The 230,686-nt window shown below is 35.7% G+C and carries 209 protein-coding genes, 2 tRNA genes, 3 pseudogenes and 2 riboswitches (2 of these 216 cut by a window edge); of the genes and pseudogenes, 123 read left to right on the top strand and 91 right to left on the bottom strand.

What is annotated here, in order from left to right; translation table 11 throughout:
- Together ACKTTZ_RS02130 and ACKTTZ_RS02125 are read right to left on the bottom strand one after the other, a co-directional pair.
- On the bottom strand, positions 1 to 367 hold the start of the coding sequence (locus ACKTTZ_RS02130; RefSeq protein ID WP_034699343.1) for a porin. It extends 800 nt beyond the left edge of the window; only the first 367 of its 1,167 coding nucleotides appear in the window; it begins with the start codon at positions 365 to 367; its stop codon lies beyond the left edge, outside the window.
- Positions 368 to 518: 151 nt separating this feature from the next.
- Positions 519 to 1,568: a linear amide C-N hydrolase gene (locus ACKTTZ_RS02125; RefSeq protein WP_034699346.1), complete on the bottom strand. Its 1,050-nt coding sequence runs from the start codon at positions 1,566 to 1,568 to the stop codon at positions 519 to 521.
- Between the two features lie 380 nt (positions 1,569 to 1,948).
- Here ACKTTZ_RS02125 and ACKTTZ_RS02120 point away from each other — a divergent pair, with 380 nt between their 5' ends.
- From ACKTTZ_RS02120 to ACKTTZ_RS02110, 3 genes are all read left to right on the top strand, one after another.
- Positions 1,949 to 4,147 carry an ATP-binding protein gene (locus ACKTTZ_RS02120; protein WP_253318151.1) on the top strand — a complete coding sequence of 733 codons (2,199 nt, stop codon included), beginning with the start codon at positions 1,949 to 1,951 and terminating at the stop codon, positions 4,145 to 4,147.
- 21 nt (positions 4,148 to 4,168) lie between these two features.
- The gene (locus ACKTTZ_RS02115; RefSeq protein ID WP_407847123.1) at positions 4,169 to 4,720 is read left to right on the top strand and encodes a biliverdin-producing heme oxygenase; all 552 of its coding nucleotides are present in this window, start codon (positions 4,169 to 4,171) and stop codon (positions 4,718 to 4,720) included.
- 117 nt (positions 4,721 to 4,837) lie between these two features.
- Complete coding sequence (locus ACKTTZ_RS02110) at positions 4,838 to 5,764, top strand: malate dehydrogenase (RefSeq protein WP_034699354.1); 927 nt, start codon at positions 4,838 to 4,840, stop codon at positions 5,762 to 5,764.
- A gap of 120 nt (positions 5,765 to 5,884) precedes the next feature.
- Here ACKTTZ_RS02110 and ACKTTZ_RS02105 read toward each other — a convergent pair.
- The 9 genes and pseudogenes from ACKTTZ_RS02105 to ACKTTZ_RS02065 all read right to left on the bottom strand — a co-directional run bounded on the left by ACKTTZ_RS02105 (position 5,885) and on the right by ACKTTZ_RS02065 (position 12,503).
- Positions 5,885 to 6,436 (bottom strand): annotated as a pseudogene (locus ACKTTZ_RS02105) (REP-associated tyrosine transposase).
- 266 nt (positions 6,437 to 6,702) lie between these two features.
- Positions 6,703 to 7,254, bottom strand: coding sequence for an REP-associated tyrosine transposase (locus ACKTTZ_RS02100; protein ID WP_253318255.1), 552 nt, complete (start codon positions 7,252 to 7,254; stop codon positions 6,703 to 6,705).
- 173 nt (positions 7,255 to 7,427) lie between these two features.
- The gene (locus ACKTTZ_RS02095) at positions 7,428 to 8,345 is read right to left on the bottom strand and encodes an alpha/beta fold hydrolase (RefSeq protein WP_407847120.1); all 918 of its coding nucleotides are present in this window, start codon (positions 8,343 to 8,345) and stop codon (positions 7,428 to 7,430) included.
- Positions 8,346 to 8,505: 160 nt separating this feature from the next.
- Positions 8,506 to 9,057: a putative glycolipid-binding domain-containing protein gene (locus ACKTTZ_RS02090; protein WP_407847118.1), complete on the bottom strand. Its 552-nt coding sequence runs from the start codon at positions 9,055 to 9,057 to the stop codon at positions 8,506 to 8,508.
- A gap of 208 nt (positions 9,058 to 9,265) precedes the next feature.
- Entirely contained in the window at positions 9,266 to 10,336 is a 1,071-nt protein-coding gene (locus tag ACKTTZ_RS02085; protein WP_407847116.1) for a tetratricopeptide repeat protein, read from the bottom strand.
- Between the two features lie 100 nt (positions 10,337 to 10,436).
- On the bottom strand, positions 10,437 to 10,679 hold the full coding sequence (locus tag ACKTTZ_RS02080; protein WP_407847114.1) for a hypothetical protein: 243 nt from the start codon (positions 10,677 to 10,679) through the stop codon (positions 10,437 to 10,439).
- A gap of 71 nt (positions 10,680 to 10,750) precedes the next feature.
- Positions 10,751 to 11,287, bottom strand: coding sequence for a GNAT family N-acetyltransferase (locus ACKTTZ_RS02075; protein WP_034699359.1), 537 nt, complete (start codon positions 11,285 to 11,287; stop codon positions 10,751 to 10,753).
- 17 nt (positions 11,288 to 11,304) lie between these two features.
- Positions 11,305 to 11,697, bottom strand: coding sequence for a VOC family protein (locus ACKTTZ_RS02070; protein ID WP_253318125.1), 393 nt, complete (start codon positions 11,695 to 11,697; stop codon positions 11,305 to 11,307).
- Between the two features lie 20 nt (positions 11,698 to 11,717).
- Positions 11,718 to 12,503, bottom strand: coding sequence for a hypothetical protein (locus ACKTTZ_RS02065; RefSeq protein WP_407847111.1), 786 nt, complete (start codon positions 12,501 to 12,503; stop codon positions 11,718 to 11,720).
- A gap of 101 nt (positions 12,504 to 12,604) precedes the next feature.
- Between ACKTTZ_RS02065 and pafA the strand changes: the two genes are divergently transcribed.
- Positions 12,605 to 14,251, top strand: a complete 1,647-nt coding sequence (gene pafA, locus ACKTTZ_RS02060) for an alkaline phosphatase PafA (RefSeq protein ID WP_034699367.1) — start codon at positions 12,605 to 12,607, stop codon at positions 14,249 to 14,251.
- A 223-nt stretch (positions 14,252 to 14,474) separates the two neighbouring features.
- Here the strand turns inward: pafA and ACKTTZ_RS02055 are convergent, their stop codons facing one another.
- Positions 14,475 to 15,605, bottom strand: a complete 1,131-nt coding sequence (locus ACKTTZ_RS02055) for a tetratricopeptide repeat protein (protein ID WP_407847109.1) — start codon at positions 15,603 to 15,605, stop codon at positions 14,475 to 14,477.
- Positions 15,602 to 17,218 carry an AraC family transcriptional regulator gene (locus ACKTTZ_RS02050; protein WP_253318123.1) on the bottom strand — a complete coding sequence of 539 codons (1,617 nt, stop codon included), beginning with the start codon at positions 17,216 to 17,218 and terminating at the stop codon, positions 15,602 to 15,604. Before ACKTTZ_RS02050 ends, ACKTTZ_RS02055 begins: the two co-directional genes overlap by 4 nt.
- A gap of 154 nt (positions 17,219 to 17,372) precedes the next feature.
- On the opposite strand from ACKTTZ_RS02050, the gene ACKTTZ_RS02045 reads away from it, so the two are divergent.
- The 3 genes from ACKTTZ_RS02045 to ACKTTZ_RS02035 all read left to right on the top strand — a co-directional run bounded on the left by ACKTTZ_RS02045 (position 17,373) and on the right by ACKTTZ_RS02035 (position 21,932).
- Complete coding sequence (locus ACKTTZ_RS02045; RefSeq protein WP_407847107.1) at positions 17,373 to 18,686, top strand: T9SS type A sorting domain-containing protein; 1,314 nt, start codon at positions 17,373 to 17,375, stop codon at positions 18,684 to 18,686.
- A gap of 136 nt (positions 18,687 to 18,822) precedes the next feature.
- A riboswitch (cobalamin riboswitch) is annotated at positions 18,823 to 19,001 on the top strand.
- 31 nt (positions 19,002 to 19,032) lie between these two features.
- Positions 19,033 to 20,859, top strand: a complete 1,827-nt coding sequence (locus ACKTTZ_RS02040) for a TonB-dependent siderophore receptor (protein ID WP_253318121.1) — start codon at positions 19,033 to 19,035, stop codon at positions 20,857 to 20,859.
- A 20-nt stretch (positions 20,860 to 20,879) separates the two neighbouring features.
- Positions 20,880 to 21,932 (top strand): DUF5074 domain-containing protein, encoded by a 1,053-nt coding sequence (locus ACKTTZ_RS02035; protein WP_253318120.1) that lies wholly within the window; start codon positions 20,880 to 20,882, stop codon positions 21,930 to 21,932.
- A 156-nt stretch (positions 21,933 to 22,088) separates the two neighbouring features.
- Here ACKTTZ_RS02035 and ACKTTZ_RS02030 read toward each other — a convergent pair whose 3' ends face one another.
- The 10 genes from ACKTTZ_RS02030 to ACKTTZ_RS01985 all read right to left on the bottom strand — a co-directional run bounded on the left by ACKTTZ_RS02030 (position 22,089) and on the right by ACKTTZ_RS01985 (position 30,743).
- Complete coding sequence (locus ACKTTZ_RS02030; protein ID WP_407847104.1) at positions 22,089 to 23,507, bottom strand: CCA tRNA nucleotidyltransferase; 1,419 nt, start codon at positions 23,505 to 23,507, stop codon at positions 22,089 to 22,091.
- Between the two features lie 37 nt (positions 23,508 to 23,544).
- The gene (locus ACKTTZ_RS02025) at positions 23,545 to 23,889 is read right to left on the bottom strand and encodes a nuclear transport factor 2 family protein (protein WP_034695049.1); all 345 of its coding nucleotides are present in this window, start codon (positions 23,887 to 23,889) and stop codon (positions 23,545 to 23,547) included.
- A gap of 107 nt (positions 23,890 to 23,996) precedes the next feature.
- The gene (locus tag ACKTTZ_RS02020) at positions 23,997 to 24,545 is read right to left on the bottom strand and encodes an L-threonylcarbamoyladenylate synthase (protein WP_034695051.1); all 549 of its coding nucleotides are present in this window, start codon (positions 24,543 to 24,545) and stop codon (positions 23,997 to 23,999) included.
- Positions 24,546 to 24,822: 277 nt separating this feature from the next.
- Positions 24,823 to 25,251 (bottom strand): IS200/IS605 family transposase, encoded by a 429-nt coding sequence (gene tnpA / locus ACKTTZ_RS02015; protein ID WP_034695053.1) that lies wholly within the window; start codon positions 25,249 to 25,251, stop codon positions 24,823 to 24,825.
- 1,190 nt (positions 25,252 to 26,441) lie between these two features.
- A complete protein-coding gene (locus ACKTTZ_RS02010) occupies positions 26,442 to 26,954 on the bottom strand; it encodes a DinB family protein (protein ID WP_051934297.1) in 513 nt (170 codons plus the stop codon).
- Between the two features lie 97 nt (positions 26,955 to 27,051).
- Positions 27,052 to 27,501 (bottom strand): GNAT family N-acetyltransferase, encoded by a 450-nt coding sequence (locus ACKTTZ_RS02005; protein ID WP_034695055.1) that lies wholly within the window; start codon positions 27,499 to 27,501, stop codon positions 27,052 to 27,054.
- Positions 27,502 to 27,507: 6 nt separating this feature from the next.
- Positions 27,508 to 27,984 (bottom strand): DUF4440 domain-containing protein, encoded by a 477-nt coding sequence (locus ACKTTZ_RS02000; RefSeq protein ID WP_051934298.1) that lies wholly within the window; start codon positions 27,982 to 27,984, stop codon positions 27,508 to 27,510.
- A gap of 18 nt (positions 27,985 to 28,002) precedes the next feature.
- Positions 28,003 to 29,142 (bottom strand): cystathionine gamma-synthase, encoded by a 1,140-nt coding sequence (locus tag ACKTTZ_RS01995; RefSeq protein ID WP_034695058.1) that lies wholly within the window; start codon positions 29,140 to 29,142, stop codon positions 28,003 to 28,005.
- Positions 29,143 to 29,270: 128 nt separating this feature from the next.
- Positions 29,271 to 29,594 carry a gliding motility protein GldC gene (gldC, locus tag ACKTTZ_RS01990; RefSeq protein ID WP_034695059.1) on the bottom strand — a complete coding sequence of 108 codons (324 nt, stop codon included), beginning with the start codon at positions 29,592 to 29,594 and terminating at the stop codon, positions 29,271 to 29,273.
- 165 nt (positions 29,595 to 29,759) lie between these two features.
- Positions 29,760 to 30,743: a gliding motility protein GldB gene (locus tag ACKTTZ_RS01985; RefSeq protein ID WP_185103668.1), complete on the bottom strand. Its 984-nt coding sequence runs from the start codon at positions 30,741 to 30,743 to the stop codon at positions 29,760 to 29,762.
- Between the two features lie 52 nt (positions 30,744 to 30,795).
- Between ACKTTZ_RS01985 and ACKTTZ_RS01980 the strand changes: the two genes are divergently transcribed.
- From ACKTTZ_RS01980 to ACKTTZ_RS01945, 8 genes are read left to right on the top strand one after another with little or no spacing between them, the layout of a single operon-like run.
- Complete coding sequence (locus tag ACKTTZ_RS01980) at positions 30,796 to 31,434, top strand: leucine-rich repeat domain-containing protein (RefSeq protein WP_407847099.1); 639 nt, start codon at positions 30,796 to 30,798, stop codon at positions 31,432 to 31,434.
- A gap of 13 nt (positions 31,435 to 31,447) precedes the next feature.
- The gene (locus tag ACKTTZ_RS01975) at positions 31,448 to 31,978 is read left to right on the top strand and encodes a GNAT family N-acetyltransferase (protein WP_407847097.1); all 531 of its coding nucleotides are present in this window, start codon (positions 31,448 to 31,450) and stop codon (positions 31,976 to 31,978) included.
- Positions 31,975 to 32,508: a GNAT family N-acetyltransferase gene (locus ACKTTZ_RS01970; RefSeq protein WP_407847095.1), complete on the top strand. Its 534-nt coding sequence runs from the start codon at positions 31,975 to 31,977 to the stop codon at positions 32,506 to 32,508. Before ACKTTZ_RS01975 ends, ACKTTZ_RS01970 begins: the two co-directional genes overlap by 4 nt.
- 12 nt (positions 32,509 to 32,520) lie before the next feature.
- Complete coding sequence (nadE, locus tag ACKTTZ_RS01965) at positions 32,521 to 33,312, top strand: NAD(+) synthase (protein ID WP_253317126.1); 792 nt, start codon at positions 32,521 to 32,523, stop codon at positions 33,310 to 33,312.
- Between the two features lie 25 nt (positions 33,313 to 33,337).
- Positions 33,338 to 33,841 (top strand): ribonuclease domain-containing protein, encoded by a 504-nt coding sequence (locus ACKTTZ_RS01960; RefSeq protein ID WP_407847093.1) that lies wholly within the window; start codon positions 33,338 to 33,340, stop codon positions 33,839 to 33,841.
- Between the two features lie 50 nt (positions 33,842 to 33,891).
- Positions 33,892 to 34,230, top strand: a complete 339-nt coding sequence (locus tag ACKTTZ_RS01955; protein WP_407847091.1) for a GIY-YIG nuclease family protein — start codon at positions 33,892 to 33,894, stop codon at positions 34,228 to 34,230.
- A gap of 41 nt (positions 34,231 to 34,271) precedes the next feature.
- Positions 34,272 to 34,895, top strand: a complete 624-nt coding sequence (locus ACKTTZ_RS01950; protein ID WP_253317124.1) for a Zn-dependent protease — start codon at positions 34,272 to 34,274, stop codon at positions 34,893 to 34,895.
- Positions 34,892 to 35,200, top strand: coding sequence for a barstar family protein (locus ACKTTZ_RS01945; RefSeq protein WP_407847089.1), 309 nt, complete (start codon positions 34,892 to 34,894; stop codon positions 35,198 to 35,200). The genes ACKTTZ_RS01950 and ACKTTZ_RS01945 overlap by 4 nt, the downstream gene beginning before the upstream one ends.
- Positions 35,201 to 35,750: 550 nt before the next feature.
- Here the strand turns inward: ACKTTZ_RS01945 and ACKTTZ_RS01940 are convergent.
- Complete coding sequence (locus ACKTTZ_RS01940) at positions 35,751 to 36,233, bottom strand: cytidine deaminase (protein ID WP_034695067.1); 483 nt, start codon at positions 36,231 to 36,233, stop codon at positions 35,751 to 35,753.
- A 100-nt stretch (positions 36,234 to 36,333) separates the two neighbouring features.
- Here ACKTTZ_RS01940 and namA point away from each other — a divergent pair, with 100 nt between their 5' ends.
- The 17 genes from namA to ACKTTZ_RS01855 all read left to right on the top strand — a co-directional run bounded on the left by namA (position 36,334) and on the right by ACKTTZ_RS01855 (position 52,179).
- A complete protein-coding gene (namA, locus tag ACKTTZ_RS01935; RefSeq protein ID WP_407847087.1) occupies positions 36,334 to 37,386 on the top strand; it encodes an NADPH dehydrogenase NamA in 1,053 nt (350 codons plus the stop codon).
- A 31-nt stretch (positions 37,387 to 37,417) separates the two neighbouring features.
- A complete protein-coding gene (locus ACKTTZ_RS01930; protein ID WP_034695069.1) occupies positions 37,418 to 37,693 on the top strand; it encodes a DUF2752 domain-containing protein in 276 nt (91 codons plus the stop codon).
- A gap of 283 nt (positions 37,694 to 37,976) precedes the next feature.
- Positions 37,977 to 38,381 carry a type VI secretion system tube protein TssD gene (gene tssD / locus ACKTTZ_RS01925; protein WP_034695070.1) on the top strand — a complete coding sequence of 135 codons (405 nt, stop codon included), beginning with the start codon at positions 37,977 to 37,979 and terminating at the stop codon, positions 38,379 to 38,381.
- 147 nt (positions 38,382 to 38,528) lie between these two features.
- Entirely contained in the window at positions 38,529 to 40,460 is a 1,932-nt protein-coding gene (locus ACKTTZ_RS01920; RefSeq protein WP_407847085.1) for a type VI secretion system Vgr family protein, read from the top strand.
- 1 nt (position 40,461) lies between these two features.
- Positions 40,462 to 40,632 (top strand): hypothetical protein, encoded by a 171-nt coding sequence (locus ACKTTZ_RS01915; protein ID WP_156106421.1) that lies wholly within the window; start codon positions 40,462 to 40,464, stop codon positions 40,630 to 40,632.
- A gap of 61 nt (positions 40,633 to 40,693) precedes the next feature.
- Positions 40,694 to 41,668, top strand: a complete 975-nt coding sequence (locus ACKTTZ_RS01910) for a DUF2931 family protein (RefSeq protein WP_407847084.1) — start codon at positions 40,694 to 40,696, stop codon at positions 41,666 to 41,668.
- Between the two features lie 34 nt (positions 41,669 to 41,702).
- A complete protein-coding gene (locus ACKTTZ_RS01905; protein WP_407847083.1) occupies positions 41,703 to 43,115 on the top strand; it encodes a phospholipase effector Tle1 domain-containing protein in 1,413 nt (470 codons plus the stop codon).
- Between the two features lie 57 nt (positions 43,116 to 43,172).
- Complete coding sequence (locus tag ACKTTZ_RS01900; RefSeq protein ID WP_034695076.1) at positions 43,173 to 44,216, top strand: hypothetical protein; 1,044 nt, start codon at positions 43,173 to 43,175, stop codon at positions 44,214 to 44,216.
- A 29-nt stretch (positions 44,217 to 44,245) separates the two neighbouring features.
- On the top strand, positions 44,246 to 44,734 hold the full coding sequence (locus ACKTTZ_RS01895; protein WP_034695078.1) for a DUF4280 domain-containing protein: 489 nt from the start codon (positions 44,246 to 44,248) through the stop codon (positions 44,732 to 44,734).
- An 11-nt stretch (positions 44,735 to 44,745) separates the two neighbouring features.
- Positions 44,746 to 47,538 (top strand): OmpA family protein, encoded by a 2,793-nt coding sequence (locus ACKTTZ_RS01890; RefSeq protein WP_034695080.1) that lies wholly within the window; start codon positions 44,746 to 44,748, stop codon positions 47,536 to 47,538.
- A 10-nt stretch (positions 47,539 to 47,548) separates the two neighbouring features.
- Positions 47,549 to 48,136 (top strand): hypothetical protein, encoded by a 588-nt coding sequence (locus ACKTTZ_RS01885; RefSeq protein ID WP_156106422.1) that lies wholly within the window; start codon positions 47,549 to 47,551, stop codon positions 48,134 to 48,136.
- A 3-nt stretch (positions 48,137 to 48,139) separates the two neighbouring features.
- Positions 48,140 to 48,910 (top strand): hypothetical protein, encoded by a 771-nt coding sequence (locus tag ACKTTZ_RS01880; protein WP_034695083.1) that lies wholly within the window; start codon positions 48,140 to 48,142, stop codon positions 48,908 to 48,910.
- A gap of 68 nt (positions 48,911 to 48,978) precedes the next feature.
- A complete protein-coding gene (locus tag ACKTTZ_RS01875; protein ID WP_407847082.1) occupies positions 48,979 to 49,761 on the top strand; it encodes a hypothetical protein in 783 nt (260 codons plus the stop codon).
- An 86-nt stretch (positions 49,762 to 49,847) separates the two neighbouring features.
- Positions 49,848 to 50,321: a LemA family protein gene (locus ACKTTZ_RS01870; protein ID WP_407847081.1), complete on the top strand. Its 474-nt coding sequence runs from the start codon at positions 49,848 to 49,850 to the stop codon at positions 50,319 to 50,321.
- Complete coding sequence (locus tag ACKTTZ_RS01865; RefSeq protein ID WP_034695089.1) at positions 50,305 to 50,682, top strand: hypothetical protein; 378 nt, start codon at positions 50,305 to 50,307, stop codon at positions 50,680 to 50,682. Before ACKTTZ_RS01870 ends, ACKTTZ_RS01865 begins: the two co-directional genes overlap by 17 nt.
- A 17-nt stretch (positions 50,683 to 50,699) precedes the next feature.
- Complete coding sequence (locus ACKTTZ_RS01860) at positions 50,700 to 51,353, top strand: hypothetical protein (protein WP_034695091.1); 654 nt, start codon at positions 50,700 to 50,702, stop codon at positions 51,351 to 51,353.
- A gap of 106 nt (positions 51,354 to 51,459) precedes the next feature.
- On the top strand, positions 51,460 to 52,179 hold the full coding sequence (locus tag ACKTTZ_RS01855; protein WP_156106423.1) for a hypothetical protein: 720 nt from the start codon (positions 51,460 to 51,462) through the stop codon (positions 52,177 to 52,179).
- 184 nt (positions 52,180 to 52,363) lie between these two features.
- Here the strand turns inward: ACKTTZ_RS01855 and ACKTTZ_RS01850 are convergent, their stop codons facing one another.
- Positions 52,364 to 54,154 carry an endonuclease gene (locus ACKTTZ_RS01850; protein WP_051934300.1) on the bottom strand — a complete coding sequence of 597 codons (1,791 nt, stop codon included), beginning with the start codon at positions 54,152 to 54,154 and terminating at the stop codon, positions 52,364 to 52,366.
- 268 nt (positions 54,155 to 54,422) lie between these two features.
- On the opposite strand from ACKTTZ_RS01850, the gene ACKTTZ_RS01845 reads away from it, so the two are divergent.
- Entirely contained in the window at positions 54,423 to 56,045 is a 1,623-nt protein-coding gene (locus ACKTTZ_RS01845; RefSeq protein WP_407845762.1) for an IS1182 family transposase, read from the top strand.
- 221 nt (positions 56,046 to 56,266) lie between these two features.
- Here ACKTTZ_RS01845 and ACKTTZ_RS01840 read toward each other — a convergent pair whose 3' ends face one another.
- Positions 56,267 to 56,794 (bottom strand): DUF4136 domain-containing protein, encoded by a 528-nt coding sequence (locus tag ACKTTZ_RS01840; protein WP_034695094.1) that lies wholly within the window; start codon positions 56,792 to 56,794, stop codon positions 56,267 to 56,269.
- A gap of 5 nt (positions 56,795 to 56,799) precedes the next feature.
- Positions 56,800 to 56,979: a DUF5522 domain-containing protein gene (locus ACKTTZ_RS01835; RefSeq protein WP_034695095.1), complete on the bottom strand. Its 180-nt coding sequence runs from the start codon at positions 56,977 to 56,979 to the stop codon at positions 56,800 to 56,802.
- A gap of 40 nt (positions 56,980 to 57,019) precedes the next feature.
- Here ACKTTZ_RS01835 and ACKTTZ_RS01830 point away from each other — a divergent pair, with 40 nt between their 5' ends.
- From ACKTTZ_RS01830 to hemL, 4 genes are all read left to right on the top strand, one after another.
- Positions 57,020 to 57,346: a hypothetical protein gene (locus tag ACKTTZ_RS01830; RefSeq protein WP_034695097.1), complete on the top strand. Its 327-nt coding sequence runs from the start codon at positions 57,020 to 57,022 to the stop codon at positions 57,344 to 57,346.
- A gap of 548 nt (positions 57,347 to 57,894) precedes the next feature.
- Positions 57,895 to 58,803 (top strand): 1-aminocyclopropane-1-carboxylate deaminase/D-cysteine desulfhydrase, encoded by a 909-nt coding sequence (locus ACKTTZ_RS01825; RefSeq protein WP_407847080.1) that lies wholly within the window; start codon positions 57,895 to 57,897, stop codon positions 58,801 to 58,803.
- 15 nt (positions 58,804 to 58,818) lie between these two features.
- Positions 58,819 to 59,877: a glucosaminidase domain-containing protein gene (locus ACKTTZ_RS01820; RefSeq protein WP_407847079.1), complete on the top strand. Its 1,059-nt coding sequence runs from the start codon at positions 58,819 to 58,821 to the stop codon at positions 59,875 to 59,877.
- Positions 59,878 to 59,951: 74 nt separating this feature from the next.
- Positions 59,952 to 61,241, top strand: coding sequence for a glutamate-1-semialdehyde 2,1-aminomutase (gene hemL, locus ACKTTZ_RS01815; protein ID WP_034695102.1), 1,290 nt, complete (start codon positions 59,952 to 59,954; stop codon positions 61,239 to 61,241).
- Between the two features lie 186 nt (positions 61,242 to 61,427).
- Here the strand turns inward: hemL and ACKTTZ_RS01810 are convergent, their stop codons facing one another.
- From ACKTTZ_RS01810 to ACKTTZ_RS01795, 4 genes are all read right to left on the bottom strand, one after another.
- Entirely contained in the window at positions 61,428 to 63,539 is a 2,112-nt protein-coding gene (locus tag ACKTTZ_RS01810) for a peptidase domain-containing ABC transporter (protein ID WP_407847078.1), read from the bottom strand.
- Positions 63,526 to 64,050, bottom strand: a complete 525-nt coding sequence (locus ACKTTZ_RS01805) for a redoxin domain-containing protein (protein ID WP_156106424.1) — start codon at positions 64,048 to 64,050, stop codon at positions 63,526 to 63,528. Before ACKTTZ_RS01805 ends, ACKTTZ_RS01810 begins: the two co-directional genes overlap by 14 nt.
- 158 nt (positions 64,051 to 64,208) lie before the next feature.
- The gene (locus ACKTTZ_RS01800) at positions 64,209 to 64,748 is read right to left on the bottom strand and encodes a hypothetical protein (protein WP_156106425.1); all 540 of its coding nucleotides are present in this window, start codon (positions 64,746 to 64,748) and stop codon (positions 64,209 to 64,211) included.
- Between the two features lie 359 nt (positions 64,749 to 65,107).
- Positions 65,108 to 65,296: a hypothetical protein gene (locus tag ACKTTZ_RS01795; RefSeq protein WP_156106426.1), complete on the bottom strand. Its 189-nt coding sequence runs from the start codon at positions 65,294 to 65,296 to the stop codon at positions 65,108 to 65,110.
- Positions 65,297 to 65,466: 170 nt separating this feature from the next.
- Here ACKTTZ_RS01795 and ACKTTZ_RS01790 point away from each other — a divergent pair, with 170 nt between their 5' ends.
- From ACKTTZ_RS01790 to ACKTTZ_RS01775, 4 genes are all read left to right on the top strand, one after another.
- Positions 65,467 to 65,715 carry a helix-turn-helix transcriptional regulator gene (locus tag ACKTTZ_RS01790; RefSeq protein ID WP_051934301.1) on the top strand — a complete coding sequence of 83 codons (249 nt, stop codon included), beginning with the start codon at positions 65,467 to 65,469 and terminating at the stop codon, positions 65,713 to 65,715.
- A gap of 229 nt (positions 65,716 to 65,944) precedes the next feature.
- Positions 65,945 to 67,276, top strand: a complete 1,332-nt coding sequence (locus ACKTTZ_RS01785) for an amidohydrolase (RefSeq protein ID WP_407847077.1) — start codon at positions 65,945 to 65,947, stop codon at positions 67,274 to 67,276.
- Between the two features lie 240 nt (positions 67,277 to 67,516).
- Positions 67,517 to 68,362, top strand: a complete 846-nt coding sequence (locus ACKTTZ_RS01780; RefSeq protein ID WP_253317112.1) for a helix-turn-helix domain-containing protein — start codon at positions 67,517 to 67,519, stop codon at positions 68,360 to 68,362.
- 79 nt (positions 68,363 to 68,441) lie between these two features.
- Entirely contained in the window at positions 68,442 to 69,680 is a 1,239-nt protein-coding gene (locus ACKTTZ_RS01775; protein WP_407847076.1) for an amidohydrolase, read from the top strand.
- A 482-nt stretch (positions 69,681 to 70,162) separates the two neighbouring features.
- Here the strand turns inward: ACKTTZ_RS01775 and ACKTTZ_RS01770 are convergent, their stop codons facing one another.
- Together ACKTTZ_RS01770 and ACKTTZ_RS01765 are read right to left on the bottom strand one after the other, a co-directional pair.
- A complete protein-coding gene (locus ACKTTZ_RS01770; RefSeq protein ID WP_407847075.1) occupies positions 70,163 to 71,572 on the bottom strand; it encodes a hypothetical protein in 1,410 nt (469 codons plus the stop codon).
- A 44-nt stretch (positions 71,573 to 71,616) separates the two neighbouring features.
- On the bottom strand, positions 71,617 to 74,406 hold the full coding sequence (locus ACKTTZ_RS01765) for a TonB-dependent receptor domain-containing protein (RefSeq protein ID WP_407847074.1): 2,790 nt from the start codon (positions 74,404 to 74,406) through the stop codon (positions 71,617 to 71,619).
- A 325-nt stretch (positions 74,407 to 74,731) separates the two neighbouring features.
- On the opposite strand from ACKTTZ_RS01765, the gene ACKTTZ_RS01760 reads away from it, so the two are divergent.
- From ACKTTZ_RS01760 to ACKTTZ_RS01710, 11 genes are all read left to right on the top strand, one after another.
- Complete coding sequence (locus ACKTTZ_RS01760) at positions 74,732 to 75,406, top strand: response regulator (protein WP_002977493.1); 675 nt, start codon at positions 74,732 to 74,734, stop codon at positions 75,404 to 75,406.
- A gap of 48 nt (positions 75,407 to 75,454) precedes the next feature.
- Positions 75,455 to 76,486: a cell wall metabolism sensor histidine kinase WalK gene (locus tag ACKTTZ_RS01755; RefSeq protein ID WP_034695119.1), complete on the top strand. Its 1,032-nt coding sequence runs from the start codon at positions 75,455 to 75,457 to the stop codon at positions 76,484 to 76,486.
- Between the two features lie 134 nt (positions 76,487 to 76,620).
- A complete protein-coding gene (locus ACKTTZ_RS01750) occupies positions 76,621 to 77,220 on the top strand; it encodes an IS1096 element passenger TnpR family protein (protein WP_034695121.1) in 600 nt (199 codons plus the stop codon).
- 195 nt (positions 77,221 to 77,415) lie between these two features.
- Positions 77,416 to 78,765 carry an alpha-amylase family glycosyl hydrolase gene (locus ACKTTZ_RS01745; RefSeq protein WP_253317109.1) on the top strand — a complete coding sequence of 450 codons (1,350 nt, stop codon included), beginning with the start codon at positions 77,416 to 77,418 and terminating at the stop codon, positions 78,763 to 78,765.
- A 122-nt stretch (positions 78,766 to 78,887) separates the two neighbouring features.
- The gene (locus tag ACKTTZ_RS01740; protein ID WP_034695125.1) at positions 78,888 to 79,328 is read left to right on the top strand and encodes a hypothetical protein; all 441 of its coding nucleotides are present in this window, start codon (positions 78,888 to 78,890) and stop codon (positions 79,326 to 79,328) included.
- A gap of 135 nt (positions 79,329 to 79,463) precedes the next feature.
- A complete protein-coding gene (locus tag ACKTTZ_RS01735; RefSeq protein ID WP_407847073.1) occupies positions 79,464 to 80,258 on the top strand; it encodes a thymidylate synthase in 795 nt (264 codons plus the stop codon).
- 227 nt (positions 80,259 to 80,485) lie between these two features.
- A complete protein-coding gene (locus tag ACKTTZ_RS01730; RefSeq protein WP_407847072.1) occupies positions 80,486 to 80,704 on the top strand; it encodes a hypothetical protein in 219 nt (72 codons plus the stop codon).
- A gap of 24 nt (positions 80,705 to 80,728) precedes the next feature.
- Positions 80,729 to 83,239, top strand: a complete 2,511-nt coding sequence (locus ACKTTZ_RS01725) for a M1 family metallopeptidase (protein ID WP_253317106.1) — start codon at positions 80,729 to 80,731, stop codon at positions 83,237 to 83,239.
- Positions 83,240 to 83,408: 169 nt separating this feature from the next.
- Positions 83,409 to 84,737, top strand: coding sequence for a hydroxymethylglutaryl-CoA synthase family protein (locus tag ACKTTZ_RS01720; RefSeq protein WP_407847071.1), 1,329 nt, complete (start codon positions 83,409 to 83,411; stop codon positions 84,735 to 84,737).
- 625 nt (positions 84,738 to 85,362) lie between these two features.
- Positions 85,363 to 88,215 carry a SusC/RagA family TonB-linked outer membrane protein gene (locus tag ACKTTZ_RS01715; RefSeq protein ID WP_034695136.1) on the top strand — a complete coding sequence of 951 codons (2,853 nt, stop codon included), beginning with the start codon at positions 85,363 to 85,365 and terminating at the stop codon, positions 88,213 to 88,215.
- A 12-nt stretch (positions 88,216 to 88,227) separates the two neighbouring features.
- Positions 88,228 to 89,907, top strand: coding sequence for a RagB/SusD family nutrient uptake outer membrane protein (locus ACKTTZ_RS01710; RefSeq protein ID WP_034695138.1), 1,680 nt, complete (start codon positions 88,228 to 88,230; stop codon positions 89,905 to 89,907).
- A gap of 67 nt (positions 89,908 to 89,974) precedes the next feature.
- Here ACKTTZ_RS01710 and ACKTTZ_RS01705 read toward each other — a convergent pair whose 3' ends face one another.
- Entirely contained in the window at positions 89,975 to 90,898 is a 924-nt protein-coding gene (locus ACKTTZ_RS01705; RefSeq protein WP_051934302.1) for an AraC family transcriptional regulator, read from the bottom strand.
- A gap of 183 nt (positions 90,899 to 91,081) precedes the next feature.
- On the opposite strand from ACKTTZ_RS01705, the gene ACKTTZ_RS01700 reads away from it, so the two are divergent.
- The 3 genes from ACKTTZ_RS01700 (at position 91,082) to ACKTTZ_RS01690 (ending at position 94,396) form a co-directional block, all read left to right on the top strand.
- On the top strand, positions 91,082 to 92,611 hold the full coding sequence (locus ACKTTZ_RS01700; protein ID WP_034695141.1) for an aldehyde dehydrogenase family protein: 1,530 nt from the start codon (positions 91,082 to 91,084) through the stop codon (positions 92,609 to 92,611).
- Between the two features lie 208 nt (positions 92,612 to 92,819).
- The gene (adhP, locus tag ACKTTZ_RS01695) at positions 92,820 to 93,854 is read left to right on the top strand and encodes an alcohol dehydrogenase AdhP (protein ID WP_407847070.1); all 1,035 of its coding nucleotides are present in this window, start codon (positions 92,820 to 92,822) and stop codon (positions 93,852 to 93,854) included.
- Between the two features lie 158 nt (positions 93,855 to 94,012).
- Complete coding sequence (locus ACKTTZ_RS01690; RefSeq protein ID WP_062674311.1) at positions 94,013 to 94,396, top strand: DUF779 domain-containing protein; 384 nt, start codon at positions 94,013 to 94,015, stop codon at positions 94,394 to 94,396.
- Between the two features lie 29 nt (positions 94,397 to 94,425).
- Here the strand turns inward: ACKTTZ_RS01690 and ACKTTZ_RS01685 are convergent, their stop codons facing one another.
- A complete protein-coding gene (locus tag ACKTTZ_RS01685) occupies positions 94,426 to 94,938 on the bottom strand; it encodes a hypothetical protein (RefSeq protein ID WP_253317104.1) in 513 nt (170 codons plus the stop codon).
- Between the two features lie 28 nt (positions 94,939 to 94,966).
- Positions 94,967 to 96,166, bottom strand: a complete 1,200-nt coding sequence (locus tag ACKTTZ_RS01680) for a dicarboxylate/amino acid:cation symporter (protein ID WP_407847069.1) — start codon at positions 96,164 to 96,166, stop codon at positions 94,967 to 94,969.
- 93 nt (positions 96,167 to 96,259) lie between these two features.
- Between ACKTTZ_RS01680 and ACKTTZ_RS01675 the strand changes: the two genes are divergently transcribed.
- From ACKTTZ_RS01675 to ACKTTZ_RS01665, 3 genes are read left to right on the top strand one after another with little or no spacing between them, the layout of a single operon-like run.
- Positions 96,260 to 97,174, top strand: coding sequence for a DnaJ C-terminal domain-containing protein (locus tag ACKTTZ_RS01675; RefSeq protein WP_407847068.1), 915 nt, complete (start codon positions 96,260 to 96,262; stop codon positions 97,172 to 97,174).
- 3 nt (positions 97,175 to 97,177) lie between these two features.
- Complete coding sequence (locus tag ACKTTZ_RS01670) at positions 97,178 to 97,480, top strand: chaperone modulator CbpM (RefSeq protein ID WP_034695148.1); 303 nt, start codon at positions 97,178 to 97,180, stop codon at positions 97,478 to 97,480.
- A 37-nt stretch (positions 97,481 to 97,517) separates the two neighbouring features.
- Positions 97,518 to 98,048: a hypothetical protein gene (locus tag ACKTTZ_RS01665; RefSeq protein ID WP_034695149.1), complete on the top strand. Its 531-nt coding sequence runs from the start codon at positions 97,518 to 97,520 to the stop codon at positions 98,046 to 98,048.
- A gap of 59 nt (positions 98,049 to 98,107) precedes the next feature.
- Here the strand turns inward: ACKTTZ_RS01665 and ACKTTZ_RS01660 are convergent, their stop codons facing one another.
- A complete protein-coding gene (locus tag ACKTTZ_RS01660; protein WP_407847067.1) occupies positions 98,108 to 99,100 on the bottom strand; it encodes a PLP-dependent cysteine synthase family protein in 993 nt (330 codons plus the stop codon).
- A 709-nt stretch (positions 99,101 to 99,809) separates the two neighbouring features.
- Between ACKTTZ_RS01660 and ACKTTZ_RS01655 the strand changes: the two genes are divergently transcribed.
- From ACKTTZ_RS01655 to ACKTTZ_RS01620, 8 genes and pseudogenes are all read left to right on the top strand, one after another.
- Complete coding sequence (locus ACKTTZ_RS01655) at positions 99,810 to 101,474, top strand: T9SS type A sorting domain-containing protein (RefSeq protein ID WP_407847066.1); 1,665 nt, start codon at positions 99,810 to 99,812, stop codon at positions 101,472 to 101,474.
- Between the two features lie 5 nt (positions 101,475 to 101,479).
- On the top strand, positions 101,480 to 104,722 hold the full coding sequence (locus tag ACKTTZ_RS01650) for a hypothetical protein (RefSeq protein WP_407847065.1): 3,243 nt from the start codon (positions 101,480 to 101,482) through the stop codon (positions 104,720 to 104,722).
- 6 nt (positions 104,723 to 104,728) lie between these two features.
- Positions 104,729 to 108,151: a DUF6443 domain-containing protein gene (locus ACKTTZ_RS01645; protein ID WP_407847064.1), complete on the top strand. Its 3,423-nt coding sequence runs from the start codon at positions 104,729 to 104,731 to the stop codon at positions 108,149 to 108,151.
- Positions 108,129 to 108,614 (top strand): hypothetical protein, encoded by a 486-nt coding sequence (locus tag ACKTTZ_RS01640; protein WP_407847063.1) that lies wholly within the window; start codon positions 108,129 to 108,131, stop codon positions 108,612 to 108,614. Before ACKTTZ_RS01645 ends, ACKTTZ_RS01640 begins: the two co-directional genes overlap by 23 nt.
- 207 nt (positions 108,615 to 108,821) lie before the next feature.
- Positions 108,822 to 109,247, top strand: a complete 426-nt coding sequence (locus ACKTTZ_RS01635; RefSeq protein ID WP_407847062.1) for an RHS repeat-associated core domain-containing protein — start codon at positions 108,822 to 108,824, stop codon at positions 109,245 to 109,247.
- Between the two features lie 134 nt (positions 109,248 to 109,381).
- Positions 109,382 to 109,529: pseudogene (locus ACKTTZ_RS01630) on the top strand (RHS repeat-associated core domain-containing protein); the annotation flags it as partial.
- A gap of 598 nt (positions 109,530 to 110,127) precedes the next feature.
- Positions 110,128 to 110,571, top strand: a complete 444-nt coding sequence (locus tag ACKTTZ_RS01625; RefSeq protein WP_407847061.1) for a JAB-like toxin 1 domain-containing protein — start codon at positions 110,128 to 110,130, stop codon at positions 110,569 to 110,571.
- The gene (locus ACKTTZ_RS01620; RefSeq protein ID WP_407847060.1) at positions 110,568 to 111,056 is read left to right on the top strand and encodes a hypothetical protein; all 489 of its coding nucleotides are present in this window, start codon (positions 110,568 to 110,570) and stop codon (positions 111,054 to 111,056) included. Before ACKTTZ_RS01625 ends, ACKTTZ_RS01620 begins: the two co-directional genes overlap by 4 nt.
- 241 nt (positions 111,057 to 111,297) lie before the next feature.
- Here the strand turns inward: ACKTTZ_RS01620 and ACKTTZ_RS01615 are convergent, their stop codons facing one another.
- Positions 111,298 to 112,527, bottom strand: coding sequence for an FtsX-like permease family protein (locus tag ACKTTZ_RS01615; protein ID WP_034695151.1), 1,230 nt, complete (start codon positions 112,525 to 112,527; stop codon positions 111,298 to 111,300).
- A gap of 4 nt (positions 112,528 to 112,531) precedes the next feature.
- Between ACKTTZ_RS01615 and ACKTTZ_RS01610 the strand changes: the two genes are divergently transcribed.
- Complete coding sequence (locus ACKTTZ_RS01610; protein ID WP_034695229.1) at positions 112,532 to 113,728, top strand: DUF1343 domain-containing protein; 1,197 nt, start codon at positions 112,532 to 112,534, stop codon at positions 113,726 to 113,728.
- Here the strand turns inward: ACKTTZ_RS01610 and ACKTTZ_RS01605 are convergent, their stop codons facing one another.
- The 4 genes from ACKTTZ_RS01605 to ACKTTZ_RS01590 all read right to left on the bottom strand — a co-directional run bounded on the left by ACKTTZ_RS01605 (position 113,729) and on the right by ACKTTZ_RS01590 (position 116,304).
- Complete coding sequence (locus tag ACKTTZ_RS01605; RefSeq protein WP_034695152.1) at positions 113,729 to 113,935, bottom strand: hypothetical protein; 207 nt, start codon at positions 113,933 to 113,935, stop codon at positions 113,729 to 113,731.
- Between the two features lie 4 nt (positions 113,936 to 113,939).
- Positions 113,940 to 114,572, bottom strand: a complete 633-nt coding sequence (locus ACKTTZ_RS01600; protein ID WP_034695154.1) for a DUF3575 domain-containing protein — start codon at positions 114,570 to 114,572, stop codon at positions 113,940 to 113,942.
- Positions 114,573 to 114,585: 13 nt separating this feature from the next.
- A complete protein-coding gene (locus ACKTTZ_RS01595) occupies positions 114,586 to 115,761 on the bottom strand; it encodes a thioredoxin fold domain-containing protein (protein ID WP_034695155.1) in 1,176 nt (391 codons plus the stop codon).
- A 183-nt stretch (positions 115,762 to 115,944) separates the two neighbouring features.
- Positions 115,945 to 116,304 carry a winged helix-turn-helix transcriptional regulator gene (locus ACKTTZ_RS01590; RefSeq protein WP_407847059.1) on the bottom strand — a complete coding sequence of 120 codons (360 nt, stop codon included), beginning with the start codon at positions 116,302 to 116,304 and terminating at the stop codon, positions 115,945 to 115,947.
- Between the two features lie 142 nt (positions 116,305 to 116,446).
- Between ACKTTZ_RS01590 and ACKTTZ_RS01585 the strand changes: the two genes are divergently transcribed.
- The 8 genes from ACKTTZ_RS01585 (at position 116,447) to ACKTTZ_RS01550 (ending at position 128,753) form a co-directional block, all read left to right on the top strand.
- Complete coding sequence (locus tag ACKTTZ_RS01585) at positions 116,447 to 117,391, top strand: alpha/beta hydrolase (RefSeq protein ID WP_407847058.1); 945 nt, start codon at positions 116,447 to 116,449, stop codon at positions 117,389 to 117,391.
- An 18-nt stretch (positions 117,392 to 117,409) separates the two neighbouring features.
- Entirely contained in the window at positions 117,410 to 117,976 is a 567-nt protein-coding gene (locus tag ACKTTZ_RS01580; RefSeq protein ID WP_407847057.1) for a cysteine hydrolase family protein, read from the top strand.
- A 218-nt stretch (positions 117,977 to 118,194) separates the two neighbouring features.
- Positions 118,195 to 119,778 (top strand): histidine kinase, encoded by a 1,584-nt coding sequence (locus ACKTTZ_RS01575; RefSeq protein ID WP_253317016.1) that lies wholly within the window; start codon positions 118,195 to 118,197, stop codon positions 119,776 to 119,778.
- Positions 119,779 to 119,907: 129 nt separating this feature from the next.
- The gene (locus ACKTTZ_RS01570) at positions 119,908 to 122,481 is read left to right on the top strand and encodes a zinc-dependent metalloprotease (protein WP_407849125.1); all 2,574 of its coding nucleotides are present in this window, start codon (positions 119,908 to 119,910) and stop codon (positions 122,479 to 122,481) included.
- Positions 122,482 to 122,487: 6 nt separating this feature from the next.
- Positions 122,488 to 125,817: a SusC/RagA family TonB-linked outer membrane protein gene (locus ACKTTZ_RS01565; RefSeq protein WP_407847056.1), complete on the top strand. Its 3,330-nt coding sequence runs from the start codon at positions 122,488 to 122,490 to the stop codon at positions 125,815 to 125,817.
- Between the two features lie 12 nt (positions 125,818 to 125,829).
- Positions 125,830 to 127,149 (top strand): RagB/SusD family nutrient uptake outer membrane protein, encoded by a 1,320-nt coding sequence (locus tag ACKTTZ_RS01560; RefSeq protein WP_407847055.1) that lies wholly within the window; start codon positions 125,830 to 125,832, stop codon positions 127,147 to 127,149.
- A 79-nt stretch (positions 127,150 to 127,228) separates the two neighbouring features.
- Positions 127,229 to 127,990, top strand: a complete 762-nt coding sequence (locus tag ACKTTZ_RS01555; RefSeq protein ID WP_034695168.1) for a LytTR family DNA-binding domain-containing protein — start codon at positions 127,229 to 127,231, stop codon at positions 127,988 to 127,990.
- Between the two features lie 73 nt (positions 127,991 to 128,063).
- Positions 128,064 to 128,753: an aldose epimerase family protein gene (locus tag ACKTTZ_RS01550; RefSeq protein WP_407849123.1), complete on the top strand. Its 690-nt coding sequence runs from the start codon at positions 128,064 to 128,066 to the stop codon at positions 128,751 to 128,753.
- A 106-nt stretch (positions 128,754 to 128,859) separates the two neighbouring features.
- Here the strand turns inward: ACKTTZ_RS01550 and ACKTTZ_RS01545 are convergent.
- Positions 128,860 to 128,932, bottom strand: a tRNA-Phe gene (locus ACKTTZ_RS01545).
- A gap of 544 nt (positions 128,933 to 129,476) precedes the next feature.
- On the opposite strand from ACKTTZ_RS01545, the gene tssD (ACKTTZ_RS01540) reads away from it, so the two are divergent.
- From tssD (ACKTTZ_RS01540) to ACKTTZ_RS01505, 8 genes are all read left to right on the top strand, one after another.
- On the top strand, positions 129,477 to 129,881 hold the full coding sequence (gene tssD, locus ACKTTZ_RS01540; RefSeq protein ID WP_034695169.1) for a type VI secretion system tube protein TssD: 405 nt from the start codon (positions 129,477 to 129,479) through the stop codon (positions 129,879 to 129,881).
- 127 nt (positions 129,882 to 130,008) lie between these two features.
- A complete protein-coding gene (locus tag ACKTTZ_RS01535; RefSeq protein ID WP_253317014.1) occupies positions 130,009 to 131,889 on the top strand; it encodes a type VI secretion system Vgr family protein in 1,881 nt (626 codons plus the stop codon).
- Between the two features lies 1 nt (position 131,890).
- Positions 131,891 to 133,252, top strand: coding sequence for a hypothetical protein (locus tag ACKTTZ_RS01530; RefSeq protein WP_253317013.1), 1,362 nt, complete (start codon positions 131,891 to 131,893; stop codon positions 133,250 to 133,252).
- A gap of 4 nt (positions 133,253 to 133,256) precedes the next feature.
- A complete protein-coding gene (locus ACKTTZ_RS01525) occupies positions 133,257 to 133,799 on the top strand; it encodes a hypothetical protein (protein WP_034695171.1) in 543 nt (180 codons plus the stop codon).
- Between the two features lie 376 nt (positions 133,800 to 134,175).
- Entirely contained in the window at positions 134,176 to 134,634 is a 459-nt protein-coding gene (locus ACKTTZ_RS01520; protein ID WP_156106427.1) for a hypothetical protein, read from the top strand.
- Positions 134,635 to 134,666: 32 nt separating this feature from the next.
- The gene (locus ACKTTZ_RS01515) at positions 134,667 to 135,461 is read left to right on the top strand and encodes a hypothetical protein (RefSeq protein ID WP_407847054.1); all 795 of its coding nucleotides are present in this window, start codon (positions 134,667 to 134,669) and stop codon (positions 135,459 to 135,461) included.
- An 18-nt stretch (positions 135,462 to 135,479) separates the two neighbouring features.
- Entirely contained in the window at positions 135,480 to 139,712 is a 4,233-nt protein-coding gene (locus ACKTTZ_RS01510; protein WP_407847053.1) for a hypothetical protein, read from the top strand.
- Between the two features lie 15 nt (positions 139,713 to 139,727).
- Positions 139,728 to 140,972, top strand: a complete 1,245-nt coding sequence (locus tag ACKTTZ_RS01505; protein ID WP_407847052.1) for a hypothetical protein — start codon at positions 139,728 to 139,730, stop codon at positions 140,970 to 140,972.
- A gap of 92 nt (positions 140,973 to 141,064) precedes the next feature.
- Here ACKTTZ_RS01505 and ACKTTZ_RS01500 read toward each other — a convergent pair whose 3' ends face one another.
- The 4 genes from ACKTTZ_RS01500 to ACKTTZ_RS01485 form a co-directional block, all read right to left on the bottom strand.
- The gene (locus ACKTTZ_RS01500) at positions 141,065 to 142,414 is read right to left on the bottom strand and encodes a DUF3472 domain-containing protein (RefSeq protein ID WP_407847051.1); all 1,350 of its coding nucleotides are present in this window, start codon (positions 142,412 to 142,414) and stop codon (positions 141,065 to 141,067) included.
- 219 nt (positions 142,415 to 142,633) lie between these two features.
- Positions 142,634 to 142,706: transfer RNA gene (locus tag ACKTTZ_RS01495), tRNA-Phe, on the bottom strand.
- A 109-nt stretch (positions 142,707 to 142,815) separates the two neighbouring features.
- Entirely contained in the window at positions 142,816 to 144,657 is a 1,842-nt protein-coding gene (locus ACKTTZ_RS01490; RefSeq protein WP_034695185.1) for a lysophospholipid acyltransferase family protein, read from the bottom strand.
- Between the two features lie 22 nt (positions 144,658 to 144,679).
- Positions 144,680 to 145,918 carry an aspartate kinase gene (locus ACKTTZ_RS01485; RefSeq protein WP_253317006.1) on the bottom strand — a complete coding sequence of 413 codons (1,239 nt, stop codon included), beginning with the start codon at positions 145,916 to 145,918 and terminating at the stop codon, positions 144,680 to 144,682.
- Positions 145,919 to 146,242: 324 nt separating this feature from the next.
- Between ACKTTZ_RS01485 and fbp the strand changes: the two genes are divergently transcribed.
- Both fbp and menC read left to right on the top strand, forming a co-directional pair.
- Positions 146,243 to 147,259 (top strand): class 1 fructose-bisphosphatase, encoded by a 1,017-nt coding sequence (fbp, locus tag ACKTTZ_RS01480; RefSeq protein WP_034695188.1) that lies wholly within the window; start codon positions 146,243 to 146,245, stop codon positions 147,257 to 147,259.
- Positions 147,260 to 148,264 (top strand): o-succinylbenzoate synthase, encoded by a 1,005-nt coding sequence (gene menC / locus ACKTTZ_RS01475; RefSeq protein ID WP_407847050.1) that lies wholly within the window; start codon positions 147,260 to 147,262, stop codon positions 148,262 to 148,264. It begins immediately after the preceding gene.
- Between the two features lie 14 nt (positions 148,265 to 148,278).
- Here menC and ACKTTZ_RS01470 read toward each other — a convergent pair whose 3' ends face one another.
- Together ACKTTZ_RS01470 and ACKTTZ_RS01465 are read right to left on the bottom strand one after the other, a co-directional pair.
- Positions 148,279 to 148,446 carry a bacteriocin-like protein gene (locus tag ACKTTZ_RS01470; RefSeq protein WP_156106428.1) on the bottom strand — a complete coding sequence of 56 codons (168 nt, stop codon included), beginning with the start codon at positions 148,444 to 148,446 and terminating at the stop codon, positions 148,279 to 148,281.
- Positions 148,447 to 148,893: 447 nt separating this feature from the next.
- On the bottom strand, positions 148,894 to 150,024 hold the full coding sequence (locus ACKTTZ_RS01465) for an alpha/beta hydrolase (RefSeq protein WP_034695190.1): 1,131 nt from the start codon (positions 150,022 to 150,024) through the stop codon (positions 148,894 to 148,896).
- 153 nt (positions 150,025 to 150,177) lie between these two features.
- On the opposite strand from ACKTTZ_RS01465, the gene ACKTTZ_RS01460 reads away from it, so the two are divergent.
- Entirely contained in the window at positions 150,178 to 151,851 is a 1,674-nt protein-coding gene (locus tag ACKTTZ_RS01460; protein ID WP_407847049.1) for a glutamine--tRNA ligase/YqeY domain fusion protein, read from the top strand.
- A 590-nt stretch (positions 151,852 to 152,441) separates the two neighbouring features.
- On the opposite strand, the gene ACKTTZ_RS01455 is transcribed toward ACKTTZ_RS01460, so the two are convergent.
- The 3 genes from ACKTTZ_RS01455 to ACKTTZ_RS01445 form a co-directional block, all read right to left on the bottom strand.
- The gene (locus tag ACKTTZ_RS01455) at positions 152,442 to 153,338 is read right to left on the bottom strand and encodes a 3-hydroxyacyl-CoA dehydrogenase (RefSeq protein WP_407847048.1); all 897 of its coding nucleotides are present in this window, start codon (positions 153,336 to 153,338) and stop codon (positions 152,442 to 152,444) included.
- Positions 153,339 to 153,610: 272 nt separating this feature from the next.
- Entirely contained in the window at positions 153,611 to 155,539 is a 1,929-nt protein-coding gene (locus ACKTTZ_RS01450) for an oleate hydratase (RefSeq protein WP_407847047.1), read from the bottom strand.
- Positions 155,540 to 155,628: 89 nt separating this feature from the next.
- Complete coding sequence (locus ACKTTZ_RS01445) at positions 155,629 to 156,510, bottom strand: AraC family transcriptional regulator (protein WP_034695194.1); 882 nt, start codon at positions 156,508 to 156,510, stop codon at positions 155,629 to 155,631.
- Positions 156,511 to 156,811: 301 nt separating this feature from the next.
- Between ACKTTZ_RS01445 and ACKTTZ_RS01440 the strand changes: the two genes are divergently transcribed.
- Positions 156,812 to 157,993 carry an MFS transporter gene (locus ACKTTZ_RS01440; RefSeq protein WP_407849121.1) on the top strand — a complete coding sequence of 394 codons (1,182 nt, stop codon included), beginning with the start codon at positions 156,812 to 156,814 and terminating at the stop codon, positions 157,991 to 157,993.
- A gap of 92 nt (positions 157,994 to 158,085) precedes the next feature.
- Here ACKTTZ_RS01440 and ACKTTZ_RS01435 read toward each other — a convergent pair whose 3' ends face one another.
- On the bottom strand, positions 158,086 to 159,051 hold the full coding sequence (locus tag ACKTTZ_RS01435; protein ID WP_034695196.1) for a YpdA family putative bacillithiol disulfide reductase: 966 nt from the start codon (positions 159,049 to 159,051) through the stop codon (positions 158,086 to 158,088).
- 131 nt (positions 159,052 to 159,182) lie between these two features.
- On the opposite strand from ACKTTZ_RS01435, the gene ACKTTZ_RS01430 reads away from it, so the two are divergent.
- A complete protein-coding gene (locus tag ACKTTZ_RS01430) occupies positions 159,183 to 159,824 on the top strand; it encodes a hypothetical protein (protein WP_407847046.1) in 642 nt (213 codons plus the stop codon).
- Positions 159,825 to 159,949: 125 nt separating this feature from the next.
- Here the strand turns inward: ACKTTZ_RS01430 and ACKTTZ_RS01425 are convergent, their stop codons facing one another.
- The 10 genes and pseudogenes from ACKTTZ_RS01425 to ACKTTZ_RS01380 form a co-directional block, all read right to left on the bottom strand.
- Positions 159,950 to 161,242 (bottom strand): glycosyl transferase family 1, encoded by a 1,293-nt coding sequence (locus ACKTTZ_RS01425; RefSeq protein ID WP_407847045.1) that lies wholly within the window; start codon positions 161,240 to 161,242, stop codon positions 159,950 to 159,952.
- 57 nt (positions 161,243 to 161,299) lie between these two features.
- Positions 161,300 to 161,482: a hypothetical protein gene (locus ACKTTZ_RS01420; protein ID WP_407849119.1), complete on the bottom strand. Its 183-nt coding sequence runs from the start codon at positions 161,480 to 161,482 to the stop codon at positions 161,300 to 161,302.
- A gap of 194 nt (positions 161,483 to 161,676) precedes the next feature.
- Positions 161,677 to 164,217, bottom strand: a complete 2,541-nt coding sequence (locus ACKTTZ_RS01415; RefSeq protein WP_034695200.1) for a YfhO family protein — start codon at positions 164,215 to 164,217, stop codon at positions 161,677 to 161,679.
- A 31-nt stretch (positions 164,218 to 164,248) separates the two neighbouring features.
- A complete protein-coding gene (locus ACKTTZ_RS01410; RefSeq protein ID WP_253316999.1) occupies positions 164,249 to 164,479 on the bottom strand; it encodes a hypothetical protein in 231 nt (76 codons plus the stop codon).
- Positions 164,480 to 164,543: 64 nt separating this feature from the next.
- Complete coding sequence (locus ACKTTZ_RS01405) at positions 164,544 to 165,593, bottom strand: DUF6263 family protein (protein ID WP_407847044.1); 1,050 nt, start codon at positions 165,591 to 165,593, stop codon at positions 164,544 to 164,546.
- 14 nt (positions 165,594 to 165,607) lie between these two features.
- Positions 165,608 to 166,726, bottom strand: coding sequence for a serine hydrolase domain-containing protein (locus ACKTTZ_RS01400; protein ID WP_034695203.1), 1,119 nt, complete (start codon positions 166,724 to 166,726; stop codon positions 165,608 to 165,610).
- A gap of 3 nt (positions 166,727 to 166,729) precedes the next feature.
- The gene (rlmB, locus tag ACKTTZ_RS01395) at positions 166,730 to 167,479 is read right to left on the bottom strand and encodes a 23S rRNA (guanosine(2251)-2'-O)-methyltransferase RlmB (RefSeq protein WP_034695204.1); all 750 of its coding nucleotides are present in this window, start codon (positions 167,477 to 167,479) and stop codon (positions 166,730 to 166,732) included.
- Positions 167,480 to 167,549: 70 nt separating this feature from the next.
- Positions 167,550 to 167,942: pseudogene (locus ACKTTZ_RS01390) on the bottom strand (four helix bundle protein).
- A 30-nt stretch (positions 167,943 to 167,972) separates the two neighbouring features.
- On the bottom strand, positions 167,973 to 168,443 hold the full coding sequence (locus ACKTTZ_RS01385) for a DinB family protein (protein ID WP_034695206.1): 471 nt from the start codon (positions 168,441 to 168,443) through the stop codon (positions 167,973 to 167,975).
- A gap of 247 nt (positions 168,444 to 168,690) precedes the next feature.
- Positions 168,691 to 170,025 carry a peptide-N-glycosidase F-related protein gene (locus ACKTTZ_RS01380; protein ID WP_081906427.1) on the bottom strand — a complete coding sequence of 445 codons (1,335 nt, stop codon included), beginning with the start codon at positions 170,023 to 170,025 and terminating at the stop codon, positions 168,691 to 168,693.
- Between the two features lie 236 nt (positions 170,026 to 170,261).
- On the opposite strand from ACKTTZ_RS01380, the gene ACKTTZ_RS01375 reads away from it, so the two are divergent.
- The 11 genes from ACKTTZ_RS01375 (at position 170,262) to ACKTTZ_RS01325 (ending at position 180,621) form a co-directional block, all read left to right on the top strand.
- On the top strand, positions 170,262 to 171,569 hold the full coding sequence (locus ACKTTZ_RS01375) for a hypothetical protein (protein WP_407847043.1): 1,308 nt from the start codon (positions 170,262 to 170,264) through the stop codon (positions 171,567 to 171,569).
- A 278-nt stretch (positions 171,570 to 171,847) separates the two neighbouring features.
- Positions 171,848 to 172,852 (top strand): MoxR family ATPase, encoded by a 1,005-nt coding sequence (locus tag ACKTTZ_RS01370; RefSeq protein ID WP_034695238.1) that lies wholly within the window; start codon positions 171,848 to 171,850, stop codon positions 172,850 to 172,852.
- Entirely contained in the window at positions 172,852 to 173,310 is a 459-nt protein-coding gene (locus ACKTTZ_RS01365; RefSeq protein WP_407847042.1) for an N-acetyltransferase family protein, read from the top strand. The genes ACKTTZ_RS01370 and ACKTTZ_RS01365 overlap by 1 nt, the downstream gene beginning before the upstream one ends.
- A 62-nt stretch (positions 173,311 to 173,372) precedes the next feature.
- The gene (locus ACKTTZ_RS01360; RefSeq protein ID WP_076597442.1) at positions 173,373 to 174,236 is read left to right on the top strand and encodes a DUF58 domain-containing protein; all 864 of its coding nucleotides are present in this window, start codon (positions 173,373 to 173,375) and stop codon (positions 174,234 to 174,236) included.
- A gap of 61 nt (positions 174,237 to 174,297) precedes the next feature.
- Positions 174,298 to 175,194 (top strand): BatD family protein, encoded by an 897-nt coding sequence (locus ACKTTZ_RS01355; RefSeq protein ID WP_407847041.1) that lies wholly within the window; start codon positions 174,298 to 174,300, stop codon positions 175,192 to 175,194.
- Positions 175,187 to 176,179, top strand: a complete 993-nt coding sequence (locus tag ACKTTZ_RS01350; RefSeq protein WP_034695211.1) for a VWA domain-containing protein — start codon at positions 175,187 to 175,189, stop codon at positions 176,177 to 176,179. The genes ACKTTZ_RS01355 and ACKTTZ_RS01350 overlap by 8 nt, the downstream gene beginning before the upstream one ends.
- The gene (locus tag ACKTTZ_RS01345; protein ID WP_034695212.1) at positions 176,179 to 177,186 is read left to right on the top strand and encodes a VWA domain-containing protein; all 1,008 of its coding nucleotides are present in this window, start codon (positions 176,179 to 176,181) and stop codon (positions 177,184 to 177,186) included. The genes ACKTTZ_RS01350 and ACKTTZ_RS01345 overlap by 1 nt, the downstream gene beginning before the upstream one ends.
- 99 nt (positions 177,187 to 177,285) lie before the next feature.
- The gene (locus ACKTTZ_RS01340; RefSeq protein WP_051934307.1) at positions 177,286 to 178,029 is read left to right on the top strand and encodes a tetratricopeptide repeat protein; all 744 of its coding nucleotides are present in this window, start codon (positions 177,286 to 177,288) and stop codon (positions 178,027 to 178,029) included.
- Positions 178,029 to 179,768, top strand: coding sequence for a BatD family protein (locus ACKTTZ_RS01335; RefSeq protein WP_407847040.1), 1,740 nt, complete (start codon positions 178,029 to 178,031; stop codon positions 179,766 to 179,768). The genes ACKTTZ_RS01340 and ACKTTZ_RS01335 overlap by 1 nt, the downstream gene beginning before the upstream one ends.
- A 44-nt stretch (positions 179,769 to 179,812) precedes the next feature.
- Positions 179,813 to 180,415, top strand: a complete 603-nt coding sequence (locus ACKTTZ_RS01330; RefSeq protein ID WP_034695216.1) for a MarC family protein — start codon at positions 179,813 to 179,815, stop codon at positions 180,413 to 180,415.
- Positions 180,416 to 180,420: 5 nt separating this feature from the next.
- A complete protein-coding gene (locus ACKTTZ_RS01325; protein WP_034695219.1) occupies positions 180,421 to 180,621 on the top strand; it encodes a hypothetical protein in 201 nt (66 codons plus the stop codon).
- Positions 180,622 to 181,414: 793 nt separating this feature from the next.
- Here ACKTTZ_RS01325 and ACKTTZ_RS01320 read toward each other — a convergent pair.
- From ACKTTZ_RS01320 to ACKTTZ_RS01290, 7 genes are all read right to left on the bottom strand, one after another.
- Positions 181,415 to 182,383, bottom strand: coding sequence for a chorismate-binding protein (locus tag ACKTTZ_RS01320; RefSeq protein WP_407847039.1), 969 nt, complete (start codon positions 182,381 to 182,383; stop codon positions 181,415 to 181,417).
- A 156-nt stretch (positions 182,384 to 182,539) separates the two neighbouring features.
- The gene (locus ACKTTZ_RS01315; RefSeq protein WP_002977570.1) at positions 182,540 to 182,968 is read right to left on the bottom strand and encodes a PaaI family thioesterase; all 429 of its coding nucleotides are present in this window, start codon (positions 182,966 to 182,968) and stop codon (positions 182,540 to 182,542) included.
- Positions 182,969 to 182,993: 25 nt separating this feature from the next.
- Entirely contained in the window at positions 182,994 to 183,587 is a 594-nt protein-coding gene (locus ACKTTZ_RS01310) for a 1-acyl-sn-glycerol-3-phosphate acyltransferase (protein ID WP_407847038.1), read from the bottom strand.
- A gap of 339 nt (positions 183,588 to 183,926) precedes the next feature.
- The gene (locus ACKTTZ_RS01305; protein WP_407847037.1) at positions 183,927 to 184,403 is read right to left on the bottom strand and encodes a TlpA family protein disulfide reductase; all 477 of its coding nucleotides are present in this window, start codon (positions 184,401 to 184,403) and stop codon (positions 183,927 to 183,929) included.
- Between the two features lie 64 nt (positions 184,404 to 184,467).
- Positions 184,468 to 184,938, bottom strand: coding sequence for a TlpA family protein disulfide reductase (locus ACKTTZ_RS01300; RefSeq protein ID WP_407847036.1), 471 nt, complete (start codon positions 184,936 to 184,938; stop codon positions 184,468 to 184,470).
- Positions 184,939 to 184,970: 32 nt separating this feature from the next.
- Entirely contained in the window at positions 184,971 to 186,692 is a 1,722-nt protein-coding gene (locus tag ACKTTZ_RS01295) for a PspC domain-containing protein (RefSeq protein ID WP_407847035.1), read from the bottom strand.
- An 11-nt stretch (positions 186,693 to 186,703) separates the two neighbouring features.
- Positions 186,704 to 187,033 carry a PadR family transcriptional regulator gene (locus tag ACKTTZ_RS01290; RefSeq protein WP_002977573.1) on the bottom strand — a complete coding sequence of 110 codons (330 nt, stop codon included), beginning with the start codon at positions 187,031 to 187,033 and terminating at the stop codon, positions 186,704 to 186,706.
- Positions 187,034 to 187,552: 519 nt separating this feature from the next.
- Between ACKTTZ_RS01290 and ACKTTZ_RS01285 the strand changes: the two genes are divergently transcribed.
- Positions 187,553 to 188,254: an XAC2610-related protein gene (locus tag ACKTTZ_RS01285; protein WP_407847034.1), complete on the top strand. Its 702-nt coding sequence runs from the start codon at positions 187,553 to 187,555 to the stop codon at positions 188,252 to 188,254.
- Between the two features lies 1 nt (position 188,255).
- A complete protein-coding gene (locus tag ACKTTZ_RS01280; RefSeq protein ID WP_407847033.1) occupies positions 188,256 to 188,846 on the top strand; it encodes an HD domain-containing protein in 591 nt (196 codons plus the stop codon).
- Positions 188,847 to 188,905: 59 nt separating this feature from the next.
- On the opposite strand, the gene ACKTTZ_RS01275 is transcribed toward ACKTTZ_RS01280, so the two are convergent.
- The 3 genes from ACKTTZ_RS01275 to ACKTTZ_RS01265 all read right to left on the bottom strand — a co-directional run bounded on the left by ACKTTZ_RS01275 (position 188,906) and on the right by ACKTTZ_RS01265 (position 191,112).
- Positions 188,906 to 189,289, bottom strand: a complete 384-nt coding sequence (locus ACKTTZ_RS01275) for an acyl-CoA thioesterase (protein WP_034699813.1) — start codon at positions 189,287 to 189,289, stop codon at positions 188,906 to 188,908.
- A 115-nt stretch (positions 189,290 to 189,404) separates the two neighbouring features.
- Positions 189,405 to 189,585: riboswitch (cobalamin riboswitch) on the bottom strand.
- Positions 189,586 to 189,618: 33 nt separating this feature from the next.
- Positions 189,619 to 190,419, bottom strand: coding sequence for a hypothetical protein (locus tag ACKTTZ_RS01270; protein WP_034699816.1), 801 nt, complete (start codon positions 190,417 to 190,419; stop codon positions 189,619 to 189,621).
- A 30-nt stretch (positions 190,420 to 190,449) separates the two neighbouring features.
- Complete coding sequence (locus ACKTTZ_RS01265) at positions 190,450 to 191,112, bottom strand: ATP-binding cassette domain-containing protein (protein WP_253318207.1); 663 nt, start codon at positions 191,110 to 191,112, stop codon at positions 190,450 to 190,452.
- A gap of 413 nt (positions 191,113 to 191,525) precedes the next feature.
- Here ACKTTZ_RS01265 and ACKTTZ_RS01260 point away from each other — a divergent pair, with 413 nt between their 5' ends.
- Positions 191,526 to 192,629 carry a GEVED domain-containing protein gene (locus ACKTTZ_RS01260; protein ID WP_253318206.1) on the top strand — a complete coding sequence of 368 codons (1,104 nt, stop codon included), beginning with the start codon at positions 191,526 to 191,528 and terminating at the stop codon, positions 192,627 to 192,629.
- 68 nt (positions 192,630 to 192,697) lie between these two features.
- On the opposite strand, the gene ACKTTZ_RS01255 is transcribed toward ACKTTZ_RS01260, so the two are convergent.
- On the bottom strand, positions 192,698 to 194,845 hold the full coding sequence (locus ACKTTZ_RS01255; protein WP_253317647.1) for an endonuclease MutS2: 2,148 nt from the start codon (positions 194,843 to 194,845) through the stop codon (positions 192,698 to 192,700).
- Positions 194,846 to 195,189: 344 nt separating this feature from the next.
- Between ACKTTZ_RS01255 and ACKTTZ_RS01250 the strand changes: the two genes are divergently transcribed.
- Genes ACKTTZ_RS01250 through ACKTTZ_RS01240 form a run of 3 tightly spaced genes read left to right on the top strand, consistent with a single transcriptional unit; the run spans position 195,190 to position 197,447 of the window.
- Positions 195,190 to 195,711, top strand: coding sequence for a GNAT family N-acetyltransferase (locus tag ACKTTZ_RS01250; protein ID WP_407847032.1), 522 nt, complete (start codon positions 195,190 to 195,192; stop codon positions 195,709 to 195,711).
- 48 nt (positions 195,712 to 195,759) lie between these two features.
- Complete coding sequence (locus ACKTTZ_RS01245; protein ID WP_407847031.1) at positions 195,760 to 196,764, top strand: acyltransferase family protein; 1,005 nt, start codon at positions 195,760 to 195,762, stop codon at positions 196,762 to 196,764.
- A gap of 41 nt (positions 196,765 to 196,805) precedes the next feature.
- Positions 196,806 to 197,447: a uracil-DNA glycosylase gene (locus ACKTTZ_RS01240; protein ID WP_034699835.1), complete on the top strand. Its 642-nt coding sequence runs from the start codon at positions 196,806 to 196,808 to the stop codon at positions 197,445 to 197,447.
- Here ACKTTZ_RS01240 and ACKTTZ_RS01235 read toward each other — a convergent pair.
- The 3 genes from ACKTTZ_RS01235 to ACKTTZ_RS01225 all read right to left on the bottom strand — a co-directional run bounded on the left by ACKTTZ_RS01235 (position 197,434) and on the right by ACKTTZ_RS01225 (position 199,715).
- Positions 197,434 to 197,943 carry a hypothetical protein gene (locus tag ACKTTZ_RS01235; protein ID WP_407847030.1) on the bottom strand — a complete coding sequence of 170 codons (510 nt, stop codon included), beginning with the start codon at positions 197,941 to 197,943 and terminating at the stop codon, positions 197,434 to 197,436. The two genes, ACKTTZ_RS01240 and ACKTTZ_RS01235, sit on opposite strands and share 14 nt — an antisense overlap.
- Before the next feature lie 16 nt (positions 197,944 to 197,959).
- The gene (locus tag ACKTTZ_RS01230; protein WP_034699841.1) at positions 197,960 to 198,451 is read right to left on the bottom strand and encodes a DUF456 domain-containing protein; all 492 of its coding nucleotides are present in this window, start codon (positions 198,449 to 198,451) and stop codon (positions 197,960 to 197,962) included.
- 79 nt (positions 198,452 to 198,530) lie between these two features.
- Positions 198,531 to 199,715, bottom strand: a complete 1,185-nt coding sequence (locus ACKTTZ_RS01225; protein ID WP_034699844.1) for a carboxypeptidase-like regulatory domain-containing protein — start codon at positions 199,713 to 199,715, stop codon at positions 198,531 to 198,533.
- Positions 199,716 to 199,987: 272 nt separating this feature from the next.
- On the opposite strand from ACKTTZ_RS01225, the gene ACKTTZ_RS01220 reads away from it, so the two are divergent.
- The 10 genes from ACKTTZ_RS01220 (at position 199,988) to ACKTTZ_RS01175 (ending at position 209,903) form a co-directional block, all read left to right on the top strand.
- Positions 199,988 to 201,256: a mechanosensitive ion channel family protein gene (locus ACKTTZ_RS01220; protein ID WP_034699852.1), complete on the top strand. Its 1,269-nt coding sequence runs from the start codon at positions 199,988 to 199,990 to the stop codon at positions 201,254 to 201,256.
- Positions 201,257 to 201,425: 169 nt separating this feature from the next.
- Positions 201,426 to 202,145 (top strand): pyridoxine 5'-phosphate synthase, encoded by a 720-nt coding sequence (locus ACKTTZ_RS01215; protein ID WP_034699854.1) that lies wholly within the window; start codon positions 201,426 to 201,428, stop codon positions 202,143 to 202,145.
- Positions 202,146 to 202,268: 123 nt separating this feature from the next.
- On the top strand, positions 202,269 to 203,048 hold the full coding sequence (locus ACKTTZ_RS01210; RefSeq protein WP_407847029.1) for an alpha/beta fold hydrolase: 780 nt from the start codon (positions 202,269 to 202,271) through the stop codon (positions 203,046 to 203,048).
- 116 nt (positions 203,049 to 203,164) lie between these two features.
- Positions 203,165 to 203,401 carry a microviridin/marinostatin family tricyclic proteinase inhibitor gene (locus tag ACKTTZ_RS01205; RefSeq protein ID WP_034699857.1) on the top strand — a complete coding sequence of 79 codons (237 nt, stop codon included), beginning with the start codon at positions 203,165 to 203,167 and terminating at the stop codon, positions 203,399 to 203,401.
- A gap of 53 nt (positions 203,402 to 203,454) precedes the next feature.
- On the top strand, positions 203,455 to 203,679 hold the full coding sequence (locus ACKTTZ_RS01200) for a microviridin/marinostatin family tricyclic proteinase inhibitor (protein ID WP_034699858.1): 225 nt from the start codon (positions 203,455 to 203,457) through the stop codon (positions 203,677 to 203,679).
- Between the two features lie 74 nt (positions 203,680 to 203,753).
- The gene (locus ACKTTZ_RS01195; RefSeq protein WP_034699861.1) at positions 203,754 to 204,710 is read left to right on the top strand and encodes an MvdC family ATP-grasp ribosomal peptide maturase; all 957 of its coding nucleotides are present in this window, start codon (positions 203,754 to 203,756) and stop codon (positions 204,708 to 204,710) included.
- A complete protein-coding gene (locus ACKTTZ_RS01190) occupies positions 204,703 to 205,707 on the top strand; it encodes an MvdD family ATP-grasp ribosomal peptide maturase (protein WP_407847028.1) in 1,005 nt (334 codons plus the stop codon). The genes ACKTTZ_RS01195 and ACKTTZ_RS01190 overlap by 8 nt, the downstream gene beginning before the upstream one ends.
- A 228-nt stretch (positions 205,708 to 205,935) precedes the next feature.
- The gene (locus ACKTTZ_RS01185) at positions 205,936 to 206,949 is read left to right on the top strand and encodes an NAD-dependent epimerase/dehydratase family protein (protein WP_407847027.1); all 1,014 of its coding nucleotides are present in this window, start codon (positions 205,936 to 205,938) and stop codon (positions 206,947 to 206,949) included.
- Positions 206,946 to 208,715 carry a long-chain fatty acid--CoA ligase gene (locus ACKTTZ_RS01180; protein ID WP_034699865.1) on the top strand — a complete coding sequence of 590 codons (1,770 nt, stop codon included), beginning with the start codon at positions 206,946 to 206,948 and terminating at the stop codon, positions 208,713 to 208,715. Before ACKTTZ_RS01185 ends, ACKTTZ_RS01180 begins: the two co-directional genes overlap by 4 nt.
- Positions 208,716 to 208,844: 129 nt before the next feature.
- Complete coding sequence (locus tag ACKTTZ_RS01175; protein WP_407847026.1) at positions 208,845 to 209,903, top strand: diphosphomevalonate/mevalonate 3,5-bisphosphate decarboxylase family protein; 1,059 nt, start codon at positions 208,845 to 208,847, stop codon at positions 209,901 to 209,903.
- Between the two features lie 248 nt (positions 209,904 to 210,151).
- Here the strand turns inward: ACKTTZ_RS01175 and ACKTTZ_RS01170 are convergent, their stop codons facing one another.
- Positions 210,152 to 210,472, bottom strand: coding sequence for a GIY-YIG nuclease family protein (locus ACKTTZ_RS01170; protein ID WP_407847025.1), 321 nt, complete (start codon positions 210,470 to 210,472; stop codon positions 210,152 to 210,154).
- 366 nt (positions 210,473 to 210,838) lie between these two features.
- Between ACKTTZ_RS01170 and ACKTTZ_RS01165 the strand changes: the two genes are divergently transcribed.
- The gene (locus ACKTTZ_RS01165) at positions 210,839 to 211,279 is read left to right on the top strand and encodes a nuclear transport factor 2 family protein (protein WP_407847024.1); all 441 of its coding nucleotides are present in this window, start codon (positions 210,839 to 210,841) and stop codon (positions 211,277 to 211,279) included.
- Positions 211,280 to 211,310: 31 nt separating this feature from the next.
- Positions 211,311 to 211,688 carry a VOC family protein gene (locus ACKTTZ_RS01160; RefSeq protein ID WP_034699868.1) on the top strand — a complete coding sequence of 126 codons (378 nt, stop codon included), beginning with the start codon at positions 211,311 to 211,313 and terminating at the stop codon, positions 211,686 to 211,688.
- A 3-nt stretch (positions 211,689 to 211,691) separates the two neighbouring features.
- On the opposite strand, the gene ACKTTZ_RS01155 is transcribed toward ACKTTZ_RS01160, so the two are convergent.
- Both ACKTTZ_RS01155 and ACKTTZ_RS01150 read right to left on the bottom strand, forming a co-directional pair.
- Positions 211,692 to 212,075: a DUF1634 domain-containing protein gene (locus ACKTTZ_RS01155; protein WP_034699869.1), complete on the bottom strand. Its 384-nt coding sequence runs from the start codon at positions 212,073 to 212,075 to the stop codon at positions 211,692 to 211,694.
- Positions 212,075 to 212,905 (bottom strand): sulfite exporter TauE/SafE family protein, encoded by an 831-nt coding sequence (locus ACKTTZ_RS01150; protein ID WP_034699871.1) that lies wholly within the window; start codon positions 212,903 to 212,905, stop codon positions 212,075 to 212,077. Before ACKTTZ_RS01150 ends, ACKTTZ_RS01155 begins: the two co-directional genes overlap by 1 nt.
- A gap of 85 nt (positions 212,906 to 212,990) precedes the next feature.
- Here ACKTTZ_RS01150 and ACKTTZ_RS01145 point away from each other — a divergent pair, with 85 nt between their 5' ends.
- Together ACKTTZ_RS01145 and ACKTTZ_RS01140 are read left to right on the top strand one after the other, a co-directional pair.
- Positions 212,991 to 213,554: a DUF1543 domain-containing protein gene (locus ACKTTZ_RS01145; RefSeq protein WP_253317639.1), complete on the top strand. Its 564-nt coding sequence runs from the start codon at positions 212,991 to 212,993 to the stop codon at positions 213,552 to 213,554.
- 24 nt (positions 213,555 to 213,578) lie between these two features.
- On the top strand, positions 213,579 to 214,691 hold the full coding sequence (locus ACKTTZ_RS01140) for a 5-(carboxyamino)imidazole ribonucleotide synthase (RefSeq protein WP_034699873.1): 1,113 nt from the start codon (positions 213,579 to 213,581) through the stop codon (positions 214,689 to 214,691).
- A gap of 243 nt (positions 214,692 to 214,934) precedes the next feature.
- On the opposite strand, the gene ACKTTZ_RS01135 is transcribed toward ACKTTZ_RS01140, so the two are convergent.
- The 3 genes from ACKTTZ_RS01135 to ACKTTZ_RS01125 all read right to left on the bottom strand — a co-directional run bounded on the left by ACKTTZ_RS01135 (position 214,935) and on the right by ACKTTZ_RS01125 (position 218,691).
- Complete coding sequence (locus ACKTTZ_RS01135) at positions 214,935 to 215,747, bottom strand: hypothetical protein (protein WP_051934645.1); 813 nt, start codon at positions 215,745 to 215,747, stop codon at positions 214,935 to 214,937.
- Positions 215,748 to 215,994: 247 nt separating this feature from the next.
- A complete protein-coding gene (locus tag ACKTTZ_RS01130) occupies positions 215,995 to 218,118 on the bottom strand; it encodes a cation:proton antiporter (protein ID WP_034699875.1) in 2,124 nt (707 codons plus the stop codon).
- A 6-nt stretch (positions 218,119 to 218,124) separates the two neighbouring features.
- The gene (locus ACKTTZ_RS01125; protein WP_034699877.1) at positions 218,125 to 218,691 is read right to left on the bottom strand and encodes a hypothetical protein; all 567 of its coding nucleotides are present in this window, start codon (positions 218,689 to 218,691) and stop codon (positions 218,125 to 218,127) included.
- A 155-nt stretch (positions 218,692 to 218,846) separates the two neighbouring features.
- Between ACKTTZ_RS01125 and ACKTTZ_RS01120 the strand changes: the two genes are divergently transcribed.
- Positions 218,847 to 219,752, top strand: coding sequence for an alpha/beta hydrolase (locus ACKTTZ_RS01120; protein WP_407847023.1), 906 nt, complete (start codon positions 218,847 to 218,849; stop codon positions 219,750 to 219,752).
- A 168-nt stretch (positions 219,753 to 219,920) separates the two neighbouring features.
- Here the strand turns inward: ACKTTZ_RS01120 and ACKTTZ_RS01115 are convergent, their stop codons facing one another.
- The gene (locus tag ACKTTZ_RS01115; protein ID WP_034699882.1) at positions 219,921 to 220,826 is read right to left on the bottom strand and encodes an EamA family transporter; all 906 of its coding nucleotides are present in this window, start codon (positions 220,824 to 220,826) and stop codon (positions 219,921 to 219,923) included.
- A 188-nt stretch (positions 220,827 to 221,014) separates the two neighbouring features.
- Here ACKTTZ_RS01115 and ACKTTZ_RS01110 point away from each other — a divergent pair, with 188 nt between their 5' ends.
- From ACKTTZ_RS01110 to purE, 3 genes are all read left to right on the top strand, one after another.
- Positions 221,015 to 221,413 (top strand): transposase, encoded by a 399-nt coding sequence (locus tag ACKTTZ_RS01110; protein ID WP_034697610.1) that lies wholly within the window; start codon positions 221,015 to 221,017, stop codon positions 221,411 to 221,413.
- Between the two features lie 8 nt (positions 221,414 to 221,421).
- The gene (locus ACKTTZ_RS01105) at positions 221,422 to 222,279 is read left to right on the top strand and encodes an IS3 family transposase (RefSeq protein WP_081906501.1); all 858 of its coding nucleotides are present in this window, start codon (positions 221,422 to 221,424) and stop codon (positions 222,277 to 222,279) included.
- A gap of 78 nt (positions 222,280 to 222,357) precedes the next feature.
- A complete protein-coding gene (purE, locus tag ACKTTZ_RS01100; RefSeq protein ID WP_034699885.1) occupies positions 222,358 to 222,861 on the top strand; it encodes a 5-(carboxyamino)imidazole ribonucleotide mutase in 504 nt (167 codons plus the stop codon).
- Between the two features lie 55 nt (positions 222,862 to 222,916).
- On the opposite strand, the gene ACKTTZ_RS01095 is transcribed toward purE, so the two are convergent.
- From ACKTTZ_RS01095 to ahcY, 7 genes are all read right to left on the bottom strand, one after another.
- Positions 222,917 to 224,476: a BspA family leucine-rich repeat surface protein gene (locus ACKTTZ_RS01095; protein WP_081906530.1), complete on the bottom strand. Its 1,560-nt coding sequence runs from the start codon at positions 224,474 to 224,476 to the stop codon at positions 222,917 to 222,919.
- A gap of 30 nt (positions 224,477 to 224,506) precedes the next feature.
- Positions 224,507 to 226,180: a BspA family leucine-rich repeat surface protein gene (locus ACKTTZ_RS01090; RefSeq protein ID WP_185103760.1), complete on the bottom strand. Its 1,674-nt coding sequence runs from the start codon at positions 226,178 to 226,180 to the stop codon at positions 224,507 to 224,509.
- Positions 226,181 to 226,214: 34 nt separating this feature from the next.
- Positions 226,215 to 227,537, bottom strand: coding sequence for a BspA family leucine-rich repeat surface protein (locus ACKTTZ_RS01085; RefSeq protein ID WP_407847022.1), 1,323 nt, complete (start codon positions 227,535 to 227,537; stop codon positions 226,215 to 226,217).
- Positions 227,538 to 227,676: 139 nt separating this feature from the next.
- On the bottom strand, positions 227,677 to 228,069 hold the full coding sequence (gene yiaA, locus ACKTTZ_RS01080) for an inner membrane protein YiaA (RefSeq protein WP_034699887.1): 393 nt from the start codon (positions 228,067 to 228,069) through the stop codon (positions 227,677 to 227,679).
- A 366-nt stretch (positions 228,070 to 228,435) separates the two neighbouring features.
- Positions 228,436 to 229,233, bottom strand: coding sequence for a hypothetical protein (locus tag ACKTTZ_RS01075; RefSeq protein ID WP_253317634.1), 798 nt, complete (start codon positions 229,231 to 229,233; stop codon positions 228,436 to 228,438).
- 116 nt (positions 229,234 to 229,349) lie between these two features.
- Positions 229,350 to 230,147 (bottom strand): hypothetical protein, encoded by a 798-nt coding sequence (locus ACKTTZ_RS01070; RefSeq protein WP_407847021.1) that lies wholly within the window; start codon positions 230,145 to 230,147, stop codon positions 229,350 to 229,352.
- A 103-nt stretch (positions 230,148 to 230,250) separates the two neighbouring features.
- A protein-coding gene (gene ahcY, locus ACKTTZ_RS01065; protein ID WP_034699895.1) for an adenosylhomocysteinase crosses the window boundary here: on the bottom strand, positions 230,251 to 230,686 show its 3' end. 878 nt of this gene lie beyond the right edge of the window; 436 of the gene's 1,314 nt are visible here — the last part of the coding sequence; its start codon lies off the right edge, out of view; it ends in the stop codon at positions 230,251 to 230,253.

Genomic DNA, 230,686 nt, shown 5'->3' with positions numbered 1-230,686 from the left:
AAGCATTTTCAAGAACTCTGCTTTTAGGATCATTTTTAAAATCAGCAAGGTTTGCCAAAACAACAACCTCTGTACGTTTACTGATCTGTGCCCGAACCTGAACCCTCATGTATTTGAGCATGAAGTTATTATCAGTTCCGGATCCATCGGTATGATGAAGCCCGTTTACATCAACATCTTTACTCATTCCTACAAGATAACGTGCCTGAAAAAGGCCTTTGATCTGCAGCTGCGGATATTTTACATTGTCTTCTTCTTTTGGAGGAGCTGTGGTTTTCAGAGAATCCTGATTTTGCGCATAAGCTGATAACCCACAGGCCAGCATGCACAGGATCAGGCTTTTCTTTTTAATCGAAAAAAAGGCCATATCTATTTTTGTTTTTTTATTGTGAATTCTATTTTACCACATCTGCTTATCCATCCCGTCAAATATTTGATTTTCAGTATTTCGTCTAATCATAATAGGGCATACTTAGGGTATTATCTACTAAGCACGAGCATTTTTTGTGGTGAAATATCTATTTTAATCCTAAGAATGTGAACGGTGCAGACTCTTTAAATTCAGCATTGGATTTTCCGTTATAAGTGAGGTTATTGCTGAGGTCCAGTTTCATCACTTTTCCTTTAGGGCTTAAGTCGAAATCTTTAAGATCTACCCAAAAAGTGTTGGGAGTGAAAACCGTTTCAAAATAATACACCAGATTTTTCTGATCCGAAACAGAGCGCCATCTTGTTGACGAAATATTAGGCTCTGTAGCAGAAGTGATTCCATAAGGAACAGAGCAGTTTCTGATCACACTGAAAACACTGGCCACTGCTGTACGGGTATCGGCGGTCTGAGGAATCGCATTGATATAGTAAGAGGCTCTTACAAAACGGTCTGCGGCACGGTTGGTTCCCGGAAGCATCACCGTTCCCGGAATGCCCTTCCAGTAATTGTTAAGAGCAAGTTGTTCTTCAAAAACCGGAGAGTTGGTCATTACTGTGTAAGAAGGATCATGATGAATAACCAGTTTCCCGTCAATATATTCAAATACAGCATTGTCTCCTGAAGCGTCAGAGATAGAAAGATGAACCGTTGTGAATCTTTCTGTTCCGGGGATATAATCACTTACAATAACGAAAGGTTCTTTGCGTGAAAACTCTACGGCTTCTTTTACTGTAGCAAAATTATCAAGATAATATTGTGCCCATAATGAAATGGCAATTCCCTTTTTACTTCCTTTTCCATCGAATTTTGGGTATTGGGATTCTCCTAACCAAAGCAGGTTGGCAACTAATCCCTTTTCATTCATACCATCTGCTGAAGCAATGTCCCATGAAGAGCTGATGAGGCTGCCGTACTTTGCTGTCCATTTTACAGATTTAGAACCTACTTGTCCGTTGCGGTCTATTCCTTTTGGTAGTACCCATAAATTGGCGGGGATTTCGTCACGCCAGTCCATAGAACGAGCTGTAATAACAGTATTCTGGGGACCTTTGTAAACTACCCTTGTACAGGCTTCTGAAGGATTCCATAATCCTATAGAGAGGACCAGAGAAAATAAGATTAATGGGAACTTTTTCATAATAGTATTATTTGAATTTAAATTTTATATAGAATTCATTGAGAATAATTCAATGAATTTTTGTCATATTCATTATTTGGTGATATAAATTTAGCGAAATTTGTTTAAATAAAACAATTATTAAGGTTAATAATGTGTAATCCATGTTATGAATCATGATTAAAGAGTGCATTACCTGATTATAGGATTTTTTTTCGTATCTTTTAGATATTTGACATGAAAAAAAGGGGGGAATAATGAATATTTTAATGTGTTTTTGCTTCTTTTTTTGGTGGAAATCTCCCATAAATACTTGGTGGAGCAGGCTTTAAAATTAGATACCACAAAGAAGAAAGCTGTTTGAAAAAACAGTATATTTGATAGATAGACTGAAAAGATATATGAATTTTATAGAGTGCCATGAAGAACCTATCCATATTCCGGGTTCTATTCAGAGTTTTGGTTATTTGATTGGCATTGATGCAGAATCCCATACCATTACTTTTTTTAGCAGGAATATTGCGGATTTATTTAAAGTCGGAAGTTCAGAAGAGCTGTTCGGAAGAAAGATTACCGACTTTCCTGGAAGTTTTCAGAGCATTATTGATTCAGAAATCTATACTTCACTGGACAAGTTTACCAGACGTAAAAATGAAACCTATTTCGATAAGGTTTTTATCAATGATAAAGAGTATCATTTTTCTGTTTTCAGAAGTGAGCTTTATATCTTTCTGGAGTTTGAAGAAGTGATTATTAATCCTAATAAACGGATCTCCAATAAATATGATAACTTTTACATCATTGATAATGAAAAGGAACTCTGGAATCATCTTCTGGAAACGCTTTCGAAGGTGATCAACTATGATCGGATGATGGTCTATAAATTCATGATGGACGGTTCCGGAAAAGTAATTGCCGAAAAGAAGAATGAAAACATGGAAAGTTTCCTTGGGCTTCATTACCCGGAGTCTGATATTCCAAAGCAGGCAAGGGATCTTTATCTTAAAAAAAGAAAAAGAATTTTCAGTAATGTATATGCGGATACTGTTCCTATTTTAAGCAAAAGCGCAGAGAGCATTGATCTCACTTTTTCAGCATCAAGAGGGATGTCACCGGTTCACGGGCAGTATCTGAAAAATTCGGGAGCAGCTTCAAGTTTCAGTGTTTCCATTATTATTGATGACCATCTTTGGGGATTGGTTACCTGCCAGAATGTAGAACCCAAACATATAGATCTTGAGGATAGGGTACAAGCCGGAATTTTTACAACGCTTGCTGCGAATGCCTATTCATCTTTTAAATCAAAAAGCGAACTGAATTACCGTTTGGAACTGAATGAGAAAACATCTCAGCTGAAAACGGAATTTTTAAAACATAATCATCTCTTTGATTCTCTTATTGAATGTAAAAAAGAGATCAGAAATTTACCAGAAGCAGACGGACTTGCCATTGTTTCGGATGAAAATATAATTATAGACGGCAGTACACCTGATGTTGAAACAGTAGGAAGAATTGTAGAATGGGCTCTTGGGAATACTGATGAGCGTATCTATGTAAGCAGAAGCTTCCTTAAAGATCATGGTAAAGAACTTGAATTGACGGAAAATGCGGCAGGAATTGCCATCTATTTTATTGAAAGAGATAAAAATGAAATGCTGATCTGGTTCAGAAAAGAGTTTGATGAACATATCAACTGGGCTGGAAATCCCGAGAAAAAAGTAGAGGTGTTTTCTCAGAATGGAGAGGAAAAACACATGATATCACCGAGAACATCATTCCGTATTTTTACAGAAAATATTAAAGGGTATTCAAAAAGATGGAATTCCAGAAATATAAGTGCTGTACAGGCCGTAAGGGATTTGATCTTGGAAACTTCCCATAAAAATTACAACGCCATCAAAAGGCTTAATGATGAGCTTAAAAAAGTGAATGAGGAACTTGACAGTTTTTCTTACACTATCTCTCATGACCTGGGTACTCCTCTGACTGTAATGAAACTGAATGCACAGATGCTTTTGGGAAATCTTGCAGCTGATGCTGAAAAAAGTAAAACCAAAATCAATTCAATTATTGAGGAAATCGACAATATGGCGGAAATGATGCATGATGTGTTGCAATTGAGTAGAGCCAAGCATAGTGAAATCCAACTTGAAAGTCTGAAAACAGCTCATACAATTGAGAAAATTTCCGAAAATGCCAAAATGACCTATGGCAGTCCGAATAGTGAAATTATCATTAAAGAATGCCCTGATGTATTGGCTGATAAAACCATGCTTCATCAGGTGTTTTTGAATATCATCAACAATGCTGTAAAATATTCTTCCCATAAGGATCTGCCCAAAGTGGAAATTGAAGGGACAGAAGATGGGCAGACCATTATTTACAGAATCTCAGACAACGGTATCGGTATTCCTGTGGAAGAGAAGCATAAAATGTTTAAAATCTTCAACCGGATGGATAATGCCAAGAAGTTTAAAGGAAACGGAGTAGGACTGTCTATTGTACACCGCATCATGAAAAGATTGGGAGGAAATGTAGATTTTGAAAGCAGCAGTGAAGGGACTTCTTTTATTTTAACGTTCAAAAAGCCTTATATTTGAGAAACTTTTAAAACGTTATTTATGGTATCAGAATATCTAAAACAGAATACAGCAGATTATCACGATGCAGCAGAAAAACTTTTTAATTCTGAAAAGATTTTCAACAAAACTTTCACTTTAGAAGATTATAAAAAAATCATTCATACCAATTACCTGATGCTTCTTCACAGTGAAGATAAAATATTCAGCAGCCTTTCTGATAAGTATGCAGAAAAACTTCAGCTGGATGAAAGAAAGAAGCTTTCCCTTATTGAAAAAGACCTGAAAAGCCTCTCCCTGGAAAATCAGGAAGTTTCTCATTCCCTTGAGTTCAATAACGAACATGAGGCACTTGGAGCGATGTATGTGATTGAAGGTTCTACCCTTGGTGGAAATGTAATTGCAAAGCAACTTTCCAAAACGGAGGGTTTTGATGAGGTTACCTTCAACTTTTTCGGATGCTATCAGGAAAATACGGGGCCAATGTGGAAAAACTTCAAGGAAGTTCTGGACACAGAAGTTGCTGAAGAAAACTATAATGAAGTGCTTTCCGGTGCGAAAAAACTATATACGTTTTTACTGAACGTCAACTAATTTATTTTAATTCTAATTAAATTCCTGAAAAATTGCTCAATTTTTCAGGAATTGTTAAATTTGGGGAGTTTCAAATTTAAACTTAACTAACAAAAATAATTTTTAAAAAGTAACAATATGAAAGTAACTGTAGTAGGTGCAGGCGCTGTAGGAGCAAGCTGTGCAGAATACATCGCAATGAAGAACTTCTGTTCAGAAGTAGTTTTGGTAGACATTAAAGAAGGGTTTGCTGAAGGGAAAGCAATGGATTTGATGCAGACAGCATCTCTTAACGGATTTGATACAAAAATTACGGGTACAACAGGAGATTACAGCAAAACTGCAGGTTCTCATGTAGCAGTAATCACTTCAGGGATTCCAAGAAAACCTGGAATGACTAGAGAAGAATTGATCGGTATCAATGCTGGTATCGTGAAAGAGGTTACTGAAAACTTAGTAAAACACTCTCCGGAAGTAATCATCATCGTGGTTTCTAACCCAATGGATACGATGGCTTACCTTGTTCACAAAACATCAGGTCTTCCTAAGCACAAAATCATCGGAATGGGTGGTGCATTAGACTCTGCAAGATTCAAATACAGATTGGCTGAAGCATTAGAGGCTCCAATTTCTGATGTAGACGGAATGGTAATCGCTGCTCACAGTGATACAGGTATGCTTCCATTATTGAGCAAAGCGACAAGAAATGGTGTTCCTGTAACTGAGTTCTTAAGTGATGAACAACAAAAATATGTAATCGAAGAAACTAAAGTAGGAGGAGCTACGCTTACGAAATTATTAGGAACTTCAGCTTGGTATGCTCCAGGTGCAGCAGTTTCTGTAATGGTTCAGGCGATTGCATGTGACCAGAAGAAAATGATCCCTTGTTCTTTAATGCTTGAAGGAGAATACGGACAAAACGATATCTGCCTGGGTGTTCCTGCGATCATCGGAGCAAACGGAGTAGAATCAATTGTAAACGTAACGTTGACTGCTGAAGAGCAATTGAAATTCGCTGAAGCTGCTAATGCAGTAAGAGAGGTGAATGGAGATTTGAAATTCTAATTTACTGAATCTTATATAAAAAGAAACCGTACCGAAAGGTGCGGTTTTTTTATTAATTTTGTTTTTCGTTTGAGCTATTTTTCCGATTCGCTGGCGCGAGCGTCCCGCTCGTGCCCATCCTCATAAATTAACATCTATTTCCAGCACTTTCTCATAATCATCACAATAATTTCTAGCACTGCTATATTTCCATTCTCAAGACTCCATAACAAAACCTGCCTCAACTGGGTTTTGATGAACATAATTTAGTTTCTGCTCAAATACCTTCAACGTCCATATTTCTATGGGATTATTATTCTGCTGCCAAAACTGATACTTTTTTATATTGGAATTTCGGCTTCCTGCTTTTTTAAACATCCACAATAACCATTCTTTTCTGCTTTCCTGATTATTTTCTTCGATAGCCTTAAGCAACTTTTTAGCGGTAAAACCTTTAAAATCTCTTATTAATTCTGAAGGTTGACCTTTTTCTGATCTGAAAATTAAATGTATATGACTGGGCATGATACAATATCCGAAAATAATCATTCCTTTATTCTTTCTACAATAATTCAATGCTTCAATAATGATATCGAAATATTCAATTCTTGTAAAAATATCAATCCAAAATACCGTAGCAAAACTTATGAAATAAGCTCCTTCTTTTTCATGAAATTTGTGTTTTCTGCTCATTATCTAAAATTAATAAAAACACACATTATTATTTTTAGAAATTAAATTTTTAAATGTTAATTATTGTGGGGACACGAGCGGGACGCTCGCGCCAGCGAGGGGCTGCTAATGCAGTAAGAGAGGTGAATGGAGATTTGAAATTCTAATTTACTGAATCTTATATAAAAAGAAACCGTACCGAAAGGTGCGGTTTTTTTATTAATTTTGTTTTTCGTTTGAGCTATTTTTCCGATTCGCTGGCGCGAGCGTCCCGCTCGTGCCCATCCTCATAAATTAACATCTATTTCCAGCACTTTCTCATAATCATCACAATAATTTCTAGCACTGCTATATTTCCATTCCCAAGACTCCATAACAAAACCTGCCTCAACTGGGTTTTGATGAACATAATTTAGTTTCTGCTCAAATACCTTCAACGTCCATATTTCTATGGGATTATTATTCTGCTGCCAAAACTGATACTTTTTTATATTGGAATTTCGGCTTCCTGCTTTTTTAAACATCCACAATAACCATTCTTTTCTGCTTTCCTGATTATTTTCTTCGATAGCCTTAAGCAACTTTTTAGCGGTAAAACCTTTAAAATCTCTTATTAATTCTGAAGGTTGACCTTTTTCTGATCTGAAAATTAAATGTATATGACTGGGCATGATACAATATCCGAAAATAATCATTCCTTTATTCTTTCTACAATAATTCAATGCTTCAATAATAATATCAAAATATTCAATTCTTGTAAAAATATCAATCCAAAATACCGTAGCAAAACTTATGAAATAAGCTCCTTCTTTTTCATGAAATTTGTGTTTTCTGCTCATTATCTAAAATTAATAAAAACTCACATTATTATTTTTAGAAATTAAATTTTTAAATGTTAATTATTGGGGGACGCTCGCGTCAGCGGAGGGATACTTTGATCGTAATTGTACAGGGTTTCGGCGCGGCCACGGGCCGCGCCGAAACCTACAAAAATGAAGTTACCAATACCATATCATTTTATTGTATTCACAAAACGGCTTACAGCATTTACAAAGTCTTTATTTTTCTCATAATACAAAAGATGTCCGCCATCAATGGAAAATACTTTCTGATTGGGAAACCTGAAGGTTTTATAATGCTGAGTTCCCACTGCTTTATCCTTTTTTCCCGTAATAATAAGAACAGGAACATTAATCTCTTTTGTCATTGGAGCATAATCAGCGTAATATTCAGGAAAATCTTTAGGTTTTGAAATGACAGCCATTCCGAAGTCGATGATTCTGGGGTGAAGGGAATCAATCTTATCCGATTCTTTTATGGTTTCAATATCTTCGGTCAGGAATTTATATCCGATTCTTTTCTTTCTTAAAGCGCTGCTGACTTTTGAAAGTTCTGAAGAAAGGCTGTCTTTAGGAATTGCTCTGTTTTTTAGCTTTAATAGGCTGTTTCCATATTCAATCTGTTCCTTGACAGATTCATCATTCAGAAAATGCAGGGTGACATTGGCAAGGATGAGTCCTTTGGTATGCTGGGGATATTTTTTTGCATAGTTTACAGCTATTATTCCACCAAAAGAATGAGCGAGCAGTAAGATCTTTTTCAATTTGAGATGCTGTCTCAGTTCTTCAATATCCTGAATCATTTTGTCAAGATGGTAGTTTTCAGAAGTGCCGGATTCACCGGAACCCCGCTGATCCATATAAACCATCTGCATGTTTTTTTCCAGATTATTTCCACCCATTAGTTCAAAGGAAGAATATCCTTGTCCGGGACCACCGGGAATATAAAAACATGCTTCTCCTTTTCCTGAGACTTTGTATTTGATTTTTACATGATCAGAGGTTTCAAAAAAGGCTTCTGATGGATGATTCTGAGCTGAAAAGACTGTCAGTGAAACGAAAAAAAATAATAAGTGAGCAATTGTTTTCATACTATTATAACAATTGTAATAAGCTGTTTATTACTAGAATAACAAATTATCTTTCTATTAAAGCTTATTTTTTTGAGAACATACTCTCATTAACTTCAGTTTCAATATATTCGATAATTCTATTCCAATCTTGACTTAAGAAAGGGCCCGTTTCAGCCTTTCAAAGTTCTGCAATCTTTTCAAACAGTTTAGGATAAGCCGTTACTAATCCCGTTTCATCGATTGAAATCTCTGCTTTAAAATCATTTTCTATATTTTCATACAAATATTGATTAGCAGCGGTCCGGGTATATTGCTGCTGGACAGGCCTTATATGATGATTTAAAATATCAATATAGAGGACATCAATTTTCTGAGAATTGTTTTCAGAAAGTTTTAAATAGTTGATAGGTAGCGTATTGGTAAATGGCGTCAGAGAAATATCTATAAATTTAAAATTATTGAATTCCGGGTTTATAACATGATTAATTTCCCATTGATCCTGGATTTTTTTTCCGGCAAGTGTTCTTTTTACTTTATTGATCTCCGATTCGATCAGAAAGTCCTGAATGATCCAGTTTTTATCAATGTGAATTTTATACTCTATACTATATATTTTATCTTCATGGCAACCGATGATCTTTGATTCTGCCGCATAGTTTTTATCATCGGATTGTAAATTAAAATATTCAAAAGATTGATAAAATATTCCTTTCCAGATCAATGTTGTCATAATATATTATTTGGTGCTTAATGTGATTTCATTAGTTTTAACGGGTTTGGTTTTTCCATTGCGGCTCCAGAAATGAAGCCAGCTGAGTGAGAGATGGCGCAATAATTAGAAAATGATAAACTTCAGAGCGTTTTGCAATATATTAATTGATCCTGTTTTTACGAAAATAATGAAGTTCACTTAAATTCTTCAAAAGAAAAGCATCAGATTATTTAGGTAAAGGATCAGAAATGTACAGGTTTTTTTCATTAATTTTAAGAATATTGGCATCATTGGTGTACCAATCCACAAATTTGTCATATTCTTCTTTATTATTGGTAAGCCAATTTTTAAAAGCCTCTTTATCTCCTATCTGAAACAGGTAATAATTATAAGCATTAAATAGGTTGTTGTCATCCATTATTTTTTGATAGTTTAATAAAACATTTGAAGGATTGCTCTTGATTTTGAAATATTCCTTCAATGCCTTTTTTCTGATGTCTGATAGGGTTTCCAGATTAATTTCTTTTTTATTAGCAGTAGCGAGTGCAAAATATCCGCTGTAAAGAATACAAAAAGGGAGAGGGCCATTAGGTTTACTGTCTTTTTCAATAATGATAATGGCCTGGCAAAGATCAACTGTTGTACTTTTTTCTTTGAATTTTATCGCTTTTTTATACCCGCTATATAAAAGTTGGCTCATTTCCTGGCTTCTGGAAGTAGTACGTTCCAGATTTAAGAATATTTCACCATAAATCAGACCGTATAGCAAATTATTAGAATTTAGAAATAATTTGGCTATTCTGTAGTAGTTGGATGGATATGACGGTTCTGCCTTTATTCCTTTTTCGTAGTTTTCAACGGCTTGGTTTATTTTCTTTTGAAGTTCAAGGACAATTCCTTTCTCCAAATAAAGTTTTCCGGAAGACGGAAATTTTTTTAATCCTTCATCATAAGCCTTTATAGCTTGTTCCGGGTTATCAGCATAATCATAGGCATTACCTAGAAGGGCATAATAATAGTCATCAATATTTGGATAATCTTTGATTTTTTCTAACAGTGATATGGCACTCTTATAATCTTCTTTTCGGATATAAGCAAGTGCAATTTCATATGGATAAGTATAATCTTTTGGATCTTTTTTTTCACATTCTCTAAGAATAGCGATCCCCTCATCATATTTTTCTTCATCAATAAGTTTGACAGCATCATGAACTTCTGCACATTTGAATGTCTTTTTCTGCGAATAAATGAATGAAAAGGCAGTGAGTGCAGCTAAAAAATAAATTTGTCGTAACATGAGTTTTTTGATATTAGTCTTATTGCAAATATGCATTTTTTTAAACAAAAAAAGAGCGATAAAAACCGCCCTCAACAAAATTTTATCTAACAAATATTTTTTACATATAAACACATCCGCATCCTGTTTCCCATTCCTGGCACAGGCGCATAGGTTCATTGCATCCAGGGTTGCTACCACCTCCTCCGGAAACTCTGTAACAAGTACCGTCGCTGCAATAATACGAACCTATAGTTGGCGGGCAGTTACCATCCATATCACATATGGCATACGGAGTGTCGCCACCACTGATCAACACAAGCTGATTTCTCTTTAATTTTTTTAAATTTTTCATAGTAATCATTTTTAATTTGTTGATTACTAATGTATAAAATTATTAACACACCAGCAAGTGTTTTAATGAATTTGGTGGAATTACTCTACATCTAAAGTCATAAAAAGCGCGATTTCCTCTGCATTTTCATACAATCTTGTATTCAGTCCGGTAATATTGAATCCCATTCTTCTGTAAAATTGTATCGCAGGATAATTGGTGTTCTGTGTTTCCAGTTCAATCACTCTGCAATTCAATTTCCTGGCTTCTTTAATGGCACTTTTAATCAACATAATTCCGATTCCCTGTCTTCTGTATTTTTCGTTGATCAGGATATTTTCAATATAAAAACTATTGTTCCAGGTCCTGTGTTCACAGATAATCCAGCCTGCCAATTCTTCATTAACAAAAGCACCGAAAGAATTTCCCTGTTCAATAATGGTATTCAATTCTTCAAGATCTTCAGAAGTCGTTTCCCATATTTTGTGGTAAGGCAAAGACTTCTCTTTTAAAATAAACTCAAAAGAACCTCCAAACTCAATAGAGGAAACCACATATCTTATGTCTGTTGTATACCCGTTATGTCCCCAATCCAGACTTGGATTAGAGGTTAGTTTTTGTAATTTTTTTATTTCCACCCATGTATATTTTTATTTTATTGAATTTCAGTACAAATTTCTACCAGATAATTGTTGGGATCTTTAATATAAGCCGTTTTTTGTCCCCATGGTTTTATAGCAATCTCTTCATAAAGGACAGCTCCGTTTTTTATTGCTTTTTCTACCAAAGCCTCCACATCATCTGTTGTAAAGCCAAGTTCCATTCCGAAAGGCTGGTCTTCTGCTTTTGCTGTTATAAATCCTTTTTTAATATTGGAATTTGCCAGGCTCACAGAAGCGAATGAGAGACTTGTTTCTCCGGTCAGGAGTTCACCATAATCTTTTTCGGGAGTGATGAATTTTATTTCAGAGTCAAAAGTGTTTTTATAAAAGTTCATAGATATTTCTACATCTTCTACATAGAGAATGACATACTTGAATTTGATCATATGATTGAATTTAAATAGTTTTATTTCTTGTTGATAATATATTCTTCGTCTGCCATCAGTTCTATATGAGGCCCATGTAAAGGATACTCTTTAAAACTTCCGAAATGGCCAAAATGAAGAGGGTATTTCTGAGTGAGCTGTCTTACTTTATTGCCAAAAGAATTGATGTCTACCTTTTGAAAAGAATCTTTTTTCTGTCTGCCATTAGTGAAAAAAAGCATCAGGTTACAATGATCTTTAAAATCAAAATCATGATAGTAAAATACGTCGAGGTTTTCTTCTCTGCAAATCTGGATCATATCATCAATTAGCTCTTTTTTATGGTGTAAAGGCAGATTACAATCTATTCTGGCTGCATAATTTTCTGCATTATTTTTTTTGAATTCAGAACCCACCATCTGGATGAAACGATGCTCTATATTTTTGAAATCCTCTCTTTCCGGAGGATAGCTTTTGCTGGATTGAATGGTAAAAGGAAGACTTGCATCCAATAATACTGCGCTTTCACGGATCAATAACTCTTCAATCTCTTTGGCAAACTGAAAATGAAAATCAAAAAGCATATGGTCTCCAATATTGATGATGATTTGATTTCCATCGATATTCAGGTATAAATATGTTTTCTTGAAATCTGATTTTAGCGCTTCCAGTTTATGAATAAAATCGTCTGTATTTTCAACCTCAATTCTTGCCACCAGTTCAGCAGGATTATCGGCATGTCCTCCATATCCGGGATAAAATTTGAAAAACTGAAAATCATATAATTGATCTGGGAATTTGAAATACCAGTATACACCTAGAATCATAGAAGATTATTGATAATTGTACAATAATCAAATTTAAATAAAATTTCATACTCCAAAACTTTCAAAACCCTTAAATTTGTTGTCAATAAAAATTTACTTGGATGCTTAGGAACATTTCAATTGCGGCAGCTACTTTATTGTCCGTAGTTACAATTAATGCACAGAAGAACAGAAATACTCAACTGGAAAGACCCAAATTAGTTGTAGGTCTGGTAGTAGACCAGATGCGTTGGGACTATTTGTACCGTTTCTACGGTAAGTATGGGAATGATGGTTTTAAAAGACTTTTGAATACAGGATATTCTTTGAATAATGTACATATTCCTTATGTTCCTACCATTACAGCTTTAGGACATACATGTATCTATACAGGATCTGTACCGGCTATTCATGGAATTGCAGGAAACGACTGGACAGATAAAGAAACAGGTAAAGGCGTTTACTGTACCGCAGATGAGAGCGTTCAGCCGGTAGGAACTACCAATACAAAAACAGGAAGTCACTCTCCGAAAAATCTTTGGTCAACTACAGTAACTGACGAATTGAGACTGGCAACGAACTTCCAGGGAAAAGTAGTGGGGGTTTCTTTGAAAGACCGTGCTTCTATTCTTCCTGCAGGACACACTCCAAACGGAGCTTTCTGGTTTGATGACAGTACAGGAAATTTCATTACCAGTACTTGGTATATGAATGATCTTCCTCAGTGGGTAAAATCATTTAATTCGCAAAACCTTCCTGAAAAATTAGTAGCCAACGGATGGAATACTTTACTTCCAATTAATGAATATACTGAAAGTGCACCAGACAATTCTCCTTGGGAAGGTCTGTTGGGAAGTGCAAAAACACCTACTTTCCCTTACAGTAATTTAGCAAAAGATTACCAGACTAAAAAAGACAATATCCGTTATACACCTTTCGGAAATACGCTGACATTGAAATTGGCAGAAGCTTCTGTAGAAGGTGAAAAACTAGGTGGAGATAATATCACTGACTTCTTAGCCATCAACCTGGCATCTACGGATTATGCAGGGCATAAATTTGGACCGAATTCTATTGAAGTAGAAGATGTTTATATCAGACTAGATCAGGATTTGGCAGAGTTCTTCAAATATCTTGATTCAAAGGTAGGAAAAGGGGAGTACACTGTTTTCCTTTCTGCTGACCATGGTGGAGCACACTCTGTAGGATTCCTTAAAGAACATAAAATTCCAACCGGTTTCTTCGGAGAAGATGCAGAAAAGAATCTGAACCAGAAACTGAAAGAAAAGTTCGGAGCAGATAAATTGGTTAATGCCATTGATAACTATCAGGTTTATTTCGACAGAAAAGTATTGGCAGACAACAAGCTTGAATTGGACGATGTAAGAAACTTTGCTGTAAAAGAAATTGAGAAAGATCCTACTGTTTTATATGCTGTTTCTGTAGACAAAGTTCAGGAGGCAAGCATTCCGGAACCAATCAAACAAAGAATTATTAATGGAATCAACAGACAGAGAAGTGGAGATATCCAGTTAATTTCTCATGATTCTATGCTTCCGCCATATTCTAAAACAGGAACTACACACAGTGTATGGAATTCTTATGATTCTCACATTCCATTGATCTTTATGGGTTGGGGAGTGAAACAGGGAGAAAGCAACAAAGAATATCACATGACAGATATTGCTCCTACGGTATCTTCTTTATTGAAAATCCAGTTTCCAAGTGGAAATGTAGGAAATCCGATTACAGAAGTTATTGGTAAATAAATTAATTATAGAACAAATCTGTTTAAACGTTTATTTTTTGAAACATTAAGATTGTATTAAGGTGTTGAGAGTATTAAGATGAGCTTCGCTTTAAGCTTAAAAATCAGAATGATTTATCTTAACTATACTTTATTTTTAATGGTTCATCAAAATTTTTTGATAAGTTTAAACAGTTACAGTATAAAAAACATCCCAATTTGGGATGTTTTTTTATTTTCATAGCTTATGATGTTCTTATCATTTGCTGTATCTCTTTATGAAACTTCTTATTCTGTTTTCTGATTTTGATAATAAAATATAAAAGAATAACTATCAAAATACATCCCAGAAGGACTGAAGCCATTTTAATATAAAGATAATCAGATTTCAGTTTCTCACTTTTCAAAGCTGTTTCCTTATTGTGGTTGTCGATCACCTGATTAATGGATTTAAGTTCATTCTGCTTTCTTTTAAATCGCATTTCCATGTGTTTTTTATTAAACTGCTGATAGAGATTCTGTTGTCCCATAGCAAGATAATTCTCAGCCATTTCTTTATAAAGCCCTTCGTTCAGAATAATATCTCCGGTATTTTTAGAAAGATCCTCAGCTTTTAGTAAAAGGTTTATTGCAGCTTGATTTTCGTGTCTTTGTTTGTGTATTTCAGCAATTCCTTTCAAAGCAAATGCTTCCAGACTTTTAGCATAATTATTGCGGGCATAGTTGATAGACTGTAGGAAAGCTTCCTGCGCTTTATCAATTTGATTAAGGTTAAGATAACAGTATCCAATATTGTAAAACACCACACTCATATTAGAATAAGTGGTTTTCTTTACGGGAACCTTTTCATAATTTTGTATAGAAATCAGGAATTTTTCCAAAGCAATTTCTGAATTAGACTGACTTTTATATACCATTCCCCTTATTGCATAGCTTGCAGCCGTTTCAATGTATTTCTCAGGTTTTTTTTCTGGAATTTTTGCAATATACTGTTCTGCCTCATTAAGTGTTTCCAGGCATTTGTTGAAAAGTTCCATTTGCTGATATTGAATAGCGACTGAGATGAGAACGCCTGCCTGGCTTCTGGGATCATTGGTTTTCTGAGACAGTTCTTTTGCTTTTAGAATATATTGTAAAGACTCTTCAAAATTTCTTTTGGCAATATTGGCTGTTGAAAGCAGCATGTAAAGATTGATAGAAGTCTTTATATCATGAGATTTTTTTAATAATTGTTCTCCGATTTTGATGGTGTGATCAGGGTTATCGTAAATTTCAAGTTTCGCTTTTTTTATTAAGACGCTATCAGGTGTCTTTTGTGCTTTCGTAAAATTACAAAAGGCAACCAGCAACAGGATTATTTTTACTATTGATTTCATAAGGCTTTTGTTTTACTGATTTCCTGAATATAGGCATTGGGAGACATTCCCGTAACTGACTTAAAAACAGTAGTGAATGCACTGTGTGATGAGAATCCTGAATATTCTGCCAGATAACTTACTTTATAATTAAGAAATGTAGAATCAGTTCTTAGCAACTGTACAATATGGTTGATTCTAAGTTTATTAATATATCCGTTGAAGTTTTTTTCTTTATTATTAATAATTTCCGAAAGGTATTTTGTATTGATTTCCATTTGAGAGGAAAGCAGAGACAGAGACATGTTTTTATTCAGAAATCGATCGGATTTTTCAAATTCTTCTAACTTTTGGAGAATTTCATCTTCTTTTTCCCTGGATATTTTTGTTGTGGCGGAATCTTTTGTCGCTGGAGCTGTTTTGTTTAAAATGATGGGTTGAGATTTTCGGCTGATCTGTTTTTCAAAGAAATCAAACTGTTTTTTTAAGTCTTTATTTTTACTTCTCATGAGTAAAAAATAAGTAAGCAAACCCAAAATGATCAAAGATATAATCAGGATTAAAGACCAGGAAGATCTTAGAAGCAGATGTTTCTGAAATTCAATATTTTTGTTTTGATTGGTTTCCACAAGTTTCACAAGATATCGTATTCCTTCTTTTGAGCTGGAATCTGTTTTTACTTTTAAATCATTGTAAAGTTTATTGTACTGATGATATTTTGCATCATTATGTACTGCGTAATAATTACGGGAAAGTGACTCGTAGATTTTAATTTTTAAATTGTTAAAAGAAAGATTTTCAATCAATTGAAGCCCTGCTTCCAGTTTTTCAATAGCTATTGCATAATCCTGTCTCAGAAAATAATATTGGGAGAGGTTTTCATAGGCCAGTCCTAAGAGAAAAGGTTGGTTTTTCTGATGTTCAAGATCTGTAATAACACTGTCTATAAGTGCTTTATATTCAGTTTGTTTATTTAGTTTCAGCAGATAGGAAGATCTGAAAATTCTGTTTTCGATTTTTAAAATTCTATTCTCTTCATTATAATCGTCGAGGTATTGATTACTTTGATCAAGATTTTTTAGAGCCTCAGGATAGTTTCTGTTAATTCCCGAGTTCAATGCCTGAAGCTGAAATAATTTTGCGGTGGTGATTTTTAATGCCGGATTACTGCTTTTAAGGAGTTTTTGATCAGACAAGAGATGAGAAATAATTCGTTTCGATTGATTGTACAAACCCAGATTCTGATACTGATCTGCAAGATTATAATCACTGAAGACCTGCATAAAATAAGAAAGATCGTTTTTCTGATCAGGCTCTTCTTTTTGAGCGAAAATATTGACAGATTGTACATATTCCCCCTTCATGGCAAAAGCTTGTGAAATAATGTTTTGAAGTACAATTTTGTGCTCGGCATTTTGATCACTCACAAGAATTCCCTGGGTATAACTGATGCATTCGTCAGAATTCTGATAAAGCTTCAGAAATGCCTTATCGGCTAGAATAGTAAAGTCCGGACCGGACTGTCCTTTGGTGGTAAGGGAGCAGAAAATGAAAATAAACAGTAAAGTTTGAAATAATTTTTGTCTAGATAATTTGTTTTTTGTGTTTTTTTGAATAGTTCTGGTAAAATCCATATTCAAAATATTGTTTTGTATCTGTTTGGTTATTAGGTTTTTAAAAATTAAATTCTTTTAAAATTCACGAATTATGAAAGCCAATTTCTTTTGACAAGGTGAATATTGTATTAATATTGTTTTCACCAATTCGAAACGCTAAATATAATAAAATATGAAAAATTTTTACAGAGTATCAATGAAAATGTTGACGGCTTGTCTTTTTCTGAAATTTGGTTTTGCAGAAGCTCAGCTTACTGTAATAGGTTTGGGAAATTATAATGTAGGAGCAGTCTCAGACAATGGAGTCGTAAGTATGCATACAAGTGGAGGAGGAATATATAAATGGGATGCAGCGGGAGGACTTGTACAGATTGGTTCTATATCAAACGGTTATCCGGCTGCTGGTAGAACTGTTGTTTCGAATGACGGAACTAAAATATCGTCATCCATTACAAATGCAGCAACGGGATTCAATGAAATATCAACTTATGATGTAGCTACTTCCACCTGGGTAAACAGAGGTGGGCTTGTTCCTACTGGATGGGATGGCAGTGTAAGTTCAACCTGGGGCATGACTACCAATGGAAGTACGATCGTAGGTTTAGGATTTCTTACTGCTGCGAACGCACATGCTGTGAAATGGGATGCTGTAAGCGGAATGATAGATTTGGGAAGTATGGTTCCCGGACGCAGCTCCAGAGCCAATGCAATCAATGCTGCAGGAACAGTAATTGTAGGTTGGCAGGATGAGCCGACCGGAACAAGAAGTGGGGCAAAATGGCAGGATGGAGTAGAAAGTTTTATTACAGATAATAATGGAAACAATGTGGGAGAAGCAGGAGGAATTTCTGCAGACGGAAATACCATCATAGGCTCAGCAAATCCTAATCCTTATGTCTGGAATGCGGTAAGTGGACTTACTTATATAACACATCCTAATGCTTCTTTCAGCTTCAAAGGAGGAGCAACAGGAATTTCTGCTGATGGGAAAAAAGTAATAGGGTACTACAGAGCATTTGGAGCACCTCCTATGTCAGGGGAAGGCTTTATCTGGACCTCTGCTAGCGGAAGAATTAATCTGAATGATTATGCCGCGTCTTTAGGAATTGCTACCAATGGAGTCACGATGGGGCTTCCTTTAGCGATTTCACAGGACGGAAAAAAAATTGCCGGAACTGGGACAAATGCTTCAGGGCAGATGATTGCTTTTTATCTGGATACTTCTCAATTTTTATCGGTCAATGATGCCGTGAAAGAGAAAAACAGTATAGGAATCTATCCTAATCCTGTGACTGATATTCTATATTTTAAAGGAAAGGGAAAAATAGAGAAAGCTGAAATTTATAATATGGTTGGACAAAAGGTAAAATCATTTGATACGGTAGAAGGGCAGATTGATGTTTCATCGCTGTCAAAAGGAGATTATATTTTACAATACTCTGTAAAAGGAGTAAAACAGGAGGCTTATAAATTTATAAAAAAATAACATATATAAATAGTAAAGTAGTGGGATGAATGGCTGTTTTCAATATTGAAAGCGGCCGTTCTTTTTTGTGTATATAACAAAAGGATAGCATGTTGGTATAGAAAAGCCTGGTTTTTGGCGAATACATATAAAAAACTATCTTTGCAAAAATTTTGGTTTCCAGTATTTTGGAATGAAAAGGGAATCGGGTGTAACTCCCGGACTGTCCCCGCAACTGTAAATCGCAACTCAAGTTTCTGCAAAAAACCACTGTTTAATAACGGGAAGGAGCAGAATGCGAAAGTCAGGAGACCTGCCGGAATTATAATTAAAAAACATATTGCTTTCGGAGGAAAAGTAAAAAAGTATGGATATAAAAAGATCTTTAGTACTGCTTTTTTCATCGTATGGCTGTTTTCTTTTTGGACAAGAGAAGGCCATCGATACTGTTTATGTCTTCGACAATCAGATGAATAGGGTGAAACTTTTTCATCCGGTAAAAATAATTTCGGCGGAAGATGCCGAGAAAAACTCCAGTAATCTTTCTGAACTTCTGAGATTTCAGTCACAGGTTTTTATCAAAGAAAATGGCCGTGGTGCTGTTTCTTCACCTTCTTTCAGAGGAACTACCGCTCAGCAGACTGCTTTTGTCTGGAATGGGATTAATATCAATTCCAATTTTCTGGGGCAGGGAGATATCAATAATATTGCCTTGTTCGGATATGATCAGATTGGTGTAAAAGCCGGAGGAGGAAGTGTAATATACGGAAGTGGTGCCATTGGAGGAAGTATTCACCTGAATAATACGCTTGACTTTAATAAAGGTTTCCATGGTTCTTTATTTTCTGAAGTCGCTTCCTTTAACACTTATAATAATTTTATAAAAGGATCTTACAGCAATGATAGATTCAGTTTCAAAGCTTCCGGAAATTATTCTGTAAGTGAAAATGATTATAAGGTCAGTGACCTGAACTATATCAACAGAAACGGGAGTTATTACAATACAACATTTAATGTAGGAGCATCCTATAAAATTACAAACGATCATAAAATTTCGTGGCAAAGTCAGTTTTTTGATTCTTCGCAGCGCTTTCCTGTATATGAAGAAACGGGAACAAAAACGAAATATAAAACTCAGAGTGTAAGAAGCCTTCTTTCCTGGGACTGGAACAAAACAAAGTTCAGCAATTCCTTTAAAGCAGCTTATACAGAAGAGAATTTTCAATTTTTCGGTTCGTTAAATCAGCCTAAATCAAGTGGCGGAACCGGGAAAAATTATATCCTTAAAAATGATTTTAATTATTTCCTGAACTCAAAGTGGAATTTTAATATCATTGGAGAGTTTCAGGTCAATAAAGGAGAGGGATATATGAACGGAATATCCAGTGTGAGCAGAAATATTGGTTCTGTTTCAGGATTGTTAAGATATTTTGCAACAAAAGACCTGCGTTTTGAGGGTGGATTTAAGAAAGATTTTGTGGAAGATGTGAAGTCTCCGCTGATGTATTCATTCTCCGGAAAATGGAGTGCTGCAAAATGGTATGATGTAAGCTTTAATGTGTCAAAAAATTTCAGATTTCCATCCTTTAATGACATTTATTATGAACCGGGAGGAAATAAAGATCTGAGACCGGAAACTTCTACTCAGGTAGACATGACCAATGAGTTCAAAGTGGGAGATTTTAAACTTACTTTATCTCCATACTATATGAATGTGACTGATCTTATTGTCTGGCTTCCGACTGCTTTAGGCTACTGGCAGGCATACAATGTGAATAAATCTGAATCTTACGGATTGGAATCTCAACTGTCTTTCAGTAAACAGCTGGGGAACCATAAAATCCGTGCGAATGCAGGGTATTATTATGCAAAATCTATTGATAAAGAAACGAAAATGCAGAGACCTTATGTTCCTATGCACAGAGGGACTGCCAATATAGATTACGAATATGGTTTCTTTAAATTTTTTGCACAGGGACAGGTGAATGGTGTTACATACACTACAAGTGACGAAAAAAGATCAGATGCCATAGATCCTTATTTTCTTTTAAATATGGGTGTTTCTGCAACTTTAGCCAAAAAATATACCTTAGGGTTCAAAGTGAATAATCTAACGAATACATACTACAAAACTGTTTCTTTCTATCCTTTGCCCAAAAGAAACTATAGTGTGTATGCCGCAATAAATTTTTAATAAATTAAAATTGAGTAAATATGAAAATAACTAAACTTTTAACTGTATTATTTGCAGTAGTGTTATTGTTTAACATTTCTTCATGTACAAACAGTTCTGATGAAATTGAAATTTCTCCGATCACTTATCAGAACGGATATTTTATCTCTAATGAAGGAAACTATAACAGCCAAGGAGCTAAGGTAACCTTTGTAACAAGAGATTTAAGCCTGAAACAGGATGACGTGTATGGTTATAATAACAATGAGATCCTTGGAGATGTTCTTCAGACCATTGGACTTAACGGGAATAAAGCTTATCTTGTAATCAACAACTCAAATAAAATTGTTGTAGTAGACCGTTATACATTCAAAAAGTTAGGAGTAATTACAGATCAGCTTGATAACCCAAGAGGAATTACTTTTGCTAACAATTTCATTTATGTATCCAATACAAACTTCGTTGCACATACTCAAAGTATAACAAAATATAAAGCTTCTGACTATTCATTTGTAAGCAAAATCAGCACAACTGAAGTTTCTGATAAGACAGTAGAAGCAGGAGGAAATGTGTTTGTACAAAATGCTTCATCAGGGTATGGAAATAAGATTACTTATATCAATACTTCTAATGATGCTAAAACTGAAATTACTGTTCCAAATGGGCAGATTGGAAATACAGTATCATACAAGTCCAATGTTTATACAATTTCTTCAACAGCTACAGATTCTTATATCTATAAAATTTCAAGTACCGGAGCGCTTACACCGGTAATTACGCTGGCGGGAATTCCTAGTGCTACAAACCTTCAGATTGATAACGATAAGATCTATTTCAGCTCTGGAAATAAAGTATATACAACAGGTTTAGCTACTCCAACAGTTCCTACCAGCCCACTATTAACAGCTGCAGACGGAGGTCCTTATTTTACATTATATGGTTTTAATGTTATTGATGGAAGGATTTTTGCATCAGATGTTAAACAGTTCACTCAAGAAAGTGAAATGGTAATTTATTCAGCCGCTACGGGTGCCAAAATGGGATCTCTTAAAACAGGAGGTCTGGGTGCTAACGGAACTTTCCTGAATCCGTAATGTATAACAACATATAAAAAATAATTTTTTATTTTTTCATCATTTGTGTTTTTTTCCGGCCGGTTTCGAAGAAACCGGCCGGCTTTGTTTCCCTAGGGAAACAAAAAACCGGCGGGATGGAACATCCCGCCGGTTTTATATTTTATATTAATTGAATTATAAGGTTAACCCCAGTTTTTCAGCCTCAGCAATCACAAATTTTGTAGCTTCCTCTTTTTCATTAGGAATTTCACCTTCAAGAATAGCTTCTTTCACCTTCTCTTTTAGGATTCCGATTTCACGGCCTGGCTTAAGGTTAAACATTACCATAATCTCTTCACCGGTAATTGGGGGTTGAAAGTTTCTTACCTGATCTTTTTCTTCCACTTCTTTGATCTTTACCGCTACGTATTCAAAGTTTCTTTTGAATTTCTCCTGCTTTTTAGAGTTTTTAGTGGTAATGTCTGCCTTACAAAGCGTGAAAAGGTCTTCAAGGTTTTCTCCGGCATCAAATAAAAGCCTTCTCAATGCAGAATCTGAAGCATCATCAGTAATCAGTGCGATAGGTCTTGATGAAAGTTTCACCATCTTCTGAACATATTTCATGTCACTTCCCAAAGGCAGTTTTAATCTTTGAAAAAGTGTTTTTACCATTTTTGAACCCAAAAATTCATGTCCGTGAAATGTCCATCCTGTTCCTTCTACAAACTTTTTTGTTGGAGCTTTTCCAATATCATGGAGCAGGGCAGACCAACGGAGCCAAAGATTGTCAGTATTCACAGAAATATTGTCTACAACTTCTAAAGTATGATAAAAATTATCTTTGTGAGTTTGTCCTTCTACTTCTTCCACTCCTTTCAGTTCTATCAGTTCAGGAATAATCAGCTTCATAAGACCGGTTTGTTCCATCAGTCTCAGTCCGATAGACGGTTTTTCAGAAAGCATGATTTTATTGAATTCTACCATGATTCTTTCCATAGAAACAATCTTAATTCTTTCTGCTTCCTGCTGGATCGCTCTCAGAGAATTTTCCTCAATTTTAAAATTTAAAGTTGAAGCAAAACGTACTGCCCTCATCATTCTTAATGGATCATCAGAGTAAGTTTGAGCAGGTTCTAACGGTGTTCTTAAAATTCCTTTTTCAAGATCTTCGATTCCATTGAACGGATCAATAAGTTCTCCGAAGTTGTCTTTATTTAAAGAAATAGCCATCGCATTGATGGTAAAATCTCTTCTTTTCTGGTCATCTTCCAGACTTCCGCCTTCCACTTCCGGCTTTCGGCTGTTTTCTGTATAACTTTCCTTTCTTGCTCCCACAAATTCAAGTTCAAGTTCTTTATACTTGATCATAGCCGTTCCATAAGTTTTGAATACAGAAACTTTTAATTTCGGATCTATATCCTGAGCTACATTTTGAGCAAGTTCAATACCACTTTGTTCCGTTACAAAGTCTATATCTGTAGAAGCTTTTCTGTTCATCAGAAGGTCTCGTACATAACCGCCCACAATATATACGGACTGGTTATTCCTTTCTGCTGCTTCAGAAATGATTTTAAATAGTTTTAAATTCTTATTTTGATTAAGATTAATTTTCATCGTTAATAATAGTGACAATTTCTACGTATGTTACCCATTAGTCATAATGAGCATACATTCTACTAATTTTTCCCTCTTCATTAAAAAACATGACTTCAACAGCATGTTTATCCATAATCGACTTATAAAATAATGCTACAGAATCTACTCCTGCTGTGGAATATACCAGATCAAAATGAAGGTCCGGAAACTTATCCAGTGCCTTTTTCCAATATTCACGAACGGCCTCTTTTCCTTGTAAAGAGCTTTCTTTACCGCCAGTAGCCAGTGCAATCATAGGAGTTGTAATCTCAATATCATCCGAATAATGGGAAAGTATATCTTCCAAATCATGAGAATTCCACGCATTGATCCATAATTGAGCAAATTCGTGATGATTCATAGCAAATAGTTTATGAGTTGAGTTTGCAAAGATAGAATTAAAAAAAAGAAATCCTGCCGATATGAACTGACAAGACTCTAAAAAATAAACATAAAAGTTCAGAATTCTTATTCCCTAAGAACTTTTATTCTGTTGTCATTCCATATTTTGATTACGGATGAACCTGAGTATTTTGAAACCTTTTCTCTGTCTTCCTCCACAGCGTAATCTACAAGGCTGATCATCTCCTCAGAAATATCAGAGAATTTTAGCGGACTTTTTTCACCGCTGAAGTTGGCAGAAGTAGATACTAAAGGTTTGTTCAGTTTTGTAATCAGTTTTTTACAAAAATCATTTTTTACCAATCGGATTCCGATGCTTCCGTCTTCTGCAAGAAGTTCTTTAGGCAAACCTCTTGGGTTTTCATAAACGATCGTTACTGGTTTTTCGCTAAGATCAATAATTTCCCACGCCATTTCTGGAACATCTACCAGTTCCTGAAGTCTTTTCTCAGATTCCACAAGGATGATCATGGATTTGTTTTTTTCGCGCTTTTTGATGTCAAAAATTTTATTGACCGCCTCTATATTGGTAGCATCACAACCAATTCCCCAAATGGTATCTGTAGGGTAAAGAATTGTTCCACCGGATTTTAATATTTCGATAATATGTTCCATAATTGTAGTGAATTCAAAGAATGGATAAAGGTAGAGAATATAAGAATTTCAGGCAAAAAAATGGGATGTAAATGTGGTTATGTTTATAGACTTTGGCTAAAGCCAATGGAATGTATATAATATGAAAACGGGCTAAAGCCCGTTCCTATTGATGTTTTTATAATGTAGTTAGAGTAGTGCAATAAATTATTAGAGATTTACTATCCTATTCAATAGAAATGGGCTTTAGCCCATTTAAATAAAAGAAACAAATCCTTTGGCTTTAGCCAAAACTTCACTACATTTTAAAATTATATTTTTCAATAAATTCCTTATACTCATCACCAAATTTTTTTTTCTGATGATGTTTTTCCTGATTTTTAATATAATTTCTTACGCTATCTATCATAGACTCGGAGACAGACACCGCAAAATATTCATCCTGCCATGAGAATTTTCCTAAAGTAAGTTTATTTTTATTAATCCAATGTGAAGATTCACCTTTTAATAGTTGTACAATTTTTTCTATACTCTGATCAGATCCCAGAGAAATAAGACAATGACAATGGTCTGAATATCCATTAATCATATCTAAAAATATACCTTTTTCTGTAGCATATTCTTTAATATGTTTCCAGACTTTGAGACGTATGTCGAATGTATTGAGAAAAGGATCTCTGTTCCTTGTAGAAAAGACAAGATGAATGTAGATTTTGATAAAAGCCATTTGTGTTGTTTTATCAAAAATACTATTTATTTAATAAGTTTTGGCTAAAGCCAATGGAGGGTAGGTATATAATATGAAAACGGGCTAAAGCCCGTTCCTATTGATATTTTTTATAATGTAATTTAGAATTATACGAATTATTATTCAATAGAAATGGGCTTTAGCTCAATTAAACAATGAATATGAATTCTATGATTTTAATCAAAATCTATGGGATTATAAATTTTGGACAAAGCCAATGGAATGTTATATAATATGAAAACGGGCTAAAGCCCGTTCCTATTGATATTTTTTATAATGTAATTTAGAATTATACGAATTATTATTATTCAATAGAAATGGGCTTTAGCTCAATTAATTAATAAATATGAATCCTATGATTTTAATCAAAACCTATGGAATTATAAATTTCGGACAAAGCCAATGGAGGGTAGGTATATAATATGAAAACGGGCTAAAGCCCGTTCCTATTGATATTTTTTATAATGTAATTTAGAATTATACGAATTATTATTCAATAGAAATGGGCTTTAGCTCAATTAAACAATGAATATGAATTCTATGATTTTAATCAAAATCTATGGGATTATAAATTTTGGACAAAGCCAATGGAGGGCAGGTATATAATATGAAAACGGGCTAAAGCCCGTTCCTATTGATATTTTTAATGATGTAATTTAGAATTATACGAATTATTATTATTCAATAGAAATGGGCTTTAGCCCATTTAAACAATAAATATAAATCCTATGATTTTAATCAAAACCTATGGAATTATAAATTTCGGACAAAGCCAATGGAGGGCAGGTATATAATATGAAAACGGGCTAAAGCCCGTTCCTATTGATATTTTTAATGATGTAATTAAAGATTGATATAATTATTAAAAGGTTATCATGAATTATTATTCAATAAAAATGACCTTTAGCTTAATTAAACAATGAATATGAATTCTATGATTTTAATCAAAACCTATGGAATTATAAATTTCGGACAAAGCCAATGGAGGGAAGGTATATAATATGAAAACGGGCTAAAGCCCGTTCCTATTGATATTTTTTATGATGTAATTTAGAATTATACGAATTATTATTATTCAATAGAAATGGGCTTTAGCCCATTTAAACAATAAATATAAATCCTATGGCTTTAGCCAAAACTTATAATAACCCAAAATTATATTTAATTTCTTACATCCATCCCAATTTCGATAAATACCTTTCTTCAATAATATTCAGGTGGTGGTAATTGTGCCCTACAATTAGTTTTCCGATGGTTTCTACAGTAATTTCATGACCATTAGCTGTACCTGTATTCTGTAAAGCAGAAGGATGAAGTGTTTCTAATAGAATCTGAGAAGACTTTCTTACCAGTTTATATTCATCTAAAAGAGACTCAAGTGTTCTTTCACTGGCAAAAGATTGGTCTGCATATTCGTTTTCATCAAATCCCGGAAGGTTGTTTTTTTCTCCTCTGGCGAAAGCTAATATTCTGTATTGGAAAACTCTTTCTGTATCAGATAAGTGAAGTAGAAGACCTTTTAAAGTCCATTTTCCTTCTGCATAAGCGAAATTAGACTGTTCTTCGGTAAGATTGGAATAAATTCCGATGGTTTTGTCTGCTGAAATCTGCAGTTCGTTGATCCAGTTTCCTGATGGAATCTGATCTAAATATCTTTGGATATATTTTTGAAATTCGGTCATATCATTTTTTGTTTTAATGGTGATTTGGGGGCGGGTTTTCGTGTTTTCGAGTTTCGGAATAGTTGTAATGTACAAGTAATTTATTACCCATTACCCATTACTCATGATTAGTCCACTCGTAGAAATTCACGGAGTCATACAGTTCAAAGCCACAGGCTGGATAAAGTTGATTTCCGATGTCATTGCTTTTTCCTGTTTCTAAAAGAATACCGCATGCTTTTGATGATCGGCAGAGTTCTTTAGATTGTTCTATCAGTTCTTTAGAATATCCTTTTCCTCTATGGTTGTCATTAACGTACAGATCGTTCAGCAGCCAGTAGCGCTGCATTCTTGTAGATGAAAATATAGGATATAATTGCACGAAACCTGTTAATATTCCATTTTCTTCTGCAACAAAAATTTCGGAGTCTTTGTTTTCAAGTCTTTCCTGAAGAAAATTGGTTGCTGAGGGAATATCTGATGTTTTATGATAAAATATTCTGTACTGATCAAATAATTCTGTGAGTTGAGGTAAGTCAGAGAGATCTGCTTTTCTTGTATTTTTCATATTTATTTAGTGATCGTAGCTGAGAACACGTTTAAGTTTCCATTGGTTGTTTTCGGAGATCCAAAGGTGGGTAAATTTCGCCTGTCCTACTTTACTCCATTTTCCGTTGTTATTTTCGAAAAACTCATGATCGCCTTCCTGAATAAAACCGTACAAAGTTTTATTACTGTACATTGGAAAAACTTTCATGCTGTTAGGAACCAGTTCACGTTTTACTTTTCCCGGGTTACTGCAGATATTGTTTTTTATGGACGAAACAAAAGCTTCTTTCCCTTTGGTGATCCCTCCCAGATCATGATAAAATTCAATATCATCACTGATGATGGTGTTATAATGAGAAGGATTACATTTATTAAACCCCTCATGGAATATCAAACTATCCAATTTCTTTGCAGTCAGGAATAATTCATCGGTATTTTTAACCTGAGAATAGACCAGTTGACTGAAAAGGCTTAGAAATATAAGAATACAAGCCCTTCTCATTATTTTTATTTTATAGTTTTAAGAAAAAGCTTTCTCTAAATCTGCAATAAGATCTTCAGCATCCTCAATACCTACGCTTAAACGAACAAGGTCATCTGTGATTCCTAGTTCAGCACGTTTTTCTGCAGGAATTGAAGCGTGTGTCATCAAAGCAGGGTGGTTAGCCAAAGATTCTACTCCTCCTAAAGATTCTGCAAGGGTGAAAACTCTTACTTTTTCTAAGAATTTGATAGCATCTTCTTTCTTTCCGGATTTAAAAGTGAATGAAACCATTCCTCCGGATTCCTTCATCTGAGACTTTGCCAATGCATATTGAGGGTGAGATTCCAATCCCGGATAAATTACTTTATCTACAGCTGGATGAGTCTCCAGATATTTTGCTACGGCAAGACCATTGTCAGAGTGTCTCTGCATTCTTAATGCCAGTGTTTTGATTCCTCTCAATACAAGGTAGGAATCGTGCGGTCCTAAAATACCACCACTCGCAAACTGAATAAAGTGAAGTTTGTCTCCTAACTCAGCATCTTTAGCAATAAGAGCTCCGGCAATCACATCAGAGTGTCCGCCTAAATATTTTGTAGCAGAGTGCATCACAATATCAGCACCCAAATCAATAGGTCTCTGAATGTATGGAGTTGCAAAAGTATTGTCTACCGCTACTAAAATATCTTTCCCTTTAGCAATGTCTACAACAGCTTTGATATCAACTAACTTCATCAATGGGTTAGTAGGAGTTTCTACCCAGATCAGTTTTGTTTTATCTGTGATAACATCAGCAATTTTAGAAACATCATCAAAATTTACAAACGTAAATTTCAACTGGTATTTTTCGAAAAGTCTTGTGAACATCCTGTAAGTACCTCCGTAAAGATCATCTACAGCAATCACTTCATCACCTGGATTTAATAATTTCAAAACACAGTCGATGGCAGCAAGACCAGAACCGAAAGCTAAACCTCTCGCTCCGTTTTCAATACTTGCCAAAGAATCTTCCAATGCCTGTCTTGTAGGGTTGGCAGCTCTTGAATATTCATATCCGGAATGTACTCCCGGGCTTTTCTGTGCAAATGTAGAGGTTAAAAATACAGGTACATTTACAGAACCTGTTGCAGACTCGTGGTGCTGCCCTCCGTGAATTACTTTTGTATTAAAATTCATAATTTTTTGCTTTAAGCTTGAACATTAAGCATGTGAGTTTAATGTTCATTGTTTTTATTAAAATTTGCTCTAGCTGAGTACAAAAAGCTTACCGCTTACTGCCTTCAGCTTATTGCAATTGTATTTTTTTACTTAATAGCAGATTTTACCGCAAATTCTTCTGCAATTTCTTCCATCCACTGCGCCACATCCTCTTCACCTGTCGCTCTCTGGTATGTGCTTCCTAAAGATATTAAAATCTGGTGGATAAACATCTTCATCTGATCTACCGGCATTTCTTTGGTCCAAAGATCAATTCTTAATGCTTCTCTTGTTTTATCATCCCAAACAGAAATCATTGTTGCCTTAGTATCTTGTTTGTCGATACCTCCATCCTGAGCGTTCCATGTAATGTTTTCCGGTACGTGATTTTCATCAAGTTCTACATCTATCGTAATCTGAGTCTTTCTCATAACTTTCTTTTGTTTCTAATTTCGTGCAAAGTTAATACTTCTTCAGCTTATCCAAAGCTTCTACAAAATTATCTTCATCAGGAAATGGACTATTAAAGTTAAAATCATGGTTAAAAAAAATCCTTTAGCTTACACTAAAGGATTTAAATATTTGATTTTATAGAATTATTTTAACTTTGGTTTGTATCCTGATTGATTAAAAATTGTGGTTGCATCCATTTTTAAGAATTCTGTTAACTTCGTTTCAGGTTTTTCCTTCAAATATGCTTTACAGATCTGCCATCCCGTAAAAATTCCGATTTGTGGGGAAGATTCATTGTCAATTTCTGTATAAAACTTCGAGAATGGGCCAGGTGAAATAAAACGTTCTCCCAATCTTGGATCATCTCCGAAGATCAGATTGCTTTCTACAAAATAATTCCAGATATTGGCTTCATTACTTGTTGCCCATTCATACTGTTTCTGAGTATAATTCATTTTCAGATAATCAGGCGTATCCGGAAGAAAAGCATCCTGAAGAATCATTACTTTTCCGTTCAGAATAATCTGATCAATAAATTTCTGGTGATCAGGAGATTCTGTGACAATATTTTCTGCAAAAAGCTGTGATACCTTCGGAACAATATTCTGTGGGTTCATCGACTTCTGGAAATACAATTCCAATCCTTTATAATTGGCATTTCCGTCTCCCATAAAACCGGTAACATCTATGAATAAAAGATTACCTTTTTCATCATAAAATATTGGATCCTGTATCATCTGCAAAGCAGATGAGAACAAATATACTTTTGGGTTTTTAAACTGTGGAAAGTAATATTTAATATGGGAAAATAAACTTTGAAGCTCCGTTTGAAGCTTTGCCTGATCTATTTTTCCAATAGCTTCCTTGTAGATTTTTATCTCTTCTGCATCCGCTCTTCTTTTTCCGAAATCGGCATCAGAAACACTTCCCTGAAACCATGGGAATTGAGCTTTAAACTGATCCAATGGAATATTCGGATTATAGAATTCTTTGGAAATATCTGTGATGTCAACTTTTTCGGCAGTTTGTTTTACTTCTACCTTCCATTGATTTTCAGGTTCTTTTTTGCAGGAAATAAGTCCGGCAGCCAGAAGAGAAGAAAGTGCAATATATCTAAAAATCTTCATTATTTTTACATAGAATTTAAGTTGACAAAAATAAGGATTAAATGCACAATTCATGATGAAAATTAAAATATTTACAGTTATCTTTATTATTTTGGGACTTTCTTTTTTCTTTGGACAAAAGCTTGAGTTTAAAGATAAAAATTTTGAAAAAGCAGTACTGGGAAATTTTGATCTGAATAAAAACGGAATACTTGAATCCCAGGAAGCAGGAATGGTTACCAATCTTTTCCTTGTTCAGAAAGGAATTACTTCCACAGATGATCTGTATCTTTTTAAAAATGTAAAAATGATTGTTCTGGATGATAATGTGATTTCTAATATAATGGTCAGCCATCTGGATCAGCTTGAATTATTTTCGTGTACAGGCTGTAAAATCTCTTCATTCAAAGCCGAAAATCTTAAGAATTTAACTGCATTATATTTAGATAATAATCTGTTGGAAAACATTTCGCTGGCAGGAATTCCAAAAATTGACCAATTAACATTATCTTTAAATCAATTAAAGACAATAGATCTGCTTCAGTTTAAAACAGTAAGAAAACTGAATCTGGAACATAATAAGCTTCAAAAAATTGATATTTCCGGTAATCCGGCCTTACAAACCCTTAATATAATGGGGAATAAGATGAAAGAAACAGATATAAAGAAAGGCACAAAGACAGATGTCACTATTTTTGGTGCAGAAGAATAAAAACTAAATGATTATGAAAATAGAAACAGAGCGACTGATTTTAAGAAAACTCGAAGATCAAGATTTTGAACGTATATTTCTGCTGGATTCCAATCCTGAAGTTATGAAGTATATTGGTGTTCCGGTTTTGGCAGATGTTAATGAATCAAAAAATGTTATCAGCATGATTCAGAAGCAATATGAAGAAAATGGAGTGGGAAGACTGGGTGTTGTGGAAAAAGAAAGCGGACTTTTGATAGGATGGAGCGGATTAAAATTATTGACTCATGAAACGAATGGTTACAAAAATGTATTGGAACTGGGATATCGTTTCCTTCCTGAATCTTGGGGAAAAGGATATGCTGTAGAATCAGGAAAAGCTTCTCTGAATTATGGCTTTAATGATTTAAATGCAGAAGTCATTTATGCCTATGCACATTCTGAACATGATGCCTCCAATCATATTTTAAGAAAATTAGGGTTTGAAAAAACCGGGGAGTTTGAAGAACCGGATGGAATTTGCTTCTGGTATGAACTGAAGCGTGAAAAATACAATAGAAAATGATAACAATAAGACAGGAAGAAAAAAAAGATCATCAACAGGTCTTTCAACTTACGGAAGAAGCTTTCAGGGAAATGGAACACAGTGATCATCAGGAACAGTTTCTGGTAGAAAAATTGAGGAAATCTGAAGCCTTTATCCCTGAATTATCCTTGGTAGCAGAAGATGAAAAGGGTACAATTGCCGGACATATTCTGTTTACGAAAATTAAAATTGTCAATGACAACGAATCGTTTGATTCTCTTGCCTTGGCACCTGTTTCCGTAAAACCTGAGTTTCAGAATCAGGGAATCGGAGCGAAACTGATTCTTGAAGGACATCGGATTGCGGAAGAATTGGGATATGAATCGGTGATATTGATCGGGCACGAAAAATATTATCCACGCTTTGGTTACAAAAAAACGAGTAATTTTGGGATCTCTTTTCCGTTTGATATTCCGGAAGAAAATGGAATGGCAATAGAATTGGTAAAAGACGGATTAAAAGATAAAAAAGGAGTGGTGAAATACCCTCAGGAATTTGGAATAGACTAAAAAAGATAAACGATGCAGACACAAAAAGTGATAGATCATATTGTAAGCTGGTTAAAAGATTATGCAGCAAAAGCAAGAGTAAACGGATATGTAATCGGGGTTTCCGGAGGAGTAGATTCCGGGGTAGTTTCTACACTGGCAGCAATGACCGGGCTGAAAACATTATTGATAGAGATGCCCATCCGTCAGAAAGCAGATCAGGTAGGTCGTGCAGTGGATCATATGAATGACCTTAAAGCCAGATTTCCTAATGTAGAAACCATGTCAGTAGATTTGACACCTGCTTTTGAGGAACTTTACAAAACTTTTGATGTAAATGATGATCTTTATCCTAATGAAAAATTAGCTTTTGCCAATACAAGAGCCCGTTTGAGAATGCTTACACTGTATTATTATGGACAGCTGAACGGACTTTTGGTCTGTGGAACAGGAAATAAAGTGGAGGATTTCGGGATTGGTTTTTATACAAAATATGGTGATGGTGGAGTAGATGTTTCTCCAATTGCAGACCTTTATAAAACTGAAGTATATAAACTTGCCACAGGACTGAATTTAATTAAAAGCATCCAGGAAGCAATTCCTACGGATGGGCTTTGGGATGTGGACAGAACAGATGAGCAGCAGATTGGAGCTACTTATCCGGAACTGGAAAAAATACAGAAAGAATACGGAACTAAAACAGCCGATGATTACGAAGGAAGAGATAAGGAAGTATTCTTAATCTTCGACAGAATGCATAAAGCTGCGAAACATAAAATGGATCCTATTCCGGTTTGTGATATCCCTGAAGAGTGGAGAGCTTAAAATAGTGTTACATTAAATAATAGCTATGAACGGTAAAATAAGATCTGTGTTTTTTATATGTCTGGGGCTTCTTTTCGGAATGTCTGTAATGTATGTCTACAGGAATTTTATTGAAGACAAGAAAGATCAGCCAGATTCTGCAAAAAAAGAAACAGTAAATTACGGAAGTACTTCTTCAGAAGGGAATTCATCTGCTCAGGTTTCTATAGATCAGCTTACAGAAGAAAAAACGGTAATCAGCTATGTAAAGCAAAATCATAAACTTCCGGATTATTATATCACCAAAAATGAAGCAAGAAAACAAGGCTGGAACCCTTCCCAAGGAAATTTGTGTGATGTACTTCCCGGAAAAGCGATTGGTGGAGATAAATTCGGAAACAGGGAAGGACTTTTGCCGGATGGAGAACGGTACTTTGAAGCAGATGTAAACTATCATTGTGGTGGAAGAAATGCTGATCGTATCATCTATACTCAAAATGGCGATGTATACCTTACGAAAAACCATTATAAAAGTTTTGAAAAGCAGTAATGTCATTGCGAGGAACGGAGTAACGAAGCAATCTCTAAAAAGAATCACAGGTGAAAGCGGGTTTTGTCTACATCATGACCAATAAAAACCATACTACTCTTTATACAGGAATTACTTCAAATCTGCCCAAACGTGTTCAACAGCATAAGGAGTCCTATTATTCTCAAAGTTTTACTTCAAGATATAATTTGTATATACTTGTGTATTGGGAATCCTTTCAGGAAATTGGAGATGCTATATGTAGAGAAAAACAAATAAAAGCAGGTTCAGGACAAAAGAAACTGGATTTAATCAATAGTATAAATCCTGATTGGAAAGACCTTACAGGTGATATTGAAAGTATTATGGATGTTTTTGAGATTGCTTCGGCGCATAGCTCCTCGCAATGACCAATGTATAATTTGCATTGTAATTATTATAAATCTTAATTTTGAAAAATTATAGCCTTTTTTACTTTACCATCATCTTATTTCTGATGCTTTCATGTTCGGAAAAGAAGAATGAGGTAAAGGAAAAAGTAGAAAAACCAGCCATAACAATCCTCATACAGCCATTTAAAGATATTAATCATGAAACTGTAGCAAAAGTAGCTGAAGGAATAAAAAATGTATATCCGAACGTAAAAGTTCTGGCAGCGATAGACTTTCCTGAAAATACTTATTATAAAGAGAGAAACCGGTATAGAGCTGATTCAATCATTAAATTTTTGAATAAGGAAACAAAAGAAGGCTTTGTTACCATTGGTCTTACAGCAAAGGATATCAGTGCTACCAGAGGAAAGATAAAAGACTTTGGAATCATGGGGTTGGGGTATAGGCCAGGAAAAGCTTGCGTGGCTTCAAATTTCAGATTGAGCAAAGAAAACCGGGATGAACAGTTTTACAAAATAGCCATTCATGAGCTTGGTCATACACAAGGGCTGCCACATTGCCCGGAAAAAATGTGTTTTATGAGAGATGCAGAAGGTAAGAATCCAACCAATGAAGAAACGGATTTCTGCAAAAAATGCAAAACTTTTTTAATTAATAAAAATTGGAAATTTAATTCAATATGAAGACAGTATATATAGATTTTACAGACATAGGTGACTATGAAGATTTTTACGCCCAGCTAAAGGAAAAAATCCAGCTTCCGGAGCATTTTGGTGATAATCTTGATGCACTTTTTGATACCATTACCGGTGATCTGGAAATGCCACTCCATTTAGAATTTGTCAACATGACTGTAGATCAGCTTGAGATTTTTGAAGACTTGCTGACCACGCTGGAAGATGCGGAAGAAGAGGTTGAAGACTTCAGCTTTAGCTACTATCTCGAGCAGTACGAAGATGAAGACGATGAGGATGTAGAATCTGAATAATAATAATAAAAAAGTTGTTTCAACGTATGAAACAGCTTTTTTTATGCTGATCCTTATTCTATAGCATTCAAATCTTTATTCTTTAACATACAAACCTAACAGGTTTCCAAAACCTGTTAGGTTTCTTATCTTATTTAACTGTAGCGTTTATTTAGGACTAGTCAATGTGAAGATCTGTATAATCTGCGAGTGTTTTAATGTTGGTAAAACGCAAGGACGCAAAAATTGTAAAATATATGATGTTGAGAGGCGCAAAGATTTTATCTTCGATAAAATTTAGAAATACATTTTCTATTGTAATGAAAAATACTTTTACCCTACTTAAAATCTCTGATTTTCTTGCGCCTTAAAAATACTTAGAACTCAAAAAAAACCTTGCATCCTTGCGTATTTCCAACAAAAAGCAATAAAAAAACCTACAGAATTACTGCAGGTTTTAAACTAAATATTATTATACAAATCTGGCAATAGAAAATACAAACTTAATATCAAGCCATAAAGTCTAAAAATAGATTTGTGTTTTTTGCCGTAGCATTCTTTTTGCTTTTTCTTACAAAAACGTAGAATCAAAATAAAAAGGAAGCAGATCTTTTACTGCACTTACTTTTACAACCTCTTCATTCATACTTGAAAAATAAAGGTCAATATTCTCATTCTGCTTGGTTTCGTATTCAATCAAACTCTGGCGACAAGCTCCGCAAGGAGGAATCGGTGGATTTTTTTCGTGAAACTCTTTAGGACCACCTACAACAAAGATCTTTTTTATTTTCACATCCGGAAAATTGGCAGCGACCCAAAAAAGAGTTGTTCTTTCTGCGCAGAGTCCTGATGGATAAGCGGCATTTTCCTGGTTGTTTCCGGAATAGATTTCTCCGTTTTCCAATAACACGGAACATCCTACCAAAAATTGAGAATAAGGTGCATAAGCATTCTCACGAGCCTCTTTGGCTCTTTCAAATAGTTTATTTTCTATATCACTCAGCTCACTGCTATTTTTAAAATATTCGTAACTGATCTGTATGTCTTTTTTCATATATTGTCAACTAAAAAAGGGGGGTGAAATTAGTTCTTTTTAATGAAGTGGGCAATATTTTATTCTCCCGGCAAAAAGTTCAATTTTTTTAAGAGCAAAAATGTTATACACACCAATAAAATTCAGGAATATAGAGTTGAAAAACAGATGGGTCATGTCACCTATGTGCATGTATTCCTGTGAAAACGGAGAAGCAAACGACTTCCATTTTGTACACTACGGAAGCAGATCTCAGGGCGGTACAGGTCTTTTGATTGTAGAAGCTACAGGAGTAGAACCGAAAGGACGAATTACCAATCACTGCATGGGAATCTGGAATGATGAACAGGCAGAGAAATTACAAAGAATTGTAGAATTTGTCCATAAAAACTCAGAAAGTAAAATAGGAATTCAGCTGGCTCATGCCGGAAGAAAAGGGTCAACCTGGAATAATATACAAATTCCTGTGGAGGAAGGTTGGGAAACTGTAGCTCCAAGCCCTATTCCTTATCATCCTACGGAAAGAATTCCGCATGTATTGAGTACGGATGAGGTGAAGGACATCATTCAGAATTTTAAAAAAGCTGCCCGAAGAGCCTTAAAAGCAGGTTTTGATGTCATCGAAATTCACGGAGCTCACGGATATCTGATTCATCAGTTTTTGTCGCCGCTTTCCAATATCAGAACAGATGAATATGGAGGAAGCTTTGAAAACAGAATCAGATTTCTGATCGAAATTATAGATGCCGTTAACGAAGAACTGGATGAAAATACAGCCCTTTTTGTAAGAATTTCAGGAACGGAATATGCAGACAATGGCTGGGATATTCATAGCAGCGTAGAACTGGCAAAAATTTTAAAAGAACATTCCGTAGATCTTGTAGATGTATCCAGTGGTGGAAATATTCATGGAGCGAAAATTTCAGTTTTCGATGGGTATCAGGTTCCTTTTTCTTCGCAGGTAAGAAATGAGGCTGGAGTGAAGACAGGAGCAGTAGGTTTGATTACCAGCGTACCACAGGCTGAGGAAATCCTTGATAAAGGTGATGCTGACCTTATTTTTGTAGCAAGAGAGATTCTGAGAAATCCTTATATTGCTGTTCAGGGATCTTTTGAAATGAAAGAAGACTGCTTTTTCCCACACCAGTATACCAGAGCCAAAATCTCTACTTAATGACCACAAATAATCTGTAAAAACAACAGAAATGGATATCAATGATTTTATGCTTACCTGTCCCAGTAAAAAGTTTTTAGGGATAGAATGTCTGGGCTGTGGTGCACAGAGAGCAATCGTATTGGTATTTGAAGGGAAATTTTCAGAAGCTTTTCAAATGTATCCGGCGGTATACACCTTATTGTTATTCTTTTTGATCCTTGGCGCGAGTTTCATCGATAAAAAAAGAAAATACGGTAATATTTTAATGATTTTAGTGATTGTTAATCTTATTATTATGGTAGCAGGGTATATATATAAACATTAAATTATAAGAGTTTAAGTATTTGGTTGTGAGTGTTGTTTTGTGTTTTGACTTTCTGTCTTGTATGGATTAATGGGAGTTTGTGTAGAAAAATTTTAATATAAAATATGATTTCTTAGATTAAAATTCCTGTATTATTTTGTTGGATAGAATTTTAAAATGTCGTAGAACTACTACAATTTCTGAAACAGTGCCCTAAAAACTTTTTAAATTAGAACATGAACTCTATCTTTGTTATATAAATCCTATATCAGGGAAGAGTCGTTAATGATTAAAATTTAAGAATATGGCAGGAAATTCAAGAGGAATCTTAAAATTCAATGGAGGTGAAGGTCAGAAGTTGTTAAAGCTTAACTATAGCGTGTCAAGATCTACAGATGTTTCAGGACGTGTAGCATCTGACCCGTCAAACGCATTGATCAAAGTAACAATTGAAGCAACAGAAAAATCTGATGTGTTAGAAAGTTTATTAAACAGTAAATATAAACCAACAAGCGGAGAAATCAACTTTAATAAATCTCATGAAGAAGGAACACTGATTTCTTTGAAATGGGAAAACGGATATGTAATCCAGCATGAAGTAGACTTCGATGCCATTGATAGTAATAATATGCTGATCAGCTTTGTAATAAGTGCTGAAAGCATTACGTATGGAAATTCATCTTATGACGGACTTTGGCCAATGAGCTAAGTCTTTCATGAGTAAGAAATAAAAGACTGTCCTTATAAGACGGTCTTTTTTTACCTAAGACTATATTCTGCAGGATCTTTTGTTTTCATTTTTAAACTCTCTTTCTGTTGAATAATCGTTTAGAAAACTAATCAAATCACTAAAAATATGTCAAATACACCTGGAAACTCACAAGCGACGTCTTTTCGTCCGACGCAGAATGCAGATGGTATTTCCGAAAACCATCACACAGGTATCAACCGTCTGGTAAAACTCTCTCTTGTCATAGAAGGGAAAATTATCAAGTACTATAAGCATTTCAAGCTTAAGCAAAGTACCAGACGACATCACGAATTTACGCTGACACTGGCACACGATACTCTGGGAGACAGACAGACCCATTCATTGGAAGAAGCCAATAAATTCCTTGGAAAACGACTTACAGCCGTTATTTCTTACAAAGATATTGACAACAGCCCGGAGAGAACCTTTGTAGGAGTAATTACCGGAGTAGGATTCAGTCAGGAGCATATGAGCTTAGGAAATATTGTGCTTACAGGTTTTAGCCCTACCATCCTTCTTGACGGAGCACCGCATATCCAGAGTTTTGGAGGTAATCAATCAGTCAACGTAGGAATTATTGCTGAAGAAGTAATCAAACAGGGAATTGATAAAAGCCGATTTGATGTCAGAGTAGATGCCAATAACTTTTCTCAGATTATCTATAGCAGTCAGTATGATGAAACACATTATAATTATCTGGCAAGAATGGCTGAGGCCTATAGTGAACAATTTTACTATGATGGTGAAGTTTTACATTTCGGAAAGCTTCCCGCTCAGAATAAACCTATTATTCTTACCTACGGAAGCAGTGCCAATGAAATAAAAGTTGAGCTGAAAGCAGTACATACCAAGCCGCAATTTTACGGATACAACAGCAATAAAAACGAAAAGCTTACTTCCGGGACAACACCCATCAAGCATGTGAGTGACCTGGCGAAAACAGCTTACAGTCATAACGACTCTATTTATAAAACTCCGGCCTTACAGATGGCTCCCATCAAGGCAACCACCCACCTGGATGTTGAATATTCTCAGAAAAGTGCCTCAGGAAGTGAAGCGGTCAACGTTTTTTCTGTTTCAGGAAATACAACAGTTCCTTTCCTGCATCCGGGTTGCGTAGCAGATGTCCAGATGCGTAAACAGGATTCCAATGAAACCTCTTATTTCACCAGGATTATGATTACCGAAGCAGAACATGAAATTGATACCATCGGTCATTACAAGGGAAGTTTTGTAGGAATTGCGGCAGATACAGGGTTTCTTCCAAAACCAGAGTACACCCTTCCGAAGGCTGAGCCACAGACAGCCACCGTAATTTCCAATACAGATCCTGAAGGACAGGGAAGAATACAGGTGAGATTCGACTGGCAGACCAATGATACCACTCACTTTATCCGTATGATGAGCCCTGATGCAGGAGGAACAGATCAGATTACCCAAAACCGCGGCTACGTGGCCATTCCGGAAGTTGGAGATCAGGTGATGATCAATTTTGTACACAGCCATCCCGACAGACCTTTCGTAATGGGAGGAATGTTCCATGGAGGAATTGCTTTAGGAGGTGGGGTGAACAATCACCTGAAATCCATCCAGACCAGAAGCGGAATCAGGATTCTGATGAATGATGAAGAAGGAAGCGTAACCATCCTTGATCCAAGCGGAAATACCTATTACATGGACGGACAGGGAAATATAAGCATGAAAGCCCCTAAAAATTTTACTTTAAATGCAGGCGACAATATCAACATCACTGCAGGAAAAGAAATTTCAATAGGAGCAGGAGCAAGTATTACCAGTACTGCGAATGATAATATTGTTTCCATCGCAGGAAAAGATATGAAACTTACCGCTTCCGGAGACATTACAGAAAGTTCCGACACCAGAACGGAAATGATTGAAAAAGAATTCAAAAGACAGTCTGAAACATCCAACGAGATAGCAGGGGAAATTTCCATGTTCAGCGAACTGGAAAATATGACCATGCAGAGCGGAAAGATCGTAGAATTCAACAGTGCTGAAAAATCAAAACTTTTCTGATATGGCGATCATCAAAACAGCAACCAATCTGCGAATTACAGTAAAAGATTCTTACCATCTGAGCGTAGGAAAAAAGGTTGAAAAAATAGCAAAGAAAATCAATGTGGAAGCACATAGAGATAACCTGGTTTTAGCAAGTAACAAGAAGATTATGTCCCATGGTCATAAGTAAGCACAACCTGCTGATTCTTTTAATAGGGTGTTTTTCATTAACGAATTGTCAGAATAAAAAAATGGAAGAAAAATACAGTTGGCTGGGAACCGTTTCTGCACCGCAGGAATACCCGATGGAAGTATATGAAGGAGCTATTGTTGCCGATGATTTTACGTACGGCTTTGATGCCATCTGGGGAACACAGAATACAGGTTGGGGAAAAGAAGGAGGAACCATGAACGTCAATACCGAAAGAATGGATGCTCCGCATGAGCTGGAATTCACGTGGTATTCTCTGGTAGAAAATAAATTCTACACCGGAAAATGGAATCTGGATAAAGAAAAGATAAAAAGCCTTTTTGATGAAGGATTTGTAGATCAGGATACGAAAAAGAAATCCACTTACAATTCCTTTGTGGTAGGACTAGCTCCGCAGGGAAGAGTAGTGCTTTGGATGAAAGGTCCCGGAAACCAGAAAGAAATAGGTGCTTTTCAGGCTCATGATACCATTATTACCAAAGAAAAAGCATACGATAATGCTCAGTATATGTTGAAGGAAGGTTTTGCAGACAGAATGCTTAAAGATCCTTCTTACAAGACATTCAAGCCGGAAGTCCGTGAGAAAATTGAAAAAGAAGGCTATCCTGCAGCAGATATTTATAATGTATACAGAGAGAAATACAACTGGAAACCTGCTGTGGAGCTTCCTGAAGGAGCCACGTGGATCGATTTCGGTTTTACCAATTATAACGGAGAACAGGAAAATCTTTTTGACCAAAGTTTAAAAGAGAATACCTATAAAAGCAGAGCTGTACCAAGATTTTGTGGTTTTTACTGGAAAGATAAAAATAACAACAGATATGCAGTATGGATAGACGCTTTTGATGACAAAGAAATATTTGATCTGTTTCAGAAATCAGGAAAAGACAAAAATATTGATCTGACCATTAAAGTCAACGAAGATAATACCAAAGTTGTAGTGTCTTTAGAATCTGAAAAAGAAAAACGGGCCGTTACCAAAGCAAAAATCAGAGTATCCGGAAAGATAGAATAATAGCATTCAATCAGTCAATTTAAAAACAAGAACTATGCACAACAATCAATTTGGAAGTTATACACCATCTGTATCCAAAGAGGAAGTACTGGATATTACCATTGGGATTTTTTTTGACGGAACCCTGAATAATAAAACCAATACAGATGAAAGAAAAAAAGGGACGGATGCCCATAAAAAACATGGCGGAAAAGCTGAAGACAACACCAGCTACAACAATGACTGGAGCAATGTAGCCCGCATGTGGGACAACTATGATAAAAATTTCGGGATTTATATAGAAGGAATTGGGACAGAGGATAAAGAAGGAGATGCCACCTTGGGATATGCTTTCGGAACCGGAGATACCGGAATCAGAGCAAAAGTGAGAAAAGGCTGTGAAGAGATTGTAAAGAAGGTGAAAACCATTAAAGCAGAAAAAAAAGCTGATAAAATTGCGGTTCTTACTTTCGATGTATTCGGTTTCAGCCGTGGAGCCGCTGCTGCCCGTAATTTTGTATACGAAATCGGAAGAGCAAAATATAAAGCCACTTCACGCACAGTTGCCAACGAAGCGGTTTCAGTGACAACATATTCCGATGATGATGGAAAAAGTGTTGGTTCAGAAGAACTTCCAAAATGGGGACATCTTGGCCTTAAACTCGAAGAAGCAGGACTCAAAGTAGATGTGTTGAAAGTAAGATTTCTGGGAATTTACGATACCGTTTCTTCTTATTCAAAATATCTGTCACCAATGCCCAATTTCAGCAATGACGTAGAAGAATTAAGCCTGAACGATATCGGAAAAGCCCAGACTGTAGTTCACTTCATCGCAGAAAATGAACACAGAGAAAACTTTGACCTTACAAGAGTACATATCGGAACTGAAAAAACATTTCCTGGTGTACACTGTGACGTTGGAGGAGCTTATGAAAACGGACAGGAAACATGGGAAGAGGTTGAAACGTCCTGGACAACAAGTTCCAAATTAGAAGCATTAAAAGCAGAACTTGTATCCGAAGGTTGGTATGAAAAAGATATGCTTACCATTACTCCCGGATTCTATTTATCATTGAGAGGATCCCGTTACCTGCTGAAAACTTACAGCTATATTCCTCTACATTTTATGGCTGAATACGGCATTGAGAAAAATCTTCCTATCATCTTAAAAAAAATGACTGATGATAAATATTCCATTTTGAATGATCAGTTTTTAATAGGAATAAAAGACCGTCTCAGAACGTATGTGATGGGAAATGGCAAACCTTATGCCTTCAAACATTTTAAAGCACTGCGTGATGCCTATGGTGGAAACGAAGTCCCGGAAAACCGTCAGGATGCTTATCAGAAAGAAGTAAAAGAACAGAACGATTTGAGATTCCTTCGTCTTCATTACCTTCACTGGTCAGCAAGAAGGGAAAAGATCGGTATGGATCCGAGACCGAACAGAACAAGAGTTATCCATTAGAATTAAATTTTTAAAAAAGATACTATCCAAAGAAAGAATTTGAAGCAGGAACATTTTATGCAGAAATATAACATACATACCGTCCAGAAAGATGAAACTTTAAAAAGTATAGCCTCGCTGTACGGACTTGATAAAGATGCATTAAAACACTTCCATAATAACCACTGTGCGGTGAAGGATATGATTCTGATCAATCTTAACGGGCAGAAAGAACTTTTTGTTCCGAGAACTGCAGTGGCAGATAAAAATCTTTTAGTAAAATTCGGAAGAGGAAACAGTCTTACTCTTCAGCCGGAAACTTCAGTGCGAAGATACAGCGTAGTCATTACCATTGAAAAAGGAGAACATAAAAGCGAATTAAAATATGAAACATCAGTTCGCTGGCTGAAAACAGAAAAAGGACATCATTTTTTTGAGATAGACAGAACGTCCAACCTTTATCTTAACGAAGAGGAAGTGAATGAAATTGCAGATCTGCTGGCGTACAGAACATCTAAGGTTTTATATCCTTTACAGATCAGCACAGATGAACATGGGAAATTTGAAACAGTAGAAAATGCTGAGGAATTTTCTAAAAGATGGACCGCTGTAAAAGAAGAATTATATAAAGAATTTGAAGGCGAAACCGTAGACGAATACTGCGGAAAGATTGAAAAAGTAATCAGCCAGTCTGAAGCGATCAGTCTTTACCTTAAAAATGATTACTTCATCCGTACTTTATTCTTTGGAATATATCAAAGTTTCGGAAAGGAATTTAAAACAGAGATAACAACAACCTTTCCTGTAGTAGACAATGCGATTGAACCCAGCTATAAATTGATACTGGAAACAGATCCGTTAAAACAGGAAACAGGCCTGATCACCATAGAAGGGTCAGGAAAATTATATGAAGAAAGAAATATTGATGATTTTATAAGAAGATCACCTTTTTCATTGATCATAGAAGACGACCCTGTGATGAATGAAGAAGGAACTTTCAGACTCATAAGTTATCTGAAAGGAGAAACGTCACTTCCGGAATCTCTTTACCTGGAATGCAGTATCATGCTGCAGGAAGAGAAAAAGATTTCAGTATCAGTTTCAGGAATTGATGAAAACTAAATTACCATTTCACTAAAGATAAAATTAATATGGCAGAAAAACATATTGTAGTACAGGGCGCCCTATGCAAATGCCAGTTCGGGCAGATGCCGGACAAGCTGAAAGTACTTACACATCAAAAAGAATATGCCAATGATAAAAGCGCTTCCAAAAAACTGATCGTCACTACGAAAGAAATAGGAGCCGCCACATTTGAAAAAAATACATTCGGAAACTGTACCAAAATGGGAGTGCCACCACCTCCATGCAAAATTATGGTTACAGAATGGCAGAAGTTCTATGATAAAGTACAGCTCAGCAATGGCGGATACATCATTGTAGAAGACAGCAAGGCCGTTTGTGCTATTGCCGGAACGCCGTGCATTGAGATTATAGACCATGGGCAGAGAGCAGAAGCCAGCCAGCAGAACTTTAAAAATGCTGACAAAGACGTTCAGCAGCAGATCAATCCGTTGGTAGATTCCGAGGAAATGTATAACGAACAGCCTTCAGGAGGAGGGCAGGATGGTGCAATCTAAATGATAAGAAAATGGCAAAAGGCGTTAAAAAAATAAAAGTTGTAAGCGGATTGTACTATCCCAAAATGTCTGTATTAGGACAAAGGATTACCATTAAGCCGGATCAGTGGGTACAGTTCGGGGTTGATGATTGGCTGCCTGGAACTACAGATGCAGACAAAAAGAAACCTCTCACCTGGATGAGGCAGAACAGCAGCAAAAAAATTATCATCAATCAGATCACTTCTGCTACCGGATATAAATTTTTAATTGGCAAACAGTTCTGTGGAAGCTATCAGTTTTATATTGAAGCCAGTCTTTCTGGAGTAAGAGATACTAAAAGTAACACAGGGATATTTGTAAAAGGCTGGTGTGACCCCAAAATTGTGAGCAGCAAATGGTCTACACAGAAAAACAGCAAAAGCATCAAAAACAATAAAAAGAGCGAATACATTTCCTACGGACACATTGTACACCTGAACCTGATGACAGAAGGTCTGAATGGAAATACAGTCAGTATCGAACTTTGGAATCAGCAGACAGCAAAAGCAGATAAACTGGTCCATACCTACAATAATGTACAGGTAATCGATGGTGAAGTCAATCTGAAAATAGAAAATACCTTCGCCTGGATGGCCTATGTAGATAATATCCAGAATGTAGAGGAATTCTATGTTAAAGTGAAAGATGTTGCTTCCAAACAATACATTAAAGATAAATTGGGTGATGACCTTCATGCCATCTATCTGAATGTAAAAAATAAAGTGGCTACTACCAATACCAATGGAGCACAGAACCAGACGCCAACCAAAGTCTATAAACCGGATGTAAACTCTGTCAGACTTGAGCCCTGTAAGTTTGAAGTGATCAAGATTACTGAAAATGAAACCAAGGACGGAAAAGCCAGCAATACAACCGTTAAAGTGTTTGACAATGGAAACGGTGTCAAACTGTTAAAGTCTGCTGCCCTTCAGGAACATATTCAGAGAACAATCTATTATAAATTTGATTCCACAGTCATTGATAAAGATGGCGTTGCGGTTCTTAATAATGTCCTTAAATTCCTTCTGGAACATAAAGATGCCACCATGAATCTCAGCGGCTATGCCTGTGTCATAGGAAAAGAAAATTACAACAAAGGACTTTCCCAAAGAAGAGCAGATGTTGTCAAAAAATTCTTTGCCGATGGTGGATTAGATCCCAGAAGAATAATCTCAGTAGGAAAAGGAGAAGTAGATCCTACCGATGATAAAATGGGAAGAGACAATATCAAATACAAAAATGAGAAAGACTATGAAAATAACCGTAGAGTAGATATCTCATTTGTTTTTAATGCCCATGATGCACAGACCATCCATTATGAAGTAACAGCACCAGATGTCTCTACAAAGAAAAACCTGATCATTGATGTCACAGGTTTTCAAACCAATGAGTGTTTCAGGGATAGTAAAGGAAAACATAAAAAACAGATTCAGGTTGTAGATGTAGGACAGGCAATCGATAAAGGAGATACCGTAAAAACATTTACCACACCTTCCTTTACTTATGGAGTATATTCAGATTTATCTCAATTTAATGCTCTTCCTATACAATATATCTGGCCTGCAGGGACAAATCCGAATCAGTTTCATCTGCATGTTCATACCTGCAGATATTATAGCAATGAGAAAAGGACCACGGTATTGATAAAAGCCTATCCGGATATCAACTGGACTTTGAGCTTTACGCTGAACCTTACCAATGATCTTAGCGTAAAGTGGATGAATATGGATCCCCATGAACATAAAGAACTGCAGAAAAGAGCAGGCAAAATGGGAGCAGAAAAAAGATGGAAACAAAAAGACGCTTCACTGGCATTTAGTTTAAAGGCAAAATGGAACAATGATCAGCAGGAAAAAGAGCTAAAATATCAATACGAAACCAAGTTTAAAAAAATATATGATACATTTGCTGCCATAGGAGCATTGTCAGATGGAGTTCTTAATCAGGCCAAAGGAAAAGTACGTTCCATTTCTCCTAAGGGAATTCCGGTAAGTTTTGCCGTGAAACCTCCCAATATGGAGCTGTCCGGTAATTGGCTTTTAAAGCATCCTAAAGATAATAATGCCATTATTGGTACAGATGTAGCTATAAGTTTGAAAGCAAATCCGCTGATTGGTCTGGAAATGACAGTTGATCTTCTGGGAGCTCTGGTATTTGGTATTTCCGGAGCGGTAAGCGGAGGAACAGCTGCGCCGGGAGTAACAAGACTGTATCAGGAAATTCAGGGAAAACTGAAATCCGGAATTGATGTAGGGAATGATAATGCAGGCTTTAAGGCATCCGTTGATATCTTTATGGACCTTATTATTTCCAGTACGATAGAAGTGGAATCCGAATTTAAATTTAATACGGCAGGAAAACTCAAAGATTCCGAATTTAAAGTCTCAAGTAAGAGTAAACTTAAACTGGAATTGAAAGTAGGAGTGAAAATTCAGGGAGAAGTTTCACTGGCTGTTATAAAAGCAGAAGCTTATTTTGAAGCATCAGCATCTGGAAGTGCTTCCATAACCTATGGACATGGTATCAACTATGATGAAAAAGGACTTTATTACCGTCCTGTTCTCGGATTTGACGGTCTTGATGCCCAATATGTAGTCACAATAAGTGTAGGTCTTGCTATTAAAATTGCAAAAAATAAACATAAAGTGGAGGAAAGCAGAAATGGGAAATATGAAATTGCTAAAGGGGACTTTAAAAATGTAATTCCTCCTTTTGATGTGATAAAAGAATTAGAGTCCTTATTTGGAATAAGTGCAAATATTCCGTTGATTAAAAATGATTAATATTCATACAATGAAAAATCTTATCTTATTATTTAGCTTTTTGGCTATTGTGTCCTGCAACGGACAAACCGATCTGGAATCTTTAAAATTTGATGAAAAAGTATCGGATAATATTACGAAGGGAGAAAAAGAAACAGAAGCCAATTACGGGTTATTATCATATAAACAGGCTGATATTAAAAACTATAAGCTGGGAACAGTATCATTTTCCGAATATACCGTACCCAAAGGATATGATTATTCCAACAACAACCTTGCGCTTTTTGTAAACTCTTATCAGAATAATCAATATCTGGGATTTATACTGAACCTTGCTAAAGAAGACGAAGGGAAAAAGCTGATTGATTATTTGACTAAAACCTATGGTAACCCGGAAAAAAGATCCACTGATAAAACAGGAATTGCTTATTTCTGGGATGCATCAGCTAAAAATAAATGGATATTTTTAACCCAAACTCAGGAACTGACACAGGACAATACAAAATATACCAATACCAAACTGATTGTAGTAAAGAAAGGAACCAGAGTGGAGAATTCTTCAGATGCCGGCACTTTCTCCATCTTAGACAGTTTTACCCTTGCTTATCCTAAAAAATAAAAAATGAAACCTTATTACGAAATAGATTTTAGTGCGGTAATGTGTTCATTTCAGATCAAAATTAATGATGTGGAATTAATTTCATTGAGTATTGAGGGACAAACCCGATCAGATTTTCCCATCAATCATCTTATTCTGGAAGGAGGTAAACAAACGATTGAAGTGAAAGGACTTCCCATGGACGGGCATCAGGAGTTACACGAAGATTCTTACATAAGATACAGAGTGAATCTCTATGATATGGCTTCCGGAGAATACGCTTTTGTAAAACAGTTTGATGAATATTTTACCAAAAAACCCGATAAAAACATACCTTTTATAGGACATGCAAGTACATTTGAAGCAGATGTACCTTATAAATTGGAGGCATGGCAAAACGGAATGAACCTTAAAGACGTTAAGTTTGACGTTAAAGAAAAACTAATCAGAAAGTATAACGAAATTATAAAGCTGATTAATGGCGGCAATTACAGTTCGTTCATAGCACAATATCAAAAAAGAGAAAATAATAACGCTTTAGCCATGTATCTTAGCAAAAGCCAGGCAGAAGGCAGGATGCAGAGTATCATTTCGGATATGCAGAATGGATACAAAGCACAGAGCCTTCCGGATGATATTCAGGTAGAATACTCAGCATATGGAAAGTTGGCCGCGTTAAAATGTACAGATATGATGTCTGCATTACGGCTGGAAAATCCGGAAAGTGAGGAGGAATTAGTTCTGCCCATAACATTTTATATCCCAGAGGGGAAGGATGAGTTTGAGATTATATAGCAATCTTTAATAGAAAGAAATACTGAAACAAAATTCAGATATTTCCACCAGATTTTAGAATAAAATAGATGGAAGTAAAAAAGGGAAAACCATACATTGCATATAGTATTTTAGGAATAATTGCTGCAGGCTTTATTTATTTTATTCTGTGGATTATTTTCAAAGATAGAATGCCGCTGCATGAATATGCTTCTGAAATTTCCAATAATTATGACAGCTATGCGGAAAAAGCCCTCGTTTTTTTTCCTTTACTTTTTTTTGTTTTCATCTTTATTGTTTTAATGAAGCCTACTGCTTCAAAACGTTTTTTACGCCTGCAATCCTCACTGCCAACCTCTAAGATCCATTCTGTAGCAAAAGGACTGGCAGAGATTGAAGGAACATTAATGGTGATGAATCCCTTATTTTCACCAGTAAATAATGAATCCTGCATCGGATATTATTATACCATTGAAGATATTGACAGAGATTCAGACGGTAAAGAAAGTTACAGAACCATTCACAGGGAAACGAAATGCAATGTCTTCCGGGTAAAAGATGACACAGGAATCATAGAAGTAGAACCGGAAGGAATAGAGCTGGTTTTATTGGAAGAAACCAATGTAAGCAGCCATGGCAGTAAAAGGTACAAAGAAACTCTTTTAAAAGATGATCAGAAGATGCTTTTGGTGGGCTATGCCGATTCCAGAAACGGAATCCCTTTCATCAGAAAAGATGAACATTATAAAATCCTCGGGATTACTTCATCATCAGGAATTACGGTTTGGAATAAATATCAGCCATTGTTGAGATCATTTATGTTCACCTTTTCAGTTATCCTGTTAATAATTATTTATATACTTATACAATAATGAATCAGACTGTTGCAATGATATTACTTATCCTGCTTGGGGTAGTTATTATAAGTTTTTTGATCAATCTGTACAACAAGTTGATCATGCTCAAATTTAATGTTGATAAAGCCTACGGAAATATTGATGTAGTGCTGAAACAACGCGCAGATGAGATTCCCAATCTTGTCACCGTTGCCAAACACTTTATGAACTATGAAGAAAAGCTTCTTTCCCGCCTTACAGAGCTCAGAACTTTTTACAATAACAGTACTGATGCCAATAAAAGAACCGAGATTGCCAATGAAACCTCAAAAGCGCTTTCCTCATTCTTTGCAGTTTCCGAAAACTATCCAGAGCTGAAATCTAATAATAATTTTCTTGAACTGCAGAAAAGAATTTCCGACCTGGAGAACAAAATAGCAGACAGAAGAGAATTTTTCAATGACAGTGTAAATCTTTATAATATCGGAATTCATGAATTTCCCAATGTGATACTGGCAAAAATATTGGCATATAAAGACAAAACACTACTGGAAATAACAGATTCTGAAAAACAATATAATGGAGTTCAGTTTTAATACTTTTTTCGGATTAGAAGACAAAATAGCTGCTTACCCGGAAGCAACCATTTTCGGAGCGATGTTAGTACCCATTTTGCTGCTTATTCCGATGGCAGTGATAGGATGGATCTTTAGAAAGCTGAAATTCAATATGTACATCATTCATGTATTGATGTATACTTTGCTTTTTACATTTATAGTAGGAACACTCACCATATTTATCCTTTTCTTTATTACCGATAAAAATGGAGTGAAGCTGACCTATTGCTGGCTTACGATACTTATGGGAATGTTTTTTTTCAGTTTAATCAATGCTAATACTATCACCAAAATGTTTAGTGATTGGTCTAAAATAATTAAGGAAAGACAAAATCAGTAATTTTAGAAAAATATAACATGATGAAAAAAGCAAGAGTGCTGGTATTGATTTTTGTAGTATTGATCAATATCTGTTGTGGAAATAAATCATTTGATCTGTCATCCGTTTCCTTAGGTGAAGATGCCAAGAAGTATGATTTTGAAAACAAAGACTTATTTCTGAAAGATGCTGCAAAAGCCGATATCATTCAATATTATGCTGATGAAAACAAAGGAGTAACCTATGGAAATATACCATTAGATCATACCATGGGTACAAGGATTACCGTATACAAAGGAAAAGTAGGAGCTCTGGACACCAATGCTGCCGAAAAATATTCTTTGGAATTTGTAGAAAAAATAGTAAAAAAGAATGGGAATCCTACCGCTTCTATTACTGATAAAGCAACAGTAGATGCTAAACTGGTAAAACCTATTTTTGAAAAGCTTAAAAAACTTTCTCCGGAAAAAGTGTCTTGGAATCAAAATGAGAAAAATTCCTTTACCTATCCTACTTCTTTCTTCTGGGATGACGGGAAAAACTATTCCATATTAAGTATCTCTATTGAAGATGATGGGAAAATAAGAAATAAATACATTTCTGTGACTAAAGATGCTTACCGTAATAATGCAGTTTTTGGATTGAAATATCCTACACCTCCTGCTTCTCCATGGTATAAATATATGAACTAAATACAGGGTTTGAAAACAGAAAGCAATAAATAAAAAAGCATCTGTGGATACTTGAATCAATTTTTTTCTGTTCTATTATTGATAACTGCATACTAACACTAACATTATGAAAAGATTGAAATATATAGTAATACCAATGGTCTGTTTGGCAATTGCTTCATGCGGCCATCAGAAAAATAAAGAGACTGAGTCTTTAGTTGAAACACAGGGAAGTACTCAGACAGAACCCTTCAATCTTGCTAAAGTTGCTGTAGGACAAAATATCAATGAAATCCTAAAATCTGCCGGAGCAACGGCTAAGGATGCTGTACGTACCACTGACGTTACGCTGATCGGAAATGAAAAGCTGGCTTTTTCATCAAAAGAATTATTACATTTTAACGGGATAGATTTAGAAGGAAAGAATAATAAAAATATCAATAAAGTCCTTTTGCATTTTGGAAAAGTAGATCAGGAAATAGGCCCGCTTGCTAACGAAAAAGAAGATGAGCTGGGAATGTATCAGCTTGATATCTATACAGAGCAGGAAAAAACAGCACTCCTGGATAATCTGAATAAAACACTTCAGAAACCTAGCTTTGATACCATCCGTGAAGGATTTGAATCTGAAGTTAAAGACAATGAGATCATTCAGACTCATAATAAATTCAGACAGGAAGTGGCCATCTGGAGAAACAGAGATATGCTCTATTACTATTGCGAAACCAAAATAGATAATAAACCGGACGAATACCGTTGCAATCTCTTCGTATTCAAAAATAAAGAATGGAAAGACCTTCTGAAAGGATCAGGCTATCCGGATCTGGATAAAATCTCCCTGAACTAAAGAATATAGCAAAGAAATTAGGACATTCGCTTAGTCAAATCACTTGGTTGATTCCTCATTGCTCTCTAAAATAAAACATTAGAAAAATAAAATATCTGCTCAATCAGCAAAATCTGCGAGAGTTTAAAAAAATAAATGCCGGTCCAAAAAGAACCGGCATTTTTATATCAAATCAGTATTTGAATTATTTTACAAGAAACTGCATCGTCACCTGATCCAGCTTCAAAATATAAACTCCCTGACCAAGATTTCTTGTTTTAATAGAGTTTCCATTTCTGAAAGGTTGGTCAATCGTCTGAAGAGTTTTCCCCTGAAGATTATAAATCTCAGCTTTTTTTACCTTCTGAAGATCTCCTTTTACAAAAATTTCCTGGTTGGTAATAGGGTTTGGAGAAATTTTAAAACTGTTAGAAGTTGTTTCAGTAGCTGTACTTTGAGCCATTCTTGCACTTGATCCGGAATAACATGTCCATGCAAGATCATCAATAGCCACTCTGTTACTTGCAGAACTATTAACCAGACTTACCACTACATTCCCGGAAACGTTGATATTGTTAATGGTCGTAGTTGTAGATGAAGTACTGTAAGGAATGGTTCCTACGGTAGTTCCGTTTACTTTTACATCAAAAGTACCATTTGTTCCTGAGAATTTAAGTTGTGTAGTCACTGTTAAAGATCCAATACCATTCGCAGAGCTTCCGGAAGTTAAAGAACCGTTTCTTACCGTAATCGCTTTATTGTTAATAGTTTGATCTGTTCTTGCATCCGTTGCTGTCCAGGAAATACCTCCGTTGCTCCATGTTCTGGTTGTATACGTAGAATTGGCTGCAGGGATTGTTTCAAAATTTTCATTGGCACAGTTGGTTCCTGGAGTAGTACCTCCTGAATTAGTAGTACCGGAAACCGTTGAACTATTCGATGAAGAATTTCCAGCTGCGTCCTTCGCTACCACATAAAAACTGTAAGTTGTGGAAGGAGTAAGTCCTGAAATGGTTGTAGAAGTTGAACCCGTAGTAGTTTGCAGACTTCCGTTCATGTAAACATTATAAGCTGTTACGCCTACGTTATCGGTAGAAGCATTCCATGAAAGAGAAATGCTGCTTGAAGTTGTTCCTGAAACATTCAGACCTGTCGCCGCAGTAGGTGCCTGAGTGTCACCTGAAGGCTGCTGAGAACCCCAGATAAGGTTAACATAATTCGGGTTGTCTATGAAAGGGTTTCTATTCCCCTGGAAAGTATATGAAGCATTATTTCTTTTGATCTCAGCCTGAGAAACAGGATCCTGATTATGCCATGCCAGTAGAACATTCAGTTCCCAAGTCTGTAATCCCGGGAAAGTAGAACTTCCTAACATATTTCCTGATGAAAACGTTGAAAGCTTGCTTTGGTAACGTGTTACGAAATAAAAAATCATACGCGCCACATCTCCTTTAAATTCATCAATCGGCTCAAATACCGTTCCTGAATATCCTGAAGAAGCAGAAGTTCCAAGCTTTGATCCATTCAGTGAAGTAAAAGTAGCACTTCCTACCTTTCCAAAAGGATAGTTACTTCTCATCCCATTTACCTTACCGTCTGTAGCTCTGATAAAGTGAATATCCGCAACCATTGGTGAAGCCTGATTAAAAAGACTTTGAGGAACAATATGTTCTCTGTTATAACAATTTCCTTCAGTAGAATACGTTCCACACTGATCAGATCCTGGAGTATAGGTGTAAGGATCACTACCTGCAGGCTTTTCAGAATAAATATCAAGGATAGTCCCGTCATTTTCGTAGTCTTTATCAATATCAGTGGTTTTGTACGCTGTCCAAAGTCCACTGTAACCTCTATCCATATGTCCGTTGGTGATAATACTGCTTAATTCCGTTTTCAGTGCTGCGCCACTCAGTCCATTGGCAGAATTGTAGTACCCTGCAGGAGCCTGAGCGTGGGCAAGTCCCGCAAATACAGAAAATAAAATGATTTTTTTCATAATTAATATTTAGTATAAAGTTTCAGCAAGAATACCACAATTTTTGTGAATAAAAAATTACAAAATTGTTAATTTTGAATGCACTGTATGCTATACATAATGAGTAATGAGTAATGCTGTGATCAAATATCGGTATATGTTTTTAATTCAATAGGAGGCTGTCTAAAAAGTCCAAAAAAATATCCCCGTTACTTAAAAAGTTTCGGGGATTTTTTTGTTGTTTGTCCTTTAAGATTTATCTTTAAGGTGCACCCAAACAAACATTGATATGAAAGTACGGTTTAAATCTTTACCCACCAATACTCCCAGCTTATTTCCTGAAGATATTTTTGATAAGATAGGTGCTAATGATCCGGTACGTCTTATCAATGAATTAGTGGATAACTTGAATATCGATCATATTATAAGTGAATATAAAGGCGGTGGAACGACAAGTTTTCACCCCCGGATGATGATCAAAGTTTTATTCTATGCCTATTTCAACAATATTTATTCATGCCGTAAAATAGAAAAGGCACTTGGAGAAAATATTCATTTCATGTGGCTTTCCGGCAACAGTAAGCCTGATTACAGAACCATCAATTACTTTAGGAGCAAACGGCTTAAAAACCATATTCACCGTCTTTTTGCAGATGTTACCGTTGTTTTGCAGAATTTAGGTTACGTAAGTTTAAATGTTCAATATATAGATGGTACAAAAATAGAATCATCTGCCAACCGATACAGCTTTGTATGGAAAAAATCTGTAGAAAAGAATAAATTAAAACTGGAAGCTCAAATTCATTCCGTACTTGAAGATATTGAATCCCAAATCAAAGAAGAGCGTTATGAATCCCATGAAAAGACCCTTCCAAAATCTATTGACAGCAGAGAGCTTCAGGATAAAATAGCAGAACTTAATCACTCTGTGGCACAGGACAATAAAACCGGTAAGAAGCTCATTAAAAAGCTTCAGCATCAGGACCTGCCCAGATTACAGAAGTATGAAGATCAATTAAAAATACTCTCAGGCCGCAACAGTTATAGTAAGACAGATCCCGACGCCTGCTTCATGCGGCTCAAAGACGACCATATGAAAAATGGGCAGCTTAAGCCAGCCTATAATGCACAGATCAGTACTGAAAACCAGTTTATCACCCATTACAGCATTCATCAGACTCCTGGAGATACCACTACATTGAAGGATCATCTTAACAGCTTTGAAAATCAGTATCACAAACAAAGTAAAGAGGTAGTAGCAGATGCCGGATATGGAAGTGAAGAGAATTACGAAATGATGGCAGAAAAAGCTATAGAGGGCTATGTAAAATATAATAATTTTCATAAAGAACAGAAGCGCAGTGAGAAGAACAATGCGTTTGCTGTACAGAACTTATATTATAATGAGGAAAATAACTTCTATGTATGTCCCTGCGGACAGCAAATGAACTTTATCGGTAAAGGCAAAAGAATCAGCAGTAACGGATATGAATCTCAGGTACATTATTATCAGGCTTTCAGATGTCAGGGTTGTCCTCTTAGAGAAAGCTGCCATCAAAGCCAGGATAATCGATTAATCGAAGTGAATTATAATCTGAACCATCACAGAATGAAAGCCAGACAAAGGCTGATATCTGAAAAAGGGCATTACCACAGAAGTAAACGGCCTATAGAAGTAGAAGCTGTATTCGGGCAATTAAAAAGCAATAATAAATTTTCAAGATTTACTCTAAAAGGACTTGAAAAAGTAAATATTGAATTTGGATTAATGGCATTGGCACATAATCTTAGAAAATTAGTGAAAAACAGAAAACTTAACCGTAAAAATTGGCTAAATACACTTAAATGCAAACAACATATGCATCTTTTCCATAAGTATATGAAAATCCAAAAGTATAAAATTGCTGCATAACTATACGCAGTCTCAAAACAAAAAAAAAGAGGCTGACCTTTTTGGACAGCCTCATCATATAAATTAAAATCCATAGGGCTTCAGCCAAAACTTAAAACTTATTACTCAGTTCATTAAAATCCCAAAAAGCCTAATCTGAGAACGCCCATATTATTGGAGAAAACAGCCAACATAAAAAAAGCCGGTACAAAATACCGGCTATATAATGGATGACTTAAATCTTATTTTCTTTGTGGCGGATAATTTTTCATAATCTCAGCCATAATCTCTGGAATCTGTCTCTGTTTTGCTTTTGGAGAATCTACAGAAATTCCGCTTCCGATACCCTGCCAAACCAATTTGTTGCTTCTTGCATCAATAAGATCAACAATCAGAGCGCCTTCGTTATAGTTCGTTGTCCATGTTCTGTTCATGCCAACACCCCATCCGAATGGTCCGCCCCATCCCCACATTCCGTAAGGAGAAGAAGAATTGATGTCAGTGATTTTTTTATGATTTGCTTTTACGTTGATAATCAGATCAGGGTTTTCTCCGGACTGAAGTCCTTTGCTCTGAAGCTGTCTCGACAGTTCATTCAGCACTCTGTCTTTATCAATATCATTCAGTTTCAGATCATCAATTCTTATTTTATACGTTTTATAAGAATTGAAATTGGCGGTTTCAGCATAATCTGAACGTACCTGAAATGGGCTACAAGAAGTTAAGCCTAAAGTAGCAGATGCCAACAAAATAAAAATATATTTTTTCATTTTATTTATTTTTTTTTATCACTTTTAATGAATGTATCAGTCTTTTTATCGTACCCGTAAGGACAGTGTCTGCAGCCGCTTTTACAGCAATATCCTCTTTTCAGATGGAATTTTTCTGTAAAAACCTTGTACCCCTGTTCATTATAGTAGAAGTCTTCACCTTCTTTGATGTCATAATGGGCCATAAGTTAAATGCTAGTCAAAAAACTTTTTATATTTGTTACTATGATAATTGTATGCCAAAAGCCCTTAAAAAAATTAAAAATTAATGGCATTGCTCTCTTTCCCTTTATCTTCATTAGGAAACCCGAAGATAAGGAAAATAATGTATTGATCAATCACGAAAAAATCCATTTACGGCAACAATTGGAAATGCTCATTATTTTCTTCTACATTTTCTATGTTATTGAATATTATTACTGGTTTTTCAAACTCAAAGACGGCTACCTTGCTTACAGAAGAATTTCCTTTGAAAGAGAAGCCTACACTAATGAAAATAACCTGAATTACCTTAAAAAAAGAAAATTCTGGAACTTCAGAAAATACCTTTGAAATTATAAATTATGAATGATGAGTTGCGTGTTTTCGGGATTCGAGTTTCGTGTTTTGAGGTTTGAGTTTTGGGAACTTGGTTTTGGAATTTATATTTTATACTTTAATTTCAATATTCTCTGTAGTCAACATTTAATATTCAGTAGGAGTGGGCTTTAGCCCGCTTATCAAATAAATCAATATTCATTCGGTTTTAACCAAAGCTTACAACTAAATAATCCGCATCACAAAAAAATAAAAAACATCATCTGTACAAATCTGTGCCACCTGTGGTAGAAAAGTGTTTCATGTGTGTTTAATCAAAACTTATATTAAATAATCCACATCACAAAAAAATCAAAAACATCATCTGTACAAATCTGTGCCATCTGTGGTAGAAAAGTGTTTCATCTGTATTTAACCAAAATATATTAAATAATCCGCCTCACAAAAAATCAAAAAAAAACGTCTGTGAAAATCCGTGTTATCTGTGGGAGAAAAGAAAACCCTCACAACAATAAATCTTTTCCTAATTTTGCAAAGAATAAACCTTGAGTCGTAAAACTGAAATGTTATTAAAACTTCCCACAGAACCTGTTTCCATCCAGGAAATTCCAATTCATAAAAAAGTAAGGCTTTTCATTAAAAGGGAAGATCAGATTCATCCGTTAATTTCAGGAAACAAATACTGGAAACTCTTTCACAATGTAAATCACTATCTGGAAAAGAATCCTGATAATCCTTATATCATCACTTTTGGCGGCGCTTTTTCCAACCACATTGCCGCAGTTTCAGCTGCAGGAAGTCTGGCGGGGATTTCAACATTGGGCATTATCAGAGGAGAAGAGCTTGCGAATAAATGGCGGGATAACCCCACTTTACTTTTTGCGAAAAGAAATGGAATGAACCTGAAATTTGTCACCCGCGAAGAATACCGACACAAAGAAAAACTCACGGAATTCCTTCAGCAGGAGTTTCCTGAAGCATTAATAGTTCCTGAGGGAGGTACCAATGAAGAGGCTGTAGAAGGGGTGAAAATGATGCTCAACGAACAAACAAAAGATTTTGACTATCTTTGCACCGCAGTTGGAACCGGAGGTACCATTGCAGGAATTTCAAAATTTTGTGAAGAGAATCAGAAAGTTATAGGATTTAAGGCCGTTAACGATGCTTCACTGGAAAATAAAATTTTTGAATTAACTTTGAGACAGAATTTTAATCTAATAGATTCATGTTTTGGAGGTTATGGTAAAATAAGTGATGGAAACATCCGTTTTATCAATGATTTCATGGAGAGATACGGTATTCCTTTGGAGCCGATTTATACAGGGAAAATGATGGAGAAGGTTTTTGAACTGATAGAAGAAGAATATTTTCCTGAAAACAGTAAGATTTTGTGCTTTCACACTGGTGGTTTACAGGGAATTGAAGGAGCGAATCTGCTGTTAGAAAAACAGAATAGAAATTTAATTATATAAGTAAAATTGAAAAACATGAAAAGACTTTTTCTATCCATAAGCCTTTTAGTTTTATCAAAATTTTCAGCCCAGGCTTGGGCCACCGAAGATCAGTATATTCAAAAGTTTGCTAAATATGCCGTAGAAGAAATGGAAAAATATAAAATTCCTGCTTCTATTACCCTTGCCCAGGGATTGCTGGAAACCGGGGGCGGGCAGAGCAGACTGGCACAGGAAGGTAAAAACCACTTCGGTATAAAATGTAAAGAAGACTGGACCGGTAGAACAATGAAACATACCGATGATGCACCTAACGAATGCTTCCGTGTGTACGACGATCCAAGACAGTCTTATGAAGACCATTCTATATTTTTATCCACAAGAAAATATTACGCCAACCTTTTCAAACTGGATATGAAAGATTACAGAGCGTGGGCAACCGGTTTAAAAAAAGCAGGTTATGCTACCAATCCACGTTATGCTTCTATTCTTATCACCAAAATTGAAAAGTATAAGCTATACGAATACGACAATACCAATTCTAATGAAGTATTGTATGCTGTTCTTAAAATGTATCCGGATCTGAAAGACGACAGAACTTTCATGGCACAGCTTGAACCTTCAAAAGCAACCAGAAAAGTAAAAGAGCCGGTGACTGTAGAAGTTCCTTACAAACAGACTTCTTATGCACAACAGCAAAAAAGAGTAGAAAGAATCAAAACGAAAACTGAAATTCTTAATTCTATTCTTATCAAAAGTCACCCGAATGACGGACTGAAATATATTATCATTCCTGAAGATACTGATGTGAAATTCATTGCCAACAAATTCAAAGTAAGCGAAAGCAGACTGATGAAGTGGAATGAACTGGAAAATGAGTCTTTAAAGAAAAATGATATTGTTTTCCTTGAATCAAAAAATTCTACAGGAAATACCGCAACCTATAAAGCGGTGTCCGGAGAAGATATGCATGATATCGCACAAAAATTCGGAATCAAGTTAAATAAATTATATGCTAAAAACAGAATGGATGAAGGACAGCAGCCTTCAGCAGGACAGCTGATTTATTTAATAGACAAAAAACCACGAAACTAATTTAATTTTTTGTTGAGAGTCTACCGTTGACAGCTAAATGCCAACCCGCAACTGTCAACAGCAACTAAGTATATATGAAATATCAAAGAAGTTCGGCTTTATTTGATGAAGCCTACAAATACATTCCGGGAGGTGTAAACTCTCCGGTAAGAGCATTCAAATCCGTAGGAGGAGTGCCTGTTTTCATGAAATCGGCAAAAGGTGCTTACCTTACCGATGCAGATGACAATACTTACATCGATTATATCAACTCATGGGGCCCAGCCATTTTAGGACATACCCATCCTGAAGTATTGGAAGAACTGAAAATACAGGCAGAGAAAGGATTCTCTTTCGGAGCTCCTACAGAACTGGAAACAGAAATTGCAAAATTCATCATTGAAAATGTCCCGAATATTGACCAGATCAGAATGGTTTCTTCAGGAACAGAAGCATGTATGAGTGCAATCAGACTGGCAAGAGGATATACGGGAAGAGATAAAATTGTAAAATTTGAAGGCTGTTATCACGGGCATTCAGATTCATTTCTGATCAAAGCGGGAAGTGGTGCCGCAACATTCGGAAATCCAAATTCTCCGGGAGTAACAGAGGGTACGGCCAAGGATACTTTGCTAGCCCGTTATAATGATTTCGAACAGGTGGAGGATTTATTCCGTCACAATCAGGGAGAAATTGCAGCGGTAATTATAGAACCGGTTGCGGGGAATATGGGCTGTGTATTGCCAGAAAATGATTTCTTACAGAATCTGAGAAAAATCTGTGATGAAAACGGAGCTTTATTAATCTTTGATGAGGTAATGACCGGTTTCAGATTAGCTTTTGGGGGAGCGCAGGAGCTTTTCAACGTAAAAGCAGATCTGGTGACTTACGGAAAAGTAATCGGTGGAGGGCTTCCGGTAGGAGCTTTCGCTGGTAGAAATGAAATCATGGATCATCTTGCACCAAAAGGCGGTGTTTACCAGGCGGGAACATTAAGTGGAAACCCTTTAGCCATGAGAGCCGGATTAAAAACCCTTCAACTTATTAAAAATGATTCTGAATTTTTCAACAGACTGGAAAAAACAACGGAAACATTGGATTTTGAAATAGGAAAAATTCTGAATGAAAAAGGAATCGCTCACAGAATCAACAGAAAAGGTTCTATGATGTCGGTATTCTTCCATATTAAAAGTGTTTCGAACTTTGATGAAGCGCAGGAGGCTAATCATCCATTGTTCAATAATTTCTTCCATCAAATGTTGCAGAACGGAGTATATCTTCCGCCAAGTGGCTATGAAACATACTTCATCAGTGATGCGATCAAAGATAGAGAGATTGATATGACACTGGAAGCAGTAAGAAAATTTGAATACTCAAATAAATGAAAATAAATAAGACCGGATTTTTAGATCCGGTTTTTTTATGCAGGAAACCGATTTCAAGATTTTGGATAATAAGTGTTCAGAATAAATTTCTGTGGAAAATCTCAACAATTAAAGTAAATTACCAATCAATGAATTGAAATTTTAAATGTGCCATTACAAAGAAAATGTTATTTAAAAGCGTAAATCTTACGTGTCATATTTATAGTCTATTGTTTCTATTAGCATTTTATTTTTCAAATTAAAAATTTGAGTAGAAATCTCTTCCAGACTTTCCAAATTATGACTAATAATCAAAATAATTTTATCTTTTTTAATTTGTTTAATCAAGCTGTAAATGAAATTTCTATTTTTTCTATCTAATGATGATGTTGGCTCATCCAGGATTAGAAATTGCGGATCATGATAAAGTGCCCTCATCCATCCTAATAATTGTTTTTGCCCTCCAGATAAGTTTATTCCTTCTTCTCCTACAATGGTCATTATTCCTTGAGGAAGAGTAGTTATAAATCTTTCAAAACCTAAATCAAATAAACTTTGCAATTTTTTATTATCAATATTTTCATCCAAAATAATGTTTTCTAAGACAGTTGTATTAAATAATTCTATATTTTGTGATACAGTAGAAATTTTACTCCTCCAACTAGAAATTAAAACATTTTCTAAAGATATTTTATTATTGACGATAATATTTCCACTTTCTGGTATATAGTTTTTTCTTAAAACTTCAATAAATGTGGTTTTTCCACATCCACTTTCTCCCAGTATACAGGTGATCTCCCCCCTTCTTAATGTTAAATTAATATTTTCAAGTAGTTTGCTACGCCCTTTAAATCTGAAATCTAACTGCTGAATTTCTATTTTATTGATATAATTAATTTTTTGTCCTTCTAATCTTTCTTTTGATATTGAAGCATATTCAAACATCCTGTCAAAAGCTATTTTAGCTTCCTGTATTGGTATACTGACCAATGCTAGGTTTGTTATAGACCCAAGCAATGAACTTGTAATTCCTATAACAGCCATTAATTCGCCTACTTTAATTTGTTTTATTAAAACATAATAAGATGAAAAACTTAATATTATAACAAGAAAAAGAACCAAAGCCAAACCGGAATATAGTGTAATTTTAATATTTACTTTACCAAGATTGAATATTTTGGTTTGAAAATTTTCAAAAACTAAATTTTCTTTTTTTAGAAATAAATCTTGTTTTTCGAAACCTTTTACAACATCTATACCTCTAATAATATCTATATAATTTGCTTCGTTAATGCTGTAAGATTGCATTACTTCTTTTTGCGATATAATAATTTTTCTGTTAAATCTAAATATGATATAAAAAATAAAGGGAGAGATGGATAAACAAAGCAAAGCCATCTTCCACGAATAGTAAAAAAGAAAACCCATTGAAATTAAAACACCTAAAATATCTACAACAGTATTTGTAATCAAATGCTTTATTACTGTCTGTATTCTTTGGGTATCATTTAGCCTTGCAACAAAATCTCCTATTTTTCTTGTTTCGAAAAAAACTTTAGGAAGATAAAGTAAAGAATTAAAGAAAGATTGATTAACTCTCTGGTTAAATTCTTTACATTGTCTGATGATATATAAATCTCTTAATGATTGGATAATGACTCTCGCAACCAATAGAAAGCTTAAGCAACCAATACTTAAAAAAAGAATGCTGACTTTTCTTTTAGGTAAAATATCATCTATTAATTTTTGGGAAAAAACAGACATTGCCATACCCAATAAAGTGGTAACTACTCCCAAAAGGATAATCGTATAAATAGATTCTTGGTCTTCTCTCAAAAGGTCAAAAAACCATTTTTTCTTTTTTGTAGTGTTAATTTCTATTCTTTCAAAGTTCTCATTGGGAAATAATGTTAAGCAGGTTTTAGAAACCCAAACTTTTTGTAATTTTTCTTCATTCCAATATTCTAAACCTTTGGCAGGATCTCCAACAAGAAATTGGTTGTTTTTAGTAGAATCTCTAAGATAGCAGACCACATAATGCTCGTATTTGTTTTCTAAAACTACATGTAAAATTACTGGCTTCCCATGTTCTGTGAGTGCAACTATATCAGCTTCACATCCTTCTGCATTAAAACCTATTTCATTCGCACATTGGTATAAGCCTAAGAATGTAGTTCCTGTTTTTGTTGTACCGCTTTTATCTCTTAAAGTTTCCAAAGAAATATCCCCTCCATAATACCTTACAAGTGAATGTAAACATGCTACACCACAATCTGTTTGATCTTTTTGCAGTGAAAATGTCTTCTTAATTCTTTTCATCAGTGTTTTTTAATAGCTTTTCAACTTTTATAGCACCTGAGTTTCTTTTTAAGAGATGATTATTTGTATCATATACCAAAAAGTAAGGTACACTTTTTATCTCAGATTGCCGGTAAAATCTAGCCATTTCATCATGACACCAAAATATATTGTTTTGCTTGTTCAATTTATATTTTTGAGCAAATTCTTTAATTGTGCTTATGGGTTCACTGGCAATCCATATCCATTGGATATTTTTATAATTGAAGTATGTCTTAGATAATTCTTCTGCCTCTGCTTGACAAAAATGACAGTCTGGACTGAAATAAATAATTACCTTCATACTTTCTTCCATAAGGTTTTTAGAAGTGAATAAATTTCCATCAACAGTTTCAAGACGGAATGAAGGTATATTTTCCAGCTTCTTTCCTTTTTCTTTCTTTTCCCAAAAACTGAAAAACAAATAAACAATTATTCCTATCATAAAGAGAGGAACAAGTATTGCAAATATTTTTAATTTTTTATTTTTCACGCTTTTTATAGTCTGCAAGATTAATTAGAGCTGATATCAAAAGAAGTCCTGCCCCTATACAACTCCACATATTCTTATTGTTTCCTAATAATTGTAAAAACAAATTTAATATGGCAATAATCAAAAAAAATATAAAAATGGATTTTCTATTCATCATATTAATATTGTGTATTAAGGATTAGAAAACATACAGTTGCTGCCCAAAACAATATACCAGCCCCATAAGTAACACTCACAAGCCCGAAAGATTTTACATAGCTTATTTTTTCTTCTAAAAGTTCCCGAATACCCCAAGTAAGCAGAAGCCAATAGAATAATTCAAAAATATTGACCAATTGTAAAGGATACGCCAACCATTTTTCTGTGGAAATATTTTCTTTGAAGTTAAGTAAGGATAAGGGATAATACGTTTGTACATCTTCTAAAGTATATTCTGTATTAAGCCAATAAAAATTGATAAACTTATAGAAGCTAGCAATGATAAAAATAAATTCTGCAATAAGAGTCACAAACACAAAATTACCAAACTTTATTTTATCAACATTAGGAAGATCAAATAGTTTTATAAAATTGAGACAAAAAGCAATTAATAAAACTTTAATAACTATAAATAAAGGAATTGATAAATAATTTACCCACCACCATTTTTTTTGGCTTTCCACATATTCTTGTACAACAGTATTTGGATAATCCTTCATAAGAAAATCAATTACTTTAGAATCGGTAGAAATATAAGTCTTGTCTAGATATGTAAGAAATAAATAAAATAAAACAACTATTACAAATAGAATGAAATTTTTCATCATTAAACAATAAAGAGAGGTGAAACCTCTCCTGTTTTTTTTAATTATTAACTTGTGTATTTTTAATTTTTTTTGAAATACTATTCCATTCATAGTAACTAGCAACCATGGTAAGTAAAAGACTTAGGGAAATACTTACTTTTGTAATGTTAAAATCAAAATCAATTAAACTTAAACCTAACAAAAAGGCTGAGAGAAACATTAAGATTTTAAAGACAATTTTCCTTTTTTTTATATCCATGATGTAATATTTTTTAATGCTTACATGAACTCATTGACATTCCAGAAACAATCATACTACCAACAAGAAGGGCTCCTCCAACAGGTGTTGTGGTTATAAAAGCTCCAGCAATTGTAAGACCTAATCCTGCAATAGCCAAAGCACAATCTCTATTTAATCCACCTTGCAAATTCTCCATTTGCGAAACATTTAATTTTTTCATAACATTTGTAGTGTTTTTATTTATGGCTTTCACTTTGAAAACCTTGAACAAATTTGTATGAAAATTTTTAAATAACCTATTCCATTTTAGAATATTCGTTACAACACCAAAAAAGAATTTTTAGGGATTATAAATTAATTTTTATTTTTACAAGACACAAACGATAGAAAATGAAAGATAAAGATCTGGGCTTCAAGCTAAGAAAACTCCGTGAAGAAAAAGGAATTTCCCAACAAATGTTAGCTATAGATTTAGGGATTTCCCAAAGCAAAGTCTCTAAAATAGAAAATGGAACAGAAAGAATAACTGTTCCTTACTTTATAGAAATTTTAATCTACTTCTCATTATCACCTAATGAAATTATAGATTTTTTTGAGTATAAGGAAAATGGTGATTCATCTCAAAATCAGGATGGTTAATGATTGTAAATTATTTTTTTAGTGACACGAAAGTAATTAAATGAATAGTTTAGTTTTCTAAGGGATGAACAGCTGTAGTGTGAATCTTACTCATTATAGAGATAAATTCAAAATTTGATTAACATCTTATAAGACTATCAACACAAAGCATAAATCATACAGATTTTGTAATAAACCATACACTTGGTTCAGAGCACTTCTTTTTAATTTTGTCTCAAATAGATTGGAAATGAAGACCTCAGACAATAATATCTCCCGTAAAGATTTTATCCGAAACTCAGCGTTGGCTGTAGCGGGACTCACTTTAATCCCCAATATCATGACTGCATCACCTTTCGAAGAGAAAAATATTTCAGTAAAAGGAAAAATGAGCCTGAAAAATGTTCGTCTGGAAACAGGTTTTGAATACCAGGATGGAGAAGTGTCTTCTACCAAAACGGATCTGTTTTATGTAGAAGTTGAAAACGGAAAAATTATAAAGATTTCACCCAATCAACCCAATGCTAAAGCGGCAGATGCAAAAGGTCTATTGATGCTTCCTGCCTTTAAAGATATGCACATTCACCTTGATAAAACCTTCTATGGAGATCAATGGCAGGCAGTGAGAAAAAGAACCGGAGGCGTAAAGGGAATGATAGAACTGGAGCAGAAAATGCTTCCAGAGATGCTGAAGAATTCAACCTTCAAAGCGGAGAAACTGATTGAGTTATTACAATCTAAAGGAACTTCCTATGCCAGAAGTCACGTGAATATTGAACCTACTTCCAAACTTCAGTCATTAAAAAATCTGCAGAAAGCGTTAGAAAATAAAAAGAAAGGCTTTGGGGCTGAGCTGGTAGCCTTTCCACAGCATGGTGTTTTTTATACGGATTCCGTACCTTATCTGAAAGAAGCAGCGAAGATGGACATCGATTTTATCGGTGGAGTAGATCCGTTCAACATCGATGGAGATATTGAAAAAGTGGTGGATTTCACGGTACAGCTTGCTTTAGACAATAAAAAAGGAATAGATATTCACCTGCATGAAACCGGAGATTCCGGATTGAAAACGGTAGAATATCTGATTGAAAAAGTGAATGAAAACCCAGCACTTAAGGGAAAAACTTATTTAAGCCACTGTTTTGTTCTTGGAAAATTAGAAGCGGCGAAACAGGAAGAAATTGCCGAGAAATTAGGTGATGCACAGATCGGAATTGTCTCTACAATCCCTTTCGGAAGGTTGATTATGCCTATTCCAACGCTTTACAAACATAACGTGACTATCCTTACCGGGAATGACAGCATTGTAGACCACTGGAATACTTTCGGAACGGGAAGTGTGCTTCAGAAAGCCAATTTAATGGCACAATTGTATGGATATTCAACAGAGTTTTTATTGTCAAGAAGTTTAAAACTGGCAACAGGAAATATTCTTCCGTTGGATGATAAAGGTGTTCAACAATGGCCCAAATCCGGAGATAAAGCAGACTTTGTCCTGATAAATGCAAGCTGTTCTGCAGAAGCAGTCTCAAGAATTTCAGATGTGGAGTCTTTAGTGCATGATGGAAACGTTGTTTTTTAATTTAAAATAAAAAAGGATTAAATAAATTAATATATAATCTAGTTGTGTTTTTTCGACCACAAATGGTATGAAAGCTTTACGGGGGAAGCCTTGAAAATTTATTGTAATTTTTAGAGACAGTCACTGAATGAAGATGGAAACTGAAGATAGAGTGATGCAGATAAAGCTTTTGTTCCTTTTGTGGTTGTTTTAGTTTTTTCTCTCATAAATTTTAGTAATTTTAGGAGAAAATCAGGCAGAGTGGCTTACCATACAGATCATTTTCCTATTTTGGGAATTCAGGAATTTAGTGAAAATCAGCTGAAAGGCTGTAATCTGCTGTTCAATGAACTTTCCGGAGCACGCTCCATTGATGATCCGCACAAACATGATTTTTTTATCATCAATCTTTTTGAGCACGGAGTAGGCTCGCATACCATAGACTTTACAGAATATCAGGTAAAAGATTATCAGATTCATCTTGTTTTTCCGGATCAGGTACATCAGTGGGTGATTGAAAAAGAAACCATCGGATATCAGCTGATGATCAGCAGGGATTGGTTTGAAAGTTTTCTGCCGTCATTAAGATTTTCTGCCTCATATTACCAGAATCATCCGGTGATCAATCTTTCCAAAGAAGTTTTTGAAACTTTTCTATATGAATTCCAGGCTATTCAGAAAGAACTGAACGGAGAAAAAGTCTTTTGGGAATTGATTCAGAAAAGAAGTGAACTGATCGGTTTGCTGGTAAGTAAATCAGTGGAAGGCGCTTTCAAAGATTTTGAAGTTTATAACTCCAATCCTATTATTTCAAAATTCCTGCATCTTATTGATGAGCATTTCAAAACAGAAAGATCCGTTTCCTTTTATGCAGATAAACTGAATATCTCTGCCAATTATCTCAATATTGTCTGTAAGAAAAATCTCAACTCTTCGGCATCATCTCTTATTCAGGACCGTATTTTACTGGAAGCCAAAAGACTGTTGAAAGTTTCCGAAATGTCTGTAAAAGATATTGTGTATGACCTCGGGTTTTATGATCATGCCAGCTTTTCCAAATTCTTTAAAGCCCAAACGGGAATGACACCTTCCCAGTTTAAAGAATAATCTGTACAAAACAAGACATAATTGATACACCGGTTTTACCCTCAAGCCGGCTTAATTTTGTATTGTTAAATTTTAAATCATGAAATTTCCCTATCAATTAACTGCAAAAGGAAGCTATTCCCTTAAAAATGTCCGCCTGGAAACTGGCTTTGAATACGAAAATGAAGAGGTTATCGGAACAAAAACAGACCTTTTCAGTATTGAAATTGAAGACGGAAAAATAAAAACAGTAAAAGCCAATGATCCTGCTTCCAAAGCGATAGATGCCAAAGGATATCTGATGCTTCCCGCTTTCAGAGATATGCACATCCATTTGGATAAAACATTATACGGACTTCCATGGCAGGCTCTTTCTCCGAAAAGAAGAACCGTGAAGGATATGATTGCCTATGAACAGGAAATCATTCCTGAATTGCTGAAAACTTCTGTAAGCAGAGCAGAACAGCTGATCAGCCTGCAACAGCATTACGGAACCCATTTTGCGAGAACTCATTTTAATATTGATCCTACCTCTGGATTGAAATCTCTGGAACATCTTGAACAGGCTCTTGAAAATAAAAAAGATTCTTTCAAAGCCGAACTGGTTGCTTTTCCCCAACATGGAGTGTATTATACAGAATCGGCTCCACTGATGAAAGAGGCAGCACAGTTGAAAAGTGTAGCATTCATTGGTGGATTGGATCCGTTGAGTATTGACGGAAGTATAGAGAAAGTAATGGACTTTACGGTTCAGCTGGCTTTGGATCACAATAAAGGAATTGATATTCATCTGCATGAAGCAGGAGAGTCCGGAATGAAAACGATCAATTATCTGATTGATAAAGCGATGGAAAACCCTGCGCTGCAGGGAAAAACGTTTGTAAGCCATGCATTTGCTTTAGCCCATCTTTCACCCAAAGAAACAGAGCAGATTGCAGAAAGACTGGCTGCCGGAAAAGTAGGAATTGCTTCTTCGGTACCTTTCAAAGGAAAAATAATGCCCATTCCAACGCTGAAAAAATATGGGGTTAATGTATTGATCGGAAATGATAATGTACAGGATTACTGGAGTACTTTCGGATCCGGAAATATGTTGCAGAAAGCGAATCTTATTGCAGAACTGTATGGTTATGCTACGGAATATGCCTTATCAAGAGCTTTGCAGTTTGCGACTCAAAGCACTCTTCCTCTGGATGAAAAAGGAAAGCAGCAATGGCCTAAGGCTGGTGATGACGCAGCTATTGTTCTGACAGACGCATCATGTTCTGCAGAAGCTGTTTCCAGAATGTCCGAAATAAAAGCCCTGATGAATGACGGGAATTTATTTTGGAGAAATTAATGTGAAGTATATATATTTTTATACACTTGTTTTTTGTAACTGCCATCGGAAGCTTTTCTGGTGGCTTTTTTTGTATGGGGTTCGGGTTTGGGGTTTTTGGGATGTGAGGTGTAGGATTCGAGGTTTTGAGATTCGTGATTCGAGTTTTCGAGATCCGGGTTTTTGTTTTTCCGGGTTAGAGATTCAGATTGTGAATTTCGAGATTGTTTATATTCAATAGGAACGGGCTTTAGCCCGTTTGAATGGAAAAAAAATATTCCTCAGGCTTTAGCCAAAACTTATGAAAGAACATCTGTGTTCAACCCAAAAAATTACTGTTCTGTTCATATTCCCTTTTTCTATTTTTACAATATGAACACCTCTTAATATTAATTTCGTGAAACCAACATCATACCGGATAATAACGATAAAAAAAGCCCTCGGAAAATATTTCCGAAGACCTTTTATTTGAAATTAAATCTAGGTACTTATATGATGATATGTTATAAGTTGAAGTTAGTCCATCCTGCATACCAAGTATCAGTGGCATCTTTTACAGCACCTCTGTAAGTAACCTGTGTAAACCAAGTCGCTAATTTAGGGTTTGTAAATGCTCCACCTGTTAATAATGGAGAACCTGCACTAGGAGTAAAGTTTGGTGTAGTTCCTGCAGGAGCCCATGCACCAGCAAGTTTTACATCAACTGTAGAAGCAAGGATTGTATTTCCTTTAGCATTAAACCAAGTCGTAAGATCATTTAATGTATATGTTGTAGGAGTAGATGTGGATGGTCCGAATTTTAAAGGAGTTGTATTTCCTGCTAAAACGTTGTTTTCAAAGAATAATTTGTTACCTACGATGTTGTTATCCGTTGGAGATCCTTTAGTAGCATCAATGAATAAACCAACCGGGAATCCTGTAAATACAGAGTTGAATACAGAGATAGAAGAGTTTCTTCTGATCTGTAATGCATTCTGGAATAAAGCATTGATTGTTCCAGGAGCTGCAGAGTTGATTGGCCCGATAATCGTCATGTTAGAGAACGTAGCTGAAGTTTGAGGCATTAAAGTAGAACCGTTAGCATCATTATCAGATTCAAATGCGTTAGAACCAGAAACGTCGGCTACCTGAGAATCTCTCACTGCGATACCAAACTGTACATTTCCTGAGAAACCGTTATCAGTATCGAAATCGTCATCAAGTCCTTTGTAAGAAATAAGGTGAGAACAATTTACTGTTCCTCCGAACCATTCAAAACTGTCATCGTTAGCATAAGCAACTTCTACGTAGTCTACTTTAGTTCCGTTACCTACACCACCGAATGTAAGTCCGTTGATCTCTTTATCTGGTAAGAATGCATATCCTGCATATTCTATTCTCACATATTTTAATACACCACTGTTGTCAGCAGCGTTATTTCCTCCATAAAGTCCAAGACCTTCAGAGTTATTAATACCTCCTTCAATTTCTCCAACTCCGTTTGTTCCTCCGAAAGATGCATTAGTAGGAGCATTTCCTAAAATTACTACACCTGCCCAGTCTCCTCTTTTAGGACTTGCTTTCTCAGAAGTGAAGATAATAGGGTTAGCAGCAGTTCCTTCTGCCATGATTTTGCTTCCTCTTGTAATAATTAAAGCTCCGTTTTTATCAGCTTCACCTACAATCTTTGTACCTGGCTCGATAGTTAAAGTAGCTCCGTTAGTTACATATACTAGTCCTCTTAGCTTATAGATTTTATTTGCTTTAAGCGTAGTATTGGAAGTGATTTTTCCTGAAAGAATAAGGTTTTCAGTATCTCCGTTTCCGTTACCTCCATTTTGAATAATGGTAGGTCCATCTTCTTCTATATTTCTACATGCGGTAGTTGATACTAGAGCGCCAAGCATTAAAGAATATAAAACGAACTTTTTCATGTTATAAAGAATTAAATTATTTATTAGATTATTTGTTGAGTGAATTAAAAATTGTATCCCAGTGTTAAACTGATATTGGTTCCTGTAAGTCTTTCAATAGCAAGAGCATCTTTGCTGTCATACTTACCATTGTCGTTCAGGTCATGGTAGAATTTAGCACGACGGTTCAGGATATCTGAAACATTCAGCTTGATCTCTCCCTTGTTGCTCCATAGTTTTTTAGCAAGCTGGAAATCCAGAAGAGGTCGAGGTGCTTCCCAGATTGGTGGAACCTGATCGTTTCCTACGTAAAGGATTCTTCTTCCGATCATGTTGAATAATAATGTTGAAGACCATCCTGATTTTTCAGTGTCATACTGAAGACTTAGGTTTACAGTATATGGAGATTGTCCCTGCATTGGTCTGTCAATATTAGTAGCTTCGTCTGTTACTCTGTTTTTGATTAATGCTACGTTTCCACCCAGGGTAAAGTTTTTAAGAGCACTTACAAAATCCAGTTTTTTTCTGGCTTCAACTTCCAACCCATAAGCATCAGCTTTATCTACGTTAAGGTAGTTGAAAGTGTTACTCGTTCCTACCCCTGATTGGTTGAAGTATAATTCGATCGGTTTTTTGAAGTTTTTATAGAAACCTGCCACGGATATAATTTCTCCGTTTCTTGGGTAGAATTCCCAACGAAGGTCGGCACTCGTGATTTTAGTTCTTTCGATAGATTTGTTACCGATTACAGTTGCTCCAAGGTCAAAATCATAATATGCCAAAGGAGAAACCTCTCTGAATTCCGGTCTTACCACTGTTTGTGAACCTGCAAGACGGATATTCATTTTAGGATTTACTTTGAATGTTAAGTTAACAGCAGGTAAGAAGTCTGTAACACGTGTATTTACAAAACGGTCATCGCTTTTTTTCGTGCTTCCTACCAATTGATCAAAGTTTTCAACTCTTAATCCCCAAACCGCTCTTAACCATGGTGTGAAGTTATTGTCAAACTGTAAATATCCTGCGTTAAGGATGGTGTTGGCAATATATCTGTACTGATTTCCAGCAATTTCATCAAATGTAAACCCTCCGTTAGTTCCGAAATTACCAGGATTGAAGATGGTTTCGAAAGGCTGAGAAAGTAATCCCTGATTGAAGTTTTCAAGCCTTACAGAGAATGGTCTTGAGTTGTATATTCTGTCTTTTACCTGGAATAAATAACCTCCTTTGATCGTTTGTTTTTGTCCAAACATCGTAAACGTCTTGGATACGTCACCTCCTGCATTATATAGATAGTCGCTTAGTGTAGAGTAGAATACACTTCCTGATTTTTGAGAAAGACCATTAGAAATCAATGCTAAATAAGGACTTCCCGGCATATTCGTATATTGGTTATACTGTAAACGCTGTAGCAAAGGAATATACTGATCAAGGATTCCGAAACTTCCGTACCAGTTTACGGTCAATCCACCAAGAACATCAATTTTATGACTACCGGAAAGGGTAGAGTTGTAGAAAGTAGTTTCTTTAAATCCAATTTCCCTTGCCATGATATTTGTTCCGTTAATCGGATCAAATTCAAAGTCCTTTCCTGTTCTGAAGGACATGTGGTTCACTGTATTATTGGTGATGATATTCTTCAGGGAAATTTTATTGTTGTTGTTCAGCTTTAAAGAAAGGTTCAACATCCCTCCTAAAATAATATCATTGCTGTATTTTTCTGTAAAATAATCGAAGTTGGTATCAGCAAGCTGGTTGTTGATGGTAAAGAAACGGTTGGTAGACTCAGTTCTTCTTTTGTTGTTACTATAGTTTAAAACAGCAATTACTCCTAAATCTTTTCCGAATAATTTCGTATTGAAACCTCCATCTAACTGTAAACTTAAGTTTTCAGGATAACCGATACTGTTGTATCCAAGATTCTTTGTATATCCTTTACCAATCTCTGTTTTCTGTCCTTCAGTCAGAATACTGAAAGCATTTTTTGCAGGCATATTGGTAGGAAGTTTTCTGTAACCGTCATCAATTCCTAAGAAGTCCCACTTTCCTCCTTTCTGCATATGGAATTCCTGTCCCATAGTAGCGGTGTTTCCACCTACACCTACCTGTACATTGAAGAAGTTTTTATTAGGAATATCTTTAGTATTTACCTGAATCAATGCACCTCCCCATTCACCTGTATATTCAGGAATGAACGTTTTGTTGATGACAAGGGTTTCGATAACGTTAGCAGGGAAAAGGTCAAAAGAGAAAGTCTTTCTGTCAGGCTCTGTACTGGATAACTGAATACCATTCAGCATCGCCTGGTTATAACGGTCTGATAAACCTCTTACTACAATATATTTTCCGTCAAATAAACTCACCCCGGAAACTCTTTTCAGAACTTCACCTGTGTTTCTGTCCGGACTTCTTTTGATAGCTTCAACACCAATAACCTGAGAAACTACACCTGCGTTCTTTTGTAAACCGATGGTAGAGGCTATGGTTTCTTTTCTTGCGTTTGATTTTATGACAACTCCCTCAATTTCTTTTTCTTTGGTAGATGGCTTTTCCAGAACGATATCAAGATGAGTGTTACCTTCATTCTTTATAATAACTTCACTGATCTCTTTTCTGTTATATCCGTTGGAACTTACCGTTACGATGTAATTGGCACCGGGAGAAAGGTTGATAGAGTAGTATCCGGAAAGGTCAGTAGTTACTTCCTGGCCATTTACTTTTACTTTTACCCCTTCTATAGGAGTATTGTCTTTCTCGTCCAATACCCTACCTTCCAAAATCTGACTTTGTGCAAAAGCATAGCCAGCAGAAAACAAGGCAAGTAGCATGATGCTCTTGTGGAGTTGTTTTTTCATTATTACTTCTTTTACTTCTTTTTCAAGGGCAAAATAAAGGCTAAGTTTTTAAGAAAACTTTAGGAGAATCTTAATTAATTATGAAGTTTGTATTAACAGGAGAGTGGATTTTATATTTATCGATGTTTAATTTATATAATTATAATTTTTGTTTTAATGTTAAATATTATTCCTTATATTTGATTTGTGTATAATTATTTGTTAATTTTTTTACTGATTTTATAATTGATGTTCAAAATGCTATTTTTTAATAATTAGTTAACATTTGACAGATAGATGAAATCAATTGAAATAATTAATTTTGTGGGAATTCTTAAACTAGAAGATGAGCAAAAAAATTCTTTTAATAGACGATGAACTGGACATTTTAGAGATTCTGTCTTACAATTTGGAAAAGGAAGGGTATGATATCTATACAGCTACCAATGGTAACGAAGGTATAGAAAAAGCGAAGGAAATTGTTCCGGATCTTATCTTATTAGATGTCATGATGCCTGAAAAAGATGGTATAGAAACCTGTCAGGAACTTCGTAAAGTGAAAGAACTGCAAAAAACACTTATTGTGTTCCTTTCTGCAAGAAGCGAAGAGTTTTCTCAGCTAGCAGGTTTTCAGGCGGGAGCCAATGATTACATCGTAAAACTGATCAAACCGAAAATCCTTATCTCTAAAGTAAACGCATTATTACAGCTTACCTCTCAGGTGTCTGACAATGCTAAACTTATTGAAATCGGAGATCTTGTTATTGATAAAGATAACTTCAGAGTTTCCAAAAGCGGACAGCAATTTCTTCTTCCCAAAAAAGAATTTGATTTGCTTTACCTTTTGGCTTCCAATACTGAAAAGGTTTTCAAAAGAGAAGAGATTCTGGAAAAGGTTTGGGGTAATGATGTGATTGTAGGTGAAAGAACCATTGATGTTCACATCAGAAGACTGAGAGAAAAACTGGGAATCAATACGATTCAGACATTAAAAGGGATTGGGTATAAACTGATCGTTTAATTATTTAAAAATCTTAACTTTACGTTCAATCATTAAAACGTTGTAAAATTGAAATTTTACAGACTTACCCTCGTTGCCTCCTGTCTGCTGACACTGGTAATGCTCCTTTTAGGTGTCGTATTCGATTCGCTGAAAGATATCTATTATGAGACCCCTTTGTTCAAAACGGGTCTTTTCATCTGTATTATCCTGATCTTCCTGATCAACTGTGTAGTACTGGAACTCCTTTTCAATTACTACAGCAGAAAACAGGTTAAAGGTCTTTCCGGATTTCTGCCGCAGGAAATAGTGCAGAATCATGACGAAAATATCACCATTAAAGAACTAGGTGAAAGATTCTCAGATCTCAATCAACAACAGGTATCAGAAATTGATATGATGAAAGAGATGGAAAGTTACCGTAAAGAATACATCGGAAATGTTTCCCATGAACTGAAGACTCCTTTATTTTCTATTCAGGGATATGTAGAAACCTTAAGAGACGGTGGAGTAGATAACCTTACCATCCGTGATAAATATCTTGAAAGAATTGATAAATCGGTAGAAAGACTGATCGCTATTGTAACAGATCTTGATATGATTAACAGGCTGGAAGCTGGCGAAATCAATCTTACGGTTTCAAAATTTGATGTTAATCTTCTCATCAAGGAAATCTTCGACCTTCTTGATCTTGAAGCTGAAAAAAGAAATACAACATTACAGATTCAGACGCTTCATCCGCAGATTTTTGTGGAAGCAGATAAACAGAAAATTTCTCAGGTTTTCATTAATCTGATTTCCAATGCCATTCATTATGCCAACAGACAGGAAGCAAAAGTGATTGTAAAAACCAGTGTACTGAAAAATAAGGTACTGATAGAGGTGATAGACAACGGAATGGGAATCAAATCTGAAATTCTTCCAAGAATCTTCGAAAGATTCTATCGTGTGGAAACCAGCAGAAGCCGAAGAGAAGGCGGATCAGGACTTGGTCTGGCCATTGTAAAACACATCCTTGAAGCACACAATGAAAACATTACCGTGGAAAGTGTTTACCTTGAAGGGACGAAGTTCAGTTTTATGCTCGAAAAAAGTAAATAATTCCGGCAAAATGTAAGAAAAAAAAATATTTTAAAAAATCCTGAAATATTTTTTTGTCACATGTCATTTATTATATATTTGCAACAGAGATTTATCATAATTATAAAGGCAAAAAAGTAATTTAAGAAACTGATATGGTTTACAAAATCCGCGTAATATTAGATGCGAAAGAGGATATTTTCCGTGATATCGAAGTTAAGGGAAAACAAACGTTATGGAACTTACATTTAGGAATTAAAAGTGCATTCAGTCTGCAAGGAGACGAGCTTTCTACTTTTAATCTGTTAGAAGATGACGGAACAATCGTAAAAAGTGTCCCATTGGAAGATATGAGTGATGATGGTGACGGCGAAATTATGTCAGATGTTTACATTGATGAGGCTTTTGAAAATGTAGGTGACAAAGCACAGTTCCAGTATGGACTTCTTGATCTTTGGGAATTCTTCTGTGAGCTTATTGAAGTGATCGAAGAAACAAAAGGTGTGAACTATCCAATCACAGTATACAGATTTGGAAATGTTCCATTAAAGGCTCCTAGCAAAAACGGAAGTGCAGGAGGTGGCAAAAAGAAATCAGCAATGCCGTTGGTAGATGATGAGTTTGGTTTTGAGGATGATTTCGGAGCTGGAGGAAACTTTTCAGATGAAGATGATGACAACTTTGATGATGATGAAGAAGAAGACTACAATGACGATGTCTTTGATGAGGAAGATGACAATGACGATGAAAGATAGTCAATAAAAATATATGAGCCCTGGGTTGTAACCCGGGGTTTTTTATGTCGAAAAAAAATCTGATCAGTCTTCCATATCTCTTCAATAAATAATCTCTCGCAAATTTACCCTTTTTATATTTTTACCTTCTTTACAATTTTGTTCTTTTGCCTCTTCTCTCCAAAAACAATCCTTACTTTTGTTAAAAATAGTTTAATGAAAAAATTAATTTTGTTAGCTGTAATTGGTCTGGGAATTGTTTCCTGTACCACTCAAAAAAATATCCGGAAGATGACAGAACTGCCAAAAGATTGGAAACATAATACAAATATCTACGAAGTAAACATAAGACAATATACTCAGGAAGGAACTTTCAAAGCATTTGCAAAAGAAATGCCCCGCCTGAAATCCATGGGAATAAAAACCCTTTGGTTCATGCCCATCACACCAATTGCACAGCAGAATAAAAAAGGAAGTATGGGAAGTCCTTATGCCGCTGCAGATTACACCTCTGTCAATCCGGAATTCGGTACACTGCGGGATTTTAAGGACATGGTGAATGAAGCACACAGATTAGGATTTAAAGTAATTATAGACTGGGTAGCCAATCATACAGGCTGGGATCACGTTTGGACAAAAACTCACCCTGAATTTTACCTGAAAGATCCTGATGGGAAATTCCATATCGCTTCCGGAATGGACGATATTATTGAACTTGATTATAAAAACCAGGAAATGCGCCATGCTATGATAGATGCCATGAAATTCTGGGTGCAGGAAGCTGATATTGATGGTTTCCGATGTGATCTTGCTTCATGGGTAGAAGTTGATTTCTGGGAACAGGCACGCCCTGAAGTGGAAAAAGTGAAGCCTCTTTTCTGGCTGGGAGAATTTGATGAATTAGAAAGTCCGGAATATGGAAAAGTTTTTGATGCCAGTTATTCATGGAAATGGATGCACAAATCTGCTGACTATTACAAAAATAATGAACCTCTTCAGGAACTAAAAGATCTGTTGAGACAATATTCCAATATCGGAGATACGTCAATGAGAGCCTGGTTTACCACAAATCATGATGAAAACTCTTGGAACGGAACCGAATATGAAAAATATGGAGTGATTACAAAGCCTATGGCAGTATTCTCTGCAACATGGAATGGTATTCCGTTATTATACTCAGGACAGGAACTTCCCAATATGAAGAGATTGGAATTTTTTGAAAAAGATGTCATCAAATGGACCAATACCTATCAGGTTGCTGATTTCTATAAAACATTACTTGATTTAAAAGCTTTTAATCCTGCCTTAAGAGGAGGAGATTCTAATGTAACCACCTACCTGTTGAACACTTCGGCCAATGATAAAATTCTTGCTTACGTAAGGAAAAATGGAAAAGATGAAGTATTGGTCGTTCTCAATATGTCTAAAGAAGCTGTTAACTTTTCAATTGAAGATGAACATTTATCAGGAATATTCAGAAATGTTTTTGATAAAACAAAAAGAGATTTCAGCAACGGAAAAGACTTTAGTTTCAAAGTTTCTGATTATGCCGTATTTGAAAAATAAGGAGTAATAAATCTTAACGACTCATCTTTAAAGATAATTAATTCCCCTTCGCCGGAGGGGTGTCAAAATCTGTGATTTTGACGGGGTGGTTTTTACCACTCACAATAAAAAACAATCATCGAATGAACAAACAGGAAATAATCAATATCATTAAAGCAAAAGCAGCAGACAAAATCCAGTATTTTGAAAACCTTATTGCAGAAACAAGGGCTTCGAACAATGATACAAAAAGCTCAATGGGAGATAAATATGAAACCGGAAGAGAAATGCTTCAGCAGGAAATCAATAATCTTCAGCGACAGCTTAATGAAGTATTGAATCAACAGGCTGTTTTGCAGAAAATAACTTCCGATCCTTCAGAAAAAGTTCAGAACGGAGCATTGGTAAAAACCAATAAAGGATTGTTTTACGTAGCCGTTTCTATGGGAGAAATCGTTTTTGAAAATCAGAAAATCATGACAGTTTCTGCAGAATCTCCTTTAGTGAAAGTTATGTATGGTAAAAAAGCTGGAGAAAATTTCACTGTCAATACCATTCATCAGACTATTGAAAATATATGGTAAAATTAATACATGTTAGAGTACAGATATACAGTTGTTTAATAGAAAATAGACATCAGACCTATAAAAAGCATTCATAAAAGTGAGTGCTTTTTTTATTGGTTTTTACTAAATTTGAAACTTAAAATCTCATTCAAAATGCAAAACTACCTGGATCTTTTACAGCATATTTTAGACAACGGAACTGATAAAACCGACAGAACCGACACTGGAACAAGAAGTGTTTTCGGATATCAGCTGAGATATGATCTGTCAAAAGGATTTCCTTTGGTAACCACCAAAAAAGTGCATTTGAAATCCATTATCTATGAGTTGCTTTGGTTCTTAAAAGGAGACACCAATATCAAATACCTTAAAGATAACGGAGTAAGTATCTGGGATGAATGGGCTAATGAAAATGGAGATCTTGGACCTGTTTACGGAGCACAGTGGAGAAGCTGGAGTGGTGCGGATGGAAAAGTGGTAGATCAGATTACCGAAGTAATTGACCAGATCAAAAAAAATCCGGATTCCAGAAGACTCATTGTATCAGCCTGGAATGTGGCAGAAATTCCTAATATGGCTTTGGCACCTTGTCATGCTTTGTTCCAGTTTTACGTTGCTGATGGTAAATTGTCATTGCAGTTGTACCAGAGAAGTGCGGATGTCTTCCTTGGAGTACCCTTCAATATTGCAAGCTATGCATTACTCTTGATGATGGTAGCACAGGTTTGTGATCTTGAAGTAGGAGATTATGTTCACAGTTTTGGAGATGTTCATATTTACAATAATCACTTTGAGCAGGTCAACAGACAGCTTGGAAGAGAGCCAAAAGTACTTCCTACAATGAAACTGAACCCTGAGGTTAAAGATATCTTCGATTTTAATTTTGAAGACTTTACGCTGGAAAATTATGATCCGCACCCAGGGATCAAAGCTCCTGTAGCCATTTAATATTCTTATTATCACTTTATTTTTTACTACTTCTATTATTTTAACATTAATAGATGATATTATCTGTGCCGATAAGTTGGGGAATCAGAATATAAATACTTCAGCACACTTTCTTTTGACAATTGTTTCTTACATTTGAAAGAACAACTCTGGTTCTTTGGATTCTTTTATTAAGGAGTTCATTGACTGGTAGTAAATCAGAAATTTGAAATGCTTAAAAATAAATTATGAAGTATTTAAAAATTAATATAGAAGAAAATGCAGATATTGAAGCACTGAAAAATGCAGTACTTCAGTTGAAAGGAGTGGCATCTGTAGAAACAGTAGATGACGAAAACCTGGAAAGCGAACTCAAAAAAGCTTTTGCAAAAACTAAGGAACAGCTTAAAACAGGAGACTATGAAACATTAGTCAATGATATTTTCGACATCATCATAAAAAAATAATTCTAAAAATAATAAAGTAGACCTATGAGAAAGGCCATTTTATCAATTGCAATACTTGGAATCTTATTTTCCGCCAATGTATCAGCACAAACTGAAACTTCAGGAAGGGAAAAAGTATACAGAGCTACCCATACCAAAGTAACAGAACTTAAACACACCAAGCTAAAAGTAAATTTTGATTATCAGAAAGAACAGATGAATGGAGAAGAATGGCTCACCGCTTCACCTTACTTCTATGCAACCAATGAGCTTACTCTTGACGCAAAAGGAATGTTGATTCATGAAGTGGCTCTTGATAATAACGGCAAAAAGTCTCCTTTAAAATACGAATACAAAGATGATATTCTGAAAATTACTCTGGATAAAACCTATCAGAGAAATCAGGATTATACCGTTTATATCAAATATACTTCCCGTCCGAACGAAGTGAAACAGGAAGGAAGTATGGCAATCAATGATGCAAAAGGATTGTATTTCATTAATGCTCAGGGAACAGAACCGGATAAACCTACGCAAATCTGGACACAAGGAGAAACAGAATCGTCTTCCGCATGGTTTCCAACGATTGATAAACCCAACCAAAAGACAACACAGGAAATCTATATGACGGTTCCTGATAAATATGTTACCCTTTCCAACGGCCTTCTGAAAGAATCCAAAAAAGAATCCAATGGGCTCAGAACTGATCATTGGGTGATGGATAAAAGACATTCTACCTATCTTTTCTTTATGGGAGTAGGTGAATATGCTGTGGTAAAAGACAAATGGAAAAATATCCCGGTTGATTATTATATTGAAAAAGAATACGAACCTTATGCTAAGCAGATCTACGGAAATACTCCGGAAATGATCGACTTCTTCTCCAAAAAACTGAACTATGACTATCCTTGGGCAAAATATGCTCAGATTTCCGGAAGAGATTATGTAAGTGGTGCTATGGAGAATACAACCGCCACACTTCATGGAAGTGATATCCTTCAGAAACCGGGTCAGCTTATCGATGAAAATACATGGGAAGATACCATTGCTCACGAACTGTTTCATCATTGGTTTGGAGATCTTGTAACTGCAGAAAGCTGGAGTAATCTTACCGTCAATGAATCCTTTGCCAACTATTCCGAATATCTTTGGAATGAATACAAGTACGGAAAAGATCAGGCAGATTATCACCTGATGACTGATGTAAATAATTATCTTCACAATCCAACTGATTTTAATAAAAACCTGGTAAGGTTCAATTATGAATCCCGTGAGGATGTTTTTGATCTGGTAACCTATCAGAAAGGAGGAGGAATTTTAAATATGCTGAGAAATTATCTTGGAGATGACGCATTCTTCGCTGGAATGAATGATTATCTGAAAACCAACGAATATCAGAATGCAGAAGCACATCAGCTGAGACTGTCTTTTGAAAAAGTGTCAGGAAAAGACCTGAACTGGTTCTTTAATCAATGGTATTTTGGAAACGGAAACCCGAAGATAAATTATACGTCTACTTTTGAACCTGTGAAAAAACAGGTTACTGTGACTATTAATCAGACTCAGGAAAAACCATTTGAATTTCCTCTGGCTATAGATGTGTATGACAACGGAAAGCCTAAAAGATACAATGTCTGGGTAAATGCAGAAGCTAAAAATACTTTCAATTTTGATGTTTCCAAGTCTCCGGATCTTATCAATATCAATGCTGACGGAGTGTTACTGGCTGATATTACAGATACTAAAACCCCGGAACAGAACCTGATGCAGTTTACCAATTCCAAAGAATTCAAAAGCAGGTATCTGGCTTTAAACGGAATTAAAGATCAGGCTGGGAAAAGCCCTGCTGTTGTAAAATTACTGGCTGCCGCATTAAAAGATCCTTTCTTCAGAGTAAGAATAAAAGCTTTGAATTTAATGGACCTTACTAATCCTGAACAAATGAAAGCGCTGGGTGCTGAAGTTGAAAAACTGGCTTCCAATGATCCGAAAACATTGACTCAAGCTGCAGCTATTGCTGCTTTAGGAAAGACAAAAGATAAAAAATACCTTCCTTTATTTGAAAAAGGAGTAAATGCCGTTTCCAATGCTGTAAAAGGAAATTCTATGAGTGCACTTCTTTCTATCGACCCGTCAAGAGCCAATAGTCTGGCTGATAAAATTGATATGAAAGGAGCATCAGACGAACTCAGAGCACAATTGCTTCCAATTATTGTTAAAAATAAGATTACCTCTCAGATAGAAAATATTGCCCCTCTTGCTACTTTTTACCCATTCATTAAATTCCAGAATCCGGAATTGGGAAAAGCTGCAGAAGACGGTTTCAATTGGATCATGACCTCTGATAACCTGAAAGCAACAGAAAGTATTACGAAAATAGCTGGATATGCCAAAAATCAGATGGCAGACAATCCACAGGCTAAAATGATGATGGTTCAGATGCTGAAAGATGGTTTGAGTAAAAAAATGGAACTGCTGAAACAGAATCCACAAAATGCTGCAAGTATCAACAAACAAATCGATGTCATCAATAAAGCAATTGAAAATTATAAGTAAAAAAATGAAGCCTGCAGATTTGCAGGCTTTATTTTTATCATTAAGTGTACCTAAATTGTCGGATTTTATTTTTAAATACATTGGTTTTTAACGATGTTGCAAAAATTAGCATTTTTTACGACTGTTTTTTGCATTATCTTTCATAAATTCGTTTAAAATTTGGACAATTATGAGTTTTGGAATTGAAGCAGCGGGTTATTATGTGCCTGGTTTATATTTGGAAATTAAGGATTTAGCAGAAAAAAGAGGAATAGAACCAGCAAAATTGGAAAAAGGCTTAGGTCTTCATAAAATGGGACTTTCTGATGTTCACGAAGACGCTGCTACTTTTGCAGCAGAAGCATTACTAAAGCTTATAAAAGACTATCAAATCAATCCTAAAGAAATAGCAAGAGTATACCTTGGAACAGAAAGCGCGGTGGATGCTGCAAAACCTACAGCTTCCTATGCTGTACAAATGGTAGAAAAAGTATTGGAAGAAGAATTTGGAACAAGATGTTTCAGAAACTGTGACGTATTGGATATGACTTTTGCCTGTGTAGGAGGAGTAGATGCCTTGCATAACGCGCTGGATTTTGTAAGAGTAAATCCTGATAAGAAAGCCGTTGTAATTGCGAGTGACTATGCAAAATACGAATTGGCTTCATCAGGAGAATATACACAAGGAGGCGGTGCTGTTGCTCTTTTAATTTCCTCAAAACCGGATCTTCTTGAAATAGAAAATAATTGGGGTATAGCTTCAGAAAGTGTTTTTGATTTTTTCAAACCGAGAAGAGCATATAAGAAAGAAGACTTGAATGGAGCTCCGGAAGCATATCCTGACACCATTGAAATTTTTACAGATGAGCCTGTTTTTGACGGACAATATTCTAACCAGTGCTATCAGGACAGAATAAGAGAAGCTTACAATCATTATAAAGAAATAACAGGGCAGGAAAAGCCGTATGAAAACTGGAAATACATTATTTTCCATCTTCCTTATGCCTTCCATGGGAAAAGGGTTTTTACAGAAATCTATAGCCTGGAGAATGGTCTTTCCTATGAAACAGCAGATGAACAAAAAGCAGTTGCTAAATCGGAGAATTATCTGAAATTAATTAATGATAAGATAGAAAAGACCCAGAGAGCTTCTTCTGAGATCGGGAATATGTATACTGCATCTATCTTTATGGCGTTTCTTTCTGCATTACAGACTTCTTTTAATGAAAATGAAGAACTTACAGGAACAGAAATTGGTTTTGTAGGTTATGGAAGTGGTTCAAAATCAAAGATTTTTGCAGGTAAGGTGTCTGATGGCTGGAGAAAAGTAGTGGAGAAATGGGATTTATTCGAAAAACTAAACCAAAGAACTTCTGTTGATTTTGATACCTATGAAAAACTTCACAGAAAACAATTGAAGAAATCTGTAAATAATCAATATAAAGGTTTTGGACTTGTTTCTATTGAAACTGAAAATCCGGTTTTAATTGGCGCTAGGTATTATAGTTATCAGAAGTAAGATTATCCTTTATTAAATCGTATGAAAGCATCTCATATTTTGAGATGCTTTTCTTTTTTTATCAATAGAAAAAAGCCTGTTGGTTTTCATGATTTTTATACTTGGATTATTTTTAATTTTATTAGTGAAATGGTTAAAAAAATACAGGTAACATGTAGGTATACTTCTTATGTATTAACTAAATTCTGTAAATGGTAAATTAACAGTTTTTTAATTTTAATATTGCGATACTTTTTTTAAAACAGGGTTTTGAGCATGTAAAGAGGGATTTTTTATATAAAATTTAAGAAAAAAGGTCATTTTTTTCTCCATTTTCCTGAAAATTAAGATAAGCTTTGTTTTATTTTTTTTCGTTACAATTACTTTTTTTAGTTTATTTTTTTAATTAAAATTTATTTTTTAATGTAAATTGATTTTAATTTTAGAATTTATTAAAATTCCGTTAATGTATAAATTGATTTATTTTTTGTTAATTTTTTAAATGTAATTAAAATTATTCTCCATCATTTTTTAAGTATGAGTGTGAATCTCTCCTTTCTGTAAGCCTGTTTTCAGAGTTTAATGAATTGATGTTACAGATATTTATTGACATATTTGTCCCTTGAATATATTAAAATCTGTTAATATGAATGTGAAATTAAGCGTTTTGACAGTCGGAGTTCTGTTTTTTACAGGACAGACTGTATTAGCTCAGGAAAAGGACTCTAAGAACAGTAAGGACAAGGAGACAAAACTTGAGGAAGTTGTTGTTTTAGGATATAGCAAGACTGCTACTAAAGCTAAAACGACTACATCTTCAGTAACTGTTGGTGCTGAAACCTTAGAAAACAGACCTAATATCTCGGTACTGAACTCTATTCAGGGTACTGCTCCCGGGATTGTAGTGAATTCAGCATCTGGATCTCCAGGTTCTGGAAAATTCAATATTTTGATTAGAGGTGCTAGTTCCCTTAATGGTTCTACGGACCCTCTATATGTTGTGGATGGGGTAATTACTTCAGGTTCTCAGTTCAGAAACCTGAACTCTTATGACATTGATACGTTCAGTATCCTGAAAGATGCTCAGGCAACTGCGATCTATGGTAACAGAGCTGCGAACGGAGTTGTTGTAATTACGACGAAAGGAGGAAAATTTAACTCTGGACTTAAGGTATCTTACGATGCATTAACTTCGTTCAGTAAATTGCCTACTTCTGACTATAACATGTCAGACGGTAGACAACTTTTACAACTTCAAAAGAACTTACAAACTGGTAAAGGTAAAACTTTAACGCAACAAGACATTGATAACTGGGGTACTAATACAGATTGGAGTAAGCAATTTACCCGTATCGGTATTTCTCAGCAGCACAACCTTTCAATTACTGGTGGTGGTGAAAATATTAATAACTTCTTATCTCTAGGATATCTTGATAGTGAAGGAACTGTAAAATCTACAGACTTCAAAAGATTTACGATGAGAAATAACCTTAATGGTAAGTCTAAGGATGGGAAATTAACCTTTGGGGCTATCATGGGATTAGGATATTCCAGAAGAAATCAGCTGGATGATGAAACAAACACAGGGATTTCCAATAATACACTGCAAAATCCTTTATTTGGAAGTGTTCTTTCATTACCATATGCAACACCTTCTCCATATGCAAATGGACAGGAGTTATATAATGCTATTAAAGGAGATGCTACTAATAACAGACACTGGATCCTTCAAGATAACATCAATGGAGGGATCAGAAACAGATTTACAGAACTAAGTATCTCTGCCAATGCCAATGTAAACTATAAAATTACAGACTATTTAAGCGTTGGAAACAGAACAGGGATTGAATACAAGCAATACGAGAGAAACTTTGCAAGATCACCACTAGGATACCTTGCTATCAGTGTTGCTAAAGGAGATGGTTCTACATATGGTGGGTTCGAAGATTTCTCAACAACAAGAGATCTGACATTCAACAGTATTACGAACATTACATTCAATAAATCTTTTGGAGATCATACGATTAGTGCTGGTGCTTACTTAGATTACATCAAAGCTCACGTGAGCTCAACTTCACAAAGACAAAACGGACTTAATCCATTACAGTGGGAATTTGGTGCAGGAACTGGCTATATTCCTTTCAATCCGGATACACCAAACATCTACAGACCTTCTAACAGTGCTACCAAAGTAACTGCTGGTACATTAGCTTACTTTGCAACAGCAGACTATGACTATAAAGATAAGTATGGTGTAAGTGGAGTTGTAAGAAGAGATGGTTCTTACCGTTTCCTTCCTACTAACAGATGGGAGACTTTCTGGTCCGTAGCAGCTAGATGGAATATTGACAAAGAAGAATTCATGGCTAATTCCGGATTCAGATTATTGAAGTTAAGAGCTTCAATCGGTACTACAGGTAACCAGAACTTAGGAATTGCTGGTGATAACGCTAACCCGTTAGCACTTCTTCCAAACAACTTCCTTGATCTTTATAACGGTTTCTCAGGATACCAGAATCTATTAGGATATAACTTTGTTAACTTATCAAATCCTTACCTGGAGTGGGAGCAGGTAAAACAAAGCAACATCGGATTGGATTTCAACTATAAAGGATTGGTTGAAGGTAGCGTTGATTACTATCAGAAAAGAACGTCAAGAATGTTCAATGATCTTCAAAAATCATCCGTTACAGGTTATTACTCAATCAGAGGGAACGACGGGGTTCTTGATAACAAAGGTATTGAAGGGATGATCAAGTACAACGTGATCAGAAACGAAAATACAAAATTCTCTGTTTTTGTTAACGGTGCATACAACTCTAACAAAATCGTTTCTATGAACAGCGAAAACCTTGCTGGAGATGTAGTGAATGCAATCGGAGGACCTGCTGGTCAATATCAGCTATATTCCTATGTTGGTGTAAACCGTGATAACGGAAACTTACAATTCCTTGACAAAAACGGAAACATTACTGAGGCTCCAACGTCTGCAGACAGAGTATTGACTGGAAAATCAAGATATGCTAAGTTTACAGGAGGTTTTGGATTCAACTTACAGCACAAAGGATGGTTCCTTGATACCTTATTCTCTTTCCAACAAGGGGGATGGATCTATGATAACTTACAATCATGGATTATGGACCCAAGTGCAGCAGCTACAAGAAACCTTTCAGCTGACTTATTAAATGCTTGGACTCCTGATAACAGAGATACTGATATACCTGCATTAAAAGCAAGTAACTTAAGCTTAGGATCTTCAGACAGATTCTTACACAGATCCGACTTTATCCGACTTAAAAATATTTCTGTTGGATACAACTTTAGCAAAAGTCAGTTAGGTAAACTGCCAGTAAAAGGAATCAAAGTATTTGTTCAGGCAGAAAACCTTTATACATGGACAGATTGGAAAGGATTTGATCCAGAACCAATTACTTCATATTCACTAAATGTTTACCCTAACCCAAAAACCGTATCTGTAGGTTTAAATGTTGATTTTTAATAGAGAAGAATTATGAAAAGAATTATAAATACAATATTAGTTGTAGCGACCTTATCATCTGCAGCATTTATGCTGAACAGCTGCCAGGACGCACTTGATATAAAGCAGGCAGGAGAATTACAGGAGCAAGACCTGTATACAAGTGTTGCAAACCTTAATGAAGTTTTAAATGGATCTGTATACGCTCAGTTAGATCCAATTGATGAAATCTACTTCACAGCAGTATTTACAGACGAAGTAAAACCAGGATCTGGTAGTGGAGGGCAGGAATATACTCTACACAGACATTTCCTTGATCCGTCCAGTCCTGTTATTACAGGAGGTACTGTAGGTACAGTTGCAAGTGATGGAATCTGGATGAATAACTATAAAGTTATCAACAGAATTAACAGACTTCTTGAAGGGGCAAAGAGAATTACACCTACTTCCGCTGATGAGAAGAATACATACAATGCTATTCTAGCACAGGCTAGAGCCATCAGAGCATATTGCTACGTGCAGCTTGAAGCTTATTTCTCTAGCGATATGAAGAATCCTAATGCTCTAGGAGTTATCCTTTTGAAAGATGTTCCTTCTACAGAAGCGCAATTGCCAAGAGCTAAAAATCAGGATGTTTACGACTTTATCAATGCTGATTTAGATTATGCAAGAAGTATCTTAGGAAACTCTACAACTCCAAGAAGATATAAGGTAGATAAGAATTTTGTAAACGCTCTTGCTGCTCGTTTTAACCTTTACAGAGGTGAAATGGCATTAGCTAAGCAAAATGCAGAATTGGTAATTGCTGGATCTGGTCTTTCTCTTACAGCTGCAACACCAATCACAGGTACCAATGCTGCAGTTCCTGTAACTGAAGCTGATGGTTCTGTATTCCAATCGGGACCTTTCACAGAAGAACCTAGTGCTAAATGGAATATTGCATTCTATGGAGGAATTGATGAAAGTAATGGAAATGGTATCGCAGGAGGTTCTTTCAATCCATTTAGAAGAATGTGGGCTGATACTGAGAATGGAGAGGTTATTTTCTCTCTTAACAGACTTCCGCTGGGAGCAGGTGCTGCTATAGGTGGAAAATGGAATACCAACCAGTCTAATATTACAGGAGCGCCAATGTGGTTCTGGGGAAGAAACTTATATAACATATTTAAAAATACTCCTGGAGATATCAGAAAATATGCTTATGTAGACCCTTCATCAAAACCAAATCCAGATTATGCTTCTGCAACAGCTGGAAATACCAGAACTGATGGATTGGTTATTGACAAATATCCAGGAAAATTAAGCACATCTACAAGAAATGATGTTAAAGTTTTCAGATTATCTGAAATGTACTTCATTATTGCAGAAGCTGAGGTAGCAGCAGGAAATCTTGCGGCAGCTCATGATAAAATTCAGCAGGTGAGAGAGGCGAGAAATTTCCAGGGATTAGCAACAACACCTACTTATTCATCTGTGCAAGGAGCTTATGCAGATATCTTGAAAGAGCGTAGAGTAGAATTAGCACTTGAAGGACACCGTTTCATCGACCTTAAGAGACTTGCGGTATCGGCTAATGTATCTATGGACAGAAACCCTACAGATGATATTATCGATGTGAAAAATCTTCCAAATGGTGATTACAGATATACATTACCTATTCCAATTAAAGAAATTTCTGCTAACCCGAACGTTAAACAGAATGACAAATATTAAGATTTAATTTTAATATATTTTTTAAGAAGAGTCCCAGTAATGGGGCTCTTTTTTTATTTCTGTGAAGCTATCTGATGAAGGTCCTATCCTGATAGCTTTTCGGAGTCACTCCTTCCAGTTGCTTAAATACCCTTGTGAAATAGTTGGTATCTGAAAATCCGGTTTGAAAAGCAGTTTCCTTGATGCTGGTCTGGCTGGCTAATAATTCCTTTGCTCTTGTAATTCTTTCCTGCAGAATAAAATCATTTGGGGAAGTTCCCAGCTCATCTTTGAACATTTTAAAGAAATTAGACTTGCTTACATAAGCCAGTTTGGCAATACTGTCAATAGACAATTTCTGGTGCAGATTTCGTTTAATGTAATCTACCACAAAACCTATCCTGGATTTATTTTTAACAATATTTTTTTCCACCATGCCTCTTGCCTGGGTCTGCATCAACCTGATCAGAAGCTCTTTCAATGCAAAATCTGCCATAATATCCTTTTGAGAGTTATCATCCATCGCAATTCTCATGATATTGTTGGTAGCGGAAGCCAGCGCTTTATTATTAAACAGAAAATACTCATCCAGCTGAATATTCCATTGTGAAGTTTCATCCACCTTTGGAAGATGATAATTGAGATAATTAAGAGAATCCTCAATGAAATCAGGATTTAAACTTAAAGAAATACATTGTGTAGGCGTTTCATCCGCTTCAGGAAAATCAATGACCATAGTTTCTCCCGGTGCTACAAGAATACTTTCCCCCGGATAGTAATCGAAATAACTGGTTTTGTTATCCAGTTTCATATGTTTTTTACCTCTCAGCATTGCCGTAAACGCAATATTTTCAAAATGAAGCTTTACATCAAAAGCAGCCTTATGAGTCTCATAAATACTGAACTCACAATTATTTAGATTGAATTTCGTCTGGTTTTCAACAAGACTCAATAGTTGGTTTTCCTTACGTAATTCAGGAGTATTTAATAAAATCTTACTATTGTTATTCATTTCTAAAATTTTTTGAATCGGAGGTAACTCAAATATAGAAAATTTGAGAGTATGTTGCTGTTAATAAAATACTAAAATTGAACCCCTTGCACTATTTTCCACTTTTTTTATACGATTGTGCTATACTCTTTTTGGCTTCTCAGTGTAATTTGGTAGTATCGAAAAAATAAAAACAATACTAATATGAGCACTATTACAGAACCAAGATCAACGACACTTTTACAGCGTCCGGAGTTCAAAAACAGATACGATAACTATATTGATGGAAAATTCACTCCACCTGTCAAAGGACAATATTTTGACGTAGTTTCCCCAGTTGATGGGAAAAAATTTACTCAGGTAGCACATTCGTCCAAAGAAGATTTGGAGCTAGCGGTAGATGCAGCTGAAAAAGCATTTCAGACATGGAAGAATACTTCCTCCACAGAAAGAAGTATCATTCTGAATAAAATTGCAGACAGAATAGAACAGAATTTAGAATATCTTGCTACAGTAGAAACAATAGATAACGGAAAGGCTGTAAGAGAAACATTGGCAGCAGATTTACCTTTAGCCATTGATCATTTCAGATACTTTGCTTCTGTGATCCGTGCTGATGAAGGATCGCATAACGAATTGGATAAAGACACCGTTTCCTTAATCGTTCACGAACCTCTTGGAGTCATTGCACAGATTATCCCATGGAATTTCCCAATATTAATGGCAGTTTGGAAACTGGCTCCGGCATTGGCTGCAGGAAACTGTGTCGTATTAAAACCGGCAGAAAGTACTCCCGTTTCCATTATGGTTTTAATGGAATTGATCGGTGACCTTTTACCTGCAGGAGTTATTAATATTGTCAACGGATTCGGAGCAGAACTTGGAAGAGCTCTTGTTACCAATCCGAAAGTAGCCAAAGCAGCATTTACCGGTTCTACCGCTACAGGAAGACTTGTAATGCAATATGCTACAGAAAACATCATTCCGGTTACGCTGGAATTGGGAGGTAAATCGCCGAACGTTTTCTTCAATTCGGTGATGGATGCCGATGATGAATTTTTAGATAAAGCCATAGAAGGAGCAGTCCTTTTTGCCCTGAATCAGGGAGAGATCTGTACATGTCCTTCAAGACTTCTTGTTCAGGAAGGTATTGCAGATGCCTTTATCGAAAGAGTAATCGAAAGAGTAAAAGCCATCAAAGTTGGAAATCCACTGGATAAAACCGTGATGATGGGAGCGCAGGCTTCACAGATTCAGAAAGATAAAATCCTTTCCTATATTCAGTTGGGAATAGAAGAAGGAGCAGAAGTGCTTGTAGGAGGAGCTGTTAACGACTTGGGAGAAGATCTGGAAGGTGGCTACTACATCCAGCCTACCATTTTCAAAGGAAACAACAGAATGAGAATTTTCCAGGAAGAAATTTTCGGTCCGGTGCTGGCATTTACCACTTTCAAAGATGAAGAAGAAGCTGTAAAAATTGCCAATGATACCATCTATGGACTTGGAGCTGGAGTATGGACGAGAGATGCTCACCAGTTGTACAATATTCCACGCCAGATTGAAGCAGGTAGAGTATGGGTGAATCAATATCACTCTTATCCGGCCGGAGCACCTTTCGGAGGTTACAAACAATCAGGAATCGGAAGAGAAAATCATAAAATGATGCTCGATCATTACCGTCAAACCAAAAACATGCTGATTTCTTACAATAAGAATAAGTTAGGTTTCTTTTAATATTATTTAGGACGTGCCCGATTGCCTTGGCTTTATCCAGGGCAAACCGGTCGGGCTATCCCGGGCTGCACTTCGTTTCGGTGCTCCATTTCATTCCGCACCGGCTCGTTCCTCGCCGCCCTTCCTATCCCTCACGCAGGGAAATTTCCTGTTCAAACACGGAGATAAAAACAAATAACCCCAAATAACTCAATCCAAAAAATAAGATATGATTCCAAAAACAATGAAAGCGGCGGTAGTTCAGGGCTACGGTCAACCTTTGAAAATAGAAGAAGTACCTGTAAGAGAACCCGGAAGATATGAAGTACTTGTTAAAGTCATCGCCTGTGGAGTTTGTCACACAGATTTACATGCGGTAGATGGCGATTGGCCTGCAAAACCCAAGATACCGCTGATCCCGGGACATGAAGGAGTAGGTATTGTAGTAGCCTGCGGCCCCGAAGCTTTTGTAAAAGAAGGAGATGCCGTAGGAGTTCCATGGCTGTACAGTGCATGTGGATGCTGCGATTATTGTATTACGGGATGGGAAACCCTTTGTGAAGCCCAGAAAAATGGAGGTTACAGTGTAGATGGCGGATTTGCTGAATATGTTATTGCAGATTCAAGATATGTAGGGCATTTGAAATCTGATGTCAACTTTCTGGAAATTGCTCCTATTTTATGTGCCGGAGTCACAGTTTATAAAGGATTGAAAGAAACAGAAACAAAACCCGGAGAATGGGTAGCCATTTCAGGAATCGGAGGACTGGGACATGTAGCTGTTCAGTATGCAAAAGCAATGGGAATGCACGTAGCCGCTATTGATGTAGCAGACGATAAGCTTGAACTGGCAAAAAAATTAGGTGCAGACCTTGTAGTCAATGCAAAGAATACAGACCCTGGAGAATATTTACATAAAGAAGTTGGTGGAATGCACGGTGCTTTGATTACAGCAGTTTCACCTATCGCTTTCAAGCAGGGAATAGATGTTTTAAGAAGAAAAGGGACGATTGCCCTCAATGGACTTCCTCCCGGATCTTTTGAACTTCCTATTTTTGAAACCGTTCTGAAAAGAATTACCGTAAGAGGTTCCATTGTAGGAACAAGAAAAGATATGCAGGAAGCATTGGATTTTGCCAATGAAGGATTGGTGAAAGCTACAGTCACTTCCGCAAAATTAGAAGATATCAATGATGTTTTTGATAAAATGAAAAAAGGACAAATCGACGGCAGAATCGTTTTAGATATTGCCGGCTCAAATTAATTTGATGATGTGTTGCTGATCCCGGTTAGAATTTATTTTACCGGGATCTTTTATCAGTGAAGCCCTCTAAACTTTTAAGTAGGCTAAAGTGTTTTAAAATGAAAGCTTTTGTGACTCTTGTGGCTGTATAAAGTTGGCATTAAACCAAAATAAAAACAATGGAAACAAAAATATCAAGACTTTCCGCAACGGAACAGGCGCTTGAAGTAATTGACAAGCTGGAAGAGCAATATGGTCCCCTGATGTTTTATCAGGCAGGCGGATGCTGTGAAGGAACCCAGCCACAATGTTTCGAAAAAGGAGGATTCTTTCCGAGAATGAATGATGCAATGATTGGTACTATTAATGGACATGAGTTCTGGATAGACCGTGACCTTTTTGAATACTGGAAATATTCACATTTTACCTTGGATGTGACTGATGGTTTCGGACCTGGTGGTTTTTCGCTGGAAACTCCCTTGGGAAAAACGTTTAAAGTTCATTACAGACTTTTCACCCCTGAAGAATATGAAAATTTAGAGCCCGTGAAACGTAGTGAATAAGAGCTATGAAATCAAGTGTTGGTAAAGAATCAAGGCTTTTGTGCAATATAAATAAGCTCTCTTTCAAATTCATATTTCCCTCTCGAAATTCCTCTTTTTAAGATAAAATATTGAGTGATTGCTATTATGAAAGCGACTGCCCCGACCATAAGACCTTGTTGACCTCCTGTAATACTGACGAATCCTATTAAAAAGCAAAAACACAGAATAAAAAACCAATTCAACATCTGAAATCCTGATGGAAAAAATTCTATCGCTACAGATGATATCCCATTTTTGTCAGAAATAGTTCCATGAAACACAGGATTACTTCTGTTCATATCAAACAGCCTTCCTCTTCTTTTGATTGTAAAACTGTTTGCATCGATCATTCCCCGGTATTCAAACCGAGTAGGAATTGTACTGTCTTTTTCTAATGAGATGAAAGTGGTATTGGTTTTATAAGTTACTTTCATTAATCTCTGTACAAGTTCTGCACTATTGATATTGAGATCAATAATGAGGCTGTTGTATAAGCCAATGCTTTTAAAAAATGAGTTCATGGGTTAAAAGAAGATAGTTAAACCGCAATCAGACTTTCACAAACCGGTTGACAAACATAGCGGCAACGATATCTCCCACAGCATTCAGAACGGTAGCCAGAGGATCTACCAAAGTCCCGATGATCATTACGGCAGGAATTGCTTCCTGAGGTAATTTGTAAACAGAAATCATCAGCATTTCGCCAATATATCCGCCATTAGGAATACCACCGGCAACAATACTCACAAAGACTGTAATGCCTAAAGCTAAAAGCAGATTGGCAGGATCAAAAAAATCTTTTCCAATAATTAAGAATGCCACATAGATCTTGATAATCGAAGACATCGAAGATCCGTTTTTATGCAAAGTAGTCCCGATAGGAATCACCAGATTGGCAATAGAATTCGGAATCCCGATTTTGGAAGCAGCTTGTAAATTGGCTGGCATTGTTGCAAAACTACTGCATGTACTTATTGCAGTCAAAGTAGGGTAGATCGCATTTGTCCAAAAACTTTTGACTCCTTTTTGTCCATTCGCCATGAATGCATAGATAGAAAAGAATACCAGGAAATAAATAACTCCTGCAATATAATATAACCCTAAAGGTTTAGCATAAAATCCAAAAAGTTGTGGTCCTAAAGTCGCTACCTGATAAGCAAAGTAGGCTCCCAGACCAATAGGGGCAAGCTTCATCACCAGCAAAAGAAGCTCTTTCATTACTTCATATCCTGAAGCAATAAAAACTCTGAAAGGTTGTCCTTTTTCTCCTGTTTTTCGGGCTGCAAACCCTGTCAGAAAAGCAAATACCAAAAGAGCCAACATATTCCTTCTTGAGAAAAGCTCCGTGAATTCTCCCACAGTAAAGAAACTTACAATCCTGTTGCCCCATGTATCCTCATTGGCTGCTTCAGTAATCATCTCAGAACTTCCTGAGACCCCGGAAACAGGGAAAAGATATACTGCACATATCGTAAACACTGCTGCTGTGAGAATAAAGAACAGAAAAGTAAGTGCCATCACAAGAATGATCTTTCCGAATTTTGATTGCTGCTCCAGAGAAGCAATAGAGTTGGAAACGGCAAAAAATACTAAAGGAACTACACTCACAAAAAGAAGATTCAGAAAAATATCTCCCAAAGGTTTAATGTATTCCACAATACCAGGTGCAACAATTCCAATGATGCTTCCAATCGTGATTCCCAAAAGTAAAAATATGATTCCGGAGTAGTTTTTCAATACATCTTTCATGTATGGCTTTTTATCAAAGATAGGTTTATTTTTAACATTCTGTTATACAATTTTCAGACCTAAAATTCATAAATTTGGGTAAACCTCATTTCTATGGCTTATATAGATTACTATAAAATTTTAGGCGTAGATAAAAGCGCAACACAGGATGATATTAAAAAAGCCTACCGAAAATTGGCTAGAAAACATCATCCCGATCTCAATCCCGGAGACAAAGAAGCAGAAAAGAAATTCAAAGAACTGAATGAAGCTAATGAAGTTCTGAGTAATCCGGAAAACAGATCAAAATATGACAAGTACGGAGAAAACTGGAAGCACGGCGAAGAATACGAAAAAGCCCAACAGCAACAGCAAAGACAGTATCAACACCAAAGTTATAACGGAGGATATTCCGGGGCAGACTTTGGTGGAGGTGAAGATTTCTCAGATTTCTTCCAGGATATGTTTGGCGGTGCAGGCGGTGGATTTGGTAAAAGTTCGAGAGGAAGAGCTTCCGGTAAATTCAAAGGACAGGATATAACTGCCGAGTTGAATCTCAATTTAAGAGACGCCGCAACAACCCATCCGCAAACTTTTGAAATCAATGGAAAGAAAGTAAGAATCACCATTCCTGCAGGGGTGTATGACGGACAGCAGATCAAGTTGAAAGGACACGGGAATCCCGGAGTAAATGGAGGACCAAACGGAGATTTATATATCACCTTCAATATCCCTGCTGATCCGGATTTTGAAAGAATCGGTGATGATCTGAAAACCAAAGTAACTATTGATCTATACACAGCTGTTTTAGGTGGAGAAATAAAAGTGCATACTCTCAATGGAAGTGTAAACCTTAAAGTGAAACCGGAAACTCAAACCGGAATGACCGTAAGGCTCAAAGGAAAAGGTTTTCCTGTCTATAAAAAAGAAGGAGAACACGGTGATCTTTTTGTAACTTATGAAGTGAAACTGCCTACCAACCTTACCGAAAAGCAGAAAGAACTTTTTGAACAACTAAAAAATTCCTAAGCTATGATTGAAAGAATATCACGGGAAGAACTCGTAAAAATCTATAATATAGAAATCACTTTTTTTGATGAGCTTGTAGACTATGGGCTGCTGAATATTCAGATTGAAAACAATATTCATTATCTGATGTATGAAGATCTGCCCGATCTGGAAAAATTTGCCAACTGGCATTACGATCTTGAGATTAATCTGCCTGGCCTTGAAGTGATTCATAATATGCTGAAAAAACTGGATGCCCTGAACCGAAGAAACAGAGAACTGATGAATAAACTTTCTGCCATAAGTGATCAATATGAAGATATTTAGTTTAGTTTTGTAGCTTTTTAAAGCAAACTCTATAATTATGAATGAAGAAAAGGTGATTACACTAAAACCGGACAGGAAGATTTTTGAAGATATTTATTTTAGCGGTAATCAGGGAAGTCTGCTTTTTTCACCTACTACGAAAAGTAAAACTATCATTACCATAGCTGCTGCAGTCATCGTTTTCATTGTTTTTCTATTAAAAGACTTTATGAGTAAAGAGAATGCAGGCGTTTTATACTTCCTGAGTTTTATATTTTTGCTTTGTGCTGTTTTCTTATCTGTAAGCGTTAATAAAGTTTCAAGATGGAAAAAACAGGTGAATCATTATCTGAGCACACTTGAAAGATGTAAAGTATACGAGATAAGATTTGATAACAACTTTTTCACAGTGAATATTGATGGCGAAAAAGAAACCAGCGAATGGAAAGATTTTGAATATTTCGACAGCACTCATGAATTTATTTCTCTGGAAGGAAAATACAGTTATATGTTTCCCAGAAAATCAATGAATGAGAAAGAATACAGTTTTCTCAAGAATACATTGAAAGAGAAAATTAAAATCGATTAATAAAAACAAAAACGGAGCAAAATTATTTTGCTCCGTTTTTTTATCATGTATAAGTTAGCTTATTTGTTATCTTCCAACCAGCCCATTTCCTTCATCCACTCATCATTGTAGATTTTTCCTACATATCTTGAGCCATGGTCATGAAGTAAAACTACAATTACATCATCTTTCGTGAACTGATCTTTCATCTGAATCAAAGATGCAATAGCACTTCCGGCAGAATATCCACAGAAAATACCTTCTTCTTTAGCCAGTTTTCTGGCGTAGATGGCACCGTCTTTATCCGTTACTTTTTCAAAATGATCAATCACAGACATATCATAGTTTTCAGGAATGATATCTTCCCCGATTCCTTCTGTGATATAAGTGTAAGCGTGATCATAATGAAGTTCACCTGTTTCGTGGAATTCCTTCAGAATAGAACCATAAGTGTCCACTCCAATTACTTTAATATCCGAATTTTTTTCTTTAAAGAATGTTCCACATCCTGTAATTGTACCTCCTGTTCCGGCTCCTACCACAAAATGAGTCAGTTTTCCTTCAGTCTGTTCCCAGATTTCCGGAGCGGTAGATTCATAGTGAGCAGCTCTGTTGGACAAGTTATCATATTGGTTTACATACCATCCGTTTTCCGTTTCTTTAGCCAGTCTTTTGGAAACTGAATAATAAGAACGTGGATCGGTAGGCTTTACATCAGTAGGACAAACAATTACTTCAGCACCTACAGCACGAAGAATATCACATTTTTCTTTTGACTGTTTAGAATTGGTTACAAAGATACATTTGTACCCTTTGATGATGGCAGCCAGTGCCAATCCCATTCCTGTATTTCCGGAAGTTCCTTCAATAATAGTTCCTCCAGGTTTTAATCTGCCGTCTTTTTCGGCATCTTCTATCATTTTAAGAGCCATTCTGTCCTTTACGGAGTTTCCAGGATTGAAGGTCTCTACTTTTGCTAATACTAATGCCGGAAAATCTTCACCTAATACTTTGTTAAGCTTTACCAGCGGTGTGTTACCTATCGTTTCAAGGATATTTTTTGCGTATTTCATAAATGTTTTATAAGCGGTGCAAAGATAAGGCTTTTAAAATTATCTGTACTGTGGATAACATGTGGATAAGTTGTGGAAAACACTGAAATCAGCTGATATGCAATCAATAACTTTCAATTATCAATTATTCGTTGTGCAATTCATTAACAAAGTCTATTTCAATCGAAATATCATTAACTTAAAAGCCAGTATTTAGTCTTCGGTATTTTATTATAAGACTGTCCGAAACAGATACCTCAACCGAATTTATCCCTATCTCATCACGCACGTACAGGAAACAGTAATAGGCATAATGTCTGGTAAATTTACCGAACATTGAAGGATTCTTAAACCTAATCTGTATTTTTAGAAGTTTTAGGTATGCTTTAGAACAAAACCTACTAGGTATCTATACAATTAATAGATACATTTATCATATTCACAATGCTGAATATCCTACAATAAAACACAAATAACAACTTGAAAAATAACTGATGATGAAAATAGATAGTAAAAAATAAGAGTCCCCCATACCATTCAAAATTCTTATGTTTTCCCGAACAGGCGCTGAAAACATCCATACTTCCAGATTTTTTTTCAATTACATATTGGTAATACAATACAGTATGCTTTGGTGATATATGTGGCTTATTGTATGATATGAAATACGGATTAACAATCTCTATCTACAGATTATTTATCACACTAACCCATAAATTAATAAAATTATATGAAGAAAATTTATCTCTGTGCATTTACATTATGCACTCTTCTGGTTGTTTCTGGCCAGGTGATTCAGTGGCAGCGTGATATTAAATCCTCTACCCAGGATTTTCTAAGCCAGGTCACCACAACCATTGATCAGCAATATCTGATAACGGGAAGTTCTATACAGTCAGGAAGCGGGAAGCTGGAGGCTGGAAGTAAGCAGAACAACGGTTACGATTTTCATTTGATTAAACTTGATCAGCAAGGGAATGAGACTTGGGAAAAATACTTCTCGGGATCAAATCATGACTATCTATCAGCAACCTTTACCACGCAGGACGGTGGATTTCTATTAGCCGGAACATCCTATTCAGGAAAAGGACTTGATAAAAAAGACGATTCCAAGGGCGGTTCAGACATCTGGCTGATCAGAATCAATGAATTTGGTGATGAATTGTGGCAGAAAACCTTGGGAAGTTCCTCAGACGAAGAGGCCACAGCTGTAATCGAAACTACAGATTTAGGATTCTTTGTTGCAGGGAATGTTCAAAATTCTACAAAAGGCTATGGTTCCAAAGATGTTTTAATCACAAAATTAGACAAAGACGGAAAAGAACTCTCACAACTGATTTTAGGCGGAAAAGGCCTGGATGAAGTAGAGAAGATGATCCCAACGAGAGATGGAGGTGCGCTACTTGGGATTTATTCGAGAAGTTCCGAGGTTCGGGTTTCGGGTTCTGAACAAGGTTCCCGGATGCGAGGTGCGGGTTCTGCATCAAACGTTCAAAACCCGAACCCCGTCTCCAGAAACTCAAAACAAACTGAAAACTTTGGTGAGGGTGACTATTGGATTGTCAAATTAGACAAAGACGGAAAGGTAGAATGGGAGAAGAACTTTGGAGGAAAAGGAGATGATCATTTGAGAACTCTGGCTTTAACTTCTACGGGTTTTATCATTGGTGGAGAATCCAGATCGGAAAGATCAGGTAATAAAACGGTAGGCATTGAAGAAGGAACAGACCTTTGGTTGATTGCTCTCAATGAAAGAGGTGATGAACAGTGGCAAAAGTCCTACAATTTCAAAAACAGAGATATCCTGATGGGCATGAGTGTAGTAAGCGGTAGGCTGGAAGATGGAAGTGAGAAGTCTAAAGGCATTCTTTTAGGAGGTTATACTCAAGCTGAAGGAAGAATTCAATCTGATGATGAAACTTTCTGGATGTTGTACTTAGATCAAAACGGAAATGAGCAGTGGAGAAAACATGTCAAAGGAGAATCCAGACAAAAAGAAGAAAGGCTTTCTGATTTAAAGCTGAACAGGGATGGTTCAATTATTCTTGCGGGAACCAGTGCAGAAGAACTTGGAAAAGAAAACTGGAAGATTGTAAAACTGGGAGACAAACAGGTTGATCAGTTAATCGAGAAATACGATATCAAGATCTATCCAAATCCAGTATCTGACTATGCTTATGTGGAAATCGGCTTTGATCCTTCGACAGGCTCAGGACAGGGTTTTAAGGATGCTGATATTTTCTTATATGATATGAGCGGAAGACAACTTCAAAGTATAAAAACCAAAAACAGAGTGACTAAGATCAATACCCAGGCTTTGGTACAGGGAGCTTATCTGGTGACGATAAAAACGGATACCAATAAAACGGCGAATGCCAAATTGATAAAAAAATAACTAAGATGATAAGAAAAAAAATATTTTTATGGATCTGGGTTTGTTCTTCAATTTTTGGAACAAACACCTTCGCACAAGGGACTACAGCTGCCATAGATAATCAATATGTGCCTAAAATTTTTGGAAGTTCTCCTCAAGCAATGGCAATGGCTAAAGTATCTGAAATACCAGTAGATATTTCAACAGGAAGAATTAATTATACAATTCCTTTATTTGATATTAAAGAGGGTGAATTTTCGTTGCCTGTTAATCTTTCCTATAATTATTCCGGATTATTACTGGATGAAATCCCGGGCTACGCCGGAGTTGGCTGGACATTTAATATTGGTGGACAAATTCTGCATAGTATAAAAGCCCTTAATGATGAATACCACAAAACAGATAAATCAAAAATTGATGATTTCGTCAATCACAGAGCCCCTTATGACACAGAATGCAATGTAACTCTTTCTAGCCCAAACCATGGAATTTTGATGGGGTTACTTAATGGTTTAATTGATGGAGAAACTGATAAATATACCATGAATATCGGGGATATAAATGCCAGTTTTTATTTGGACAAAAATAATAATCCGGTATTTATTAAGAATGAAAACTATCAGGTTATTGCAATTGAAGGGACGAGTTTTAAAGTTGTTGATGACAGAGGAATTATCTATAAATTTTCAACATTATCTACAGGACATACCTATGCTCCGGAACTTGAACATCCTGATTATGTAGCATCCTATCTTATTACAGAAATTAGTTTTCCCGACTCTTCTAATAAAATTTTATTTGAATATGGGGATAATGCCGGGGAATTATTAGATGCTCATGTATCTCAAACAAAAATCCTTGAATCACATTCTCAGACAGGAGTAATCGATACAAATAGAAATGTAAACAATTATTCTTCTGACGGGGTAACCACGCCGTTATTAACTAAAATCACAACCAGCAGTTCTATTATAGAGATTAGCTATAATAAAAATCTAAGTGAAGCAGGAATAGCAACTATTTCCAATATAAAGGTTAAAAATACGGGTCAAACAATAACAGATCAGTTTGAATTCACCTATTCCGATTGGCTTTGGAGGAGAAGAAATCTTCAGCAAGTCACCCATAATGGAATCTCAGTAGCTCAGATGGAATATGATATGACTTCCAATTATCCCGATCAAATAATTACCCCAATGCCTAATCCAAACAATGTTAATAGTATAGTTCTCAAAAAAGACTTATGGGGTTATTATAACAGTGGAGTCCAGCCAGTTACAAATAGTACGGATCCATCTTCCAGACCTAGCATGAAGCCTAATTTTGATGATACCAAAATAGGCTCTCTTACCAAAATTATTTATCCTACTAAAGGATATTCTTTAATAACTTATGAGCCCAATTTTGTACATGCAAATGGTGAGATGAGTTTACCTTATGAAACTGCAGGAATATATTATACAGGAGGCGCTTCAACATCGCGTGCCATTGGAGAAACTATTGATAATACTTTTACAATAAATACACTTAATAATTCTGAAACTGAAGTAAAGATAACGTCATTCCTGAATAATGATTCTAATTATCCAGTATCTGATGAGCTCAGAACAGCAGAAACCACAATATATAAAGATGGAAATCCTTCAGTTAATCTTTTTAAAGATAGTAAAACATGGCTTTGGTCAGATCCACAACCCACTAATACGTGGCAGCCATCCCCATTATCCCGGACCAAAACTACGAGCATATATTTGCCAAATGGTACTTATCACGTAAAATCATATTCTAACTATGGATGTACTGCGAAAATTTCAGTTTCTATTAAGAATTTCTTGTCTGATTATGACCAGCCAATCGGTGGTATTAGAGTAAAAAAAGTACAAAACTGTGATTTTAACAACGTATGTACCACAACTCAATATAATTATACAAGTAATAATAAAAGCACAGGGCTATTGCTTCAGGAGCCTCAATTCTATTCCGGTTCTTTTTCAAGCTACAGTGAGACAGGATCGCCAGGAGACAGTGCAGGTGGGAGTTCTGGAGCTGGATTTTTCCCTGTTTATTATTCTTCAAAATATTATAGCTATAATAATATTTATCCTTTGTCTCCTTACAGAGGAAGCCCTGTTTTATACCAAAGTGTAGCAAAAGAATTATTAGATAATAACAGTAATTCAAAAGGGAGGATCATCACAGAATACTATTCCCCTGTTGGATTGTCAGATCCCCGGTACAATGATAACCTTTCTATAGGTATGCTAAAAAATGAAACAGTATATGCTGCCAATGATAATAACTTTCTTAAAAAGACTATTCAAAATAAATCTACAATAAAAAATATTTCCAAAAGTACTGTATATGGTACTGCAATAAAACAGACATCAACCTATGTTCCCGGTGGACCAGGAATGCCTAAATATAATTTTAGCCAGCCCGATAATAGTAAACATGAGGCTATCAACTATATGCCAACCAAAATAACAGATAGTATTAGATTCAATCAAAGCTACATAACCCAAAATACAAATCTTGATTATAATTTGAATACGGGAAATTTACTTAACAAAAGTATTACTTACGCGGATGGTAATGTTAGTATTCAAACCTATCAGTACGCCCATGAAAAAGGCAATCAGCTGATGATCTCAAAAAACATGGTAGGTATTCCAATGGAAACAAAAACCCAGCAAACAGTAAATAATATTACTAAAGTAACGTCAAGAGAAGAAACTATTTATCCAACTTCTTTGCCTCATGCAATCACCGGAAACTTAGTACTTCCATTATCTGAATACTCTTATGATAATTTGAGTCCTGCTGTTTCTTCTAAAGAAGTTACCTATGAAAAATATGATGACAAAGGAAATATTCTTCAATACAGGGAGAAAGACGGTACTCCGGTAAGTATTGTGTGGGGATACAACAAAACAAGACCCATTGCCAAAGTTGTAGGGGTATTGTATAGTCAGGTGGAAGGTTTGATCACTACTATGGTAGCGAAATCCAATGAAGATGCTGCTGATCCCACCAAAGAAGCTGAACTCTTAGTGGCTCTTGATGCTTTTCAGCCTGTTGGAATGACCACCAAATATACTTACGATCCTTTAGTAGGAGTAACCACTATTACTCCACCTTCAGGAGTTAGAGAACTCTATATTTATGACTCAGCTAACAGATTGAAACAGGTTCAGATAAGGGAAAGAGACAACACCGGAACCTATAGCTATAAGGTAGTTAAAGAATTCAAGTATAATTATAAACAGTAAACACCCATGAAAAAAATACAACTTTTAGGTCTGCTGTTTACAGCGATGACGGCCTTTGCACAAAGCACCACAGAAAACTATATACAGTCCAAAACCTGTTTAAATGGAGACTGCAGCAAGAAAACAGAAACAGTTACCTATTTTGACGGATTAGGAAGACCCAAACAGATCATTAGCGTAAAAGCCACCACCACAGGAAAAGACCTGGTTACCCCAGTTATATATGACGGGTTTGGAAGACAGGCTAAGGATATTCTTCCTGTTCCGGCTAACACCCTTAATTCTGCGATCCATACCGGAATTGTGAATGAGAGTACAGCTAATTCTTATTATGGCACAACCAATGCCTACACCGAAAAGGAGATTGAAAATTCTCCATTAGACAGGGTAAAGCAAGTCGCCCAGCCAGGTGATCCCTGGAAGATGGCGAGCGGACATACGCAAAAGCTTAAATATGAAGTGAACCTGGGTACAGAGGTGAAGAAATTTATCACCAATACAACCACAGCTACCGCAGGAACAGATAACAAGACCATTTCTTCTGTATCCATAGCACCAGGCAGCGGCTTTTATAATGCGGGGGTTCTGTACAAAAATACGGTAACCGATGAAGACGGAACTCCGGTTATCCAGTTTCAGAACGGACGTGGAGAAACGATGCTGGTGCGTAGAACAGATGGAACACAAAATATAGACACCTATTATGTCTATAATGAATATGGGCAAAAGGCATTTGTGATTCCTGCGCTGGCGCTCAAAAAAATTGAACAAAATAACAATACCGTTACCACGGATATTTTGAACACCTATTGTTACCAGTACAGGTACGATGGTTTGGACAGACAGGTAGAGAAAAGACTTCCGGGAAGAGATGATTGGGAATCTGTAGTGTATGATGCAGCAGACCGACCAGTACTAACTCAGGATGTGAACCTGAAAACTAAAGGACAATGGCTGCTAACCAAGTATGATACTTTTGGTCGTACCATTTACACAGGGCTTATTTCTGGTGGAGACAGAGCCTCTATGCAAAACCAGATAGGGACTCAGGTGATTAGTGAAAGTCCTACAGCAATTGGGTTTAATAAAAATGGCACTATGGTGTACTACACCAACAATTTCCTGCCAGGCTTTACCACGTTGCTTACAGTTAATTACTATGACTCTTATCCAAGAGATGCCAAGGAGCTTCCTCCTTCAAAAATTCTTGATCAATATGTAATCAACGATGACAAGGCTCTTAACGGAGGTGCGAATACTCAAGGTTTGACCACCGCCTCTTATGTGAAAAATATTGAAGATGATAACTGGACGAAAACCTATTTCTATTACAATACCAAAGGAGGAAAAGTAGCAGAAAAAAGCTGGAATCATTTAGGTGGGTACACCAAAAAGGAATTTAAGCTTGATTTCTCCAGTGCTGTAGATGAAAGCTATACCTATCACAAAAAAGGGAATACAGATGCAGAAGTGGTGATCAAAGAAACGTTTGTGTATGATGGGCAGAAAAGACTGCTGAAGCATTATCACAAAGTGAACAGCCAGCCAGAAGAACTGCTGGTAGAAAACACTTACAATGATCTGGGACAGCTTACCAATAAAAAGACAGGAAATACCACGGGTACACCGTTACAGTCTATAAACCAGACCTACAATATCCGCGGATGGATTACCAAAGTGAATGATCCTACGAGCTTAAATGGGAAGCTTTTTGCCTATGAACTGAAATACCATAATCCTGCGTATTCCACAGTTTCTACAGGAAAGTACAATGGTAATATTGCAGAGATAGATTGGCAGGCTGCTGACGGTGGAACGTTTAGAAGGTATAATTATCAGTATGATGGATTAGACCGATTGAAAAACGGGATCTATTCTGAGCCCAATGCCACTGTACCCCAGAATAATTATTATAATGAAGCCCTGAGCTATGATGTCAACGGGAATATCCAGACCCTGAAGAGAAACAGATTATTATCAAATGTAGGAGCTGTAGTGATGGATAATCTGGGATATACTTACACCGGGAATAGACTCACTAAAGTTAATGATTCTTCCGGAAATTATGCTGGCTACCCTGACGTATCAGGAAATGAGATTCCTTATGATAGTAACGGGAATATGACCAGCCATGTTGATAAAGGAATACTGCAGATCAGTTACAATTTCCTGAACCTTCCCAATCAAATACAATTCAATTCTTTGTATAAATCACGGGATTATTACAATCTGCTTTTTAATGTCAACACAAAATATGTATACAAAGCAGATGGCACCAAGCTTAAAAAGATGTATACCTTCGGTGCCGGCAAAGCAAATATAGAAACCACCTCTACTACAGACTATCTGGATGGATTTCAATATAACGATCAGATATTACAGTTTGTGCCTACTTCGGAAGGGTATTATGATTTCGTTCAGAATAAGTATATTTACAATTATACAGATCATTTAGGAAACATCAGATTGGCGTATTATAAAGATGCTTCCGGAAATGTGAAAATAGACAGAACTACCCATTATTATCCTTTTGGATTGGAGTTTGGTGGAGACCTAAACACTGCTAATTCAATTTCTCCAAATTATGTTTATTCATATAATGGAAAAGAAAAGCAAATAGAAACTGGATGGGATGATTATGGAGCTAGGATGTATATGCCTGATATAGGAAGATGGGGTGTTGTTGACCCGCTGGCGGAGAAAATGACAAGACATAGCCCCTATAATTATACGTTTAATAATCCTTTGAGATTTATTGATCCGGATGGGAGACAGGGGAAAGATATTTTTGAAATAGATAGAAATGGTTATCTCCATAATAGAGGAACGTCTGAAAGGGATGTAGTATATTCATCCAGTAATTTTGAAGGAGAAGGTGAAAACCGGAAGTTAAAAGAAAATAATGATAAAGGTGTGGATGTTGGAGAAAAAGGATTTGTAGAAAAAAATAGCAAAAAAACGGAAGGTGGTTTTGATTATATTGATTTTGGAAGAAATAATGAGACTACAGCATTAAACTATTTCTTCTATGCTGCAAAAAGTTCTGATAATGAATTTGGAATACTTACAGAAAGCAATTTTACGTTTGTCGGTACAGATCATAAACCAAGAGATGTATCTGGGATGACTTCACTTGTAGGTGATGGTTATAATGTTACACTTTTTGGGCATTCTCATCCAGGATTCTTGAGTAAAAATCTTCCAATATCAGGACCTTTAAATCCAAGTGGTTTTTTAATGACAAAATTTCCAAAAGCAGAAAATAATTATCAATTTAAATTCTATGAGAAAACTGAAATTGGAGATCGGGCAACGTCAGCCAAATTCCCAAGATCTAAAAATTTCATATATGCAAATGAATATGATACAACAATAATCTATAATTCAGAAACAATTTTAGAAGCATATGGTGGTAAGTTTAAAAAATAGCAATAAAATATTTTACATTTTATTTTGTATAATATTTTTTCAATTTGTAAAATCTCAAACCAATCAAAAAGATTTTTACAGAAATTTAGACTCTTATATTGAAAATAAAAAAGACTATAAATTTTTATTAATCTCCTTATCAAAAAAGTGTGGTAATGAATATTTATTTAATGTTAGCCCAAGATCATTTAATAGTATCAACGGGAAGAAATATTATTCTTATACTTATAAAGGTCTGCCAATTATTTATGAAATAAACTCAAAAAATACAACCTTGAAAATTAATTCCTTTTTCAAAAAATATCTTAAAAAAGGTAAATTCAATGTAAACTCTTTACCAAAATCTAGTGAGGATGATGCTTTTATAGATGCAATGTATTTTAAAGAAGATAAATATATTAGTAATGAAAATGAAGTAAGAGTATTTATGGAAAAAAAATGTTGCACTGATTCTAAACAATAATTAAGATAAATTGGAATGAAAATATTTTAGTATATAATTTAATAGATTATGAGTGTGAAAATTTAGAAGATGATAAATAATTCTCCCCGCTCACGCACGAATCCTTTCGTGTGGCAGATAAATAAAAAACCACTGCAATTGTGGTGGTCTTTTTCTATCTCTTAGAAAAGCCATTATATTATAGATCAGGTTGGAAACATAAGAGTGGTGTTCTTTAGAGATGCATCGGGAAATGCAGCAATCGACAGGACAACAGATTACTATCCCTTTGGGCTGGAATTTGGCGGAGATTTGAATATTGCCGGCTCTATGTCACCGAATTATACATATACCTCGCAAGGAAAAGAAAAGCAGATGGAAACCGGATGGAATGATTATGGAGCAAGGATGTATATGTCTGATATTGGAAGATGGGGTGTTGTAGATCCACTGGCGGAAATATCCCGTCGCTGGTCTACTTACGCTTACGCATATAACAATCCCATTAGATTCACTGACCCAGATGGTATGCAGAATAAGGATGTAATACTTTCAGGAGACCTCAAAGATAAAGCATTTGAACAGCTGCCTCGCTCTCGCACGAATCCCTTCGTGTGGAACTTATACTACAAATTCAGTATTTATTATTTGTGATGTTGATATATGAATTCAGAATAATAAAGAGCTTCTTTTAAAAATATAAGATCATTAAAAAACAAAAGTTTTTAGAAATTCAATCTGATGTATTGATCTATAGTTTTAAATAAACCACACGAAAGGATTCGTGCGGTAGCAGGGATTATGGAGCTAGGATGTATATGCCTGATATAGGAAGATGGGGAGTAGTTGATCCTTTAACAGAAACTTCAAGAAGATGGAGTCCTTACACATACGCTTATGGCAACCCAATGCGGTTTGTTGATCCAGACGGTATGCAAAATAAAGATATTACATTTGGAAAAAATATTTCGACAGAAACACAAAATAAAATTGTAAATGATTTAGAAAAAGAAACAGGTTTAACTTTATATGTTAGCAGTGATGGAAAACTTTCCCCGCTCCCGCACGAATCCTTTCGTGTGGTAGATAAAAATAAACCCACTGCAACCACGGTGGGTTTTATTTTTGGCTCAGAAATCTGAAATCTTGTTAACCATTAAATCCCTCGCTCTCGCACGAATCCCTTCGTGTGGAACTTATACTACAAATTCAGTATTTATTATTTGTGATGTTGATATATGAATTCAGAATAATAAAGAGCTTCTTTTAAAAATATAAGATCATTAAAAAACAAAAGTTTTTAGAAATTCAATCTGATGTATTGATCTATAGTTTTAAATAAACCACACGAAAGGATTCGTGCGGTAGCAGGGAATCTAAAACCGATGTAATTTACTCTGAGAAAAACTTTGATACTAATGGTAATCTTAAAACTGAGAATGATGGAGGGGTCGAAGTTGGTGAAAAAGGTTATATAGCAAAAAATTCTGGCAGTCAGGAAGTAGAAGTTTTAGATGGTGGTCAAACTACAAAAGTGACTTATGATTATTTAAAATTTGGGGGTAATACAGAAGGAGCAAAAAAAGTATTTGATTATTTAGCAGAAAATACAAGTGTAGAATTTAACAGGAATGTATTTACAAATTATAAGAGTGATAAATTCAGTTTTGTAGGTACTATTCATAAAGAAGATATGGTTCCTCTTATTAAATTAGGGGCAACATTAATAGAAAGTGAACATAATCATCCAGATGCAGTAACATTTTGGCCAAGTGGATTTAATGTAAATTATGATGTAGCAACTGGAAAATTTGATTATAGTAAGGGATTACCTACCGGTGATATTAAGGCAGCAAAAAATAATCCCAATGTTAAATTCCTGTTATATGCACCAAATTATTATGATGGAGCATTAAGAATACATTTTGATAGTCAGAAAATTATATCAATAACAAATCAAGAAAAAAAAGGAAAATGAAAAATGTAATTTTATTTTTAGTATTAATTCTATTTAATTCTTGTATTGCCCAACAAACTATCAAATCTATAAGTGATGATAAATTAGTGGAAAATATTGTCTCGCAATTTGGTGAGAAAGCTAAAATAAAAGTTGACAGTTCTGTTTTTGTTTTATATTTTCAAGAAAAACAAGAGATTACAGAGGTACAAAGCGGAATATCACATAAACACTCTTATAATGGCTTTACTATTATAATTTATAGATTTAAAAGCATATACCAAATAAGTGAATTTATTAAAGATTATAATGTTTATAAAAAATCAGAGAATACATTCTGTATTTTTGACAAAAGCAGTAGTTCAGAGTTTGTGAAAAGATTAAAGACAAATAAATTATCATATATAAAACCTAATAATGATAGCGGTTATGACCCTAAATCATGGGTTTTAAATTTTGATGCCAAGGGTAATCTAGAGAAGTGCTATCCTTACAATTGTAACTAAAAAATAAGCCTCCCCTGCTGGCGCGAGCGTCTCGCTCGCGTCCACAAATAAGATGAAGGTATATCCCCAGCTGGCAAAGTCTCCTGACTTTGGAGAGCAGGGATCATAAAAAACAAAAGTTTTTAGGAATTCAATCTTGTGTTTTGATCTCTGGTTGTAAACCAAACGAAAGGATTCGTGCGGTAGCAGTGGATAACGCCAAAATCAGTTTACCTAAAATCAATAACTATCAATTATAAGATTAGTTGTACTTAATCGCCTTCACCGGAGAAATTTTACTGATCAGGTAGCTTGGGATAATCAAAGCTAATCCAGAAATAAAAAGAATTCCTACTGAGATAGAGATAATCGCGATTGGATTAAGATCTACAGGAACTGTACTCACGTAATAGTTTTCCGGATTAAGTTTTATTATGCCAAAGAATTTCTGGATTAAAATCAGTCCTAATCCGATAGCATTTCCATACAAAAGTCCAGGGATCATAATAATCAGGGTATAATTGATGAAAGTGGCTCTTATCTGTGAATTGCTTGCTCCTAATGTTTTCAGAAGACCAATAGAATTGGTTCGTTCAATAATAAGAATCAGAAGAACCATGATGATATTGATAACCACTACAATCAGCATGATAATAATGATTAAAGCAATATTGGTATCAAAAATACTGATCCAGTCTGTAATCTGTGGGAATTTTTCTGTCGCTTTTTCAGCATAGTTTTTATAACCGATCAGTTTTTCAATTTCAGGAAAATCTTTGTCGATATCATTTACATTTTTCAGGAAAATATCTATTCCACCAATTTCATCAGGTTTCATATCCTGAATTTTTCTTGCGTGATTTATTCCACCGATAACAAATTGTTCATCAATCAGTTTGATGTCAGTTCTATAAATCCCGATAACTCTGAATTTACGATAAAGTGGTTTTTGATCTGCTTTTAAAAATACAGTAACAATGCTGTCATTTACTTTAAGATGAAGATCTTTGGCGACTTTCTGGGAAATAGCAACATCATTGTTAAAACCTTTCTCTGTTACTTTTGGTGTTGTTCCGGCAATAAGAAATTTTTTGAATCTTAAACTGTCAAAATCTTTTCCTATTCCCTTGAATATAATGCCCGCAAAATTGTGCTCATTACGCATAATTCCGGTTACCGTCACATATTTTTGGGTACTTTCCACATCAGGAAGCTCTTTTATTTTGGCAATATTCAGTCCCTGATTATCCAGTACAGAAGTATTGTATGAAGAATTAGATCGTGTAGACCTTACAGTAATATGTCCGCTGAAATCAGCCAGCCTCTCCTTGATAGCTTTTTTGGAACCAAAACCAGTGGCTACAGTAATTAAGGAAACAATAATCCCCAATGCTACGGAAAGCCTGCCAATGAAGATGATAACCCTTGAAAGGTTATTTTTGTTATCTTTGGAAAATGCTATTTTTCTAGAGAAATATAAAGGAAATTTCAAGCTTATGAATTTAGATTTCAAAATTAAAAATTTACTTCTGATTTGCCTAATTTTTTTAGGAGTATTCAACCAATATTATTCTCAGACTCAAGTTCAACCGGATTTTAAAACCGGTGCAGACCAGCCTGAAATCTACTTACCGCTGCTAAAAAATAAAACGATAGGAGTGGTGACCAATCAGACAGGTTTAATGAGTGATAAAACCCATTTGGTTGATTTTCTGGTAAAAAACGGAATTAAAATCAAGTCTATTTTCGCTCCTGAACATGGCTTCAGAGGAGATGCTGATGCAGGGGCAAAAGTGAAAAATGGTGTAGATGTAAAAACAGGAATTCCCATTGTCTCTCTATATGGAAATAATAAAAAGCCAAAACCGGAACAACTTTCAGGAATTGATATCGTTGTTTTTGATATTCAGGATGTTGGTGTGAGGTTTTACACCTATATTTCCACTTTGTCTTACCTGATGGAAGCCGGAGCTGAAAATAATGTGGAGATCATGGTACTGGATCGTCCCAATCCACATGACGGATATACTGACGGACCTGTCTTGAGAAAAAAATGGACAAGTTTTGTTGGACTTCACGAAGTTCCCGTAGTATATGGATTGACAATAGGTGAGTATGGAAAGATGGTGAATGGTGAGAAATGGCTGAAAAATGAAGTTCAGGCTAAATATACGCTTGTTCAGATGAAGAATTATCATAAAAAGCAGCGTTATCAGATACTTGATAAACCTTCTCCTAATTTGCCTAATGATAAAGCCATCAATTTATATCCAAGTCTTTGCTTTTTTGAAGGAACTCAGGTTTCTGTGGGAAGAGGAACAGATCTTCCTTTCCAGATTTATGGCTCTCCATGGACGGAAAATTTGCCTTATCAGTTTACACCAAAGCCAAGCTATGGTGCTAAAGATCCCTTTCTGAACGGGAAATTATGCTATGGTGAAAACCTCTCCAATTATCCTAAAGATCTAAGAGAACTTAATCTGGAGTGGGTAATCAAAGCCTATCAAAATTATAAAAATCCCCAGCAGGATTTCTTTCTGAAAAATCTATGGTTTGATACTTTATCCGGAACTGATGAATTGAGAAAACAGATTATCGCAGGAAAATCAATTCCGGAAATTAAAGATTCATGGAAAAAAGATCTGGAAAGTTTCGAAAAGATCAGAACCAGATATGTGGTATATGAAGACTAATTAATCAAAATTTTGGGGCGGATTTTTATCATTTCTGCCCTTATTTAATATAAAGAGTCCCACAGTTAATCCGACAACTCCTGCAAAAGCCGTCATTAATGCCCTTTGTAATTTATCAGGCAGATCGTTCCCTAAATAATTCATTAAAAAAAGGATCACAAAAGTGATCACTGATATGATGATATGATTTCTTCCGAATGGTTTCATTGTACTATTTTAATTTATAAGAAATCATTACACCTCCTCTGTATGGGATGATTTCACCGCTTTTATTGAACTTCTCAGCAGAATCATAACGTCTTCCTGTAGACTTGTCATAACCTTTATAAAACCCTTGCGATGTTCCGATTGTTCCATAGATATCAAGATTCCATCGTTCAGATAACTGAAACTGGTATCCTGCAGTAACTCCCAGCATCACAGAAAATCCTTTCTGATAAAGATTAGAATTAACAAGAATTTCTCCATTCCAGTTTTCGGCGGTATTATCATTCCAATAGCTCCATTTTGATGCATTGTAAGCGGCAACAGATACATTGGCTCCTAGATACCAATGTTTGAAAGCTTCAGTAAAGTAATATCTTCCTTCTGCAGAGACAGAGTAAAACTGTAGTTTATGCCCACCGAAAGATTTCCATGGTGAAATGAAAACATCTCCCTGAATTGTATATTTTGGACTTATCTGTTTTTCTATTCCAAGGTTTAAAATCCCTATTGGAGCAAATAAAGCATTTCCTTTTATGTATAAACTTTTCTCTTGTCCTCCTTGTTCCTGTTCCTGAGCGCTCAACGTAGTTGCCGACAGGAAGGCTAGTATGCCTGCTGCTAATAATTTATATTTCATCCAGTATTAATGTTTATTTTATTTGCTTTAATAATTCATCTGCCAGTTGAGAATCCTTATTGCCCTGAACTGCCATGTTTCTGGACATTTCAGCATAGTTTTTTGCCATTTCTTTATTTCCTGTAAGGTGATAGAGTTTGGCAAGTATATAAGTGTTTTCAGAAGTTTCGCTTCTCATGACAGATTTTTCTGCCCATTCAGTAGCTTTCTTTAAGGAAACCGGTGTTTTCACATGATCTGCGAATATCCATGCTGCTCTCAGGAGCTCATTTGGATCAAAGGTATCAGAATTTTTATAATAGTCTAAAGCAGCTTTTTCGTATTCAGGAAAATTACTGTTTTGCTCATAATAGCTGAGCTTCGTCTGATTCAGCTTTTTTATAGCAGCTTCTTTTCCAACCAATGGTTCGGCAGTTTTCATGAAATAGTCATCGTTGATTTTTTTATTTTTATCATCAATTGACTGTTCTACTATTTTTCCTAACTTCAGCTGAGCATCAAATTCGGTATAAGTTTCTTCAGGAAGATATTTAATAATTTCTGCTTTTCTGGAAGCAAAGACATTGTAGTTGGTATCTTCTGATGATTTTACGAAATAAAGAAGAAATCCAATTTCATCCTTCGTAAGCTCTTCAGTTTTCTTTTTATTCTGGAAATATCTTTCAGAAGCTTTTTTTGCGAATTCATAATCTGAATTAGCATTAAGCTTCATAATGTTGATCAGGAATTCCGGGTCTTTTTCACCACCGGCAAAACGATCTTTAAGAGAACCTTTTTTATTTCCGGGTGAATTAATGTCCTGTGCCATTGCCACAAAGAGACTTTCTTCCATATATCCTGTATTTCTGGAAACAAGTTCACCTTCACCGTTCAGAAAAAGATAAGTAGGATAGGAACGTACTCCGAATTTTGAAGCAATGTCTCTTCCTTCTCCTTTCTCCATGTCAAATCTTGCATTAATGAAGTTGGTGTTGTAATAATCACTTACAGCTTTCTGAGTGAATACATTTTTTTCCATCATTTTGCATGGACCACACCAGGAAGCATATGCATCAATAAAAACCAATTTCTTTTCTTTCTTGGCTTTTGCAATAATATCTTTGAATGGCAGCTCCTGAAACTGGATGGCTTCCTGAGCAGAGATTGCGATGGCACAAAAAATAGATATCCCGGAGATGATCTTCTTCATTTTCAAATAAGATTTGTAGGCGAAGATAATTAATTTTCAAAATATAGCGTGCTGAATCTGTGGTCTGAACAACGATATTAACTAACTTTAAGACTTATTCCTGTTTTTTTGTCTTTCGGTTTGTGTATAAAATAAGAGTTGTTCTTTAGACTTTTTCTTTAAAAAAAGTAGTGAGAATTTAGCTTATTTTTTCTTCACTTTTTTATGCTCGTTACCCCATACTTCAAGCTGATTCAGAACAGGAATCAGTTTTTTTCCAATTTCTGTAAGCTCATATTCTACTTTTACGGGAACTTCTGCATATACTTTTTTGATGATTAGTTCCTCCTGTTCCATTTTTTTTAGCTGAAGGGTAAGCATTCTTTCAGAAATATTGTGGATCTTATCTTTCAGTTCAAAAAATCTCAGTTTTCCATGTTTAAGATGATAACAGATGGAAAGTATCCAGCGGCCACTGATCAGATTCACAGCATATATTTCAGAACAGCTGTACTCCAGTGTTTTCTTATTTTCATTATTGGTGGATGATTCTTTAATACTCATACTTACATTTTTGTTCGTTCCAGACAATCATTTGTACACTTGGAAAGCATAATGTTGATAGGTAAATTTACAAATAAAAACAGGGAATATTCTGTTGAAAAATGGTTTTATGACTTGTTTAGTATAAAATATTTGAAATATTATGAATTTTAATAGAATTAACATTGATCTGAAAAATAGCATTGAAAATGTTCCTTATTCGTTAGAAATTGATGAAAATTTATTTTTGAATAGCCCGGAAATTATTCAGCAGGAAAGAAAAGAATTTACGAAAGCACATCCTTTTAAAAAACCGCCTCATATTGCTGTGCAAGATATCTTTATACCGAGTTCGGAAGATGGATATGAGATCAGACTTCACGTATACCAGCCTGAAGATTTTAACCGTGACAAGGTTCTTCTTTACTTTCATGGAGGAGGATATGTTTTCGGATTGCCGGAGCAGGTGGATGACCATATGTTTGAAATTGCAGATACACTTAAGGCAACTATTATTTCTGTTGATTACAGGCTGGCTCCTCAATACCGGTTTCCCATTCCTGTTTTAGATGGTTTTGATGCTTTACAATGGATCATAAGACATGGTGTTTCTGAGCTGGGGATTAATTCTGATCATATCACCGTTTTCGGGGCAAGTGCAGGTGGGCATCTGGCAGCGGCAGTAACTCAAATGGCAGCAGACCATACTATTAAAAATATAAAACATCAGTTTTTACTATATCCTGTCATTCACAACAGACTGAATACTCCTTCAATGGAAGAGTTTACAGATATTCCACTATGGAATAAAAATTACGCAAAGACAGCGTGGCTGCATTTTCTGGGCGAAGAAAATAAAGATAAAAGCATTCAATATTCGGATCTTACGTCTTATCATAATTTTTCCGGGTTGCCACAAACTACCATTGTTGCCTGTGAGTTGGATCCTTTAAGAGATGAAGATGTAGAATATGCTCAGCTCTTATATAAAGCAGGAGTGAAAACAGAATTATGGGTAATTCCCGGTGCGCTGCATGTATTTGATCTCTTTGATTCTCCTATGAAAGATGAATATAATAAGTTTCTTATGAGCAGACTTTTCCAATGATGTATAAAATAAAAACAGATGAAATTACGGGATAAAAAACCAGCACTGCTTCTTATTGATATTCAAAAAGGATTTCTTGATGAAAACTATTGGGGAGGAAACAGAAATAACAAAGAAGCAGAAAAATTAAGCGGAAAAATATTGGAAAAATGGCGGAATCTGAATTTGCCGGTGTTTCACATCAGGCACAGCTCAACCAATCTTACATCGAAACTGCATGAATCTGATCCTGGATTTGGATTTAATGATCATGTTTTACCTCTGAATGACGAATGTGTCATTACAAAAAACGTCAACAGTGCCTTTATAGGAACGGATCTGAAAGAAAAATTAGATCTTCAGAAAACGGATACTGTGGTGATTCTGGGACTTACGACCAATCATTGTGTTTCCACTACAGCAAGAATGGCGGGAAATTTTGGATATGAAACCTATGTAATTTCTGATGCTACGGCAGCTTTTGACAGAGTAGGGATACATGGAGAAAAATATGAAGCAGAATTGGTTCATTTCATGGCATTAGCCAATCTGAGTGAAGAATTTGCCACCATCCTGACTACCGAAGAATTAGTAAGAAAATTGTAGAAAAAATTAGAATCTGAATACATTGAAACTACCATCTTTTTGGTAGTTTTTTTATTTTTTTGAAATAAATAGCTGAAAATACATGTTTTTATTTAAAAAATAAGCTTGCCTACTGGCGGTTTAAAAGATAAAAATAATTCACTTTACAGTCCTGGAATCTTTGTTATATCTTTGCAAACGAATAATTTATATGTTGAGGAACTTACAATTTAGAGAATTTGATTATTAATTTTAAGCACGCTTTATCCAAAAAGTCCATTTATATTACTGCTTTGTCTGCCTGCCTGATTGCTGTGGCAGCATTTGCTGTTCTAAGTCTTCTGATCACTGAAGACAGCCGGAAAAATACCGATGATTTTGCAAAGAAAACATTCTTCCGAAAATATGAGTCTATAGAACATGAATTCAGAAATATTGAAGATTATCAATATCTGCTTCGTGCCCTGATCCAGAAAGACGGTCTGAAGAATTATAAAGATTATTCTTTGGTTTTAAATGATTTAAACAAAAAAAGAAATCTGCTCCCTTACAGCTGGTATTATTATGAAAACATTAATTCAGGAAAGTCTGAGAGCAATAATCCCTTATCTGATATTTTCAAGAATACAGATCATAAAGACAATTCTATTGTGATAAAAAACAATGGTCCGGGACATTTCAAAGACCTTTTGCTTACCAAAAAGGACAGCATGTACTGGGTAAGCTATGATTCTTTGATGCTGCCTGATAAAAACAAATTGTATTATGGTTCTACCGTGAGTCTGGATGATCTTCATCAATATTTTATTAACGTAGATAAAAGCTCCAATACTTACGCCTATGTTTTTACAAAAGAAGGAATCTGTATTACCCATCCTGAAAAAAAATACATCGGAAAGAATATTTTTGACTTTACGGATATTAAAGCTAATGATACCCTCACGAGCAAAACTGAAGCAGGATATACTAAAGGAACAGCGGTCTCAGAATATCTGGGAGTGGAAGTAACCCGCTTCATAAAACCATTGAAAACGGATAATTTTGAAGGATACACGGTAGTGAATCACGTGAATTTTATTATTGATGAAAATATCAGCAAGATAAAAACCTATACCGTTTATATTTTTCTGGCAGCATTGTTTCTTATTGTAACGGTCTTTATATTGTTTCAAAGAGCAACCAGCCTGGCCTATCAGGAGAAAGAGAAAATCCAGTCTGAGAAGAATTTATTGTTGATAGAGAACGAAAAGATGCATAAAGCCGAAGTAATCAATCAGCTTCAGCAGCTTAAAAATAATATCAATCCGCACTTCCTTTTCAATTCTCTGAATTCCCTTTATATGCTGATCGGGATTAATAAAGAAAATGCTCAGAAGTTTACCATGAATCTCTCTAAGATTTACAGGTATCTTATAGTGCCTCCGAAAGATAATATTGTTCCGATTTCGCAGGAAATCAAATTTATACAGCAATACATGGAACTTTTGAAAAGCAGGTTTGATGAAGAATTGAAGTTTGAATTGATTATTAATGCTCCGGAAAGTCTGGAAAAAAGAATTCCCTATTTATCTCTTCAGATTGTCACGGAAAATGCGACCAAACACAATATTGCAACCATAGATCAGCCTCTGGAAATCATCATTACCGTTGACAAGGATGGGATCACGGTAAAGAATACATGGCAGCCTAAAGCAGAAACAGTGCAGGGAGAGAAATTCGGAATTGATTATTTGAACCAAATTTATGGATATTTTAAGAATAATCTTCTTAATATTTCTGTAGATGGTGAATATTTCGTATGTTTTTTGCCTTTAATGGAGTAAAAATAAAATCCATTCACTCCCGAATTAGCACCATTCACTCCCTAATATTATATATATGATTCACGATACTTATAGCTTTGCTTACTGAAACTAAGATATTTACTATTTGGAATGAATCGGACTATTTTAATGAAGAATTACAGGCTCGCACTGTATCTCGGTCTTGCTATGGCCTCACCAATGGCAGTAGCACAGAAAAAAGATAAAGATACGGTAAAGGTCAACAAAGAAAAAACGGATAAGACAGAGACCTCTTCCTCAAAGAAAACCAAAAAAATTGAAGACCTGATCAAAAAAGGAACCTATAAAAAAGGACTCTTTAATACCATTCAGGTAAAGACGGATATTTATTTTGAAATTCCTGACAGTTTGATGGGACGTCAGTTTTTGGTGGTAAACAAACTTTCTCAGGTACCTATGCAGGTTAATGAAGCAGGTTTAAACAAAGGAATGAATTATGAAAATAAAGTCATCTCTTTTCACCGTGATCCTGTAGCTAAAAAAGTATGGGTAAAAACGATGGTGCCTAAAGTGTCATCTCCAAAAAATGATGCCATTACAAAATCGGTGAAGGATAACTTTTCAGAATCTGTCATTGAGGTTTTTGATATTGAGGCACAAAACAATGATTCTACAGCAGTAGCCATTAAAGTGAACAAAGTTTTTGATGGAAATCAAAAGAGCTTTAATGATGTTTTGGCCAATGTAGGATTAGGAGGATCTGTGAAATCAAGTCTTTCTTATATAGAAGGAGTGAAAACATTTCCTAAGAACCTTGTGGTGAAATCTCAATTGTCTACTTCTGTCAATGAAGGGGGCGTAGATCTTCCGGTAACTTTAGGTGTTACAACCAATCTGGTTCTGCTTTCTAAAATACCGATGAAACCAAGAGTTGCGGATTCAAGAGTAGGATTTTTCTCCGAAAAACACTGGTCGTTCAATGACAACCAGCAAAAAATGGATGAAAAATTTTTCATTACCAAATGGAATCTTGAACCTAAAGATGAAGATAAAGAAAAATATTTAAGAGGAGAGCTGGTAGAGCCTAAGAAACCGATCGTTTATTATATCGATCCGGCAACTCCAAAACAATGGCGTGAGAAAATCATTGCCGGAGTACATGACTGGCAGGCGGCGTTTGAGCAGGCAGGATTCAAAAATGCAGTGGTTGCGAAAATGCCGGATGAGAAAGATGAAGATTTTGATATTGATGATGTAAGATATTCTGTAATTACTTACGCCGCTTCGCCAAAGTCAAATGCAATGGGACCATCAGTAGTAGATCCGAGAAGTGGGGAAATTATTGAAGCAGATATCATCTGGTGGCATAATGTGATGACTTCTCTTCATGACTGGATGAGAATTCAGACAGGGCCTATTGATCCAAAAGCAAGAGGAAATAAATTCAGTGATGAACATATGGGTGAAGCCATCCGTTTTGTTTCATCTCATGAAGTAGGACACACTTTCGGACTGAAGCACAATATGGGAGCATCCTTTGCATTCCCGGTAGAGTCGCTTCGTTCCAAAGAATTTACAGACAAAATGGGCGGTACGGCACCTTCCATTATGGATTATGCACGTTACAATTACGTAGCTCAGCCGGAAGATGGCGTTACAGCAATCACTCCGAAAATTGGTCTTTATGATAAATATGCCATAGAGTGGGGTTACCGTTGGTATCCGGATGAATTCGTAGAGAAAAAAGCGCTGAAAAACCTAATTGAAAAACATGAAGATGACCCGATGTATTTCTATGGAGAGCAGCAGAGCTATCTGGAAACCATTGATCCGCGTTCACAGTCTGAAGATCTAGGTGATGATGCGATGAAAGCCAGCGAATATGGAATCAAAAACCTGAAAGTGGTGATTAACAACCTCTTGAAATGGACGTATGAAGATGGTAAAGAATACACAGATGCCGGAAAACTGTATCTGGGAGTGATCGGACAGTGGGATTTGTATACAGGTCATGTGATGGCGAATGTAGGAGGAATTTACCTTAACAATACTGTTTTTGGTAACAAAAAGAAAGCTTACGAAGCTGTACCTGCAGAAATTCAGAGAAGAGCGGTTGATTATCTTGTTAAAAATGCGATTAATCTTCCGGAGTGGTTATTCTTTAATCCGATTACAGAAAAAACATATCCGGTTAAAGATTCACCAATGGGACCATTCGAGCAGACGCCGTATACCCTGGCAAGAGGAATGCAGTATGCGAATATCTACTCCTTGTTTATGGATGACAGGCTGTTGAGGTTACTTGAAAATGAGCTGAAACATGAGATGTCCGGCTCTAAAGAAGAAATCTATACGGTTGAAAATTTATTTGATCAGGTAAGAACTGCCATTTTCAATAAAAAAGGAAGCCTTACGATGCTTGAGAAAATGACACAGAAAAATTATGTGGATGCCCTGATCGTTTCGGTGAACAAATTATTTGAAAAAACAGCGGTAAAAGGATTGAAAGTAGATGATACTTTGAATATGCCGACCATCTGTAATTTCCATGAAGAGGATCACGGTTTGAGGAATATCAATTATTCATCCATGAAAAGAGTATCTGAAGTGACGACTTACAAGAGAGCAGAACTTCAGAAAGTTCTGGACTTACTGAACAGAACAAGGTACAGAGGTGATGATGCTTCCAGAGCACATTACACAGATTTAATCATTCGTATACAAGAGGCTTTAAACAAATAAACGGCAATGAAAAAAACTCTAATACTTTTACCTCTTTTGGCTGCTAATATAGCAATGGCCCAGCAAAAGAAAACCATCACCGGGAAAATTGAAGATGCAAATTCGTCTCACATTATTACCGGTGCATCTATAAAAATCGAGACACAGTCGGTCTCTACAAAAACAGAATTAGAAGGAATTATCGAAAGTGTATCAGTAGGTACAGTGACAGATAAGGACGGAAAATTTATATTGGAAATCCCAGCCGATACAAAAACCGTATTGGTAAGTTATCCAGGTTATGAATCCAGAGTCATTCAGCTTAATGAAGGGCAGACTAACTATACCATCAGACTGACTTCTGAGGTTTCAGATAAAAATAAAATCCAGGAAGTCATCATCACCGGATATCAGAAAATTGAAAAGCGTAAACAGACCTCAGCGGTTTCTACAGTGAAAATGGACAACATCAGCCAGGCTGGTGTTGCCAGTGTAGATCAGATGCTGGCAGGGCAGATTGCCGGTGTGGCTGTAACTCCTGAAACGGGAGCTCCGGGAAGTCCGGCGAAGATCAGAATCAGAGGTACAGCTTCTCTTTCCGGTCCTCAGGATCCGCTATGGGTAATTGACGGTCTTCCGTTAGAAGGAAATGATGTTCCGAACTTTACGGATAAAGACAATATTGACCAGCTTCAGAACTTCTCTATCGCAGGTTTGAACCCTAACGATATTGAAGATATTACCATTCTTAAAGATGCTGCAGCAACAGCTATTTATGGTGCAAGAGCAGCCAATGGAGTTATCTCTATCACCACTAAAAAAGGAAAGAAAGGAAGTCTGAAACTGAATTTCTCAGCAGATACTTTTGTGACATCACGTCCTGACTTTGATAAATTAAACCTTTTAAATGCCTCTGAAAAAGTAGATCTGGAATTGATGCTTGCCAAGCGTGCAGATCTTACGTACCGTGCAGATAAAGGAGAAGTAATGAGAATTCTGACTCAGAACAGCCAGCTTGATGCTTTCAGAAACGGAGGTTTTGATGCGTTGAATTCATTGACTCGCCAACAGATTAACGGTTTAAGAAATAACAATACAGACTGGGGCAAACTGTTATACAGAAATGCCATCAACAAACAATACGGATTAAGTGTTTCCGGAGGAAGTGACCGCGCAGATTACTATTTCTCTCTGGGGTACTATGATGAAGAAGGAACAACTATCGGGACAGGTTTTAAGCGTTATAACCTGACTTTAAAAAACAACTACAAATTAAGCGATAAGTTAAATGCAGGAATCTCTATTTTCGGAACGCAAAGTGAACGTACCTCTTTTGTAACGGATGCTGATGCTTCAATAAACCCGGTTAACTATTCAAGAAATGCCAATCCATATCTGAGACCTTTTAATGCAGACGGAAGTTACAACTATGATAAAGATATGGATGGTTTTGAAGACCGTTATATTCCTTTCAACTTCCTGGAAGAAAGAGAGAATACCAACTATTCACTGAAAAATAACTCTTTGAAAGCGATTTTAGATTTAGAATATAAAGCTTCAAAAAGTTTAAGATTTACCTCTCAGTTAGGCCTTCAGTATGATGCTAATAAAACAGAGAAATTTGCAGCAGAGAATACCTACTTCACCAGAAAAATGAGAGAAAATACCCGTTACTATAAAGATGGTAAATACAATTACTTTCTACCGGCTGGTGCGGTAAAACAAAACTGGGATAATGATTTCTTCCAATACAATTGGAAATTGCAGGCAGCGTACAGCACAAAGATCAATAAGCATGAAATTGATTTGATGGCAGGTACAGAAATCCGTAAAACAGAAGATAACACGACTATCACGAGAGCTTTCGGATACGATCCTGCAACAAGAAGAGCCACAGCAATCGTTTTCCCGAGTTCAAGTTTTGCAGCGGACAAAAGATATGAAACCTACCGTGAAGCAGCTCCTATCGAAAATGCTTATGCTTCTATGTTTGCGACAGCGTCATATACTTACGATCAGAAATATACTTTCTTCGGAAGTGTAAGATATGATGGAACCAACCTTTTCGGGGTTAACAAAAAGTATAAATACCTTCCAATCTGGGCCGTTTCAGGATCATGGCTGGTAACGAAGGAAGACTTCATGAAAAATATTTCTGCAATCTCTAACCTTAGATTGAGAGCATCTTATGGTCTTCAGGGAAATATTGACAGAAACACCTCGCCATTCTTTATCGGTGAATACAATGATGCAACAATTCTTCCGGGAATAAAAGAAGGAGTCATCAATGTTATCAGCCCACCGAATGATAAATTGAGATGGGAAAAAACTACCAACACCAACGTTGGACTTGATTTAGGATTGTTCAATAACCGTGTAAGCCTTACTGCTGATGTCTACAGCAGAAAAGGTACGGATATGATCAGTATGAGAGAAACTCCTCTTGAAACGGGATTTGAATATACCATGATGAACTGGGGAAGTTTGACCAATAAAGGTTTTGAATTGGCCATATCTACCAGAAACATCAATCATGATAATTTCAAATGGACCACTACGATCAACTTTGCACACAACAAGAGTAGAGTATTAAGCGAACAGCCTCGCGAAAATGCTTTCCTTCCTTCAAGAGAAGGTTTGCCTGTAAATGCAGTTTTTGCTTTGAAGACCGCAGGAATGGATGAACACGGAAACCCATTGTTCTGGAAAGGAGACCAAAAGATTTCAGCAGCTGAATTCTTTAAATTATATGATGTGTATGCAGATTTCCTTCCGGGGCAGCTTGTAGATACCAAACTTTCAAATGCTGAGCTAAGAAGCTTGTTTACTTATGTAGGAGACAGAGATCCGAAGTTTACCGGAGGTATTATCAATACATTTAAAGTAAGTAATTTTGACCTTACCATCTCTGCAACATTCAACCTGAAGCAGACGGTAATGAGAACACCTTCTTACCGCGGTATGGAGCTGGACAGAGGAAGAAATTACACAAGAGATATTTATGAAGCCGGAGGTTCGCTTCCGGGAATTACAAGTCCTGATATGGACGCTAATCCGGACGGATGGATGGCGAATAAATGGTTTGCCGGAAACCGTTCCAATGCATACAGTTTACTGGATGTATGGGCGAAAGAGATCAGCTATATCAGAATCAGCAGTATCCGTTTGGGGTATACACTTCCTAAAGAATTTACAAACCCGATGGGAATCACAAGTTTGAGACTGAGTGTTGAAGGGCGTAACCTGTTTGTATTCAGTAACGGATATAGCGGATATTTTGATCCGGAAACGTATGGTAATATTTATGCACAGCCTATCACCAAGTCGGTAACCGTAGGATTTAATGTTTCTTTTTAAAACTTGAGAAAAATGAGAAAAATTACAGCAATCATAGCACTTGCAGCAATCAGCTTTATCAGTATCGGATGCGACAGGTTTTTAGATATTCAGCCTGAAGGAAAAGTGATTCCTACCACTGCTGAAGACTACAGAAAAGTACTTACATCTGCATATTCAAAATATCCTGTTCACAAATCACTGGTGGCACTTCGTACTGATGAGGTGAATATTGATGATAATTCAGCAGATTTTATTTCTAATCGTGAAATGGCAATGTGGAAAGATTCGAACTATGACTCTAATTCTGTGGAGCTTCCTTGGTTAAGCTTTTATAACGTAAACTTCTATCTGAATCAGATTATCAATGAAGGAAGCAAAACCATGCAGGATTCTCCGGAAAAGAACCAGATTTTAGCAGAAGCGTATGCCCTTCGTGCTTACCTGTATTTTGATATGGTGAATTTATACGGAAAGCCATACAACAGTGCTACGGCTTCTACAGACAGAGGAGTTCCTATCAATCTTGAAATTGATCTTGAGCAGGTATTGAAGCCATCTTCTGTACAGGAAGTATATGCACAGGTTCACGCAGACCTTAAAAAGGCTGAGGATCTGATGGTGGAGCAGAAGCAGGCACTGGGAGTCAATTATAGATTCTCAAAAACAGCATTGCTGGCATTTGAGGCAAGAGCTGCTCTATATGAAGGAGACTGGAATAAGGCTTTAAACTATGCAGATCAGGTATTGGCAGTAAAAGGAGATTTGAGCAATTTAAATACTGTCAACACACCACCCAACCATTATGCTTCTCCGGAGTCTATCATGGCTTTGGATAATACATGGGATAACTCTATAAAGAACTTATCTTTTGCATCTCCGGAATTGATTTCTTCATACAATTCTACTACAGATAAAAGGTTTGGCATGTATTTTGAAAAAAATGGTAGTAAGTATAAAGTCACCAAAGGAGGAAGCTTAGAATTTAAAGTATCTTTCAGAACAGCTGAACAGTACTTTATAAAATCTGAAGCATTATTAAAGTTGAATAAACTGGCAGAAGCTAAAGAAACACTTCTGAAAGTATTAAAAAACAGATATACTCCGGATGGATATACTTCAGTACAAAATGCAGTAAACTCAATGGATTCTGCAGCATTTATGACCTTTATTCTGGATGAGAGATTCAGAGAATTTGCTTTGGAAGGTCAAAGATGGTTCGACTTAAGAAGAGCAAATCAGAAAAAAATAAGCCACACGATTAGTGGTAAAGAGTATATTCTTCAGCAGAATGATCCGCGATATACCATTGAATATCCAATGAGTGCGAAGAAGAATAACCCTAATTTATAGAACTTCATATCAAATTCAATACAGAGGAAGCCGCTTGAACTTAATTGTTTCAGCGGTTTTTTTGTACTTTTGCATCGTTATGAAAATTGCCATTATAGAAGATGAGCTGCTGGCTGTGAATTATCTGAAAAATCTTTTAGATACACAGAACATTGTCCCTGTTACAGAGACTGTTATTCTTCGTTCCAAAAAACAGGCAATTGATTTCTTTGAGAAAGATTCGGCAGATCTTATTTTTATGGATATTCATCTTGGAGATGGAATGAGCCTGGAAATTTTTGAACAGATAGAGCTTTTTACCCCGATTATTTTCATTACTGCATTTGATGAATACGCGATGAGGGTTTTCAGACATTTCACCATTGATTATCTTCTGAAGCCTTTCGAGGAAGAAGATTTGCATAAAGCTTTACAAAAATTTATTTCCATAAGAAATAATTTCGACCCTGAACCGGTTCTTAAGTCTATTTCATCCCTTCGACAGGCAGGCGATGAGGTCATGAAACGTTTTATGGTAAGAGAGGGGAATAAACTCAAATCAATAGATGAACATAACGCCGCTTATTTTTTTGCCTCCGGGAAATACCTTTTCCTCACTACTAAAGATCATCAGACCTATATTTATGATGATACCATTAAAGATATTATTCAAAAGCTGAATCCTGAAATTTTCTTTAAAATAAACCGCAAGTTTATCATTAATAAAGACGCAGTTTCAGAAATTATCAAACATTCCAGCCAGAAAGTAGAACTTAGGCTCTCACCGGAACCGGAAGTGAATACTGAAATTTTTATCAGTAAAATGCAAATCGCCGAATGTTTAAGCTGGCTGAATAAGTAATTTTTTACATTTCGATCTTTTTGTGATTAATAAATCTCAAATGTGAAAATTATTAATCAAAACAATATAAAACATCTACTACACCGATACTACATCATTTTTTCAATACACTTCTCCTGACGGGGAAGAGGGTTATCCTGGTACAGAATCTGTAACGGTAACTTATTCCATTAGTGAAAATAATGAATTACGGTTAGATTATTCAGGGACAACAGACCAGGAAACTATACTCAATCTGGTAAACCATTCTTATTTTAACTTGGCGGGAGAGGGAAGTGGAACAATAAATAACCATCAATTGCAGATTGAGGCTGATTTTTACACTCCTCTTACAAAAAACCTTGAACCGACAGGTGAAATTTTAACTGTAAAAAATACTCCGTTTGATTTTACTTTCATAACAGGTATTGGAGACAGAATTGATACGGATCATGATCAGCTTACGATTGGAAAAGGATATGATCATAATTTTGTTTTAAGACACCCTATGCATCGTTTAGATTTAGTAGCTACTGTTATAGAACCGCTGTCAGGGAGAAAAATGGAAATATTTACCACTATGCCGGGTTTGCAGTTATATACTGCTAATTGGATAAAAAATATAAAAGGAAAAGAAGATCACCTATACCAGGAAAGAGAGGCGTTTTGTTTGGAAACACAGAATTTTCCCGATGTAATTAACCAATCCCATTTTCCATCACCAATACTGACGCCTAATAATGTATATAAGCATTCAACTATTTACAAATTCTCAATTCATTAACATCAAATCAGATTTAACAGTTGATAAATCCCAAGTTTAGAGATTGCTGAAAAGAAGTTATATTAAAAAACAAAAAAACCTCTAAAATAAATTAGAGGTTTTGAAGTGGTTTCTCCAGGAATCGAACCAGGGACACATGGATTTTCAATCCATTGCTCTACCAACTGAGCTAAGAAACCATTTATGTTTTCGTTTATTACTTCGTTGTTTTAAAGTGATGCAAAAGTATAATATTTTATAATACCACGCAAGTTTTTTTGATTAATTTTTTTGAATAAATATGCTGGTATAGCTGGATTGTAGTTTTAATCTATTGTTCGTCAGTATTTTGGTGTATTTATTTTTTTTCTGTTTTTTTTTTTGAATATAATGTTCAACGAGCCTTATTAAAAGATTTTCAGCTCTGATATCTAGATTTTTTCTCAAAAAATGTTGTACTTACAAAGGATGGAGCGGAAGATTTTTCTACAGGATTACTTTGGAGTTAAATTGTTGCCCCTTCAAACAATTTTAAACAGACCATAAAATAATCCTGTTTTTAGTTATGAAAAACAGCAAACACTTGATTTATAACACATAATTAACCTAACAAGTGTTAGTCGTACTATTACTACATTTTTTTAAATTTAATAATAAACGCTATTTGTTTTTTGCAAATACATCTATATTTGGTGATATAGAAAGCAAACAATCACAATACATTAACCATTAAAATTTACAATCATGGCAGAAAGAAATTCAAGAGGAATTTTAAAATTCAACAACGGAGAAGGACAAAAGCTATTAAAACTTAACTATAGCGTATCAAGAGCTACAGACGTATCAGGGCGTGTAGCATCAGATCCTTCCAACGCGCTTATCAAAATTACAGTGGAAGCTACTGATAAATCAGACATCCTGGAAAGTTTACTGAACGGAAAGTATAAGCCTACTGTAGGAGAGATTACTTTCAACAAATCTCACGAAGAAGGAACATTAACAACATTGAAGTGGAACAATGGTTATGTAATCCAGCATGAGGTAGATTTCGATGCTGTAGATGACAACAGTATGTATATCAGTTTTGTGGTAAGTGCAGAACAGATAGATCTGGGGAATTCTTCTTACTTCGGAGCATGGCCTTCTTAAGCATATTCAGAATTTAAATATCAGGCAGAATAGTACATCCGTTTCAAGGGAAGCTGTTCTGCCTTTTTTAACCTTATAGAACGACTGTTTATTCCAAATAAAGTTCTGAAAAAAACACCTAATCACTATGAATAAAAATGCCTCGAATTCCGATAAGATTTCTGAGAATCATATTCCCGGAATCAACCGTGTGGTAAAACTGGATATTGTGATTGAAGGCAAAATAATCAAACACTTCAAGCATTTCCGCCTACAGCAAAGTGCGAGACGCCATCACAATTTTGAACTTATTCTGGCCCATGATTCTCTTGGGGAAGCTCAAAACCACACACTGGAACAAGCCCGTCAGTTTTTGGGAAAAAGAATTACCATTGTTTTCAAATATAAAGATTATGAAAGTGAAAGCCCGGAAAGAACTTTTGTAGGAGTAATCACCAAAGCCGCATTCAGCCAGGAAAAAATGAGTCTGGGAAATATTGTCCTGAGAGGCCAAAGCCCTACCATTTTGATGGATGCTGCTCCCCATACTCAAAGTTTTGGAGGTGATCAGACCGTTAATACAGGAATTATTGCCAACAAAATACTTAAAGAAGCTCTGGGAACAGAAAAATTTGATTTCAGAGTAGATACACAGAATAAAAGCTATATCAATTATAGCTCACAATATAACGAGACCCATTATAACTATCTTGCAAGAACAGCCGAAGCCTACGGAGAACAGTTTTACTATGATGGGGAAGTACTTCATTTCGGAAAACTTCCACCTTCGGAAAAACCGATCAAGCTTGTTTATGGAAGCAATGCTACAGATGTTCAGGTAGAACTGAATGCTGTTCATACCAATCCTCAGTTTTTTGGATATAACAGCAGCAGTCATACTAAAATGGAGGGCTCAGAAAATAATATCAGGCATCTGGGAGAAATCCCTTCAAAAGCTTATGAGCTTAACAATACCATCTTTAAAACACCTTCTCTGTCTCCCGTACCTATCAATGCCAATATGTTTGTGGATGTAAGCGATTCTCAGAAAAGTGCCGCCGGAAGTGCCGCTGTGGAAGTATTTACAGTGGCAGGAAATACTACGGTTCCTTTTCTGTATCCAGGTTGCCTTGCTGATATGGAAATGCGAAAGCCTGACACCAGCCAGACTTCTTATTTTACAAAACTTACTATTACGGAGGTGACTCATGAAGTCAACGCCAGAGGATATTATAACGGTAGTTTTGAAGCGATTGCTGAAGGAACAGGTTTTATGCCAAAACCGGATTTTATACAACCCAAGGCCGAGCCACAGGTTGCCACTGTTATTTCCAATACAGATCCCCTTAACCAGGGAAGAATACAGGTAAGATTCGACTGGCAGAAAAATCCGGATACCACCCATTTTATCAGAATGATGAGCCCTGATGCAGGAGGTACAGATATGATCACTCAAAACAGAGGTTTTGTAGCTGTGCCGGAAGTAGGAGATCAGGTAATGGTCGGTTTTGAATACCATCATCCCGATTTTCCCTTTGCTATGGGAGGAATGTTCCACGGACAGGTTGCATTGGGAGGAAGCATTAATAATCACCTTAAATCTATTCAGACAAGAAGTGGTAATAAAGTGATTTTTAACGATCAGGAAGGAAGCATCTTTATTGAAGATCCTAGTGGAAATACTTATCTCATGGACGGAAAGGGGAATATTGTGGTGAATGCGCCCAAAAATATCACCTTCACAGCCGGAGAAAATGTGCAGATCAATGCCGGGAAAAACATTATTGCTTCTGCCCAGAGGAATATAAATATTATGGCTGGAGAAGATATCACTGAAACGGCTAATGATGATTATAATCTGATAGCAAGCAATATTATTGAAACCGCAGAGGCTGGCAGAAAATCTACTGCTAAAAATATTACAGAGAATATGGAAGCAGGTTCTTACATCAGTACAAAAGATGCCATTAATGTAGAAAGTGCCAAGGAAGTGCTTATCAATAGTGGTAAACAGGTAAAAATGCAGTAATATGGCAGGCGAAGGCGGAAATATCGTACGAAATGTCTTTGGTAGATCTTACAAGGAAGCAGAGCATATTATGAAAGATGCTTCCAAAGGAACTCTGGATTTTAAATCTCCTCAGGAAAACACCTTTTATGGGAAAAAAGGAGGAAAGAAATTTGATGAATATCAGGAGAAAGAGCAAACAAAGCCATTACAGGTAAAGGCTGTAAAATGCTATGAAGATTTTGCATGTACAAAAGAGATTAAAATTATAGAAAAAGGGAAAAGTTATTTTTTTAAAGCCATTCAATACAACAGAACGCCAACAAAATCAGAATTGAAGAGTCTTAAATGGGCGATACAATATGATGATACCAATATAGCTAATGCACCACAGGTAACGGGTGAAGAGAAGATTTCTTATGCTGTACCGAAGGATAGAAATATTGCTAAATTGAGAGTGTATGCCTTTTTTAAAGAATATAGCCCGAATGTAAAAGCAGAAGTATATTTAATAAAAGAAGAGGTAGTAATAATTATAGGTACTGAGCAGCACTCGACAAATATTGCAAATAAGCTAATGTTTCCCGGGGAAGCAGTCAGAAAAGTTCGTACTAAATATCCTAATTACCCTTTTGTTAAGGTAGCCTTATTTACTGATGGATATTCCGAAAATCAGTTGTCAACAATAACAAATGATTTAATTAAGCATAATAAGAGCTTAACAGTGATAAGAGTTACTACAATAGATGATGTTGTTAATATTATTAATTCTGGAAATAGGGATAGTACAGCTTTTGATAATAAAAGAAGAGTTAAGGAAATTTTTGCATATTCACATGGTTATGTAAGAAATACAACAAATGAAGGAGTAATAGCATTTGGGTACGAAGGTAAAGGCGCTGAGAAGCAGGAACTTGATGCCAAGAGCTTTTCAAAAGTTAATCCAGCTGTTTTTTTAGATGGAAACACATCTGTATTTTATTCTTATGCATGCAGAACTGGTATCGGAACAAGTTCGGAGACAACTACAAATGCTTTTAAAGATAAAAGCTTGGCACAAAAAATGGCTAATCATGGTAAAATAACAGTCTATGGCTATATGAGGAGATCACTATATGAAGATGCATGGGGAACACAGAATCATAGGGATACTTATGCTTCTGATCATGATGAGGGAGGTTCAACTTGGGAAAATTTTAAAACAGATTTAAAAGATACATATCAGTCGGATCCAAATGATATGGATACTTACAATAAATACAGGAAAAAAGAAATAAAATTAGATAAAGCAATCTGGAACCCGGATGGAGCATATTTGGATGTAAAAGCAGGTACCTGGCCGGTAGGTGTCCCAGCAACTTATGAAAAATTTTTACCAAAATAATATTATGAAAATAAAAACTCTTCTCACATTAATTTTTACAACTCTAATCTTAATAAGCTGTAATAAAAGTAAGGATCTGGGTGGATATAGAGAAAATTATAGTTTAGAAAATGACTCTATCACTAGTGATACAATTGCATTTAAAAATTTTGTAGGAGAAATTCCCCAATTATTTAATAAAAATGTACATCAACTTAGCAAGAAAATAACCTTTAAAATAAACCATTCAGATGGTATTGATCTGAAAGGAAATAAGATATTAATCAGTTTGGAAAATGAAAACATTTATTTTGGAGATTATAATCAGGATATAACAGTCAATGTTGGCTATGATCAACCCTATTATGCAAGTTTAAGGTTTTATATTATAAGTGATAAAAATAAAACCATTAATAAATTTACTTCAGATCTTCATTATCCAATTTTTAAAAAACAATATGATGAAATAGATGTTAAGCTTCTATCTGACTCAAAAAAGATATATAATGATTTAGAAACATCTTATGAAATAACTAATATTCCAGATGAAATAGCTGAAAAGAAATAGAATGATAATTGATAAAAGATCTAAGATAGCCATCGGAATTATAGTGTTTCTTGAGCTTCTATTTTTAGCAAGAGCGTATATTATTCATTCCTTTTATAAAAATGATGAATTGTATGGAGATGGTATTCCTGATATTGCTAAATATGATAAAGAATTTTTATCAACAGTGATATATTCTGTTTTGATAATGTTTTTTTTATCAGTTATAAGTATTCTAATTTTTAAAAGAAAGCAAAAATGATATTAATATAAAAATGAAAAAGCAGAGAAGATCATCTTCGTAATATGGGCAGAAGAAGGCCGGGAGAATATTAAATGATTAACGATTAAACCTAATAGGGATTACAAAAAAATGAAGTATTTGCAATCTATAAAAATGATCACGATAGTATGCTTTCTTTTAATAGCCTTGAGCTGTGACAAGAAACGGAATGACTTTATTCCTCTTGAGCATATGACTTTTACCAATGCTTATTATAAAAATGCTGTCAAGATTTCATACTATATTCTTGTAGACAATCCGGAACCTACTGAAAATGTTCTGAAAAAAGAAATTATAAAGTATGTAGAAAACAGATTGAAAAGCAATAAAGTTCTTACAAAGCCGGAAACCTCCTCACTCAACTTTGTTTTTTACAGAAAAACGGATAATACTTCATATTTTATAACCAATAAAGAAAGTGCCGGAGAGCTGTTAGGAGAAGAAATATCACATTATCAGCAGGATTTTATAGCCAATTATGTGGTAAGCAAATGTGGAAAAGGAACAATAGAGAAAATATACCTCTACAATCTGCCGGAAGAGACGGTGGCAAATAAAAACTGTGATAAATAGTGTCGTGTATTTTTTCTAAATAATAATCCCATATGGTAGAAACAAGAGTAAAGCCTTTTCAGAAATATACATCAGGAATCCATCATTATCAGGTGGAAAATGCTCTTGAAATACAGTTTGGAGAAACAAAAGGATTTTATTCATCTTTTAACATTACCCTTCAGGAAAAGGTAAATGAAGATCTCACCAAAAGCTGGCTGATAGAAAAAGTAGAAGATTCCCCTTTTCCATCAGAAAATAAATTCATGGAAATCCTGTATGCGCTGGAAAAAAGCTCTTATCCTTTGGAAATACAGGTAGATGAAAAAGGGAACTTTCTAGGCGCTGCAGATCATCAGAAAAATATAGAAAACTGGAAACTCAAAACATCAAACCTTCAGGAAAAGTATCAAAATGTAGAGGTTTTCAGAAGTCAATACTTATCAGCGCTTGAAGATGAAGCCGGTTTTTATAAAAATAAGCTCAAAGAACCCTTTTGGAATCTTCTTTTGTTTGCTCCTTATTATGTAGACAACGGAGGAAAAAATGAAGAATCCATGGTATGGAATATCAAAGGAATCGGAGATGTAGAATGCCACGGAATTATCAGTGCAGAGCAAAGGGAATATGGCTTTGAGGCTTTCTTTGCTTCTGAAATTAAAATTCCGGAAACAATAAAAAAAGAATTAGATACAAAATACCTGTATCAGGCAGGGCAGTATCACATAAGATTGCATATAGAAATGGAATACAATTCTCACAAAAAACAGTATTCCAAAAAGAAAGCTGACTTTATATTGTCAGATGGAGAAAAAACAGTATACCGGGAAACGATCACAATGACTTAAACTTTATGAACAAATGACATGGCGGATAAAGGATACATCATTATAGAAGGAGCCACTGCGTACTGCAGCAGTTCTGTAACCAACAACTCCAATGGGACAGCCGTTCCCATGGAAGTAAAAAGCCAGAAAAAAAAGCTGGGCAAAAACAAATATTTTGCACAGAATAAACCTGTAGCTACCTATCTTGATGATAAAGCAGACAGTTTCGGAGGGGGAAACGGATTCGGAAACTGTAAAGGATCAGATGGGAAAACCTATCCATGCAAAGGCAAGTGTAATATCAAATATAAAGACTATTACGAAAATGTAGAATTCAACAAGAGTATGAAAATCCTGTTGGATGCTTCTACTGGAAACTGTCCGGGATATGGTGTTCCGGGAACTATCGCTTTTGCAACCACCGGGCAGGCCAACAATGTTTCACGGATCGATGTGAAAGAAGCCGATGAGTTTTCCGTAGCCAATACTTCCCCGCAATGGCCTTCATCTTCCGCTTCTGAGGCAAGTATAGCAGTATCATCAATTTCAATGATAAGACCGATACCAACGGATAAACTTAATGGTACTTACTATTATATCAAAGGAATGAATGGCCCGCTTCTTCCTATTATGAATCCTTTTGGCGGAGATAATCTTGATCTGAAAGCTCTGTTCAAAGGCGATGAGAAGAAAATTATCTGGGCACTTTTTAAAGGAGAAGGAACAAAAGATAAAATAAAAACATTTATCGGATTGGGAAGCAATTTCAGTCAATCCATGAGTAAAATATTCGATGGACTTACAGAAGGGAAGTACAGACTGGAAGCTTATGGTAAAAAAGCAGGTGATGCCAAATGCTCTCTCAATGTGGAAGTCGTACAGGATTTTGTAAAGAAAATTGTCAGTCCGGGTTCTTCAACTTTAATTAATATTCCTCTGCCGCTATCCATTGAACGTAAGCTCAACAGTACAACAGATCAGGCAAAAATATTAAACAGAGGATTCTTTATGCCGGTAAATACTGTTCACTGGACTGTAAAACAAGGAACAGCAGTACTGTATAACAGTTCTTCCGGAGCTTCTTCTTCACATCTTGTTTCCGTTACAGGTGCAGGTGATCGTGTTATTCTCACTTTTAAAAATGCAGGTAAATATACAGTTGAAGCCTTTACAGATCCTACCGACCCCAAGCCGCAGTCTGTAGAAATTAAAATCGAAAACAGTCTGGGAGTAATGGGAGTCAAAGGAGAACCTGGTTTGGTGAGATTCAGTGATACTATCAAAGTGCAGGCTTCGAAGTTTAATGTTAATTATATGCCTTCAGGGACTTCTGTATATTGGTATCTTAAAAAAGAAGGAGTAGGAAGAGTTGCTTTATTTGAAAATTCACCTTCTTTCAAAACAGGAACAATTAATAAAAAGGTAGCTGAATTGCTTTATAATGATGCAAAACTGGCCAGTAATCAATATTTTGGAAAATATATACTTGAAGCCTATGCTAATCCGTTAGGAACTGGAAAACAGCCCGGATTTTCCGGATCAGACTGTTTTAATTTTGAGGTGATTCAAAATGTCATAGATAAATTTACCCTTCCGGCTGCCAATATTCCGAAAGGAACAAAAATAAAATATACAGCAACGGCAAGAATTGCTACGCTGGCAGGCAATGAAGCCATCAAAATAGAAGTTCCGGATAAAGTGACCAATAACGGAGACGGAACCATTACATTCAATGATCTCGGAGAATATACTATTTCGGCTTATTTAACAGGAGATTATACTGATGGAAAGAAAATAGAAGCGAAAGTAAAAGTTTCTGAACCTGCTGTAAAAAGAGCACTTTGGGCCTATGGAACTGGTGTGAAACGTACTGAAACCGGATTTGGAGAAGAAACGTATGGATTTATTGAGATTGATGGACTTCAGAATCAGGCTTTAAAAGTAAAAATCTGGGTAAAAGGTGAAGGTGATGATTTCTATAAAGAGAAAGACAAATACATGCTGGAGGAGAAAACAGTTACGTTGAACAATGAAGGCAAAGCTTCTTTCCTTATTACCACCAATGATGATTACAAGAAAAAATTGCTGGCGGCTATACCAAAAACAACAGAAAATCCCAATCCGTCTTACCGAATCGTATTTACGGTAGAGCTTCAGGCAAGTTCATCTGCGGATATTGTACTTCCGGGTAACATTACCATTCAGGGAACGAAGCCTGTGGTGGTAGACAGTGCTACAACTTATCTGGAAGTTTTAGATTCCAATGAAGAACTGGTCATCACTTCCGAGCAGAAAATTGTTTCCATTATGTTCTCTACTGAGGATGGTAAAGATATTCAGCGTATGCAGACTTTCTATGGCAAAACCCATAAACTTTGGGTACATACCGTTAATATGACTGAAGAAGTTCTGAAGATTGATGTTTTGAAGGAGATTCCCAAAGAAGGCTTAAACGAAAAAGATCATATCACCTATACCCACGAAAGTAAGCAAAGTTATAACGAGGAAAAAACAGGTAAAGACGGTCTTTTGGAAGTTTCCTTTACAGCAAAAGAAGAATGGAAAAATCCACCGAAAAACTTTGATTACTACATTGCTCAGGTTTCCCGTCAGGTTCAGGATCCCGCTGATCCCAAAAAGAAAGTCTGGAAAATAGAAAAAAGCCAGTTGACAATCAATAGTACGCTTCCTGCTGATCTTGTCAGAACGGAGGATATGGAAAAACTGGGAATTAAAGCGTATAAAAAAGATGGAACAGCATTTACTCAGCAAGAGATGTTGGAGTTGCGTAAGCAATTTATTTTCTACGAGAGTGGTTGTCTCAAAGTATCTCAGAAAGAGACACCGGAGGCTATTGAGAATGATGTGATGCCTGTGGTTGTGGAAATGGCGGAGGTGAAGAGGGATGGCGAAAGCGGTTGTCCACGGTGTAAAGCAGAAATTACAATTGATATTCTCAAAAAAGTATACAAAAATGCAAAAAATGAGGATCTTCAGGAATTAGCGCTAACTTTAAATAAATACAGAAATATCTTTGAACTCAATACATGTGCAAGAAAAGCTCATTTTTTTGCGCAATCATTACAAGAAGCAGGAACAAATTTAAAAGGAGGTCTTCATGGGGAAAGTTTAGATTATGCCGCAGAAGATCTTCCAAAACACTTTAAGAACTTCAGGGCAAATCCTGAACTGGGAAAACAAAGCCCCCCAAATGATCTGGCTTATGAGTATGGTAGAAGTTCCAAAAACGGTTATAAATCTAATGAAAAAAAGATCGCAGAAATAGCATATGGAGGAAGACTTGGGAATGAATCAGTTGATGATACTTGGAACTTTAGGGGCAGAGGATTATTACAAATAACAGGAAAAGGTAATTATAAAGAAATTCAGAAGAAAATAGATGAAAAAGCTAGTGACTCTGGTGTTACAATTGTTGATGGAGTAGATAGAGATTATACGCCTAAGGAAGCTGCAATAACTGGGATGGCAGATTGGTATAAGGATTCTATGTATTTGAAAGCTGATGATACAGGTAAATCAGCTGATGATGTAGTAGTAGATTCTATTATTGATATTTTAAATAAGCTTACACCATCAAGGCTGAACCGTAAAATCTGGTATCGTGGAGGTAAGCTAGGTAACTGGGAAGTTAAATCTGGTGATTCTATGAAATCTGTATTTAAGGTAGAAGAATGTGGTAAAGGTACAGAATTAAATTTGGTAGGAGATGCTCCATGGTTCCAGGTTGCCTGGAAAGAATATGAAAAATATAAAGGATTAAGGGAAATAGATAGTCCTTTAAAAGAAAAGATCACAGAATATTTTGATGTGTCTTCTGCTGCAGGGCTAGGCTATGATTATACAAATCCTTGGTGTGGGGCATTTCTAGCATGGTGTTTCGATCAAACTCAGGATTATAAAAGGATTAATACTGCCAAAAGTGCTGCAGCTTTTGGGTGGAAAGGAAGTACATGGGAAAATGGAGAAGATTGTGAAGCTTTTGTAGGAGCTTTAATAGTTTTTGATTTCTCACACGTGGCATTAATAGCTGGTGAAAATTTAGATGGAACAAGATATGTATATTTGGGAGGAAATCAGGGGAATGGCGAAAAAACAGCAGGGCATCAAAAAATAATTTTGGGCTCTGTTGATAAAAAGAGTAAATCAATTATTGCGATTACTAAACCTAAAAAATATACAATATCTGAAAAAGACAAACAACTTCCAAAGTATGATGTAAATGCTGAAAACTCTAAAGAAAGTTCCAGATAATAAAATATAATTTCTATGAATATAAAAAGTAAAATTAGACTAACAATATATTCCTTATTAATAATGAGCAGTTTAAGCTGCCAGGAAAAAAAGCCCAGTTCAGAAAATAATCAAAAAACAATAAGTATGAATGATGATACTATAATACCAAAAGTTCTCAAGAAGCAGTTGCAGGAGGGTTCAGGTAAATCAATTGATGAAGCAGGAGCTGAACTAGTTAAAATACCATTTGATACTGAAGAGCTTGATGCATCAGCTGAAACTGTACAAAAAATATTATTTTCAAATGGATTTAAGGAAATATCTAATAACGAATTTATTGATAAAATTAAAACTGTTTTTGGAAGAATAATAGATATTAGCTCAAGTAATCCATTCTTATACGTAAACTATTTTGATAAATGTGACAGAAGTTTTGTAACTTATAGTAATAATAGTGTTGATTATGAAGGAGGATATATTGACAAAAAAAGAAAACTTTTCACTGACTTTTACTATTTACCTGAAATTCTTGATTATCAAAAAGAATATCCCACATTAAGTGATATCGAATCTAGTAAAATTATTAGAAAATCAAGTTCACAAGTCGACGTTGAAATTCCACATTGGAAAGATGTGGTAAATCTAAAAGAGCAAAGAAAAGTAAATAATCAAAGAATCATTGCAAGAAATATGTACTTGTTCAATGATAACAAAACATATATCATTTGGTTAGTAACTCATGATAAAAACTTTATAAAATTATTGGTTAAAAATTTTGGTTATGATAAAGAACCTAAATTTAATGAAATGATTATTAATGAATATATTCAATCTAAAGATCAATATAAAATAGGTGAACTTATATTTGCTAAAAATTGTAATAAAGAATTAGAAATACGGGATGGGATATTGCAGAGTTTGACTGACACTTATCAAAAAAGCTCAAATCCTAAAGATTTATACGGATTAATGGAGTTCGGGTCAAAATTATTAGAAACAGATGAATACAATAATTATTCAGAGAATGAAAAAATTAAAATGATAGCTTATCTTGCAAATACTTATGATTTCCTGTTCAAAAAAAATCACAGGAATCAGGATGGTTGGGATCCTAGATGGAATATTTTAGGAGCATATTTTGAAGATGATTCAAGGAGTAAAATTAAATGGCCTCATTTAAAAGAAGAGATGCAAAGAAATAATTATTACGGTTTACCTAATTTAAAAGAAGTGATAAGCTATGCTGAAGGGTTTGATAGTGTAGGCGCTCCGGATTAATTGATGAAAATTCTAATAGATCTTTAAAAGGACAAGATAAAAAAGCCAGCTATTATTTAAAGTAGCTGGCTTGTTATTTTTAAATGATCATTCTAAGGAAGTGTAGAAAAATTAATATTTGGAGCTGATGTAGGTGCACTAACAGAAAACTGTGTGCCGGGAGCAACGACTGTATTAAAGAACCCTCCATTTTGCAAAAAGAAAGCGTTACCATTGGTGCCTCCTATGGCATCTATTCTTTGTTGGGCATTATAAGTGTTATCCACACTGAACTTTGCTCCGGAAATGGCAAACCAATTGCCGTCTGAAGTTCTTACCCATTGATTTTTGAATTCTGCTTTTCTGCCCTGATATCCATTTTCGGGATTGAAATTTTCAACAAAACTATAGAAGCTTTTAAGATAAGTACTGGTTTGAGGCCGTTTCCAGCTGGCTATCAGCTTCCATGTCGTAGAATCCGGAGATAAAAACCAGGCTGTAAAATCTGTTTTTCCGGTTCCATCAGGTTCACCTTTTAATAAAAATTTATAGGTTTGTCCTGCACTCCAGTTGTATTTGTAATAGCTTTGTCCGCCCGAGCCTTCATTGCCAAATTCTCCAATTGTTACTCCGGTTCCTGCTCTGTTCAGAATGATTTTGTGATCGGGAGGAATATTATTGGGATCATCGGTTTCAAATGGGCTCCATACTGAGAATAAAATCCTTCTTTCCGTAGCAGAATTAACCTGCATTCCAAAATAGCCCGCACTAAAGCCATTGGCCATAAAATAAGAGCCAATTTTATCTTCTCCCACAGGGACTGTTACTTCGTTGTAATAATAGCTGACATTACTCGTAGTAGGAATCATATAATTCAGGTGGCAGGAAGGCCCTCTGCGTGCCCAGTAATAATAAGATGGATCATTGCTGTAAATATTGGTTCCTGTAGAAGCTGCTCCACTGAAAGTAACACCTGTTACATCAGCAAAATATCCTCCGGTTTTGGAGACTCCCTGAAGATCAACTTTTACATAACCCGGAGAAGAAATAGTAAAATCTCCCACGGTGTAATCCTTAGAAGTAGATCCGGTTAAAGTAACATTTTTGGAGGTGTTGCCTACTGTTACCTTTACAACACTTGTACCTGAAGGAACAGAAGCTTTTAATCCAATGTTTAATGTTCCGGTATTACTCACCCTGAAATAAGTACTTATAACACTATTGGAGTTGGTCCAGTTACCCAGGTTAGTGGAAGTAATAACTTCATTGGCTCCCGAAGGCTTTACTGTTAAAAAAGAATTTCCGGCAATTGGCACGGTGAAGGATGAAGTTTTATTTACAGCTGAGGTGTTTTTTTGTTTTGTAACAGTATCCTCTGTTGCCATAGTGTTTTCTGCACATGATTGAAAAATGAGCAGAGCAGCAATACCCCAAAAGGTATTGGCTAATAATTTTACTTTCATAGTTTATTTGTAATTAGGTTTGTTCTACTAAATTAAGTCTTACCTGTCAAATAAAAAATTAATTCCCAAACTTTTGATTAATTTTTTGTTTTAAATCAAATATGGAAAAATGTATTGTGCTTTTATATCCGTTTAGCAATATGTCTGAAGTAAGAATGAGAGAAAGGAGCTGAATGTAAAAAACAAAAAAACCTCTAAACTGAATTAGAGGTTTTAAAGTGGTTTCTCCAGGAATCGAACCAGGGACACATGGATTTTCAATCCATTGCTCTACCAACTGAGCTAAGAAACCATTATATTTTTGTTTGACTTACTTCGTTGTTTTAAAGTGATGCAAAAGTAGTAAGTTTTAGTATACAAAGCAAGTATTCATCGTACTTTTTTTGAATAAAATTAAAAACTTACTGATTATCAGCCGGATTATTTTCCTGCTCCTTTCTGATCTGCTCACTCATCTCTTCCAATACAGGTTTGATCGTGTTTTCCGGAAGATCACTGATTCTGATATACATCAATCCATCGATCGCATCATTAAAGTTTGGATCCACGTTAAAAGCAATTACTTTAGCATTTTGTTTGATGTATTTTTTGATCAATACAGGAAGTCTCAATTCAGGCTCAAGGTCATCAATAATCTTGTCCAGTTTATTAAGATCAGACTCCATTTCCTCAAAGAAAATGTTTTTATCCCTGTCGCGAAGCTTTACTTTGTATTCATTCCTTGGAGTGATATACTGAGCTACTGCGGAATCAAAATAATTTGAACGCATAAATTCAATCATCAATGATTTCGAGAACTCTGAGAATTTATTCGAGATACTCACTCCACCCATAAGAAATTTATGATCAGGATTTCTCAGACATACATGCACAATTCCTCTCCATAAAAGGAAGAGTGGAAGTGGTTTCTGCTGATATTCCTGGCAGATGTAAGCACGACCCATTTCAATTACCTTTTTGAAGAAAGGATGGATGTCCTGTTCAAACTCAAATAAAGAGCTTGTATAGAAGCCTTTGATACCATATTTCTTCATTACCTCTCTACCCAATGCCATTCTGTAAGCACCAGCCAGCTTTTTCTCACCATTGTCCCAAAGGAACAGGTGATGGTAATGCTTGTCATACTCATCAAGATCAAAAGGAAGATTACTTCCTTCACCTACCGCACGGAAAGTAAGCTCTCTCTGACGTCCGATTTCCCTCATAATAGAAGGAATTTCCTCGTAAGTCGTAAAGTAGATTTCATAATTTCCGTTACTGAAAAGCATTTTATCAGTTCCTCTCAATTTATCGACATCTTTAATAATATCTTCCAGAGGGGTTTCATCAATGATGTTCTGAACAATATTCTCTTCTTTTAATAAAGGGAACTTAACAGATAAATTCTGAAGATTGATGCTTTGGGCAAGGGATTTTCTCTTTTCATAGTAAGATTTCATCATATAAACCTTACGTTTTAAAAACTCTCCCAATTCCTCAATCGTTTCCATCTCGTCCATTGCCTTTACGGTAATTGGGCGTCCAATTCTGATTCTGATAGGTTTTTCCCTGTCATTCATCATTTCTGCAGGAAGCATCAGAGTCTGCAAATTCGGGTGAAGCTTAGCCACCTGATAAAAAAGTCTGCTGTTCTTAGCATGGAAATACATAGGAACTACCGGCACTTTAGCCATTCTGATAAGCTTAAGTGCCGTTTTTTCCCATTCCTTATCTAAAATTTCTCCGTAAGGATTGTTCTTGTTGGAAACTTCTCCTGCCGGGAAAATACCTACACAGCCTCCGTTTTGTAAATGCTTGAGGGTTTCACGCATTCCCGAAGAGCTGCTGTAAGCGTCTTTTCTGTTTTCAAAAGGATTTACAGCGATTACGTACGGTTCCATAGGTTTGATCTTCTCCAAAAGGAAATTTCCCATTACCTTAAAATCCGGACGAACCTCTGATAAGACCTTGCACATCAGAATCCCGTCAATAGCACCCAGTGGGTGATTGGAAACCAAAACAAATGGTCCAGTTTTCGGAATCTTTGCCAGATCCTCTTCAAAAGCTACATAGCTTAGGTTTCTTTCTCTCACAAATGAGTCGAAAAAGTCTTTGCCTTCCTTGTCTTTTAATTTATCGTATAATTTATTTACTTCGTTTATTTTAGCAATGCTCATCACAGCAGATGCTACCGGGTTCTTGAGGAACCCAAGTTTACTTAAGCCGGAAGCTTTGATCAGATCGTTTTTCGAAATTAAACTCATGTGTGTTTAGTCGCAATTAATATTATTGTGTTACCATTTGAAGAGTATTCTTGGAGATTTGTTCCAATAATACATTTTTTTCATGGTAAAATTTATCAATGTGATCCTTCTTCGCATTTCTTACTGTGAATAAAGATACATTTTTAATTGCTTCGGTTTTAAAAATTTTTTGAAGCTCTTCGTTGAGCTCATCAATATGATTAAATTTATCCTCAAGGCACAGTGCCAAAGAGATTGCAGAATTCTGCATCAGGGAAACTTTGATCTTGTATTTAGATAAATATCCAAAAATCAGGCTCATATGATCTTCTGCAATAAAAGAGAAGTCTCTGGTTGAGATTTTCAAAAGATCCTGGTTTTCTTTCAGAATGTAAGATTCTTCCTGTTGGTTTTTGTCAGAAGCACCTACTTTTGTTCCTTCTTTAGTAGGATCTACAAAAGATTTTACATAAAAAGGAATATTTTTTTGTTGAAGTGGCTGTAATGTTTTTGGGTGAATAACACTTGCTCCATAATAAGCCATTTCAATAGCTTCCTCATAAGAAATGTTGGAAAGAAGAGTTACATCACTGAACTTTCTTGGATCTCCGGTCATTACTCCAGGTACATCTTTCCAGATCGTCATTGCTTCAGCATTTAAGCAATATGCAAAAATAGCAGCAGAATAGTCAGAACCCTCTCTTCCTAACGTCACCGTAAAATTATTGTCGTCAGAACCGATGAATCCCTGAGTTACGTAGCAGATTTCAGGATTAAGATGGGAAATAAATTCTTCTGTTCTTGTCCAGTCTACCGTACCTTCTCTGTAAGAATTATCCGTTTTTACATAATCTCTGGCATCCAGCCACTGATTTGTAAATTGGATCTCATTCAGATACTCACTCACGATTTTAGTAGAAATCATTTCTCCACAGCTTACCACCTGATCGTATACGAAGTTGTAATTAGGAGATTTATTTCTTCTTAAAAAAGAATCAATATCATCAAAAAAGAGATTGATTTCAGCAAAAACCGCATGATTTTCAGGAAAAAGTCCTTCCGCAATTTCCATGTGTTTTCGTTTTATCTTTTCAATCTCAGCTTGATAGTTATCTTTTTTGAAATAAAGTTCTACAACTTTTTCCAACTCATTTGTCGTCTTGCCCATTGCTGAAATTACCAGCAAACATTTGGCAAATCCCTGGCTTTTTAGAACCATGGACACGTTTTTTACACTGTCAGCATCTTTTACTGATGCTCCACCAAACTTGAAAATTTTCATTAAATTGTTAAAAATAAAATTGTTAGATAAAAAATTACATGAGTTTTTTACGGACGTCAAAATTATAAATTTACAACGAGATATGAAATAGCCTAGCGAGGAGATAGAATTAAGATTTCCTTAAAATCAACAAATAATGAAATAATTTGTATTTTTTGTGTTCCTGATTCAACAAAATCGGAGACATAATTTCCAGTAAAGGCTTGGGATTATCTTGTGTTTTGTTTGTATTGTGTTGAAATACAGTGATTAATCTCTTTTTTAATTAAATTTTCTTAATGCGATAAATTTTCCGAAATTTGGGCAAAACGTAAAAAGAAAAATATGTCAAATCAACCATTACAGACTTTAGGAGAATTTCTTATAGATAAACAGGACGATTTTCAGTATTCTACAGGTGAATTTTCTCGTCTTCTAAGTGCAATAAGATTGGCTTCGAAAGTGGTAAACAGAGAAGTAAATAAAGCCGGAATTGTAGATATTACAGGAGCTGCAGGAAACCAAAACGTTCAGGGAGAAGAGCAGCAGAAACTAGATGTGATTGCTAACGAAATTTTTATTACGGCTTTGTCTCAAAGAGAGGTTGTTTGTGGTATTGCTTCTGAGGAAAATGATGACTTTATTGATATTAAATGTGGTGAAAACGGACATTTAAGTAAATATGTAGTATTAATTGATCCTTTGGACGGATCTTCCAATATTGATGTAAATGTTTCTGTGGGAACTATCTTCTCTATCTACAGAAGAGTTACAGAACCGGGAACTCCTGTACAGTTGGAAGACTTTTTACAAAAAGGGATCAACCAGATTGCTGCGGGATATGTTATTTACGGTTCATCTACCATGATTGTTTATACAACAGGTAATGGAGTAAACGGATTTACATTGGATCCATCTTTGGGAACATATTATCTTTCACATCCTAACATGACTTTCCCAAAAACTGGAAAGATTTATTCTATCAACGAAGGAAACTATATCAAATTTCCTCAGGGCGTAAAGAATTACCTTAAATACTGCCAGATGGAAGAAGGTGACCGTCCATATACTTCAAGATATATCGGTTCATTGGTAGCAGACTTCCATAGAAACATGCTGAAAGGAGGTATCTATATTTATCCTTCTTATTCACAAGCTCCGAATGGTAAATTAAGACTTTTATACGAATGTAATCCAATGGCGTTCCTTGCAGAGCAGGCAGGAGCAAAAGCAACTGACGGATTCAGAAGAATTCTTGAAATAGAGCCTACAGAACTTCACCAAAGAATTCCTTTCTTCTGCGGAAGTATTGAAATGGTAGAAAAGGCTGAAGAATTTATGCGTATCGACAGCGTGAAATAAATGGAAGCAACATACTTACAATATTTATTACAATTTAAACGCCCGAGTGGAACATCTCGCGGCGTTTTGCTTGATAAAGAAACCTTTATTCTGACGATTACCGAAGAAGGAAGAAAAGGAGTGGGAGAATGTGCTATTTTCAGAGGACTGAGTTTTGATGACAGACCCGATTATGAAGAAAAACTGAAATGGCTTTGTGAAAATATCAATCAGGATGCGGAATTTTTGAAGGAAGAACTGAAAGATTTTCCTTCTATCTGGTTTGGATATGAGCAGGCAGTTCAGAATCTGAAATATGGAGACAGTCTTTATTTTCCTGGTGAATTTACCGAAGGAAAATCTGCGATTACCATCAACGGACTGATATGGATGGGCGATGCTGGGTATATGGAAGAACAGATTCAGGAGAAACTGGAAAAAGGTTTCCATTGTATCAAATTAAAAATTGGTGTCGATTGGAAATCTGAGCATGTTATTCTCCAGAAATTAAGAGAAAAATTCTCAAAAGATCAGCTGGAACTTCGTGTGGATGCTAACGGAGGATTCAGTAAAGAGGAAGCAGTCATTGTGTTACAGCAGCTTGCTGATCTTCATATTCACTCTATTGAACAGCCTATTAAAGCCGGAAATTGGAATGATATGGCTGAACTATGTGCAAAAACACCTACTCCCATTGCATTGGATGAAGAACTGATCGGAATTATTGATCCTGAAAAAAAGAAACAACTTTTAGAAACGATAAATCCTCAGTATATTATTCTTAAACCTGCTTTAGTGGGAGGGTTTTCAGGTTCAGATGAATGGATTTCTCTGGCAGAAAATCAGAATATAGGCTGGTGGATTACTTCAGCTTTGGAAAGTAATATCGGTTTGAACGCCATTGCTCAGTATACATTTACCAAAAAAAATCCAATGCCTCAAGGTTTAGGCACTGGATCTTTATTTGTCAATAATTTTGAATCCGATTTAGAACTCAGAAATGAGCTGCTGTGGTTCAAAATATAATTGTTAAAAATTAATTAGCATAATGGTGGAGGTGAATCTGGACAAGTAGTTTGGCCACAATAGTCAGGTGCCCATGATCTGCAGCACATAGCAACCGGATTCCAGCTGTTGCATCCAAGAGGTGGTCTTCCTCCTTTGATGGATTTTAATTCTCCTCTTTTGATTTTCTTTAGATTTTTCATGTTATTGATTTTATTTGATTGGTAAGTAAATGTCGATAACTTTTTTTAATTATACAACACATGGGGAATTATTTAGTAATATTTAACAATTTTACTAAAAAGTTTGTATTGTTTGAAATCTAAAAAGGTGGTTCCGGTTTTTCAATTTAGCAATCCCTTCCTATGCAGAATAGATGAGGGTTATTTTTAATCCGGTCTTTATGAGGATGTAGTAGTTCTGTATCGAATATTTTGTTGATTTAGAGGTTTTTACTCAGTTAAATCACATCTTTTACGAAGATGGCTTTCTTGATATAGTTTAATATATCAGAAAACCTTTTTTTAATCTGTCCCATAATAAAAAATTGTAATTCCCTAACGTTTGAATTAGCAATCTCTGTGCCATACTGTAATTTGAGGCTAATTTTAACACAGAGTTTATTTTTTAAGAATTATTTTAATTATTTGTTAAGAAATAATTGTGAAAATATTTTCGTTATCCTTTGATCTGTTGGTGATAAGATTTCTGTCAATTCCGTTTAAATTTTGAAAGATATCTTTCTGTACCTGCGAGCTTGAAAGGTATCCCCAATGATTTCCTACTTCATATTTAAGACTGTTGAGAAGATCATCTTTTACAAAAGTACAGTCGATAATAGACACAATATCTTTGTAATGAGCAATATCACTTGGTCCATTTTTACCAAGTCTTGGGGTAAGAATATTTTTGGTAAACTGAGAAGCCCCCAGAATAATATCCTGTCTGTTTAAGTAAATAGAAATCCGGTTGGCTAATAATGGCAGTTTATTGAATGAATCCTCAGAATCTTCAAACACTTTATAACTCACATCTGCATTCAACAGGAGAACCTGGTCAATAACACGCAGTATATTCTCTCTCTTAAGGCTGTATAACATACTTTGAAGCACTCTGTTTCCCATAGAGTGAGCCATAAGATGTATTCTTTGATTGCAGGGAGCAAGATCCCGGTTAGAAAAAATATCTTTTAAAAACTGAGTATAGAAATAAAACAATCTCACCAGAGAAGTTCCGGAGTTGATGCTGGAAGCCTTATCATCAAAATAACTCAAAGGGATCATACTGCCGGAAGCGGGCCAACTGACAAATAAGATATGTTCTACAGGAGATGCCGGATTATCAATGAATATTTTTTTTAGATCAAGTATGGCCTTTAATTCATCATCAAAATCATACAAATAACCATGGATGAATATCAGTACATCACTTCTGTCTTTGGTAGAAGACATATTTTTGTACAATTCATAAAACATTCTTTGGGTTCCGCCAAGATTATTGGCTGTAAGAGAGGATTTTTTAATTCCCTTTTCATTTAACAGAACCTCTAGGACTTCTTCATACCCTTGTTTTTCAGGTTCGGAAAAAAGCTTGTAATTCAGAATGTTTCTGTTGGTATAATCTTTCTTCTTTTTGACCTGTGCGGTAGGTTCCTTATAATTGTCAAAATCGCACTTGGCGATCCTGAAATTAGGAATCGAGTATTCTTCATTGGAAAAAGAGTCTACTCTTTCGCCTTTGTGCCGGATAATTTTCCGGTTGCTTAAGATATAAACGGCCATGACGGTTAATTGGTTAAAATGGTATTAGCATCCCGAAATTAGTGAAAAATATTGAAATACAATACATAAGGCTTTTAAATTATCACTTTTACAAAAGCTTATTTTTCCGTAACTTTGTGAAACTTTTTTTGCAAAAAAATAAAAGCTACTTTAATGGAAGAAGAAAAAAAATCACTCAATTTTATTGAGCAAATTATAGAAGATGATTTGGCAAACGGTCTGAAAAGAGATCAGATTCGTTTCCGTTTTCCGCCTGAACCTAATGGTTATCTGCATGTAGGGCATACAAAAGCCATCTGCATCAACTTTGGTCTGGGCGAAAAATACAATGCTCCCGTAAACCTTCGTTTCGACGATACGAACCCTGAGAAAGAAGAACAGGAATTCGTAGATTCTATCATGAAAGACGTTGAATGGTTAGGTTTCAAATGGGATAAAGTTTTGTATGCATCCGATTACTTCCAGCAGCTTTACGATTGGGCGGTTCAGTTAATTAAAGAGGGAAAAGCTTACGTAGATGAGCAGCCTTCTGAAGTAATTACTGAACAGAGAAAAAATCCTGCAGAACCAGGAATTGAATCTCCATACAGAAACCGTCCTGTTGAAGAATCTTTAGATTTATTCGAAAGGATGAAAAACGGAGAATTTGAAAGTGGTTCAATGTCTCTTCGTGCAAAAATTGACATGGTTTCACCTAACATGAATATGCGTGACCCTGTGATGTACAGAATTTTGAATAAGCCTCACCACAGAACCGGTACAGCTTGGAAAATTTATCCAATGTACGATTGGGCTCATGGTGAATCGGATTATATCGAACAAATTTCGCATTCACTTTGTTCTTTAGAATTTGAAAATCACAGACCTTTGTATAACTGGTATTTAGATCAGGTTTACGAAGAAGGAAGAGTTAAAAACAAGCAGAGAGAATTTGCAAGGATGAATGTTTCCTATATGATTACTTCCAAAAGAAAGTTACAAAGATTGGTAGCTGAAGGAGTAGTAACGGGATGGGACGATCCTAGAATGCCTACTATCTCAGGGATGAGAAGAAAAGGATTTACTCCTACTTCTATCAGAAATTTTATTGAAAAAGTAGGGGTAGCGAAAAGAGAAAACCTTATCGAAATTCAGTTGCTGGATTTCTGCGTACGTGAAGACTTGAATAAAGTTGCCAAGCGTGTAATGGCAGTAGTAGATCCTGTAAAATTGGTGATCGAAAACTATCCGGAAGATAAAGAAGAATGGTTAGAAACTGAAAATAATCCTGAACAGGAAAATGCAGGAACAAGAGAAATACCATTCTCAAGAGAAATCTATATAGAACGTGAAGACTTTAAAGAAGAAGCTAACAATAAGTTTTTCAGACTTAAATTAGGTGGAGAAGTTCGTTTGAAATCTGCTTACATCATTAAAGCTGAAAGAGTAGAGAAGGACGAAAATGGTGAAATCACTACCATCTATGCTACTTATGATGAGAAGAGTAAGTCTGGAAGCGGAACAGAGGAAAGTTTAAGAAAAGTAAAAGGAACTTTACATTGGGTATCTGCAAAACATGCTATTCCTGTAGAAGTAAGAACCTACAACCAACTGTTTACAGTGGAGCAGCCTGATGCAGAAAAAGATGTAGATTTCTTAAACTTCATCAATCCTGAATCAGTAACTACTGTAAAAGGATTTGCTGAACCGAACCTGAAAGAAGTAGCTGTTGGAGAGCCATTGCAATTCCAGAGAATCGGATACTTTACAAAAGATCAGGATTCTACAGAAGATACTTTGGTATTTAACCGTACAGTAACATTGAAAGATTCTTATAAACCTGAATAATTTTCAGGAATAGATCATAAATAAAAGCAGGACTTCATTTTTGGAGTTCTGCTTTTTTGTTTTTGTTGGAAAAAGCAAAGACGTTAGGAAGTTTATACATGGTGAATATTTTTAAGACACGAAGAAATCGAAGGTTTCCGGCAAGTGTAATGTTTATTCAATCACTATTCTTATCTTTAGGAATAAACATTATACAATTTTATCGAAGATAAAATCTTAGCGCCTTAAAAACGGGTAGAAAAAAAAATTGCGTCTTTGCGTTTTCCAGCCTATAATTTTATAAGTCAGAATTATTTTAATAGCATTTGACAAATAAAAACAGGACTTCAAAAATGAAATCCTGCTGTATTTTTTGTTGGGAAACGCAAAGGCGCTAAGAATTTTATGCATGTGATTATTTTTAAGGCGCAAGAAAATCGAAGATTTCCAGCAAGTGTAATGCTTAAGCAATCATCATTTTGATCACTGGGAATAAGCCGTATACAATTTTATAAGCTAAAATTATTCTTTAAAATATTTGATAAACGAAATCAGGACTCCGTTCGAAGTCCTGATTTTATTTAATAGTTTAAAATCTGAAGTATAAGATTCTATTTCAGAAAGTCTTTGTCGCGATATGCAGGATTAGGATATTTATAAAATCCTTCCCCTGTCAATACTCCCAGTTTTCCTTTATCAATATAATCTTCTTTTAATTTTTCTACAGCTTTTATTTTCAACGGATTCTGAGTTTCCTCAGCTTCCATTTTGTTGATATTGTAGGCGGTTGTAATTCCTACCACATCCAGAATACCAAAAGGCCCTGCAGGTGCTCCTGTAGCTACCATCCATGTCTTATCAATTGTTTCTATATCTGATACTTCATCAACCCAAAGATTGACAGCTGCACCAAGCAAAGGAACTAGTAATGAATTGACAATATACCCAGGTTGCTCCTTCTGGATAGGTAATGCTACCATTCCAATATCTTTTGCAAATTGGATGACAGAATCAAATACTTCCTGTGAAGTTCCCGGGTGACGCATCACTTCTCCGGTATTGTGTTTCCAGATTTCATTAGCAAAATGAAGGGCTACAAATTTCTCCGGTCTTCCCGTATCTTCAGCAAACTGACTTGGAAGTAGTGTAGAGGAGTTCGTTGCAAATACTGTTTTTTCAGGTGCTACCTGTGCCAGCTTATGGTAGAATTCCGTTTTGATGGCTGGATCTTCAGGAACTGCTTCTATCAGAAGATCGGCATCTTTCACGGCTTCAGCAAGGTCTGATGAATAATTGATATTTTTAAATGTGGCATCAAGTTGTTCCTTTGTTGCTCCCAAATCTTGCTGGTATGCCATACTTAAAGCGGTGAATTTACCTTTGGCTTTTTCCAATACTTCATCATTGATATCATATACGGTAACGTTGAAACCGTGATAGGCAGTCTGGAAGGCGATCTGATATCCCAATACACCACTTCCTGCTATCGTTATATTTTTAAAATCCATGAGATTTATTTTTAATTAAAAATGTTTTTAAAGTAGATGATACTTTTAAAAAAAATGCTACTTTGTCTTTGACGCAAAGGCTTAGAATAATAATGATTTATTATAGGAAGCAAAGAAGAGAATCAACAAGTTGATTTGATGAAGCGTATTGCTTTGCAGAGCAGATTTATCTGCCTTTGCTCTCTTAGAATAAGAATAAGTTTTTTATAAACCTTTGCGTTAAGAATAAAGTATATACTACTTTAAAACTATTGTTTTGTAAGCTAATATTTTCAATCTTTTACTCCTTTTACCCATTCCTGAAATCTGGTTAAGAAAGATTCGTGTTCTTCTTTTTCTTCCGGACGGTTTACAAGGATGTGTTCAAAATAAGTTCCTTTTAATATTTTTCTTAAAATTCCTTCTCCTAAGAAAGGTTTATAGTCATTCAAAGCCTGGGTAGCTTTTAATAAATGTCGGATGTCATACTGTAACGGATTAATGTCCGGAACCTGTTTGTTGAGATTAAGAAGGTTGTAAACAGCTATTCTTGCTGTTCTCACAGAGCTTTCCATAGTAAAGACAACATCATTATTGGTTTCTACAAACTGTCCTACAAGACCTAAGTTGGTACATCCTTCAGGAACTACTCTCGGACGGTCTCCCTGTGCTCTTGGCATAAACATAGAAGTAATATAAGGCATAAATGCCGTACGTACAATGGTATTTTCTATAACATTATCCAGTTGGTCAGTCATTCCAAGGTGATAACACAGCTCGGCAAGAATCTCGTTTCCGGTACACTGAGGCATTGGTTTTTTAATATAATTACCTTCTTTATCCATCAATAAAGCGTATACCCATACTACAAGGATATCATCTGGCTGAGTAGGGAAATGGGGCTGTCTGTTGCAGGTAAAACTCATTACCCAATTGGAGTCTGTAATGGTAATAATCCCTCCGGTAGCTGTTCTTCCTGAATAAGGATCATTTACACACAGTTCTTTCAGTTTTTCTGTAAAAGCAGAAGGACGACAGGTTAATGTAGCAGATTCCCATGAAGATTTTTCAATATGGCTACAGAATTTTTCAGGTTTCCCGAACACTTCAGATTTTGCAGCAAGATTTTTCCAAAGTTTCCATCCGGCACTTTGTCCGGCGCTGCTGTTGTCTATCGTAACTTCAGGAACGGTATTATTGTCTCCGTAGAATGTACTTTCAGTCATAGATCCGGTAGTTACGATAACGTAATCATCTTTACCGATGGGTATTCTTACTTCCTCTCCATTCTGTTCAGTGATGATTCCTTCTACAGTTTTTCCTTCCGTATTAATATGAATATCAAGATCTTTTACCAATGTATTGAACCGGATCTGTACTCCTTTTTCCACCAGGAAGTTTTTTAATGGAGTTACATACGTATCGTATTGGTTGTATTTTGGGAATACAAGGCATGAGAAGTCTTTCATTCCGTCAATAGCATGAAGGAATCTGTGCATGTATAGTTTCAATTCCAGTAAGCTGTGCCAGTTTTCGAAGGCAAACATAGAACGCCAGAAGAACCAGAAATTACTGTTGAGGAAAGATTGAGAAAAATAATCTTCAATCGTAAGATCATCCAGCTCTTCTTTTTTCTTTAACAGCAATTTTACAATCGCCAGCTGATCTTTTTTCTCCAGCCCGAATTTACTGAAATCTTTAATTTGTCCCTGATTGTGGATCAATCTTGCTTTAGAATAATTCGGGTCGTTGTCATTGACAAGACGGTATTCATCCAATACACTATAGGGTGCAGGAAGTTCCAGAGCAGGAATATCCTGGAACATATCCCATAAATTTTCATAAGTCATATCCATTTCTCTACCCCCACGGATGATGTAACCGTCTTTTGCATTACCGGCTCCATCCAGAGATCCGCCTTCCACATTCAGCTGGTCAAGGAAAATAATATTTTTGCCCGGTACACGGCCATCACGGATAAAATAATAAGCGGCAGACATGCCGGCAATTCCGCTTCCTACAATATAGATTTTACTGTTTTCGTAAGACTGTAAAGGAATTCCTTTATTACGTTGATAGTTTCCGATCTGGTCGGAGAAAGGCATAGTTTTTTCAGGAGTGTTAATCTGAACTTCTTTACTTGAATCCGGTTCGTGGTTTACGTTTCCAAACTGGTCAGAGGCATTTAAAACTTTGTCGAATTTTGAATTGATCGTACTCATTTTGTATTGTTTTTAATTAACAGTATAAAGGTAGCTCTATTCACAAAGCGATATATATCCCCAAGTTCAGAATTATTATCCCCAAATTCTCATGACTGAATATTTTCTTTCATTCTGTATTCTGACGGAGAAAGCGTAGTATGTTTTTTAAAGAAACGGCCGAATGCCGAGGCGGAATTAAACTGTAACTCAAATGCAATTTCAGAAATCGTCATATCAGGATTTCCGAGCATGACATAAGCTTCTTTCAGTAAGGCTTCATCAATAACCTCATGAGGTGTTTTTCCGCTTGCTTTTTTAATGATTTCGATGAGGTATTTATTGGAAACATGGAGCTGATCCGCATAAAACTGAACCATTCGTTCCCTGGTGATGTTTTCTCTGATCAGTTTACTGAATTTCAGATAAAGATCTTTTTTTCCTTCTTCTTTTTTGTCCGGATTTGAAGAGTTTTCCTGTTCTATAATTTCAGCGGCCTCCAACAGCAGATTGAAAATAATAGTGCGGATAATTTCTTCCGTAAATTTTCCCTGCTTCTTCGATTTTTTATCAAGATAATCCAGAAGGTTTTGCAGCTGCGATGAGTTTTTTGCAGTGGTTTTTATAATGCTGTAGGAACCTTTAGAGAAAAGGTTCATTTTTTCAATGATGAAAGGATTGGAGATATTTTTAATCAGAAAATTCTTGTCAAAGAACAGCAGTTTCATTGTAAAATCATTGCTGGTTTTTCCAAATTTTACAATCGTAGATGGTGCAGCGATAAGGAAACTATGAACATCTACTTTATATTTCTGACGATCTATCTCAATATGGATTTCTCCTGCAGTACAGACGCACAGCGCATAATAATCCATTCTGAAAGGAGTCTTTGGAAATTCAAAAATGGGTTTTCCGGAAGAAATATAGTAGGATTGCCGGCAGTCAATACTGTAAAAGGATAGCGTATCATGTAAATTTTCGTAGGTTACCATTCTCAGTATCGGTTAAATTTTTATTGTGTTTTTAAGTGTTTTTAGTTTAAAAACCCTTGTTGTTACTGCAATTTACGATTTTTATAAAGGTATTAGGATTTTATATTATAAAAATTTCCATTTTTTTCGAAATATGGTTTATTGGGTATTTTTATGAATGTTATTGATAAAAAAGAGGTGTAAACAAAGGCTTTTGGGTTATTTTTATCTAATTTTGCACTTTCAAATTCCCCCAAATATTATTGTGAGACTAATTAACGTATATACGAGTTCTTTTAAAGGACTCTCGCAGGAGAGTTGGATGCTGGCGTTGGTAATGCTCATCAACAGGGCCGGTTCTATGGTACTTCCGTTTCTGGGAGTTTATATGACTAATCATTTACATTTCAGTATTGAAAATTCCGGAATTGTACTGAGTTTTTTTGGAATAGGTTCGGTTATTGGATCGTGGCTGGGAGGAATGATCACGGATAAAATAGGTGAGTACAGAGTACAGAGTCTGAGCTTACTTCTCAGTGTTCCTTTATTTTGTATGATCCCGCTCTTTACTACCGAAGCTGGTCTGGCAGGAATTATTTTAGCCCAAAGTATTGTAAGTGAAACTTTCCGTCCTGCGAACTCGGTGGCGATTACCAAATATGCAAAACCTGAAAATATTACCCGTGCTTTCTCACTGAACCGTATGGCTGTAAATCTCGGGTTTTCAATTGGTCCTGCGCTGGGTGGTATTTTGTCGGCTATTTCTTATGAATTTCTGTTTTTCAGTAATGCACTGGCTGCTTTGCTGGCGGGATTGATGTATATCTGGTTTTTTAAAGGCCGTGCAAAATTGGCAAAAGAAAAGGCAAAAAAGGTAAAAGAAGTTATCATTATTAAAAAAGAAAGCTCTCCCTATCGGGATAGTAAATTTTTGATTTACTGTGTATTCTGTATGCTGTTTTCCATATGTTTCTTCCAGTTGTTCAGCACTCTGACCATATTTTATAAGGATACAGCACATTTAAGTCAGCAAAATATCGGATACATTCTGGGATACAGCGGTTTCCTGATTGTATTGCTTGAAATGGGACTGGTACAGGTCGCTGAGAAATATTTTACTTTAGCCTTTACAATGCTGTTCGGGACTTTCCTATGTGGTATTTCCTATGCAATGCTTGCGTTTGATTACAGTATGATTACCCTTGTGCTGTCTATGACCTTACTTTGTGTAGGAGAAATATGGACACTTCCATTTATGTCTACCATTACAGCATTACGCTCGGGAAAGAACAATAAAGGCGCTTATATGGGACTGAACGGGATATCATTTTCCATAGCATTTATCATTACACCTTATATAGGAACACTCATTGCAGAAAAGTTAGGATTCAATGTATTATGGATCGGAACCGGATTGCTTGCAGTATTTATTGCCATTGGTTTTTACTTTATCATTCCATGGATGCTTAAGGATAAAAATAAAGCTGAAGAAGAGATAATATAATGTTTTTGATTCATGAATTTTAAAATAAAAGGGTTCGGGCAATTTCGTAGAAATTGCCCGAACCCTTTTTAATATATCTTAGTCGTTTACGATTAAAATTTTGAAATAATCGAATTGATGATCATATTCGCATGAACCCTGGAATTTTCAATGAACCAGAGGTGGGTGTCTTTTCCTCCGCAAACTACTCCTGCAAGATAGAGATTAGAAATATTGGTTTCCATGGTTTCAGGCTGGTAAAAAGGATTCAGGCAATCTCCATGAAGCTCAATCCCTGAATTTCTCAGGAAATCAAAATCCGGAAGATAGCCGGTCATGGCCAACACGAAATCATTGTCAATTTCATGAGTTTCTCCTTTCTCATCTTTAAAAACAACAGAATTTTCTTTAATTTCGATCATTTCTGCATTAAAATGAGCTTTAATGCTTCCTTCAGCAATTCTGTTTTCTATATCTGGCTTTACCCAATATTTTACACTTTTTGAAACCTCAGAATGACGAATAATCATCGTCACTTCAGCTCCTTTTCTGTAAGTTTCCAGGGCTGCATCTACAGCAGAGTTACTTGATCCTACTACCACAATTTTCTGTTTTGCATAAGGATAAGGTTCGGTATAATAATGTTTGACCTTCGGAAGATTTTCTCCTGGGATATTCATAAGATTAGGAATATCATAAAATCCGGTAGCAATAACTACATTTTTGGCCTGATAGATTGCTTTGGTAGTTTTGATCTCAAATATTTCATCCTTTTTCAAAACATTCAAAACCCTTTCATAAAGATTGATATTCAGATTTTTTTGTCTTGCAATGCCCTGATAGTATTCCAGAGCTTCCTGTCTTCCCGGCTTTGGAGCAGTAGAAATAAATGGCACTTCGTCAATTTCCAGTTTTTCTGCAGTAGAGAAGAAACGCATATATAAAGGGTAATTGTATAGTGAGTTGACAATAGTTCCTTTTTCTATAATTAGATGACTAAGATTGTTTTTTTGAGCTTCAAGGGCACAGTTCAAACCGATTGGTCCGGCCCCGATAATCAGAATATCCAACATTTCCATCTAACAAATGTACGATGTAATTTTTAAAATGAGAAGCCTAAACCTATCAACTCTTATAGTCTTTATCTCTTTACATCATTTACTGCTTGGCATCAGTTTTGGTGTTTTTTATCAATTTCAAAATGTAAAATATGAAAAAATTATTGATTGCGGTTTTCGCTATGAGTATTGTTGTTGCCTGTAAGAAAGAAGTAGGAAACCCTGTTCCTAGCGAGATTGATTCTGTTGCACAAGCAAAAACAGACACCGCAGGCACTGTTCAGAATAATGCTGAGAAAGAAGCTGTTGTAAAGCAGACTAATGATGAGGTTTTGAAAGCACTGAAAGCTAAAGATTATGCAACTTTTGCATCCTTGATTCATCCGGAAAAAGGAATCAGGTTTTCAATGTATGCTTTTGTTAATTTGAAGGAAGACAAACATTTTTCTAAAGCAGATTTTGAAAAATATCAGCCCACCAAAACTTTGTTTACCTGGGGAGCACAGGATGGTTCAGGTGATTCTTATAAAGCAACCATTAACGATTACCTAGGAAAATGGGTTTTTTCTAAAGATTTTACAACATCACAATATTCACTGAATAAATTCATCGGAGGAGGTAATTCCCTTAATAATTTACAAGAGATTTATCCTAAACATGATTTCACCGAAAATTATATCAAAGGAACCGAAAAATATGGCGAAATGGATTGGAAAACAGTTCGTTTTGTATTTGAAGAATTTCAGGGTAAATATTACCTGATTGCTGTTGTGAATGACCAATGGACGATATAGAAGTTAGAAGTTAGAAGTTAGAAGTTAGAAGTTAGAAGTTAGAAGTTAGAAGTTAGAAGTTAGAAGTTAGAAGTTGGGAAATGGAATAAACTTCCAGCTTTCAGCCTCTAACTTCCTTTCTCTTCTTATTTCAAAACTTCAGTCAGTTGCTGAGTAAGATTTTTTCTTGTAAACTGTTCTATATGTTGAGTGTTTTCGAGAAGGCTACCATTTTTCCAAAGTTCAAATTTTTCAAGAATAAACATTTTAATGGTTTCAGTATCCTGATAACTGAAATGTTTTCCTGCTTGTGTTTCTTCCAGAATTTTTGCGACATCCGCTTTGTCCGGACCGAATGACAGGATCTGTTTGCCTGAAGCAAGATATTCAAATATTTTTCCGGGGATGATACCTTTTGAAGAATCATTCGGGAAATTAGTGATAAGAAGAATATCTGAGTTTTGCATTTCTTCTACAGCTTTCCCATGAGCCAGATACCCAAGGTTCAGGATATGATTTTTCAGACTTGAATTTTCTATAGTCTGAAGGATTTTATCATCTATTCTTCCTACAAATTTCAGCTTAAAATCAGCTGCAAATTCAGGATTTTCTTTCACCAGTTCGTCGAGTTCTTTCCATAGATTTTCAGGATTTCTAAGCTGTTCCAAAACTCCGATATAACTTAAGGTGAATTTGTTTTCACTCTTTTGTCCTTCCACTTTTTTGCCTGAATCACTTTCATCAAACCCATTCGTAATACAAACTGCATTAGCTCCTGCTTTCCTGAAATTTTCAGCATCAGTATAGCTTGTAGCAAGTGTAATGTCTGCATTCTTAAATACAGAACTTTCCAATTGACGATGCTTTTTATCCGAACTTTTAGTTAATTTCAGGTGTTTGTAATAGGAAATCTCTGTCCATGGATCACGGAAATCGGCAATCCATTTCAGATCTGGCATTTTGCTTTTCAGTCCCAAACCAATCAGATGAAGTGAGTGAGGTGGACCGGAAGTAACGATGGTATCTATTTTATTTTCTTTCAGGTATTTTTCCAGAAATGTAACAGAAGGTTTTACCCAAAAAACTCTGGCATCAGGAATGAAAAAATTACCTCTTACCCAAATTGAAAGTTTGGATTTCCAGCTTTGGTTTTTGCCTACATCAAATTGTCCTGCCTTGAACTTTTTATTGCTTTTATTAAGCTTTTCAGCCAGCTGATAAGGTTCCCAAATTTTGGTTCTTACCATCTCGATGTTTTCCGGAACATCTTTCATCAATGTTTCGTCCAGCAATGGATAGTTTGGATTTTCCGGAGTATAGATGATCGGTTTCCAACCAAAATCAGGCAGATATTTTGCAAACTTCAGCCATCTTTGAACACCAGGACCTCCCGCAGGAGGCCAGTAATAGGTGATAATCAATATTTTCTTTTGTTCCATTTTTAAAATTAAATGGGTATTTGTCATTCTGAACGAAGCGGAGCGCAGAGAAGAATCTCATTCTATTTCTTCATTGAGAAATTTCCAATCTGGATTGAATTCTTTAATTAAGTTTTCTTTCTTTTGTCTGGTCCAGCCTTTTATTTGCTTTTCCTTTGTTATTGCTGTCTCAATCTCATTAAAATGTTCAAAATATATTAAATAAAAGCATTTATATTTTGAGGTGAAGCTCTTTTCAATAGCTTCTGGATTTTTATGCCAATATAATCTATTCTTTAAAATCGTTGGTAACTCCTGTATATAATACTGTTTTAATTTTATTAGTCAGTATATAAACATAGTAATTATGAGTACCTAACGTTTTCATATTTGATTTTGAGATTCTTCATTACGCTATGCTTCATTCAGAATGACATTGCGCAATATTATATTGTTTAAGCTTTTTGTTCAGCTACAATTTCTTTTTTCTTGTTCTTGTTCATCCAGAAAATTCCAAATGCAGCCAACAGGATAAATAATCCGAACGAAAGAAGAGAAACCCATTTTCCTTTTTCAATCACTTCAGGTTCAAAAACCATTCTGATATGGTGATTTCCTGCCGGAACATGTACTGCACGAAGTAAGTAATCTGCTTTGATGTACGAAACTTCTTTCTCGTCTACCAGTACTTTCCATCCGTGAGGATAATATACTTCAGAGAATACAGCCAATTGAGGTGTTTTCGACTGAGATTTAAACTCAAGTTCGTTAGGCTGGTATTTTGTAAGAGTGATAAATGCTGTAGAATCTGCCTGAACAGGTTTGTTATCAAAATAGGATTTGTCAGATGAAGCAATGACAGCTGTTTTCTTATTGTCGATAGATCCGATAGCTTTAATTTCCTGATTAGGAGTATCTACAAATTTTAAATCACTTACAAACCATGCATTTCCATTGGCTTTAGGATTAGGAACAACCTGGGGCTGCTCAGGACCTCCGAAAACCATGTATTTTGCATTCAGTAAGTTTAATACATTCGGTGTTTTTACACTGTCAATACTATTGATATATTCATTCAATACATCATCATATCTTCTTAATTTTACAGCGTGATAACCACCGATGGAAGCCTTAAAATAAGATGTATTGGTTTCGCTGGTAACTCCCAATGTCTGGTTGTAAATTCTGTAGTGTGTTTTATCTTTTTCAGCGATAGTTTCCAATGTTTTGTTGATATTGACATTGGATAAAATAGATTCCAGATTTGGATTTCCCTGCACTTTTTCAGCCAACAGGTCTGAACTTTCTGTCTGGAAAGGATTTTCAGCAAAGATTTTATCTACATAGTTTTCGTCATTCAGATAACGCTTGTTTACAGTCCAAAGGTCGAATAAACTTACAACTCCGATCACTACCAAAGCAATATTCTGGTTCAGCTTTTTCTTTAAAGTTAAGAATAATGCAGCAGCAGTAATCGCTACATAAATGAATGCTTTTATAGCGTCTATTCTGAATAGTTTATATCTTTCATCTACCAGATAATCAAGTAGGAAAGGAGGGAAGTAGGTTTTTTCGCTTTCTGTAGCAAAACCTAACAATGATTTTCCAAAGATTAAAAGAATCAATAAAAATCCTAACGTTCCACCTCCTACATACATAAGGATCTTTTGTTTGTATTCTTCAGTCAGTTTTTCATCTGTAAAGAATCTGTATAATCCCAGAATAGCAATTAACGGGAATAATAACTCTACTACAACTAAGATTGAAGAAGGAGCTCTGAATTTATTATAGAACGGTACATAATCGATAAAGAAATCGGATAATGGCATAAAGTTACTTCCCCAAGCCAGTAAAATGGTCAGGATGGAAGCTCCCAAAATCCAGTAACGGTATTTTTTTGAAGCAAAAAAGAATCCTAATAGGGCAAGGAAACATACGATAGCTCCCTGATAAGCAGGTCCTGATGTTCCCGGTTGATCTCCCCAGTAAGTAACTCCGCTGAAACCTTTGGAAATTCTATCCATTTCAGCCTGTGAACCTACATTTTCCTGAACCAGTTCCTGAACTCTGTTCATGATTTCTTTTCCTTCAGGTTCCTGACTTCCTCCACCCATTAATCTTGGAATGAAAAGGTTTAAAGTTTCCAGTTGCCCATAGCTCCACATCAGCATACTTTCTTTGTCCATTCCGGATTTTCCTGAAGTATGGCTGTCGTTATTTAAAATCTGCTTTCCACGAACGGTTTCTTTTACATATTCAGAATTGGCCATGATTCTCTGTGAATTCATTCCAACTCCAATAATACATGATGCAGCGATAATTCCTGATGAAATAAGGAAATGCTTCATCGGTGTCTTTTTCTGGATGGCTCTGATCAGTTCAGAAAGGAATAAGAATCCTAACGCAATGAACAGATAATAGGTCATCTGTGGGTGGTTGGCAGCAATTTGAAGCCCCATAAAAAGGGTAGTGACAATGAACCCCCAGATGTATTGTTTTCTGATATACACCAGTAAAATACCGGCCAGCAACGGAGCAAAATATTCAATAGTGTTTACTTTACCGTTATGCCCGGCTGCAATAATAATATAAAAATAGGTTGAAAGCCCGAAGAAAGTAGCCCCTAGAAGAGCATATTTCCAGTTTCTGACCACTACCATTCCCAAAAGGAAAAAACCTGCAAATAGCAGGAAGAGATAATTAACCGGCCTTGGCAGGAAATTCAGATTGCTGTCGATTTTTTTGATGATGTCACCTTTGAACTGGCTTCCCATCTGATAAGTCGGCATTCCTCCAAACATGGAGTCACTCCAATAGGTTTCATTTCCGGTATTGGCTCTATAGTCGAGCAGTTCTTTTGCTCCTCCTCTGTACTGCACAATATCGTGCTGGAAAAGCTGTTTTCCTGAAAATACAGGAGTGGAATATAAAAATGCTAAAACTATAAATACTACTAATGAAGCTGCAATATAAATTAAGTTTTTATTTTTTGCCATGCTGGTTATTATCTTTTATTTCTTGGAATTTTTACCTTTTGTCCTTACTCTCTTTCACCTCTTCGTAGTCTACAGTTTCTGCATCCCACTTAAGGTTTTGTTGGTTATTCTTATTCGAGTTGTGTAGGTCCTGCTGTCTGTTATTCTGGTTATCATTATTGAAACGATAGCTGTAAAATGTCTTAAAGAAAATTCTTTTCAGAATATTCCAGACAAAGAAAATAATAATGGCAGAGAGTACTAACTCAAGAATGTACTTCATAATGTTAAAATTTAAAGTTCAGGGTTTACTATTTAAAGTTTAACCCTGAATGCATTTAATTCAGTTATTTAGCAGATGGGTTTACCATTACCGAAGAATTGGAAACGCTTTTCATAGACTGAGACTGTTTTCCATCAGAAATGGTTTCTATCTGCGTCGTTTTTACGTTGATATTCTGGTTGGTGATCCATCCTGTGCTTTCGTCAAACTTAATGGTTCCGTTCTGAACCAGTTCACTGCTCAGGCTGTGTGTGATAGGTCCCTGAGCTTTCTTCTCGGTTTTCTTAGGAATACCTCCCGTTACGGCAATTTCTGCGGTTCCGTTTCCTAAGCTTTTCATTACATAATTGGAGGTTACTTTTACAGCTCCGCTTGGATCTGCATTTTCAGAAGTAGACCACTTCTCACCAATTTTTACTCCTTTTTTAGGAATAATCATCAGGTTTTTGTGGAACTGATCTTTCAGTACTTTTTCGTTGAATGATTGTTTAAGACTTGCTACTACGCTTGCCTTTTCATTGGCATCTTTGATAAGCGTACCTACTGCATTACCTACTTTCGTGTAAACAGCATCAAATCCTGTAATAGAAATCACATTCCCTTTTGTATCCATCTTCATCTGAAGTTTGTTTCCGGTAAGGGCTTTGTTTACGTTCCAGATCATTTTAAGATCATCTTCTTTAGGAAGAGGAAGCTTGGTGTCTACCACTACCGTTTTTCCCTGTGCAGACTGAGAATTTCTCTTTGCTACAAGGTTAAGAGTCATTTCATATACATTTCCTTTAATGTCATCTACTACAAAATTCATTTCATCTGTAGACTCACTTGTCGCAGTGATAGATTTCCCCTGAGGATCTGTCATTGTTTTTACATCTCTCTGATAAGTGGTAAGAGGATATGTTTTTCCTTTTTCAAGTTTAAAAGTCTGTGTAATCACGCCCGCAGAATCTTTGATAGCCGGGTTTTCTGCAACTTTCGCTACAGAATCAGCAGGAACTTCTACAGTTACTGTCTTTCCGGTTTTAGGATCTACTTTCGTTATTTTTGCTGTTTCTTTTTTACAAGATACAAGGGCTATTGATGATATAAGCGCAAGCGCTGCAATGTTCTTCATTTGATTTTTTAACTTTATTTTTTACTACTATTTCTTAATAAATTATCTGCGATGTCGTGCAGCTTCCCCTGAGATTCTCCATCAGATTCATTGGAAAGTACTACCACTCCCATGTTTTTTGATGGATAAATCTGGAGCACACTTGAAAAACCAAATGTACCTCCTGTATGATAAACGGTTTGGGTACCATCTTCATAGGTGTGCAATCTCCAATATAATCCAATAGCATCTCCTTCACTTTTTACAAAAGGAGTATGGGATGCTTTCACATATTTATTATTCTCATCCAGATGATACTGCATGTATTTCACCAGATCCTCCGTAGTGGACAAAATACCTCCTGCAGGAGCAAAGATTGTGGTGAAGTTTCTGGGCATTACCTTTCCTTTTTCGTTATAACGAGTCAATAGCTGTGCAGAATTCGTACCAATAATGGTATGATTCATTTTCAGTGGCTTTGTAATGTGCTCTGAAAGCAGGTTTTCATAGCTTTTATGATATACTTTTTCAAGGACATCTCCGGCAATCTGTGTTCCTACATTGGAATACTTATACTCTGTTCCGGGTACAAAATCCACTTTGGCCTGATGAAGATCTTCATAAAAGTTTTTCTTTGAATAGTTTTTATAAAAATCAGACAGTGCCATAGCAACAGAGTCCATTGGTTTTTTGAATGTTTCAGACTGATCCGGCAGAAACTGTGGCAATCCTGATGAATGATTGGTTAGATTACCGATCGTTATCGGGTGCTTTTCAAATTCAAGATTAGGATAATTTCCTATATATTTCCGGATATCATCATCCATTTTAATTTTGCCGTCTACTAAAGCATGAGCCAGAAGTGTTCCGGTAAAGGTTTTGGTGATGGATGCAATCTCGTATAAACTTTGGGAGGTTGGAAGTTCTGATTTTCCTATCTCCGTTGTACCATAATTATAGAAATAACTTTTACCATCTTTAAAAACGCCTATTGAAATTCCTACACGGGCGGGATTCTGCATATAGGCGAGAGCTTCTTTCTGAACCATCTTATCAAGATCAGTCGTAAGACGGTTGTCTGTTGCTATTTTTTTTGTCTGCGCATTAAAAGCTAACGGGACAAAAAATAATGGTAAAAGTGATTGTATTTTCATGGTTTAAGGATTTGGTATCACGGACATTTTCTGTCTTACCGCTTCATACAAAATCGCTCCACATGCTACAGAAACATTCAGGGATTGAGTTTTTCCTTCAATAGGAAGTTTTATTTTTTCATCAGCATGATGCAATACTTCTTTAGAAATTCCGGTTTCTTCATTTCCCATCACGATAGCACATGGCTCAGTCATATTAACATCATAGATTAATTTCTGAGCTTTTTCACTGGCTGCATATACGGAAATTCCGCTTTGCTGAAGGAAATCTACTGCATGAGCCAGGTTATTTTCCTTACATATTTTAATATTGTAAATAGCACCTGCAGAAGTTTTTATCGCATCAGAGTTAATAGGAGCTGCACCCTTTTCCGGAATGATTATAGCATCAACACCTACACATTCTGCTGTTCTGCAGATGGCTCCAAAGTTTCTTACATCAGTAAGTCTGTCCAGAATCAAAAGAAAAGGTGTTTTTCCCTGTTCAAATAATTGTGGAACAATATCCTCCACTTTATGAAACGGTACATCCGAAATAAAAGCTACCACACCCTGGTGGTTTTTTCTTGTAAAACGGTTCAGTTTTTCAACCGGAACATAGTTGGGACGGATTTTATTTTTCGCTAAAATGGCTTTTAATTCAGCATAAATAGGACCCTGAAGTGCATTTTGCACAAAGATCTTGTCAATCGTTTTTCCCGCTTCAATTGCTTCAATCACGGGACGCAGCCCGAAAATAAAATCGTCTTTCATTGAGTTGTTAAAATTTTATGTTTAAGGTTCAATGTTCATTGTTTAAAGTTCAAAGTTTAAAGTTTTGAATTTAAGGTTTGTACTTTGTTCCTTTTAAATCTGTTGTATTTAAATATTTTATAAAAGAGCTGATCTTTTTACTTAACGTTTCACTCTGCTCAATTAATGTTTCAAATTTTTCCTGCGAAATAAAACTTCTGTCAAAAACCCTATACAATTGTGATCTGGTTTCTCCTCAGGAAGCTTTCGCAATAGAAAGAAATTGTATAAATTCTCTATTCCCGTTTCTTTAAAATCCTTCAGCAATATTATCCATTACAGATCCCGAAGATCCATCAATTTGATTGCTAGGTTTAAAATTATTCTTAAGGTTGGTAGACTCAATAATACTATAAATCTCATCACATAGTTGTCGGGATAACTTCCAGATTTCTAAATCTTCAAATCTATTAATGGTCCCCATAACCTTAAACTTTAAATCTTAAACTTTGAACTAATACTTCTCTCCTAAAATTGCTCTTTTCTGTGCCATCACATATCCGTAGTGAAGACTTTCGTGCATATTGTTAAAGATAATGGCATCCTGGATGCTTTTCAGATCCATTCCGAAACTTGTGGTGTAAGGAGTGTAATCTGAGAAGAAGTCACTGTCATAATCCTTCATTAAAATCTTTGAAGTTTCTGTAAGCAAAAATTCTAAATCTTCCACTTCAGATTTCTGAACATCTAAGTTGGGTAAAGTTCCTTTCTTGTAAGTTTCAATCCAATATTTGTCGATACGGAACGGATTTCCGCTCAGGTAATAGTGCAATAGTTGCTGTGTAGCAACGGTATGTGCAATATTCCAGTAAATATTGTTGTTGAAACCATCCGGAATCAGAATCAAATCTTCATGAGATGTATTCTGAAGGATATCTAAAAGGTTCTTTCTTACTTGTCTGTGTGCTTGAAAATGATAATTCATTTTGCAAAATTTTTAATCACCAAAAATAGTTTAATAAACTGGAAATGACAATTTTTTTGCGTAGAGGATTAAAGTTAAAATTTTTTAACTATTGAAAAAAAGAGTGAATTAAGGTTATTTTTTGACAGATTTTTATCGAAATCGGAATGCTTTTATATTGAGTTGTGTATGATGGTTAATATAAAAACCCTCCTGAGGAAAGTTTCAGAGAGGGTTTTATTATTCTGTTTAAAACGTTTACTTGTAGTTATTTCTTTATGATTTTGTGTTTGAAGGAGGTTCCGTCTTTTAAAACAATATGTAAAAAGTAAACTCCTGTGGTGTATGGAGAAAGATCTATGCTGTTTTCTTTATAAGTTTCAGAAAGTTTTCTTCCTTCTATATTGAAAAGGCTTATTGAGCTGACATCTACTTTTGATTTTATATTCACCAAGTCGGCGGTAGGGTTGGGGTAAATATTTACATCTACTGTTTGGATCTCTTTTATATTCAAAGTGGTATTGCTTTTCCCCTGCATATAAACTGATAACATGACATATCCCTGCTGTTGGTTGAAAACTGCTGTTGGAATTGTATGTTTCAAAGTATGGTTACCTGCCGTTAAGTTAGGTAATGTAAATTCTCTGATAGGAACAGAATTTCCGGGACACCAGTTATTCCATGAAGTCCAGTCTGCAAAAGTTTTAGGGGTGGCTCCATAGATTCCGTTTCCTTGAGTGTTGTATACACGGTACGGTTCACATGAAATACCTCCCGGAGTATAGGTGAGTACCTGTACATCATCTATATAAGTATAGTTTTGTCTTCTGATATATTCTTCACCACCACTGTTGGCACCATGAGGAGTAGAAATTACAAAGAAACGGGCATCGGTAACAGGGTTTGGTAGATTAAAAGTAACAATTCTAACAGTTTCTCCGGTAACATCAGTGTTGTTATAGTTATTAAGGGTGCTATAACTTAATATGGGTATGATAGTGTTGCTGTCGGTAGGAGTGGCTCCTGTATCCGTTGAGAAAAAGGTAAGAGTTCCCGAAAAAACATCAATTCTGTTTGCACAGCCTGCAACCTGGGTTTGTGCTGCGTAAGGAACCCCAAAAACATCCAGTTCCATATAGAGGTCATACATGCTACGCAATGCTGTATCATGAAATATATTGTACAAATTGCTGACATTATAGGTGTAAGGAACTTCAGAAGGAGTTCTGTTTTTATTCATGAAAGGAGTAATGTATCTGCCAACTTCTATTCTTTTGACATTAGGGTCATTAATGGTATAAGTAGATTGATTTTTAGGAACCATGGCCAAAAAGACTTCTCCAAGGCGGTCATAATTATCACACAAAGGGGCAATGGTTACACGCATCGCAATTTTGGCTTTAAAAGCATCTAATTCTGCATCAGTGAGTTTTCTTGTATACCTGGCATTAGTAAGTCGGGTCAAACCGGCAGGAACAGGGTTGGATACCATAGCAGCATAGCCATCGTAGTACACTGCATCTGAAATTATATTAGTCATTGTCGTTTGGGCGAAAATGAGATGGGTAATGAGAAAACTGAAAAAGAATAGCTTTTTATACATGGAATTGATGTTTAGTGTAAATATATGAAATGTGTATCAAAATTACTTTTAATTTCTTTTGTTTTTGTTATTTTGGCGTGTTTTGTTATTAAATGTGTATTGTTTTGATTGTAGAGTGTGTTTTTGTCTAATTCTTTTCTTAGTGTTGAATACTGTTATCAAATGTTTTTTTTATTACTATAATCAAAGTATTTATTGTTAAATTAGCAAGATATTCCAGATTAATGTTATTAATAATGAAAAGAATTTTACTTTTAGCTTTATTTTTTATTGTTACAGGATTAAATGCTCAAATCAATATCAATATTGGAAGTCCAAGTATTGGTGTAGCTCCTATAAGTAGTTTTTTTTCCTATTCTTATGTACAGCAGATATATCCTAAACAGGAATTAAATGCCAACACGGCAGGTAATATTACAGGTCTCACATTTTATGTGGATCCTTCCTCCGTAATTACTGAATCTTCAAACTGGACGGTATACCTTGGTCATACTTCAAAAACTGCTTTTTCTTCCGGTACAGACTGGATTCCTGCTGCACAGTTGACGCAGGTATTTACAGGAGCTGTTACCAAAAATAATAATAAGGTTGAAATTGTTTTTACTACATCGTTTGCGTATAATAATGCTGATAATCTGGTTGTTGCGGCAAAAGAGAACTCTCCGAATATGGATATTAATAATTTTGATGAAGCTTTTCATGTGTATCCACATATCCCATATTCTACCCTGTATTATAAAGGAGATCGTGCAGTAGTGGATATTGCATCTCCTCCTGGAGGAATTAGAACGGATTATAAATCGTCAGTTACAATTTCCGGTCTTACACCAAGTGCAGCTCCTGCATGTCCTTTTGTTGTTTATCCTGCAAATAATACTCAGAATGTCTCTTTAACGCCCAATTTCACCTGGCTTCCGGTTTCTGGTGCTACATCCTATAAAGTTTCATTGGGAACAAGTTCCGGAAGTACTGATATTATTAATCAGCAAACTGTATCCGGAAATAGTTTTTCACCCTCTGCGGCTCTTGCTCCCGGAACCACTTACTATTTGAAAGTGACATCGGTTTCCGGGAATACAGAATCCTCAGGATGTTCAGAAATTATTTTTAAAACCATACCTCCAATACCTGTCAATGATGCATGTACAGGAGCATTACAGGTTTCGGTATTTCCTTACAGTTATACTCAGAATGATGCGGTATCTACCACTAATAATGCCGGAAATATAAGTGTCTGTACAAGTAACGGAGACACAGGAATGAATGATGGTACCTGGTTTAAGTTTACCGGTGATGGAAGTCAGTATACCATTAAAGCGACAATGCCTTCTGGCAGTAGTTATGATCCGCAGATAGGTGTATATAGCGGAAGCTGTAGTAATTTGTCATGTACAGGAACTGTAGATAATGGTGGCGGAGGTGCTGCGGAAACACTTACCATTAGCACAGTATCCGGAACAGAATATTTTATAAATGTCGGAGCTTATGAAGATACTACTGATGCTCCTGAAAATATATTTACTATTACAATAACTAAGCTTTAAAAATAAATAATCAAGTTTTCGATTAAAAATTAAGATGTTAAATTGAAATGTTGCAAAAGTGATTTTGTGACATTTTTTGTGAATGGTGGTGAAAATAGAGATATGGCTTGCTGTAATTTGAATTTTTGAATTTGTTTATACATAAGAAATTCAGCGTTATAGCTTTAAATATCTTGTCAATCCCGGATTTTTAACAAACTTTAACTCAAAAATGGCATTTATTATGTTGATTAATGCAAGTATTTATCAGAAATTTACCACTTATTTTAAATCAAGCTATGTCAGAGATATATCAAGCTGAAGATATCCGCCAATTGACGGAAAAAGTAAAAGAAAAAAACTACTTATTTTCTCTTCTGAGACAGGAAATCAACAAAGTTATTATTGGACAGGAATACATGGTAGACCGTCTTTTGGTAGGGCTTTTAGGAAATGGACACGTTCTTCTTGAAGGAGTACCCGGGCTGGCTAAAACCTTAGCGATAAAAACACTGGCAGATGCTGTTCATGGAGATTTCTCAAGGATTCAGTTTACACCGGATTTGCTTCCTGCAGACGTCGTGGGAACTATGATTTATAATATCAAAGACAATGATTTCTCTATAAAAAAAGGACCCGTATTTGCGAACTTTGTTCTGGCGGATGAGATCAACCGTGCACCAGCAAAAGTGCAATCAGCGCTTCTGGAAGTTATGCAGGAAAAACAGGTGACGATTGGTGATGAAACCATGAAGCTTCCAAAGCCGTTCCTGGTATTGGCAACACAAAACCCAATTGATCAGGAAGGAACTTACTTGCTGCCTGAAGCACAAAGCGACCGTTTTATGTTGAAGTGTACCATAGATTATCCTGCTTTTGAGGATGAAAGACAGGTGATGAGAATGGTTTCAACTTCGCATCAACCAACGGTAAAACCTGTCATCTCCCTTCAGGATATTGTAGATGCAAAAGAACTGATCAATCAGATTTATCTCGACGAGAAAATTGAAAAATATATCCTGGATATGGTGTTTGCAACACGTTATCCTGAAAACTACGGACTTTCCGAGCTTAAAAATTATATCAGCTTCGGAGCTTCTCCAAGAGCATCCATTAACCTTGCTATTGCTTCAAGAGCTTATGCATTCTTAAAAGGAAGAGCATTTGTCATTCCGGAAGATGTAAAAGCATTGGCAAAAGATGTATTGAGACACAGAATGGGCTTAACCTTTGAAGCAGAAGCAGAAGAGATCACAACTGAGGAAATTATCAATAGAATTTTAGCAAAAATCCAGGCACCATAATGAGTGATGTAATTATAAGAAAAGCTGTTCTGGAAGATTGTTCTTTCATGCTTGATTTAATTAAAGAACTGGCGGAATATGAAAAAGCACTGCATGAAGTAACAGTGACTTTGGATGATTTTATTCAGGATGGTTTCGGAACTTCTCCTGTATGGGGAGCTTTCGTGGCAGAATATGAAGGAGAAATAGTTGGAATATCCCTGTATTACGACAGATATTCAACATGGAAAGGAAGAAGGCTGTACCTTGAAGATCTTGTTGTAAAAGAAAGATTGAGAGGAAAGCAGATTGGAAAGAAATTATTTGATGCAACACTGGAGTATGGTAAAAGCAATAATTACAGTGGAATGGTATTTCAGGTATTGAACTGGAATGAACCAGCCATCAATTTTTATAAAAAATACGATACAAAGTTTGATAATGAGTGGTCGAACGTATCCATTGAGTTTAAAGACTAACCCCAAACCCGGATCCCGAAACTCGAACATTAAACTTTGAATTTTAAACATTGAACTCGTCTATGCAGATAAAAGATATTGTAAAAAAAGTAAAGCAGATTGAAATCCGTACCAGAAAAAAGACGGAGGCTGCTTTAATGGGGCAATATCACAGCGCTTTTAAAGGGCAGGGGATGACTTTCTCGGAAGTTCGCCCCTATCAGTTTGGAGATGAGATCAGAAGAATCGACTGGAATAAAACTGCACGTTTCCGTGAGCCATTTGTAAAAGTAATGGAAGAAGAAAGGGAACTGACGATGATGATTCTTGTTGATATTTCTGCTTCTATGGATTATGGAACAAAAGTTCAGCTGAAAAGAGAATATGTAGCTGAAATTGCTGCCAGCTTGGGATTTTCAGCCGCCGGCAATAATGATAAAGTAGGATTGATCTTGTTCGCTGATAAAGTATATAAAGTCATTCCTCCCCAAAAAGGAAGAAAACATATTCTTTCGATTATCAGCAATATTCTCACTGCAGATTATGTTCCGGCAGAATCTAAAATAGATAAGGCAATGGAATATATGATGGGGATTTTTAAAAGGAAATCTCTGGTATTTTTGTTTTCAGATTTTGAAGATGCCTATGATTCCAAAATGCTGAGAGTGGCCTCAAAGAAACACCAGCTGTTGGGAATGAGGATTTATGATGAAAAAGACAATGAAATTCCTGATGTAGGCTATGCCCGTTTACTTGATGTGGAAACCGGAAAGGAAATTTGGGCCAATACATCCAGTGCAAGGTGGCGATATACCTTCGCGGAAGCTCAAAAACAAAAACTGAGAGCTTTGGAAGAAGATTTTGCCAATAGCTCTGCCAGTTTTATGAATATCAATACGGGCTCAGATTATTCAAAATTATTGTATAATTACTTTCAGAAAAAATAACATCGGGCTGAGCTCGTAACTAAAAAAAAACATAAGGCGTTTTGCCTTTATTATTTTAACATTGAGAAAAATACTTTTAATATTATCTTTTCTGATCTGTGCAAATGCTTTTTCACAGATATTATCCTCTAACGTAGAAAAGAAAACCCTCGCTCTGGGAGAAATCAATCATCTTACCATAAAGATTGATAACCTTAATGAGCAGCAGGTTACTTCAGCAGCTAAGAATGAGCTCTTGCCTTTTCATTTTGAAGAAACCAAAGACAGTATCGGACAAACAGCTAACACCTATGAAAGAAAGATAGAATTTGCTGTTTTTGAAGAGGGAAAATTTACCATTCCTGAACTGGAGTTCAAAGTAGGAGATAAAATTCTTAAAACAATTCCTTATGAAATAGATGTCATTAATACGGCTCAAAAAGCAGATCAGATCAATGACATTATGAATAATAAGCAGGTGAAACTTGAACCCAAAGATTATTGGGAGCTTTACAAGTTTTATATTCTTGCAGCGTTGGCTGGTATTGCCCTTATCATTGCTATTATCATGTTTGTAAAATGGGGAAGAAAATCAAAGAGCTCTCCAGTAGTGGCTACCAATCAAACATTAAAAGAACTTGATTCTCTTAAAAAGAAAAAATATATTGAAGGAGGAAACTTCCGTTCGTTTTATGTGGAACTGATTGATATTTCCAGAACCTTCATTACAAAACAATATCGCCTTCCGGCAGATGTACTTCTTACTGATGATCTTATCGATGTCATGAAAAAAAATAATACAATCTCGCAGGACAACGAAAAAATAATAGAAGATGTATTCCTTAGGGGAGACCTGGTGAAATTTGCCAAAACATTCCCGGATCAGGAAACAATGGAAAGAGATTTTGCCAATATCAGGGATTTTGTGAAAAGATCATCCAAAGATTTAGAATTCGAAAACTTAAGAAAGGATGTTTAATTTTGAGTTTTACAGCCCATGGTTTTTGCTGCTTTTTCTGCTGTTTATTCCACTTTTAATTAAAGATATTGGAAGAAACAAAAGAAAAGGTATAAAAGTTCCTACCATAAAAAATATGGATCACAGCGGGAGTATTCAGGGTGTGCTTTTTTTGCTGAAAATATCAAAATATATCATTCTTTCTGCGTTGATTATTGCGATGGCAAGGCCGAGAACGTTTACTATTTCTCAGGACAGAGATGATACAAAAGGAGTGGATATCATGTTGTCTATCGATGTTTCTCTAAGTATGTTGGCGAAGGATCTTAGCCCGGACCGAATTACCGCCCTGAAAGATATTGCGGTAAAATTTGTTCAGAAACGCCCGAATGACCGGATAGGAGTGGTAGCATATGCTGCGGAAGCTTTTACTAAAGTTCCGGTAACCTCAGATCATCAGGTTGTTATTGATGAAATTAAAAATCTGAATTCTGCAGGTCTTGAACCTGGAACAGCGATCGGGGAAGGCCTTTCTGTAGCAGTGAATCATTTGATTAAAAGCAAAGCCAAAAGTAAAGTGGTCATCCTGATGACGGATGGAGTAAGCAATATTCAGAATGCTATTCCTCCACAGCTTGCTGCTGAACTGGCAAAAAATAATAATATAAAGGTATATTCAATAGGAATCGGGACCAATGGTTATGCGCTGATGCCTACATCGCAGGACATTTTTGGAGAGCTTATCTTTACCGAAACAGAGGTTACCATTGATGAAAATACCTTGAGAGAAATAGCCCAAACTACGGGAGGTAAATATTTCAGAGCTACCTCAAACAGTAGTCTGGAAGAAGTGTACAATGAAATCAACCAACTGGAAAAATCTGATGTGAAGGTTTCCAAGCTGTACAATTATGAAGAGTATTTCAAAATATTCCTTTGGATTGCACTTGCTATGTTGGTGTTGGATGCATTGTTGAGATGGGTGTTTTATAAAATTTTAAGCTGATGAGTTGGTCTTTAGGAAATTATTGGTATTTATTTTTACTGTTGCTTCTGCCGCTGTTAGCTATCTTTTTGATCCGTTTTTTACAATGGAGAAATAAAAAAAGAGAAATTTTTGCCGCTAGCCAGTTTCATGAGAATTTATTTGAAAAAAGATCAGGATTTACAAAGTTTTTTCCTGCATTATACTTATTGGGAACATTGTTTCTGATATTCTCTATCATTGACCTTTTGAACGGTTCAGAAGAAGTGAAAAGTACCCAGAAACTGAACAATGTAATCTTTATGCTGGATGTATCCAATTCTATGAATGCTGAGGATATAGAACCAAGCCGTTTGACGGAAGCCAAAAATCTGATGCTGGCTACCATGAAGAAAATGAATAATGATAAGGTAGGTATTGTGATTTTTGCGGGGAATGCAATGTCTATTATGCCTCTGACAACAGATTATAATTCTGCAGAAACTTATATCAGCGGTATTGAAACCAGTTCTATGCAGATTCAGGGAACAGATTTTCTGAAAGGAATGCAGGCTGCTGCTGAAAAATTTAAAAATGTAAGCAAAGGATCCAGAAAAGTAATTCTATTGAGTGACGGTGAGGATAACGAAGGAAATGATAACGCTGCCATCAGATTAGCTAATAAAGAAGGAATAAGCATTACTTCTGTAGGTGTAGGAACAGATGAAGGTGCTCCTGTTCCGGAATACGTGTTCGGACAGTTGATGGGATATAAAACCGATGCCAATGGAGGTACAGTGATTTCTAAAAGACAGACAGAAGCATTAAAGAAAATGGCGGAATCTACAGACGGAACTTATATTGACGGAAATAATATCAATGAAGCTCCGGACAGAATTGTAGATGCTGTCAATAAAAAATCGGCAGGTGCTGAAACGATGGTGAAATCGCAGAATGCCAATCATTATTATCAATATTTTCTTGCGGTATCTCTTCTGTTTTTCTTTTTAATTTATATTTTTAATCCAAAAAAAGACTTTAATGTGTAGAATTCCTTTATTTATAGAAGAAATTCTACAAGTACTTTAACCGAATTTTAACAAATAAAACTCTGTTTCTTAACATATAAAGGAATAATTTTGCAAGTGATGAATACTAAAATTATATTTTTATCGTTTATTGTTGCCATTTCATTCTCAGGCTTCATGTTTGGGCAGGAAAGCTATAGGAATTTAGTGTATGAAGGCAATCAGAAATTTGACGGTAAAGATTATGATGGAGCCTCCTCAAAATACATGGAAGCGATAAAATCCAATGATAAAGATTTTACCGCTCACTACAATATGGGGAATGCGTTGTATAAAAGTAAAAAATACGAAGAGGCAAAAGCAGAGTTTGAAAAAGCAGAAAAACTTTCACAAACCCTTCCCGATAAAATGGCGGCTCTTCATAATTTAGGGAATGCTTATATGCAGATGAATCAGCCGGAAAAAGCCGCTGACTATTATAAGAAAGCTTTGAAGCAGGATCCCCACAGTGAGGTAACCAGAAAAAATTATGAGATTGCCAAACTGAAAGAGAAAGAAAAACAACAGCAAAAAAACGAACAGAATAACTCAGGAAAAGGTGGCGGCGGAAATGATCAGAACAAAGGAGATGATCAAAAAGGCGACAAAGACAAAAAACAGGATCAGGGTAGCGGTCCTCAAAACCAAGGTAAAGGTGACCAGGGCGACAATCCTAAGCAGGATCAAAATAATGAAGGCAGAATGCCTAAGAATCTTGAAAATGCGATCTTAGATAAAATAAACGAAAAAGAAAAAGAAACCGCCAGAAGAATTTTAAACAAAAATTCTTATTCGATGCCTGAAAGCAACGAGAAAGATTGGTGATGCAGCACAAATTGATTTACATATTGCTTACTCTTGCATCCGTAATTACTTACGGACAGGTAAATCTGTCTATGGATGCAGATAAAACCGAATATGCAGGTAAGGATATTATCAATCTGACCATTGTTCTTGAACTTAACGGAAGTGATCTTGTGCAGCAAACAGGTTTTCAGCTTCCGGATCTTTCAAAATTTAATATCATAGGAAGCGGATCTGTTACCAATACCGTGATTGATCCGGCTACCAATACTTTAATTACCCAGAAAGTTTCCAGAATTGCCCTTGAGCCTAAGAAAAAAGGGAAAATAAAAATCGGTTCCGTTCTCGTTACCGTAAACAACAGAATCTATAAAACAGAACCTTTTGATGTCAATATCCGTGATATTGTAGACAGAAGAGCTTTGGCTGCGAATACTTCCAATGATGTTTATCTGAATATGGAAATTGATGATCGGGATGTATATCAGGATCAGCCTACGATAGCCGTTCTGAGAGTATATTCAAGAAATATGGATAACCTGAGAAAGGTGAAAAATATCCATCTTCCGCAACAGGATAATATCAACGTACATCCTATCAATTTTGATAAGTCTGAGATAGATCCTTCCGGATATGGAAATATGCCTTCACAGGTTCTGGCTATGTTTATGGTATTTCCTAATGAAGCAGGATATGTGGAAGTTCCTGGTGTATCCGCTTCAGTAAATACCTATTCTAATAAAACAAAAATTGTTTCCAATAAAGTTAAAATAAACGTAAGAAAGCTTCCTGAAGGAGCTCCCGAATGTTTTAAAAATGCTGTTGGAAATTTTAATGTCAACGTATATAATGCTTCCAAGGAAAAACCGGAAGCGAAAAAACCTCTGAATGTGGTAGTAAAAGTTTCAGGTGAAGGTAACTTACCGGATATGGAACTTCCTAAAATTGCTGCCTCTCCGGATTATGAAGTTTTTGCCCCGAAAATTACCTCTAAAGTAGCTCCGGGAACTTCAGGAATGAAAGGAGAAATCCTGGCTAATTATGTGATTATTCCTAAAAAATCAGGTGCTATTTCAATTAAAACAGAACAATTCGCTTTCTTTGACCCTGCAAGTAAAGAATATGTAGATCTTGGACAGAAAACACTGGATCTGAATGCATTTTCTCACGATCAGATTCTGGAGGCACGTTCTACCGTAGAAAAGGTAAACGAATACACCAATAATCTTCTGGAGACGGTAAATACTCCGGTATTAAAAACCACTTCATTCAAAGTAAAAGAAAAAAGTAAATTCCACTGGAATATTCTTTTGACCAATATAGCTATTCTGATCAGCTTATTTGTTGGATATCTGCTATTTAAAAATTGGCAAAAAAAACGTACATTAGTTAGGGAAACTATACCGTCAAAACCTTTAGGTTCAGTGGCCGAAACAGAAAAAGAGATCAGAGAATCGATGAAAACGGATATCAATGATTATTTCGGATATCTGGAAAATCTTAAAGATAACGGAGAGTATGAAAAGTTCTTTATAACTCTGGAAGAATTGGATGAAGAAGTAAGAGGGCAGTATTTTCAGAGCTCTACTCCGGAGTTTAAGACTTTTCTTGAAAAGCACAAAGGTTCTTCGGTTGCAGAAGAATACAGCAAACTGCAGCAGAAAGTTCAGATGGAAAAATACAATCCTGTGAAATCTGCTGAAGCTCTTGAAGAACTTTTGAAAACTATTGTTAATTTATATTCACAAATTAGCAAATAATCAGTTTATTTTCATATTTTTGCGAAATTTTTAATTACAAAGAGATGGAAATTTTTGATGGTTTTTCTTTTAAAGAGATTGTTACCAGCTTTATGGTTCTTTTTGCCGTGATCGATATCATCGGCTCAGTTCCTATTATCGTAAGCCTTCAGCAGAAGTTTGGACAGATTGAAGCTGGAAAGGCTGCCATTACTGCCGGAGCTATTATGATTGTTTTCCTGTTCGTAGGAAATAAGATTCTTAAGCTTATTGGAGTGGATGTAAATTCCTTTGCTATTGCAGGAGCTTTTGTGATTTTTGTCATAGCACTGGAAATGATTTTAGGAATTGAAATTAATAAAACCACTGAAGCAAAGGCTGCATCCATTGTACCCATCGCATTTCCGCTGGTTGCAGGAGCTGGAACGTTAACCACTGCACTCTCTCTTAGAGCTGAATTTCATGATATTAATATTATCTTCGGAATTATTCTTAATACAATTTTCGTATATTTGGTGCTGAAATCAGCGAAATGGCTGGAGAAGAAAATTGGGGATGCTACTTTGATGATCCTTCAGAAAGTTTTCGGAATTATCCTTTTGGCAATTTCAATTAAATTATTCACCGCAAATTTTGCCCAGTTGGTGCAAAATTATATTAATTTTTAAGAGTCATGAAGAAGTTTTATAAAGTATTTTTAGTACTGTTTATTGTATTCATCACCATCAATCTTTATGCTATCAACTGGCAAGCGACAGATATCCTTGGAGATGAAGATAACATTAGGTTTGCATTCTCAGCTGGTGCTGCTGCAATAGGTCTTATCCTGCTTTTTGTAATGGATACCTGGAGCAGAATCGGTATAAAAAAATAAATTGAATATTTCAATATAGATATAGCCTCTTTCTTTTTGAAGGAGGTTTTTTATTTGGTAATAGGTTGGAGGTTTTAGATAAAAGGTAGCAGGGAATAGGGATTAGGAAATAGATTTACTGAAATATGCATATCTGTTTTTCCTATTCAATAGGAGTGGGCTTTAGCCCGTTCAAACAAAGGAAATATATTCCATTGGCTTTAGCCAAAACCTATATTATTACGCAAAGTCCGCAGAAGGACGATAAATGGCTTTAAAATCGTTCGCAAAGGCGTTGCCACTCAGCAAAGAAAATATATGCAAACATCTGTGCAATCTGTGGCAAATCGAACAGTATCAATCCCTATATTACATAAATAATTGATCTGATTAATTCAATAGGAGCGGGCTTTAGCCCGTTCAAACAAAGGAAATATATTCCATTGGCTTTAGCCAAAACCTATATTATTACGCAAAGTCCGCAGAAGGACGATGAATGGCTTTAAAATCGTTCGCAAAGGCGTTGCCACTCAGCAAAGAAAATATATGCAAACATCTGTGCAATCTGTGGCAAATCTAACAGTATCAATCCCTATATTACATAAATAATTAATCTGATTAATTCAATAGGAACGGGCTTTAGCCCGTTCAAACAAAGGAAATATATTCCATTGGCTTTAGCCAAAACCTATATTATTACGCAAAGTCCGCAGAAGGACGATGAATGGCTTTAAAATCGTTCGCAAAGGCGTTGCCACTCAGCAAAGAAAATATATACAAACATCTGTGCAAATCTGTGTCAAATCTAAAAATATTAGGAAATAACCAGGTTTTTCAATATCGCTTCTGATTTCAACTCTGTTTCTCTCCATTCCTTTTCCGGGTCACTTTGAGCTGTTATTCCGCCTCCTACAAAAACATGTACCGAGTCTTTATAAAGTCTTGCACAACGCAGATTGACAAAGTACAAAATATTCTCATCTGTTTCAACTTTGATATAACCTGCATAAAATTCACGGGAAAATTTTTCATATTTACGGATATTCTCATTGCAAAAATCTTTTGGAATACCACAGACTGCAGGAGTGGGGTGTAGATCCTGAATAATTTTATCAAGATCTTCAGGCTTTATACTGGTTTTAAAATCTGTTCGTAAATGTTTGATATTACCGGAAATATGGTCATATGTTTCTGACTGGTCTATGGTGTCAGAATAATTTGTCAGAATACTCTGGATATAATTGGTAACCGGCTTTTGTTCTTCAATTTCTTTTTCAGACCATTCCTCAGATACAGGAAGAGTGCCGGCAAGGGCCATCGTTTCAAACTCGTGAGTAGTTTTATTAAACTTTCCTAATACTTCTGAGAAAGCTCCCATCCAAGCATTTTTTCCATCATTAAAAAGATATCTGAAAGCGTTGGGATACGATTTACATAAATTTTTGAAACTCTCTGTATAATTGATGGTATGAAAATTTGTGAAAATCTTCCTTCTTGAATAAACAAGCTTTGGCAAATTGTTTTCTTTGATAACTTCAATTACTTGTTGTAAGGTGTTGCAGTATTCTTCTTTGGTTTCAGCAGATGAATTTGTGGTATCATCGTTCAGAGCTTCATTGGAGATTAAAGTTTGGTCAAATTCAGTGGGATTTATTTCAAAAATATCTCCGCTGAAGCTGATTTGATTCAGGCTATTATAAGAAAAAAAGTTAACTGCATTTTTAGTATTTTTTTCATCTGCAGACAGTAATCTTTCGTCGAAAGGAAGTTTGAAATAAATCATGAGCTATGAAGGAATTTTGAAAATCAACAGCTGGAAATACTATAGGAAATTTCCAGTGTAACTTTCCTTTTTGCAAAGGTATTACTAGTCTTAAAGATGTCAAAATAAAAAGAGCTTAAATTTATTTTAAGCTCTTTATTTTTATGTTGTAATAACTTACCTGTGGATAATATTATTCGTCATGGTAGTATGATTGATCAAAACTCCTTTTTCGTCACGTATTTCAATTTCAGAAACGTGCATTGTTTTGCCTTTTCTGATAAAACGCGCCGTAGCAGTTACAATACCATCTTTTTTGCTTCTTAAATGGTTAGAATTGATATTGGTTCCTACACCATAATATTTTTCGCCATCGATAAAAATATTAGACAGGCTTGACCCTAAGGTTTCAGCTAAAACACAACTTGCTCCTCCATGCATGATTCCAAAAGGCTGGTGAGTTCTGGGAAGAACGGGCATTGTTGCGGTAAGGGTTTCATTTTCGAGATCAATATCGATGAATTTGATTTCAAGTGTTTTGGCAAGAGTTACATCTCCCCAGTTATTGATGAATGCTAATATTTCTTCTTTTGTCTGACCTTTCATTTTAATAATTGATTTAATTTAGCCTCTAATTCTCTTCGTTTCCGGTTCCCATAATATTAGGATTCCAGTTTTCAGGAACTTTAGGAGTAATGTCATTTTTGATATAATAGTCCTGGATTTCCTGCATGATTTCTGAAAAAGGGACTGATGCTATTCTTTCATAGGGAATGGTGTAGCCCAGATAGACAATTTTTCTTTTAAAATCACCTGCTGCCAGTACAATAGGAACTTTTGCTGCCAAAGCCATATGATAGAATCCTTTTCTCCATTTCGGTACCCAGCTTCTGGTTCCTTCCGGAGTAATCACAAGGCTGAAATCTTCTTTGGAAAACTGATTGGCTACGAAATTCACAAGATCGTTTTTCTGGCTTCTGTCGATCCCAATCCCTCCAAGTCCTTTTACCAGGCTTCCATACCAGGCTTTGGTGTGAGCATCTTTAATGATAATTTTTAAAGGTTTTTCCAGAGACCAATAGGCGAAATTTCCTAAAATGTATTCCATATTATGGGTATGTGGTGCTACCACTAGGATACACCTGTTTAGATTGTTGACATCGCCCTGAAGAACGACTTTCCAACCTAATACTTTTAACATTGCTTTGCCTAACAGCTTTTTCATAGATTTCTTGGATTATAAACAAAAAAGTATAACCAAACTTTGGTTATACTTTACAAATATATTGAAATATTATTGCTCTTAAAACAAACCGCTAATTAAATCTACGATTTTCATTACGAATTCCATTGCAAATTGTATCATGATATGGCTGTGTTTTTGATTGTTTGGTTATTAAATTTTAGCTTTACGAAATTAAAACTTTTTTTTCACATAAGAAACTAAATGTAGTTTTATTTTCACTTTTCTGAGAGAAGAAGGGTGTGAATTTCAAACGGTTGCCATCCACCCACACCTTCTACCACTCTCTGAAGTTAATTTATTTCCTTGGAGTTGGATGTTTTATAACTTATTCATAATTTCTATTAGTTCATCCCTACTAATAGCTCCTATTTTTAGAGAAACTAATTTTCTTTTCTTGTTATAAAAAAAAGTCATTGGTTTGATAATTAGTTTGGCTGGAAAGCTTGATTTTTTATCATCAATTAAAAAGTTAAGGTTATAATTATTTATTTTCTTAAAGTTTTCTATAACTGTTCTATCTTCGTCAGAGACTAGGATTATATTTATTTTATCACCATATTTGGTTGATAATTCTTCAAAATAAGGCAAAGATTCTTTACAAGGAGCACAATAGGTTCCCCAAAAATTAATGATAAGTGGTTTATTTAAAAACTCCTTACTGTTAATTTTTTTACCAGATAATTTTTTTAGATTATTTAAGGAAGTATCGGGAATAATTGTTTTCGCTACAGAAAAAAATGCTATTGTTATTATAATGATAAATAATCCAATAATTACTATAAATTTTTTTTTCATTTGTATTGTGTTATTTATTTAGTTTGTATGGAAATTTCGTTTTTTTTTCTTACAGTTTGTTGGATTATAACTTTTTTATTATTTCCAGCAATTCATCATTGCTTATAGCTCCTGTTTTTTGAGAAACTAATTCTCCTTTTTCGTTATAAACAGAAGTTACCGGCCTGATTGAAATGTCTAATTTTTTGTCTGAGACTAAAAAATTAAGGCTATAATTATTTTTATTCTTAAAGTTTTCAATGACTTTTTTATCTTCATCAGAAATCAAAACAATATTTACCTTATCTTTATATTGAGCAGATAATTCTTCAAAATATGGAAGTTCTTCTCTGCAAGGAGCGCACCAAGTTGCCCAATAATTAATGATAAGTGGCTTATTTAAGAGCTCTTTGGTGCTAATTTGTTTGCCTGACAAGTCTTTTAAGTTTAGATTACTTAAGGAGGTATCTGGATTAAGTGTTTTCATCGTGAAGAAAACCACTGTAGCTATTATAACAGCTGCGATTCCGATAATGATTTTAATTTTTTTTTTCATTTGTTGTGGGTTTAATAATATAAATTAAATTATTATTTAGTTTGTATGGAAATTTCGTTTTTTCCGTCTTTGATTTTGATGTCCATATCTTTATTTGATTTTTTGATAGTAGACACTGCAGAATCAATGACTTTCTTTGCCTGGTTGTTCGGAACTTTTTTACCGTTTACGATGATGCTGTCCTGATCATCTGAGTTGTATTCGATACTGGAACCGTTTACCGTTATTTTATTTTTTTCAATTCGGACATTGTTATGGTCTTCATCTCTGTCCTGATCTTCATCATTGATTCCGTCTCCGTCTAAATCTCCGTCCATGTGGATACGGTCTTTATTCATAGAGATTACCACTGCTTTTTGCGGAACTACAAGTTCATAATCAAGGCTGTAATCTCTGAATCTGTGCTCGTATGGATATTTGATGTAGTTAGGTAGTAATACTTTGTTGTTCACAATTTCTACAGGAACCGTCATCTGGATAGGGAAGTTATAGCCTTTTCCTTCTTTTTTAATGATCAGGTAAGGTGTTTTAATATCTGGTTTTCTGGTTACATCTACAGAAATATAATCTTCTTCATACACTGTACTTTTATCAGAATAAATATCATTGTTGTAACCTTTGAAATTCTGAGGAATGTTGATCTGTTTTACATCTACATACACGGTATCTGAAGTAGTGTTGATGGCAACATTTTCTACATCTTCCTTGCTTCCTCTATAGATCATGTCTTTCTTAGCCATGCTGATTCCGAAGTAAGTTCCCAGTCCGATTAAAAGAAGGAATAAACCACCTACAACCCATCCGATATTTCTCAGTTTTGTTTTCGGAGAGAAGATCTTGATGCTTAATAAGCTGAAAAGGATTGCCGGGATTAAACTTCCGATCACCATCATGGCAGCCAGTACTTTATCAAGTCCCTGATCGTCCATGTAGAATCTGATTTCATTAGCTCCCGGGAAGTCTGTATCCATTGCGAAAAGGGCAAATAATACAAATACTCCGATAATGCTGCTTACAGCCATTAGTACAAAGAAACCTCCTACAATATACTTGAATACATTCCAGATTCCGCTGCTTGCGTTGTTGATATATGGTTTGTTTTCGTTGTAGATTTCTCCGACCCTCTGAGTAGATTCATTGGCAAATTGTACCAATTTATTAGACTCATTCTTAAGATTGTCGAAGTTCATAGGCTTTCCCTGCATTTTCAGGAAATCTGCTGCTGTTTCAGCTTTTGGAAGTACGATCCAAAGGATTACATATAAAAGACCTATTAAAGAAGAGGAAATGGCTGCTGTAAAAATTCCTAATACGAAGATTCCCAGCCAGATTGCTCTCATGGTAGTAATATCCATTCCTACATATTGAGCTAAACCTGCACAAACTCCTGCTACTTTTTGTTTTTCCGGATCACGGAACAGTTGTTTTTTATCGGTATAATTGGATCCTGAATATTCTTTTCTGGCAGATGTTTTTTCAGAAAAATAAGCCTCTTCCTGTTCTTCAATCTTCTCAGGAGTTCCGATCTGTGCGATTACCTTTTCTACATCGGTATCGTTAATTACTTCACGTTTTCCTAAAGAATCTTTGAAGATCTCCACCATTCTTATTTCTATGTCATGCATTACTTCATCAGCCTCAGAAGCATCCAGAGAGCTTCTCAGTGCGTTCAGGTAATCGCTGAGCTTTATATATGCGTGTTCTTCTATGGTAAAAGAAAAACCTGCGAGTCCTATTGAGAGTGTCTTGTTCATAGCTTTGTTTTTTAATTTTGTTGGGTGATTTGGTTTACTGAGGCTGTCAGTTCATTCCATGTATTGAGAAGTTCATCCAGGAAAAGTTTTCCTTTTTCTGTGATCTGATAATATTTTCTGGGTGGTCCTCCTGTAGATTCTTCCCATCTGTAAGAGAGAAACTCTCCGTTTTTAAGTCTTGTAAGAAGAGGGTAGAGGGTTCCTTCTACTACATCCAGTTTTCCTTTTTTCAGTTCGTCAATAAGATCAGAAACATACATTTCACGGTTATTGATGAGACTTAGAATACAGAATTCCAGAATTCCTTTTCGCATTTGCGCTTTGGTATTTTCGGTATTCATCTTTGATAAGTTTTGTTAATTAGTTATATTTTTAGAAAAATGCCCCTAGCTAGTTGAGCCTATTCTAATTTTACATTACAAAGATATGTAAATAAAATGGTATTATGCAATACAAAGTAGTGAAATTTTTAAAATAAATAATTTAAAGTACTGAAAATCAATTAAATAAATTTTATCTTGAATTTTCAGTAAAATGAATTTTAACAGAAAATGGCTCAAAAATCTTTAAATTTTAAATAAAATTGATAGAAAAAAAATGATCTTTTATTAATTATTACTCATTACCCATTACTGATTACTCATATCCTAGCCCCGATAGCAGCGGTTACCCCACAGCAGCTATGGCTTTGGGGTAGGAGCGAGGAGTATGAGCGGATAGCGGGAGACAGCTTCTTATTATGAATAGGCTTTTATTGAAAAGGTAATTCTGACAGATAATGATACCGGGATTTTGAGATCGCTATTATGATTCGTATTTTTGTTAGAAATAAAAAAACACCTAAATCATTTACTATTACCATGAATATTTTGAATAAGTACAAGCACTTATCGGCATTTCTCTTATTGGGACCACTCTGTTTCGGACAGTACCAGTTTGAGGTTAAAAATGTATCAAAAAGCTACGATGCTGTCATCCAGATAGAAGATTGTTACGACGACAGATGTGGAGGAAAGGGAACTGTGGAACTGTTTGATCGTAAAAACAGCAAGGTACAGACTTTTATTTCTGATGATCTGATTTTATATACAGAACAAGGTCAAAAACCGATCCAGGGGAAATTGATTCCACTTTTAAAAGATCAACGTGCTGTGATCATAGATGACTTTAATTTCGATGGAACGGAAGATGTTGCGATACGAAACGGAAATATGGGAAATTATAGCGGAGCATCTTATGACGTATATGTCTTCAACAAAACAAGAATGGGGTTTGTAAAAAGCGAGGAACTTACAGAGCTGGGTTCAAATGGTCTGGATATTTTTGATGTCGATGCCCAGCGTAAACGTCTTATTTCTTATGGAAAGTCCGGCTGCTGTGATATTTTTACCACAGAATATGCTGTAATTCCGAATAAAGGACTTGACAAAGTTTTTGAAAAAGAAGAGGATATGAGTGTTGAAGGCTCTGTAAAAGTGACCACTAAAGAAAAGATAAATAATAAATGGATTACCAAAACAAAGGTATATCCGTCTGATCAATATAACAGAAATAAGAAGTAAGATGAAAATTCAGAAAGAGATTGATTTTATTCTGGCAGTAGATGCACTTAAAAACGTACAGCGAAGAAATTATAATGCAGATGATTCCCGAAGAGAGAATACAGCGGAACACTCCTGGCAGATTATTATTCTGGCTCAGATCCTTTATCCGTATGCTAAAAACCGTGCAGATATTGATTTGTTGAGAGTGATAAGAATGCTTTCCATTCATGATCTTGTAGAAATAGAAGCGGGAGATACTTTTATTTTTGACGAAAAAGCAATGGTAGGAAAGTTTGAAAGAGAGAAAGCTTCGGCCCAGAAAATCTTTGGAATTCTGGATGAACCTTTGCGTTCGGAATTTTTTAATTTATGGCTGGAATTTGAGGATGAGAAAACTCCTGATGCTATTTTTGCGTGTGGAATTGATAGAATCATGCCGTTTATCTTAAATTCTCATACTTCCGGAAAAAGCTGGACAGAAGCTGGAGTGACAGAAAGACAAATCCGAAATATGCTTGAAAATGCGATCAGAAGAGCATCGGATGAAATGGGAGAGGCTTTTGAGCTTTTATTGAATAAAAGTCTGGAAACAGAAAAAGTGCTGAAATAATTTCAATGAAAAATATAATAAAGCATCGGGCGGCCAATGGCCGCCCGATGCTTTATTATTTATAGTATCTGAATTGGTTTCTTGAATTCGTCAATCGCTACAAAAGTAAAATCACCTATAATTGCTTTTTCTCTTTCATAGGAATACATCTGTTCAGTATAAATTTCAACATTCACTTTCATACTGGTTTTTCCCACGTATGAAACTTTCCCGATCAGCTCAACAATGGTTCCGGCAGGAATAGGTTTTTTGAAATCGATCTTATCGCTGCTTACCGTTACCACTCTTTTTCTGGCAAAACGGGTTGCTGTGATAAAAGCTACCTCATCCATCAGCTGCATTGCTGTACCTCCAAAAAGGGTATCATAGTGATTGGTTGTGTTAGGGAAAACCGCTTTAAAGATTCTGGTTTCGGATGCTTCAATTCTTTCTTCTGTAGTCATATATCATTATTAATTAAAGCGATGTGAAATGATATTAAAACAACAGAATAATGACAGGAACTTATAGAATTCCTGAAACAATCCATCAGATCAATACAACTTCAAATCGCGAAAGTTACATGTTTAAGAAAAAGGCAGGTCTCCTGACTTGTAGCATCATTTATCTCCTTCCCATGCCTCGCACAGTGGATCTTTGATAAAGATTTCAGCTACTTACAGTTGCGCGACAGTCCGTGATTTTCACACGGTTCCCTTTTAATCTGCAGTGATGCAGAACCAATTTCTGTGATGAATAAGTGTAAAACTTTTCGGGTGCAAAAATAATGAATTTATTCCGGATTATGGAAAATAATCTGGCTGATTACTCTTCCTTTCTTAATCGTCCAGAGTGTAGTGTATCTGTTTTCTCCTGAACCGTTTATCATATAAAGGAAAATATTATCGTTATCAAGGGAAGTAACTCCAATGTTCTCAAAATCCATGGTAGGCTGGAACATATTTTTGATGGCTTCTCTTACAAAAACAGAACCTCTTCCGGGTTGCTGTACTCTGATGGATTTGATTTCGGTCATTCCTTCGGGAAGGTCATTTCCGATTCCCCATGGTTTTACTTTATCAATGGTAAGAATTTTTCCTTCTGCATCTTTTTCTTTTTTACGGTATCCGGCATTGGAAGGATAAATATCAATCACCACTTTGCTTCTTTGGGCAGTAGGAATCTTAGGATCAGAATTGTCTGTAAAAATAAGGGATTTTCCGTTTTTAGATCTAGATGGAGTGTAGGCAGGGAGCTGGTCCACATAGGCAATACGTCCTTTATTCACCATGCCTTCCTTATCAAGAGTTTCATAACGTACAAAAGGCTTGTCGTCATCTTGTTTCTCAGGATATTTGATCCAGATCCATTCCGTTTCTCCGGGAGCTGGTTTTACATAAACAAATACATCTCCTTTACGCATACGGATCTTGTCTACAATTTTTCGGTAATCGTCTTTATGTACACGTACATTGGCATATCCTTCTTCAGCTTTTACAACTCCAAAAGGAACTTTTGTCTGCCCTTTTACAAAGGCAATAGATAAAATACTGAAAGCGGATAAATAGAATGCTTTATTTATGAAAGTCATCATGAAAATTTTTTGATCCCTCAAATATATAAATTAAATGCTTTTCGGAAGATAATTATACCGTTGCAGTTCTTTTAAATCTTGTATTTGTTTCAGATAGCCTTCACGAAGAAGAAATATTTGGTGTGAAATATCGAGAACCTCCTGATAATTATGATCAGAAATAATGAATCCTTTATACTTAGACTGTTCAATGATTGCTGTTTTCAATGCTGTAGAAATTTTCGGAGAAAGACTGTGGAAGGGTTCATCAAGTAAAATAAAATCCGCTTCGGAATAAATAATCATTAAAGCTTCAATGACTCTCTGCTCACCTCTGGAAAGATTTTTAGGTTTCTCTGACAAAAAAGGACGGATCAGATCTGAAGTGAATAATAGATCAGTATTTTTCTTATTGCAAAAAAGAGGAATTAAGCTTTTAATGGTATTGTATTTTGGCAAGAAAGTATCCTGTGGCAGGTAGGCAATTCTGTTTTTTCTGTCGGAAATGCTTTTCAGAACTTTATCATTGTACCTTATAAACTGGGTATCGCTACTTATAGTTCCGAAAATAATTTTTAATAATGTCGATTTTCCAACACCATTTCTGCCCAGAATTCCAATAATCTGCCCGGTTTCACATGCCAAATAAATATCCTGAAGGATCTTATTTTCTTTAAAAGACTTGGTGATGCTGTCAATATGAAGCTTACTCATAGAATTCCTGTTATTATTTTGACAATCATACAGATAGATACTGTGAATCCCCAAAGGAAAATTTTGGAGAATCCTAAATTGGCATAAAAGTAATATTCATTTTTAAACCTGAGTTCATAGATAAAATAATGAAGGACAGGAGAAATCAAAAGAAAACTCAGTCCGAAATTCTCAATACTGAAAGAGGATAAACAAGAAGCTAATAAAGAAAATATCAAGGTGGGAATTATTATTTTTTTATAAAAAATCCAGAGAGTAGAAATACTTTTGAACATATATTAAAAGCATGAAGTTTCTGTGTGTTTTACACTTTATTCTCAAATATATTAAAAAATACAATGCTGTATGGAGAAAGTCTAAGCTATATTTGAAAAAATACACTATTTTTCAAGTAAATTTTAAAACTAATAAACATGACCAAAAAACTACTTTTTGTATTCTCTTTTATTTTGGGAATATCCAACTTTCATGCAACTCACAAAATAGAAGAAGAACCTCAATCTTTATTGTATTGTGATACCAATGCTCCAACGGGTGTTCAGATGTCGAATATAACGCTTACCACGGGAACAGTTACCTGGACTGCAGATCCTAATACTCCGGATAATATGATAAGATATAGAATACCAGGAACAACTTTCTGGATGACGGGTACACCCGTATCGGGTCAAAATTCTTTCACAATTACAGGTTTGCAGCCTTGTACAGTGTATGAAGTACAGGTCTCAAAAACATGTATTACTCAAGGAACATGGTCCAACCCAATATTTTTTGCAACCACATTGAATTACTGTACAAGCGCATCTACTGATACCACGATGATGCATATTTCCAATGTGACAGTAACTTCCACTGGAATTACAACACCCATGGTGAGTGATTCCGGAGCTTCTAATTATACAGATTACAGGACGGATGTAAACAGAAGAATTAAATTTCTCGTAGGAAGCGTGGGGAATAAGATCTCAGTAAATCATACATGGACAGGTACACCAGGCTCAATCACTGTAACGGCATGGATTGACATTAACGGTAATGGAATTTTTGAATCCAATGAAAGAGTTTTGGTTGCCAATAATGTTACATCAGCTGCTCCTGCTGTATCTATATTCTCTATTCCCGGTTATCCTACGCTGCCAGCCTCTGTTGTTGGAGGTTGTGGTGTAGCAATGAGAGTGATTTCCAGACAAACGTTTCCTACAGATGCCTGTGGTACATTTACGTATGGAGAAGTGGAAGATTATGGCGTGGATTTTATTGATCTCACCCTCGGAGTGGAAGAATCATTGAAGTCTAAAAAGCCGGAAATTTATCCTAATCCTGCCTCTGATGTTTTAAATATCTCCGGAATTTCAGAAGCCGCAGATTATGAAATTTACAATGCCGTAGGACAGAAAATTGACGAAGGAAGAGTTTCAAATCACCAAGTAAACCTTAATCATTTGTCAAAAGGAGTTTATTTTATCCAGCTGAAAGATAAAGAAAAGGTAACCCGATTAAAATTCATTAAGAAGTAAAAATAAAAAAGAGAGAGTACCTTTGGGTGCTCTCTCTTTGTATTTGCGTTAATTTAATTTCTTATTTATTAAATTCTCTCAAGTTCATCTGCATCAATCGTGGTCTTGAAAGTTCCGTAATTGACAATCACTTTATTTCTGGAAATTTTTTCAATGGTTCCTACACTGGTACTTCCGGTAATACGAACACGCTGTCCGATTTTCATCCACACAGCACGGTCAGTTTTACGTTTCTCTTCCAGTTTTTCATTGGTTTCAGCAATTTTTTCAATAACATCCTCCTTTTTCAGCTGTTGAGTGATTTTTCTCTTAACAACCTGCAGACGTTTGGTTTCATCCTTATCACTGCCCAGTTTTCTGAATTTCTCCTGTTCAAGAAGTTTTACAAAATCTTTTACCACATCCTTTCTGGATTTTCCTTTGGTATAGCTGTCGATGAATGTTTCAATCTTATTCCCGAACTGTAGTTTGCGGTGTTCTTCCTCATACAGCTTCTGGAAATTGAACAGTTTCTGCTGAAGCTGCTCATTTAGTTTCTGAAGGTTATCACGTTTATCTTCTACAGATTCTTTCCTTTCTGCAAGATCAGATTTCAGTTTTTCAACCTCAAATTTTTCCTGCTGCAGTTTTACAATCGTTTTGTCAAGATTAACAATATCATGTTCTACTTTTTTCTTCGCAGAATGGATAATGAATCTTGGAATCTTATTCTTTTCCGCAACTTCAAAAGTAAATGAACTTCCTGCCTGTCCCACTTCCAGCTTATACATCGGTTCCAATGTCTCTTCATTGAAAAGCATAGCTGCATTCTGAGCGTTCGGAAGCTGTTCTATTACCAGTTTAATATTGGTATAGTGCGTTGTAATGATGGCAAAACTCTTTTTGTCATAGAAAAACTCCATAAAACTTTCTGCCAACGCACCTCCAAGCTCAGGATCAGAACCTGTACCAAATTCATCAATAAGCAGAAGCGTATTGGCATCTGCCTCACGAATGATTCCGGACATTTTCTTCAACCTCGATGAATAAGTTGATAAGTGGTTTTCAATGGACTGGTTGTCCCCAATATCAGTCATGATTTTCTCAAAGAAAAACATTTCAGACTTAGGATGAACCGGAACCAGAATACCACTCTGAATCATCAGTTGCAGTAATCCTACCGTTTTCAGGGTAATTGATTTTCCACCGGCATTTGGACCGGAAATACAGATAATTCTGTTATGATCTGTTAAAGTTAAGGTTTGAGGGTGGATTGTTTTGTTTTCAACTTTGTTTCTTAACCATAAAAGAGGATGATAAGCATCTTTTAGTCTCAGCGTTTTATGATGGTTGATTTTCGGAAGAACTCCGTTGATCACTTCACCAAATTTTGCTTTAGCTCTCGTAAGGTCAAGGTCAAAAATATAAACCTGATATCTCCATAGCTGAGGTTGGAATTCCGCCAGTTCTGTTGTAAGTTGACGGAGAACTTTATCAATTTCTTTTTTCTCTTCCTCTTCATTTTCACGAAGCTTGAAATAGTGCTTTACCACACTGTCCGGCTGAATATACGTGATGGAACCTGTTTTGGAAATTCCTAATGTTCTTCCGGCAACCCTTTTTTTGAATCCTGATTTTACAGCCAGAACTCTTTGGTCGTCAATAATCGTTTCCCGGATATCATCCAGAAAGTCACTCTGTCCATACGTGGTAAGCGCACGGTTGAAATTTTCCTGAATCGCCTTTTTAGCAAGCTGGATTTCAGTTCTTATCCCTTTCAGAGCTGGAGAAGCTTCATTTTTTACTTCACCAAAACGGTTAAAAACCTTATCTACCTTCTCAATGATCTCTTTTCTGAATTCCAGTACAGAAACTTCTTCTAATAAAGTAGGAAACGTTTCCGGCATGGTAGGGAAGAATTTCTGAAGTCTTCCGATCTGTTCCGTAATGGTTTTTATTTTGATGAAAGCAGCATTTTCCAGACGGTAGTTCTCAATCAGCATCAATTTCAGCTCACTTTCAATATCTTCATATTCATCAAACGGAATCGCATTTGAACTTTCAAAACTCGACAGATATTCTGAGGTTTTTTTTAATGAAAGTTCCGCCTCGTCAATTTCCATCGGACGAAGTTGAAGAATTTTTTCTCTTGTTTTCGGAGAATACGCAAATGGGGAGATTTCCGCGAGCAATTGCGGAAACTCTAATTCGTCTAAATCTTCTTTATCTATATACACAGTGCAAATTTAGTGAGAATTTTGATTATTACGTATATCTGAGAGATTTACAGAATAAATTAACTGTGAATTTGATGATTATGGAGTTCCTTTTTTTTATTAAAAATTTTAAAACTTCAAAAAAGATCAATTTTTTTTAACGCAAAGTTTTTATTACTAACCCTTATTCCTTTAAGGAAGCAAAGAGTGGAATCAATACATTGATTCTTTCTAAGCGATTCGGTTATTCTTCTGCTTCATCAGTGATGTAGTCGTATTGCTTTGATTACTCAAAATAAGTAATAGAATGCAATAACCTTTATGCTTATGAAAATTTATGATATTCTTTTTATTACATTTGAGATGTGAAACTAGAAACCTCAAGATTGATTTTAAAAGGAATCAATGAAAATAATACAGAAGATATTTTAAAAATCCGAGGCAATCCGGAAGTCAATAAATTTGTGAAAAGAGTTTCACCAAAGACCAACTATGATGCGCTTCAGTTTATTTTGACGATTAAGCAAAGAACTCAAAATAATCAAACGGTCTATTGGGGAATTTCTTTAAAAGATCAGTCTCATCTTATCGGAACCATCTGTCTCTGGAATTTTTCTGAAGACCGGAAAAAAGCAGAAGTTGGCTATGAACTGTTACCAGAGTATCACAGACAGGGGATTATGTCTGAAGCTTTGAATGCGGTAGTAGAGTATGGATTTAACGAACTCCTTTTACAGGAAATTGTGGCCATTACCAATACATTCAATGAAAACTCAAAAGGACTTCTTGTAAAACATCATTTCGTTTTGCAGGAAGGAAAAAAAGATGAAGGGTTTCCGGATAATATTATCTTTAGTTTGAAAAGGCTATCCGGAGATCGTCCGTAGGAAATCTAACAGGTTTTTCTCTATCTTTATCGCCGATTGAAATTACATATGAAAAATGAAATAAAATCTTTAACGGGACTTAGAGGGATTGTTGCATTATGGGTAGCGTTTTTTCATTTTAGTTTTTTTAGGAATGAAGTCATTCAGGATATAGTAGGAAAGGGGTATGTAGCCGTTGATATCTTTTTTGTGCTGAGTGCTTTCTTACTGACGGTTTCTTACTCTGATAAATTTAAAAATCTGAATTATAAAACAATAGAAGTTTTTTATAAAAAGAGAGTCAACAGAATTTACCCGGTCTATATTGTATCGGTTGTTTTTATTGCCTTGTTTTTAATGAAGACTTCTGTAGCAGGATTTCTTATTAATGCCGGTTTGTTACAATGTTTTTTTAATCCTGATTATCTGCTGAATGTGGTCTATTGGTCGTTAAGTACAGAATGGGTTTGTTACTTAACATTCCCTTTTATGCTATGGCTTGTCCTGCATTATAAAATACGCAGCGAAATTTTAATTATTGCCAGTTTGGTTTTGAGGTTTGCACTTCCTTATATTCCCGATCATTTGTATATAGGTTCTGAACATCCAATGAAAGTAGGGGAATCACCAAGATATCTTGATCTTCCTTACGGACTGGTTTCTCTGCTAAGAACGGTTTCTTCCTATTTTCTTGGAATTGGAATTGCTCTTCTGCCACCATTTAAAATGAAGAAAGAAAACCTGATCCTTTATATCATTCTCCTATTGTTTGTGTTCATGTTATTTATTGAAAAAGGGCTCTTGTTTATCCCTTTATTATCAGCATTGATGATCAAATATCTGTATGAAGGAAAGTCAAATTATCTGAAAGTATTTTTAGAAACTAAAGCGGTGTATTTTTTAGGAAATATTTCTTACTCATTATACATCATCCATTATATGGTGAAGAAACAAAATTTCGTTATTGTAAATTCTTATCATCTTAATAATCTGTTATTAATCTCCTTTTCATTATTGCTGTCCTATTTTTCGTATATGCTGATTGAAAGAAAAGTGAAGATATTTAAAGTATAATGAAGGCTCTTATTTTATTTTAATATTATTATTTTTGCACTATGACCTGGACAGAAATTTTAGCCCCGATAAAGAGTACGGAATACTTTACCACCCTTTGGGAGAAAGTGAAGAATGAATATGCAACAACCAAAGTTTTTCCACCAAAGAATCAGATTTTCAGAGCATTGGAACTTACAGCTTTTGATGATGTTGAAGTGGTGATTATTGGTCAGGATCCTTATCATAATGATTATCAGGCGAATGGTTTGTGTTTCTCTGTTTCTGAGCAGGTTGCTGCACCGCCATCACTGAAAAATATTTTTATTGAACTGAAAGATGATTTGGGAGTGGTAAGAACTTCTAAAGAACTTGATGACTGGGGAAAACAGGGCGTTTTATTACTGAATGCTACGTTAACGGTTCGTGCGCATACACCGAACTCTCATAAAGACCTTGGCTGGGAAAAATTCACCAACTTTATCATTAAAGAAATTTCAGATAAAAAAGAGAATGTGGTTTTTGTTTTATGGGGTGCTTTTGCACAAAAAAAAGCCGAACTCATAGATCCGGCTAAACATTTTATTATTAAATCGGCACACCCTTCTCCTTTTTCTGTGTACAGAGGTTTTTTTGGAAGCAAGCCTTTCTCAAAAATTAATGAATATCTTGTTTCCAAAGGGAAGAAGCCTATTTCCTGGTAGAATCGGCAGATTGATCTGCTTTTTTTATCGTAATTCCGATTTTATATTTTCCGGCTAATGCTTTTGTTCCGTCTTGTGACTTGGGATAAGGAGCGATGTCCTGTAATGTAATGGTATATCTGTTGAATTCTGTCGACTGATGATAATTTCTTGCCGGATAATCTGCGCTTGCAAGGTTCAGAGTCATTGGTCGGGTAGATGTTCCCATTACTTCCACCTGTGCAAGAGCAACACCCGCCCATATACATTGGGCTCCTTCAGGACAACGGCTGTCTTCAGAAACTCCTTTGAATGTCACATTCATCTGGTATTCTCGTAAAAACTTATTTTCTCCTTCAGTCAGGTATATAACACCGTCTTTCTGATTATGAGAGCTTGTTGTTTTTGTACCTGTGGACATTTCAGTAGTTTTTGTATTAATCCTGGATTTCTTTTGGGCATCACATCCTGTTAATGCAAATATTCCCAGACTGAGTATGACAATTTTATGGAACATAGTTTCTTATATTTAATTAAATGACGTTAAACATATTAAGTAATACTACCAAAAACATTGCCACTCCTACCACAAAACTGAATCCGGTTCCATAAATGAATCCAATCAGCGCTCCTTTAGTGGATCGTAAGGCTTTATTCATATCCTTGCTGTCGTGAAGTAACTCACCGATAAATACACCAGCAAACATTCCTATCAGAAATCCCAACGGGATCGGAATAAATATCCCAACAATAGTTCCAATGACAGAACCAATACTTCCCCAACGCGTACCTCCATACTTTCTGTTGGTCTTTGCCGGAATTACATAACTTAACACTACAGAAGCAAGCGTAAGAATTCCGAATGCCCATATATAAACCATGGAAAGATCAGCATCCGTCCCGAATTTATAGATCAACAGTCCGCAGATACTCAGCAAAAGACCAGGCAATACCGGAAGAAAAGTTCCCAATATTCCAATAAATAAGAGAATAAGGCAGAAAATATTAATAATTGTTGTATCCATTCTTTTAAAAAATATACATGCAATATAAAAAAAGTGGCCTTATAAAAAGCCACTTTGAGAACTGAGTTATAAAATTTTATTACAAATTTAAGATTACGTATTCCAGAATCGGTCCTGTTTTACCGATATTTCCACTTGCATGGTTATGGAATGTAGTATAATAGATATTTCCGCTATTGGTAGTTCCTGAACATGATCCCATATAATCGCCGTGTGCCTGATGAGCATTCCACGCATTCTGATTAATGGTAATGGTAACAGTGTTTCCATTGGCTGTATGATGGCAGATCGTCATATGGTTATTGTTTAAAGATGTTCCTACTGTGATCTTAGGAGCTGTTGTATCCACATACTTATTGGTTCTTATCATCAGAGGTTCATTATCTTTCTGTACCAATACTTCCCAGAACAAAGGATCATAATGCTGGATTTTTTGCCACAAAGGTTGATCATATTGAATATTTAATGTATTAAATCCTATTGCTGACGCCATAGCCGTATTGGAAACACTACAGTTGTTATACATAGCGACATTTCCATTGGTATTAAAACAAATTTTTGGAAGATCGAGAAATCCTCCATAAACGCCGCAATAGGGAGCGTTTTTATCTCCTCCTACCAGATACGCTGCTGCCCAGTCTGAACTGTAAATGCTTCCGCCATTCGTGATAAAAGTAGAGAGATTATTGAAAACAGAAACATCGTTACCCGGATTATTAGTTCCCGTTTGTGTCAAATTACGCGAACCACAGTTCAGGAAAATAATATCATACTGAGAAATGGTGTTGAAATTTTTTAAATCGTGATAGCTGATTTCTGTCGCCGTATACCCAAGACTTGTAATAATAGATTCTATTTCGTCATAACTGCCTTCTACATAAGCTATTTTTGCTATCTGATTCAGCTTTGAATCTTTGGTGGGAACAGTGGTTGTTTCATCCTTTTTTACCGTAACAGGAATCTCTGTTCTAAAATTAAGACCGTTCCCAGTCTGAATGTGAAGAGTTGTATTTCCTTCAGGTGCAGTAAGGCTGAATGTACCATCAGTATTGGAATAAGTGTGATAAACCTGATTTTTGCTATCAATAGTGAATACAGTGGCACCGCCAATGGGTTTTGTTCCGTTTTTAGCAAATACTTTACCTTCTATAGTTCCGGTGGGTACTTTTTTGGAATCTTCTGGGCTCATTGAGTCATCACCTCCTTTACAGTTTACTAAGAGCACAAGGCTGCATAGTACGATGAACAAGTAATTTTGTCTCATATTTAATTGATTTTGATGGGTTTAGTTTTAACCAAATTTAATAAATTTTTAATATTAAAACACTTAAATTGTAATTTATTTTAATATTTTTTACTTAAATGTGTTATTTGTAGTTAATTTTTCATTTATAATCAAGGGTTGTAGAAGATTTGATATTTTAAAGTTGAGTTCACGATTTTTTTTTATATGAAATTTTCCGGATAATACTTTTTGGGATGAAAATTGATTATGAATAGTAAAATGATGATTCTTAATTTCATAAATTTGCTGTAATGAATGACCAGTTACAAGAAACCAAAAACTTTATACAGGAGCTGAGCGAACAGCTTTACATTTATATTACCCAGATATCACCCTCCGGGCTGGATTGGGTATTTCATATTATTGTAAAACTGAGCTTACTTCTTGTCCTGTTTTTTATTACTGATTTTATCTTTAAATTCATTATCAATTCTGTGTTCAGGTTATTTCATAATGAGCAGAAATTTCCCATTTTAAAATCTGTTTACCAGTCGAAGATCACCAATTCAGTAGCTCATTTTGCTGCGTTGATTGCTGTAGCTGGGATCCAGGGATCTATATTTCCGGAAAATGCATTGCCGAAGACCACCATTTTTATCATAAGATGTATCAATCTTGGGCTGGTATTGATATTGGCAGGAATGCTGTACAGATCGCTGACTGCTTTCAGAAATTATTTCAGCATCAAACAGGATTTCTATAAAATAATGGCACTCAATGCCATTTCAGAAACCGTAAAAATCTTAGGACTTTTTATATTTACTGTAGTAGGGCTTTGTGTGATTTTCGGAATCAAGGGAACAACTATTGTAGGAAGTCTGGGGGCGATTACAGCTGTTCTGGTATTGGTTTTCAGGGATACTATTCTGGGGTTTGTAACAGGTCTGCATGTAGCTACTTCTAAAAATTTAAAAGTAGGAGATTGGGTGAGTATTCCCAAATACAGCATTGAAGGAAATATTACAGAAATCAATCTTCTGACTACCAAAATCACCAATTTTGATAAAACAGTTTCAACAATTCCCACTTATGATTTGATGACCACCGAGATCAAGAATATGCAGGTGATGTCTGAATCTAATACCCGAAGAATAAAAAAATCAATTTATTTTAACATTAATTCTTTTAAGTTTCTTACTGATGAAGATGTGGAGCGCTTAAAGGAAATTAACCTTATTTCGGATTACCTGGAAGAAAGAGCATCAGAGATCAAAAAAGAAAAGGAAAGTCTGGAGCATAAAGATAAAGTAGTGAATGGAAGGCAGCTTACCAATATTGGTGTTTTCAGATATTATGCACAGAAATATATTGAAAATGATCCTGATATAGATAAAAACGGAACCAGAATGGTTCGTCAGCTGGAGATTACTCCACAAGGGCTACCCCTTGAAATATACTGTTTTGCCAATGATTCCCAATGGGAACGTTTTGAGCAGATACAGGCAGATATTTTTGACCATTTATTAGTGGCTTCAAAAGAATTTGAGCTTCAGGTAATGCAGGTAAGCATTAAAGTATAGAAATTAGAAACTAGATATTAGAAGTTAGGGGCTAAGCTTCTTTACAACTGATGTTTAGATAACATAATAAGTGTAAAATTTAATAGTGGTATAAAAGTGTAGTAGTGAAATGATAATTACCATTTGTCATCTAACTTCTAACTTCTCATATCTAACATCTAAAATAACAATGACAAAACTAAGCGTAAACATTAATAAAATTGCGACGTTAAGAAATGCAAGAGGAGGTGAAACCCCAAGTGTTACAGAAGCTGCTGTAAAAATTCAGGAATTCGGAGGACAGGGAATTACCATCCATCCAAGACCTGATGAAAGGCATATCACAAGAAAAGATGTCTATGATCTGAAGCCGTTGGTTACGACTGAGTTTAATATTGAAGGAAATCCTCATCAGGATTTTATTGATATGGTATTGGAAGTGAAACCGGAGCAGGTGACTCTTGTACCGGATGCTGATGATGCTATTACCTCCAATGCAGGATGGGATACCAAAAAACATCTTGATTACCTTACAGAGATTATTGCAGAATTTAAAAAAGCAGGAATCCGTACTTCTGTTTTCCTGGATCCTTTACCTGAGCTTGTAGAATATGCTGCAAAAACAGGCGCAGACAGAATAGAATTATATACAGAAGCTTACGCAAAAAATTATCTTATCAATAAAGAACAGGCCATAAAACCTTATTACGATACTGCAGTGGAAGCTACTAAATTTGGATTGGGAATCAATGCCGGACATGATCTGAGCTTAGAAAACCTGAAGTACTTTGCAGATACCATTCCCAACCTTTTGGAAGTGTCTATCGGTCATGCTTTGGTTTCTGAAGCACTTTATATGGGATTGGAAAATACAGTTCAGGCTTATCTGAAGAGACTGGCAAAATGGTAAAATATAAGAAACCAGAAGTTAGAGATTAGAAGTTAGTACAACTTCAATTATATTAAAAATAGCATAAACAGATTATGCATGATTTATCTAACTTCTGATTTCTCACATCTAACTTCTAAAAATATGGAAATTTTAAATTCAAAAATATTCGGCGAAAATGTAACGAATACGCCACTTCTTGTATTTCACGGATTATTCGGAATGCTTGACAATTGGGGAAGTTTCGGAAAGGATCTGGGAGAATATCTTCCGGTACACCTGATCGATCTTAGAAACCATGGAAGAAGCTTTCATTCAGACAGCATGTCTCATGATGATCTGGCAGATGATATTGCCCGTTATATGGATCATTACGGAATTCAGAAAGCTCATGTTTTAGGGCATTCTTTAGGAGGAAAAGCAGTAATGCAGTTTGCTATAAAATATCCTGAACGTGTTGAAAAACTGATTGTTGTTGATATTTCACCTAAAGCATATCCACCGCATCATCAGGGAATTATCAAAGCGCTGGAAACGGTAGATTTTGATACAGTATCTTCAAGAAATGAAGTAGAAGCTGTTCTGAACCAATATATTCCCGAAAGATCTACTGTGCAGTTTTTGACAAAAAACCTGTATTGGGATGACAATAAAAACCTGTATTGGAGATTCAATCTTAAGACTTTATCTGAAAAATATACTGAATTTGTTTCCAATGCGATTAAATTCGGAGTTTTTGAAGGCGAAACATTGTTTATAGCAGGGGCAAAATCCAATTATATCCTGCCACAGGATGAATTCGGTATCAAGCAGCAATTCCCTAAAGCTAAAATAGTGACGGTAAAGAATGCAGGACATTGGGTACAGGCGGAAAACCCTGTTGATTTCGCAAATGTAGTTAAGGAGTTTTTGGGTTTGAATTGATTTTATTCTTTGATTTGTGATATTATGTTAAATTTTTATTAAAACGTAATATTATTTCTCCATGATTTGAATTTTTTGTACTTTGGATTTTCAAAAAACAATAAAAATATTAACTTATGGAAAACAAAAATTCAAAAAAGAAGCCATTTTTTGCGTCATTCTTAGAAAAACAGGTTAAAGACCCTGAAACAGTAAAAGGAGGAGGTATTACTTCTGTATTGGCAGATCAGATTACTACATCTCTTCAGGATCAGATTACTACTCCTATTAAGGATAATGTTACAAAACCTGACAATGACAATGTAACGATGAAATATCCTTCTGACGGTGATGAGGATGTTTTAGAAGCATAAGAAATATACTAAAGCTTAAGCTAAATTATATATCAAACCAAAACTAAAACATTATGAAAAGCAACAACTCAAAGAAGAAGCCGTTTTTCGCATCATTCTTAGAAAAACAGGTTAAAGATCCGGAAACGGTAAAAGGAGGAAGTGACATTACACTTGCTGAAAGAGATTTGATCACAAAACCAACAATCGATACGGTAACTTCTCCAAAAGATGATATGATGCACACGCTGAAATATCCTTCTGATGGTGATGATGATACAATCACTCTTCCACTGTAAGATCAGAACGAATATTCAATAAAATAGTAGGGGAAACTTAAATAGTAAGTTTCCCTTTTTAATACAATCGGCAAATGATTCTCTGCATCACCCATTCACAGGATTTTTATAATATTGACCTCTTTTTCGAATATCTGAGCTCCCAAAATATTCCTTATTTCAGATTGAATTCCGATCGTCTGAATCACCTTCAGAAAATCAGTATTCATGAAGATTCATTTGAACTGACAGATGAATTAGGAAATACGATCCATTCTGACACTATAAAAGGCGTATGGCACAGAAAAGCCTGGAGGATCAGTGCTCCCGAAGAACTGGATCAGGATTATGAAAGAATCTTTCTCAACGAATATGGAAGCCTGAGGTATAATCTGATGACCGCTTTAGAACATATTCCCTGGATCAACCCTTATGAAAATGAAAAAAAAGTAGACGGAAATAAGATATTTCAGCTGAAAATTGCCCAAAGACATAACTTAACCATTCCCAAAACCATTTTTTCCAATGATGAAGAAAAAATAACAACATTTTTTTATCAATACTGCCAGGGAAAAGCCATTGCTAAGCTTCACGGAGTTACCGCAAAAACAATGTCAGGAGAGAACATGATTTCCACTACAGTTATTGAGGAAGAATCCTTGGAACACCTTTCAGATATCGCTTACTGTCCGATGATTTTTCAACCCTATATTGACAAAGAATATGAATTACGAATCGTATATGTAGATGGTGAGTTCTTCACAGGAAAAATCAATAACAGTGAAAATGCAGACTGGAGAGTAGCCCGCGAAGGGTATTTCTGGGAAGCATATGAATTACCTGATGCTGTGAAAGTAAATCTTACTTCCATGATGAACGAAATGGGACTTTATATAGGAGCGATCGATATGATCAAAGGAAGAGACGGAGCCTATTATTTCCTTGAAGTCAATCCTCAGGGAGAGTGGGGAATGCTTCAGAAAGAGTTGGGATTTCCTATTGCAGAAAGAATTGCCGACAACCTTATCAAAAGAATTAATTTCCATGAATAAAATTTTAATAATTACCCATACCGCAGATAATTTTTCCATTGAGAAAGTAACAGAATACATTGAAAAAAATAATTGTGAAGTCATTCGCTTTGATGTAGACGTTTATCCATTACAAAACAAACTATCCACTATTTTCCAGGATGGAGAATGGGTAAGTTACCTGGAAACGCCTGAAGCAAAACATCGTTTGGACGATATTTCAGCCATCTGGTACAGAAGAGCCTACAATATCGGAAAAGGATTAAAAGAAGAAATGGACTCTAAATTTTACGGTGCGGCTATGGGAGAAATCAGAAATACCCTTTTCGGTTTCTTTGAATCTGTGGATGCTTATTCTTTAGGAAAACCAAGTGTTTACAGAAGACTTGACAGCAAGGAAGAACAGTTGAAAATTGCAGATAAATTAGGGCTGACCATTCCGGCAACCTGTCTTACCAACAATCCGGATGAAGCAAGGAAATTTATTGTAAAACATCAGAATGTGGTTGCCAAAATGCAGACCGGTTTTGCCATTTATGAAGATGGAGTAGAAAATGTAGTATTTACGAACGTTGTTGGCGAAGATAAACTGGAAGAGCTGGATTCATTGTTGTACTGTCCTATGCAGTTTCAGCAGATGATTCGGAAGAAAAAAGAACTTCGTATTACTATTGTGGGAAGAGATGTGTATGCATTCGAAATAGATTCTCAACAGTCTGAAGATGCCAAAGTAGACTGGAGAAAAGATGGTGTCAATCTGATTGATAAATGGAACAGAACAGAACTTCCGGCAGATGTAGAAGCAAAACTCCTTGAACTGCTTGATGTTTATCATGTAGATTATGGAGCCATAGATATGATTGTTTCCCCTGAAGACGAATATTATTTCATCGAGATCAATGCTGCAGGAGAATTTTTCTGGCTGGATAATCTTACAGAAGGAAACCTTATTTCAAAGAGTATTGCAGATGTTCTTTGCGATAAAGCTCCAAGAAGAAATAATGAAGTAATGGCTTAAATAGCTGCATATATTTTTGAATATAAAAGTCCTGAAAGATGTAAATTCTTTCAGGACTTTTAAGTTTGTTGTCCTGTGAATGATAATATTGGTTAAATTAAGTTGAATTATGCTTTAAAAATCGCAAATTTGCAAAAACGGTTTTTCTAAAGAATTTTTACCAATCCGGAAGAATTGCCGGATAGAAAATATTGTTATATTTTAGTCAGCAATCAAGTAAAATAATTAATGATTTTTGTAACGGGTGCTACCGGAATTCTGGGAAGAATAATTGTACTGGAACTTCTTAAAAGAGGGGAAAATGTACGTGCTTCCAAACGGCCGGGCAGCAATTTAAACGAAGTAAAGCATTCATACAGCTTTTATACGGAGAATCCTGACGATTTTTTTAATAGAATCGAATGGGTAAACGTAGATTTTGATGATCTCGATTCTTTAAAAACTGCACTGCAAGGTGTAGATGAGGTATATCATTGTGCTGCAAAAGTGAGTTTTCATCCCAAAGACGAAAAAGAAATGTACCGTACCAATATTAAGGGTACCGAAAATCTTTTGTATGCCTGCGAAGGATCAGAGGTTAAAAAATTTCTTCATGTAAGTTCTGTTGCCGTTCTTGATAATTTTAATGAAAAAGGAGAACTGGATGAAGAATCTGACTTTAATCCGAAACTGGAACATTCTGCCTATGCTATTTCCAAACATTTGTCTGAAATGGAAGCATGGAGAGCTTCAGCAGAAGGCCTGAATGTGGTGATCATCAATCCTGGAATGATTGTAGGAAGCGGAAACTGGAGTCAAAGCAGCGGTGAACTTTTCTCAACCTTTGAAGATAATAGCTTTACTTTTTCAGGAGGCTCTGCTTATGTTGACGTAAGAGACGTTGCCAATACGGCTATCGGATTAATGGAAAATAACCTTTTCGGAGAACGTTTTATTATTGTTGCTGAAAATAACAGATATGCAGACCTTGCCAAACAGGTAAGAACCCGATTGGGACTTAAAGAGGCAAGAATTCTTTCCCAATCTGTACTCAATATCGGAAGAGTAGCCAACACCCTTTTCGGATGGCTGATTCCAAAACTCAAAATGGTCACCAAATCAAATATTGAGGCCATTTCTTCATTCAACACCATTTCCAATCACAAAGTCAAAGAAAAACTGAACTATCAGTTTATTCCCGTAAAAGAAAGTATTGACTTTCACCTGAACAATTATATTAACGACAAAAAGCTGAAGAAATGAATCTTGCAGAGGCAATTATCCTTAAAAATGTAGAAAAACATCCTATAAAAGCGGCCATCGGATTTAAAAAGAAAGATGCAGCCTGGAAAGAGCTGAGCTGGAAAAAATTCAGTGAAATTATTTTTAAAACAGCCAATGCCTTAAAAGAATCCGGAGTTCAGGAGAATGACAGAGTCGCTATTTATTCAGACAATTCATCAGAATGGATGATTATGGATCTGGCTTCAATGGCTATCGGTGCAGTCACAGTGCCTATTTATTCCACAAATAATGCTGAACAGGCAGAACATATCATCAACGATTCCGGAGCTAAAGCAGTTTTAGTAGGAAATCAGATGCAGTACGATGCCTGCCTTGAGTTTTTACATAAAGAAGAAAATAATCTGGAAACGATTATTGTTTCCAAAAAAGCGGTTTGGATCAAGAAAGAATTCAACAGTTTTTATCTTGAAGATTTCATTGCAAAAGCTTCACCGGAGCTGGAAATCTGTAAGAAAGAAAATGATGATATCGCTACATTAATCTATACTTCCGGAACTACCGGAATCCCAAAAGGAGTAATGCTTACCCATGGGAATTTTATCAAAGCATTCGACTCACACTTTGAATTTTTTAAGTTTAAAAACTTTGAAGAAGAACTTTCACTGGCATTCCTACCTTTAAGCCATGTTTTTGAAAGAAGCTGGAGTTTACTTTGTTTATATGGTGGTGCCCGCGTGTATTTCCTTGAAGATCCGAAAAATGTCGCCAAAGCATTGGAAGAAGTAAAACCTACAGCGATGTGTGCCGTACCGAGATTTTTCCAGAAAGTATATGCAGGCGTTTTGGAAAAAGCAGAAGAAGGTTCATCATTGAAGAAAAAAATCTTTGACTGGGCACTTAAAACCGGATGGGAAACTGCCGAATTAAGAAGAAATGAACAACCCATTCCTTTTGGATTAAAATTCAAAGAAGCTATAGCAGACCGATTGGTTTTCAGTAAAATAAAAGAAAAAATGGGTGGCAGACTTTGGTTCTTACCTTGTGGTGGAGCTTCATTGTCGCCGGAAGTGACCCGTTTCTTTGAATCGGTGGGAATTCACGTGACTGTTGGATATGGATTAACGGAAACTACTGCTACGTTAACTCTTTTCCCTCTTACTCATTTTGAACATAGTACGAGTGGAAAACCTCTTCCGGGAGTAGAAATGCGTATCGGAGAAAATGATGAGATCCAGGCCAGAGGGAACGGAATCATGAAAGGATACTACAAGAAACCTGAAGAAACCGAGAAAGTATTTACAGAAGACGGATGGTTTAAAACCGGTGATGCTGGAAAGTTTGATGAGAAAGGAAACCTGATCATCACAGACAGAATCAAAGACCTGATGAAAACTTCCAACGGAAAATACATCGCTCCACAACAGATAGAAAACCTTTTAACCAACAATAATTTTATTCAGCAGATCATGCTGATTGCGGAAGGAAGGCAGTTTGTTTCAGCATTGATTGTTCCTAATTTTGAATTTTTACAGGATTATATCAAAAAGAATAATATTCCTTTTACCAATTGGGAAGAGGCTGTAAAAAATGAAAAGATAGTTCATCTTTACAAAGAAAAAATTAAAGAATTACAGGACCACCTGGCAGACTATGAAAAAGTGAAGAAATTTACTTTAATGCCGGCAGAATTTGACATCAATACAGGAGAAATCACTCCTACACTGAAAGTCAAAAGAAATGTGGTCATTAAAAAATATGCAGATATTATAGAGAAGATGTACTAAAATTTTTTTGATCTCCTGTTTTCACGTCAATTACAACTGAAGACGTAAAAATTCCCCTTTATTGGAGGGGTGGCGAAAATTCAAAGAATTTTTGACGGGGTGGTTCAAAATAATGACTTAAATTAAACTATGACGACACAAGATTTTATAGGAAAAGAAAATTTCACCATTCATACCCAAACGGTTTCAGAAAGCTGTCCGTCTAATATTGCCCTGATTAAATATTGGGGGAAATATGCGGATCAGATTCCTGCAAACCCAAGTATCAGCTATACTTTAAACCATTGTAAAACCAATACTTCAATGGAGTTTACAGCAGATGAATCTTTTTCAGTGCAGACTTTCCTTGCTGGAAATGAAGAAGTGAAGTTTGCCGAAAAAATTGAAAAATATTTCAGAAATATAGAACAGTATCTTCCATGGATTTTAAAAGGGAAATATATCATCAGAACAGAGAATACATTTCCACACAGTTCCGGGATTGCCAGCTCAGCTTCAGGATTTGGAGCCATTGCAAAATGTCTGATGGCGTTGGATGCTTCCTTTACAGAAAAAACTTCTGAAGAAGAATCTTTGAGAAAAGCTTCATTTTTAGCAAGATTAGGAAGTGGAAGCGCATGCCGAAGCTTGTACAACGGACTTGTGGTGTGGGGAGAAACTGATGAGGTAACAGGAAGTTCAGATTTGTTCGGAGTACAGTATCCCGACACTGAAATTCATGAAGTTTTCAAAAATTTTAATGATTGGGTTTTATTGATTCATGAAGGCCAGAAAAGTGTTTCTTCAACGGTAGGACATGGTTTGATGAATACCAATCCTTATGCAGAAAGAAGATTCCAGGAAGCAAGGGAAAACTTTGTCCCAATGAAAGAGATCCTGAAAAGCGGAGATATGGAACGTTTTATCAAGTTGGTAGAACATGAGGCACTTACATTACATGCAATGATGATGATGAGTGATCCTGCTTTTATCCTGATGAAAACAGGAACATTGGAAGTTATCAATAAAATCTGGGATTTCAGAAGAGAAACCGGACTTCCTTTATTCTTTACATTGGATGCAGGAGCGAATGTTCACCTTCTGTTCCCGAATAATGGGTCTGAAGAACAGATCAAAGCCTTTATTGAAGCTGAATTATTACAACACACTCAGAAAAATGGAGTAGTGAAAGATGTGATGAAATTTTAAATAAGAATAAATATTCAATAGGAGTGGGCTAAAGCCCACTTTTTTAGTATAATGATATTAGGGTTTTCTATGCGACAGTTCTTTCATACTGGTTTGTTTGTTTTCATTTTTGTCATTCCGCAGGAATCCAAGCTCCCTCAATTATACTTTGTTTAGATTCCTACGGAATGACAAAATTCGTGTTTTATTACACATTCAGTTGATAATATGTAATAATTGATATTCATAGAAATTTAATTATCATAGCATTAATTCCAGTTTTCAAACAAATAATTCAAAAATTCTAAATTAGGATTTACAGATCTTATTAATTCAAGTTTTTTAGTTCTTGTCCAGTTTTTGATTTCCTTTTCCCTTTCAATAGCATGATGAATCCAATCAAATTTTTCGTAGTAAATTAGAAATTCAAGATTATATCTTGCTGTAAAGCTGGTAGGATTCAACTTTGTTTTGTGCTGATATAATCTTTTGTGAAGATTACCGGTCACCCCTGTATATAAAACACTTCTGCTTTTATTGGTCAAAATATAGATATAATAGGTGTATATACCTGTTGGAAATTCTATCATTTGTGTGTTTGTTTTCACAAAAGTTACAAAAAAATGTTTTAGAATTTTTAATGTTGTGTTTCATGGTAACTTTCATTCTATGCTGATGACTATGATTTCTTTTTTCAATTTCTACGGAACGATAAAACTTTTGTCATCAATCTAAGAATGAGATAAATACCAATATTGTCATTCTGTAGGAATCCAAACTATCAACTTAAAATAAAAACATCCTACTTAGATTCCTACGGAATGACAAGGGTTCAGGATATCAACAATTAAAATGATACTAACAAATGTTGTCATTCTATATGATGGTAGCATTTGAAGAAAAATCGTTCAGCTGAACCATTATTTTCCCTATTTTTATTTCTTAAAATTCATCATATGAAAAAAATTGCTTGTATTCTTCTGCTCGTCAGTATTTCAGTTTTCGGTCAGCAGAATCAGGATATTGAAAAACCTATCCGTAATCTGTTTCTTGGTATGAAAAATACAGATCCGGAATTGGTGAAATCAGCTTTTGCGGAGAATGCAGTGCTTCAAACCATCACAAAAGACGGTACTGTAAAAAGTGATAGTATACATGATTTTGTTACTTCAGTTTCTAAGTTTCCAAAGGGAGATTTGGAGGAAAGAATTATCGTAGAAGCCATTCATACGGATGGAAATCTGGCAAGTGTATTTACGCCTTACTCTTTTTATTTAAAAGGAAAATTATCACATTGTGGAGCAAATAGTTTTCAACTGGTGAAGCAGAATAATGAATGGAAAATTCAGTATATTATTGACACAAGAAGAAAAGATAACTGTAAAGAAATACAATAATAGAATTAAGAAGTAGATTAAAATTAAAAAAATGAAAATCCATCATATTGCCATCATCTGTTCAGATTATGCTGTTTCAAAGAAATTTTATACAGAAATTTTAGAGCTGAATATCATCCGTGAAGTATACCGTGAAGAAAGACAGTCTTATAAACTTGATCTGGCAATCGGTGAGCATTATGTGATAGAATTATTCTCTTTTCCGGATCCTCCACAACGTCCGTCACGCCCCGAAGCATGTGGCTTAAGGCATCTTGCTTTCTCCGTGGAGAATGTTACAGAAAAACGAAATGAACTGGTAGAAAAAGGATTAATCTGTGAAGAAATCCGCATAGACGAATTCACCGGAAAAGAATTTTTCTTTACCCAGGATCCCGACCAGCTGCCGTTAGAGTTCTATGAAATGTAAAAATTAGTGGGCGTAACCTGCAAAGAAACTCACTGCCATAATCGCTAAAACAATAGAAGAAATGACTACATATACGTAGTCTTTTTCTTTTAAATAGCCTATTAAAGCGAAAACAATTCTCATCAGGGGCGTGAAGATCAACAAAAGAATACCCAGCTGAATAATAGCCGTACCTTCTCCTTTACATAAAGAGTCCCAGAAATGTCCCCATACTTTTTCAGAAGAAGTACCTACCACAAGGCTGGTATATTTTTCGGGCATTTTAAAGCCTTCAAAAAATAACTTAATAAAACCAATAAGCGATGTAGCCACAGAAAGAATAACACCTAATCTCAGAAGGTTTCCTACCGAACGGTTCAGATCTACATCTGTAAAATTCTTTTTCATTATCTGAAGCTTTTGTTGATACCGTTATACATCATATAAATTGAAAGAATGGTAATCACAATGGCAAAAAATACTTTTAATTTTTTGGTCTTTGATACCATCAGGGTTTTTGATCCTATAAAACTTCCGATGACAACACCAATCAATACCGGAGCTACAATTACCGGAATAATTTCACCTCTCTGAAAATAGATCAGGGCACTGGCTACTGCTGTTACTCCGATCATGAAATTACTGGTAGTGGTAGATACTTTGAAAGGAAGCTTCATCATATTGTCCATTGCCAATACTTTCAACGCACCGGAACCAATTCCTAAAAGTCCGGACATTGCCCCTGCAAACATCATCATCAAAAATCCAGGAATGGTATTTCTTGCAGAATAGCTTTTCAAAACTCCTTTATCAGGGAATGTTCCGTACAGTTTCAGTTTCTCTTCAAGACTTCCTTTCACCAAAGGTTCCTGGTGATCTGGCTTTCCTTTAAGATTTAAAATAACCGTTAAAAGAAGAATACTTGCGAAAATAATTCCAATTGTATTTGGGTTAAGCATTCCTGAAACCAGAGCGCCCACAATAGCTCCTGCGGTGGTGGCTATTTCGAGAAACATCCCGATTCTCATATTCGTAAAACCTTCTTTTACGAAAGCTACAGCCGCACCGGAAGAGGTTCCGATCACAGAAATGAGCGAAGCACCGATAGCATAATGCATTGGAACGCCAAAACCTAGCGTTAATAAAGGAATGATGATAACTCCCCCTCCTAAACCCGTAAGTGAACCTAAAAGACCCGCGGAAATTGCGCCAAGGAAGAGTATGATGATTTCTGACATACTACAAATAATACTACAAATATAAAATTATTGTAGTAGTCTGCCAAACATTTGAAAAAGATAAATTTAACGTATTTTTGTATGCATGAAAAATGAATTGAAATTATTTTATGTCATCCTCGGGGCAACACCCAAAGGCAGAAATATAGAGCAGCACGATGTTTTCTTCGGAATAGCGGAGAATCTGAAAGATCTGATTCCTGATATGAAAGAATTTTGGAAGGAAGCAGAGGGAAAAATTCACCTGGATTGTTACCAGGAAGTGAGATTTGCAGACGGGTACAAGGTGGAAATTGTAGAAAAAGGTGAAAAAACATCAGAAAACCAGTTGTTTTTTCTGAATTTAGGTGGTTATAAACCTGGTTTCTTTGAAGAATTTCATGAGCAGCACTTAATGGTAGGGCAGTCTATGGGAGAGATTATAAAAAGAGCAAAAGCTACGGAATTTTATCAGACCATGGGGTTTGAAGGTGCAGTAAGTCATATTGATGATAAGCATGGAGTGGATATTGATGATATTTTCAATGTAAGTGATATTCTTCCTGCCTGTATGAAAGAAAAATATACGATCATTCTTCAAAAGTCTGATGAAGAAAATCAGGAGAACCCAATGGGGCTAGGGTATTTAAAAATTGATAAAATTCAATAAGAGTAAATCTAATAAAAATAAAAAATGAAAATAGGAATTCTGGGAGGCGGACAGCTGGGAAGAATGTTGATACAAAGTGCACTGAAGTATGATGATGAGTTTTATACTCTGGATCCGGCTTCTGATGCACCATGTCATAATATCTCGTATTTTACACAGGGAAATTTCAATGACTATGAAACGGTTTTGAACTTCGGAAAAGATAAAGATGTTGTAACCATTGAAATTGAGCACGTAAATGCTGATGCATTGGCAGAACTTGAAAAACAGGGAATAAAAGTGGTTCCTAATGCCAATATCATCAAAACAATTCAGCAAAAGATCCTTCAGAAAGAATTTTATAAAGCTCATGATATTCCAAGCCCGGAATTTCAGGTGGTATGGAACAGTGATGAGAAAATCATCATGCCATTGCCGTTTGTTCAGAAAATGAATACCGGAGGATACGATGGAAAAGGAGTACAGGTGATTAAAACGGAAGAAGACTATCAGAATCTATGGACAGAAGCTTCTGTGATTGAAAGTCTTGTTGATATTGAAAAAGAGCTTTCTGTTATCGTCGCAAGAAACGAAAAAGGAGAAACCAATATTTTCCCGGTAACGGAAATGGTAGCCGATCCAAAGCTGAATCTTTTAGATTTCAATGTATGTCCGGTTCTTTTAACAGAAGATGTTCAGAATCAGATTGATTCTATTACGGAAAAATTCTTAGCGGCAGTAAACTCTCCCGGGTTATTTGCTATTGAATTGTTCCTTGATAAAGAAGGAAAAATATGGGTGAATGAAACTGCTCCAAGGCTTCACAATTCAGGGCACCAGAGCCAGGAAGGAAATACCAATTCACAATTTGAGCAGATGTATCGTGTGGTGAAAAACTTGCCTTTAGCAGATACCGATGCTATTACTTACAGTGGAATGCTGAATCTGGTGGGAGCAGAAGGATATTCCGGAAAAGTAGTGTATGAAGGAATGGATGATGTTCTTAAGCTTCCTGAAACTTACATTCATTTATACGGAAAAACAGAAACCAAACCGGGAAGAAAAATGGGACATATCAATGTTCTCGCAGATTCCAGAGAAGAGCTGATGGAAAAGCTTGTACAGGTGAAAGGAATGGTAAGAGTAATTGCTGAGTAATATCAGTTTAAAATAATAAAAGGGAGCTGTTTTTATCTTTAAAACAGCTCCCTTTTATTTTTGAATTCATTCAATAGGAATATTATCCTGAGCTTAGTCGAAGAGAGCCCGTTTATCAATAATTATCCTTTCAAATGGCTTTAGCCAAAACTTTATTTTAGGTTTCGGCTAAAGCCAATTTTATTTCGATTGTTCACATCGGGCTAAAACCCGACGCTATTGATGGTTTAAATATTTTTATAATTAAGGTTTCTTAACCACCTCAATATTGTCTTTTTTATAATTGTATTTAATATAAGTTCCTAAAGCTGTTGACAAAATCGAAAATTCTTCCAACGTTGTAAGCGGTGCATAGAGTTTAAACGTACAAATGTCCGTTGCCGAAATAAAAGGATTGGTTACCAAATGGCTGTGAGTAGACATTGTTACTGTTCCTCCATTTTCCAATACTGTAGAGGTTGGAATAAGTCTTGAATGAAATTTTTTATGGGAAAGAATATTCCCTTTTTTATCAGAAACAAAAAGATAATCATTTCCGAAAGGAATGACTCCGGATTGTGAGGTACCTGGTATTAAATATACTTTATAGTTTTCATTAAACGGAATAATAATCATATTAAGACTATAGCCTTGTGGTACTGTTACCGCATATTTTGGATCAGATAACTGCGGGATAACAGTTGAGCGGATATTTTTTAAAGTGTTTTCAGTTTCATTAATTACCCTTTCTTTAAAATTTTCTTTGACAGGTTTTGTTTGGTTATTTTTGAAAGAAAGTTCTGCGATCACCATATTACCGGCTTTATTAAGAAAGGAAGTTTTGATGGTGTCATTTTTCTGATAGGTGATATAGCTTCCGGTATTTTCAGCAAGCCTTTTATTGCTGCCTACAAGATCTCCTGCATGCCATGACGCATTTTCGTAAGAGTAGAGTAGATTTCCTTCAGTTTTGATAGAGTCCAGTTTCTTTTTCAGCTCTTTATCAGAAAGCGTAAGGCTTTGTGCAGAAATAATGATGGACATAAAAAAGAAGAGAAATCCGATAGTTTGTTTCATAGGTTATTTTTGGCCAAAATACGAAATTCAATAGGAATGGTCTTTAACCCATTCATAAATAATTATCCATTCAAATGGCTTTAGCTGAAACTTAATTTTAGGTTTCGGCTAAAGCCAAATGTATTCATATTTTTTATATCGGGCTAAAGCCCGATCCTATTGATGACTCAATTGTTTGATGATTTAATAAAAAGTGATTATTCATACATCGATCACCTCCATCATCCGTCTTCCAGCTTCCCTTCTCTTACTTAAAAATCTTCTGAATCACATTTCCAATCTCCACGAAATCTCCATGATTTCCTACCGAACGTATTTCCGGACTGTTTTTATCATATTCTGAGAAAGGGAAAATGAGAAGATAATTGTTATCGCTCAGATTTCTGTTCAGAAGTTCAGGAATCAGCCTCATTCTTGGAATATAAGATTTCATTCCGCGTTTTGCCATCAGAATAATTAAAGCTTCATCATCTTTCAGCTGGGCAGCGGTTCTTTCACCATCCTGCCAGGTATTCATGATAATAAATTCAGCTTCTATATTGGCTTTTTTAATGATTTTCTGAAGAATATCAAGGATATTTTCCGGAGCATAAAAGACAACTGTAGCACCTGAATTTCGGGCAATATTCCAGACTCTCAGCAAGGCATGGAAGAATCCTGCTTCCTGATGAGCATTTTCGGGAATCATCACAGCATATTTTTTAATAGTGGAAAGCGGTTGTGCAGCATGGTAAACCAGTACATTCACATCATCATTCTGCAGATAACCATTATAAAGATTGTATACAAAAGAAGGAGAGAACCCTTTTTCGTCTTCCAGTCCGATAATAAGATCTGTTATTTTCTGTTCTTTAATCACATTATTTACTCCATTGATGACATCATTGTCATATCTTTTTAGAGCCTGAAGTTTAACATCCGCTGCCGCTGCCGCATCTGCTGCCTGATGGAGTAGTTTCTCTGCGTTCTTTACTGAAGATTCGTTTTTATCTTCATTGATTACATTCAGGGCAAAAAGATCTTCTGTATTAGAATGGGCTTTGATCAGGATTCCCAGATTCACCATTCTTTCAACAGTTGCCTCATGATTAATGGCTAAGAGAATGCTTTCTTCCTCGTGGGTATTCCCGGAAACTGTATCTTCATTGTCACTTTCTGCAATTTTCTGGGCACTTGCCATAGAAATGAAAGAAGAGATGGTACACGAAATAAGAATCAGCAAAATACTTCCGTTCAGAACGTGTTCATTCAGTAATCTTACCGGTTCTCCGGTTTCAGTTTCAGAAAGGATGATGTTATATCCTACCATTACTGAAGCCAGTGTTGCTGCTGCGGAAGCCGAACTTAATCCGAAAATCAGTTTTCCTTCCTCTTTGGTCAGCCTGAATGTCTTTTGAGTGGCCACAGCAGAAAGATACTTTCCTCCGATGGATGCTACCAGCATAATTCCGGCTACTTCCAGGGTTTCCCAGCTTTTGAAGAATACCTTGAAATCAATCAACATTCCTACACTGATCAGGAAGAAAGGAATAAAGATGGCATTTCCCACAAACTCAACTCTATTCATCAGAGAAGAGGTGTGAGGAATAAGTCTGTTTAAAGCTAATCCTGCAAAGAATGCCCCGATGATGGCTTCTACACCAGCCAGTTCAGCCAGCATTGCAGCCAGGTAAATCATAACCAGTACAAAAATATACTGAGAGATTTTGTCATCCACTCTTTTGAAAAACCAACGGCCTATAATAGGGAATACAATAAGTACAATGAGGGCAAAAACAACAAAAGAAACGGATAGTTTAACCCAAAATTCTGTTCCTACGTCCCCTTGAGACATTCCCACAATCACGGCAAGTACCAATAAGGCAAGAATATCTGTGATCATTGTACCTCCAACAGTGATATTAACCGCCTTATTTTTCGCAATTCCCAACTTGCTCACCAACGGATACGCAATAAGGGTGTGAGAAGAAAAAAGACTGGCAAAAAGAATAGAGGTAAGCATTGAAAAGTGAAGAAGGTAATATCCACCCAGATATCCTAATACAAAAGGAACGGTAAAGGTATAAATACCAAAGGTGAGACTTTTCCACTTGTTCTTTTTAAAGTCGCCCATATCAATCTCTAGCCCTGCCAGAAACATAATGTAAAGAAGTCCGGTGGTTCCGGTTACTACAATACTGCTGTCTCTGGACAATACATTGAATCCGTTTGGACCAATAATAGCTCCGGCGATGATAAGCCCCAAAAGGTGTGGAACTTTAATTTTATTAAGCAGCAATGGTGCTGCAAGGATGATGACCAGTACCAACAGGAACTTCAGTACCGGATCTTCTATAGGAAGACTCAGGTTGTGTATACTCAGTAAAATCATAGGTGTTTATTTTGTGGAACGTACTAATTCAACAGAGAACTTGGCGGTACAGCCATCAGAAGTGATGGTTCTGGTTCCTTTGATCTTGTTGTCCGAAATATCATTAAGAAGAACGCTCATTTCTACATTCTTTTTGGCTGTAGAATCGGTTTTGAAAGACAGTCTGATCTCATTGTTTTCAAACTTGCCCGTATACAGCCTTACCAGATTATTGTTGTTGATGATTTTGGTAATAGGCTGGGTAGAATCATTATCGAATTCCCAGATGTCAGTACGTTGGTCGCCTACTGCATATTCACTGCAGTTGGATTCTGTACAGATTACTTTACCATTCCATGGGCCGGAAATTTCCGTAGGCCATGCAGCGGTAATCACTACAGAATCTTTTTTGGAAAAAATACTGTCTCTCATTTTCAGAAGTGACTGGTACTCGGATTCTTTCTTAGCGAATAGTTTCTCTTTGTCTAAAAGTTGTTTCTCCCTGTCTGTCAGGTTCTTCTCTTTCTCTTTGTAGTCACAGCTTATCAAAAGGAAAGAGGCGGTCAGAAATAAAAAAAATGTGTTTTTCAGCATATTGTATCGGTTGGAGTATACAATATAAGGAAAATGAAGTAAATACAAAACCCAACTGAAGCATATCTGATTTTAATTATATTTAATAAGTTTAAAAACAGTGGGATAGGTTAGGTAAGATTATTGATGTTGTTTTAAGATTAAAACTGAACGAAATGAAAAATATTTTTTTCTCTTTTTTGTTTATTGCAGGAATGTTTTCTGCTCAGTTACCTTCTATCAATCTTTGGAAATCAATACCGGATGGTCCCGGGCCCGGAGGTGAAAATAAGGTTTCTCCAAAAGGTTCTCTTACAAATGTAAGTACACCGAAGCTTATCATCCATCAACCAGTCAATCCCAACGGAATTGCTGTTTTAGTGATCAGCGGTGGTGGCTATGCCCACATTGAATCCGGATCAGAAGGTTATCCTGCATCAGAATGGCTGAAATCTCTGGGAATTACTGCTTTTGAGCTTGAATACAGACTTCCGGGAGAAGACTGGACAACAAAATATGTTCCTTTTCAGGATGCTCAGCGTGCTTTGCGAATTATTAGAAAAAATGCAGGGAAATACAAAATAAATCCGGATAAAATCGGGGTACTTGGGTTTTCTGCTGGCGGACATCTTGCGGGATATATTTCCTCTACATTCAATACAAATTATTATCCTCCTCAGGATGATATTGATTTGATTTCTGCAAAACCCAACTTTACAGCAATGATTTATCCTGTAGTATCTATGTTGCCACCCAATAATATGACCCATTCATTTAAATCTTTATTAGGAAAAGATTCTGACAGAAGTGATCAGATGAAGCTGTCTGTTGAAAAGCAGGTGAATGCTCAGACACCCATCACTTTTTTGGCGCAGTCTGAAGATGATCCTATTTCTCCTGTAGAAAATAGTATTCTGATGTATCAGGCATTGAAAGATCATAAAATTCCTGCCGAACTGCACTTATTTCAATCAGGCGGTCATGGCTGGGGAATGGGTAAAAAAGGAACGAATACCGGAGAATGGATGGATCTGTTTTTGATATGGTTAAAAGCGAATGGGGTTTATAATAGCGATCAGTGATTTTATTGAAAGTCTTAATGCATTTTTTAGCCCACGGATGACACAGATTAGCACAGATTCTTTTTTAATCTTAAATAATTTTGTGAGCTTTTCAAAAATTCATATAATACCTTTAAAAGCACAAGGATTTGCAAACTTTTATGTCTTTTGTGGTTTGAAATAGGTTTATCATTCAACCCTTTGTCTTTTGAACATTCCCGGTTTGTAATTGATAATAAAAACACCACAGATAATCATTGCTGCAGCGAGAATAAACTTAACAGTAACTTTTTCGTCCATAATCAGCCAGCCTAGAAATATAGCAATAATGGTGTTGAAATAAGCAAGGATAGAAACCTGTACCGGTGAAATTTTTGTCAGTGCATAATGGAAGGCAAAAAAAGCCGCTACAGAACCAAAGACAGCAAGATATAACATGGCTGAAATACTTTTAATCGTCCAGTTTCCAAAGTTATAATTTTCAGAAAACAGAAATGCAAGAATAACCTGAACAACTCCTGCAAACAGAAACTGATAAAACAGATTCAACGTTATATTTCCGCTCTGAATATTGAGTTTTTTTGTGAAAATAGTTCCTGAAGCCCAACCTGCAATGGCGCAGAACAGGAAAATCATTCCCATTCTGTAATCAGGGTTGGCAAGATCTTTAAGTCCGTCCCAGAAAATAAAAAGAATTCCGCTGAAACAAAGGAGAACACCACTAAGCGCCCGCAAACTGAATTTCTGTAATCCTACAGCCACACTTCCCAGAAATACGAGAATAGGTGAGCATGCACTGATTAACGAGGCAAGACTGCTCGAGACAGTTTCTTCAGCCACCGTGGTCATTCCATTGGCAACGACCAGCATCAGGGATGCGAATATAATCTGGTAGCCTAAACTCTTCCAGCCAATCCACTTGAATTCCTTTCTGGAAAGAAGAACAACAAGCATGATAACAGAAGCCAGAAACTGTCGGATTCCGGCTACAAACCAGGCAGGAATTGTTTCCACAGCAACACGAATGGCCAAAAAAGTTGTTCCCCAGACAATGGCAACAGTGAGAACAGCAAAAATAAGTTTATAATCTTTCAACGTATGTAAGTAGTGTAACAAACAAAATTAGAATTTTTATAAGAAAAAGAATGGGTACAGTTCGTTCAATTTTTGGTGATACAGATTTGAGTAGGGTAAAGTTGGTGTCTTAATGGCAAGAGGTTTTATTTGTGATTAAAAGAATGTACGTCCCTGAAATAAGTTGACTAAAAAAAGATCAATTTATTATGAAAGTAAACATCAGACTTATTAAAAAGAATAGGATTTATTCTGAAGAATTTAAACGTGAAATAGTTTCTCTCTTTGAAAAAGGCACCTACAGTACTCTTCAGCTGGAAAAACTTTATGGAATTAGTAATAGCAGCATTTATAATTGGATTTATAAATTTTCTACCTTTAACGAACCAGGACAAAGAGTTATTGAAATGAAAATAAGCAGTACACAAAAAGTTAAAGACTTAGAGGATCGTATCCGTGAGTTAGAACGCAGTGTGGGGCAAAAGCAGATCAAAATAGATTATTTGGAGAAGATGATAGATTTAGCTAAAACCGAATTACATATTGACATCAAAAAAAACTTCGCCACTCCACAATCCAATGGTTTAGATCAAACAAAGAAAAAGTAAACTATTCCATGAATATGTTTTATCGGTCCATTGGCGTGAGTAAACAGGCTGTACATCAACAGGTAAAAAGACAACAGGAATTTGATGTAAAACTGGCAGCATTGATCATGGATGCCGATGAACTAAGAAGGGAACATCCGGGTTGTGGAGTTGAAAAAATGTACTATACATTAAAACCTAACTTTATTGGTAGAGATAATTTTATAGAGATTTTCATGCAGTTGGGTTATCGTTTAAACATCAAGAAAAATTATAAAAGAACTACAATTGCCTCAAAGATTTATTTTCCTAATGTAATAAAAGGAATGAAAATATCATCTCCTTCTGCTCTCTGGCAATCGGATCTCACTTATATTCCAATTGAAGACAAGTTCTACTATGCCGTATTTATTATAGACGTTTATACCAAGAAAATTGTAGGCTTTAGTGTATCAGATCATATGCGTGCTTCAGCCAATTTGAAAGCTTTAAAAATGGCATTGAAAAATAACCAGCCTCCAAAGGTTCATCATTCAGATAGAGGAAGTCAATACACTTCAAGGGATTATATTGATTTATTAAAAGCCCATAACAGTACAATAAGTATGGGGGCTTCTGCTCAGGAGAACGCTTATGCAGAACGCATCAATAGAACCATAAAGAATGATTATATCCAATATTGGAATCCAAAGAACTTTGAGCAGCTTAAAAGGTTTATTAAAAAAGCGGTCAACCATTATAACACTAAACGACCGCATAATGCAATTGGTAAAATGTCTCCAGAAAAATTTGAAGAATATTGGAGACAAAATATGAACATTAATAAACCTATTTTGAATATATTTAACAATGAGATATTAAATAACAATACGGTCAACTCTAGTTAGGGATGTACAGAACTTCCATCTTCCTTCTTCCAACTTCCATCTTTATTTTTTATCTTTGAACATCTAATAAAATTGAAGATGGTAGGAATTATTATGGGCAGTCAGAGTGATCTGCCGATCATGGAACAGGCTGCAAATTTTCTTAAAAGCCTTGATATCCCTTATGAATTAACTGTAGTTTCAGCACACAGAACACCGGAAAGAATGTTCGATTATGCAAAGACTGCTCAGGAAAGAGGTCTGAAGGTCATTGTAGCTGGAGCAGGAGGAGCAGCACATCTTCCGGGAATGGTGGCAAGCTGCACGACACTTCCGGTAATCGGAGTTCCGATTTTGTCCAGTAATTCTATAGACGGATGGGATTCTGTATTATCTATTCTTCAGATGCCTGGAGGAATTCCTGTAGCTACTGTAGCTTTGAACGGTGCTTTGAATGCAGGAATTTTAGCCGCAAAAATCTTAGGAAGCGGTAATGAAGAAGTAGCTGCTAAGCTTCAGAAATATCAGGATTCTTTAAAAGATAAAGTACTGGGAACGGTAGATGATATCAAAGCCCAGCATCCTAATCATTTTGATAAATAGTTGAGTTTTAAACTCAAAAATAAAAGCCTCACTTTTCTGCGAGGCTTTTTTGTTTTTATTTCTTGATGAATTTTGAAGAGATTGTTTTTTCTTTCAACATCAGCTGCAAAATGTAATTTCCTTTAGGTAAAGAACTTACATTGATGATTTCATTATTGGGATTTCCTTCTTTTACCAATCTTCCGCTGGCATCATAAATTTTATAACTCTTTATATCGCTTAATCCTTCAACATGAATGTCATCCACTGTAGGGTTAGGATATAACGAAAGCTTTTTGTTCAGTCTTACATCCGATGAAGAGAGTAAGCAACTTCCCACCACATCACCTACTATTGACCAGCCTTTATTGATGAGAATATCCCTTTTGTCTGATACGTTAGAAGCATATTTTAATCCTTGTACGGAACCTAATGAAACATTGTTGGCTATATTGGGATTGTCTGCCCATCCCAGAAGGGTTTTGCTGTAATTTTCACAATTAAGACCAGACATTGTTAAAGAAGCATTCCCATTGGTAAGAGAAACTAAGTTCCAGTTTCCTAATGACTGATTGAAACCTGAAGCAAAATTAAGGATCTGGTCTATTCTGGTCACTTTTGTCATATCCCAATTGTCTAAAGGCTGATTAAAGGTTGTACAGCCATGAAATACATGCGCCATATTGGTCACTTTGGAAGTATTCCAGTTCAATGGCTGATTGAAAACAGGAATCATATGAAACATAAAATGCATGTCTTCTAAGCTTGAAGTATCCCAGTTATCCAGACGCTGATTGAAGCTTAAACATTGTCCAAACATCCAGCTCATATCTGTCACCTTTGAGACATCCCAGCTATTGAGAGTCTGGTTAAAAACTGTTCTGTTTCCCAACATATAGCTGAGGTTGGTGGCTGAAGACATATTCCAGCTGTCCAGATAAGGTGAGTTGAACTGTTCTATTACGGCAGTAGAAGGATTCACATCAAATAAAAGAGAAAGCATAAAACTAAAATTCTTAATTTTCGAAGTATCCCAGTTTTGCATAGAGCTGGCACCCATAAAACTGGTAGTGCCATAAAACATGAAAGAAGCATCCTCCACATTATTAAGATTGGGAGTATCTGTTGCTGTAAGCTGCATAAGCCTGCACAGACTGAAGGCACTCTCCATGGTAGTCCATGAAATATTGCCCCATTGTTCTATTTCCAGTATTTTATCTGAACTTCCATTGATCTGCCAGATAGGAAAAACTTGCTCAGGACCAGGATATAATTGAGGCGTTCCAAATTTTATTTGCCTGAAAATTCCGTTACCATTCGTAACTTTTACCCTGTATTTTGCATCATTTTTTTCTGCGATTGACGTTCCGAAGTCGATAAGAACCTGTTTGGTGGAAGTTACATCTAGAAGGGAACCATTGTGCTGAGGATAACCTACTTCCTCCCAATAAATATCATAATTATCACCAATTCCGGGAAACCATATTTGCTGTGTAGTGGCCTGATAGGGAGCGTCTACATTTACTGCTGGTAATACAGTAGATGCGGGTTTCCAGATGGTAATAAATTCATCCTGAGCTTTCGCAATGAAAGCCAGCATGAGAAAAATAAGTGTAGGAATTTTTTTTAAAATCATGTTTATTATTTATAGGTATTAGTTGTATAGTTATTTTTTGATGAATTTCAGGTTTTGGATATCTTCTTTTGAATACAGTTGCAAAATGTAATTCCCGGAAGTTAAAGTCTGGATGTTGATCTGTGCATCTGTCAAATTCCCGCTTAAAACAATTCTGCCGCTCATATCAATAATTTTAAAGTCTTTAGCAGTAGAATTTTTCACATAAATAATATGACTGGCAGGGTTGGGGTAAATGCTGAGCTCACCTTTAACTTTTACATCCGAAGTTCCAAGGAAGGATTGACATTCTCCGTTGTAGGTATCTCCACTGATTGTCCAGCCTTTGGTATTGATGAGGTAGTTTCTTGCCGTTACTGCTGCATTGTGAGAATACGTAAGAGGTGAAACAGAGGATATATTAATATTATTGGGAGTAGAAGGGTTCAGGCTCCAGCCATACAGTGTGCTGTCATAATTCTGGCAGTTTAATGCCGAATTTTTGAATATATTGGATGCATATAATAATGAACTGAGATTCCATTTTCCAAGATTTTGGTTGAAAATAAGGGCATCATTGAACATATCGTTCATACTTTTTACTGAACTTACATTCCATTTTCCTATATCCTGATTGAAGCTTTTTGCCCCCCTGAACATTTCAGCCATCCATTCTACTTTTCTGGTGTCCCAATTGGAAATATTACTGTTGAAGTTTTCTGCATTATAAAACATACCATGCATGAATTTGACATTTTGGGTATCCCAGCTGCTGATGTCCTGATTAAAAACTTTTGCACCCAAAAACATATTATTCATTTCGATGATTTGTGTTGTATTCCAGTTTCCGAGTGGTTGATTGAAATTGATAGCATGCGAAAACATAAATTCTGCATCAAGATTACTGGACATATCCCAATTCCCAATAGGTTGGTTAAACAGGGTTGCTCCACTAAACATAGCGGCAGTAGCAGTAACTTTAGAAGTATCCCAATTGGCCAGTGGCTGGTTGAAAATTTTAGCCGCAGAGAATGTTATCCCCATCATGGTAACATTGGATGTGTTCCAGTCTCCAACCGGCTGATTGAATACAAAACATCCTGAAAATGTTCCCAGCAGCGTCGTTACATTGGAAATATTCCAGGTATTGATACTGGAATTTCCCACTAAACCATAACAACCTAAAAACATGTAAGACATATCAGTTACTTCTTTCAGATCAGGAATATCTGTTGCCGTAAAATCTAAAATTTTGCAAGCCTGAAATGCCTGTTCCATAGAAGACCACTGAATATTTCCCCATTGTTCTATCAACTGGATTTTATGTACATCACCTACAATTCCGTTATCATTGAACATGTCCCAGTCGGCAAACCTTATCTGGTGAAAAATTCCGTTTCCATTGCTTACTTTCAACCGGTAGGTAGCATCTGCCGGATTGGGATTTTGTGGCACTCCGAAGTCGATCAGAAGCTGAGAGGTAGAAGTTACATTCGTTAAAGTGGCATTATGTGTAGGGTAGCCAATTTCCTCCCAATAGATCTGGTAATTCGTTCCTATTCCTGGAAACCAGATCTGATTATTGTTTGAGTTAACAGGAATTCCTGCATAAGGATAGTTAGGTGGGGTAAGACTGGGTTTCCATACTGTGATAAATTCATTTTGTGCCTTTGCCAGAAAGATCAGCAAAAGAAAAATGAGTATTGGAATTTTTTTTAAAATCATGTTCATAGTTTATGGTTATTAGTTTTGTTGAGGGTTATTTTTTTATGAATGGAAATGAAATTGTTGAACCCTTTGTCATAATCTGTAAGATATAATTCCCCGGAGTTAAAACGTGAACGGGAATCTTATCGTTTTTCAGGTTCTCTTTGACAGTAGTTCTTCCACTCATATCGGTGATGATAAAACTTACCGGATGTGGAATGTTTTTCAAATGAATGATATCTGTTGCCGGATTGGGATAGATGGTAGCTTTAGTACTCATCTCCGTTTCAGAAGCTGAAAGGGTCTGGTTACAGAGTCCGTTGTAAACGTCGCCCGATATAGTCCAGCCCTTATTATTCATTAAATAATTTCTGGCAGCTACTGCATCAGCATGAGAATAAATTAATGGAGAAGCACTTGATAAATCAATATTATTAGGTGTTGAAGAACTCTGGCTCCATCCAAAAAGGGTTTTGTCATAATTCAGGCAGCTCATAGCAGAATTGAGAAACATATCGCTAGCTGTTGTTAATGAACTTAGATTCCACCTTCCGATATTTTGGTTAAAAGCAGTTCCACGGAACATTTCGTTCATATTGGTGACACTCCCTGTATTCCAGTTCTGAAGATCCTGGTTGAAATTTTCTGAATCATGAAACATGTGTTCCATGGTGGTCACCTTTGCTGTGTTCCATTTACTCAAAGATTGGTTGAATCCTGTATAGTCAAACATATATGACATATCTGTAACATTCGAAGTATCCCAGTCTCCCAAAGGCTGGTTAAAGAGATTATCGTCACCAAACATATAATACATATCGGTGATGGTGGAGGTGTTCCATGTATTAAAAGAAGGATTGCCGATAAGTGAAATACATAAATAAAACATCTGGCGCATGCTTGTAACGAGGCTGAGGTCTGGAACATCAGTGGCTGTTACGTCCATATTATCACAGTACACAAAAGCATTGTCGAAGCTTTTCCATTTTATATTTCCCCATTGGGTAATCTGAGTAATTTTTGAACGGTCTGAAGCATTATAAGCTGGAACTAATGTATTGTCAAAGAATCTTACCTGATCAAAACTTCCGTTACCGTCACTGATTTTAATTCTGTAGCTGGCCTGAGATGGAGTAGGATTGAAAGGTATTCCTACGTTGATCGTAAATTCAGTAGTAGAAGTTACATTATTAATCGTCCCGTTATGCTGAGGATATCCTACTTCCTCCCAGTAGACTTTGAAATTGGTTCCTCTCCCGGGAAATTTAATGAGTTGGGAACTTTGGGTTTTCCAAATGGTGATAAATTCGTTTTGTGCTTTTGAAAGCTGAAATAATAGAATAGATAGAGTAGAAAATAAGAGTTTTTTGTACATGTCATTAGTTTGTGAAATAAGCACTACTAAAATAGCAAAAAACTTAATATATTTTTAACTTAAATATGAATTTTGTAGTAATTTATAAATTTTAATGAAATTATTTAAATAAAAAACTCTCCGTTTTGGAGAGTTTACTTTATTCCTGAAGCATATTATCACGGGTGTTTTTCTGAACTGCGATGGCTCCGAAGAGTGCCAGTAGAAAGGCAAAGGCATAAAAACCTTTTTCGCTGGGAAGGATGGTGGCGTTCCAAAGTCCGATGGCCAGTAATACAATGGATGATAATGTGGCAAACCAGCAGATTCCATAATAAATATCTGTTACCTGAATGTTTTCTAATCTGTCACGTACTGCTTTCTGTAAAGAAACTACAGCAAATAAACCATAAAGAAGGATGGTGAAATAATATCCCTTCTCATTCAGCAGCATTTCTGCTCTTGCAAGCCCCACAATAAAGCCAATCATTCCCGCTCCCAATGCTACCCACGACGCAGCGACGAATGCATTCGATACTCTTTGTTTTTTCATAGTTTAATGTTTTATTTAAGAGGGCTAAGATATTCATTTTTTATAAATAGAGCTCTGGCAAAGGGAAAATATGGGAAAAATACTGAATTGCTATGTGGAGTAAGTTTATGTTTCGGCTAAAGCCGATGAATGTATTTTTATTTAATGTAAAACGGGCTCAAGCCCGTTCCTATTGAATAATACAGCCCTATTCATAATTCATCATTTATAATTTATAATTTCCTCCCTAGCCCCGATAGCAGCGGTTACCCCGGAACATAGGCAGAAGAGTAGAGGGCTGATGCGTAGGCGAGCCCGGCGTGAGGAGTATGAGCGGATAGCGGGAATCAGCTCATAAAAAAACTCCCCAAAATGGAGAGCTTTGTTTTATTGAGTGATGTATTCGTAAGTATATTTTGCATAATCATTATTATCCAGTTTCACCATGACCTGAGTTGGCAACTGATTACTATTATATTCTATCTGATAGGTAAAATTCATAATTTGGCTCCAGTTTCCAGTGCCGTCTTTGCCACTTATTTTTATTGTGGTATAATTATTTTGACTTAAAAAATCTGCTCCTCCCATAATCATTCTAAAATATTTGCCCATCAAAGAATAGGGATTTACTTTGTTATCATATGAATATTCTTTTTTATCAGTATGTGGACCGCCAATACCATCAGCGACCGATATTTCTTCGGAAACATTATCACCGCTATAAGTATATGACATGGTAGACGGGATGGAACAGTTGGAAGACTCACAAGTGGAACTGGCAGTAACTTTACCATTGGTATACGTCATTGTTGTGTTATACTGTGTATCCGGGGCTACTTTCTTGATCATCGCAAGCTGATCCCCATTATATGTAAAGGTTTCATAATAAGCTACGGTACCATCTGCTTTCTGGTAAGTAATTTTTGAAGGTTTTCCGGCACCATCATATTCCAGAACGGAGGTTGTAGTTTCTGATGTAATTTTAAATAACTGTTTCTGACTGTTATAATCTAATTTTGTAATGCTGGTATGCGGCCCGGAGGGGCTTGTATAATAAACTGTAGTGACTTTACTTAATAATATTTGAGGATCCGAAGGGTTGGGTTCATTATTTTCGTCATTATTGCTACTGCAGTTGAGAAATAAAAATGAACTCATCAATCCAATAAATAATTGGTTTTTCATGTATTAAAAGTTTTCATTAAATAAGAACTAAATATATCGATTATTGGTATAATAGCCATGAAGGGGACAAAAAATATTTAGTTCATAGAAAACTCCCCAAATTGGAGAGCTTTGTATTATTGAGTGATATATTCGTAAGTATATTGAGCGGAAAGGTTTCCGTTGGCTTCTTTTGAAATTACCTGAGTAGGGAAACCGGCGCTGTTGTATTGAATGGTGGAAGTTCGGGTTTGGTTTTGTGTCCATACGCCATTACTTTTAAAGCTGATTTTTTCCGTCAGATAATTGTTCTGGCTTACAGCATAGGCTCTTCCCATCATAATTTTTAAGTATTTGTTGATATTGATGTATGGGTTCTGTTTATCATCATAAGAGTAAACAATTTTTGTGCTGTAGCTGGATCCTCCACCTTCTGAAATTTCTGTTGAAATATTGTTTCCATCATAAGTAAAAGTATCTACGATGGGATTGGAACAGGCTGGTGACTGGCAAAGGGATGAAGAAATCATCTGTCCGTTGGTATTATATTTATAGGTAATCGTTCTGTTGTAATCCGGATTTGTAGTATAGATGGCCTTAACCGTGGTAAGCAGATCTCCATTGTAAGTATAAGCTGAATAATAGTCTACCGTACCATCTGGTTTATAATAGGTAGTTTTAGTTGGTTTTCCGTTACTGTATTCGAACCTGGAAGTTCCTAAAGCTGTCGATGTTTTGATAAGCTCACCCTGATTATTGTATTCCAGAGTTTCTATGCTTGTCTGTGGCTGAGCCGGATTGTCATAATAAACTATAGTGACTTTGCTCAATAACACCTTAGAAGAGGTATTGTTTCCCTCATTATCATCATTACTGCTGCAGCTGTTAAAGATTACAACAGAACTCATGAGTCCCAGAAATAAGAATTTTTTCATGTTATTTTTTTAGGTGACAAAAATAACGAATGCTTTATTTCTCCGCATAAAAAAATCCCACTATCTTAGAAATAGTGGGATCATATCATGTTTTGTTGAGATCTTAGTATCTGTAGTACTCAGGCTTGAATGGCCCTTTTACGTCTACTCCGATGTACTCAGCCTGCTCAGGAGAAAGAGTTTCAAGCTCTACGCTTAATTTCTTAAGGTGTAAAGCAGCTACTTTTTCATCTAAGTGCTTAGGAAGCATGTATACTTCGTTTCCATAAGCTGCAGAGTTGTTCCATAATTCGATCTGAGCCAACGTCTGGTTAGAGAAAGAGTTAGACATTACGAAACTTGGGTGACCTGTAGCACATCCTAAGTTTACCAATCTACCTTCTGCAAGGATGATTACTTCTTTTCCTTCAATTGTATAGATATCTACCTGAGGCTTCACTTCAGATTTAGTCTGACCGTAGTTTTTGTTTAACCAAGCCATATCGATTTCATTATCGAAGTGACCAATGTTACAAACGATCGCCTTATCTTTCATTTTA

This window comes from Chryseobacterium sp. KCF3-3 (genome assembly GCF_045865955.1).
Lineage (GTDB): Bacteria > Bacteroidota > Bacteroidia > Flavobacteriales > Weeksellaceae > Chryseobacterium.
This window is presented reverse-complemented; position numbering and strand designations above follow the sequence as displayed.

Bases quoted from the DNA above. Each gene is read 5' to 3' on its own strand.
- ACKTTZ_RS02125 (WP_034699346.1), bottom strand. From the start codon at position 1,568: ATGAAAAAGTTCCCATTAATCTTATTTTCTCTGGTCCTCTCTATAGGA.
- ACKTTZ_RS02120 (WP_253318151.1), top strand. From the start codon at position 1,949: ATGAATTTTATAGAGTGCCATGAAGAACCTATCCATATTCCGGGTTCT.
- ACKTTZ_RS02115 (WP_407847123.1), top strand. From the start codon at position 4,169: ATGGTATCAGAATATCTAAAACAGAATACAGCAGATTATCACGATGCA.
- ACKTTZ_RS02110 (WP_034699354.1), top strand. From the start codon at position 4,838: ATGAAAGTAACTGTAGTAGGTGCAGGCGCTGTAGGAGCAAGCTGTGCA.
- ACKTTZ_RS02100 (WP_253318255.1), bottom strand. From the start codon at position 7,254: ATGAGCAGAAAACACAAATTTCATGAAAAAGAAGGAGCTTATTTCATA.
- ACKTTZ_RS02095 (WP_407847120.1), bottom strand. From the start codon at position 8,345: ATGAAAACAATTGCTCACTTATTATTTTTTTTCGTTTCACTGACAGTC.
- ACKTTZ_RS02090 (WP_407847118.1), bottom strand. From the start codon at position 9,057: ATGACAACATTGATCTGGAAAGGAATATTTTATCAATCTTTTGAATAT.
- ACKTTZ_RS02085 (WP_407847116.1), bottom strand. From the start codon at position 10,336: ATGTTACGACAAATTTATTTTTTAGCTGCACTCACTGCCTTTTCATTC.
- ACKTTZ_RS02080 (WP_407847114.1), bottom strand. From the start codon at position 10,679: ATGATTACTATGAAAAATTTAAAAAAATTAAAGAGAAATCAGCTTGTG.
- ACKTTZ_RS02070 (WP_253318125.1), bottom strand. From the start codon at position 11,697: ATGATCAAATTCAAGTATGTCATTCTCTATGTAGAAGATGTAGAAATA.
- ACKTTZ_RS02065 (WP_407847111.1), bottom strand. From the start codon at position 12,503: ATGATTCTAGGTGTATACTGGTATTTCAAATTCCCAGATCAATTATAT.
- pafA (WP_034699367.1), top strand. From the start codon at position 12,605: ATGCTTAGGAACATTTCAATTGCGGCAGCTACTTTATTGTCCGTAGTT.
- ACKTTZ_RS02055 (WP_407847109.1), bottom strand. From the start codon at position 15,605: ATGAAATCAATAGTAAAAATAATCCTGTTGCTGGTTGCCTTTTGTAAT.
- ACKTTZ_RS02050 (WP_253318123.1), bottom strand. From the start codon at position 17,218: ATGGATTTTACCAGAACTATTCAAAAAAACACAAAAAACAAATTATCT.
- ACKTTZ_RS02045 (WP_407847107.1), top strand. From the start codon at position 17,373: ATGAAAAATTTTTACAGAGTATCAATGAAAATGTTGACGGCTTGTCTT.
- ACKTTZ_RS02040 (WP_253318121.1), top strand. From the start codon at position 19,033: ATGGATATAAAAAGATCTTTAGTACTGCTTTTTTCATCGTATGGCTGT.
- ACKTTZ_RS02035 (WP_253318120.1), top strand. From the start codon at position 20,880: ATGAAAATAACTAAACTTTTAACTGTATTATTTGCAGTAGTGTTATTG.
- ACKTTZ_RS02030 (WP_407847104.1), bottom strand. From the start codon at position 23,507: ATGAAAATTAATCTTAATCAAAATAAGAATTTAAAACTATTTAAAATC.
- ACKTTZ_RS02025 (WP_034695049.1), bottom strand. From the start codon at position 23,889: ATGAATCATCACGAATTTGCTCAATTATGGATCAATGCGTGGAATTCT.
- ACKTTZ_RS02020 (WP_034695051.1), bottom strand. From the start codon at position 24,545: ATGGAACATATTATCGAAATATTAAAATCCGGTGGAACAATTCTTTAC.
- tnpA (WP_034695053.1), bottom strand. From the start codon at position 25,251: ATGGCTTTTATCAAAATCTACATTCATCTTGTCTTTTCTACAAGGAAC.
- ACKTTZ_RS02010 (WP_051934297.1), bottom strand. From the start codon at position 26,954: ATGACCGAATTTCAAAAATATATCCAAAGATATTTAGATCAGATTCCA.
- ACKTTZ_RS02005 (WP_034695055.1), bottom strand. From the start codon at position 27,501: ATGAAAAATACAAGAAAAGCAGATCTCTCTGACTTACCTCAACTCACA.
- ACKTTZ_RS02000 (WP_051934298.1), bottom strand. From the start codon at position 27,984: ATGAGAAGGGCTTGTATTCTTATATTTCTAAGCCTTTTCAGTCAACTG.
- ACKTTZ_RS01995 (WP_034695058.1), bottom strand. From the start codon at position 29,142: ATGAATTTTAATACAAAAGTAATTCACGGAGGGCAGCACCACGAGTCT.
- gldC (WP_034695059.1), bottom strand. From the start codon at position 29,594: ATGAGAAAGACTCAGATTACGATAGATGTAGAACTTGATGAAAATCAC.
- ACKTTZ_RS01985 (WP_185103668.1), bottom strand. From the start codon at position 30,743: ATGAAGATTTTTAGATATATTGCACTTTCTTCTCTTCTGGCTGCCGGA.
- ACKTTZ_RS01980 (WP_407847099.1), top strand. From the start codon at position 30,796: ATGATGAAAATTAAAATATTTACAGTTATCTTTATTATTTTGGGACTT.
- ACKTTZ_RS01975 (WP_407847097.1), top strand. From the start codon at position 31,448: ATGAAAATAGAAACAGAGCGACTGATTTTAAGAAAACTCGAAGATCAA.
- ACKTTZ_RS01970 (WP_407847095.1), top strand. From the start codon at position 31,975: ATGATAACAATAAGACAGGAAGAAAAAAAAGATCATCAACAGGTCTTT.
- nadE (WP_253317126.1), top strand. From the start codon at position 32,521: ATGCAGACACAAAAAGTGATAGATCATATTGTAAGCTGGTTAAAAGAT.
- ACKTTZ_RS01960 (WP_407847093.1), top strand. From the start codon at position 33,338: ATGAACGGTAAAATAAGATCTGTGTTTTTTATATGTCTGGGGCTTCTT.
- ACKTTZ_RS01945 (WP_407847089.1), top strand. From the start codon at position 34,892: ATGAAGACAGTATATATAGATTTTACAGACATAGGTGACTATGAAGAT.
- ACKTTZ_RS01940 (WP_034695067.1), bottom strand. From the start codon at position 36,233: ATGAAAAAAGACATACAGATCAGTTACGAATATTTTAAAAATAGCAGT.
- namA (WP_407847087.1), top strand. From the start codon at position 36,334: ATGTTATACACACCAATAAAATTCAGGAATATAGAGTTGAAAAACAGA.
- ACKTTZ_RS01930 (WP_034695069.1), top strand. From the start codon at position 37,418: ATGGATATCAATGATTTTATGCTTACCTGTCCCAGTAAAAAGTTTTTA.
- tssD (WP_034695070.1), top strand. From the start codon at position 37,977: ATGGCAGGAAATTCAAGAGGAATCTTAAAATTCAATGGAGGTGAAGGT.
- ACKTTZ_RS01920 (WP_407847085.1), top strand. From the start codon at position 38,529: ATGTCAAATACACCTGGAAACTCACAAGCGACGTCTTTTCGTCCGACG.
- ACKTTZ_RS01915 (WP_156106421.1), top strand. From the start codon at position 40,462: ATGGCGATCATCAAAACAGCAACCAATCTGCGAATTACAGTAAAAGAT.
- ACKTTZ_RS01910 (WP_407847084.1), top strand. From the start codon at position 40,694: ATGGAAGAAAAATACAGTTGGCTGGGAACCGTTTCTGCACCGCAGGAA.
- ACKTTZ_RS01905 (WP_407847083.1), top strand. From the start codon at position 41,703: ATGCACAACAATCAATTTGGAAGTTATACACCATCTGTATCCAAAGAG.
- ACKTTZ_RS01900 (WP_034695076.1), top strand. From the start codon at position 43,173: ATGCAGAAATATAACATACATACCGTCCAGAAAGATGAAACTTTAAAA.
- ACKTTZ_RS01895 (WP_034695078.1), top strand. From the start codon at position 44,246: ATGGCAGAAAAACATATTGTAGTACAGGGCGCCCTATGCAAATGCCAG.
- ACKTTZ_RS01890 (WP_034695080.1), top strand. From the start codon at position 44,746: ATGGCAAAAGGCGTTAAAAAAATAAAAGTTGTAAGCGGATTGTACTAT.
- ACKTTZ_RS01885 (WP_156106422.1), top strand. From the start codon at position 47,549: ATGAAAAATCTTATCTTATTATTTAGCTTTTTGGCTATTGTGTCCTGC.
- ACKTTZ_RS01880 (WP_034695083.1), top strand. From the start codon at position 48,140: ATGAAACCTTATTACGAAATAGATTTTAGTGCGGTAATGTGTTCATTT.
- ACKTTZ_RS01875 (WP_407847082.1), top strand. From the start codon at position 48,979: ATGGAAGTAAAAAAGGGAAAACCATACATTGCATATAGTATTTTAGGA.
- ACKTTZ_RS01870 (WP_407847081.1), top strand. From the start codon at position 49,848: ATGCTCAAATTTAATGTTGATAAAGCCTACGGAAATATTGATGTAGTG.
- ACKTTZ_RS01865 (WP_034695089.1), top strand. From the start codon at position 50,305: ATGGAGTTCAGTTTTAATACTTTTTTCGGATTAGAAGACAAAATAGCT.
- ACKTTZ_RS01860 (WP_034695091.1), top strand. From the start codon at position 50,700: ATGATGAAAAAAGCAAGAGTGCTGGTATTGATTTTTGTAGTATTGATC.
- ACKTTZ_RS01855 (WP_156106423.1), top strand. From the start codon at position 51,460: ATGAAAAGATTGAAATATATAGTAATACCAATGGTCTGTTTGGCAATT.
- ACKTTZ_RS01850 (WP_051934300.1), bottom strand. From the start codon at position 54,154: ATGAAAAAAATCATTTTATTTTCTGTATTTGCGGGACTTGCCCACGCT.
- ACKTTZ_RS01845 (WP_407845762.1), top strand. From the start codon at position 54,423: ATGAAAGTACGGTTTAAATCTTTACCCACCAATACTCCCAGCTTATTT.
- ACKTTZ_RS01840 (WP_034695094.1), bottom strand. From the start codon at position 56,794: ATGAAAAAATATATTTTTATTTTGTTGGCATCTGCTACTTTAGGCTTA.
- ACKTTZ_RS01835 (WP_034695095.1), bottom strand. From the start codon at position 56,979: ATGGCCCATTATGACATCAAAGAAGGTGAAGACTTCTACTATAATGAA.
- ACKTTZ_RS01830 (WP_034695097.1), top strand. From the start codon at position 57,020: ATGATAATTGTATGCCAAAAGCCCTTAAAAAAATTAAAAATTAATGGC.
- ACKTTZ_RS01825 (WP_407847080.1), top strand. From the start codon at position 57,895: ATGTTATTAAAACTTCCCACAGAACCTGTTTCCATCCAGGAAATTCCA.
- ACKTTZ_RS01820 (WP_407847079.1), top strand. From the start codon at position 58,819: ATGAAAAGACTTTTTCTATCCATAAGCCTTTTAGTTTTATCAAAATTT.
- hemL (WP_034695102.1), top strand. From the start codon at position 59,952: ATGAAATATCAAAGAAGTTCGGCTTTATTTGATGAAGCCTACAAATAC.
- ACKTTZ_RS01810 (WP_407847078.1), bottom strand. From the start codon at position 63,539: ATGAAAAGAATTAAGAAGACATTTTCACTGCAAAAAGATCAAACAGAT.
- ACKTTZ_RS01800 (WP_156106425.1), bottom strand. From the start codon at position 64,748: ATGAAGGATTATCCAAATACTGTTGTACAAGAATATGTGGAAAGCCAA.
- ACKTTZ_RS01795 (WP_156106426.1), bottom strand. From the start codon at position 65,296: ATGAAAAAATTAAATGTTTCGCAAATGGAGAATTTGCAAGGTGGATTA.
- ACKTTZ_RS01790 (WP_051934301.1), top strand. From the start codon at position 65,467: ATGAAAGATAAAGATCTGGGCTTCAAGCTAAGAAAACTCCGTGAAGAA.
- ACKTTZ_RS01785 (WP_407847077.1), top strand. From the start codon at position 65,945: ATGAAGACCTCAGACAATAATATCTCCCGTAAAGATTTTATCCGAAAC.
- ACKTTZ_RS01775 (WP_407847076.1), top strand. From the start codon at position 68,442: ATGAAATTTCCCTATCAATTAACTGCAAAAGGAAGCTATTCCCTTAAA.
- ACKTTZ_RS01770 (WP_407847075.1), bottom strand. From the start codon at position 71,572: ATGAAAAAGTTCGTTTTATATTCTTTAATGCTTGGCGCTCTAGTATCA.
- ACKTTZ_RS01765 (WP_407847074.1), bottom strand. From the start codon at position 74,406: ATGAAAAAACAACTCCACAAGAGCATCATGCTACTTGCCTTGTTTTCT.
- ACKTTZ_RS01760 (WP_002977493.1), top strand. From the start codon at position 74,732: ATGAGCAAAAAAATTCTTTTAATAGACGATGAACTGGACATTTTAGAG.
- ACKTTZ_RS01750 (WP_034695121.1), top strand. From the start codon at position 76,621: ATGGTTTACAAAATCCGCGTAATATTAGATGCGAAAGAGGATATTTTC.
- ACKTTZ_RS01745 (WP_253317109.1), top strand. From the start codon at position 77,416: ATGAAAAAATTAATTTTGTTAGCTGTAATTGGTCTGGGAATTGTTTCC.
- ACKTTZ_RS01740 (WP_034695125.1), top strand. From the start codon at position 78,888: ATGAACAAACAGGAAATAATCAATATCATTAAAGCAAAAGCAGCAGAC.
- ACKTTZ_RS01735 (WP_407847073.1), top strand. From the start codon at position 79,464: ATGCAAAACTACCTGGATCTTTTACAGCATATTTTAGACAACGGAACT.
- ACKTTZ_RS01730 (WP_407847072.1), top strand. From the start codon at position 80,486: ATGAAGTATTTAAAAATTAATATAGAAGAAAATGCAGATATTGAAGCA.
- ACKTTZ_RS01725 (WP_253317106.1), top strand. From the start codon at position 80,729: ATGAGAAAGGCCATTTTATCAATTGCAATACTTGGAATCTTATTTTCC.
- ACKTTZ_RS01720 (WP_407847071.1), top strand. From the start codon at position 83,409: ATGAGTTTTGGAATTGAAGCAGCGGGTTATTATGTGCCTGGTTTATAT.
- ACKTTZ_RS01715 (WP_034695136.1), top strand. From the start codon at position 85,363: ATGAATGTGAAATTAAGCGTTTTGACAGTCGGAGTTCTGTTTTTTACA.
- ACKTTZ_RS01710 (WP_034695138.1), top strand. From the start codon at position 88,228: ATGAAAAGAATTATAAATACAATATTAGTTGTAGCGACCTTATCATCT.
- ACKTTZ_RS01705 (WP_051934302.1), bottom strand. From the start codon at position 90,898: ATGAATAACAATAGTAAGATTTTATTAAATACTCCTGAATTACGTAAG.
- ACKTTZ_RS01700 (WP_034695141.1), top strand. From the start codon at position 91,082: ATGAGCACTATTACAGAACCAAGATCAACGACACTTTTACAGCGTCCG.
- adhP (WP_407847070.1), top strand. From the start codon at position 92,820: ATGATTCCAAAAACAATGAAAGCGGCGGTAGTTCAGGGCTACGGTCAA.
- ACKTTZ_RS01690 (WP_062674311.1), top strand. From the start codon at position 94,013: ATGGAAACAAAAATATCAAGACTTTCCGCAACGGAACAGGCGCTTGAA.
- ACKTTZ_RS01685 (WP_253317104.1), bottom strand. From the start codon at position 94,938: ATGAACTCATTTTTTAAAAGCATTGGCTTATACAACAGCCTCATTATT.
- ACKTTZ_RS01680 (WP_407847069.1), bottom strand. From the start codon at position 96,166: ATGAAAGATGTATTGAAAAACTACTCCGGAATCATATTTTTACTTTTG.
- ACKTTZ_RS01675 (WP_407847068.1), top strand. From the start codon at position 96,260: ATGGCTTATATAGATTACTATAAAATTTTAGGCGTAGATAAAAGCGCA.
- ACKTTZ_RS01670 (WP_034695148.1), top strand. From the start codon at position 97,178: ATGATTGAAAGAATATCACGGGAAGAACTCGTAAAAATCTATAATATA.
- ACKTTZ_RS01665 (WP_034695149.1), top strand. From the start codon at position 97,518: ATGAATGAAGAAAAGGTGATTACACTAAAACCGGACAGGAAGATTTTT.
- ACKTTZ_RS01660 (WP_407847067.1), bottom strand. From the start codon at position 99,100: ATGAAATACGCAAAAAATATCCTTGAAACGATAGGTAACACACCGCTG.
- ACKTTZ_RS01655 (WP_407847066.1), top strand. From the start codon at position 99,810: ATGAAGAAAATTTATCTCTGTGCATTTACATTATGCACTCTTCTGGTT.
- ACKTTZ_RS01650 (WP_407847065.1), top strand. From the start codon at position 101,480: ATGATAAGAAAAAAAATATTTTTATGGATCTGGGTTTGTTCTTCAATT.
- ACKTTZ_RS01645 (WP_407847064.1), top strand. From the start codon at position 104,729: ATGAAAAAAATACAACTTTTAGGTCTGCTGTTTACAGCGATGACGGCC.
- ACKTTZ_RS01640 (WP_407847063.1), top strand. From the start codon at position 108,129: ATGGTGGTAAGTTTAAAAAATAGCAATAAAATATTTTACATTTTATTT.
- ACKTTZ_RS01620 (WP_407847060.1), top strand. From the start codon at position 110,568: ATGAAAAATGTAATTTTATTTTTAGTATTAATTCTATTTAATTCTTGT.
- ACKTTZ_RS01610 (WP_034695229.1), top strand. From the start codon at position 112,532: ATGAATTTAGATTTCAAAATTAAAAATTTACTTCTGATTTGCCTAATT.
- ACKTTZ_RS01605 (WP_034695152.1), bottom strand. From the start codon at position 113,935: ATGAAACCATTCGGAAGAAATCATATCATCATATCAGTGATCACTTTT.
- ACKTTZ_RS01600 (WP_034695154.1), bottom strand. From the start codon at position 114,572: ATGAAATATAAATTATTAGCAGCAGGCATACTAGCCTTCCTGTCGGCA.
- ACKTTZ_RS01595 (WP_034695155.1), bottom strand. From the start codon at position 115,761: ATGAAGAAGATCATCTCCGGGATATCTATTTTTTGTGCCATCGCAATC.
- ACKTTZ_RS01590 (WP_407847059.1), bottom strand. From the start codon at position 116,304: ATGAGTATTAAAGAATCATCCACCAATAATGAAAATAAGAAAACACTG.
- ACKTTZ_RS01585 (WP_407847058.1), top strand. From the start codon at position 116,447: ATGAATTTTAATAGAATTAACATTGATCTGAAAAATAGCATTGAAAAT.
- ACKTTZ_RS01580 (WP_407847057.1), top strand. From the start codon at position 117,410: ATGAAATTACGGGATAAAAAACCAGCACTGCTTCTTATTGATATTCAA.
- ACKTTZ_RS01570 (WP_407849125.1), top strand. From the start codon at position 119,908: ATGAAGAATTACAGGCTCGCACTGTATCTCGGTCTTGCTATGGCCTCA.
- ACKTTZ_RS01565 (WP_407847056.1), top strand. From the start codon at position 122,488: ATGAAAAAAACTCTAATACTTTTACCTCTTTTGGCTGCTAATATAGCA.
- ACKTTZ_RS01560 (WP_407847055.1), top strand. From the start codon at position 125,830: ATGAGAAAAATTACAGCAATCATAGCACTTGCAGCAATCAGCTTTATC.
- ACKTTZ_RS01555 (WP_034695168.1), top strand. From the start codon at position 127,229: ATGAAAATTGCCATTATAGAAGATGAGCTGCTGGCTGTGAATTATCTG.
- tssD (WP_034695169.1), top strand. From the start codon at position 129,477: ATGGCAGAAAGAAATTCAAGAGGAATTTTAAAATTCAACAACGGAGAA.
- ACKTTZ_RS01535 (WP_253317014.1), top strand. From the start codon at position 130,009: ATGAATAAAAATGCCTCGAATTCCGATAAGATTTCTGAGAATCATATT.
- ACKTTZ_RS01530 (WP_253317013.1), top strand. From the start codon at position 131,891: ATGGCAGGCGAAGGCGGAAATATCGTACGAAATGTCTTTGGTAGATCT.
- ACKTTZ_RS01525 (WP_034695171.1), top strand. From the start codon at position 133,257: ATGAAAATAAAAACTCTTCTCACATTAATTTTTACAACTCTAATCTTA.
- ACKTTZ_RS01520 (WP_156106427.1), top strand. From the start codon at position 134,176: ATGATCACGATAGTATGCTTTCTTTTAATAGCCTTGAGCTGTGACAAG.
- ACKTTZ_RS01515 (WP_407847054.1), top strand. From the start codon at position 134,667: ATGGTAGAAACAAGAGTAAAGCCTTTTCAGAAATATACATCAGGAATC.
- ACKTTZ_RS01510 (WP_407847053.1), top strand. From the start codon at position 135,480: ATGGCGGATAAAGGATACATCATTATAGAAGGAGCCACTGCGTACTGC.
- ACKTTZ_RS01505 (WP_407847052.1), top strand. From the start codon at position 139,728: ATGAATATAAAAAGTAAAATTAGACTAACAATATATTCCTTATTAATA.
- ACKTTZ_RS01500 (WP_407847051.1), bottom strand. From the start codon at position 142,414: ATGAAAGTAAAATTATTAGCCAATACCTTTTGGGGTATTGCTGCTCTG.
- ACKTTZ_RS01490 (WP_034695185.1), bottom strand. From the start codon at position 144,657: ATGAGTTTAATTTCGAAAAACGATCTGATCAAAGCTTCCGGCTTAAGT.
- ACKTTZ_RS01485 (WP_253317006.1), bottom strand. From the start codon at position 145,918: ATGAAAATTTTCAAGTTTGGTGGAGCATCAGTAAAAGATGCTGACAGT.
- fbp (WP_034695188.1), top strand. From the start codon at position 146,243: ATGTCAAATCAACCATTACAGACTTTAGGAGAATTTCTTATAGATAAA.
- menC (WP_407847050.1), top strand. From the start codon at position 147,260: ATGGAAGCAACATACTTACAATATTTATTACAATTTAAACGCCCGAGT.
- ACKTTZ_RS01470 (WP_156106428.1), bottom strand. From the start codon at position 148,446: ATGAAAAATCTAAAGAAAATCAAAAGAGGAGAATTAAAATCCATCAAA.
- ACKTTZ_RS01465 (WP_034695190.1), bottom strand. From the start codon at position 150,024: ATGGCCGTTTATATCTTAAGCAACCGGAAAATTATCCGGCACAAAGGC.
- ACKTTZ_RS01460 (WP_407847049.1), top strand. From the start codon at position 150,178: ATGGAAGAAGAAAAAAAATCACTCAATTTTATTGAGCAAATTATAGAA.
- ACKTTZ_RS01455 (WP_407847048.1), bottom strand. From the start codon at position 153,338: ATGGATTTTAAAAATATAACGATAGCAGGAAGTGGTGTATTGGGATAT.
- ACKTTZ_RS01450 (WP_407847047.1), bottom strand. From the start codon at position 155,539: ATGAGTACGATCAATTCAAAATTCGACAAAGTTTTAAATGCCTCTGAC.
- ACKTTZ_RS01445 (WP_034695194.1), bottom strand. From the start codon at position 156,510: ATGGTAACCTACGAAAATTTACATGATACGCTATCCTTTTACAGTATT.
- ACKTTZ_RS01440 (WP_407849121.1), top strand. From the start codon at position 156,812: ATGCTGGCGTTGGTAATGCTCATCAACAGGGCCGGTTCTATGGTACTT.
- ACKTTZ_RS01435 (WP_034695196.1), bottom strand. From the start codon at position 159,051: ATGGAAATGTTGGATATTCTGATTATCGGGGCCGGACCAATCGGTTTG.
- ACKTTZ_RS01430 (WP_407847046.1), top strand. From the start codon at position 159,183: ATGAAAAAATTATTGATTGCGGTTTTCGCTATGAGTATTGTTGTTGCC.
- ACKTTZ_RS01425 (WP_407847045.1), bottom strand. From the start codon at position 161,242: ATGGAACAAAAGAAAATATTGATTATCACCTATTACTGGCCTCCTGCG.
- ACKTTZ_RS01415 (WP_034695200.1), bottom strand. From the start codon at position 164,217: ATGGCAAAAAATAAAAACTTAATTTATATTGCAGCTTCATTAGTAGTA.
- ACKTTZ_RS01410 (WP_253316999.1), bottom strand. From the start codon at position 164,479: ATGAAGTACATTCTTGAGTTAGTACTCTCTGCCATTATTATTTTCTTT.
- ACKTTZ_RS01405 (WP_407847044.1), bottom strand. From the start codon at position 165,593: ATGAAGAACATTGCAGCGCTTGCGCTTATATCATCAATAGCCCTTGTA.
- ACKTTZ_RS01400 (WP_034695203.1), bottom strand. From the start codon at position 166,726: ATGAAAATACAATCACTTTTACCATTATTTTTTGTCCCGTTAGCTTTT.
- rlmB (WP_034695204.1), bottom strand. From the start codon at position 167,479: ATGAAAGACGATTTTATTTTCGGGCTGCGTCCCGTGATTGAAGCAATT.
- ACKTTZ_RS01385 (WP_034695206.1), bottom strand. From the start codon at position 168,443: ATGAATTATCATTTTCAAGCACACAGACAAGTAAGAAAGAACCTTTTA.
- ACKTTZ_RS01380 (WP_081906427.1), bottom strand. From the start codon at position 170,025: ATGTATAAAAAGCTATTCTTTTTCAGTTTTCTCATTACCCATCTCATT.
- ACKTTZ_RS01375 (WP_407847043.1), top strand. From the start codon at position 170,262: ATGAAAAGAATTTTACTTTTAGCTTTATTTTTTATTGTTACAGGATTA.
- ACKTTZ_RS01370 (WP_034695238.1), top strand. From the start codon at position 171,848: ATGTCAGAGATATATCAAGCTGAAGATATCCGCCAATTGACGGAAAAA.
- ACKTTZ_RS01365 (WP_407847042.1), top strand. From the start codon at position 172,852: ATGAGTGATGTAATTATAAGAAAAGCTGTTCTGGAAGATTGTTCTTTC.
- ACKTTZ_RS01360 (WP_076597442.1), top strand. From the start codon at position 173,373: ATGCAGATAAAAGATATTGTAAAAAAAGTAAAGCAGATTGAAATCCGT.
- ACKTTZ_RS01350 (WP_034695211.1), top strand. From the start codon at position 175,187: ATGTTTAATTTTGAGTTTTACAGCCCATGGTTTTTGCTGCTTTTTCTG.
- ACKTTZ_RS01345 (WP_034695212.1), top strand. From the start codon at position 176,179: ATGAGTTGGTCTTTAGGAAATTATTGGTATTTATTTTTACTGTTGCTT.
- ACKTTZ_RS01340 (WP_051934307.1), top strand. From the start codon at position 177,286: ATGAATACTAAAATTATATTTTTATCGTTTATTGTTGCCATTTCATTC.
- ACKTTZ_RS01335 (WP_407847040.1), top strand. From the start codon at position 178,029: ATGCAGCACAAATTGATTTACATATTGCTTACTCTTGCATCCGTAATT.
- ACKTTZ_RS01330 (WP_034695216.1), top strand. From the start codon at position 179,813: ATGGAAATTTTTGATGGTTTTTCTTTTAAAGAGATTGTTACCAGCTTT.
- ACKTTZ_RS01325 (WP_034695219.1), top strand. From the start codon at position 180,421: ATGAAGAAGTTTTATAAAGTATTTTTAGTACTGTTTATTGTATTCATC.
- ACKTTZ_RS01320 (WP_407847039.1), bottom strand. From the start codon at position 182,383: ATGATTTATTTCAAACTTCCTTTCGACGAAAGATTACTGTCTGCAGAT.
- ACKTTZ_RS01315 (WP_002977570.1), bottom strand. From the start codon at position 182,968: ATGAAAGGTCAGACAAAAGAAGAAATATTAGCATTCATCAATAACTGG.
- ACKTTZ_RS01310 (WP_407847038.1), bottom strand. From the start codon at position 183,587: ATGAAAAAGCTGTTAGGCAAAGCAATGTTAAAAGTATTAGGTTGGAAA.
- ACKTTZ_RS01305 (WP_407847037.1), bottom strand. From the start codon at position 184,403: ATGAAAAAAAAATTTATAGTAATTATTGGATTATTTATCATTATAATA.
- ACKTTZ_RS01300 (WP_407847036.1), bottom strand. From the start codon at position 184,938: ATGAAAAAAAAAATTAAAATCATTATCGGAATCGCAGCTGTTATAATA.
- ACKTTZ_RS01295 (WP_407847035.1), bottom strand. From the start codon at position 186,692: ATGAACAAGACACTCTCAATAGGACTCGCAGGTTTTTCTTTTACCATA.
- ACKTTZ_RS01290 (WP_002977573.1), bottom strand. From the start codon at position 187,033: ATGAATACCGAAAATACCAAAGCGCAAATGCGAAAAGGAATTCTGGAA.
- ACKTTZ_RS01285 (WP_407847034.1), top strand. From the start codon at position 187,553: ATGAATATTTTGAATAAGTACAAGCACTTATCGGCATTTCTCTTATTG.
- ACKTTZ_RS01280 (WP_407847033.1), top strand. From the start codon at position 188,256: ATGAAAATTCAGAAAGAGATTGATTTTATTCTGGCAGTAGATGCACTT.
- ACKTTZ_RS01275 (WP_034699813.1), bottom strand. From the start codon at position 189,289: ATGACTACAGAAGAAAGAATTGAAGCATCCGAAACCAGAATCTTTAAA.
- ACKTTZ_RS01270 (WP_034699816.1), bottom strand. From the start codon at position 190,419: ATGATGACTTTCATAAATAAAGCATTCTATTTATCCGCTTTCAGTATT.
- ACKTTZ_RS01265 (WP_253318207.1), bottom strand. From the start codon at position 191,112: ATGAGTAAGCTTCATATTGACAGCATCACCAAGTCTTTTAAAGAAAAT.
- ACKTTZ_RS01260 (WP_253318206.1), top strand. From the start codon at position 191,526: ATGACCAAAAAACTACTTTTTGTATTCTCTTTTATTTTGGGAATATCC.
- ACKTTZ_RS01245 (WP_407847031.1), top strand. From the start codon at position 195,760: ATGAAAAATGAAATAAAATCTTTAACGGGACTTAGAGGGATTGTTGCA.
- ACKTTZ_RS01240 (WP_034699835.1), top strand. From the start codon at position 196,806: ATGACCTGGACAGAAATTTTAGCCCCGATAAAGAGTACGGAATACTTT.
- ACKTTZ_RS01235 (WP_407847030.1), bottom strand. From the start codon at position 197,943: ATGTTCCATAAAATTGTCATACTCAGTCTGGGAATATTTGCATTAACA.
- ACKTTZ_RS01230 (WP_034699841.1), bottom strand. From the start codon at position 198,451: ATGGATACAACAATTATTAATATTTTCTGCCTTATTCTCTTATTTATT.
- ACKTTZ_RS01225 (WP_034699844.1), bottom strand. From the start codon at position 199,715: ATGAGACAAAATTACTTGTTCATCGTACTATGCAGCCTTGTGCTCTTA.
- ACKTTZ_RS01220 (WP_034699852.1), top strand. From the start codon at position 199,988: ATGAATGACCAGTTACAAGAAACCAAAAACTTTATACAGGAGCTGAGC.
- ACKTTZ_RS01215 (WP_034699854.1), top strand. From the start codon at position 201,426: ATGACAAAACTAAGCGTAAACATTAATAAAATTGCGACGTTAAGAAAT.
- ACKTTZ_RS01210 (WP_407847029.1), top strand. From the start codon at position 202,269: ATGGAAATTTTAAATTCAAAAATATTCGGCGAAAATGTAACGAATACG.
- ACKTTZ_RS01205 (WP_034699857.1), top strand. From the start codon at position 203,165: ATGGAAAACAAAAATTCAAAAAAGAAGCCATTTTTTGCGTCATTCTTA.
- ACKTTZ_RS01200 (WP_034699858.1), top strand. From the start codon at position 203,455: ATGAAAAGCAACAACTCAAAGAAGAAGCCGTTTTTCGCATCATTCTTA.
- ACKTTZ_RS01195 (WP_034699861.1), top strand. From the start codon at position 203,754: ATGATTCTCTGCATCACCCATTCACAGGATTTTTATAATATTGACCTC.
- ACKTTZ_RS01190 (WP_407847028.1), top strand. From the start codon at position 204,703: ATGAATAAAATTTTAATAATTACCCATACCGCAGATAATTTTTCCATT.
- ACKTTZ_RS01185 (WP_407847027.1), top strand. From the start codon at position 205,936: ATGATTTTTGTAACGGGTGCTACCGGAATTCTGGGAAGAATAATTGTA.
- ACKTTZ_RS01180 (WP_034699865.1), top strand. From the start codon at position 206,946: ATGAATCTTGCAGAGGCAATTATCCTTAAAAATGTAGAAAAACATCCT.
- ACKTTZ_RS01175 (WP_407847026.1), top strand. From the start codon at position 208,845: ATGACGACACAAGATTTTATAGGAAAAGAAAATTTCACCATTCATACC.
- ACKTTZ_RS01170 (WP_407847025.1), bottom strand. From the start codon at position 210,472: ATGATAGAATTTCCAACAGGTATATACACCTATTATATCTATATTTTG.
- ACKTTZ_RS01165 (WP_407847024.1), top strand. From the start codon at position 210,839: ATGAAAAAAATTGCTTGTATTCTTCTGCTCGTCAGTATTTCAGTTTTC.
- ACKTTZ_RS01160 (WP_034699868.1), top strand. From the start codon at position 211,311: ATGAAAATCCATCATATTGCCATCATCTGTTCAGATTATGCTGTTTCA.
- ACKTTZ_RS01155 (WP_034699869.1), bottom strand. From the start codon at position 212,075: ATGAAAAAGAATTTTACAGATGTAGATCTGAACCGTTCGGTAGGAAAC.
- ACKTTZ_RS01150 (WP_034699871.1), bottom strand. From the start codon at position 212,905: ATGTCAGAAATCATCATACTCTTCCTTGGCGCAATTTCCGCGGGTCTT.
- ACKTTZ_RS01145 (WP_253317639.1), top strand. From the start codon at position 212,991: ATGAAAAATGAATTGAAATTATTTTATGTCATCCTCGGGGCAACACCC.
- ACKTTZ_RS01140 (WP_034699873.1), top strand. From the start codon at position 213,579: ATGAAAATAGGAATTCTGGGAGGCGGACAGCTGGGAAGAATGTTGATA.
- ACKTTZ_RS01135 (WP_051934645.1), bottom strand. From the start codon at position 215,747: ATGAAACAAACTATCGGATTTCTCTTCTTTTTTATGTCCATCATTATT.
- ACKTTZ_RS01130 (WP_034699875.1), bottom strand. From the start codon at position 218,118: ATGATTTTACTGAGTATACACAACCTGAGTCTTCCTATAGAAGATCCG.
- ACKTTZ_RS01125 (WP_034699877.1), bottom strand. From the start codon at position 218,691: ATGCTGAAAAACACATTTTTTTTATTTCTGACCGCCTCTTTCCTTTTG.
- ACKTTZ_RS01120 (WP_407847023.1), top strand. From the start codon at position 218,847: ATGAAAAATATTTTTTTCTCTTTTTTGTTTATTGCAGGAATGTTTTCT.
- ACKTTZ_RS01110 (WP_034697610.1), top strand. From the start codon at position 221,015: ATGAAAGTAAACATCAGACTTATTAAAAAGAATAGGATTTATTCTGAA.
- ACKTTZ_RS01105 (WP_081906501.1), top strand. From the start codon at position 221,422: ATGAATATGTTTTATCGGTCCATTGGCGTGAGTAAACAGGCTGTACAT.
- purE (WP_034699885.1), top strand. From the start codon at position 222,358: ATGGTAGGAATTATTATGGGCAGTCAGAGTGATCTGCCGATCATGGAA.
- ACKTTZ_RS01095 (WP_081906530.1), bottom strand. From the start codon at position 224,476: ATGATTTTAAAAAAAATTCCTACACTTATTTTTCTCATGCTGGCTTTC.
- ACKTTZ_RS01090 (WP_185103760.1), bottom strand. From the start codon at position 226,180: ATGATTTTAAAAAAAATTCCAATACTCATTTTTCTTTTGCTGATCTTT.
- ACKTTZ_RS01085 (WP_407847022.1), bottom strand. From the start codon at position 227,537: ATGTACAAAAAACTCTTATTTTCTACTCTATCTATTCTATTATTTCAG.
- yiaA (WP_034699887.1), bottom strand. From the start codon at position 228,069: ATGAAAAAACAAAGAGTATCGAATGCATTCGTCGCTGCGTCGTGGGTA.
- ACKTTZ_RS01075 (WP_253317634.1), bottom strand. From the start codon at position 229,233: ATGAAAAACCAATTATTTATTGGATTGATGAGTTCATTTTTATTTCTC.
- ACKTTZ_RS01070 (WP_407847021.1), bottom strand. From the start codon at position 230,147: ATGAAAAAATTCTTATTTCTGGGACTCATGAGTTCTGTTGTAATCTTT.